A 164,019-nucleotide genomic window follows, 5' to 3' on the forward strand; every position below is an offset into this window, starting at 1 on the left:
ACGGTCTTCACCACCGAATGAACGGCGTTCGCCATCACGGCCACCTTCACGACGTTTGAAATTGCTTTCGCCTTCAAAACGACGACCACCACCAAAGCCACCACGACCGCCATCACGACGACCGCCACGGCCACGGCCAGCGCCATCACGGCTACCGCGTGCAGGAGGTGGAGATGGCTCAAGACCTTCAATTTCAGATACGTTTAGACGAGCATCTAAGAAGTCTTCTAAAGCACGGATCTTGCCACGTTCACGGTAAGTTGCAAGTGTAATTGCTTTACCAGTACGACCAGCACGACCAGTACGACCAATACGGTGTACATAATCTTCGTTCTTCATAGGAAGACCGAAGTTAATTACGTGTGAAATTGTTGGTACGTCAAGACCACGCGCTGCAACGTCAGTTGCAACTAAAATCTTAGCACGACCTTCACGGATGCTACGTAAACGACGGTTACGAACAGTTTGTGGCATAGCACCATGAAGCGCTACAACTGATAAACCTGCTTCAGCAAGTTCTTCAGCCAACATATCTGTATCTTCTTGGGTAGAAGCAAATACTACTGCTTGATCAACGTCTTCTTCGTTTAACCAATGAGTAAGTAATTTTTTCTTGTGTTCAAAGCCATCAGTCCAATGCAAAGTTTGAGTGATGTCAGTATTTGTAGAGTGACCAGTTTCAATCGCAATACGCATTGGATCATTCATCATGCGTTCAGCAAGCGTGATAATACGTGGTGCAAATGTTGCAGAGAACATTAATGTTTGCTTGCGGTTAGCTGCTAAATCACTGATTGCTTCTAGATCTTCAGAGAAACCAAGATCAAGCATACGGTCAGCTTCATCGACAATTAACGCGTCAACTTTGTCTAATTTGATTTGACGACGGTTAACCAAGTCAAGTAAACGACCTGGAGTTGCAACAACAACTTGCGCGCCTTTTAATTGTTGGATTTGTTTACCAAAAGGCATACCACCCATAATTGCAGCAATACGAACACCTTTCATGTGACGTACGAATGCAATTGCATCTTGACTCACTTGTTGAGCCAATTCACGAGTTGGACAAAGAACCAAAATGTTTGGTTGAGTAACTGCTTTCATACGTTCTTTGAACGGTACAAAAGTTTCTTGGTCAGCAAGTGCATTTAAAGTTGGGAGTAAGAATGCAGCTGTTTTACCAGAACCTGTTTGGCTTGATACTAAAAGGTCTTTACCTTCTAAAGCCGCAGGGATTGATTGCTCTTGTACAGGAGTTGGCGCAGTAAAACCTAAGCTTTGTAGAGCTTGTTGCAGGGACTCGTGTAGAGGAAATTCAGCAAAAGTTTTGCTCATAGAGTTTTTCACCCGAAAAATGGGTGCTCCATTAAAATAAAGTCAATTGGACATCGGCAAAAAGCGGTACAGCAATAAACGCTGACAATCTAAGATTCAGCGGCGATCCGAGTAACGACGATGTGATATAACGCACGCATGATTACGGCTAAACCTGAAGGAATCGCTAAAGCGATTGGGGCGCGAGATATCGTCCTCTCTTTGGACCGCACGCGCATACACAATGATTTGAAGAGAAATGTTCAGGTAATGAACGAAAATAAGTGCGTGGGCGGATTATATCAGAATAATTTTAAAAGTCATCCTTTTTAGTCAACTTAAAACAACAAATTCACAAAACATATATTTATTCACTTTATATTGCGCAAATTTTTGACTGATATAGGTCGCTTATTTTTCGTAAGCGCTTCTTTCTTCAACATTTCAGCTGAGATAAGCGCGTCATTAAAAAATTTACAATATTTTCTGGTTTATCCTGAGTCATTACTTTTGGGCACGCTAAAGAGGCATATTGATCAAAACGTCGAGAAATTTTTAAAAACTCTTTCTCAGCATTTGTCTGAAGGTACGCTCTGCTTAATTGCCTTTGCACAATCAGATCAATGCATTGCTTTTTATTCAAGGACGGTAAAAGCACATAGCTATATGCTTCTGACAATAGGCGGTGTTTAATGGCCTGATATTCTGCATCCTGATCCAGTGCATAAGTCATAAATCCAGATGAACAGACCAAAATTGCAGATTGCCCGGGCTGAATAGAGCCTCGTAGTTGCTGATATAAAGCAATATTACGACGTGCATAGGCCAAATAACCATTCTGTTGAATATATAAAGTAATATCCCCTTCCATTTTGAGAAAATATTCATCTAAATCTAAGCACACGGCATCTATTTTAGGGGCCAATTGCTTTGCGATTGTTGTTTTACCTGCACCCCCAGGGCCAATAAACTGAATGAACATGTAATGCACTCTATTTTAAGATGAACTTTTCTTCTGAATATTTATACACTGTAATTTTTATTTCTAAGATTTATAAGTCTTGTCCATCTAAAAATGAGCGCAATAAAAAACCCTCATCAATGAGGGTTTTTTTAAACTCGAACTACATATAAGTTGAAAGACTTATTTAGCAGCTTCGCCCCAAGCAGGAACAACAGCTTGCATCAATGGTTTCAACATTTTCATAGAACATGCGATCACTTGACCGTTTTCCATTGACTCTGCACCACCACGTGCATCTACAACAGTACCGCCCGCTTCTTTCACAATGAGTTCGCCTGCAGCGATATCCCATGGTTTCAAGCCAAGCTCGAAGTAACCATCTAAACGACCCGCAGCCACATAAGCTAAATCAAGCGCAGCAGAACCAGCACGGCGGTATTGAGCACCTGCTTCAGTTACATTTAATAATGAATCGAAGTGATTTTTTGCATAAGAAACAACTTCACCATTACGGATTTTACGGTAAGCATGGCCTACACCCATAAAGGTATTTTCTAAGCTGTCTTTTACATTTACACGAATACGGCGTTGGTTCAACATTGCACCGCGACCACGGCTTGCAGAGAATAACTCGTCTTTTACAGGGTCATAAATAACACCGTGTTGAGTTACACCTTTGTGTTGAACAGCAATAGATACACAGAAATGTGGGAAACCATTAATAAAGTTTAAAGTGCCATCAAGTGGGTCGATAATCCAACACCAATCAGCGTCGTGACCTTTACCTTCTTGAAGACCAAACTCTTCACCTAAGAAGCTGTGGTTTTTATAACTTTTACGAAGCGTGTCGATAGTCAACTGTTCAATGTAGCGATCTACACGTGTTACAGGACCCTCGATGCCTTTTTCTTCAACTTGCAAATCGAGTTTATGACGATTTTGATGCGCTTTTAAAAGCTCTTGACCAACTAATTGAGCCGCACGCGCAGCCATCACCACCATAGGTTCCATTGAACACCCACTACAAATTTGAAGACACTGATAAAGAATAATGCATAAAAGCCCGCACATTTTAGCAAATATACGGGCTTTTAGGCAAAGAAATGTTTCTAAACGTATTTAAAAAATTTATTTAACCGATTTAATTCAACTTAGACCATGCAATTTGTATTGATTTTTCAATACCTTCTGCATCAATCCCAGCCAATTGCAACATTTGTCCATGTGAAGCTTGATGTAAAAATTCATCAGCCAGACCAAGGTTTAATGTTGGTTTTACAATACCTGCTTTCGCAAGATATTCATTCACTGCACTGCCCGCACCTGCCATCACAGCATGCTCTTCAACCGTCACAAATAAAGCTGTGCTATCCGCCAGGCGATCCAACAACGCTTCATCTAAAGGTTTGACATAGCGCATGTTGACAATACGAACTGCTAAACCTTGTGCAGCTAGGGCTTCTGCTGCTTCAAAAGCAGGCTGTACACGACTACCAAAAGCCAAGATAGAAATACTTGGACCTTGAGTCTCATTAAAGCTTGCCAAAATTTCTGCTTCGCCAATGTTCATGGCCTGAAGTTCACTTTGGATATTGACTCCTAAACCATTACCACGTGGGTAACGCACTGCTGTTGGGCCAGGGTGTAAATATGCGGTATGCAGCATTTGACGACATTCATTTTCGTCTTTTGGCGCCATAATCACCATATTGGGAATGGTACGCATATAAGCATAATCGTATGCACCTGCATGTGTTGGACCGTCCTCACCCACCAAACCTGCACGATCAATCCCGAAAGTCACATCAAGATTTTGTAATGCGACATCATGTACAAGTTGGTCATAGCCACGTTGCAAGAAGGTTGAGTAAATCGCAACCACAGGTTTTAAGCCTTCACACGCCATACCTGCAGCCAAAGTCACCGCATGTTGCTCTGCAATGGCTACATCAAAGTAACGCTCTGGAAAATCTTGGGCAAATTTTACCATGCCCGAACCTTCACACATTGCAGGTGTAATTGCGACTAAGCGTTGGTCTTGTGCTGCTTCATCACATAACCACTGACCAAATACATCTGAATATTTAGGTGCTGTGCTTGTGCTGGCAACTGCATTCAATTTACTAATCGCATGATATTTAATTTGATCCGCTTCTGCAGGTGCAAAACCTTTGCCTTTTTTGGTATAGACATGCACCAAACGTGGACCTTTACGTTTTTTAACTGCTTCAAAAACATGAGTCAGTTGCACAACATCATGACCATCGAATGGGCCAAAATAATCAAAGCCAATCGCTTTAAATAAATTGTCTGCGGCATCGGTTGCTGCGCTGTGTAAACGAGAGTTATAGGCCCACTCAGGATGAGGTTGTACATACGCCTCGCCCTGCTCTGTGATATTAACCGACTCACCTTTACCCCAAATCGCAGCCAAGTGTTTGGCAAAGCCACCTGTGCTACATGAAATCGACATATCATTGTCATTTAACACAACAATTAAATCTGAATCATGTGCAACTGCATCGTTCATGGCTTCAAATGCCATACCCGCAGTCATTGCGCCATCCCCTACGATAGCAACAACTTCACAAGGATCTTTTTGGTAACGGCGCGCCAAAGACATGCCCAAACCTGCAGAAATTGCAGTTGAAGAGTGGCCTACGCCAAAAGTATCGTATTCAGATTCTTCACGTGCAGGAAAGGCAGCCAAGCCATCTTTAGCACGAATGGTGACGAGTTGTTCACGGCGACCAGTGAGGGCTTTATGAGGGTACGCTTGATGACCCACATCCCAAATCAGACGGTCACGTGGTGTGTTAAAACAGTAATGCAACGCAACGGTCAATTCAATCACGCCAAGATTTGCGCCGAAGTGTCCGCCGCTTTGTCCTGCTGCATATATAATAAATTGACGTAACTCATCCGCCACTTGTTCGAGCTGCTTGCGTTCAAGCAGACGGAGCTGTTGAGGTAGCTCAATGCTGTCGAGCAGCGATGTAATGGGGCGTTGAGACGGTATTTCTGTATACAGCATAATATGGCAAAGCCTTCTAAAGCCTGGCAAATCCTAAGCTAGGTCAAATGGATATTCGATGATTATATCGAATTGTATCACCTTCAATCAGCCATATTTCTAGCGATGCAATTTTAAGTTCAACTCAAAATTCGGTGTTATGTTTAAGTGTAGGAGATTATCCTGAATAATCTGACTATTTATCAACTATTATCGTTCTCTTTATGCAAAAAAAGAAAATGTTCTGCACAAAATCGTAACTGCTATTCTACTAATGTCCAAGCATTACGCTATACTTTAAACAATTTACAATCAATTATACGGGTTTGACTGTGCCTATAGAATTTGTCGCGACTTCCAGATTACCGACCGCTTTTGGTGAATTTAAAGTTTCAGTATTTCAAGACCCACACACCGGCGAAGAACATGTCTCACTCTCTAAAGGCTTAGAAACTGCACCCACTGGCCCAGTTTTAGTTCGTATTCATTCCGAATGTTTAACAGGTGATGCATTTGCATCACTGAAGTGCGACTGTGGTCCACAACTTCAAGCGACGCAACAACTCATTAATGAGGCAGGCCAAGGCGTGATTTTATATTTACGTCAGGAAGGTCGTGGCATTGGTCTGACCAATAAAATCCGCGCCTATGCTTTGCAAGATCAAGGGCATGATACTGTAGATGCAAATCTCATGCTGAATCTACCTGCTGACGCCCGCACCTATGATATGTGTAGCATTATGTTAGAGCATTTGCAGGTGAAAGAAGTGCGCTTAATTACCAACAATCCTTTAAAAATTAAAGCACTCACAGACCTAGGTATTAATGTAGTAGACCGTGTTCCGCTCACAGTCGGTCTAAATAAATTCAATGAAGACTATTTAAAAACCAAACATGATCGAATGTCACACATGTACGATAAAGATGATTTTTAAATAAAAATATGAAGTAAATAACTGGAGATTGAACACATCAAGCCAGCCACAATTTTATTTGTGTTCAGTCTCTTATTATTTGCCAACTTTTCCAAAGCTGAAACGCCAAACACCCAATTACTACAAATTCAGAAATTAGAACAATTTCAGACGAACAAGCATTTTGCTTATGGCAATGCTTCTGATTCAACATTACAAGAGCACATTTTAAAAAATCACATTAATCAATCTATTGAAAGTACACGTCAAGCATTTATCCATCTCTATCAAAGTAATAGCCAACCGAGTAAACAACAGTTATTACACATCTTATCCAATGGGATTAATCAAATAGATCCAAACAGCTTGTACACCGATGATCGCGAGCAAGTTGCGACTATTTTTGAAAATTTTTTAGATGTTATTGGCTTAGAGAGTTCAGACGGAATACTCAATACATGGGTATATGGCAAAGAAATTACTGACCTAATTACCAAGCCTAGAGCACAATGACGACAAATCGATGTGAAGCATCCATTTTTTCACTCGGCAATATTTTTCTTTTGCTAAACACATCTCCCTCTCTGCAATCAGGACGGGAGACTTAGCAAGCTTCTCTCCAAAGCGAAAATCAAATCGTCATCGAAAATATCTGAGTCTCAGGCTTCCGACGTTTTAAATGCAAATCAAACGCCATACAAATATTTCTAACGAAAGGTTTCCCTTGTTCCGTAATCACGATTTGCTCTGGTTCAATCTGCAATAGACCATCTTGTTCCATCTCTACAAGTTGCTGAATAACTTTTTCCCTTTCAGGAAAATCCATTGACTGGTCAGCCCATGAGGTTTGAAACGTACACATTAAATTTAAAATATGTTTACGGATTTTTAAGTCTTCAGCACTCAACACATGCCCTTTCACCACTGGAATTTGATGATTTTCAAGACATGCATAATAAGCATCTATGTTTTTTTCATTTTGCGCAAAGCTATACCAACTGTCACTGATGGAAGAGATTCCTAAGCCAATCATGACTTGCGTTTTAGATGCGGTATAACCCATAAAATTACGATGCAAAGCCTTCTCTTGAAATGCCTTGCACATTGGATCAGTATTTAATGCGAAATGATCCATGCCAATTTCATGGTAACCACTTGCCAATAAAGCTTTTTTGCCTTCTTCATAACATTGGCGTTTCATTTCATCTTTAGGTACATCCGCATCTTTAAAGCCACGTTGGCCATTGCCTTTAATCCATGGCACATGTGCATAACTATAAAAGGCCAAACGGTCTGGCATTAATCGAGTAGTCTGCTCTATGGTATGCAACACATCATCAAGCTGTTGAAAAGGCAGACCAAAGACTAAATCGTGTGAAATAGAGCTATAGCCGATTTCTCTTGCCCACACGGTTGCACGTTCAACATGCTCAAAAGGTTGTATCCGATGAATCGCTTTTTGTACATTTTCATTATAGTCCTGTACTCCATAGCTCACACGACGAAACCCAACATCGTATAGCGCTTGCAAATGTTCACGCGTGGTATTGTTTGGGTGACCTTCGAAGCTGAATTCATGTAGTGGCGCCACATCAGCGTCAGCCAAAATTCCCTGAATTAACTCTGTTAAATGCTCAGGAGAAAAAAACGTAGGCGTGCCACCACCCAGATGAATCTCTTTAATCAAAGGTCGTTCAACCAGCACTTTTCGATACAGCGCCCATTCTTTGAGCACCGCCTGAATATAAGGCTGTTCAAGCTCATGCTTTTTTGTGACTTTTTTATGGCAACCGCAGAAGGTACATAAACTTTCACAAAATGGCAGATGAATGTATAAACTAATCCCTTCACTTGTATTTGAGGCATCAAAGGATTGCTTGAGGGTCTGCGTCCAAGCCTGCACTGAAAACGAAGCTTCATCCCAATAAGGCACCGTTGGGTAACTGGTATAACGTGGCCCAGGCACATTATATTTTTGAATCAGTGATGTTACCTGTTGCATATCCACGGCCTTAATAAAATACAAAATGGCATTTAAGGCTATTTTGCTTGGCTTATAAGCCGAATTCAACCTAGCCATTTAGTCGGAATAAACCTATACAACGTTATATAAAGTGACCTGATGGCAGGCTGTATTCAAGCCTATCTTTAGTTTTTCCGATGCTCAAGATTGGTAAAAAAACCTTATGTTTTTAGACATTTTATGTTTTGATATTCTTAGTCATATAAATCAATGAGAGTGGCGATGTCACATCCAACTTCAGCGGATATACAACGTGTCCGAGATTTCCTTTGCGATTTGCAAGCCCGCATTTGTACTGCGCTAGAGCAACAAGAACGTGCTGGTGGTGGCCAAGCCGAGTTTGTCATTGACGATTGGCAACGTCCTGAAGGGGGTGGTGGCCGATCACGCGTGTTGCAAAATGGCACTGTGATTGAAAAAGGTGGTGTGATGTTTTCCCACATCCAAATTTCTAAATTACCAGCCTCTGCAACAGAGCGTCACCCACAAATTGCAGGTGCTAAAGCTCAGGCGATGGGCGTGTCATTGGTCATTCATCCGAAAAACCCAAATGTGCCAACCTCGCATGCCAATGTCAGATTATTTGTAGCTGAGAAAGAAGGCCAAGACCCAATCTGGTGGTTTGGTGGTGGTTTCGACTTAACACCATTTTATCCCAATGAAGAAGATGTTCTTAGCTGGCATCAAAGTGCTCATGACTTGTGTGCCCCGTTTGGCGATGATGTGTATGCCGAACATAAACAATGGTGTGATGATTATTTCTACTTAAAGCATCGCGATGAACAGCGCGGTGTCGGTGGCTTATTCTTTGATGATTTAAATCAATGGGACTTTGAAACTTGCTTTAAATATATGCAAGCCGTAGGCAATGGTTACCTCGAAGCGATTTTGCCGATCTTTGAACGTAACCGCGACAAACCCTATAGCGAAGCACAGCGAGACTTCCAACTGTACCGTCGCGGACGTTATGTCGAATACAACTTGGTTTATGACCGTGGTACGTTGTTTGGCTTACAAACAGGTGGACGGATTGAATCCATTTTAGTCAGCATGCCCCCGCTCGCGGGTTGGTCATATCGCCCTGAGTGGGATGCAGACTCTGCTGAGAAAAAGCTCACGGATCATTATTTAAAACCCCAAGATTGGTTAAACACGCTGAAATAACTAAGTTTGTAGCCGTTTGGTTTTAAAGACAATCAAGCCTCCATCTATTGGGGGCTTTTTAAATCGGTTAATTCTGAGTCCTATGCATCAATACTTGAGTATTCCATTTAAGACCTTATTCGCTTGAATGTTACATCTATAAACCGAAACCTTCTGCTCATTTACCGTCTATGTACACAATATTGACTCAAAGTTTGCAGTCATTGCTATTTACATACATCTAATATCAGCTACTGCTGTAATATGAACGCTCAAACTATCATGACTAAAATAGTGTTGAAGATCGATATTGATGAAATATGCCTAAGCCTCATCAAAATGTTATTGCAATGATTGCAATCTATGATCTTCTCCTCATCTAGATCAAACGCAGGAAATCGCATGAATATCATCAAAAACCATCCGACACTGTTTAGCTTTTGGGGTTTCACCCTTCTCATGCTCACAGCAATTAGTACAGCACTTTTTTCTGAAAGTCAGTTCAATGATCAATTTGCCTATAGCACCATGTCTGTGGCTTTAATTGGTATTTTACTCAGTGCTTCATTTTTAGCAGTAGATGCTATTTTCGAGCTGTGTAATTCTTAATTACAGCCAAATACAATTACAGGCACATAGCTGATCATGAAATTAATTTTCAAGATAAATACGCTTGGCTAAAATTTAGATTAAAGCTTTAGACTGACCCATAATTGCCGTATATTGATGCACATTTCTCCACATGGACTTTGTGCGATGAGCAAGCAATTTGCCGTGATCGGCCATCCAATTGAACAATCTCGTTCCCCAGAACTGCATCATGCCTTTGCCAAAAAAATGGGTATAGACCTCCATTACGCTAAGCGCCTTGCACCACTCGATGGCTTTGAGGCCAGTATGCAAGATTTTTTTGCACAAGGTGGCGTAGGTATGAATGTGACGGTACCATTTAAAGAACAAGCCTTTAATGCCTGCGTGGTACTGACTGAGCGTGCCAAAATAGCAAAAGCAGTAAATACATTATGGATGGAGAATGGCCAATTACATGGTGACAATACCGATGGTCAAGGCTTAGTTGAAGCCATTCATGCCTTGGAATGGAATTTAGAACAAAGTCGTATATTAATTATTGGTGCTGGTGGCGCTACACGTGGCGTGATTTATCCATTGGTGCAAGCAGGTGCGAAAAAAATTGTCATTGCGAACCGCACCTTAGCTCGTGCCGAACAACTGGTTGCAGACCTTAAAGATGCAGTACCTCATGCTGAGCTCAGCGCAGTCGAACTGCATGACTTACAAGGCGATTTTGATCTTGTGATCAATGCTACTTCTGCAAGCCTTTCTGGAGATGCACTGGTTTTGCCTGAAACTTTACAATTTAAATATGCCTATGAAATGGCATACGGCAAAGCATCCAGCTTTTTAGATCAAGCCAAAGCACGTGGTGTACCTACATCTGAAGGTTTTGGCATGCTGATCGGACAAGCGATTGAATCCTTCCAAATTTGGAATGGTGTAAAACCTAACTTAAAAGACTTTCTTTAATTTTAGCTTGAATCCTAATATCAGAAAGAAGCGCCATTGCCATGTGATTTTTTGCATGTGCAATGGACAACATGATTTATGTCTAAATACATTCTTTGTACATAGTCAATTTGATCATAATGACAAAATTTAAATAAGCTCGTTCTCTCTTCATTCAAAACTTTAAACAGCTATATACTGTCAACACACAATTAAATACACATCTGTTTTATATTGCTTTATCCCATTAAAAATGATCATCCATGCAATATTTTTTGAACTTTTGTTGTACTAAAATCAACAATTGTATTGCAAAAATATTTCAGCAATTCGCATTTCTGACAGTTTGATCAGTCTATGCTATCAATGTAATTTAATCATTATTGTGAATAATCAAATCATCGAACCAGATAATCCAAAACTATTTTTAAATTAGGATTAAATTATGCCTGCTTATAAAGCTCCTTTACACGACATTCGTTTCTTAATGAACGAAGTATTCGACTTCCCTGCACATTTTAAAACTTTATCTAACGGTGACCTTGCAGACGCTGACACTGTAGATATGATTTTAGAAGGTGCTGCAGATTTTTGTGAAAATGTACTTTCTCCTTTAAACCAAAGTGGCGACGAAGAAGGCTGTCACTTTGAAAATGGTGAAGTAAAAACACCAAAAGGTTTTAAAGAAGCATACGACCAATTTGTTCAAGGTGGTTGGCAAGGTCTGTCTTATCCAGAAGAATTTGGTGGCCAAGGCTTACCAATGTCGCTTAACTTAATCAAATCTGAAATGATGGGTACAGCGAACTGGTCATTTACCATGTATCCTGGTCTAAGCATGGGCTGCATGAACACCATCATGCAATTTGGTACAGAAGAACAAAAAAATACCTATATGCCTCACCTAACAGCGGGTACGTGGTCTGGCACCATGTGCTTAACTGAACCTCAGTGCGGTACAGACTTAGGCCAAGTAAAAACTAAAGCTGAACCCAATGCTGATGGTACCTACGCAATTACGGGTACAAAAATCTTTATTTCTGCAGGTGAACATGACCTAACAGAAAACATTATTCATATTGTGCTTGCTCGTCTTCCAGATGCACCTGCTGGCACACGTGGTATTTCATTGTTCATCGTTCCAAAATTTATTCCAACTGCGGATGGTGGTGTAGGTGAACGCAACCCTGTGACATGTGGTTCAATTGAACACAAAATGGGAATCCGTGCGTCTGCAACAGCAGTGTTGAACTTTGACAGCGCAACAGGTTACTTGATTGGTGAAATGCACAAAGGCTTACATGCCATGTTTACCTTCATGAACACAGCACGTATTGGTACTGCGGTTCAAGGTTTGGCGCATGCTGAATTGGCATTCCAAGGTGCTTTACCTTATGCCAAAGACCGTATGTCTATGCGTGCGCTATCTGGTAAAAAAGATCCAGATAAAGTGGCTGATGCCATCATTCACCATGCTGACGTACGTCGTATGCTGTTAACACAAAAAGCCATTGCTGAAGGTGGCCGTGCCATGATTTATCATGCCGCACAGTTGGCAGATAAAATGGCTGATGCATTATCTCAAGGCAATCAAGCAAAATTCGAAGAATATGATGACAAGCTTGGTTTCTATACGCCAATCTTGAAAGGTTTCTTAACTGAATTGGGTTATGAAGCTGCCAACCACGGTATGCAGGTTTACGGTGGTCATGGTTATATTAAAGAATGGGGCATGGAACAAATCGTACGTGACTCACGCATTTCAACCCTATACGAAGGTACAACTGGCGTGCAAGCGCTCGATTTAATTGGTCGTAAAGTGTTGTTATCGTCTAAAGGTAAAGTCGTACGTGACTATACGGCTGAGATTTTAAAATTCTGTGGCGTACACGCGCGTAATAAATACATGCGTCGTTTTGCTTGGGATTTAACTAAAATCTGTGCACAGTGGAATGCATTGACTGTTCGTATCATGTTGGCTGCGCGTAAAGACCGTGACATCGTATCGTCTGCATCTGTGGATTACTTGATGTTCTCTGGTTATGCCATGATGGCATTCTACTGGGCGCAACAAGCTGCAGTTGCTTCTGCAAAATTAGCTTCTGGCGAAGGTCAAGAAGTACCTGAGTTCTATAAAGCAAAAATTAAATTGGCGGACTTCTATTTCGAACGTCTATTGCCACGTGCTCAAGGTCATGCTGAAGCAATGGTCAATCCATCTAAAACGATGACGTCTTTAGCACCAGAGCACTTTAGCTTTGATTATTAATTGTAATGAATAAAAAAGACCGCTTCGGCGGTCTTTTTTTTAACGATTAATTTAATAAAATTGAAATTACTCTCTCAGCAAGATTACAATATGCATAAATAATATACAAAAAAAATCAATCTATTAATAAAATCAAACAGAACTTCATGCTCTAAAAAGTTTTAATTAACAATTGTTTATTGATTTTTATTATCCGTCATAAGATTGTATTTTAATCATTAATAAGTCACATGATTGACAGATATAAAATAGATGTAGTGCATTTTCATTTATAAATAACAGGTCAGTGTTATGAAAAGTCATCATATTCAAACTATCTTGTATTGGATTATCTTAGCGATGGCATTTATTGGCATTGTTGGTTATGAATGGCTTCCTTCAAGTTACCGCGGTAGCTGGCTTTTTGTTTTAGTTCTTATTATTTCTGGTGCATTTATTCGTTTCGGAACAGCCATTCTTATTGGCATATTTGCTTTCTTTAGTGTTTCTATTTACTTTTTGTTTGACCTTTCTTCAATGGTCAATATCCAACGTCAAATTTTACTATTATTTACAGTGACTTTTGCTCCGTTGTTTCTCAGCGCTGTTCGCTATAATTTATTTTCAACACAGCAAGAAAGCACTGATGCTGCCGCATTTGTCAGTAATTATCATAACGAAATTCTTCCTATGCAAGCTTGGAAAAATACCAGTCAAGAAGTCTTAAAAGTATTGCCATTTTTATCGCTGAATCATTACGAAATTATTTATATTAAAATTACCAACGTTGTACTAATCCAAGAAATGCTCGGTGAACATGAATGGTTGGTACGAAAGAATCAAATTCTCAAAGTCCTTGCGACCAAAAACGAAGCTGCCGTATATCATTTTGCATCTGAGAACTTGGATGAAATTCGCAGTATCGTATTTCGTCAAAATGCAGTAGAAAATCAAGAGCCTATGTTTATTCAGGCTTTAAAAGAAATCGAAAGTCTTAAACTCGATATTCAATATCAATTAATAGAAACACCAAATACACTACAAGGAGATCAATATGTCTCTGCTCCTTAACGTATGTGGTGCATTTTTAGTTTCAGTACAACACTTTCCAGATCCAACCTTACAACAAATTTATAAACAAGAATATGGTTGTAATTTCACAATCCAACCAACAAATTCTGATGAAAAATTACCTCTTCATCGTACTAGAGATGTGCATTTATTCTTTCCTACACAAAATACATGGTGGCCACTGTATAGCCTCGATCACATCAATTCAAAAAGCTTCGATCGAATGCTGGAAAATGGCATAAAACCAGGTGTCATTATCCCCTCCACAGTTTCATGGGGATATTATAAAAAATTAAAGTCTGCAGTTGAACGTGGTGCCATTCCTATCTTGGAATACAATCTAGCAAATCCTAATCACTTTTCTTCAGAAGCTACTTTAGCTACAGCATTTGGGCTTCGTCCTGTCGCGGCCTATGTCCCAGAAGGTTGGGACCCGAATCTACTGACTCAACCACAGGGCACTTACTTAATTCAACATACGCGAGGCGTTGGACAACTTCCCTTGCCTGCTCGTGAAATTAAATTTAACCAACTCACGCTGTACGTAACAACAACGAAAGATCACCTTATTGTTGGTAAACAAATCATTCTTAATCCAGAAGAAAATATCCCTTTACATAATATAGAAGCTCCTCAATTTGGGCTGTCATGGCAATTTAATAACGTTCACTTTAGAAGCGACAATCAAGCAATTCACACCAGCATCATAGGCTACGGTCTAATTATGGTGAGTTTTGTTTTCTTACCCATCGACCTAATACTCAATACACGCTACCCCAATATTTTGAGTACTTTAGGTAGCTCTATTTCATGGGTGTCTCTATTACTTGGTATAGGACTACTGCTTCTATTGAGTATTTCTATCATTAGAAAAGTCAGGAAAAATGGAACCGATTAATTTAATTTTCTTGTTTGGTTTTATCGGTATTTGGATTCCACAAGCGTTTTGGGCTTGGCTAAGCTACTCTGCTTGGCAATATTCTCGTAAAGCGGCTGAAGAACTTAAAAATTTACCGACTCCAGAACACTGGCCCATGCTCAGTGTACTTATACCTGCCTATAACGAAGAAGTTGTTATAGAGGACACCTTGCATGCGATGGCGGCACAAGACTACCCCGCTGAATCCTATGAAGTCCTATTAATTAATGATGGTTCTAAAGATAACACCTTAGCTATTGCCGAACGTTTAGCTGAAATTTACCCCTGCATTAAAATTGTAAATGTTCCCAAAGGCATGGGGGGTAAAGGTAAATCACGTACTCTAAATAATGGCTTGCCACATGCTAAAGGCGAACTGATTGTCGTCTATGATGCGGACAGCACACCAGAGCCCGACTGTGTACGTTTATTGGCTCAAACGCTAATAGCTGACTCTAGCTTAGTTGCGGTAAACGGCAAGGTTCGTACCCGAAATTGGCGTGATAGTATTTTGACTCGTTTCATTGCCATTGAATTTATTTATTTCCAATGGATATTTCAAGGTGGTCGTTGGAACCGTTTCCGCCTTTCCACACTCATGGGAACAAACTACGTTATTTGGCGTAATGCCTTAGATACCTTAGGCGGATTTGATGAAAAATCTTTAGTTGACGATACAGAGATGAGCTTTCGCGTATTTTTGGGAACTAAACGCATTAAATGGGTCCCGTATGCCATTGGTTGGCAACAGGATCCTCCTTCCTTAAATGTCTTTATTAAACAACGCTCACGCTGGACACAAGGAAACTTCTATGTCACTCAAAAATACCTACCTATTGCCTTGCGCAATCCATTCCCTATTGGGGTAGAAATTGGCAATAACATCATGTGTTATATCATGTTTGTACCTGCACTTTTTTGGAGTCATGTTGCTTTAGTCTTAGGGGTATTAGGTATCGCGGGTATGACCATTCCAGGCCCTTTTGTCGCCTTATGGGGTCTTTCATTTTGTTTATATGTTGCACAGATGTGGTTCACCCTATCTTTAGAAAAAGTAAAACCTGAACTATATTTTTATTCAGTGATTGCTTATTTTTCATACTCACAAGTTTTCTTGGTTATCGTTGTTAAAGCTGCCTATGACATGCTGAAAAGCAGAATCAAAGGCGAAGGCATTCAATGGTATAAAACTGAACGTAGCAAAGAGAAAAAATAATGAAACCATTTCAATTCAAAATATTGACCCTTAGCCTCTTGGCAACCAATGCATTAATTTTTGTTACCGCATCTCATGCTACGAGTTGGACATTCAGCGATGCTCTTAGCCAAACTAAACAGAGTAAAATTAGCCAATACTTTTATGTAGGTAAAGGTGAACAATGGGATAACATAGTTTATAACGCAAAATATGATACAGATCCTAATACACGTGTTTTAGTGACCTATGATGACAAACCCATTTATAGAACAACCTTAGATGGTAAAGGAAATTTAAACTTCCCTATTCCATCAGGAAGTAGCGGCTTTCATCGTTTAGATTTTATTGTTGAAAATCGTGATGAGACAGTAAAAGATAATATGTGCTTAGAACCGCCTGTGCATATCACATCATTCGAAAACTCTGAAATCAACTTCCAAGCTTCACGTACACAGCTACGCCTAAGTGATCTACCTGATGCGTTGTATAACCCAAAGCTCAACAGTAAAACACCTCTTAAAGCCATTTTTGACTACAACAGTAAAGACCTTACAGAAAATAATATGTTGGCACGTCTTATTGTGGGTTGGGAACATGCTCGACAAATTCAATGGCTCAGTCCAGCGCAAAGAACCAATGAGTTAGCAGATTTCCGTATTAATATTAAGCGAGTACCGAACTTAGAAGCTGCACCAGTTCAATTAGATAACAGCAATGGTATTCCAACACTCAGTATCCAATACTCAACAGATGAACAATTGGAATCTGTCGTTCGTATCTTGTTACAGCCTCAACTTAGTAGTCAGTTAACCAGTAATTCCGCCAATATTAAGAACTCTGTAGCTTCACCTCAATGGGCAACTGCACGCACATTTAATAGTCTGGCAGATTTTGGGATTGAAGATTTTCGGATTGGGCTCGATAAATATAATTTTAGTTTACAGTTTCCTTATGTATGGGAACCCTCAGATAGTCTCTCAGGTGTGATTGCTCTACGTTCACAAACTGGGCTACTTGAAGGCTCGTCTATCTCAGCGTGGATTAATGAACAACTGGCCGGCAATATACAATTGGCTTATTTGGAAGCAGAGCCTTTCAATCGTCAATTTAGTATTTTAGGGGCCAAAGTTGAAGAAAAACCAAACTATAATTTAAGTTTAGAAAGCTCAATTATTGCTAACTCAGCGTGTTTACCTGCGGCACGTGGCGCTGTTTGGGTTAATACCAAAGACTCGAAATTAACCCTCCCTTATACTTTAAAAATTGGTGTTATGAGTGCATCCTCATCTTTAGCAGGTACACCTACAATTGCAATTTCAGATCATCCAAACAGTTTAGGCATGGCCGTTACAGCAATGCAGTCTGCCAAAAATATGTTATTAACCAATAATCCAGTGCAACTAAAAATTGTCGCATTTAACCCTGCTAAACCACAAAAAGTAAATATTCGTGTGGATTCTGCTATGTATCAACAGTTGGTGAAACAACATGAACATATGCTCTATGCCCCAACAGCACAAGATGGTTTCTTTGCCGTTTTTGTCAAAGATAATGTACACTTCATAACGAACAGTGAACTTGGGGCAAATACGTTTAACCAATACTGGCCAACGATTCAGAGCCAAATTCCAAATAATGTAGAACAAATCTTTGTTTCATCCGACGGACAGCTACATATTTTAGAGAATATTTCTCCTGTCAAAACACAACAAGCTGTCATTGAGCAATCAAATAGTTTCTTATGGCTCATGTTCGGTTTATTTGCCATTGTTGTTATCATGCTCTTATTATTATGGCGTAAGCGTAAAAATGATACGAAAAAAGGCGCTTAAAGTTGCTCTATATCTGAGCATCATTGCCACTATTTTATTGCTCAGCGTAGTATGGGCTATGCCACGTAGCCCATCGCCAGCCAAAGTCGTTGGTATATTTTGGCAACCTACCTTAGGCACAAAACCAAGTGGAAATTGGGATCTCCTTGGTGTAAATACTTTTGTTCCACAATTTGGCGTAGCTGACGGAAAAGCTTGGCTCAAGACGACCAAAATCCCTCAATGGGAACCACTTCCAAATTGGTCAACAATCCAAAAACAAGCATGGTCTAAAAATCTAATTTTAGGCCTTTCAGGTCAATATGACGAACAACAAGCCCGTGCTCATGTTGCAGACCATGGAAAAATATCTCTGCAATTCATTCAAGAACAATCACTCACCCGCAAACCAATTGCTTATTATTTTCCAGTCGAAGCAGATCCATCTTGGCTTGGTGTTAATGTATTAGGTAAAACCTTAGAAAAGCTTCCAAAACCTTTATGGGTCAGTATCTATAGTGTAAAAGCAGAGCCCTATGCTTATGATTCATGGTTAGCAAGTTGGCTTCCAAGTCAAACGCAAGTTTTTTTCCAAGATGGCGTGGGTACAGGTGTTCGTAGTCCAACTCAAGCTCGAAAAATATTAGAAAATTTACAGCAAAAATTTGGCAAAGATCGAATCGTAATTGTCTTGGAAGCTTTTAGACCTAAAAGTGGTGGCGGATTTCGAGCTGCCTATCCTTGGGAAATTATTCAACAGCTTAATACCTATCAGAACCAAAAAGTCTTTATTTTTGATGGTCCTCACTACTTGAACCGACCAACCGTTTATGTCATTGCGTTATGGCAAAAACTGCGTACCCAATAACTCACTGTATAGCAACTATAATTCTATGCATCCTAAACATTCGCCTTTAAAATCCATGATATATGGTTAATTCAATACGGGTATTGTTATAACTATCTTTTGTATCTGCTGGCGTGCCAGAAACATATTTACCATATAATTGTTCTACACTCAGAGTCGCTGGAAATTGTTGAAATGGCTTCCATGAGATACCAGGTCCAGCCTCAATCAAATTATTATAATAACGTTGTGCTGTGTCATTAATCGCATGTACTTTGCCATAAAGCTTTACACCATGATCTGCAAAATTGAGGCCTGAACGTCCTCTTAAATCTGAAAGTACTGAATAGTCTTCACGCGAATAAGTCGCAATATTGCCATAGGCATCGGCATACCAATTGGGTGCATTAGCACTTTCACCTAATTTTGAAAATTGCCATTCATCATAGCCCGTGATACCTGCCGTTATACTTTCTCTGGTTTTAGAGCGATCACGATCTATTAAATCATAGCTGACACCCACTTCAGCATAAGCACGAATTGGCAATTTCAACCAAGGTTGATAATTCACACCAACGCCTGCAATTACTGCATTGTCATCATAAATTAAAGCATTACTATGCAAGGTTGCAGGATTTGAATTTCCTTTCGACTTTGTGTCTTTATTTAAACTTGCAAAACCATAAATTTGGCCTTGCTGGCCTTCACCAAAATAACGACCAGCACGTACTTTTAATGGGGCAACGCCCATAGAAAAACGATCTTCATAGGAAGGTGAAAAATAGATATCTGCAAAATATGGATGGCTAGATGCTGAATCACCTTGTAGGTTCAAAATGGCTTGATCTGCAGTTGCTTTAGTTTGTGGGTTAGAAGATATTTGCAAAGTTTTAAACACTTTGACCGCTTCAGCATTACGACCTAAGCCATTCAATAAATACGCCTGTTGCAAAGCCAACTCTTCGTCTTTTGGCGTTAGCTCACGTGCTTTAGCAATGCTCTTTAGAGCATCATCAGGACGTTTTTGACTAATCTGCAAATACGTCAAACTTTTCCAAACCCGTACATCTTGAGGTGTTTTTTGTGACAATTGAACTAAAATTTGCTCAGCTTGTGTAGGATCATTTTTTTCTGCTTTATAGAATTTATCCCACAAATCGTAAATAGGGTTTCCCGGTTTGACTTCTGATTGAGCATCTGTGTCTGCATTTGCTATGGAGACCGTTAAAGGCAAACCCAATACGCTCAATGCCCATAACATTTTAATCAATGGATATTTTGAATTACGCATGCACAGAAGCTCACTTAGGTTGTTGAATATAGAGGATACCCTCTCAACATTCATTGAATACTATATATACGATATTTTAAAACAGGCAAATGAATCTCTCTTACAGCCTTTGTTGTGTATTTGTTGCTTTCATTTTATTTACTAAATATTTTAGTGAATAAAATCAAAATTTTGATTCAACAAACAATATAAAAAGTATGTAAGAGATAGAGAGCATTGCTGTTCTTCTTTTATTCAAGGCTTCAATTTTCAGCTATTCAAGAAACTCTTCAAGCACTGAGTTTAAAAAAATATGGCCTTGCTCAGTACACGATAATTGCTCAGGATTATTTACCATCAATTTGCGTTCGCGCAGAGACTGTAACAATGGATTTAAGCTGTCTAAGGTGTATCCCGTGCGGTCCTGATACAAGCGCGCATCTACACCATGATTCAAGCGTAAGGCATTCATCATAAATTCAAATGGCATATCTGCTTCTTCAATTTTTTTAAACTGCAAATGTTCTGCGGGTACTTTGGCTAAATAATCTTTCGGCAAGCGAGTTTTCTGATAACGGTACACGCCATCGGGCTGTGTCACTTTTCCATGCGCACCTGCACCAATCGCAAGATAATCGCCAAACTGCCAGTAATTCACATTGTGTGCAGAAGGTTTTTCTTTACGCCAAGCCGAAACTTCATAATTGATAAATCCTTGCGCTTTTAAATAGGCCTCGCCTTGCTCTTGAATATCTTCTAATACATCATCCACAGGCAAAATTGGCTGAGTACGGAAAAATACGGTATTCGGTTCAATCGTTAACTGATACCACGACACATGTGTTGCACCATTTTCCACAGCCAACTTCAAGTCTAGTAGTGCCTGCTCAATTGTTTGCTCTGGCAAACCATGCATCAAGTCGACGTTCACTCGTTCAAAGCCCGCTTCTTTAGCATGCTGAATGGCAGAAATCGCATCATCATTAGAATGAATACGGCCTAACTTTTTGAGCTGATCCGTATTAAAACTCTGTACGCCTATCGATAGCCGATTAATGCCAGCCTCTAAATAGCCCGCAAATGGATCATGTTCGACCGTACCCGGATTGGCTTCTAAGGTAATTTCACAGCCATCTTCAAATGGAATAATGGATTTGAGCTGCTCAAACAGCCATTGATAACCTTTAGCTGAAATCAGCGAAGGTGTCCCGCCACCAATAAATACGCTGTGTACCGCACGGCCTTGGGCAAAATCAGTCTGCGTTTTAAAGTCTTCAACCAGCGCCTGTAAATATTCTTTTTCTAAGTCTAAAGACAACTCGCCATTGGGTACTGCATGCGAATTAAAGTCACAATATGGACATTTTCGCACGCACCACGGCATGTGAATGTATAAAGACATGGGAATATTTGCAGGGATCAGTTCAGCCAAGGAATGTGCTCAAAAGGAGAATAAAAGTCGCCTGTATTTTAACATGACTGCACTAGAGTACTGATGAAAACTCCATCGGAATACACTAGACTGGTTAAATTAAAAATGAATTTGCTGATAAGAACATGAAAATAAGCAGCCATTTATTGTATTTGCTCCCGCTTGCGATGGGTATTGGCATCGCCATGAGCATTCAAACTGCCCTTAACACTCAATTACGTGAATATTTGTATTCTCCATTACAAGCTGCCCTTTTATCGTTTTTGATAGGTACAATAGCGCTTGCTGTCCTGGTGTTTTTTCAACCTGTCGAAAAACCCAATCTTGAAACGCTGTTACACATTCCTTGGTTTTTATGGCTAGGTGGATGCTTAGGCGTATATGCCATTAGCATCAGTATTTATACGGCGCCCAAATTAGGTTTTTTAAGCCTATCTGGCCTGATCATTTTTGGCCAAATTGCCATTTCTATGCTGATCGACCAATACGGCCTACTGGGAAATGAAAAGACACCGATTCATTGGCAGCGCCTTTTAGGTGGCGTGGTGATTTTTATTGGTGTGCTTCTCACTTTACAACGCTAAGACCTCATACCTAAGCACCTCAAAGAAAGAGTATGTTCTGTGTCTACTGTCACAACAACCCGCTTTGAATTAAAGCAACTATTTCGCTTGATGATTCCGATTTTAATCACCCAATTTGCGCAAGCAGGTTTTGGTTTGATTGATACCATTATGGCTGGCCATTTGTCTGCCAATGACTTGGCGGCAATTGCCGTGGGCGTAGGGCTTTGGATTCCTATTATGCTACTGTTTAGTGGCATCATGATTGCTACTACACCGTTGGTAGCTGAGGCAAATGGTGCCCGTTCGCCTGAAAAAATTGCCACCATTGCTCGTCAGTCGTTATGGATTGCATTGATTCTAGGCATTATTGCCTGCCTAATTTTACAGGCTGCACCCTTCCTATTGCCTGTATTAGGGGTGCCTGAAGTTCTCTTACCAAAAGCCAGCCTGTTTCTGCATGCGATTGGCTTTGGTATGCCTGCTGTAACGATGTATGCAGCACTTCGTGGTTATTCTGAAGCTTTGGGCTACCCTAAACCTGTCACAGCCATTAGCTTAATTGCGCTCGCTGTACTGGTGCCACTCAACTTTATCTTTATGTATGGTTTAGGCCCTGTACCTGAACTAGGCTCTGCAGGCTGTGGCTTTGCGACGGCTATATTACAATGGCTAATGTTCTTTGCTTTGGCACTGTATATTTTCAAAAGCAGTGCCTATCAAAAAACCCAGCCTTTCGCACTATGGGAAAAAATAGATCCAGTCTGGATGAAACGAATCTTTGCACTGGGTTTTCCGATCGGCTTGGCTATTTTCTTTGAAGTGAGTATTTTTAGTACCGCAGCGATTGTACTCAGTCCACTGGGAGAAATTACCGTGGCGGCACATCAAATTGCGATTTCCATTACTTCACAGCTATTTATGATTCCAATGTCACTGGCCATTGCACTCACCATTCGAGTGGGCACCTATTATGGCAGTCAAAATTGGGCATCTATGCGCCGTGTACAAGTGATTGGACTGGCAACAGGGACCGTGTTTGCGCTCATTACCATGCTACTGCTTTGGTTACTCCGCGCTGAAATCGTCTCGCTGTATACCTTCGATTATGATGTCGCAGCATTGGCTGTGTACTTGGTACTGTTTGCGATTGCTTATCAACTTATGGATGCATGGCAAGTGAGTGCCGCCGGTTGCTTACGTGGTATGCAAGATACTAAAGGCCCAATGTGGATTACCATGCTGGCCTATTGGATTATTGCCTTCCCTGTGGGAATTTATTTGTCACGCTTCACCGATATGGGTGCAGCAGGCGTATGGATTGGGCTGATTGTGGGTTTAACCGTTGCCTGTATTTTACTCATTAGCCGTTTAATGATTATGAATAAACGCATCACACGGCTTTAAATTTGATGGTCCATACGGCCACGGGACGTATGGACTTTTGTGCTTGGCGCTTTATTTAATCTAAGCTAGCCAGCGCTTTTTTTAAGCCCTCAGGTACATCAGCTTCATCTGCCTCTTTCATAATCGCTTGTCCCACAATCACATCTGTACCGTTAAAAGTCATGGTGGGCGAACCATAAAGTTCATAGCCTTCATTTAATGCTTTGGTCACACGGGCACAAAAGGTCACATCATCTTTACCTGTTAAATATTTATATACTTTCATTGCCTAATTTCGTCTGGATTACTCAGCTTATTTTAAGCTTAATCTTGCAAGATGTAAGTCAGAGTTAAAACACTGTGACGGACTGCGTGATTTAGACCAAAGCTCAAATGACCCCTGCATAAGGCTAAAAGCTACATTGGCCTTGGTTTGAACAGGCATTTACTAACTAAATCCGACCTAAATCAAGGTGATTGAAAACAATCACCTTGAAACAGACACAAAGCTTTAACATTTTAAAGTAGGCAACACCTTGATTAACGCCTATGATCAAAACCATATTTTATGATGATCTTGAGGAGCATCACATGGCCAAATCGGCTAGCACCCCCGGTCGCCGCTTTATGAAACTTGCAGGAATGACTGCAAGTATTGCCAGCAAGACAGTTACAAATTCAATTAAAAACCTCACTGCCGACGAAGAGCAAAAGAACGCTTCGCGTAGCAAATTATTTCAAGATATTGGGGTACAAATTGCCGATACGCTCGGCGACATGAAAGGTGCGGTCATGAAAGTAGGACAGATCGCCTCTCAATATAAAGATATTTTTCCACCCGAAGTGGCAAAGGCGATTGCCAAATTACAACGTCAAGCACCGCCTATGCCCTTTAGCGATATTAAAGCGCAAGTTGAAAAAGAACTGGGCAAACCGATTCTTGAAATTTTTAAAAGCTTTGACGAAGTACCTTTTGCTGCCGCCTCCATTGGTCAAGTCCATAAAGCAACCTTACCCAACGGTCAGCCCGTGGTGGTCAAGGTGCAATATCCAGGTGTAGATGAAGCTTGTGAAAGTGACTTAAAACAAGTTCGGCTTGCACTACGCTTAATGGGCGTATTAAAAATTGATCGTAAACTTCAAGATCAGTTATTTCATGAAATTCAAGACAGCTTAGACAACGAATTAAACTATCAAATTGAAGCACAAAACCTTGCCGTTGCACGCACTTTCCATGAAGCACTTGATAGCAAGATTGTGATTCCCCAAGTGTATGAAGACTATTCTTCACGTCATATTTTAACTTTAAGCCTAGAAGAAGGCGAAAGCATAGAAACTGCCAGCACATGGTCACAAGAGACGCGTAATGAATTGGGTCGCCGTTTACTACGTGCCATGGGACAAGAAATATTCTTTTTAAAACGTTTTCACTGTGACCCACATCCGGGCAACTTCGCCTTTCGTGAAGATGGCACAGTCATTATCTATGACTTTGGTGGCGTTAAAATATTATCCAACGACACTGTGCAACAATTCAAAGCTTTAATTCGTGCGGCACGTGCTTCCAATATTGCAGAGATTGAAAATCAACTGGATGCACTGCACTCTATGGCTGAAAAAGGCAAATTCCCAGAGGCACTGTATAAAGAGTGGTTAGAAGTGCTGATGCGTCCGCTCACTACACAATATGACTTTGCAGAAAACTCTGCACATCATGATGGTGTCGAGCTGATTAAGCCTTCATTAAAATATTGGGATGTATTTAAGCCTTCCCCAGATACACTTATGGTCAACCGTACCGTGTCGGGGCATTACTGGAATCTCATCAATTTAAAAGTAAACGACAATTTAAATGATATTTTTGAAGAGTTAATTCCACCAGTGGCCTAATAGCAGATTGATCTTCATTCAACTTAAAAAGTCTGACTTCGGTCGGGCTTTTTTATAGTTTGCTATGACCTATTACAATACGCAGAAATTGCCCCATCAAAGCACTCATTGGTGAAGAAATGTAAATCTACTTGCAGGCATTAATGTTATAATATAACATAACAATAAATTCAAGACCTGAAACAGGAGAAGAACAATGCGTCCGAATATTCATCCTCAATACCAAGATGTGCTGTTTCATGATACCAATGCAGATGTATATTTTGTGATTGGCAGTACGCTACAAAGCACTCAAACACGTGAATATGAAGGTAAGACCTATCCCTATGTCACCTTAGATATTTCGAGTGCATCGCATCCGTTTTATACCGGGGAACAACGTCAAACCAGCAATGAAGGCCGTGTGGCAAGCTTTAATAAACGCTTTGCGCGTTTCAAACGCTCACAGTAAATTCATATTGTTTTAAGCTTTTGCTTTTAAAGTAAAACTATTAAAGAAGTCTAAGAACCCTCCTCCAGCTTAGACTTCTTTTTTTGTCTATACGCATTCAATTTAGGCTTTCAATAGCCATTGAAACAGATAAAAACCCAATGCCAATAACACTACACCCAACAGCACACTCGAACCGACATAAACTAAAGCAAGGCTGGCTTGCGACTGTTTGAGTAATTGAAAGGTTTCTAAGCCAAAACTCGAAAACGTGGTGAATCCACCTAAAATACCAACCATGACAAACAAACGGGTTTCTTGCTGTAACACTGGATATTTTTGGGTCAGTGCAAAAAATACACCTGCAATAAAACACCCAAGTAAATTAATGGCCCAAGTGCTCCAAGGAAATATGCCGCTAGGCTTATATAACCAAAGCCCTGCGCCATAACGCAAACTTGCACCTATTGCACCTCCAAGGGCGACCAATAACCAATTCATGGATGTTCCTACTCTATCTTTTGAGGCATTTTCGCCTACGATGTTCAGGCAATGTCTATGACTATAGCCGAAAGTTGACTTCAATTCGGCATCAAAATGTACTCAATTTAAATGCTAAATCTTGCTATATTCTCAGGGCTTAAATTTACATTATTTACGGATGATTCGTTCATGGCACAACAATTATTGGCAGAACTTCAAGCAGGCACAGCAAAATTTGCTGACGTTATTGCATTTATTGAAGCGCGTTATGTTCACACCCCAACAGCATTTCAAAATGGCCAGCAAGCTAACGGTGCCAATGAAAACCAAGGCAGTGCCAAAGTATTTTCTTTTGCACAGCAAAATGGCTTAGATCAAGCGCAAACTTTAAGTTTATTTGCTGAACATTATGCATCTGTACTGGCTACACCAGAAGCGACAGATCACCAAAATATCCGCCAATTTATGCTCAACGGTTGGGATGGTATTCAATTTGATGGTCAAGCCTTAGTTGCAAAATAAGGCCATTCACATCGCATACCTGCACAATTAATTTTAAAACAATAAAGCCAGCATGCGTGCTGGCTTTATGCATTGAACGATATCAGATCAATCGCACAAATCTCTACTGGATCAAGATACTCGAATGCGGCACTGCCATTCATCAATAGAGGCGCTTTCCCAAGGTCGTGCATGTTGTATATGCAATACTTCTTCGCCTGCTTGCTGTGCAGTAAAACGATATGTTTTCTGACCACCTACACCAAGTATAGGTGTATCATTTTGCTTGGTATCTTCTAATTTAAAAATTTCTTCAGCTTTAAATAATTGAGGGCTTTTGCTTAAACGCCAAACATAACCTGTGCTTGGGTTTTCATCTAAAATCACTTCTAGCGTTTGCCCACGATCCATTTCTAATAGTGCAGGACAACTCTGCTTACCAGTAAAAACGTGATTTTTACCATCGACTGTTGAGCTCAAACTACTACATCCACCCAAACCTAAGGCCAAAACCAAAGCCATACCCATTGCTTGTAACTTCATGATGATGCCAACTCAAATCTAACTTTTAACGCGTTCAATCCATTGAATTGAATCTACTCGAAAAACTTCACAAGCCCCATCCCCTGTATCAGTTGGGGTTAACGATGAGGTCCAAACCAAATCTTTGTCTTTAATTTCCACTAAATCACCTTTAAGACGAACCAAGTCACCGCGTTTTACTTTTTTAATTTCTTTGGCAATTGCAGGACTTGATGGGATGATATGCATATTCGACACCATCATCATGGCTTGCTTTTCAGGTACGGGCACTTTATCCATGCGCCAATTTAAATAGCGATCATATTGATTCACTGTAATATGTCGCGCAATTTCTGGCTCGGCAAATAATCCCCAACTTACCGCATAATCAATTGGGGAAAATTTTGCTTGTTCGTCATGGGTATAAGTTTTTGAACCTAAAATTCGAAAGTCACCATAAAAAGGTTTTAATGTAGAAATAGACTGCCCTTGAGCAACGGGAGCTAAACCTTTGGCAATATTATATTCCGATGATGCCTGCGCACCTGTTTGTAACAGTATTGAAGCCAATACTGTACTGAGCAAAATCTTTTTCATCATCGGTTTACCTCTTTTTTCATTACTGTATTCAGGCATTTGCAATTGATACCATCAACCGACACCTTCTAGCTGAAGTTCAGGCCCAAATAGACGAATGATCAGCATCTCAGCTAAAACTGAAGGCTTGCTTAATCATCTCTGTTGTAATCCTATATTAAGGAATAATTCAGCAGAAACATTAGTAACTTGGTAACAAGTCTGCTTTTTTACTGACGTATATCTTATATTTTGCCTGTTATTCCACTAAGCTTGGCAATACATCAATTCATTCATAATAATAGAGCAATAATGATTTATAAGTTTTATCAGCAACATATTTTTCCACATTTACTCAACCAAGTGATGCAAGTTCCGAGCTTAATGGATAAACGCCGTGAGCTACTTTTGCCTATTCAAGGTGAGGTTCTAGAAATTGGCTTTGGTACAGGCTTGAATCTCGCTTTTTATCAAGCAGTCAATACGGTATATGCACTTGAGCCCAATATCGAAATTTATCAATTGGTCGCGCAACGTGTGCATGCAACGCCTTTTGAAGTTCAACACATACAAGCCAGTGCTGAAAAATTACCTTTTGCAGATCAAAGCCTAGATCATATAGTTTGTACTTGGACTTTATGCAGTATTGCCAATATCGAACTTGCTTTGGACGAAGTGTATCGTGTGCTGAAAGTGGGTGGCACTTTTCATGTTGTGGAGCATGTATTACACAATGAAAATCACCATATTCAGCGCCTGCAAAATCTATTCACACCACTACAAAAGCGCGTGGCCGATGGCTGTCATTTAAATCGTGATATTGAACGGGCTTTAAAAAATGCAGACTTAGAGGTTACTGAATTACACTACTTTGATGCCGAAGGCATTCCAGCGATTGGACGCCGTATGCTACTGGCACGGGCGATCAAAAGCTGATTGATCAGTAGCAATCAAATATAGAATTAAGACAACCTCTGAATATAAGTGATTTTGACTATACTGCACTGCGGTCTGGGGCGCGGTATATTCATACCCGTCACAAAACGCTGACCTGTTTTCAGTTGTTGTACATTGACATATTGCCCTTGTAACCGAACACGCTGACCTGATTTTAAACGGCGTAGTTGTCGGGTAATTCGCTCATTAGAAGCAATTGCACTCACATTCAGGCTATCTGCGCGCACCTCTTCTACCGTTAAGCCTGAGTTGGGCTTGAGCTTAAACTCATAGCACCGACTGTGCTGATCAAATTCGACCTTTTTCAAATTTTGAGGATCAGCCAACATCCCCTGCACCAGTAATAAATCAACATTACTGAGATAAGCCAAATCATTATATTCCCCCACCCATGCTGATGCACGGAAAAGAACACCTCTTTGGGCTGAATAAAAACGCTGACCAGCAACGGTAAAATTCCCAGAAAATTCACGGCGTGTTTCTAGTTGAAAGTTTTTAACAACACCAGGCTGTTCCAAATGTGGAATTTCTCGAAAATACTCATTCCAGGCCCAAATCAGCAGTGCTAAACAAGTGAAGGCGATCAGCAACTGCTTCATACATTTATCTCCCAGTCACCATGACGATATGACTCAGCGCATAATAAAGTATCTTTAAATCAGTCATCAAAGTTAATTCTTATGGTTTCAAAGCGCACCCGTCCCTCGGCAATTGCTTGTGCGATTGCTTGCTGACCTTTGGTTAATCGCGCACCACCACTTTTAATATCAATCAGCACCACTTCAATGTCTTCTGCACGACCATCTCCATCACGATAGTCGGTATAACCATCAAAGACCACATAATCTACAGGATCACCCAAAAATTTGGCATCGCTTGGAAGGTACTGAAATTCAGGCATAATGGGCGCCAATTGTTCCGCCATTTTGCCCTTTAATACTGCGCGACTGGTATTTACACTACGCTTTTGCGCATGGGTTAAGGCCTGCTGATGTTCGAGCTCTAATTCTGCAATATACTTTTCATACTCTGCTCGAATACGTCCATTGCGCGAGTTGCTTAAAATGAGCGTGGTCAATACCGCCCCGATACATACCCCAACCAACATGGCCATCCAAACCGACATCTGCTCTTCCTAATTCAATGGCTTAAACTGCACATACAACTTTCGTTTTCTGCCCTATGCTTTGCACAAAAGAATGATATGCTAGGGCCGAGCAGAATAAAATCATTATTGGGTCATGAAAACAATTTTAGTTGCCAATCAAAAAGGCGGATGCGGGAAAACCATTACAGCCATCAGTTTAGCTTCTGCACTGGCACAAAAAGGCTATAAAGTCGCTTTGGCCGATGCTGACAATCAAAAATCAGCTTTGCAATGGCTGAAGCAACGCCCCGAACAAGTTGCTCCTATTCAAAGCCTTGATTGGCGTCATGAAAAATCCATTGGTGACGCCCCTAAAAACACCGAATATTTAATTATTGATGCGCCTGGTGCGTTGTCTGGCGAACAAGCCGAACAACTGATTAGTGAAGCTCACACGATTATTACCCCGCTACAACCCTCATTTTTTGACATCGATTCAACACGTCGTTTTTTAAAGCATCTACAAGACATCAAACGTATTCGTAAGGGTAAAGTGCAAATTTTACTGCTCGCTAACCGTGTAAAACCGAATGCCTCCAGTGCCAAAGAAATTCAAGATTTTTTTGCTAAAATTGAGCAACAGCCTGTTGCATGGATTTCTGAACGTAGTGCTTATGGTCAATTGGCCATGCAAGGCCTGAGCGTGTTTGATAAAACCCAGAAAAACTACATTGCAATTCAAAACCAATGGCAACCTATTTTAAATGCCATTATTGATGATGAAAGTGATTGGTTCTAAAGCCTCAGTTTTTCAAACTGCTATCGTCATCAAGTGAAATGAAAATAAACGGTTTTCATTGGTAAATACTCATTTTCGAGTAGTTTTTTTCAGTTAATATGAACGATGTCCTCTTTAATCACCTGAGAACTCAGTGCAACAATACGCGCCTACCTTACAAAAATTCTTATTGTTCGGATTGTTTTTTGTCCTGATCTTTTTAAGTTTTAGTGTCTTAAAATATTTTATTGTGCCTGTGGTTTGGGCCATGATTATTGCGTACATGACTTGGCCCCTATATCAGCGCATTTTAAATGCCTGTAAAGGCCGTGCCACTCTTAGTGCCACACTGATGATCTTGCTGGTGGTACTGGTCGTTGGCTTACCCGTCATATTTGCAATATTCTTATTACAACATGAAGGCCGTAATCTATATTATGAATTACAAAAGCAAGTATTTTCAGGTCATTTGAACGTACCACAATTTGTACGTGAATTACCTATTATTGGTAAAGAAATTAACCGTACTCTACATGACTTAAATACAGACCCGAACAGTATTATTCAATCCGTGCAAATTTGGATTCAGGGTCATTTGAATTATGGTAAAGCCTTAATTAATGAAGTCAGCAAAAACATTTTTAAATTATGTTTTGCGGTCATGTCTTTATTTTTCTTTTATCGTGATGGCCAAACCATTTTGGGGCAAGCCAGCCGTGCTTTAGAAAAAGTCATTGGGCCACGTATTCATCATTATTTGGCGACCATTTCCGATACCACACGGGCGGTTGTTTATGGCGTGGGGCTTACAGCGGTAGCCCAAGCAACTTTAGCGGGCATTAGCTACTTTGTTGCAGGTGTGCCTAACCCGATGTTGCTTACGCTAGTTACCTTTGTATTGGCCTTAATTCCATTTGGCCCACCTGTGGCATATACCTCTGTATCGTTATGGCTGTTTTCACAAGGTCAAACCATTGAAGCCATTGGTGTGATGGCATGGGGCGTATGTATTGTGAGCACAGCAGACAACGTGATTCGACCTTTGGTTATTTCAGGCGCAACACAAATTCCATTCTTATTAATTATGTTTGGTGTATTAGGTGGTCTTGCAAGCTTTGGTATGGTGGGATTATTTATTGGCCCTGTCATTTTAGCCGTATTGTTGGCCATTTGGCGTGAATGGTTACATGAGGCAAATATTGAACCTGTACAAGTTCCAAAAGCCACCATGGCACATGACTTAAACGATGAGACGGACCTAAAAAACTAAACCATCAAGCTCATAAGGTTGGGCTATCTCGTCACAAATGACCTAAAGGCAAGCATCATCCCTTGCCTTTTTTTGTTACAGAGCAAAACCGAATTTACGTAGTAGTTCAGGTCAAGCTCTGTTTCAATAGGCAATGACCATATAAAACAAAGGATGCATGCATGACTTTTAACTTCAAAACAACGACAAAAATTTTACTCGGCATCTCATTGAGTTCGTTATTTATGCTGGGTTGTACCAGCACACCGCCTGTACAAAGCAAAGCACCAAGCCAACAAGTCACCATCAATGCCGTGAGTCCTACAGGCATTGGCGCTGCAATTGGAAGCATTCAGTTAGAAGATAGCAACGCAGGATTAGTACTTCATACACAGCTCAGCCAATTGCCTGCTGGGCCACATGGTTTTCATATTCATGAAGTCGGATCATGTGAACCTGCCAGTAAAGATGGAAAAATGGGCGCTGCTTTAGCTGCAGGTAGTCATTTCAATCCAAATAAAGCGCAAAATCATGGTACACCGTTAACAGGTCATTTAGGTGACTTACCTGTACTGAATGTACAAGCTGATGGCACAGCCCAAGTCATGCTGGTTGCACCGCGTTTAAAATTAGCCGATGTACAAGGCCGTGCCATTATGATTCATGCGGGTGGTGACAACTATTCAGATTCACCCAAAGCACTCGGCGGTGGCGGTGATCGAATTGCTTGTGGTGTCATTCAATAAACACACTCTGCAAAACAAATTAAGCTAGATGGCAACAACTGTGGATAAGATTGATTTTATCCGCAGTGATCATGCACACACGTAACACTTATAACAGACGGCCTTTTAACGCGACTTCTACTGATTTCTTAAGGCATAACGTCTGCAATGCTCTAAGTAATCCGCTTCATGCTCACTCATCAATTCGACAATACTACGCCACAACCAAAATGGCGCATCAATCGTTTTAGATTGAGCGCGCTTGAGTTCTTTAATCCATGACTTCCGTTCAGCTTGCGTCATTTGTCTTACATGGGCCCGTCCCACCACAAAGGCCAGATAAAACGCTAAATTTCGCGCTTCAAATTCATTGGTGCCCTCAATTTCTAGTTTCAAATCTTGAGGCATCAGCTCCCGAATAAACACGGAAGTATCCAAAAATTTAGATGCGCGCATCCGGCTGCCTAAGTAAGGCGATAAATGCCGTGCGCCTTCGACAATGCGCTCTGCATTGTTTCTAGGCATAGTGGCTTCTGAATAACGTGGCGCCAACGCACGGGCTGCTTCTTTTAAATCCATCAAGCACAGATCATTACCTTCACTAATATGGTGATGATTGGTATCCATCAGCACGATATAGCGTAGCAGTCCCAATGAACTACAGCCTTTGACCCAATAAGCAGCATCGAGCATGTGAATACAATCTGCCTCTTTGCGTTGCCCAATCATCATAACTAAATCACTGACATGCTCCTGACGAAATAACTGCTCAATCGCTGTATGCTCTTTTTTCAGTAAAGGCCAAAACTTACGCCCCAGCTCAATTTTTGGCTCTAGCCCTTGCAGGCGTTCTTTGGCCAGACTTTTCCATGTACGCTTATAGGCCTGTTGCATCACCCCATGTACAGCACGTGGACGGCTGACCAAATCAGTCGGCTGGCCTTCGTTTTCCAGCGCATGTACATACCCCGCGTACAATGCTTCGACCATTTGCGCCGTGACCACCCCTGGCAAATCAGAGCTACGTAACGCCGTAGCCAAAGACAATCCTAAACGAATCAAATCATTTACCGGATTACCAATAACCGTCTGATCCAAATCTCGGATTTCAATTTCAATCTGTCCTTCTGCATTGGCCACTGGCCCTAAATTACCAGTATGACAATCTCCACAAATCCAAACGGCTGGCCCCTGCGGAATCGAGCTGATTTCAGCGGCTTTAAGCCAGTCATAGTATTTGGCAGTATTGCCACGCACATAGGCATGAATCGAACGTGCCATTTTTAAATTACGCTTTTCAATTAGGGCATCGCTACGCTGTTTGGGCTGACGGATTTCACTCTTGATTATTTTTGGCATGATTTATGTCTATTATTTTTGAGTCATTACAGAATTCTGCATCTAATCCACTCTAAAATGCAGATCTGAATGAATATTTTCTGTTGCGATTATGTTCTCAGCATTTTCCAGCCCTGACAGCAAAAAGCTACACTGTGCTTATGGCCAAATAGGTGAAAATTGAACGTGAATCATCCTCCCTCTTTGCTACAGCGCTTTAAATCCAATGCACTAGCGATTTACTGCCTACAGATTTTCATTGTACTGAGTGGCTCTACACTGGGCCTGCATTTTCTCGGGCTGGAAAAGCTAATTGTGCCTGTAACACTTGGCGCAATTGCGACAGCGTTGACTGACTTTGATGACCGGCTCAGCATACGGTTACGTAATTTGGCCTATGTGTGTATTTTATTCTTTAGCGTCAGTAGCATTTTAGATGCGCTACACCCATATCCACTACTGTTTGTCTTATATCTATCGCTGTCTAGCGCCTGCCTAATTTTGATGGGTGCGCTCGGCCAACGCTATGCAGCCATTTCTTTCGGCACGATTTTGCTATCGATTTATACCATGTTTGGCTTTGGTGAATACACCCATTGGTATTTCCAGCCCAGCGCCTTTGTTTTAGGCGCACTATGGTACGGCGCAACCGCGATTCTGTTCTATTTAATTAAGCCGACACTCGCAGTGCAAGATCAGCTGGCGCGCTGTTTTCAGCAGATTGCATCGGTGTTATATGCCAAAGCACGATTGTTCGATCCAGATAACCGTGCGAATGTTGAAGAGCTATTGTATGACTTGCCACTACAAAATAGCGCTGTGGTTGATAGCCTGAACCGTATCAAAGCCTCTTTGCTTACACGGCTCAAAGCTTCACGCGCCAATCAAAACACCATTTACTGGCTAAAATTGTATTTTCTGGCGCAGGATCTACACGAACAGGTCAGTGCCAATTATCTGCATTATGAACAAATTCACATTAATTTCAGTCGTACCGACCTGATTTTTCGCATTCAAAAAAATATTCGCCTACAAGCACTTGCTTGTGAGGAACTGGCGCAGTGCATTTTAAATAATCAAGCCTATCAGCCTAATATTGATGCAGATACCGCCTTGCAGAATTTGCACAGCTCTATGCGTGACTGGATGAAAGATAATCCGCAAAATATTGAGGTAAAAAATCTACAACTGGTGCTCAACAATCTGGACAGTATGCAAGAGCGTTTTGCGCATTTAAATGATTTGAGTCGCCAGCAAGAACAGCTCCCTCAGCAGTTAGATCAACTGAATTTATATGATGATGACATTCATGGCGCTGGTGATTTATGGCTAAAGCTAAAACAGCATTTAACGCCACAATCTGCCCTGTTCCGCCATGCAGTACGGATTGGCTTTGTGTTTGCAGTTGGCTACGGCATTTCACTACTCCCCTTTGCACGTAATGGCTATTGGATTCTGCTCACCAGTTTATTTGTCTGCCAAATGCGTTATTTTGCCACCAAAAGTCGCTTGAAGATGCGGACCTTAGGCACTGTGCTGGGCGTACTGCTCGGCATTCCAGTGCTGTATTTTGTGCCGAGTACCGAAGGTCAATTGTTATTGGTGATTATTTTTGGAGTGTGCTTTTTCTATTTAAGTGCCAAAAAATATGCCATGGCAACGCTAATGGCGACCCTCATGGTGCTACTGATTTTTAATTTAAAAGGCGCAGGCTATGCCATTATTTTGCCACGTATTATGGATACCATTTTAGGCTGCCTCATTGCATGGTTTGCTGTCAGCTTTATTTGGCCAGACTGGGACTTCCGCAATATTTCCAATACCATCAAAAAAAGCACACAGGCCACGCTTCAGTATTTTAATGCTGTGCTAGATGAGTATATTAGTGGCCGTACTAACAGCATGAGCTACCGCCATGCAAGGCGTGATGCGCACAATGCCCAAACCGAACTGGCCAGCATGATTTCCAGCTTAAGTACAGAACCAAACCCTGACCCAGAGCTCATTCACTATGCTTTTCGTTATCTGGTGTATAGCCATAGCCAGCTCAGTTATGTATCTGCTTTGGGAAGCCACCGCGAACAAGTACAAGATACGCAAGTACTCGAGCTACTACAGTGGTGCAAAACTGCACTGGCGCAATCGTTGCTACAGCAAGATTTAGCAGCAGATGAGATTCAGCAAAAACTTTTGGAAGTCAAACAGCTGAATGCACAGGATAATTTGTCCAGCCATTTACAACTGGTACTCAAGCAAATCAGCTTATTACTCGAAACTCTACCTGAGCTGTTAACGCTCAGAGCGGAACTGCTACGGCGCGACATTAAATAGCCCAACTGAATGTCTTATAATGCGATTAAAACTACTATAACCAAGTACTACGCTTGGTTATTAGTATTTGATTTATATTAATTTTAATAAAATAAACTTTTGTTTTCCCCATCGCTTTTCAGTACACTCAAGATTCATTCTCATTTTAGTTATGACCATGAATATTCAAACTTTACGCCTTGTGGGTACTTTAGAAGGTCTATCCTTCTTGCTTTTATTGTTTGTTGCAATGCCCCTTAAGTACATGATGGGCAATCCAATTTTAGTAAAATACGTGGGTATGGGACACGGGGTTTTATTTATCGCGTTTCTAGCGGTGCTGTTTATTGTGTGTGAAAAGCAAAAATGGTCACTGAGTGTTTTTTTAATGGGCTTAGTTGCATCCATTTTGCCATTCGGGCCTTTTGTTTTTGATGCCAAAGTGAAAAAACTCGCGCAGGAAAAATCCACGATTTAATTCAACTTGAGCACAGCTCTAAGATATTCAGGCAAGCTGATGATGGTAAAAACTTACAGCTTGCCTTGTCTGAGATATTAAAGATATGCAGTTTAGAACTCACCTGCTTCACGGCGTTCCTGTAAAACTTGCATCAATGCACGACGTGGAAAACTAAACCACAGTACAATCAGTGCCAAGCATGAAAAGCCATAAGCCAAGATATGAAACTGCTCATACAGCATACGAATTAGCTCAATAACTACAAAGAAGCTAAACATCATTAGTACTGACACCGCCGCTGCGACCGTACCTTTTGACACTTCTGAAGACATTAAAGCAAATCGGTACAGTACCGAAAAGCTGATTCCTTCACCAAAGCTCACCATGGTCATACCTATAATGACGCAGTAAATAAAATACTGTGGCAACATCACTCCAACCACCACAATCGCTGTACCTAGTAGCATTATAGGCAAGCCCAACAATACCGTACGCCCAAGCGCTAAACGGTCAATAATCTTCAATAGCACAATATTGCCTAAAATCAGTCCCCCTAATACGGGAAACTGTGCCAAACCATATTGCATACTGCTCAAGCCTAGCTCATCCACGAGCATGACAGGAGAAAGTGCAATCCATAGCATTAAAGGCATTGCCACCATAGGTAGACCCAAAGTTAGACTTAAAAAACGCTTATTTTTAAATACTTTTTTAAAATCATCCCAAATATAGCTGAAAGGCTGTTTGGGTATACTTTGCTTGGTGGTTGGCATTTTGGCTTTTAAACCAAAACCACTTAAAAAGGCTAAAAATGCGATGCCAATAAAACCCCAATGCCATGACACATGATCAATTAAAAATGCCCCAACCACTGGCCCTATTAATGGTGCAAGCAAAGAAATATTTGCCATCAGTGCCATGACTTTAATAGCATCACGTTCTTCAAAAGTTTCTTGTATAGCAGCATAACCCACCGCAGAAATAACAGATAAACCAAAGCCTTGTAAAAAGCGTAACGTTAAAAAGCTTTCAATGCTATTGGTCAGCAAAATAAGTAGGCAACACAAGGTAAAAAATGCCACACCGCCCAGCAGCACTTTTTTACGGCCCAAACGGTCAGACAGAGGGCCTAAAATAGCCGCTACACATGCCCCACCTAGCAAATAAAAGGACATAGAGGACGGTGCCCATGCACTGCTGACACCAAACTCTTTGGTAATGGCCAACATGGCGGGTTGTACAAGGTCGTTACCGATGTACACTGAAAACTCAAACAAAACCAGTGCCAAGGGAAACATAAAAGTTGCGCGACTGAGTTTAGTCGCTTGTACATTGTGCATGATGCTCTACATATTAAAGGCTTGGGCATGGCAATCGCTTTTTGCAAATATCTCTATATGCATAGTGATCGCCAATACCAAGTCGTTTAAATTTTTAAAATAAATAAAATGAATTTGAGATAAGCCCAATTATGGCTGGATGAATAAGAGTTGAATCAATACGCTTAATCATCAGGAGTTGCAACAACAGTGAACATTGCAATATGGGGCTATTTTAACCTTATTTAAGTTTAAGCTTTGTGTATTTTGAGTGCTTTATTTCTTTCATTGAACTTGCTCTACGGGCTGTATAAAGGTGCCATTTTTTAGGTCTTCGTAAGCTTGTAATATTTCTGCATAGGTGTTCATAACAAAATAGCCACGGCCATAAATGGGTTCATTTAAGGGTGTGGCACTTAAATATAAAATTGAACAATCACGTAATGCTGTAATTTCTACCTGCTCACCAAGGCTGGACATCACCGCCAAGTGGTTGTCTTCGAGTTGTTCTTCATCTGCTTGAAAGCTTGCACGGCCCGAGCGCATATAAATCAGCGTGGTGTCACCTGACTGCGCGGGAAACTGTACTGTATGGCCTTGCTGAATAAACACATCGTATACCTGCATCGGTGTATGTGTTTGCGCTGGCCCAACATGGTCTGCGTACTCACCTGCAATCACACGTACATAACCAGCTTCATGCGCTAAAGCGACTTTAGGAATGCTTGCATTGCTTAGGCTTTGATAGCGTGGCGCAGTCATTTTGTCTTTGGCAGGCAAATTGACCCACAGCTGGAGCATTTCAAATGCGCCCCCTGTTTTAGAAAATGCTTCGCTAAATATTTCTTTATGTTGTATGCCTGAAGCAGCCGTCATCCACTGCACATCCCCTGCATAAATCACGCCACCACCACCTGTGGTATCACGATGTTCGAGTTCGCCTTTAAACATAATGGTGACGGTTTCAAAGCCACGGTGTGGGTGTTCGTCTACCCCTTTGCGTAGTTGGGTCGGTTTCAAATGACCTGGGCCTAAGTGGTCGAGCAGTAAAAATGGTGAAACGGTATTCCCCAGTTCGTAATGGGAAAATACAGAAGTGACTGGAGCAAAGTCACCTACAGCAGATTGGGTAGTGGTGTTATGTATAAAGGCAAGGGTTTTCATGTTGTTGTAGGCATTCTTTTTGATGCCTTGATCTTAGCCTATCAAGTGTGCTGTTTCGATAGGCTTAGTGGTTTTCAGTGTCGCAGTTTTAGGATGCTTGATTTACACCTGAGTTTCCTTGGGAAATAAACTGAACTTCAGGGTTAGGCTCAAAGACTAACCATTTATTCTTCATCCATTGTTCTACTTTATTTTTTCCTAGAATTGCCAATAAATTATTAAGCAGTGCAAATTTTGCATTTTTATCAAAGTAATAAACTGTAACCCTTACATTTCGGTCCATATCATCATTTAAGCTAAATAAATCAATAATGTAATCTTTATCAGATACATCTAGTGAATGCCCCCATATATAAAAATTAAGATCTAAATTATTATTTTTATTTAGTCCGAGGATTTCAGTCTCAATTATTTTAAGATGAGCATTTCTTATTTCACCTTTTTTCCTATTGGTTGCATCTAAAATTTTCTCCCTTTGATTAAATATTTTGTTTTTAAATTCATCTAAAAATAGATAATCCGTATCTTTGAAGAGTTTTTGATGATATTTCGTAAAACCAAACGCTTTTAATTTTTTTAAGTTATCATCTTCTAAATCAGAAACACCTAAAACAATATTTTGAAATTCCCCATGACTCCCATGTAAGTAATCAACAATTATAGAATCATAAATACGTTGATATGTATTCGTATAATTAAAAGAGAAAATTTTATCAGGCTCAATCCAATCTTTTGATTTGATATCAAAGGTACCAGCAGGAGCTAATTGAAAGATAATCAAGTCTAAGTACAAATCAAAAATGACTATAAAACTTTCTAATTGATTGTTGAGAAAATCTAGAAAAGTTGATGGATCAAATCCATTTTCAACCTCACCACCATAACAAAATTTCTTATTAATATTTAAAAATACATCTGTACTAGTTTGCAAAGGTTTTCCAGAAATTAAATGTCTGGAACGTACTATTGACATATTCTCTTTACACGAAAACTCAAAGAAATTTAATTTTTTTAAGTCTTTTGCGTTAATTAAAGCTTTAGATGTGTTATTGCCATTTAAGTAAATGTGAATCGCCTCATTATTTTCAAGACTCTCTATTTCAATTACTTTTTTAGTAGCTAATTTCAACACGCTTTCAATTTTTTGTTCAAAGTCAATCCATGTTCTAATTTCTTGAACATGATTTTTAAAATATTGATACCAACAATTTTCTTTTAATAAAATTCTGATATGTGAGAGTTGTTCACTCTCTATAACAATATTGTCTGTTAAATAATACTCCTTTGTTTTACCAATAAACCGGTCTTCTCTACATTCTGAAAACAATTCATCAAAACTCATTAAATCACTTTTTGATTTTTCAATTGCACTCATTACATCCATAAGATGATCATATTTTGTCGGTAACCAGTGCGACAAATCAAAACCATTCCCCACGATCAAAATATTCATTGTTCTTATAAACCCCAATAAAAAAGCGCATCAACTGATACGCTGTTTATGAGGCATATACGCCTAAATTTCAACCATAAATCAAAGATTTATCAAGGGCATTTTGCTGTTTGAAAGGTCTTGGTATTTTTACCGCGGTAGCATTGGTACTCTTTAGACGTACCCACTTTATTCCACTGCCCTTCTACATTTTTAAAACGATAAACTGTACGTACAGATTTTACAGAATCATCCAATAAACCCGTTTCAGTCACTTTCACTTCTGCAGCCGTTGGCGACTCTACACGGTTAAAATATTGACGGATTTCAACCGTACTTAATTCCTTACGCAAATCATCACGTTCTTTTAATACCTGTGCCAATGGCGTATCCGAACCACCCAAATTCACTTTATTGGCAATTTTTTGTGTGGTCGCACACCCCGTAAATATCAGCGCACATACAGCTGTAGCTGTCATCAGTGTTGCTTTCATCTTTATGTCCTAATCAACAAACATCAATACAACGCATAATGCCTTGTTCTACCCGCTTACTCTATTTGGTAAATGTAAGCTTCTCCACGTAACCCCAATGTTGTGTTTAGACAATGCAGGATAGTGAGTGCGACAAGGATGCTACCCGTTCCTTATTCCAATAGGAATTTGATTTTAAATACATTGTTATAAATTTTCGAAAAAAATAGGCTCCCTCATTGCATAAAAAAACGCACCCGAAGGTGCGTCTTATACAGTCTTTAAAAAATTAAAGATCAAACAATTTACCTGGGTTCATAATGCCTTGCGGATCGAATACTTTTTTCAAGGCTTTCATATATTCAATTTCTTCGGCAGAACGTGTGTAGTCCAAATACGGTTTTTTGGTCATGCCCACACCATGCTCAGCAGAGATTGAACCGTCGTATTTTTTCACAGTTTCAAACACGTACTTGTTCACCACTTGGCATTTACCAAAGAATTCGTCTTTAGTTAAATTCTCAGGTTTTAAAATATTTAAGTGCAAGTTACCATCACCAATATGACCGAACCAGCAAATTTCAAAGTCTGGGTAGTTATCTGCCACAATTGCATCAATTTCTTTAATAAATGCAGGTACGTGCGTAATCAACACAGAAATGTCATTTTTGTACGGCGTAAACGGTGCAATTGATTCAGAAATATCTTCACGCAAACGCCATAAGCTATGCACTTGGTCTAGGCTTTGGCTCATTACGCCATCGTGTACCCAACCTTGTTCCATACAATGCTCAAAAATTTCCATCGCCTTGTCCATAATTGGCTCAAAAGGTGCTTCAAATTCTAGTAGCACATAGAACAGGCATTCTGTTTCAAACGGACGTTGTACATGACCATTGGCAAGCACTTTTTGCATAGCCACTTCGCCAAAGAACTCAAATGCAGTTAAGTCAATTTTCGCTTGGAAGGCATGCAGTACAGGCATTACAGCATCAAAATCAGGTACGCCTAGTACCATCACTTGTAGGTCTTGTGGCTGACGCTCAAGTTTAATTTCCGCTTCGGTCACTAAACCAAGTGTACCTTCACCACCAATAAATAAGTGTTGAAGTGCGTAACCCGTTGCATTTTTGATCATGCCTTTGTTCAAGCGAAGGATGTCACCTTTACCCGTCACAACAGTTAGGCCCAACACCCAGTTACGTGTCATGCCGTATTTAATCACTTTAATACCGCCAGCATTGGTACCAATGTTACCGCCAATCTGACTTGAACCCGCAGATGCGAAATCGACTGGGTAATACATCCCTTGCTCTTCAGCATAGTTTTGCAGTTGTTCAGTCACCACGCCTGCTTGCACGCGTACCATACGGTCAGCTGGGAAGAATTCTAAAATTTGGTTCATCTTGTCCATGCTGACTACGATTTCACCGTTGGCAGCCACAGCACCTGCTGATAAACCTGTACGACCGCCACTTGGTGTGATCGCAACATTAAATTGGTTCGCAAGTTTTACAATCGCTTGCACTTGCTCAGTCGTTGATGGAAAAACGATAACCGATGGATTTGGATCGAAGTGCTTAGTATGGTCACGTCCCCAATTTTCGAGACTATCTGCATCTGTTTTAATGCGATTTTCGCCAACAATAGCGGTCAATTGGGTCAATAACTCTGGGGTTAAAGCGACTGGAGCATTCATCGTTTTCAGACCTTGCAAGGATTAAACAAGTGGTGTTCGGTGCCTCGATTTATTCGCTGTCTAGCAAATTTAAGCTGAATAAAGCGTAGACACATTGTGAAGATTTAACCGGCAATACGGCGTCGGTGCTTTTCACGAAGCCATATTATAAGGCATTTTTGAACGGAAACCCGCAGAAATCAGCATTTTGTAAATGTCACTTTGTAAATTACACAGTTAATTAGACCAGTAACGACAATTAATGACGGCAAATTTACCCAAATAGACGATTGTAGCGTCAGAAAGGAAATGTATATAGCCCTAATTGCTATGCTATGATATGCGCACTAAATTTGGCCTTTGTAGCGGAGCCGTAATGAGCCAACATCTTTCTTTGCCTAAAGATAAAATTCGTTTCTTGTTGTTAGAAGGCGTTCACCAAAACGCAATCGACACATTAAATGCTGCCGGATACACAAACATTGATTACCGCAAAACAGCGCTTGAGGGTGATGCGCTGAAAGAAGCGATCAAAGATGCGCACTTCATTGGTATTCGTTCGCGTACACAACTCACTGAAGAAGTGTTTGAAGCTGCGAACAAACTAATTGCTGTGGGTTGTTTCTGTATTGGTACAAACCAAGTGAACTTGAACGCTGCGATGACTCGCGGTATTCCAGTATTCAACGCACCATACTCAAATACTCGTTCAGTGGCTGAACTTGTACTTGCTGAAGCGATTCTTCTTCTTCGTCGTGTACCTGAAAAATCTACAGATACACACGCAGGCGGTTGGAACAAATCTGCTGTAGGTTCGTTTGAAACTCGTGGTAAGACTCTAGGTATCGTGGGTTACGGTTCAATCGGTTCTCAACTTTCTGTCCTTGCTGAAAGCTTGGGTATGAAAGTGATCTACTTTGATACGGTAACAAAATTACCTTTAGGTAATGCACGTCAAGTGGGTTCATTTGGTGAACTTCTTGCAAATGCAGATGTTGTATCTCTTCATGTTCCAGATGTTCCGTCTACACGTAACTTCATGACCAAAGAACAATTTGCACAAATGAAAGAAGGTTCAATCTTCATCAATGCTGCACGTGGTACTTGTGTTGTGATTGAAGATCTTGCTGATGCGCTTAAATCGGGTCATCTTGCAGGTGCTGCAGTTGACGTATTCCCGAAAGAGCCTAAAGCGAATGGTGAAGAATTTGTTTCTCCACTACGTAACATTCCAAACGTGATTTTGACGCCGCACGTAGGTGGTTCAACCATCGAAGCGCAAGCAAATATTGGTTTAGAAGTGGGTGAAAAATTCGTAGCTTACTCAGATAAAGGTATGACTTTATCTGCGGTGAACTTCCCAGAAATCGCACTTCCGTTGACTGAAGGTAAACACCGTTTACTTCACATTCATAAAAACGTGCCTGGCGTGTTGTCTAAAATTAACAACTTGTTTGCAGAGCATGGCATCAACATTTCTGGTCAGTCTTTAATGACTAAAGGTGATGTTGGCTACCTAGTAATGGATGTTGACGCAACTGCTTCTCAAGAAGCACTTGATACATTGCATGAAGTTGAAGGCACAATCCGCGTACGCGTATTGTTCTAATTTAACGGTCGTGTTAAAACCACAGCTTTCGAGCTGTGGTTTTTTATTTGCTATGATTCACTATCTATCCGCTATGTGAATCATCAAAACAAATTTAGCCCATGTCTCATTTAAATAACCGCCCTCACTTGCTTGCCCTGATCTTGTTGCTCATTGCGATGAGCAGCATGCAAAGTAGTGGTGCGTTGGCCAAAATCTTAATCCATCAATTTCCTATCATGACGATTTCCGCTCTTCGTCTATTGCTGGGTTCATTGATCTTGGCTGTGATTTTTAAAATTTGGCAAATTAATATTCAGCACATCCGCTGGAAGGCCATTATCAGCTACGGCCTAGCACTCGCAGGTATGAACGCGCTGTTTTATCTGTCGATTGAACGTATCCCTCTTGGCATTGCTGTGGCCTTTGAATTTATTGGCCCACTCAGTGTTGCATTATTTCATGCACGGCAAAAGTATGATTTTATCTGGGTCAGTCTCGCAATATTGGGCTTGGTGCTACTGTTTCCTTTTGATCAGGCCAGTCAAAGCCTTGATCCGATTGGCCTTGCATTTGCTTTAGGTGCTGGCGCATGTTGGGCGTTGTATATTATTGCGGGCCAGCGTCCATCTGGCGTATCTGGTAACCATACGGTATGCCTTGGTATGTTTGTTGGCATGCTTTGCCTCATGCCCATTGCACTGTTTTTGGGAATGCCCGCACAGGTGTTTGAACCCTCAAATTTTGTTTATTTTATCGCTTTAGCGGTATTGGCTAGTGCCTTACCATTTAGCTTAGAGATGATGGCTTTACGTAACTTATCGGCTTTAAGTTTTGGTACGCTCATGAGCTTAGAGCCTGCCATTGCGGCCTTGTCTGGCTTTGTATTTTTGGGTGAACAATTACTGTGGACACAATGGTTCGCTCTTGCTGTCATTATTAGTGCATCTATGGGCTGTACATTTACCACCCAGCAAGCCAAACAGCAAAAGAAATAACCAGCTTTCATAATGCAAAAAACCGCATGTCACATTGTAGTGAAATACGGTTTTAAATCGCCCTTTAATGCGTATATTTAGCTCGGAATAATACAGAAATTACCATCTAGCTCTACAGGCGAATTCCCACCCCATAAAGCAATCATCATTAATGGTGGCTCAGAACGTTTAAAGCCTTCTGTACCTGCAGAACCACAATATGTCCCCTGAAGCATACGCCCTTGAACATAAAGACTACTCACTTTACCTTCACCCAGCCACTCAAAGCCTGCATATTGGTTCGGTAGACGGATCAGCTTTTTCTCACCATAAGGTACGCTAAAATACAATTGATGTGCTGTTGAATTGAAAGAGTCTAGATATAAATTCACTTCAATTTCACAAGGTTTACCCACCAATGCTGGATCACTCAGGTTTAATTTCCCCGTGTTGTAATCATAGCCAGAGGTACATTGCACATAAAAACTCAGACCCTGATCGGCAGCCACGACTTCTTTATCTTTGAGGGTGATTTTCACGTCAGCTTTACTCGTCGACACAGTAGCGCCCATATAACGTACCCACTGCCCAGCCTCTAAAGTCAAAGCCGTTTTCGCAGACCAGACCAGCTGATCATTGCTCGATTTCAAACCTGTCATCACACGTACACCTTCTTTGGGTGCAGTAAATTCAGCCGCTTGATAAGTTGTACCTACTTTTGTAGTGAACTCGCCACTACATTCGACAGCAGTACCATTTTCTAAAACACATTGAACTTTATTACTGGTTGCAGGCACACCCAAATCAATGACAACGGTTTTATCATTCGGCAATTGTGAAGTTACAGAACCAATTAAAGTACCCGTTGTATCTTTGGCAGACCAGTGAATTTGGCCTTCTGTTGGCATATTAATAATATCAACACCATTTTCTGAAATAGAGGTGGTTTTAGTTAAACCTGAGCCATCTTTCAGTTCTACCCATGCCGTTATATGACATGGCACATAGCTACTTGCTGACTTACATTTCACATTCACCGAACCCGGATTTTCAAATTTAAAATCCCAATTCCACGTAGAGAAATGACTCACCGTTGCTTTTACTGCTAAGCCAGTTTCAGAAAGTGGCGAAGCCACCACTGTGCCCGGTGTACCCTCTTCAATCCATTTTCCTTTAGCCACATCGAAGTACCACATAGGAATACTTGTACCCACCGTCATGGCTTGGTTATTCACACTACTTCGTGGTAAATCCATTTGGATATCCGCACTGACACCAGTCTTAAGCTGCAGTTTTTGTCCTGTGCTGTCAGTAAAAGTTGCAGTCAGCATGCCCGCACTAATTAGGGTTGCTGGGTTTCCTTTATCATCAATCGCTACGCCATTGGCTGGCATCGCATTTAAATCACTACTTTGAATATCCCACGGTGTTAGTTCAACAGTTACTGCACCCGTTGCAGGCTGGCCATTAGGCAGTACAAAAGCATTCGCAGGGATAGAAATTTGTGCATTCATTAATGCAGACTGAATCACTTGCGCATCTTCAATCTTTGCAACGGTCATGCTTTGCTTAATAGGTAAAAGGTTTGCCGAAATCTGCGCAAGCTCATCTACTTTGAGCTCAACGGACTGGGTAATAAACCCTGCTTTTTTAAAGCTCACCACCACTGTTTTTGCACTCTGGGCTAACTTGACTTTAAATGCTGCATGGCCAGATGCATCGGTCATAAAACTTTGACCATCAATATTGATTTCTGTGCCCACCAGCGCAGAACCTGTTGCAGTTTGCACTAAAGCACTTACAGATTTTTCAACAATCGCTTCGTGGCTTGAGCCATCACTCGAACCCGAGCCACAGCCTACTAAGGGCACACCTAGAATACATGCAACCATAACAGCATGTGCGTGTTGTTTTAATTTCATTTATATTTCTCTATTTTTATACAATTTCAAAAAGCGGCATATTATTGATATTATTTACATTATGTTCAATTGAACAATATTATTCACATAATATAACAAGTAAGCAGAGCCCCTATCCAACGCTACGCTCGCCTCTTTTTTGCTATACTTTCACCACTTGTCCAGTCCAGTTCAGATGCAGAGTAGCTATGCCAAACGCACAACTTATTGCAGTCCTGTTCATGGTTCTGTCCATGATCTCTTATCAAATTAGCGCATCTTTTGCGAAGCAATTGTTTCACGTGCTCGACCCGCTATCTGTCACTATTTTACGGCTGTGTTTTGCATCTCTGATTGTCTGTTTCATGTTCCGCTCATGGCAAATTTTAAAGCGCCTGTCCTTTTTAAAATGGCGTGATTTGCTGTGCTACAGCGCGGCCCTGTGCTTAATGAATGTCTTGTTTTATATGTCTTTGGGCAAACTCCCGCAAGGGATCGCTGTTGGACTCGAATTCATTGGCCCACTCGGTCTGGCTCTGCTCTCTATTCAGCGCCGTAGCGACTATATTTGGGTGCTTTTAGCCATGACGGGTATTGCACTCATGGTACCTTGGGGCCAAACTTCAGGCAGTGACTTTTCAATCATTGGTGCTACCTGTGCTTTAGGTGCTGGTCTGTGCTGGGCCTTTTATATTTATTTTGGTCAAAAAGTCGTGCATCAAAATATCGGCATGCATGCGTTGACCATTGCTATTACCCTATCTGCACTGAGCCTGTTACCCATTGGCTTATACCGTGACGCACCTGCATTATTAGAAACACAATATTGGGGCAAAGCGCTGGCCATTGCAGTTCTGGCGACCGCCATACCTTATGCATTAGATTTAAAAGCGCTAAAAGTTCTGAGCAAGCTCAGCTATGGCACGCTGTCCAGCTTATCTCCAGCGCTCGCCGCACTCACAGGCCTGTTGCTACTTGGTGAGAAAATTGGAACCTTGCAGTGGATTGCACTGTTCTGTGTGATGGCCGCATCTGTCGGTGTAACCTTGCGTTCACAGCAAAAAGTGAATGCCTCAAATTAAGCGAATCTCAGACTCTCAATAAATTTTAGTCATCAAAAAAGAGCGTATGTACACTCTTTTTTGATGTTTAGCATTTTCAGTTTTTAGCCTGTTAAGCTGTCTTTATCGGCTTTTTTATATTTTTGGTATTCAGCTAAATATTGCTTTGCCAACGCCTCTTTTTGCTTAGCATCCAAAATTTTACCCGCCTGCTGAAAAAAGCCATGCTCTTCTTCTTTTAAATGATGATGCACAGTTTCAGCCAGCTTTTTGGCAATCGCCAGCCAGCCTGGATTGCTAAACTCAGTGTCTGTCAGCTGTTCCAGCAATTCATCCATTTTATGATGCTCAGCTAAGGCATGGCGGGTAATGTTCAGCCCTGAATCTGTCATCATCAGTGGAATATACAAATAACGATCTTCTCCCACTGCATGGGCAAATAATTCGTTTTTCAAGCGTTCAAATAATTCACGGCGTTCAGGTGTGTCTCCCGAAGTATGGAGTAACTGTTCTGCCAGCTCGCGTTGTTTTTCATGACTTTGGCGTAAAGCTTCAAATATATTCATTGTTTTAATGACCTCTGATGCTGAGCTATATGTTCAATCAAAATATGTAAATGCAATTGCAACAGGCATAGAAAAGGCCAGCCTGCTTAAATTCAGACTAGCCTTTTTTTGTACAATAAATCAGTTTGCTTTTGTAAGCGCTTTTTTAGCCTTCACCCGTAATCATTTGATAGCCCAGACGCACAATTAGAATACTCACCAACACCAAGAACAAAATTCGAATAAAACCACTACCATATTTTAATGCAGCTTTTACCCCAACAATCGAACCTAAAATATTGGCCACAGCCATCATGCCCCCAATAGCAAATAACACATGCCCTGTGGGTGCAAAAAAGCTTAAGGCAGCTAAATTCGTGGTTAAATTGGCAATTTTAGACAGCGCGGATGCATGTAAAAAGTCAGCTTTTAAGTAACGAATAAAAAAGAAAATAAAGAAACTGCCCGTACCCGGCCCAAAGATGCCGTCATAAAAACCAATGGCTAGACTTCCAACCGCAGCCAACAGTAATATTTTGGGTGTAAGTTCTTGGCGAATATGCACTTGGCCAAATTGCTTTTTACAAAATGTATAAATCGCAATAATGATCAGCATGATCAGTACAAATGGGCGCAGTACTTCTTTAGGCACCATCGATACACAAGCAGCCCCTGCAAACGATGCAATAAAAGCACAGCTGGCAATGATTGCGAGTAATTTCCAACGTAGCTTCACTTGACGCAAAAAAGTGACTGCGGCTGAGGCTGTACCAAAAATAGATGACAGCTTATTGGTACCAAAAACCGTTGCAGGTGCCAGTTGTGGCATCGCATTCATAATGGCTGGAATTTGAATTAAGCCACCCCCACCAACTGCAGCATCAATTGCGCCTGCAAAGAACGCAAAAAATAGCAACGTCAGGATGATTTCAATGTCCACAAGATTGACCTTTTATTAAAACAAATGGGAGAAACTACAAATTTAAAACACGTTTAGGAACTAAGCGTTTTTGCGCGGTGATTTCAGCCAAACCTAAACATTTTTCACCATCAAAAACTAAGGCTTCCGCCACAGCTTCATGCTCAATATTACTTTCCATGCCACGGCTAAAATATTCCGCACGACCCTCTGGTACTTGCACTTGAACTAAGTGTGATACAGGTGCATGTGCAGGCAACAACAGCGCTTCACGCTCTTGCTCAGTCAAACTTTCCAAATACTCAATGGTATAACTTGGAATCAGCTCAAACGGGCCGGTTTTAATCCGATGCAAATAGGTTAAATGCCCGTATGTTCCTAAAGCTTTTGCTATATCTTCGCCTAATACACGAATATAAGTTCCTTTCGAGCACGTCACATCTAAAGTAATACTATTCTCTGTATATGACAGTAACTCGATTGCTTCTATATGAATTGGGCGCGCTTCACGCTCAATTTCAATCCCTTGGCGTGCCAGCTCATACAACGGACGGCCTTCTTTTTTTAAAGCCGAATACATCGGTGGAACTTGTTGAACATCACCTTGAAATAAAGCCAAAGCCGCCAAAATTTTAGCTTTGGTCAGTTCAGGCACAGCCTGCTCTAACAAGACCTCACCTTCCACATCACCCGTGGTAGTGCTATGCCCTAAAAATACAGTGGTTTGATAGCGTTTCACTGAATCTAACAAATAGTGTGAAAACTTGGTCGCCTCTCCTAAACAAATTGGTAAAAGGCCTGAGGCTAAAGGATCAAGCGCACCTGTATGACCGCCTTTATGCGCACGAAACAACCAACGTACACGCTGCAAAGCGCCATTCGAGCTAATACCAAGTGGCTTATTCAGAAGGAATACGCCACTAATCGCACGGCGCTGAATTTTAGGAGAAGATGCTTTCATAATCACACTAAGCGAGGGAAATCCTGCGCAATGTTAACCCAATACTTACAACATTTCTGTGATTTTGTACGACTTTTATGGCATATTCTGAGCAACCAAAATGATTCTAAAACAAATACAATAGGAATAAGGTGCATTAGGATATGCAAAAAAATAAGTTATGGTTGATTATCGCTACTGTCATTATTGCCATCGTTGCTCTAATTTTCTGGCTTTCGCCAAACAACCCTACATCAGATACAAGTCAACAAAATCAAAATGCTACGCTCAACCCAAACAGTGAAGCCAACACGGCATCAGCAAGTGATGCGACTGCTGGCCCTGGCTTTATGAGTAAGAGCCAACAAGACACGCAAATTAACTGTCAGATGACCATGGACAGCTCTAATCGCTTAATTGTGAATGAACAAACGCGTAACTGTTTTGAATATTTCATTACCCAATACGGCGAAAAAAGTTTGGATCAAATCAAAAAAGATTTTCAAACATATATACAAAATACCCATAAAGAGCCTGCACTTTCACAAATTTTAGATTTGTGGAAACGCTATATGAACTACCGTGAAGCTCTGGGGCAATTGCAAGCACCTAATATTGATCAGAATGATCCGAAATACTACCGTGCCATTTTTAGCAGTACACAAAATTTACGTAAGCAACACTTTTCAGATTATGAAATTGAAGGTCTTTTTGGTACGGAAAATACCTACCACATCTATACCCTGAACCGTTTAGATGTAATTAATGACAAAAAGCTCAGTGAAACTGAAAAAGCCAAAAAACTGAAAGATTTATTTGATGAACTTCCTGAGGATTGGAAAGAAAACCTTGAACAGATTAATAAGTTAGAAGACCTTCGAAAACTGAGTGCAGATATTAAAGCACGTGGCGGTTCGGCTGAGGAAATTCGCAATATGCGTTTAAACTTGGTTGGCCCAGAAGCGACACAACGTTTAGAAACACTCGATACACAGCGTTTGGATTGGAAAAACAATGTGAATGGTTACTTGGCAGAACGCGATAACATTATGAAAAGTGGCATGAGCGAAAGTGCCAAGCAACAAGCCGTTCAACAGCTTCGTAGCCAACATTTTCAAAGTAAAGAAGATCAACTTCGGGTAAATACTTTTGAAACGCTACATGACCAAGGTGAAAAACTCCCATTTAGTGATTAAGCTTTTGCTTGTATCATCCTTTAAAGCCCCGTGATCATTAACACAGGGCTTTTTAGTTTTAACCATCATTTTGACTACAATCAAATTTACTTATTCTACTTTCGCAATCAACCACAAATACATTGATGAAATAACATTCACTGTAATGTTCATTTTCAGTGTATTTTTTGAGCAAAAATTATGGCTATAAATGTCATTCACAGATATATCATGTCCCCAAATGACATGGTTTAAACAGGTCAGCATGGAAAAATAACCATGCATTAACATGTGTTCAATCAGCACCCAATTGCTTTTTCCTCAAGCCCATTTGAATGATTCAAATTTGATGAAAACAGGCGTGCTGTGATTTATAAAAATAGCGATAACAACAACACAAACAAAGGAACGTGTATGCGATCTATCAAAACAACGGCCAAGATGGCCTCTCTAGTGGCATTAACAACTTTAACTCTGGGTTTAACTGCAACCTCGCACGCTGCACCAAGTGTGTTATCGGTAACTGAAAAAGCAAAATCAGATTATGCAAAAACCAAATATCCAATTTTGATGGTACATGGTTGGTTAGGTTGGTCACGTATAGGCAATGAAAGCTTGAACATGGACTATTGGTACCAAATTCTTCCAGATATGGCACGTAATGGTTCAACTGTATTTGCAGCACAATTATCACCAGCCAATACCACTGCATATCGTGGCGAACAACTGATTAGCCAAGTTGAAGACGTGATGGCGATTACAGGTAAAGACAAAGTGAACCTAATTGGTCACTCGCATGGTGGACCAACTGTACTGTATGTGTCTTCTACACGCCCACAATACATTGCATCCATTACTGGTGTTGCAGGAACCTATCACGGTTCAAAAGTTGCAGATGACATTCAAAACAATAAGCTCAGCCGTACTGCATTCAATATTTTAGGTGACTATATTGTAGGTCCGCTCATTGCGCTTGCACAATTAAAACCTGAGTTAGGCATTGATTTTGATGCTTCCATGAAGTCACTCACACAAACTGAATCTGCAAACTTCAATGCGACAGTTGCAAAATCAGCGGTGAATGATGGCGTATTATCTGCAACTGAAAACTGTAGTAAATCATTGAGTAATGTCGACCGTAAAGGTATTTACTACTACTCATGGACTGGCGTTGCACAAACCACGAACCTTCTTGATTTAGATACAATCCTTATGCAATTAGGGCCATTATCTTATGGCAATAAAGACAATGATGGCATGGTGTCACGTTGTAGCGCATACATGGGTAAAGTGATTAACGACAGTTATAAACTAAACCACACAGACCTCGCAAACATGCTGTTTGGTTTAACTGGTGTCTTTGCTCAAGACCCAGTTGCATTATATCGTCAACATGCAAACCGCTTAAAACTACAAGGTTTATAAGCATATTATAAAAGGTCCTCTGAAAGCTTTCAGGGGCCTTTTTTTGTCCATTTTTGTGTTGTTAAACATTGTTACAACTCTTTAAAACGATCATCTAGCATCGTTTGCAAATCTTGGGAACGACTGCTTTGATATTCATGACAAATTGAATTGTCAGATTTATAAAACTAAAAACAATGCAGGATGACCACAATATGAAGTTTAAACTTTTATCCGCAAGTCTTATTTCTTTACTTTGCATTAACAGCGCGATGGCCACTCAAGCTACACAAATCACCGATAAAAAAGTGAGCTCAAGCTATGCCAAAACTAAATACCCAATTGTATTTAATCATGGCATGGGTGGTTTTATTAGCATTGGCAATGACACGCTAGGGATGGACTATTTTTATCAAATTCTGCCCGATTTAGCCCGTAATGGGGCCAATGTCTGGGCAACTCGTGTATCCCCTTTTAACTCGACAGAAGTTCGTGGTGAACAGCTTTTACAACAAGTACTCGAAATTCGTGCATTGACGGGTGCGAGTAAAGTCAATCTACTTGGCCATTCCCATGGTGGGCCCACTATTCGGTATGTTGCAGGTGTACGACCTGATGTGGTTGCATCTTTAACCAGTATTGCAGGCCCGCATCAAGGCTCTCCTGTAGCTGACCTCATTTTAAAAGCAGAAGGCACGCCAATTGAAGGGCCATTGGTAGGCACAGTCAATTTTGTGTCCAAAGCGATTACTTGGGCACAAGGTTTAGATCCGAACAGCTATCCACATGATTCTTTAGCTGGAGGCAGTAGCTTAACCTTAGCAGGCTCTGCAAAATTTAATGCCCAATTCCCACTCGGCTTACCTAAAACCGCATGTGGTGAAGGCAACAGCGTAGAAAAAGGCATTTATAACTACTCATTTACAGGTGTTGGCCAAATCACCAATATTTTAGACCTAGACTCAGCACTTAAAGTCACTGCATTGTTGATTGATGGCGGAAAGGACAATGATGGTTTAGTGTCTAAATGTAGTGCGAAGTTTGGTAAAACCATCCGTGACAACTACAACTGGAACCATCTGGATGAAGTCAACCAAGTCCTTGGCTTAAAAGCGTTATTTGCGCCAGACCCTGTTGATGTTTATCGCCAACATGCCAACCGTCTAAAATTACAAGGACTATAAAATTTAATTCCCCATTTCTAGAAACTTGTTGAGTATTTTCAGCAAGTTTCTACTTCATGTATCCATTTTTATCTGTGCAAAAGCACACACACTTTTTAATTAAAATTCACAGTTAATCCGATTATTGTGCACTTCATCACATTTTTAATTGCTTTTCTGCAAACATCTTTATACTTTGTTTATAGATGACGGATCTCATCTTAAAAATAGAAAATGAAGGAACAGAAAATGAAATATAAAATTTTACTCACTAGCCTTTTAACCTTATCTGCATTCAACACAACAACATTTGCATCTTCGCAAGCAATCAAAGACCTTGCTGTGCAAAAGACCCCTGCAAATAGCTATGCTTCATACGCAAAAACCAAATATCCAATTGTTCTTGCGCATGGTTTATTTGGTTTTGGTAGTGTTTTTGGTGTCGATTATTTCTATCAAATTGCACCTGACTTAGCACGTAATGGTGCAAATATTTGGGAGACGCGTGTTTCTACCATGAACTCCAGTGAGCTTCGTGGCGAGCAAACGCTGAGTCAGGTTCAAGAAATATTAGCCATTACAGGTCAAAGCAAAGTCAACTTAATTGGTCATAGCCATGGTGGTCAATCCGTTCGCTATGTGGCAGGTGTAGCTCCAAATATTGTGGCATCTGTCACCACCATTGGTTCTGGCAATAAAGGCGCGAAACTCGCAGATATTCTTGAGGGTGTTTTGGTTGGTAGCGTGCTAGAACGACCTGCTCGTGCAATCTTTGATACGCTAGTCAGCCCAGTTATTAGCTTTGCTTCAGGTTTAGATCCGAATGTATTCCCTTATGATGCGAAAGCAGCACTTCAAGCTTTGGGTACTAAAAAATCATTAGAATTTAACCAAGTTTTCCCAAATGGTGTTCCTTCAACGAGCTGTGGTGAAGGTGCATACCAAGTTAATGGAACCTACTACTATTCATTTATGGGGAATTCTCCATTCAATTCCGTATTAGATCCGAGCGACTATGGCATGTTAGCTTCTTCACTATTAGCAGGCGAAGGTGATGGTGTTGCAGGACGTTGCTCTTCACGTTTTGGTAAAGTCATCCGTGATACTTATCAGTGGAATCACCTAGATGAAGTGAACCAACTTCTGGGCATTCGCGGTATTTTCTCTGCCGATCCAGTCCAAGTGTATCGTGAACACGCCAACCGTCTAAAATTACAAGGCCTATAATATTGATATCGATATTACCTTCCCTAAATAGTCCAGCGCTCTGCTGGACTGTTTAGTTTAACTTACAAATCTGTATTCATTCCGTCGACTATATCACACTTCCTGTTTTTAATTTCTTATAATCAAATTTGACAACATCTATTGTCAAACATCTAATTGCAGATGCAATTGAGAGTAAAACAAAAATAAAGGATCAGCCATGAACGGAAAATTAAAAATCACTCTGCTGTGCACTACCCTGTTTACAGGCATTGCATTTACACCATCCCATGCAGCCCAAGGTATTCAGAAAGCTACATCAACTGTCATCTCAGACAATTATGCCGAAACCAAATATCCGATCGTGTTTGTACATGGCATGTTTGGCTTTAACCGTTTGGGTAGTGCAGTCTTTGGACTAGATTACTGGTATCAAGTACTTCCAGATCTTGCGCGCCATAAAGCAACGGCATTTGCTTCACAAATTTCACCGCTTGAATCAATCGAAGTTCGTGGTGAACAGCTTTTGACTCAAGTGGAAGAAGTCATCGCCATTACAGGCAAGCCTAAAGTGAATTTGATAGGTCATTCACATGGTGGGCCTACAGCACGTTATATTGCTGGTGTCCGTCCAGACCTTGTTGCATCTGTGAGTAGTGTTGCAGGTACCAATGACGGCTCTCCTGTCGCAGATTTGGTACAAAATATTCCTGTTTTAAATGGTGTACTTGCTGTCGTGATGGATGCAGTGATGACACCAGTCATTAATTTTGCACAGCAGTCAAATCTCCCTTCTAATTTTCAAGCCTCAATTTATAGTATGTCGCAACCGGGAGTAAAAAAATTCAATGCCAAATTCCCACTGGGTATGCCAATAGCAAAATGTACTGATGGTCCAAGCCAAGCCAATGGCATTGCGTTTTACTCGTGGACTGGTGTGTCGAATACCACCAACCTGCTGGATCCAGACACGATTTTTACAGCAATGGGGCCAATTGCTTTTAGTGGACAGCCAAATGATGGCCTCGTGAGCAAATGTAGCAGTAAATTAGGTAAAACTATTCGTGATGACTATAAATGGAACCATTTTGATGAAGTCAATCAAGTGCTCGGCTTAAAGGGATTTCTTGCGCCTGATCCTGTTGCAGTCTATCGTCAGCATGCCAATCGCCTAAAACGACAAGGGTTGTAAAACTAATCTTAATTTTTAAAACAAAAAAATGCGCCCAAAGGCGCATTTTTTAACTCGTGATAAAACTTAAAATTAAGCTTTAACTTTACGAGCTGGTAATTTTTCGCGAATACGCGCAGCTTTACCAGACAATTCACGTAGGTAGTAAAGTTTAGCACGACGAACGTCACCACGACGTTTCACTTCGATACCAGCAACGATTGGAGAGTGAGTTTGGAAAACACGCTCAACACCAACACCGCTAGAAATTTTACGTACTGTGAACGCAGAGTTCAAACCACGGTTTTTCTTAGCAATTACAACACCTTCAAAAGCCTGAAGACGTTCACGCTCACCTTCTTTTACTTTTACTTGAACAACTACAGTGTCACCTGGAGCAAAAGCTGGGATGTTTTGTTTAAGTTGCGCGTTTTCAATTACTTGAACTAAAGGATGCTTACCGCTCATGGGGTATCTCCAATTTATGTGGGCCAGAAGAGGTCTGAGTTCCACTGGGGCTAGAGGCTAAAGCGCATAGACCCGATTGACTTTCCCTTTATACTTGACCACTTCAAGGTATAAAGAGCCTATTTAAATACTTAATTTACATTAAGCAATATGGTTTGCTCGAAGCAACGCTTCTCGCCTTGCGCTCGGGTAAAGCAATGCTTTACTTACCCTTACTCATCTTTTAGCCATTTTTTTTGCTGCTTACTCAACTCAACTTTTTCAACCAATTCTGGTCGACGTTCAAGTGTCCGTTGATAACGCTGCAAAAAGCGCCATTTTTCAATATTTGCATGATGCCCAGATTTAAGAACTTCAGGCACATCCAAACCTTCAAAATGATCTGGCTTGGTATATTGTGGGCAATCTAAAAGACCATCCACAAACGAGTCTTGTACGTGTGATTGCTCATCAGACATTGCACCCGGAAGTCTCCGAATAATACTGTCCAATAAAACCATCGCAGGGAGTTCACCGCCAGATAAAACGTAATCCCCTATGGACCATTCCTGATCAACATACTTTTGGATCAAACGTTCATCGACCCCTTCATAACGACCACAGAGCACAATCAGTCCGTCATATTCGACAAATTGCTGTACTGCAGGTTCATTTAAGGTTTGACCTTGTGGTGACATATACACCACAGGAACACGAACTGCACCCGCTTGCGTTGCAAGCTCTTTAGCACGATGGATTGCTTTTGCCAAAGGCTCAGCCATCATCACCATACCTGGGCCACCACCAAATGGACGCTCGTCCACTCTTTTGTAATTGCCCTCAGCAAATTCACGAGGATTAATACAATGGACTTGTACAATCTCTTTCTTTACTGCGCGCCCGCTAATACCGTAGGCTGTAATCGCTTCAAACATTTCAGGAAAAAGCGTTATGACTGCAAAAAACATCGCAGACTCCTCTATTTTCCTGCTGCGTCAATCCATTAAGGATTAATAATCTACGCCCCAATTCACGTAGATACGACCAGCTTCGAGATCAACTCGCTGTACCACATCTTTATGCCATGGAATCATACGCTCTTCGCTATCAACGCTGTCAGCAGTAGCGCGAACTACCATCACGTCGTTAGCACCTGTTTCAAACAATTCGTGGATTTGACCGAGATTGATTTCTTGCTCATCTTCATTAAGACCTAACACAGTTAAGCCTTTTAAATCTGACCAATAATACTCGTCCACACCTGCTTGAGGCAGTTGCGATTTAGAAATCCAAACATTTGCGCCGACTAAGTTGTCTGCTGCAGTGCGGTCTAAGACCCCCTTCAGCGCAACAACTAAGCCTTTGCCATGTGGTTTCCAGCGTTTTACATCTGCTGTTTGCCAACCTGCTTTGGTTTCAATGTACCAAGGTAGGTAGTCAAAGATGTTGCTCATAGGTTCTGTATTGGAATAGACCCAGAGCCACCCATTTAATCCATAAGCTGAACGTAGCTGTCCAATCTGAATACGATCTTCTGGAACATTCTGTGTTGGTGTCATGGGCAAGCTACTACCGTATTAAACAGCAGCTGCAGCTTTTTTAGCTTGAGCAGCTAAAGAAGCAACACGGTCAGACGGTTGAGCGCCTTGAGATACCCAATGAGCAAAACGGTCAGCGTCTAAACGAAGTTTTTCTGCTTTACCTTGAGCTGTAGGGTTGAAGAAACCGATACGTTCGATGAAACGACCGTCACGTGCATTACGGCTATCAGTCACAATGATTTGATAGAACGGACGTTTTTTAGCACCACCGCGTGCAAGACGAATAACTACCATGATACAACCTTATAGTTTTTACGGATTATCCCTGTACCGACCATCGATACACTTCAAACCCCTTTCATAGAGGGCGATATTTTACGCTAAAATCATATAAAGGGAAAGGTTAATATTCACTTATCCACAGTTTTGAATTTGGTTCAATTATTATGGTGATTGTGTCGTCCAACTCGTTGAGGAGTTAGGATCACACCACATTACATCAGAACTACTCCAACACCGCATATCAGCTTGGTTTAAACCCAAATAACCATTTCCCAATTGCCCCCCTACTGGGCGAGCGGACAATCTCCAACTATTGGCTGTCACCGCATTTAAGGTAATCGTATATGTTGCTGTTTTATTTGGGGCAAAACTATATTCACCACTTGAGTTTACAGCATAACCAAGACTTGCAAGCGTTACAGCAGTACCATTGGGGGTAAAACTATAATTTGCCATTTTAAATCGTTGTAATTGCCCTGCAATATTAACTAACTCTGCTTGTGCTTCAATACGCTTTGTTTTTTGCCCTGCATTTTTATATGAAGGATAAGCAATTGCAGCAATAATTCCCAGAATAGCAACAACGATAATCAATTCAATAAGCGTTAAGCCCTTGTGTTTCACGGCAACTTCCATGCCTCACTCCCAGTTCCACATGTAGTGAATTTAACATTGGCATATGTTTTATTTTTACAACTCATACCATTACTATTAATGAGATAGCTATATATTTTACCATCCGTAGACAATGCTCGAATTACCCAATTTTTGCCCAATGGTGCAGTAGTTGCATTTAACTTTATCGGAGAAGTATCTGAAGAATCACCATCCATCACCTCAATTTTATATTTTGCGGTGGTCGATGTTGCACCGTATGGCAAATACAGTGGATCAGGAGATAATGCAAAACCTAGATAACTAAATTGCCTCGATTTTTGATGCTCTAAATCTTTCACAATTTTTTGGATTTCTTGCTGAGCATTATTCTCTTGTGACTTACGTACAAAAACCTGATAACTAGGAAATGCAACTGCAGCAATGATCCCAACAATCATTACTACAATCATCATTTCTAGAAGTGTAAAACCCTTCTTTTCACTCATCATTTACACTTCATCCTAGTTCTTTTCATACCAACTTTGAGGGATGAGCTGATTACTTGCTCTATAAGTTGTGCCCGTAATTTTATTACTTGATGATAAAGTACCTAATGATGCGATAATACGGCGAGAGGCTGGATCTGATCCTGGTCCCATCGTAATACCTAAAAGTCCTTTACCTAAAACCAGTGTATTACTTGCCACAGTATCACCATTCGCGCATTGTCCGTATGGCATACAGAAGCGGTGTGCTTGACTCATCCCGTAAATACCAGCGCCACAGCTTTCTGTTGTTCCCACACCTTCTGCATCAAATGTACTTACGTATAAGTCATTATCAATTGCAATCAAATCACCTTGAACTTTTTCAACAGCTTTACGTCCCGTACTTGAGCTAAATGCGTAATACCATCCCTTATATGCTGAGTTTTCCTTATTTGCAGCCAAATTTGCTGGGGCAGTCTGCCCTGTAACAATAGCATTTAACTCACGTTCTGTACTGCTTAAAGCATATAAATTACTTAAAATAGGACTTGTACCCAGTGTAGAAGATGCTGGGTTCTTTTTTGTTACCACTGTGTCATAAATATTATAAATTGCATCATTTACAAAAGAAGAATTTAGAGTCTTCCCAGAAGCTACTTCTGAGGCTGTGTCAGTTTCAAGTGCTGAAATATACTGGCTGTTTACTTTCTTACCTAACAACGGCGTACTACGGTTTCCGGAACCAATACTAATAACAGCAAATAGATCACCAGTTCCTTGATAAACCGTAAATGCAGGCATTTCATAAAAACGTGGGCTTACACCATTATCTACATGACCGTTATAAATTCGAGTAATTTGCGAAGCATAATTGGATGCAGTACCACTCGCAGCATGTGTACTATTTAGATCCACACGGAAAACCTGACCACCCAAATCCCCAAAATAAAGATGATCTACATCGCCATCGCCATCGCGATCAACGCCTTTAATTTGACTAACTACACTATATTTTAGGTAATCACCATCTCCAATAAGTGTTGTTCCTGCTACTGCAGGTGTTTTCACAGCATCATAAGTTGACCACAGTAACTCACCAGTATTTGCATCAAACATATATACACCAGCACCAACACCATTAGTTTGATCGTAATTAATACGCTCATAGCCAGCATCATAACCACCACCAACAAACATAACTAATCGGCGCTTGCCTTTCCACTGTACATTGGCAATAGTCGGTTTAGACCAGCTTTGCCCCATTTTATCTAAATTATTATAAGGAGTTGTTACAGCCCCCCCCTGATCATTATAACGATCAACACTGCCAGCAACAGGATTGATACGGAATTTAATTTTAGGATCATTGTTTGTACTGTTAGCAATATTTGTTAAGTCTAAAGCATAATAACTACGCCCACCCATACGTAAGCCACCATAGACCCACTGCTTTCCATACTTTGTAGCAGAGTCATAAACCTTGAAAGTCTCATCCGTAGTGTTATACACATATTCTGTATGTGCTGTCCAAGCCCCATCTACACCATAATACAAATTATTCATACCATTAGTACTTGTCTCTGTTGTACTCACGGTTTGAGGCGGATCTAAAAATGCTTTCCCTTGTGCAGCTAGCATTTCTTGCGGTACAAATGAAAATACTTCCTGTCCTGCTGTGTTTCCAACAGTCGTTATCTCATCTGACTTTCCTGCTTTTACAACATGCAACACACCCTGCGTTGTACCAAATAAGATATAGTCATCTCTATTGGTTGTATCCATATATGCATCTCGTGCAGCCACAGCAGCAGTCGTCGTCGTTGCTGCTTGAGCCGCTTGGGCTGCCACATAAGAAACTTTACCTGATTGCGTAAGTAGCACAGGAGTCGAATGCATTACCGCGCCAATTTGACGAAGTTCGGGAGCAGAAGTAAGTAAAGCATCTACAGATGCAGAATTCGTCAATTCTGCTACTTGAGCCTGTGTTACATCATATCCAAGTAAGCCTAAGTAATATCCACGGGCCCTTGGAGCTTCCTTGATATAAGCCTCATTCACAGTAGTTAGTGTTGTACCATCACTTGTAAAAACTTTGCGATTTAAAGTTGAGTCAGTTTTTTTCAAATTTAAACGGCTGAGTATACCCCCCAAAGATTTAAGGCTTTGTTGTGCAGCAGTTATTGAAGCCGTATAATTCGGCGTCCATAAGTCCTCATTGGCTGTATTTAAAACACCTGCACTACTAAATAAAGCAGTGTTATTTTTATCTTTCAGTACACCATCAGCAACATTGTATTTTTTTAGGTTGCCGGTCCAAGCACGAAATTCTTCAGAAGGTTTTGGCTGAAATTGTGGGAAATAGGCATAAGGCTGAATAACTGACGTATTCAAAACATCTTGGGGAATAGCAGATGTGCCTGTGGTAATAGCAGGAATTGGAACTTTAATCGAGTTCACAAAGTTAGTTACACTATTAACAATATCATTGGTATTCGATGCACTATACCAGCCACCTTTACCAGCAACAGCCGCTTTTGCTGCAGCAAGTGTATTTCCTGAGAAAGATTGACTCAATGTAGCATCAGTATAAGTTGTCGTTGGATTATAAATTACACTCTGACCATTTGAATTTGAAAAGTTAAAAGCGGTACCAAAACCCACAACAGCCGTTTTAATCTCTACATTACTATTATTTTTTTTCTGTTGAGAGTTTGCAGCCATCGATTGCACACATGACCACGAATCTGAATCTCCACCTGTACACTGTGTATCATTCAAAGCAAACGTATTACGCACTTTAGCATTGTATGTTGTTTTAGCTGATGATGGACTATCTCCAGACGGATCACCATCTGTTAAATAATAAACACCGTACCCAGCACAAGCAGTTTCAGCATTAGGGCTTGAAATATGATCAAATAGTCCAGATATACCTGTAGCATAAGCACGCGCAATAGGCGTACCGCCTGTAGCACTCCAGGTTTTTATTTCATCCAATAAAATCCCTCTATTTGTAGCGTTCAATACCAATGGCTGTGACTTAACAGCAGGAGTTGAAGATCGAAATGTTGTGAGACCAATTGATGATGTTGGCGGTAAAGGAGTATTTTCTGTAGCAAGTTTCCCACTATCGACAGAAGAATTCCCAGCAATTAAATCAAATAGACTTCGCTTCAACATTGTCACACGATCTGGGCAACTATAGGTTTGCTCAAGCTTTGAAACCCAAACTTTTTTCAACTCCCATCCAACAAATTTCCACTCCCAACCTCCGAAATCACGGAGCTCTTTTAGACAATTCTTTACGTCAACTTGTCTAGTAATTTGAGCTTGTCTTGTTGAATTTAAATTATTAAATGTACTTTCATCAATATAACAGTATGATCCTTCAAAGTCATAATTCGCTCTATCCCAAGTAGCTCGAACCACTAAACTCTCGCTGGTACAATTCGTACTTGTACCAAAAAAATCGCGTTGTACCGATTTATCAATTGATTGTGACATGGATCCAGACAAATCCAGCACAAACATTAATGTTGCACCGCCCGTTGTAGGCGCTTTATAAATCTCAATATCACTAGCATAAGTTGTCGCTGTTTGACACAACATTGCAGTTGAGAGAGCAGTTAAACTTGTTACTAAACCTTGCTTATATTTTTTGGTTTTCATTCTCATGTCCTCATTATTTGCTTAATGTCTGCGTCAAAGCATAATTGGCAACTTGTGTATGGGTTGGCACACCTAAATTCGATAAACAATTTGAAACTGTCACTTTAGATAGTTCTAAATTGGTCTTTTCAATCTCAAGCTTAGCTTTATCATCTGCTGTTGTGGCTGTATCTTTAATCTTGCTATTTGCAGTCGCAATATCCACATCTAACTCACTTTGCTTTGCACTTGGAATGCTATTAAAACGCGAGTCAAAACATTTATTGACTGCTTTCTTTAAATCATCATCACCTAAGGTATTTGAACTAAGGTTAGGAAAAATCGAAGTGGCATAAATGGTATACATTTGCGCAGGATCTTTTTTTGAGGACTCTGGATCAGTCCCTTTTTGCATATGCTGAAAAGCAACCGCATCTTTTGCATCCATCGCTTTAACAGCAATCTGTGTAATCACAGCACTGCGTCCTGATGTAAAAAAACCGCTCTCCATTTTGCAGAATCCTGTACTGCCTAAGCCATCATTCTTAATAGAGGAACCATTCCAGCTGATTAGACTTGAGTTTGAAAGGCTAAAGAAGTTTGTATTGCCCGATTTAAAGCAAAACACCAATTCCTTGCCAACATTATCCTCACCCTTGATATAACCAAACATACCGTTTAAGGCCATATTCTTCATTAATTGGTCAGGGTCTTCTATTTTGAATAATGCAGCATCTGAGTTCTGTAAAAGCAATTGCTGAGCTTGACTCATTGTCGAAACTCTTAGCGATAAAACACTAGAACGAATTGCCAAACTTCCAATGACCGTAATCGCAACGAGTAAAACCAAAACAATAATGAGGGTCGCGCCCTGTTGAGCTCTTCTCATGAGCGACCCCCTAAAGCATTTCTTAACGCAACAGTCTGCATAATCGGTGTTCTAACATAACGATTTGGAAAATCCGTTTTTTGAGTTATAGTCTGTCCAAACAGAGAGAACTCTTGCGTGGTTGATACTGCACGTTCAACACTTTTATCTTGTGCACGCGCAATCACACCCAATTGCACTGCAAGAATACGGGGCTTAGTTGTAGGAAATGTATTATAGTCAGCGACCGTGATATATCGCTTACCACTTGAGTTTTGTACTAAGAAGCGAACCCGAAACAAATCGACACGTTTCATGATAATTTCACCACTGCCATACAAACCTGCTGTATTTGATGTTTCCAAATTTGTTGCTACAGTTAAGCCAGCAGAATATCGACTCGATGCACATGCCAAAGCAGATCTTTCGGCATTTGTACCACTGCCATTGGTATCAGTACGCACAAAATAGCGTTCTAAAATATAGACATCTGTACGATCAATTAATTTCCCCTCGCAGTCATAGCCACCAACGTCAGTTGGTCGATATTGAATGACCAATTGATCATTTGTAGCATCTGCAAAATTCGTTGTTGTCACAGAAGTTGAAGCATCTGTCGTAGTCGTTTTTATACGCATATTACTCGCATTTGCCGCAATATTTGCCGTCACAAAATTGGCATTAAAATTAGTATTTAAAACCAGTTTGTCACTCATATTCGCTGAACTAAAAACAATACCAGACAGGTTAGATGTATTACTTAAACTCGCGGATGGACTATTTAGGTTTGCTTTTCGGATATTTTTAGCAATATATGCAAGACCAAAATTTTGATCATCTTGTAAATCAGTTGTATTCTTTTGCATAGCAACGTTACGTTGGCCATTTAAAAATAATAAAAGTGCAGCAGCAACAATAATTAATCCCAGAACAATCGAAATCATCAATTCAACGAGTGTAAATCCAGTTTGCTTTTTCATTTAGTAAACCTCCATCATTACACACGTCGAATTTGTTCTGTAGGCGTTTCCATTCACACAAGAACTTGTATTAGAAGTGCTATTTGTCGGCAGTGTATCCCCCCAAGCCACAAATAAACATTGTCTACCATTCGTATTCGGACATGCAGACATACCCAAGGTCATACCATACTGAGTTGCATAACCAGATAACTCAGCTACATCAAAATCAGCCAGTTGAGCCGCATTACAATATGTCGTTGCGCAATTTGGAGTTGTACTAGCACGGGCTTGAGTACCTGAAAGTTCTGCGGAATATGTATTTGTCCCGAGCCATCCATCTCGATTAGCCCGTACACGCTCTGCAAGATCTCTAGCAATATTAATTGCCTGAATACGCTGGGTTCCTTCTACTGTAGCTTCCATTGCACGGACTTGTAGCATGACATAGCCCAACACACCAATTGCTAAAATAATGAGCGCCACCAAAACTTCAATCATACCAATACCTTTCTGTGATGATCTCGCACTCATGGACAACTCCCATCTTCAATTTTTTCAATCTGGCCAAATTTAGTTAATGTTATTTTTTTTGAACTCGTTGGCTTGCTCGTTGTAGCACCTGAAGTTTTACATAACTCAACTACTGAAAAAGTACTCACCAGCACTCCATTTCCATCAAATTTAAGCTCATTATTCGCAGCAGTCTTTAAGGCAACCTGCCCATCCGGCATCCAATTTAAACCTGTCGCTGTATTACTGGCGGAGGAAGACAGCGTTAAAGTAATCTGCCTTTTCTCTAATATTGCCTTAGTTCTCGCCGCTTTAATTTCTTGGGTCAAGGTATTCGTACTTTTGTTTAAATTTTGATTTAAGCTTATGGAATTAAAAGAAGGTACTGCCATTGTTGCAATTATTGCTAATATTGCAATCGTGACCATTAGTTCTATAAGAGTAAATCCCTTACTTTTATACATGCACACCCCAAAGACTCAAAACCAACTACCCTATTACAAATCATATCGCGTTCACGTACAAATCAATTACAAATAGAGATAAAAGGTATAAAAAAACAGATAATTGCTAAAAAGCAATTATCTGTCAAATATTTAAAAATATCAGAATGTTAAGCAATTAACATTTTAAGCTTGCGTTACAGGAATACGTAACTCTTTCGGCAAACTAAAAGTAATATTTTCTTCACGACCTGCGAGCTCCAAAGGTGCTTTTGCGCCCCAATCCTGTAACCGCTGAATCACTTGCTTAATTAAAATTTCTGGCGCAGATGCACCTGCAGTCACCCCAATTTTTGAATCTTCTTCAAACCAACTTTGCTGTAATTGTTCTGCATTATCCACCAAATAAGCATGCTTACCCATGCGCTCAGCCAACTCTCGCAAGCGATTTGAATTTGAAGAATTAGGTGAACCTACAACTAACACCACATCACATTGTGTAGCTAAGTCACGAACTGCATCTTGGCGGTTTTGCGTTGCATAGCAAATGTCATCTTTACGCGGACCCTGAATTTGCGGAAATTTCACACGTAAAGCATCAATGACTTTTGCCGTATCATCAATAGATAGCGTGGTTTGGGTCACAAAAGCGACATGTGCAGGATCTTTAATCTCTAAAGCAGCAACATCATCTTCATCTTCAACCAAATAAATAGAGCCACCTTGCTTGGTGTCATATTGACCCATCGTACCTTCGACTTCTGGGTGCCCCTCATGACCAATTAAAATAGCTTCCACGCCTTCTCGCGCATACTTAGTGACTTCAATATGCACCTTAGTCACTAAGGGGCAGGTTGCATCAAAAACTTTTAATCCACGGTGCTCCGCTTCCTGTTGTACCGCTTTTGAAACACCATGCGCACTAAAAATTACAATATTATCATCAGGCACTTCATCCAGCTCATCTACAAAAATCGCACCACGCTGACGAAGATCATCTACTACAAACTTGTTGTGTACGACTTCATGGCGCACATAAATGGGCGGGTTGAAGCATTCTAAAGCCCGATTGACAATCGCAATGGCACGGTCAACACCAGCACAAAAACCGCGTGGATTGGCTAAAACAATTTCCATAGAATCCTCAATGCCCATTCAATAATTTGAATATTTAACTGAAATAAATGTAAACAATAGATGCCTAACTCTTTAGTTTAAAGCGTGTCTACTTTAAAATAGAGAAGATATTTTATCATATCAGGAAAAATATCATGTCGGGTCTCTTGTTTGTCGTTTCTGCAGCGTCAGGAACAGGCAAAACATCCCTCGTTAAAGCCCTGCTCGAACGTGTGAACAATTTACACGTGTCTGTGTCTCATACCACTCGTGGTCAACGCCCTGGTGAGCTCGATGGTGTTCACTATCATTTCTCAAATAAAGATGATTTCTTAGCTTTAGTTGCGAAAGGTGGCTTTATCGAATATGCAGAAGTATTCGGCAACTATTACGGGACTGCACAACAAACTGTAAAAGAACAACTTGAGAAAGGTCATGACGTCTTGCTAGAAATTGATTGGCAAGGTGCAGAACAAGTTCGTAAGCTTTTTCCTGAATCAAAACAAATTTTTATTTTACCGCCAAGCCAATTTGACTTACGTCAGCGCTTATCTAACCGCGGTACTGATTCTGTAGAAGTGATTGAACATCGTCTAAGCTGTGCAGTAGAAGACATGCAACAATACACAAACTTTGATTATGTCATTATTAATGATGACTTCAACAAAGCCCTACATGATCTAGAAGCAGTGATTATCGCGAATCGTTTGGTGTTGAAGCAACAAGCCAACCGACACTTAGAATTGATTCAAAAATTAATTACCCCGACTTCGCTGTGATTAAAACTTGAGTCTATAGCCAAAGACTCTTATACTGCACAGTCTGTTAAAATTTATTATTCAAACGAGATTTCTTATGGCACGCGTAACCGTTGAAGATTGTTTAGACCATGTAGACAACCGCTTTGAGCTTGTACTAGTGGCAAGCAAACGCGCGCGTCAATTAGCACGTCAAGGCATTGAACCTACTGTTGAATGGGACAATGACAAGCCGACTGTTGTTGCACTTCGTGAAATTGCTGAAGGCCATGTATCTAAAGAGATTCTAAAGCAACGTGATCAAGACTACCAAACTTCAAGCCTTGATCTTGCACTTTCAGCAAACAATCTTAACTTGGACGGTTTTTCTTTCCAATAATTAGAGATTGATGTAAAAAAGCCTAGTTTTTAACTAGGCTTTTTTATGTTCACACTTTTATATTGCGCCAATAACAGTTATAAATAAACAAATAGAAATGCTATGCAGATGTTGGTTTTTTTCATTTTTTTGAATGATTAAATTGACAAGTCATGCAATATGCATTTCATTAGAGGATTAACCGTTTCATTTGTAGAATTTAGTAGTAAAAGGTGTTTTATGCCAGGCCCAGAGGTCAGTCAAGCCAAGCAACAGCTGAAAATCATTATCGACGCTTATCTTCCAGAAAGTGATGTCGAACGTGTGCTTGAAGCTTGTGACTATGCCGACATCGCACATGATGGCATTACACGTAAAAGCGGTGAACCCTATATTCTGCACCCGATTGCTGTCAGCTGTATTTTGGCGCACATGCGCATGGATGCAGAAACACTGATGGCTGCACTTTTGCATGACGTCATTGAAGACACCGATTTTAGCAAAGAAGACATTAGCGAAAAATTTAGTAAAACCGTTGCAGAGCTTGTGGATGGGGTAACTAAGCTAAGCCAATCCAGCGATAAAGAATACAATAAAGCTGCGTCCTTCCGTAAAATTCTGCAAGCCACCCTACAAGACCCACGTGTCATTATTATTAAATTAGCCGATCGCTATCATAATATGACAACATTGGGTGCTTTACGCCCCGACAAACGTTCGCGTATTGCCAATGAAACCTTTGAAATTTTTGTCCCTATGGCACGCCTTGTCGGCATGAATGAAATGGCGGACAATCTAGAACATCTGTGTTATCAAAATTTAGACCTCGACATGTATAACAATGTCCAAGTCGCCCTTGCACAGACCAAACCGAAACGTTGCGAATACCAGACAAAATGGGAAAATAACCTCAACACACTGCTTCAAGAACATCAAATTTCAGGCCGAATTAAAAAGAAAAATAATAATATTGAGCTGTTACGCCACTTCGTTAAAAACGACATTGACCTGCAAGAGCTCACACATAGCCACGCCTTTGAAATTATTTTACAAAGTATTGCTGACTGCGACCGTATTGCAGAAATTCTAAGAAATAGCTTTCAAGTGCTACATTATGCCGATCATATTCGCCGCCCACTCCCTGGTGGCAATCAATCATTAATGATGCGTTTGAAAGGCGAAAAAACGACGCTCTCACTGACTATTCAGACTGAATTGATGCGTAAGGCTGCACGTTTTGGCGTAGTGTTAGGTGAAAATGCACCTCAAGCCTGTCGTTCAGCCATTCAAGCCTCTATGCAAAATCTAAACGTATTGGTTGATGGTGAGTGTGCTAAAACCACGTTTAGTGAATTATTAGATTATCTTCATCAAGAGAAAATTTGGGTATATACCCCACAGGGTCATTTACATGAATTACCTCAAGGGGCAACTGCTGTCGATTTTGCTTACTCAGCGAGCTTATTTTTAGGTAACCATGCCGTTGGTGCGAAAATTAATGGTGAAACCAAACCATTATCAACACCTTTAATGAGTGGTCAAGTTATTGAAATTATCACCGATGTGCTCGCTACGCCCAACCCAGACTGGTTAAGCTTTATTAATACGCAAAAAGCCCGCCGTGCACTACAAAATATTTTGCGTGATCAGGACTTGGATGAACAACGTTTGGTTGGTCAACAAGCCCTAAACAGAGCATTAAAATTATTTAATCGGTCTGTGAATGATCTGACCACCGAAGATTGGCAAGATATTTTAAATTGGCGACATATTGCAGATCAAAATCAGTTATTTGAACAAATTGCTGTAGGTGATTTATTGCCACAATTGGTTGCTAATCATTTATTTGCACAAGATTCAACACATAGCACAGCCAGCTCAGATCGCCTCATTCAGGGTACTGAAGGTGTAGACGTTAAATATGCACACTGTTGCAACCCTGTACTCGGAGATCAAATTCAAGGACATTTATCGCGTCGAGGCTTAATCGTACACCGTGCGCGTTGTCATAACCTCTTGCATGAGCAACACATGCACCCCGAAAATATTATGCCTTTACAATGGAATGCTGACGAAATTGAAGACATCAGTTTTAGTGCTTTCTTGTGCATTAATATGAACATGAATGATGAACAAATTTCAGAATTAATCTATCAATGCCGTAAAGAAAAAGTCGGTGTGGAATCTGTTCGTACACACGAAGATAAAACTTACGTCAATATCGTTGTCCATGACCGGAAACAAATTGCAAAAATTATTCGTGACTTACGTATGCTGTTTGGTTTCCCTCGTATTTCACGCCTAGCACAGCCTGTAAATTTTGCAGAAACATCGAAAGCAAGTTAATGTGCATAATCAGACCCTAATATGCGCAACTGCATAACTGAGCTTGATTTTGCATGCCATGTTACAAGGAGAAAAAGATGTCCCGCCAAGTGATCCATACTGAAAATGCACCTGCTGCAATTGGTACTTATTCACAAGCTATTTTAACTGGAAATACATTATACCTTTCAGGTCAAATTGGCTTAGATCCGTATAGCATGGAATTGGTTGAAGGCATCGAAGCCCAAGTACGTCGTGTTTTTGATAATCTAAAAGCGGTTTGTGAAGCAGCTGGTGGAACTTTAGCAGATATCGCAAAGCTAAATATTTTTCTGACAGATCTCTCACATTTTCAACTCGTCAACCAAATTATGGGCGAATATTTTGCTCAACCTTACCCTGCACGTGCGGCTTTAGGTGTTGCAGCTTTACCTAAAGGCGCTTTAGTTGAAATGGATGGTGTTGTTGTTATTAATCAATAAGATAAAAAAAACCATAAAAGACTACCGATAAGGTGGTCTTTTTTTATTCAAATTCTCAATAACCATAAACCACAAATTAAATGATTTTAATTGACAAACGATAATAATTATCAATAATATTACTTATCTTACTCATTCACTGTGGTTGTCGTCAAATGTACGTTTGTTTATGCCGTGGTATTACAGATCAAGACATAAAAGATGCCATTGCCAACGGCGCTGAAAGTTATCGTGAAGTGCGTGACTTACTTGACCTTGGTACTTGCTGTGGTCGCTGTGCACCTGAAGCGCGAGCAATCATCAGTGAAGAAGTAGCCATGATTGCATCCAAACTCGCAATCGCAGCATAAAACGTATAATCATAATCATAAATCAATAATCGCAAGATTATTCCTCCTCCCCCGCCATGACTCTAGGCGGGTTTGTTTTTTTAGAGCCTATTGTTTTTGATTGCGATTTTCATTTGCTGTTCAATAAACTACTCGCCATCTCAGCTCATCTTGTTTAAGATATTTTTAATACAATTTTTTTAGTGCCCAAGTCAATTTACTTTGGCAACCTTGATGGAGCAAATGCAATGAAAGGCAATCGTGATGTAATTAATCAGTTAAATCAGGTGCTCTACCATCATTTGACTGCAATCAACCAATATTTCCTGCATTCACGTATGTTTAATGATTGGGGGATTGAGCAACTTGGCTCTGCTGAATATAAAGAGTCTATTCGCCAAATGAAGCATGCGGATAAAATTATTGAACGTGTTTTATTTTTAGAAGGCCTACCTAATTTACAACATTTAGGAAAGCTCTATATCGGTCAACATACAACCGAAGTGTTAAACTGTGATGTACGTAAAGTAAAAGAAAACATTGAAGCTATACAGAAAGCCGTTGCCTTAGCCGAAACTCACATGGATTACGTCACACGTGATTTAGTACAAGAAATTCTTGAGAAAGAAGAAGAATGGTTGGACTGGGTAACAACTCAATTAGATTTGGTAGAAAATGTGGGTATTGAAAATTATATTCAAAGCAAGATTTAAGTTTTTAAAGCCCGCAACTGCGGGCCTTCTATTAAATACCTTTACACGCTGATGGCAAATATAATTGCCTAATCTCAGTCGATGCGCACTCCCAACGTGCTGAACCGCTTCCCGAATAATTCATCATTGCAAAAATAAGCTTTTTACCCGCAACTCCTGCATTCATTCCTGAACTACTAAAAGTAAACTCAAACGCACACAAAGCACCAGGGTATGTGGTATTTAAACCTACACTTTGTACATACTTAGAATTAATTAACCCAGATACTCCGCCCCCCATCATTTCTACAGACGCTGGACATGTCCCTCCTTCACCATAAATAGCTATTAGTTCCCCTTTGTATGAACTTGCCATATTCAGAGCCTCAGAAACCTGTGCACGTGTCGTATAATTTTGATAGGCTGGAATTGCAATAGCAGCTAAAATACCAATAATAGCGACCACAATCATAAGTTCTATCAACATAAAGCCTTTTTGCATTTCCCTTTCTCAAATCGCTCCATCATATAATTTTAAAATCAAAAAACATGCCAAATATTTGTTTTTAATATTCATATATTTATTTTTATAGTTTTTTGATCAATGTCGTTTTTTGTCTAAAGATGACGAACTTTATCACTTTATTACTATCAAAAACTAGATACAATGAGCTAACAAATTCATTAATTTATTCAACATGGTTAAAAGAAAAATTTTAATAATCACACGTAATCTCCCCCCTCTTATTGGTGGTATGGAACGACTCAACTGGCATATTGCAGATGAGTTAGGTCAACAAAATGAAGTTATTTTATTAAGCCATATTCAAGCAAAAAAACAGGCCCCACCTCAATGTAAATTTTATAGCGCCCCACTCAATCCACTACCTCTTTTTTTAATATTTTCTTTCTTTAAAACATTTCTGATTTGTTTATCCACAAAACCAGATACCCTATTTGCTGGAAGTGGCTTAACAGCACCTATTGTAGTTTTCTGGGCAAAGGTTTTTAGAAAAAAAAGCATTATTTATCTTCATGGGCTAGACATAAACAATAATAGCTTTACATACCAAAAATTATGGATGCCCTTCCTTCGCTCAGCAGATTCTATTATCTGTAATAGTACTCCTACAAAAAGACTAGCGTTAAATAAAGGAATAAGAGACTCAAAAATCTCCATCATTCATCCAGGTGTAAATTTTCCTCCAAAAGAAAGAGATGAAAACCTAATCACAGATCTAAAAAATCATTTCTGTATTCAAAATAAAAAAATTTTACTCTCTGTTGGACGCCTAACTGAAAGAAAAGGGTTATTAGAATTTATTGAAAACTGTTTACCACAGATTGTAAAAGAAATACCAAACACTATTCTTCTTATTGTCGGTGATACAGCAAGTAATGCGCTAAATAACAAATTTCAAAATAAAGAAGAATTGCTAAAAATTGCCAAAAAAATAAATGTTGATCAAAATATTATTTTCACTGGTGCTGTAGATGAAAAAACTCTAACTCAATTTTATTATATGGCGAATATACATGTATTTCCCGTAAAGCATATCCCAAATGATCCCGAAGGTTTTGGCATGGTTGCGATTGAGGCTGCTTCGTATGGCTTACCAACTGTAGCATTTACAACTGGAGGAGTCATTGATGCGATTAAAAGCAAAGAGAGCGGTTTTCTAATAACAAGTCAAAACTATCTTGAATTCACTGCTTACACCATTCAAATATTAAAAAATCCATCTATAATTCAAATGGAATCATGTCAAAATTTTGCCAAAAAATTTGCATGGCATAATTTAGCTAGAAAATTTCAAAAGGTAGTAAATTAAAAGAATGGACGTACTATTTATTGGTAAAAGATTTTATACAAATCGTGATGCTTATAATGAAAAATTTGGTCGCATATATCAAATTCCGTACTATATATCCCAAAAAAAGACGACCCATCTTTGGCTCATTGACTATCACACTCGAAATACAAACAGATCAAATGATCAACAATTAGAAATTACCACCACACCTGTCTTTAGCTTAATGTTTCTTTATATGATATTTAAAATGATATTTAAAAGACCGAAGTTAATTATTGCGAGCGGTGACTGCTATATTGGCTTATTAAGTCTCATTTTATCCAAAATTACTCGTTCAAAATTTATTTTTGATGTATATGATAAATATGACACATTTTCTGGATATCGAAATTTATTTGGGATTAATTTATATCAATTATTACTTAAAAAATCAGATATGTGTCTTTTCCCTAGTTTAAAATTATTAAATGATACCAACAAAATATGCCAGAAAACATTTTTTGTGCCAAATGGAATCGATGAAAGTCTTTTCTATCCAAAAGATAAGAGTCAAGCACGACAAAACTTCAATTTAGAAAATAATCATTTATATATTGGCTATTTTGGTAGCATGGAAACAGAAAGAGGAATCGATGACTTAATTCAAGCTACAAAAGTAGTTCGAGCAACAGGTATTGACTTAAAAATACTAATAGCCGGTACAAAGAGAATCGATTTAACTCTTGATGATGAATTTATTCATTACTTAGGCAATATTCCTTTTAATACAGTATCTACAGCAATGTCATGCTGCGACTTACTCGCACTACCGTATAGACAATCAGCATTAATGGATCATGGATCATCATGTAAAATCGCTGAGTATCTAGCACTTAATATCCCAATTGTCAGTACAAATAGTTCTAATTTTTCTTCAAACTTTAACTTAAGTAAAACTGAAACATCAATGCTATCAGAATGCTCAGATCCAAATAGTTTTGCACAAGCAATACTAAATCAACTTAAAAATCCATATTACTTCAAAGCAAAAGATGACCGCACCTGGACTTATATTAATCAGCAACTATATACAGTACTATTTAAGGGCGAGTAAACGCTTAAATATTTTCAATACAAGTAAGATAAATTGAATCCATTTATTCTTGCCAAGTAATAGCTGAACTCTAAACTTTTCAGTGCATGTACCAATTGTATCTTCACTACTCACACCACTTGTACCAAACTGCCCAACAATAGTATCCAACTGAATAATTTTTGCACCATTTTCACAGCATCGCATTATAAAAAATTGATCTGCTGCAATAGGAAATTTTCTAGAATAAAAACCATATTCAAAATGCAAATTCTTCTTAACTAATGTTCCAAGAGAGTGGCAGGTAATATAAGCACACTGATCAAACAACCATGCACCACCTTTCCTCACACAAACTGAATGACCATTTTTATGAACTATACCAGTAACGATATCAACTGAATCATCTATAGAGGCACTATAATCATAAATAGCATTTTCATAAAAGACATCATCAGCACCTGCAACTAAATAATATTCGGCAGAGCTGAGTTTAATCCCTTTATTTAAAGCATCATAAATTCCAAAATCTGGCTCAGAAATAATCCTAATATTTAGATCGCTTATACTCTTCAAGATTTCCAATGTTCGATCTGTGGAAGCTCCATCAACCACAACCCATTCAAAATCCTTATCTTTCTGAACCCTTAAACTTTCTATCAAATTTTGTATACATAACTCAGCGTTATAGACAGCTGTAATTACACTAATTTTATATTTATTATTTTCCAGCATTATTGAACACGTCCATATAAATCTTCAAAACGATGAATATCATCTTCGTTCAAGTACGAACCTGTCTGTATTTCAATCAATTCCAAAGGAATACAACCTGGATTCTCCAATGAGTGAATTTCTCCAATAGAAATATAAGTTGATTCATTTTCACTTAATAAAAAAGTATTTTCGCCTTTTCGCACTTTAGCCGTCCCCTTCACAACAATCCAATGTTCTGCACGATGATGATGCAACTGTAAAGATAACTTTTGACCTTTATTTACGGTTATTCGTTTCACTTGATAACGAGTTCCAACATCTATACATTCGTATTTTCCCCACGGCCTAAAAGCTTCACAGTGGATTGTTATTTCCGTTCTTTTATTATCCTTCAAAATTTGTACGATATCTTTAACATGCTGTACATAAGCTTGGTTTGCAATCAATATTGCATCTTTTGTTTCCACGACAATTAGGTTAGTAACACCAAGGAGACTGACTAATTTATCTTGGGCGTAAACTAAGTTTTTTTGACTATGCAGTTGTATTACATCACCTTTTAATACATTTTGATCTTTATCTTTTTCTTGAATATCAAAAAGTGCGGACCAAGATCCAATATCACTCCAACCTGCATCCAGCTGAACCATCAACAAATCAGCTACCCTTTCAATCAATGCATAATCAATGGAGATATTTGGACATTGTTTAAATTTCTCCAAATCAATACGAATAAAATCTAAATCAGCTATTGATGTTTCATACGCATTTATACATGTACATTTAATGTCGTTTGCATATTGATCCATTAAATCTAAAAATCTAAACAGATCAAACATGAACATACCACTATTCCATGCATATCCACCTGTTCGTAGATAATTTTCTGCTGTTGCTAAATCAGGTTTCTCTACAAAATTTTCAACATGATAAAGAGTACCAGAATCTATAGACGCACTATATTTGATATAACCATAACCTGTTTCTGGGTAAGTTGGTTTAATACCAAAAATTACAGCAGGCGCAACATTCAAATAACCATAAGCTTGCTCAATACTGAATTTAAATGCTTCATGATTTTGTATTTCATGATCAGCAGAAAGAATAAATAGGCTAACATTTTGTTGTTGATATTTTTTTTGAGCATGCAGAGCAGCGAGTGTTATTGCTGGTGCTGTATTTCTTCCAATCGGCTCTAAAATGATATCAGCCTGATCAATATCAATCTCTCTTAATTGCTCAGCAACAATAAAGCGATGTTCTTCCCCACAAATAACCATAGGAGCAGTAAAAGGCAAATCTAAGCTTCTGAGTCTTAGAATTGTATTCTGTAATAAAGAATGCTGGTTTAGTAGCCTTAAAAATTGTTTTGGATAACTACTACGAGATAATGGCCATAACCGCGTGCCAGAACCTCCTGCCAAAATCACAGGAACAATCATCCTCTTTCCCCAAAATCAGATTTGTCTTAATTGATTTTCATTTTCTAAAAACCAATCATACGTGATTTTCAAGCCTTGTTTCAGTCCAATTTGGGGTTGCCAACCTAATTTGTTTATTTTTTGACTATTCAAGAGTTTACGTAAAGTCCCATCGGGCTGTGTGGAATCAAAGATTAATTGACCACTGTAGCCTACAACATCTTTGATGACATTTGCCAGCTGTAGTATTGAGACCTCGTCATTAGTGCCTATATTAATATGAGACAGCATTGGATTAATATGATGTTGATACGTGCTTAACTCTAAGTTTTGAATATGTACACAAGCTTCTGCCATATCATCAACATATAAAAATTCACGTAATGGCTTTCCTGTGCCCCAGATTTCTACATCTTTTAAATTGGCTAACTTTGCCTCATGAATTCGTCTTATCAGTGCTGGAATAACATGGCTGTTTTTAGGATGAAAATTATCATGGATGCCATATAAATTTGTGGGCATTACACTTCTATAATCACGTTCATATTGGCGATTATAACTTTCACACATTTTAATCCCTGCAATCTTTGCAATTGCGTAGGGTTCATTAGTAGGCTCTAAATGTCCAGTTAAAAGCTCGGTCTCATCAATAGGTTGTTGTGAAAATTTAGGATAAATACATGATGATCCTAAAAATAATAGTTTTTGCACATCATTACAATGTGCAGCATTAATCACATTACTTTGAATCATTAAATTTTGATAAATAAAATCAGCTGGGTATTGTAAATTTGCACCTATACCACCAACTTTTGCTGCCGCCAAGTATATTTGATCGACTCTATTTTTTTTAAAAAAAGCATTTACAGAAGCTTGATCCGTTAAATTTAGCTCCTGTTTTGATGCTGTTATAATTTCACAAGTTTGATCCTGCTCAAGTTTTCGAATGATCGCGGAACCCACCATTCCTTTAGAGCCAGCCACAAAAATACGTTGTGAATTCATAACTTATTTTTCCAAAGAAATATCAATTTCAAAACCATGCTGTTTTAACAGCGAATTTTTTTGTGCTGTTTTTAAGTCATGCTGAACCATTTCTGCACATAAATCTTTGACACTAATTTTAGCTTTCCAACCCAACTCTTGTTCTGCTTTGGTCGCATCACCCAGCAATGTTTCAACTTCTGCAGGTCGGAAATATCGAGGATCAACTCTTACGATAATTTTCCCCACACTTAAAGATGGGCATTTTTCTGAGTAGATTGATTCAATAACACCCACTTCCTCAATACCTTCCCCCTCAAAACGTAATTGAATACCCAATTCACTCGCTGACCACTCTACAAACTGACGAACGCTATATTGTTCTCCAGTGGCAATAACATAGTCTTGTGGCTGATCCTGCTGTAACATCATCCATTGCATTTGCACATAGTCTTTGGCATGCCCCCAATCTCGCAGTGCATCCAAATTTCCTAAATATAAACACTCTTCCAGACCTACAGCCATATTGGCAAATGATCGAGTGATTTTACGTGTTACAAAAGTTTCTCCACGTCTTGGAGATTCGTGATTAAACAAAATTCCATTACAAGCAAACATGCCATAGGCTTCACGGTAGTTCACTGTGATCCAGTATGCATATAATTTAGCTACTGCATATGGTGACCGCGGGTAAAACGGGGTCGTCTCTTTTTGTGGTATTTCTTGTACCAAACCATAAAGCTCAGAAGTAGATGCTTGATAAAACTTAGTTTTTTTCTCTAATCCTAAAAAACGAATGGATTCTAATAAACGTAATGTACCTAGCGCATCCACATCTGCAGTATATTCTGGAGATTCAAAACTGACTGCCACGTGAGATTGTGCAGCCAAATTATAAATTTCATCAGGCTGCACTTCATTGATAATACGTGTTAAATTTGATGAATCAGTTAAGTCACCATAATGAAGTACTAAACGTTGATGGTCCACATGCGGATCTTGGTAAATATGATCTATTCGTTGTGTATTAAAGTTTGAGGCACGTCGTTTTATGCCATGCACTTCATAGCCTTTTTCTAATAAAAACTCAGCCAGATACGAACCATCTTGACCTGTAATGCCAGTAATAAGTGCTTTTTTCATTCTCTCCCCCTTATTTATCCAGTTCATAAAGCATACATTTAACTACCTCTGGCATTGTTTTTTGAGCTCTCCATTTTAATTTCTGCTCTGCTTTAGATGGATCAGCCCGACTAACAAGCAACTCATTAGGCCTAAAAAACTCTTCCGATTGTCGGGTATATTTTTCCCAATCTAAATTTAGATTTAGATTTTCAAAAACATTAATCACAAAATCCTTTAAAGAATAACTAACGCCAGTCGCAATAATAAAATCATCTGGTTCTTGAGCCTGCAAAATTTTCCACATAGCTTCCACATATTCTGGAGCAAAACCCCAATCCCTATAAATATCAAGACGACCCAAGATAAGAGTTTCTTTTGAACCTGCTGCAATACGCTGAGCTGTAGATATGATTTTTTTAGTAACGAACGTATCAGGTCTGAGTCTCGACTCATGATTAAATAAAAAACCAGTGCATACAAACATTGAATATGCTTCTCTATATGTCTGTACTAGCCAATGGCTAGATGATTTTCCAATAGCATACGGACTTTTAGGTGCAAAAATAGTTTTTTCGCAAATTGGCATTCCTAAACTATCACCAAAACATTCACTTGAGCCTGCATTATAGATCTTTGTATTAATCTGATGATTCCGACAAGCTTCAAGAATATTAAGCAAACCCAGGGTACAACTCTTAATTGTTTCTGCTGGCAATTTAAATGACATAGCAACTGAGGATTGACTTGCTAAATAATAAATTTCACTAGGATTAATAGAGATAATAAGCTGTTCAATTTCAAAGTATGATTCTAGATTAACATGAAATATATGAACTAAATGACTAATGTTAAGTTTATAAAAATTATCAATATAAGTCTGCCGAGAAGTACCATAAACAGAATACCCCTGATCAAGTAAAAATTTTGCAAGATAAGCACCATCTTGACCAGACACCCCAAAAATCAATGCTGTTTTATTCAAAGTAAACTCTCATAAACTTCTCTAGTCCGTATAGCGCAATTCTTCCAAGTAAATTTTTGTGCGTGCTCGATACCCTTAGCTATAAGTAACTCTCTCAAACGCGTATCAAAAACAATTTTAGATAAGGCCTCACTCATATCACTTACTGAATTAGGATTAAAATATAAACCAGCCTCCCCCACGACTTCTGGAATAGAACTAGTATTACTAACTACTACTGGACACCCTCTAATCATTGCTTCTAATGGAGGCAAACCAAACCCTTCATATAAAGATGGATATACAAAAGCTAAAGCATTCTTATATAAACCATCTAATATAAGATCATCATTGCCCACATGAATAATATATTTCTCATTAATACCTAAACTATTAAATAGACTCAACTCCTCTTTTGAAAATTCTCCACCACCAAAAACATATATTTTCATTTTGTTTCTTAAGAAAACATTAATTGAATATGCTTTAACAAAATTGTTGAAATTTTTATATCCACCACGCGAACCTACATATAATATATAATCATCTTTTTTCTCCACCAATGCACCAACTTCCGAACCAACTCCCAAATATATAACAGAAATTTTCTTCTCAGGAATTTTTAATATATTAATTAAATCAGACTTAGTACTTTCAGAAATACAAATTATATGATCACTAGCATTAATAGAGATTAATTTATTATTTCTAGTTCTATCATGTACATTAAAATTATCAGGAAATATTTCATGAATCATATCATAGACTGTAATAACTTTTTTAGACTTTGATTTATTAACATATGGCTTATAATAAGTCATATGACAAATATCATATGAAAACACTTTATCATCTAAAATATCTATAAAATAATTTAACCTCTTATACAACTGATTGGTATATTTCGGATATTTACCCCAATAATACCCTTTTGTAAATTCAGACTGCCTAATATATTCATTAGTATAAAATGGAGCGACTATTTTAATATCATCGTTTTTATTTAAAGCTCTAATTTCATTCGACAGTTCAAAAAAATACCTAGAAATACCTCCAAATCTTTGACTGCAAAAAATTGCTGGATCAAACTTTATCTTCATTTTCTTTCTCCAACCTCAATATAATCACTCCATATTTTTGAAGAAACTCTCCTTTGAGTATAAATATAGAATAGCTTATAAAACTTCATTAAAATCATATAAAATAACTTTGATATTTTCACTTCTGAAAATAAATGTATTTCAGAGTTGTATGAGTATAAGTTTTTATTATATTTTTTCGCCAAATATTCCAAGGTTTTTTTTCTATAAAAACCAATATGTTGCCCATGTCTTTGACCATAATACCACCAATCTTCAATTTTTGGGGTTGGTTCTGGAATTAGTAAAGTAGAAAAGAAAATATTGGAAGAAATACTAAACATTTCATCCAGTGCATGTATTGGGCTTTCCAGGTGTTCAAATACTTCAAAAGCAGTTAATAGTTTGACATTCTGCCCATTATAACCAAAACCTTTAGCCAATAAATTATCACAGTATTTATCTTTCCAAAGTACATTGAAACCTACATCTCTCATTAAACGAGTAAAAATACCATAACCACCAGCATAATCTAATATATTTTCATCTTTTATATTTAGAAGAGCACATAAATTTGTTGCCCTCTTTGAACACATCTGATTTCTTTTCATAATACCAGTGTCAACATCATTGATAGCTGAATCATATGCTTTTTCCAACCAATATGGATTCTCTGTTTGCACAAATTCACAAATAGGGCACTCATAATATTTGACTACATGATTAAGTAACTGACTTTGAAATATATATCTACTTTGTGCATGTTGACAGACTCTACAAATTTGATACATTAGCACACTCATCCGTAGCTGATCCGATTATATTATTAATAATATTTCTCATATCTTTCAAATATTTATCTTGAGAATTATTCTCTAAAACAAATTGCTGATTATATTTTTGTAAAGCCTTAATCTCTTCAAAGTTTAAGCTTGTAACACGATGAATCGCATCTTCTATACCTTTCAAAGAATAATTATCAATTATAATTTCATAGCCTGTGCTAAAGCTTGTTTCCTTAGTAACCATAGGTATTAAACCGCCATTACCAACACAAGTAGCTACAGATGGAGAGCCACCCTCAGAACAAGAAGGAAAAATAATAAAGCTACAAGTTAATAAAATATCCTTGAATTTCTCAGAGTTAATATCAACAAAATCATGAGTAAATATATTTTTTGTCCTATATAGCTCTTCATAATATACTTTCACGAAATCTGGTTCTGATGAAATATTCCCACAAATATGCAATTCAATTGTTTTATTTAACTTAAAATATTCTAGACATAAATCTAACCCCTTATGAATTAGTCCTGAGCTACCAAACCATAAAAATTTATTTTTTGAGCACTCTTTTCTTTCATAAATAAGATTATTTTTTATCGTATGAAAATAAGGAGCACGTAAAGAATATATTTCACTAATATTTGTATGTTCTCTATAGCTTTTTGTACAAACTTCATTACCTAAAGCAATAATTGCATGAGCAATCGTAGTTTGGTATGACCAAGATTCATGTACATATCTCATGGATTTTGGTAACCATACATCCTTTTTTTGATACACATCATACATTCGTTCAAGAGTTTTTATATTCTGATGACACACATGCATTCCTGTACCATAGTAAATCAGCGTAGGGTTCAAGTTTTTTTTGACAACCTGTTCAAAAACATCACCAAAACCATAAATAACATCATATTTCTTTAAATTAGTAATTTTATTTTTATAAAACAGGATATCAACGTTATATCCTAACTCATTAAAGATCTTTGCTGCTGTTAGAGCTTCAAAACTATTAGTATGAGATACATAGTTTTTATAAAATGGGAGAGTAATATACGAAATTAAAACATTTTTTTTAAAACTTGTCCTATAATAATTCCTAACAGTTCTATTAAAATACCAATTCATTACTATTTTAAAAAAAGACTTAATAAGTTTCATAATTAGCCTATCAATTATAGCTTTAAAATAGAGTCACACTTCGCTACCGCACTTTCACGATGTGCAATAATCACCATAGTCATTTTCCCATTTAAACTTTGAATCGCCTCATTAACTGCTTTTTCAGTTTCAGTATCTAAAGCACTTGTAGCTTCGTCCATAAAAATCACTTGTGGTTGCTTATATATTGCTCGAGCAATTCCTAAACGCTGGCGCTGTCCGCCAGACAGTAAAATACCACGCTCACCAATCACCGTATTATAACCTTCTTTCAAATTTTGAGTAATAAATTCATCTATTTGGGCAAGCTTTGCTGATTCAACAACCATTTCAAAATCTATTTGATTCTTTGGAATGCCAAAAGCAATATTTTCAGCAATAGACATGTCTGCCAGATAAATAAACTGAGGTACATAGCTCACTAAGCTTTGCCAGCTTTGTACATTTTCTTCATTTATAACCTTACCATCTATGTGTAAAGTACCAGAAGTTGGCTGTAAAAGACCCAGCATAATGTCCATTAAAGTACTTTTACCAGATCCACTTTTACCAGTAATTCCAAGACTACTATTCTTATCAATTTTTAGATTAATATTTTCGAGAATTTTCTTATTCGGATGATTTGGGTACTCAAAACATACATTCACCAACTCTAAATTAGAACGAAAACCTATTAGCCCTGTATTTTTATAAAAATTATTTTTATTTAAATCCAATTCAAACTCATGAATCACACCAATTAAAACATGCTGAGAGAATTTGTAAGTTGTTACAGCACGATAAATATTTTGTGCTGCTGGAAGCATTCTATATGCAGCAACACCATATAAGCCAATAACAGGTAATATTGTTCCTACACTATAATCTTGTAAAACCAAAAATATTGCTAAAATGATTAAACAGCCATAGCCAATGGTTTCAATAATATGAAGAGGTATCTGCCCCAAAGATTCATGCGAAGCATAATGTCTCGCATAAACTCGAGAGTTTCTATCAAATCGCTGATAATAATAATCATGTGCATGATTAATCATCACATCTTTTATGCCACCAAAGACTTCCTGACAACTTTGATATCTTTCTTGATTAGCAACTGAAAACTCTTTGCTAATTCTTTTCATAAAATTTTTGACAATATAAAACATCAACGCATAAAAACTAACAATCACCCCAGCAGTTGTTAAGGCCATCATAGGATCATAAAAAACAAGCAATATAATCATTGCAATAATAATTAAGCCATAAGATAGTATCGACAATACAGGTTTAATTACCCCCCACACAACCTGATCTACATCATTCAATAAAATTTTCGTTAAATCTGCACTATTTCTTTGAAGGAAAAAACTATAATTTTGCTTTAAATAAATCTTAAGTAGGCGACTAGAAAAATAATGCCTTTGTAGACTAGAAAAACGATTCAAAGCATATTGTGTTAATATTTTTAAAAGTGCTGACAATATAACAATAACAAGTGAAATAACACCCAAATAAATAATAAATTGATTGGAATTTTGGGCTTGAAAAAAATTATATATTTTTTTTAATAAAAAATTTTGTTGTATACTTTCCGGATTCGCCAATACAGCCAAAAATGGCATTATAGAAACAACACCTATAGATTCAATAATTGTCATAAAAATAACTAAAATTGAAACTACTCCTAATTTTTTTTTATCTAGAGGCGTCAATATTTTCCATATTTTTAAAATTGAGTTATTCAAAATCATCCTCAATCTTCTTTCTTATACATCAATGCTGTTATCTGCTCAGAAATCAATCCCATCAGAAAAATCATAATACTCCCCGTAAAAAGTAGGGCACTCATATTAGTGAATCTTTGGTATTCATAAAGAGTATAACCATACCAACTGGTTGCTAATAAAAATAGCAACATTGCAAAAGGTAAAAACATTTTTAGAGGTGAGAATAAAGTTGCAATTTTAAAAATAATAATAAAGAAACGGATACCATCTTTTAATGGTTTAATATGACTACTTCCTATTCTTTTTGCCGCATGAATTGGCACATAAGTAACTGAATAACCTGCCCTAAAAAACGCCATTGTACTTGTAGTTGGATATGAAAAACCATTAGGAAGTAGATATAGAAATTCACGAAACTTTTCTGCACGAACAGCTCGAAATCCGGATGTTAAATCTTCAACTTTATGCTCTGTCATATAAGTTGCAAGATTATTATACAATTTATTTGCAACACCTCGCCCCAAACTTGCCTGAGAGCCTTTCTGTCGTGCACCAACAACCAAGTCATATCCTTGATTTATTTCTGTTAGCAATCGAGGAATATCCTGAGGATCATGCTGACCATCTGCATCCATAAATACAATGATGTCACCCACCGCATTTCTAGCGCCAGTCTTAATTGCAGCACCATTTCCCTTGGAATAAGGATGGCTAATAACTTTCGCTCCAGCTTTTTCAGCAATATCCTTGGTATTATCTATAGATCCATCATTAATAACAATAATTTCATCAACAATTTGCAATTTCTGAATTCTTTCAATTGTTTGACCAATTGCTCCAGATTCGTTTTTAGCAGGAAGAACGACAGAAATAGCCATCAATAGCCCTCAGGTTTAGTCTTAAATGCAAAAAAATTTGCATAAAAAAAATTAAATATTACAGTAATTCCAGCGGCCACTAGAAATCCAATATTTTGATTTCTCGTAAAAGAATAGATCACTGTAAAAATAAACATATTTATTAAGAATCCTTTCACTTGCCCGAATATATATGCGGTATAGATAGCATTACACTGTGAAAAAGTGATAAATTTATTCATAAAGTATGTAAGCTGTGCAGCACATATGAAACCAATTATTTTAGAAGTATATGTGTTCAGAAATATATTTGTCACAGAAAAAACTAAATAATCAAATATAAAACCCACACCTCCAACTAAACAAAAAAAGTAGAACTTTTTCATAAAATTTAATTAATTGATAAAAAAGCTAATTTTTTCATTTCGCGTCGTAGCTTTGATATCGAACTCAAAACAATGCCAATAAAAGCAGTAAAAATACCAATAGTAACTAATGCTGAAGCCAAAATTGCACGTGGAAATTTTGGCACTAAACCAGTATAGATATACTCAATAACTACTGGGATTCCAATAAAAAAGCCAATCAAAATAAAAGATATTGCTAAAATAAAATAAACAACCTTTGGCGCATAATCTTTATAAAGTTGAAATATCTCTTTACCAATCTTAAAACCATCCTGCCAAGTATTTAACTTGCTTTCAGTGCCTTCTATGCGTGGCAAATAATTAATTGGATGTTCAATTATTTTTGCTCCAACTTCAATTGCGTGAATTGTCATTGCTGTTTCGACTTCAAAACCCTTTGAAAATAGTGGCATCGTTTTCACATATCGTCTAGACATTACCCTATATCCGCTCAATAAATCATAAGCTTCTGTTGCAAATAATTTATTCACTGTATTTGTTAATAATAAATTACCTAAAAAATGCTTCTTTCTACTTTGACTATTTTTATATGTCCCTAAACGACTACCTATTACCAAATCGGCATCATGGAGCATAAGTTGATTAACCATTTCTCTGGCCTCTTTCGCAGGGTAAGTTCCATCTCCATCTGCAAGGATATAAATATCGGCATCAACATCCCGAAACATCGCTTGAACAACATTCCCCTTTCCTTTCATCTTGACTACTCTAGTCAATGCACCAGCGGATTGAGCTTCTTCTATAGTATTATCTGTTGAGTTATTATCAAAGACGTATACTGTACAATTTTCAACATGCTCAATAAATCCCTGCACAACATTTGCAATAGCCTTTTCTTCATTCAAACATGGCAGGATTACACAAATTTTCTTTTGAGCCACTTGATTATCTCACTGAATGTAATTGCAAATATGATCATTGCTGGAATTTTAAAAGGAATACCATAACGTGGAAAGGGAGCTACAATAATATGAATTAAAATAGCATATAAAAAAACTGTACTAATAACTAGAATAGCAAAACTCAAGGTTTCTCTTTTAAGAAACCTTTTAATAACAACTATCAGGCCAGAAAAAGCACCGATCAACCAGAATAAATGAAAAAATTTATTTATAGAATATGTAAATAATGAAGTCTTTTCCCCATAATATGGTGAGGCTAAAGTTGGATAAATAAAAATATCACCTTGACCAGCAATAATACTCCATTGCCATAAAAAAAATTGCTTTCCAATTAGATACCAAGATAGATAATTCAAAGGATCTTCAACAAATCTTTCGAAAATAATTTCAAGTGTCCTACCAACACCTTGATAAACTTCATTTGCTTGTGGATCAAAATTATAAGGAAAACCAAAACTTTCAGGGATATTATGATACATAAACCATGGAAAACTTCCATGATACAAGCCATTAATCATTAAAGTCGGATCAGACCATTGCCCAATAACAAAAAGATTTCGAGCACCCCAAAGTAGCATTGGTAGTAAAGAAATAATCAAAAAAAAGATTGAGAAAGTAGTGATTTTTCGATAATAAATAATATAAATAACGAATAGAAATAAGGGGAAATATTGTAATGTTGGACGCACAAGTATTGCTAAGCCTAACAATATAGCAAAAAAAGTATAGTAAAACTTTCTTTTATGCTCTGCAAAATTAGATAAAATAGCCATCCCAATTAATAAAGCTAATAATGATGTAAACAATGACTCTGATAGAAAATAAATATTAATATTTACAAAATGAGGAAATGTCCATAAAAACCAACCTGTTATCAACGAAACAAGCGCACCATAAAAACGATGTAATACAAAAAAAAGAAATGTAAAAGAAATTACTTGAAATATAGTTTGAGCAATAAGGACATGTTTAATAAATATATCTTGATTTGAATTATAAAAAATATATGCAAAAAAAGGAAAACCTGGACTTCTTAAGGAGTCTGGGCTTGGGCTTTTACTTACATTGTACTCTTTTGAATATATCCCCCACTCCCGCATATTTACTGCGTAACTATAATATTCACGCGCATCTGCTCTTAGAGGTGTATCAACAGCTGAATACTGGACTACTAAATAACGAAGATATAATCCAAGCATTATCATTATAAACATAGAAAAATAAATTATTTTTTTCTTTAATTCCATTCCAGCTTCCCTAACCCAAAAACATCAGTTATTAATTTTTCTTCTAGAAGAATTAAAATAAAAATTAACATTTCAAATACTGTGCTCAACGTTATTCATTAAAAATATTTTTAACCGTTTAATTTCAAAGTCATATTCTGACTTACTACGCTTTAATGTCTGAATATCCTGCTTCATATATACTTCTTCTACCTTATACAAAAGACTTAATGCTTCCCTGTAATTTTTAGTTTCCCCAATTTCAGCTACCATCATCATTCCTGCTTCAACATCATTATAATGAGATAATGCAATAGTATATTTTTTTAAAGCTAAACCTGTATTGCCTTGTGCTAAATAAATTTGTGCTTCTAAATACGGAGTTAAACGCTGAAATAAGGGGAAATTACTATAATTTGGATTTGTATTAGCAATTTCAATCAATGATATCATCCAGCTTCCATAATTTGGTGCTAGCCTCTCATACACAATATATTCAGTCAAACTACGCAAAGCTTGCACAGCCTGTGCATCAAAAGGCTGTTTTTTCATCCTATTAGCTGTTTGCTTAAAATCAGATTCAGTTGCTACTCGTACATATACTTTTTGCAGTAATAAGTTTAGATTTAGCAATGTACTTTCTGGCATGCGTTGTATCGCTTGCTCCAAATACATATTTGCCTCAGCCACATACCCATTTTCAAAATATAACCGCGCTATTGAGCTTTGTGCCCGAGGTGAGTTTGGCGAGTTTTTTGCCCAATACATTTCTAGACTTTCAGTATTTGACCATAACTTCACTCGCTCATATGTAAAAAAACTTAGCGTACTTAAAATAAGCCCAACAATCAAAACCACCAACTTATCATCAATTTTATTTTTTAAAAGAAATAGTCCATTCGCTATTGGTAAAAATAGAAAGAGTGCTGCTAAATAGTTTCGATGTTCAAAATACAACTCCAAACCAATAACTGTTGATTCCATTAAATGAGCAACTAAAAAAAATAAAATTGCCAATGAAATTAAAGGGTATTTTTTTTTGTAAAAAATAGAAAAAACAAAAATAACAAATATAAAAATTAAAGAGTATAAAGTCGTAATAGGATTAAACAGTGACTTAGACACTATATAACCATCTTGGTATAAACCTCTTAATTCTACTTGAGGGATTACCAAGTTATAAAGGTATTCTGTGACAATTCTTGCCTCACTATATAATCGGTCTATCATATTAAAATTACGATTTGGCCAAGGATTTTGTGAAAAAGTCACATACTTGCTAAGTAAGACTAGCATCGCTATTGACGGAAGCCACAAAAATATAGCGCGCCATTGCCAGACTGGCTGATTATTTCTATTTGGATTACAGAATTCTATAACTAAAATTAAAAAAGGAAGTAAAGCTCCATTTTCTTTACTATATGTTGCTAAAACTGTACTTAATCCTAAAAATATAGTCATACCCACATAGGCTTTAATAGGCTTAGCAGATAGATATAATCGATATTTTAAATATCCTATGATTCCAATTAAACTAAAAAGTGTTGCAAGCTGTGCCATCCTTTGCACAATATATAAAGTTGTTGACACAAAATAAGGATGTAATAACCAAATAGCAGATGCGACTAAGGCAATCCAAAGTGCTTGTTGCTCTTTATAATTATAATTTTTTAATAGCAACAATATAGACCAACATAAAAGAACCCCATTTAATAAATGAAGCATTAAATTAGTATATTTAAAAGGATATGGATCAGCAGGCCAAGTATTTGCATCAATTAAAAAACTAAGAAGTGAAATTGGTCTCCCAGTAGGGCCTGCAAACCCATTAGATACAAAATTTCTGACTTTTTCCCAACTATCAATTACTCCATAGGTTCCCAAGTCTTTTAAATTTGGATAATCATCAAACAGAAAATTACCCTTCAAACCAGCCCAATAAACCACAGCTGTCAGTAATAGAATAAAGACAAAAAAAATGACTGGTTGATATTTTTTTAACATAGATCATATCTTATAAATTAAAAAACGCCCATCAGATGATGAGCGCTAAGACCAACTTATATCAGCAAATTAACGGCAGTTAGATGGTACTAACTCTTGATCGATTGCTGTTCCGCTAGTAATTTGTGAATTAGTACGTGTACACTTCCACTGTATTCCGCCCGCCGTAGTTGAAGGACTCAGTACTAAAGTATTCTTAGTTCCATCTACTTTTGTACCATATTTAATAAAGATAAGACCATCTTTGGCAGATGAAGATGTCGTTGCAGCCCCATTGATTTGACCAACGCCTACTGATTCCGTTGCATTACCCTTGATAGTCGTAGCTCCCGCTAAACCAGCACTGGCATTATTCATTGGAAAGCGATTATTTGAAGAATAAAACTCAGCTACTGCAGCTTTTGCTCCACCAGCAAGATTAATACCTTCAGTTACATGTGCACGCTTTGTATAGTTTTGATAAGCAGGAATCGCAATCGCAGCTAGAATACCGATAATTGCAACAACGATCATTAATTCAATCAGGGTAAAACCTTTTTGAGCGTTCATAACATTCTCCACAAATGTATAATTTAATTATTAAGCTTTGAAGCTAATTTATTGTTAGCACTAAGTGTGCCAAGAATGATTATAATAAAAAAACTCAAAAAAACAGCATTTTAAAAAAATATTTATTTTTTTGTGAAAACCTTGTCTCTTTTTGTGTTTAAAAGTGACAATTAACGTCACTATCTTACCTACATTTCATACTAAAGGATCACTGGCAAATCAGAAATTTCATTTTTTTCATCTAATGTTACGTCATCATAAAATTTCCCAAGGACTGATCCAATTTCTAATACACCATTCACCACCGCATCGCGATATTGCCCTTGCTTTAAAGCAATGAGCATAGATTCACAAATCCTTTGCCAAACCTGTTGCTCTGTCAATTTCTTAATCCCACGATCAATCACAATTTCCACACTGCGCTCACACAAATTTAGATAGAGCAACACACCACTATTATGTTCAGTGTCCCATACGCCCAACTCTGCAAACAGTTGCTGGGCACGTGCATAGGTATTTTGTGAATAGGCTTGATGGGCAGGAATATGCCCCTCAATCACGACTTGTATTTCGCCAATATGCCCTTGCTCTGCGCGGGTTACAGCCTGCGTAATCGCATGTTGATCTTGCCGATCAAAATAGCGCTTTGTCGCAGGTAAAAAGCAAAAATGCTTGAGCCATCGTTTAAAGCTCGGTTGAGGCAAATCTTGAATTTTAGGTTGTGTCAAAATTTTTGTTGTTTCAGATGTTGTTACCATGAGCCTGAAGCACCTCCTCCACCAAATCCACCACCGCCTCCACGGTAACCACCACCGCCAAAGCCCCCACCTGATCCACCACCTCGCCCACCACCTCGCCCACCACCAGACAAAAAGGCCTGAAAGATGAGCTGAGCTAAGGCCGTAATCAATAAAAAGAAAATGCCACCACCAATCAGCAAGCTTGTGATTAAGCCCGCGCCATTGACCAAACCTGCGACCGCACCTGCAACAGCAGCTGTTGCGGCACTTAGTCGATTACCTACAATATACGAACCAATAACACCAGCAACCAATATAAAGAGCGCAGTCATTATGGTTTTTTCTTTGGCTTGTTGCTCGTGTAAAGCCTGTTCTTGTCGCTCTTTTAATGCTTGAGCCGCTTGAGTTGCAACTTCTGGGTCCATATTCAAGACTTTTTCAATTTCATTTAAGCCTGCTTGAATCCCTTGTGCGTACTGATTTTGTCTAAAATATGGCGTGATGTTATTACGAATAATTCGACTCAGCACAACATCGGGTAACACACCTTCTAAACCATAACCCGAAAGAATTTGAATGCGATGATCATTTACAGCGATCGCCATTAATAAGCCATTATCTTGCTTGGCAGTTCCAAGCTTCCACTGATCAGCTACCCGCATAGCATAAGAGAAAATATCTTCTTGCCCCGTGGTTGGCACAATAATAATTCCTACTTGTGCCTTAGCCGATTCATGTAACTGTATTATTTTTTGGCTAATCGCTTGATTTTCTGATGCGGTTAATAAGCCCGCCTGATCAACGATGGGTGTATTTAAAGTCGGTAATGTGCGAATACTCTGCCCATCTGCCATATCATTGGCAATTTGTGGCGCGAGCTGTGTTACATCATTCCTCGGTATATTCTGTTGATCCTGTGGGGTCTGATTCGACTGTTGCTCTTTAATTAATTTTGAGGCCACTGCTATTTCAGCAGCTCCATCATCTTGAGCAACAGCCCTCTCGCTCCACGTATTGCCACTTACACTCAACAGGCTCATACACAGGGCGAAATATACCGCTAAATAGGCTTTTGAATTCTGCACGCGTTTAGACATCAGCATTCCTTAAACAGCATTCAGCACCACAATTTAATCAAAACTGACTTTAGGTGCAGATTGAGCACTTTGTTCAGCACTAAAGTTAGGTTTAGTTTTCATCCCAATCACTTTTGCAGTCATTGCTTGTGGGAATTGACGGACATAGCCATTGTAGTCTTGTACAGTTGAAATATAACGATTACGCGCGACCGCAATACGATTTTCTGTCCCTTCTAGTTGCACTTGTAGGTCTTTAAATTGTTCATTGGCTTTTAAGTCAGGATAATTTTCTGACACCGCAATTAAACGCGATAATGCACTGGTCATTTGCGACTGTGCTTCTTGATATTTTTTAAATAGCTCAGGATTTTCCAGTACGTCTTTATCTACTTTTAAACCCGCAACATTTGAGCGTGCTTGGGTGACTTCGGTGAGTACCTGCTCTTCATGTTTGGCATAACCTTTTACCACATTAACTAAGTTAGGTACTAAATCTGCACGACGTTGATATTGGTTTTGCACCTCAGACCACGATGCATTGACTGCTTCATCTTTCACTTGCAAAGTATTATAGCCACAACCTGTTAAGCTTAAGCTACCTGCCAAAGCGAGCGCCAACATACTATTTTTTATTAAATTCATCCCAATTCGCCTCGAGTATTTATTTGTATTTGTTTAAATAAAATTATTCTAGCGCTATTTTCTTTAGGTTTTGTTGCTTTTCTTTAACAAAGTAAGCACCCATAAAAAAGCCCAATTAATGGGCTTTTGAGATCATTTAACTATAGCGCATAACGCTTTGCTCACTTTGAAAACTTTCTACTTGATATTCCTCGGCAAGTTGTTGCTTCCAATACTGCACAATGTCTGTGTAATCAATTTCAGAAGGATGGAAGTTTTTTTTGTAATAAGACAGATACTCTGGAACAAGCTGTATAAACATTTTAGCCAATAAATAACTACCAAAAAGATTCCCACCTACTTTCGGCAAGCTCTTTTTACGATCTTGCATAAAGAGCTTAGTGCCAGAATAAAAAGTCAGGCTCGCAAAACCTGTGGTCACACTGCGCATAATCATACGGCGGATCTTATCATCGCCATACACATGCTGATAAACATCAAATGCCACTGCACGATGCTCAATCTCTTCAATGGCATGCCAGACCCACAGTTTCACAGCATCCTCATCCAAAGTGCTTAAAACTTCAGGATGGCGCAGAATATATCCGCCTAGCAATGCTGTAAAATGCTCAAAGGCACAGGTAATGGCTAACTGAATTTTAGGATGTAAGTTCTTCACATAATTGTCTTTTCGCCCTAGCCATGCTTGAAAGCGATCCAAATTATAATCATGGGTTCGCCATGCATCATTAAATTCTGCATGTGCTTTCGAATGCATCGCCTCTTGACCAATAAATGCTGCAATCTGTGCCTGCAATTTTTCATCGCTCACCTGCGCACGTACATTACGCACACTATGAACAAAAAATTGCTCACCAATTGGGAAGGTTGAGGAGAGTGCCGTCAATAAATGAGACATAACTGGTGAATTCGCAAAATAATGCCGACGAATAGCTTTCGGATTAAATTGTAATTTGCGCACAGTAATGCCTATGGCTTTTGGACGATTTTGATATGATTTTTGTGTCGTCACTACAGTCATTTGAACATCTCTAACTTAGAATTCAAGCACTCAGTATGGGCATCATTTAAGGACTGACACATGGCAAAAAAGCTTAGTGCATTTGCAAATTCGTTCAAATTACAACTTTGTTTTACAATCCGAGCCATGTTTTATCCCAACGTACATATTTCTTATCATTACAGGAAATCCATTCAATAAAAAACCCGCCGAAGCGGGTTCTTAATACATCAAGCAATTAATTAAACATCTAAATAATCTAAAATGCCTTCTGCGGCTTGACGGCCTTCGTGAATCGCAGTCACCACCAAGTCAGAACCGCGAACCATATCACCACCTGCAAAGATTTTTGGATTCGAGGTTTGGAATTTAAATTCTTGCTGTTCTGCTGCCACAACACGGCCAGAACCATCCAAATTAATATTCACACCATCAAACCAATCTGCTGGCGAAGTACGGAAACCAAATGCAAGAAGTACTGCATCAGCAGGAAGAATCTCTTCAGAACCAGGGATTGGCTCAGGGCTACGACGACCACGGCTGTCTGGCTCACCTAACTGAGTCGTTACCACTTTAACGCCAATCACTTTGCCATTTTCACCGACAATTTCGATCGGTTGACGATTGAATTTAAATTCAACGCCTTCTTCTTTGGCATTTTTCACTTCACGGCGTGAGCCTGGCATGTTTTCTTCGTCACGACGATATGCACATGTTACAGACTGGGCACCTTGACGAATAGACGTACGGTTACAGTCCATGGCAGTGTCACCACCACCCAGTACAATCACCTTCTTGCCTTCTACACTAATGTAATCAGATGCAGATTTTTCCCAACCTTGGGTCCGGTTTACATTAGCAATCAAGAAATCTAGTGCATCGACAACACCATCTAGATCTTCTCCAGCAAAACCACCTTTCATGTATGTGTATGTGCCCATACCCATAAACACAGCATCGTAGTCTGCAAGTAATTGATCAATGGTCACGTCTGTACCAATTTCAGTATTTAAACGGAATTCAACGCCCATGCCTGTGAAAATTTCACGGCGACGTTTCATAACGTCTTTTTCCATTTTAAATTCTGGAATACCAAAAGTCAGTAAGCCACCAATTTCAGGGCGTTTATCAAATACAACGGGTTTAACACCGTTACGTACTAGAATATCAGCACAACCCAAGCCTGCTGGGCCTGCACCAATAATCGCAACTTTTTTGTCGGTCCATTTTACAGATGACATATCTGGGCGCCAGCCCAATGCAAATGCAGTGTCATTAATATACTTTTCTGCATTACCAATAGTCACAGCACCAAAACCATCATTCAGTGTACATGCACCTTCACATAAACGGTCTTGTGGACAAACACGACCACACACTTCTGGCAAAGTGTTGGTTTGATGACACAATTCAGCTGCTTGGAAAATACGACCTTCTGCAATCAACTTTAACCAGTTTGGAATGTAGTTATGCACTGGGCATTTCCATTCACAGTAAGGGTTACCACAACCTAAACAACGATGTGTTTGATTGGCTGCCACTTCCGCTGTGAACGGTTTATAAATTTCCACAAACTCTGCTTTGCGGACATCAATATCTTTTTTCTCTGGATCTTGGCGTGGTACATCCAGGAATTGAAAGTCATTATTTAGGCGCTCTGCCATGTCTCTCTCCGTGGGTAGATGTAGACTGATTCCAAGTCAGTACTACATCTGCCTATATCTCTGCAGTAGTGGAATTATTGTGGATCAGCTTGAGTTGTTTTTAACAAAGTCTGCAAGTTTGCAGCTTTTGGTTTCACAAGCCAGAATTTACGGCTATAGAAATCAAACTCATGGCGGATCTTATACGCCCAAGCACTACCTGTTTCTTTAATGTGTTGATCGATAATACGGAGCAAGAATTCTTGATGTTCTTCCATCGCTTCTGTAGAAATACGATTCAACTCGATCAGTTCGTGGTTGTAATGATCAACGAAGTCATTATCCAAATCAAGCACATAAGCAAAACCGCCTGTCATACCTGCACCGAAGTTATGACCTACTTTACCGAGTACAGTCACAATACCGCCAGTCATATATTCACAGCAATGGTCGCCTGCACCTTCAATTACCGCAAATGCACCTGAGTTACGTACCGCAAAACGCTCACCCGCAGTACCTGCTGCAAAAAGCTTACCGCCAGTTGCACCGTACAAACATGTGTTACCAATAATTGCCGTATTTTGCGTTTGGAATGGCGAACCTTTTGGTGGGAAAATTGAGATACGACCACCAGCCATACCCTTACCTACGTAGTCATTCGCATCACCTTCAAGGCTGATATGCAAACCACCTGCGTTCCATACACCAAGAGACTGACCTGCAGTACCCGTTAAATTCACTTTAACTGGATGCGCTTCCATGCTCAAGTTGCCATAACGTTTCGCAATTTCACCTGAAATACGCGCACCAATTGAACGGTCACAGTTACCAATCGTGAAGCTATATTCACCTGTTGTGCCTGCTTCAATCGCTGGAAGTATTTCTGCGACCATTTTCTCTGCAAGCAAGCCTTTGTCGAATGGCGCATTGCCTTCAACTTGGCAATATTGCGCCTTACCTTCAGCTGCTGGATGTGATTCAAGTAATTTACTTAAATCAAGATGCGCATGCTTTTCAGTTTCGCCTGGCAATGTTTCGAGTAGATCTGTACGACCAATCAAATCTTTTAGACTTGAAACACCTAGTGCTGCCAACCATTCACGTGTTTCTTCTGCAATGAAGTGGAAGAAGTTGATTAACATCTCAGGCTCACCAATATAGTGTTCCTGACGTAAATGATCTTGTTGTGTTGCAACACCTGTTGCACAGTTATTTAAGTGGCAAATACGTAGGTATTTACAGCCTAATGCGATCATTGGTGTAGAACCAAAACCGAAGCTTTCAGCACCTAGAATTGCCGCTTTCACAACATCTAGACCTGTTTTTAAGCCACCGTCTGTTTGTACACGAACTTTACCACGCAGGTCATTTACACGAAGGGCTTGATGCGCCTCGCTTAGACCAAGCTCCCACGGAGAACCTGCATGGTGAATTGAAGAAAGTGGAGAAGCCGCTGTACCGCCGTCATAACCAGAAATGGTAATGAAATCTGCGTACGCTTTTGCTACACCTGCCGCAATCGTACCAACACCTGGCTCAGAAACAAGTTTAACTGACACCATCGCCTGTGGGTTAACTTGTTTTAAATCAAAGATTAACTGTGATAAATCTTCAATTGAGTAAATGTCGTGATGCGGCGGAGGCGAAATCAGCGTTACACCTGGCACAGAGTAACGTAGACGAGCAATTAAGCCGTTTACTTTACCACCCGGCAACTGACCACCTTCACCTGGTTTTGCACCTTGAGCCACTTTAATTTGAAGTACTTCTGCAGATGTTAAATAAGCAGGAGTTACACCAAAACGGCCAGACGCAATTTGTTTGATTTTCGAGTTACGGATGGTGCCGTAACGCGCAGGATCTTCACCGCCTTCACCAGAGTTAGAACGGCCACCGATTGTATTCATTGCAATCGCAATTGCTTCATGTGCTTCAGGTGATAATGCACCCAAAGACATACCTGCTGAATCGAAGCGAGGTAAAATTGCTTCTACAGATTCAACTTGATCCAATGCAATTGAATTGTCAGTTTTGAGTTTAAATAAATCACGAATCGTTGCGATTGGACGGTGATTCACTAACTCAGCGTATTCTTTGAAGTCTGCATAGTTGCCCGAACGTACTGCTTTGTGTAAAGCATTAATCACGTCTGGGTTAAATGCATGATATTCCTTATCAAAGACAAACTTCAGCATACCGCCTTGTTCGATTGGCTTACGTGCTTTCCACGCTAAATCTGCCAATTTTTTCAAATCGTTTTCAAGGTCAACAAATGTTGCACCTTTGATGCGGCTTGGTACGCCAGTGAAGCACTTCGCAACCACATCATCCGACAAACCAACGGCTTCAAATAATTGACCACCACGGTAAGAGGCAACCGTTGAAATACCCATCTTAGAAAGTACTTTTAATAAGCCTTTTTCAATGCCTTTACGGAAGTTTGCTTGCGCATGAATTGGGTCGCCTAAAAGCTCACCTTTTGCGATCAAGTCATTAATCACGTCATAAGCAAGGTATGGATAGATCGCTGTTGCACCAAAACCTAAAATAACTGCAAATTGGTGTGCATCACGTGCCAGAGCAGTTTCCACAATAATGTTGGCATCTGTACGTAAGCCCGCATTAATCAAGTGATGATGCACAGCACCTGTTGCCATAAGGGCATTGGCTGGCAAGAAACCTTGGCGGATTTTACGATCAGATAAAACTAATAGGGTTTTACCTGCACGAATGGCTGTCGCAGCTTCTTCACAAATACGTGCAATTGCAGCTTCCAGACCTTCTTCAACAGCATAGTTCAAATCAATATCTGCGATTTCATAACCAGTACGACCAATCGTACGGATTTGATGCATTTTTGAATTTGACAGAACTGGGCTTGAAATAATCAAGCGATCTGCATGTTCTGGACTTTGTTCAAATACGTTCTGCTCACGCCCTAAACAAGTTTCGAGCGACATCACAATCGATTCACGTAATGGATCAATTGGCGGATTGGTTACCTGAGCAAATTGTTGACGGAAATAATCAGACACGTGACGAACTTGACGTGATAGAACCGCCATAGGCGTATCATCACCCATAGAACCGACTGCTTCTTGACCGCTTTCTGCGATTGGACGAAGCAATTGATCACGCTCTTCAAAGGTCACCAAGAACATTTTTTGCGCCGCTTTTAGGTCATCACCTTTTAAGCCTTGTTCACATAAATATTCTTCAAGCTCTGGACTACCTTGAATACGTACTGAGTTTTCACGCAACCATTGACGGTATGGACGCATACGTTTGAGATGGTTGCTGACATCTTGAGTATCAAGCATTTTCCCTGTATGCGTATCAATCACTAAGATTTGACCTGGGCCTACGCGACCTTTCGAAATCACATCTTCAGGCTCATAACCCCACACACCAATTTCAGATGCCAGTGTGATATAGCCATTTTTAGTAATCACCCAACGTGCTGGACGTAAACCATTACGGTCAAGCATACAAATTGCATGACGACCATCTTGAATCACGAGACCCGCTGGACCATCCCAAGCTTCCATGTGTTTTGAGTTAAACTCATAAAATGCACGTAAATCCGCATCTAGAGTTTCAACGTTTTGCCAAGCTGGCGGAACGAGCATACGAAGTGCGCGGAACAAGTCCATTCCACCGCCAACTAAAAGCTCAAGCATATTATCCATACTTGATGAATCCGAACCTGTACGGTTCACAATCGGATTCAGCTCAGTAATACCTGGCAAGAGTGGGTTTTCAAATTTTGGCGTGCGTGCCATTGCCCAGTTACGGTTTGCAGTAATGGTATTGATTTCACCATTATGTGCAAGGTAACGGAATGGTTGTGCCAAAGGCCAACGTGGTAAGGTGTTGGTTGAGAAACGTTGGTGGAAGACCACAATATGAGATGCTAAGCGTTCATCAGCCAAGTCAGTATAGAAGTCTGCAATAAATGCAGGCATCATCAAACCTTTATAGCTGATCACAGTTGAACACAAAGTCGTTACATAAAAGTATGGATCTGCCGTTAATGCTTCTTCAGCACGACGACGCGCCATGAGTAACTTACGGTTAAACTCAACCTCAGTAACACCCATTGGGCAGTTCACAATAATTTGTTCAAAACCTGGCAATGACTGCATAGCAATCGAGCCTAGAGCGTCATTGTTGGTTGGAATAACGCGCCAACCTAAAACTTTACAGCCTTCAGATTCGATTTCTTTGGTTAATACTTGTTTCGAGTGCACGGCAAGGGCTGGATCTAAATTTAGAAATACCGTTCCGACTGCAAAAACTTCACTTAATGTGATATCGCTAATTTTCTTCGCTTCTTCACGAAAAAATTGCTTTGGCATAGCCAAAAGCAAACCACAACCGTCACCCGTTTTACCATCCGCAGCAATACCGCCACGGTGGGTCATACAGCTTAGGCTATGAATAGCAGTCTTAACCAGATCATGGCTTGCATCACCCTGCATATGGGCGATTAAACCGAAACCACAGTTATCTTTAAACTCATCCGGTTGGTATAAACCTTGAGCGGGAGCTACAGTATTAGGCGATGGCATGTGCATAGCGTACCCTTCTTTTCTACACTGCTCTTTCGAGCCAATAACAAAATCTAATTTTTTCTTTGCGATTTAGTCTTAATCTACTCACATAAATTGTTTTGCTGAGCAAATTTATTTCTTCTTCACATACTTAAGATATACCGAAAAACATCATCTTGCATGTAAATCGAAACATATTTTGCAGAACCACCAGTTCTCATCAGCCTGACTGCTTCGCACTCTCATCGAATCATTTTCGCGCCAAAATAGGGAGATATATTCAATTGATGCACCAATAAAGCAAATTTCATGCCAAACTAATGCAACATATAAGCAAGTACTGATGAGTTAAGGGATTTATATTCAATATTATTATTTAGTGTTTTATTTTTAATCGATATTGCACCATTAAGGCGCATTTTTAAAATAAACTTAGTTTGTAATGCGCCATTTTAGCTCGAACTAATTAAATGGGTCACTCACCTCATGTTCAACGGAATTTATAGGAGTTGTTTTAGGGCGAGTTGGCTCTGCAGAACTCTGAGATTTTTGCACATTCACCACATTACCCGAAGCATCACGTCGTGTAACCGTAGTAGTTGTCGTAACATTTTTAGCTGAATCCACTTGGGTTTCTGCTTGCTGTGCTTGCGCTTTTAATCGTGCTGCCGCTAACTGTGCCTCATCGACCTGTGGTAAAGGTGCTGTTTTTAATTTGACAGAATATATCTTACTGTTATTTTTTAATTCTTCAGTGCCTAAATCATTCACAAGAGGCTGATATTGATCAATCGCCACAACCACTGGCTTCACAGAGGCAGGTAAATTCATTTTCATATCTGCAATAGCTTGATTTGCTTCACTATTACTACGATATACGCCATACAATAAAACATATTGCTCGGGATGATCTTCACCAGAAAGACGTAAATAGATGAATGGCTTACGATCACCTTGCTTTCTCAAAAAGCTTTTAACAATTTCTTCGTTGGAGCTACGAAAGATCTCGACAGCTACATCATTTTTGTGTTCTGTAATAAATTTTGTACCACGAAACTCTGCTTCATGCTGTGCAGTCACCACCACACGCGTCGTCATATCTAAAGGCTTCACCTCATCATATAACGCACCAAGATGGTTCATTGCCGCCACTTTTTCAGGTTGAATTTGTAATTCAACTTCCGTTTCGGGCTGTTTATCCACCTCAATCAATTCTTTAGTGTCTGTAACTGCCCAGAATACGAGCGCGCCAAATAGGCAAGCACCTCCCAATACGAGCCAAACGTATTGCTGGATAGGAAATTTTGCCTTTTGAAGCGCCATGATGAACCTTTTACTTATCTCTGATTTGCCAGAATGGCTTGTTTCATTAATTCCACATCAAATTCTTTGGTAATGATCGCTTTGCCTAGTTTCTTCATCAGCACCAAACGCAATTGGCCATTCAGCACTTTTTTATCATGCGACATATATGATAAGAATTGATCTAATGGAATTTTAGGGCAAACCGTAGGTAAATTGGCACGTAAAATGATATTTTTTGTACGTTGTACATCATCCGCACTCAACCATCCCATTCGATGCGACAAATCTGCCGCCATGATCATGCCTACAGCAACAGCCTCACCATGTAACCATTCACCATAACCCAAGTACGATTCAATGGCATGACCAAAGGTATGACCTAGATTTAACAAAGCACGCTCACCTTGTTCTTTTTCATCATTGGCCACAATTCGCGCTTTATGTGCACATGAACGATAGACTGCTTCAGCCAATAATTCAGCATCGCGTTTTACCAGACCGTCCATATTTTGTTCTAACCAAAGCAAGAAGTCTGCATCACCTAATAACGCATACTTAATGACTTCAGACAAACCTGCTGATAATTCACGATCTGGTAAAGTATCCAATTGAGACATATCTGCCAACACCACTTGCGGTTGCTGGAATGCACCAATCATATTTTTACCTAAAGGGTGATTAATTCCTGTTTTCCCCCCAACACTTGAATCTACTTGTGAAAGTAAAGTCGTCGGGACTTGAATAAAATACACACCACGCTGAAAACATGCCGATGCAAAACCAGCCATATCACCAATAACACCACCGCCTAAAGCAAGTACGGTGCAATCTCGATTGAAACCTGCCTGAAGCAAAGCATCAAAAATGAGATTTAAGTGTTCACTATTTTTATATTTTTCACCATCAGGCAAGATGCATGTCGCGACAGTTTTGCCCAATGCTTGGATGGATTGTTGGTAATGCTCCAAATAAAGCGGTGCTACCGTAGCATTTGACACAATCATCACCTGTTGCCCATGAATAAATGGCTCTAACAAGCTTTGTGGATTTAAATCACTACCAATAAAAATAGGATAACGGCGTTCGCCAAGTTCAACATATAAGGTTTGCATGAATATCGCCGATCTATGACTGACTAAGAACAGGAGTAGAAACGATCATGTTTAAGATTTTATGCGCTAAATCACGCGCAGCACCTTGATTCGTTTCAATAATATGATGTGCAACCTCACGATAGAGTGGGTCACGTATTGCCAATAAATCTTTCAATTTTTGTTCAGGATTTTCGACTTGCAATAAAGGGCGATTTTTATCGCGAAAGGTCCGCTGCAGTTGAATTTCAACTGGCGTATAGAGATAGACAACAATACCACGATGTTTGAGAAATTCGCGGTTAGGGGCTTGTGTAACTGCACCACCACCCGTGGCTAAAACCAAATGCTGACGTGCCGTTAACTCATCAATCACAATAGTTTCACGACTACGAAAACCGACTTCCCCTTCCTTTTCAAAAATCCAAGGAATGGTTGCACCTGTTTTGCGTTCAATCTCATGATCACTATCAAGAAATTCACGCCCTAACAATTCTGCTAGATGTCGCCCAACGGTTGTTTTTCCTGCCCCCATAGGCCCTACCAAATATATATTTGGTAGGGATTCAAACTCTTTGCTTGGCAAGGAGTCACCTTTTGATTTTGTTAATTTCAAAATATATTAATGATTTCTTGAAACACTGTCATTAACAATTCGTGGCGTAACAAAAATTAGCAACTCAGTTTGTGCATTTGTTTTCACATTGTTTTTGAACAATACGCCAACAAATGGTAAATCACCTAGGAATGGAACTTTTTGATACTGATTACGCTTAATATCATCAAAAATACCACCCAGTACAACTGTTTCGCCATCACCAACGAGAACATTGGTTTCAAGCTTATTGGTATTAATTAAGTAACCCGCAGACGTTAACTCACCAATGGTATCTTTTTCAATTTTAAGATCCATTTGCACTTTACCGTCAGGTGTAATACTCGGTGTAACTTCCAACTTTAAGTTTGCGTCTACGAAACTGGTTGTTGTACCACCTTCAGCGCTCCAAGATTGATACGGAATTTGATCGCCACGTAAAATTGAAGCTTTCTGCTTATCCCCTGTCATAACTTTTGGCGCAGACAACACTTCACCATGACCATCTGATTGCAACGCAGTCAATTGCAAATCAAGCATAAAATCAGAGATTTTCAATAATCCAAAATTAAATGTACCTGCCGTACCAGTAGCTAAATCAACCCCCAAATCAAATTTTGGCGAGTAATCCCCCCCCCATACATTTGATCCATTCGCACCAGCGCTTAATGATGGATTGTTGCGTTGTAGGCCCCAACTCACACCTAGTTCACGCGAAAACTCTGTTTGTGCAGTTACAATACGCGCTTCAACCATCACCTGTTTTACTTCAACATCAAGCAAATCGACCATCTTACGAATTTTATCAATATTATTTGCCGTATCATTCACGATTAATGTGTTAGTTCGCGCATCAACAGAAATAGATCCACGTGAACTTAATAATGCATCCGAAGCATTACTGCCATTATTAGCACCACCCGTATTATTCGTTTTACTTTGCGTGATCAGTTTCTCAATATCAGCAACTTTAGCGTAACTTAACTTCAAATATTCAGTTTGAATAGGTGCAAGCTTCACACTCTGTTCTATAGCTTTCGCTTCATCTTCTTCTGCTTTAATCAATTCAGCAACTGGCGCAATCCAAATTACATTGCCATTACGACGTTTATCTAAATTCTTAGTTTTGAGCACAATATCTAATGCCTGATCCCAAGGAACATCTTTTAAGCGTAATGTAATATTGCCATTCACAGAATCTGCAGCCACCATATTGATATCAGTAAAGTCTGCAAGAAGTTGTAAAACACGGCGTACTTCAATATCTTGGAAGTCTAAAGAGATTTTTTTACCCGTATAATGATTCGATGCTTTTGCACGTGCTGGATTTTTATCTTCGGGACGCTTTAAACTAATGGTTAGACGATTATCTGTCTGATACGCCATATATTCATAGCTACCACTAGATTCAATAGTAATCAAACCACTACCACGATCATTCTGTGCATCTACTGTAGCAACAGGGGTCGCAAAATCATTCACATTTAAACGACGTGCCAAATGCGCTGGCACTTTATTGCCCAAAGTGCGTACAACGATCTTACTACCTTGCTGTTGTACATCAACTGGTGTATTGCTACCCAATAAATCAATAACAACTAAGCCTTCACCCGCCGAACCACGCTTAAATCCAATGTCCGAAATTCCCTGAGCTTGCTTTTGCACAGCTACAGGTGTTGATGCAGATGTATTTGCCACATTAATTTTAAGGATAAAGGTATTACCTTCAACACGTGTAGTAAATGCACCTGCATCTGCTAAATTCACGGTCAAACGAGCACGTTGTGCATCAGAACTAATATCAACCGAGCTTGCTTCATTTGTTGCTACTGGAATAGAACTTTGCTTCAGGTTTTGCTGTGCTTTATCAAAATCGAGAATTAAACGCGATGGTTGTTCCAACTGATAAGCTTGAGGTTGTGGTGGCAAACCATTGAACATGACACGAATTTCAGTACCTTGTCCTGGAATTTGCATTGGTACCACATTCGTCACTGCAACACCCGCACTCGCGGCTTGCATGACCGCCATTGCTACAGCACCCATAGAAAACTGACGAAACATACGGTTCATTGTATTGCCATCCCCAAAAATAAAATCTTGCATACTATTTTTCATTTTTATTCCTTTAAGCTTAAGGTGCTGGTCCAATTAAAATAAGACTTCTCGGACGTTCAACATATCCTTCTCGCCCATCTGGAATAACCTCAATCAAGTCAATCTGTGTTGGCGTTATATTGACAATACGCCCCTGATTAAGCCCCATATAATTACCGCGCTGAACACGCTCAATTTGCCCATCTGGTGTTTGAATTAATGCAATGATGCCACCAGCTTGGTTACGCAAACTTCCCTTCATATTTAAGGTTTCTAAAGCATAACTTTCTAATGGTTGTTGCTGACGATTAAAGTTTGGATAAACACGCTTACCCGCCATAATTTTCAGCTCAGCCGCCAACGAACTTGGTAAGAAAGGGCTTTTTAGTTGATGTGCAGCATAAACAAATGTTTCTGTCGAAGTAAAATCTGGTGCTGGCTCGATTGGCAGTGGTGGTTGATTACGAATATTCGCCATTTCTTGATTAACTGCATCAATACGACTATCACATCCAACCAAAGCAAAGCCAATGAGTGAAAATAATGCAATTCTATTCATTTTCATTATTGAGCTCCTTCCGTAGGTGTACTATCACTATTACCTACATAGCGATATGTTTTCGCCTGAAGAACGTAATTAATGCTTGGGATTTCAGACTTTTTCTGAGGATTTTCAGAAGAGCTAATCGTAAAATCATGCAAAGTAACAATACGTGACAACCCAGCAATTCCACTTACAAAACTACCAAATGCATGATAATCACCTGTGGCTTCCATTGAAATCGGTTGCTCAATAAAGAATTCTTGTTTTACTTCTGGCTCTAGTCGAATATTTTTAAATTTCAATCCAGAGTTCACACCCGTTACGTTAATATCTTCAACTAAACCAGGAATCTCTGTTTCTTTAGGCAATTGATCCAATTGCTGATTAAAACGCGCTTCCATATCCTGCAATTGAGTCTGATACTGTTGTAAATTACGCAACTTAGATTCTTTTTCACGAAACTCATTTAATAAATTTTGTTCTTGTGCATGAGCACCATCAATCGACTCCATTTTGCCTTTAATCATGACAAAATAGCTCAGTGCTAATACTAACAAGACAATAAAAATCCAACAGGTAATTTTGACAGATAAAGGCCAACTACCATAGTTATTTGGATCCAAGGTATTAAATTGCTGTAAAAACTTATCCAGCGTCATTTTCTTCTTTGCTGGCGCAACAGTTGCTTGACTTAAATCATCAAATTCTTCACGACTCATTTCGCCACCTCCGCTGTAGATGCTGCTGAATCAGCCCCTGTAGCACTTCCTTCTACATTTGCTACGGGTTGTGGGATCGTATCTAAGTCTGCAGTGACCACAAAATTGCCATAACTTTCTTCAACACGAGGAACCACTGATTTTGGGGCTTCATCTTTATTTACTTCAACAGCCAAGAATGAATTCATGAAAGCATTGCGATACCATGGTGAAGCTTCCAAGTTACGCAGGAACTCTGCGACAGCATTTGGACTTTCTGCCTTACCTTCAAAAGTAAATTTATCCCCAGCTCGAGTAAACCTTGTAATATAAACATTACTTGGCACCACACGAACCAGTTCATCAATTAAATGTACTGCTATTGGACGCTGGCTTTGTAAACCTTGAATCAACTTCATACGTTCAATAATGGCATTACGCTGTTCTTGCAAGCCATCTAGTGACTTTAATTGTACATCTAGATTTTGGTTGGTACTCACAATCAACTGATTGGCTTGTTCTTGATCCTGTAGTTTTTGATCGTAGTAGAACCATACAGCAGTAGCTACAATAACCCCTAGAAAAAATGCCCCAATGCAAATTGCAATAAATTCTTTTTTTCGTTTCTCTCTTAGCTCATCGCGCCAAGGGAGTAAGTTAATTTTTGCCATTAATCAAAACTCCTCAATGCTAAGCCACATGCCACCAATAATGATGAAGCATCATTTTCAATTTTTTTAATATCAATTTGAGGTGAAAAACCCATTTGTAAAAATGGATTGGCAATCGTGACGCGATATCCCAACTTTTGTTGCAACAATTTTGCAAGACCCGGAATATTGGCATTTCCTCCAGCCAATAAAATATGATCAATTTCATTGAACTGTGAAGACGAAAAGAAGAATTGTAATGAACGTGCTGCTTGTTGCACTACGGCCTCTAGGAAAGGCTCTAATACTTCAACATCATAATCGTCTGGTAAAGCACGCGTTTTTTTTGCACGCCCAGCTTCTTCAAAAGAAAGACCATAACGGTTTTGAATTTCTTGGGTCAGTTGTTTTCCGCCAAATACCTGTTCACGACTGTAAATGACTTTATTATTTTGCATTACGTACAACGTCGTCATGCTATGACCAATATCTAAAATACCTACCGTTTTCACGCCCATCGGCAAGGTATCTGAAAAAACTTTAAATGCATTTTCTAATGCAAAACTTTCGACGTCCGCAATTTTAGGCGTCAAACCCGCCATTTCCAAAACTTCAGAACGACCTTCAATATTTTCAATCAGCGTTGCAACTAAGAGTACATTGACGCGGTTTGGATTAGATAAAACATCAGGGAGAACTTCAAAATCTAGACTTGCTTCATCCAATGGGAATGGAATGTATTGTTCGGCATCCATACGAATCTGTACTTCACGCTCATCACTCGTCATATCCGCATCCATTTCAATGACCTTAGTGATCACCATAGATGTTGGGATGGCAAATGCTGCATTTGAAGATTGCGTATTGGCTAAATTAATTGCGCGCTCAAGGGAGTCCCCAACCGCTTCAGGGTTTAAGATGTTTTTTTCAACAACACTGCCTTCTTGCAGTGGTACCAAAGCATAGCTTTCGACCCAATGCCTGCCGCCTTTTACAGAAAGTTCCAGAACCTTAACAGAAGTTGAACTAATATCTACTCCTATTAACCCCTTATTTGGCTTACGATATAACCTGAGCACAATATCATTCCTATTATTTTTTTATCCCCAAAAAAGTAACTCACTAACTATAATCGGCCTATAATTTATCGCAGATACAATATCTCATATAACAATCTGCGCGCCTTAAGGATATACTGACCGCTAATTAGTTTGCCATTAGCTCTTATTAAAACTTACTTGTTATGAAAAAGCTATCTTGTTCAGGCCTTGTTCATCCATTTTTTTTGATCTTAATTTTAATTTTGATCTCTATTCCAATGGGTTTTTATGGCATGTATCTCTATATTGCACCATCTTTGCCAGAAATGTCCACTCTGAAAAAGGCGCCATTATTAAAACCATTACAAGTTTATAGTGCCGATAATGAGCTTATTGCGGAATATGGTGGCAAACTTTCTGTGCCTGTAGAATACAATCAAATACCACCACATTTTATTCATGCCTTTTTAGCCGCGGAAGATTCCTCTTTCTTTGAACATAGTGGTATTAGTTTCAAAGGTTTAGGGCGAGCCGTGAGTGAATCGATTACAGGCTCAGATGTACAAACCGGTGGTTCCACCATTACCATGCAGGTAGCTAAAAATTATTATTTAAGCCCTGAACGTACATTAAAACGTAAACTCACTGAAGTATTTTTAGCACGTAAAATAGAACAAAACCTCACAAAAGAAGAAATTCTGTCTTTATATGTCAATAAAATATTTTTAGGTAAAAATGCTTACGGTATCGCAGCAGCGGCGAAAATTTATTATAACAAAAGCTTAAACGAACTCTCATTAGGTCAAATGGCCATGATTGCCGGCCTTCCTAAAGCCCCTTCAAAATATAATCCTGTTGCTAATCCAAAACGTGCCCTCGAACGTCGCAATTGGATTTTGGGTCGTATGTTACAACTGGGCTATATCAACCAAAAAGAATATGAGCTTGGAATTGCTGAACCCATTAATTTAGATATGCCTGAACGCGGTGTAAATAATCGCTTTCCCTATGTCGGAGAAATGGTCCGTTCAGAACTGATTAGTACTTTAGGTGAACAAGCGATTGACTCTGGTTATAAAGTCTATACCACAATTAATAGCCAACGTCAGGCCTATGCGGAGCAAGCTGTACAAGAAGGTTTAGAAGATTATGACCGTCGCCATGGTTGGCGAGGTGCTGAAGCGCATGGCGAACCGCTGAAAAATTTTATAGCATTTGCCAACACCTTCCCAGCTCAAGTCGTTAAAGTGGATCGCTCAAGTTTTGATGCACTTTTACAAGATGGCACCACGGTAACTGTACCGTGGTCAGGTATGTCTTGGGCACGGCCTTATCGCAATGCAAACAGTGTAGGTAATGCTCCAAGCAATGCTTCACAAATTGTCAAAAAAGACGATATTGTTCGCTTAAGACCAAATGACAATAAAACTGCTTGGGCTTTAGTTCAAATTCCAAAAGTTCAAGGGCAGTTAATTGCGATTAACCCTAATAACGGTGCGATTGAAGCTGTGGTGGGTGGATATAACTTTTATCAATCCACGTTTAACCGTGCTGTTCAAGGCTGGCGCCAACCTGGCTCAACCATCAAGCCTTTTGTTTATGCTCTAGCCTTAGAACGTGGTTTAACGCCTTATAGTATGGTCAATGATAGCCCAATCACGATTGGAAAATGGTCGCCAAGAAACTCTGATGGTCGCTACCTCGGCATGATTCCTCTGCGTCGTGCATTATATCTTTCACGTAATACGGTATCTGTACGTTTACTACAAATGGTGGGAATTGAGCGTACACGCCAATTACTGATGGATTTTGGCTTACAAGAAAATCAAATTCCTCGTAACTACACCATCGCTTTGGGTACACCACAAGTTCTGCCTGTACAAATGGCCACAGGTTATGCAGCCTTTGCCAATGGTGGTTACCGCATTCAACCACATTTTATTAGTCGCATTGAAGATGCTTATGGCAAGGTTATTTATCAGGCAAATCCTGAATATGCATGCATTCAATGTATTAATGAAAAAGAGCCTGCACCAGAAAGTGAAAATCCAGCAACTCCAGATGATGAAGCTTTCCAAGTTTCAAATTCGGCAAGCGAAGCTATTACTAATGATAGCACTGAAATTGATACCGGCGATTACCGTCAAGCACAGCGTATTTTAAAATCAAGCTCTGCATTTGATATGGCGAACATCCTACGTGACGTGATCCAACACGGTACAGGCCGTGCTGCCCTAAAAATTGGTCGTAATGACCTTGGTGGAAAAACAGGAACCACCAATGATGCGAAAGATGCATGGTTTGCTGGCTTCAATGGCAAACTAGTCTCCATTGCATGGGTCGGTTTTGACCAGCCTACAACCCTAGGACGCCGTGAATATGGCGGTGTAGCAGCCTTACCTATCTGGACTAACTTTATGGAAAATGCCTTAAAAGGCACACCAGAAGCTTGGGTTCGTTTAGATAAAAATGCCAAACTTCCTGTACAACGCGATCAGGCTAACCCAAATAAGGAGGCAAATAAACAGGATCGTGCTGCACCTGCTTTAGCCCAACCTTTATATCGCCCTGCACCTGTAGCTCCACGCCCAACCGTGCAAAATGATTTTGAAGATTTGCCAGGCGATCAACCTTTGGTACCAAACCAAACTAAACCACCTGCACTAAATAACAACCCGCCACCTAAACAAGGTGGAGATGCCTTAGATCATTTGATCCAGCAAGTGCAATAATAAAAAAGCCTTCGAATATGAGGGCTTTTTTAATGTTCAGGTCTAATCATCTTGTCACAGCATCAAAAGATCATTTCTTTTGAAAGATGTAAATTTGATAATGTGCAGTAAGTTCAAAACTATTTTGTTGCTCTAAGGCCTGACGGCGCTCAGGTTTTGCTTTGTATGCATACGGCGTCATAGCGATTAGATTTTTTAAATCCTCTTGCTGAAGGCACATTTTCGCCTGCACAATTTCTTGATCAATTAAATTGAAGTTGCCCGCCAATTGTTCCGCAAATTTATTTGGCTCATGTGCTTTTACTTCTTCAAATAACGCTTCACGCATTGCATATAAATGCTCAGGTGCAGGTGTGACCACCAAAAGATAAGCTTCTGGCTTCAGCACGCGTAAAATTTCTTCTTGCGGAATTGGGCTAAATAAACTCGTACACAAATCAATGCTCTGATCAAGTACAGGTAATGTTGCCCCTGTCCCTACTACCCAAGTCACATTTTTATTAAGTTTTGCCGCCACTTGAACTGCATTTTTAGCAATATCCACACCGACGCATTGTAATACTTCTTGTTGCATCGCGTCCGTGTAATAACCTTCGCCACAGCCAATGTCCAATAGATTCTCAATTCGTAAATCACGAATTTTTTGCACCACAGCTTGTTGGAGGGGTGCATAATGCCCTGCACTTAAAAAAGCACGACGTGCTTGCACAGACTCAGGTGTATCCCCTGGGTTTTTACTATGCTTATGCTGTACCACATGTAAATTCACATAACCCTGTTTGGCTACATCATAACTATGGTTGTTTTCACAGCGCCATGTTCTTTCCTCAAGCGCCAAGTTCGTTTTACAAACTGGGCACATCAGCAGATTCATCATTTTCTCCAAGGCCATTTAGGCATAAAAAAAGCCGGGCAATTGACCGGCTTTTCATTTCAATTTTGCTTAACGCAATTTTAAGGTCATTAGGCCCAAAACTACCAGCATAATTGTGATAATCCAGAAACGGATCACGACTTGCGTTTCACGCCAGCCTTTCTTTTCATAATGGTGATGCAGTGGCGCCATGAGGAATACACGCTTATTACGCATACGCAGTGAACCAATTTGTAAGAAAACAGAAATTGCTTCTACCACAAATACACCACCCATAATGGCAAACACGATTTCTTGACGAACCATGACCGCAATCGTGCCCAGCATCGCCCCTAAAGATAACGCACCCACATCACCCATAAAGATTTGTGCTGGATGTGCGTTATACCAAAGGAATGCCAAACCTGCGCCAATCATAGCTGCACAGATGACTACTAGCTCTGAGGCATATTTGACATAAGGCACATGTAAATATGTCGCAAAACGAATATCCCCTGCTAAATATGCAAATACACCTAAACCAGCAGCCACCAATACGATTGGCATAATAGCCAAACCATCCAGACCATCAGTTAAGTTCACTGCATTTGAAGCCCCGTTAATCACCAAATATGTAAAGGCAATAAAACCTAAACCTAATGGAATCGCAGAGAGTGGCAGGCTTAATTCTTTAAAGAACGGAATGAGTACATCCAGCATATCGGCTGTATGTTCTGGATTAGGTTGTTGTGTTGCAATCACATACAACGCAATACCTGCGCCCAATGAAGCCACAGAGGTCCAAAAGAATTTTTTCTTTGCAGGTAAACCCGCATTGTCTTTATATCGGATTTTAATCCAATCGTCTGCCCAGCCCACGGCACCAAAAATCACCATAACAGCCAGTACAATCCACACATAAGGATTAGATAAGTCTGCCCATAGCAAAGTAGACACCCCAATCGAAAGCAGGATTAAAATCCCGCCCATCGTCGGTGTACCCATTTTTTTGGCATGGTTTTCAGGTGCAAATGAACTGACCGCTTGACCATATTTCAAAGCTTGGAGTTTACGAATCATGACTGGACCTAAGGTCAAGCCAATTAATAATGCCGTTAATACACTCAGTAAAGAACGAAGTGTTAAATAACGGACCACTTGGAATGAGCTATGATAGCCAGCCAAATGTTCAAATAACCATAACAGCATTTAGAGCTTCTCCATCAATTCAGCCATCAACGTTTCCATGTGGGTAAAACGAGAACCTTTAAACAGGAAACTCATGGACTGAGGTTGATGTGTTTCAACGAGACTAATCAAAAGAGGCAAGGCTTGCTGCTGATTCAGAAAAGCCTGCATTTTTTTACCATATTGTGTACTACGAGCACCTTCTTGCATAGCTGGTGCAAACTCACCGACTGCTATTACAAAGTTAATGCCTTTTAGCGAAACTAAATCACGACCCAGCATGTAGTGTTGCTGTGCCGCAGATGTGCCCAGTTCACCAATATCACCGACCACCATTACGCGTACACCTTCTTGCTGTGCAAGCACTTCGGCTGCCGCGCGCATTGAAGTTGGGTTGGCGTTGTAAGTGTCATCAATAAACAAATGCGCTTTATGCTGAATAAAGTTTAAACGACCTTTAGCACCTTGTGCTTGTTCTAAGCCAGTGACAATGTCATCTAAACCCACACCAATGGCTAAAGCGAATGCTGTGGCAGCCACGGCATTTTGCACATTGTGCTCACCTGCAAAAGGTAAGTTGACAAGGCGCTCTGCAGAATTTGTGTGTAACTTAAAGGTTGCAGACTGTGCATGTAACTGAATATCTGTTGCATAAACGTCGCCACCTTCACCAAAGCTGATCTGTTGCTCGGTCTGCACAGCACTGCGAATTTGATCGGTAAAATCATCTGCTGCTGGTACAATCGATGTGCCAGCTTTTGCAATGTGTGTATAAATTTCAGATTTCGCTAAGCAAATACCTTCACGACCACCAAACTCACCTAAGTGTGCTGTACCAATATTTAGGATACCTGCAACCTGTGGCTGCACTAGATTCGAAGTATAGTCGATTTCACCTTTGTGACTTGCACCCAACTCCATCACCGCATATTGATGCTCTGAACGAAGCTCAAGTAACATCATCGGCACACCCAAATCATTATTTAAGTTACCACGGGTAATTAAGGTTGGTGCAAGGCGAGATAAAATACTGCCTAACATTTCTTTGGTGGTGGTTTTACCACTACTGCCTGTCAGTGCAATCACTTTCAGCGCTGGGTGTTTCGCACGGCGATAAGCCCCTAAATGACCCAAAGCCAATCGTGTATCGGTCACCACTAACTGACAAATGTCTGCATCTATAGGTTGGCTGACAATCGCCAACTGACAACCTTGACTTACAACTTGAGCCACAAAATCATGTGCATCAAAGCGTTCCCCTTTTAATGCCAAAAAGGCATCGCCCAGTTCCGCATGACGCGAGTCGGTTAATATGCGTTTAATTTCCGTGTCTGGCACACGGTCATTTAACCAATAGCCTTGAGTAGCCTCAGCTAACTCAGATGCTGTCCATGGCTCTAAAGGCACCGTACTTGTAGTAGATGTATGCATGATGATTTCCTATTGAGCTGGATAGCTTGAATCTATGCCCTGCAATGCATTAATCGCAGACTGCACTTCAACGACATCGTCAAACCAATGACGTACACCATCAATTTCTTGATAGTTTTCATGACCTTTACCTGCTATTACAACAATATCTCCATCTTGAGCTTGTTGGACTGCAAATTTAATCGCTTCACGACGATCATGAATTTCATGCACGATATGACCTGCAAACTGAATGCCTGCTTTCATATCTGCAAAAATTTGTTCTGGGTTTTCTGTGCGTGGATTATCTGAGGTAATTAATGCCACATCCGCATAATCTAATGCAGCTTGAGTCATTAATGGACGTTTACCTCTGTCACGATCTCCCCCACAACCAAAAACGGCCCATAAGTGTTTAGAAACATGGCGTTTAAGCGTTTCTAAGACCTGAATTAAAGCATCTGGCGTATGGGCATAATCAACAACAAATAAACGTTCGCCATCACGGATCACCTGCATACGACCTGGGGCACCTTTTAATTCAGGTGTGACTGCAATTAAATCTGCCAAGGCAAAACCCGCTTGCTCAGCTGCAATTAAACTTGCCACAATATTTTCAATATTGAAGTGACCCAACAACGGGCTATGTACTTCAAATACAGCCTCAGCAGTCATTAATTTAAAGTGTGCACCATTCAAACTATATTGAATATCACGCACTTCATAATCGGCTTTTTGCGTGGTTGAATAGCTTAGAATTTTAGGCTGTGCTGGATTTTGACGTGCTGCATTGAGCATAACAGACGCATGTTCATCATCAATATTGATGATAGCCACTTTAAGTGACTCAAATGCAAATAAGCGTGACTTGGCTTCGGCATAAGCCTCTAAAGTTTTGTGATAATCCAAATGATCACGACTTAAATTACTATAGGCTGCAATCTCAATGTCACAACCATTTAGACGCCCTTGCTCCAAACCATGCGAACTGGCTTCAATAGAAGCAAATTCTGCACCTTGCTGTGCATAATCATGTAAAGCATTTTGTAGATGCAAAGCATCTAAGGTGGTATGCGACGATGCTTCTAAATTTGGCAAAATACCATTGCCTGTGGTTCCCATCACGGCGCACTTTTTGCCTTGTAGCATCAACAACTCAGCAATTAAACGTGAAATTGTGGTTTTACCGTTCGTACCTGTTACAGCAATCACACGTGCAGGATTGACAGGCAGAGTCGCTTGTAAATATTGCTTCTGCCACTGCCCCATCAACTGGCGTACATTTGGAATGGTAACGGCATTGGCTAAGTTCAAATCCATTTCAGAAATCACAGCCAAAGCACCGCGATCTAGCGCACTTTGAGCAAACTGTATGGTCTTTTCAGGTTGCGAATATGAAGTTAGGGCAATAAAAATTTGCCCTTTGGCTATATATCTGCTGTCTAGATTAAACCCTTGAAAAGGTTGTGTCATCCAGTCAGCAGTAGACGTTAGGCTGTATATCTCATTAAAACAAATCGTCATGAATTGCCTCTTACTGGATTTTAGGAGTATCTAAAGGTTTATCTAAAGGAACGTTCATTAAACGCAATGATTCTTGCATCACACGTGCAAATACAGGTGCTGCAACTAAACCACCGTAGTATGCGCCTTTCGGGTTTTCAACCACCACAATCATGGCTAAACGTGGATCACTCACAGGTGCAACCCCTGCAAAGAGTGCACGATAATCTGTTTGCGAATAACCTTTACGGTCTGGACGTAGTTTATGCGCCGTACCTGTTTTACCAGCGACACGATAACCAGGAATATTTGCTTGCCGCGCGGTCCCGCCAGGTAAGGTTACCGCTTCCATCATCAGTAGCACTTGATCAGCAATTTTTGCATCAATCATTTGCTCACCTTTTGGTGCTTCGTCTAATTTATATAAACTTAACGGCATCTTTTTGCCTTTATTGGCAATCATGGCGTATGCATCTGCCACTTGAAGCACGGTCGCATTCAAACCATAACCATAAGACATAGTTGCCACTTCAGATACATTCCACTTGCTCGGCGGTAAAATTAAACCACTGCTTTCGCCTGGGAACTTAACTGCAGAACGCTGACCAAACCCTAAACGCTTATAAAAAGTCGGTAAGGTTGCGTATGGCAACGATAAAGTGATTTTTGCGACACCCACGTTGGATGATTTTTGAATAATACCGCCTAAGGTTAATGCCCCATAGTTATGGGTATCACGGATAGTATGGTTGCCTACACGCATCGAGCCTGGCGAAGTATTCACAACAGTATTAGCAGTATATTTACCACTTTCTAATGCCATAGCCACGGTTAATGGCTTCATGGTCGAACCTGGTTCAAATGAGTCAATCGCACCGCGGTTACGCATGGCATCTTTATTCAACACACCATTTTTATCATTCGGGTTATACGACGGCCAACTGGTCATGGCCAAGATTTCACCCGTTTTAACATCTACTGCAATTGCGGTTGCTGAACGTGCATTGTTTGCTACGCCAGCGGCAGTTAATTCACGGTACATAATATATTGCAGGCGTGAATCAATACTTAGAGTAATGTTTTCACCCGGTTCAACTTCTTTAATGACTTCTGGATCTTTAACACGATTGCCCTTTTTATCGCGGACAATTTGTTGTTCACCATCCTTACCAGAAAGACGCTGATTCAATTGCATTTCCAAGCCTTCAATCCCAATACTTTCACTATTGGTCAAGCCAATAATTTGTGAGTTCGGCTGTGGCTGTGGATAATAGCGCTTATAGTTTTTTTCGGTATAAACCGCTTGAAACTCACGCTTCATAATCATGTCAGCTTGCTGCGGTGGTACTTCTTTTTTTAGTACCAAATAGCGCGAACGCGGACGCTCATTAAGCTTTTTACGTAGTTCAGCACGATCCATACCAACAGCATCTGCAAGTTCATCCAAATTTAAATTCTTATCTGGAAGTTGACGCTTTAATTTACGGTTATGTGGATCTTGTGCCAGCTGTGCCGTGGTTTCATCAAATAGTTTTTTGGTATCAAAATAATCACGCGGGTCCATCACCACCTTCATGACAGGTGTACTAATGGCCAAAGGTACACCATGGCGGTCATAAATCACGCCACGCATCGCACGAATTTTTTCTGTTCTTAAAATATTGGCATTGGCTTTATTTTGCAAAAAGTCTTTATTGATAATTTGCACATAAAAAGCGCGTCCCACCAATGCAAAAAAGCACAGAAGAACCACAATCCACATTAAATAAAAACGCCACATATCGACACTAATAGCGGTTTTACCTGTTACAGACTGCTGTTTTTTTCGTGCTGCTTGCTTATTTCTCTTTTCAACCATTTGACAGCTAGCCTTATTTTTTCTCTTCTGAAGTTTGCGGCAAAGAAATCACCACCGTTTGTGCAACAGGTGGTGAATACATCCTAAGTTGTGTGACTGCACGTGTTCCAATCTGTGCAGTTGCTCCAAAAGTTTGTTGTTCAATCAACAAACGCCCCCATTCTGCGTTGAGGTCATCACGTTCACGCATATAGGTGTTCAATTGACGATAATCTTGACGGTATTCAAAGACTTGAAAAACCACAAAAATTGCACTAACGAAAACCAAAATCAACATGACAGCGTATGTGATCGTTTTTTTTAGCTTTAATTTTTTTGTGTTTTGTTCTATTGCTTCGGTTTTCATTCTTTGCCTTTTAAGCTAAACGTTCTGCTGCACGTAACCAAGCACTGCGTGAACGCGGATTGGCTTTTACTTCTTCATCGCTGGCACGAACACGGGATACTTTTTTCAATCGACGCGTATCTTCACGTTGTTGTGGCATTCCCCAACTTGTATCTTCAGCCAAAGTCGATTCTTTTTGAATAAATTGTTTAATTAAACGGTCTTCCAATGAATGGAAGCTAATGACTGCTAAACGCGCTTCTGGCTTTAACACGTCTACAGCTTGTGGTAAGAAAGCTTCAATATCATCTAATTCTTTATTAATGGCAATACGAATGGCCTGAAAAGTCCGCGTTGCCGCATGTTTATTTTTTTCCCATTTTGGGTGAGCAACTTTTACAATTTCGGCAAGCTCTGCAGTTGTCGCAATATAACCCGCGGCTTTAATGGCTTTAGCAATACGGCGACTATAACGTTCTTCACCATATTTAAAAATAATATTGGCCAACTCTTCTTCTTCAATATCCACCAGCCACTCTGCTGCTGTTAGACCTTGAGAGTTATCCATACGCATATCAAGTGGGCCATTTCGCATAAAGCTAAAACCACGTTCTGCTTCATCCAACTGCGGTGATGACACACCTAAGTCAGCCATAACACCATCGACAAGCCCAATGCCTCGTGCTTCTAATTCTTGTTGTAAATCAGCAAAACTAGCATGAATAATTTTAAAACGTGGATCTTCTTGTTCTAATTCTGCGGCTACTGCCAACGCTTGAGGGTCTTTATCAAAACCAAAAACACGTGCATTTTCATCCAATTTAGATAGCAATAATCGCGTATGTCCCCCACGACCAAATGTCCCATCGACATAGATTCCTGTAGTACGCCCAGCGAGCAAGGCATCAACAGTTTCGTGAAGTAATACAGAAATATGCGACATACAGAATCAATCATGACAGTAAAAAAGTAACTGCACATTATTACCTTGTTTTAGTAAAGCTCCAAACGACTTTTTGTACAGAAATATTACTTTCTATAGAGAAAACCGTTTTAGACATTTATAAACTGAACGGTTGCATACTTTTCATCTCATTTTTGCGCTAGATCACCCTATATATTCACGCTAAAACAACAATAATTCAGACAGCTACAGTCATTCAAATACATTAAATACAAATCCTTTTGAAGCAGTAGCATACATAGCAATGGCAGAAAAAAAGCTCCTGCGAACAGAAGCTTTAAAATAAATTCAACTGAGATTAATTCCTCAGAATTAATCCATAGATCAATTAACGCTTCGCGTTATAAATTTGATCAAAAACCGCACCATTCACAAAGTGTGTTTGCTGTGCTTTTGCCCAACCACCAAAAACTTCATCAATAGTAAATGTTTTTAATGGCGGGAATTGTGCTTTATATTTTGCTAAAACAGCTGCATTACGTGGACGATAGAAATGTTTAGCCGCCATTTCTTGACCTAATGGCGAATATAAATAGTTGATATAGCCTTTTGCTAACCATTCGTTGCCATTTTTAGCGACAGTTTTATCAACGATTGCAACTGAAGGCTCAGTCAAAATAGACATTGAAGGATACACAATATCAAATTTACCTTTGCCCAAGGTTTTTTGTGTCACAAGGGCTTCATTTTCCCAAGTTAACAATACATCACCAATCCCACGCTCAGCGAAGGTCGTCATTGAAGCACGCGCTGCTGAGTCCATCACTTTCACATTGTGATACATTTTGCCGACGAATTCTTTCGCCTTAGCATCATTACCACCAGGTTGCTTCAATGCATAACCCCAAGCCGATAAATACACCCAACGTGGTAAACCACCTGTTTTAGGATTTGGCGTAATAATTTCTACGCCCGGCTTAGTTAAGTCGCTCCAGTCTTTAATATGCTTTGGATTGCCTTTACGTACCATAAATACAATAGTAGAGGTATACGGTGCAGAGTTATACGGGAATTCTTTTTGCCAACCCGGTTGTATTTGACCTGACTTTACAATTTCATCGATATCATTGGCCAAAGCTAAAGTGACTACATCACCTTTTAAACCATCAACCACTGAACGCGCTTGCTTGCCCGAACCACCATGCGATTGTTTAAAATCAACAGAATAACCTGTGCGTTTTTTCCAATATGCACCAAATGACTTGTTAAATTCGTCATAAAATTCGCGTGTTGCGTCATAAGATACATTTAAAAATTGGCGATCCGCCGCCTGAGTGGTGGCTGCAGTAAGTGTCAAACCTAGCGACAACAATGCGCCACTCAACAATGCTTTGAATTGAAGTTTCATATCAGCATAAATCAAATATCTAAATTAATGCTAACTATATGAAATAAAGTCATTAATCGCAATTCACAAAATTTCAATAAACTTCTATAAAGTATGTAAATTTGTTCTTTTATCATCTTGTTTTAATTATATAAAATGCAATTAAACACTTTACTTTTTCCATATATATACTGTTTTTTGCTTTGTATATAAAAAAAATGGATAACAACTGTCATCCATTTTTTCATTTCTAATATCTTATGAATATTTTATTTTTTATCACTATAAATTTGATCAAAGATCGCACCATTCACAAAGTGAGTTTGTTGTGCCTTTGCCCATCCACCAAAAACCTGATCAATGGTAAATGTTTTTTGCTTTGGAAATTGAGCTGCATATTTTGCTGCAGCTTTGCTATCTCGTGGTCGGAAATAATATTTAGCCGCCAGCTCCTGTCCTTTGGGTGAATATAAATAGTTTAAGTAGCCTTTTGCTAAATTTCGGTTCCCATCTTTATCAACCACTTTATCTACAATTGCTACAGAAGGTTCAGCCAAAATTGAAATCGATGGGTAAACAATATCAAATTTATCCTTACCTAAGCCTTGAGTCGCTAGCAATGCTTCATTTTCCCAAGACAGCAACACATCACCAATGCCACGTTCTGCAAAAGTGGTGAGTGAACCCCGTGCACCCGAGTCTAACACTTTGACATTTTGATACAGCTTTTTCACCAATTCTTTGGCTTTCGCATCATTGCCACCCGGTTGCTTCAGTGCATACCCCCAAGCTGACAAATAAATCCAACGTGGCGCACCGCCAGTTTTTGGGTTTGGTGTAATAATCTCAACACCTGGCTTGGTTAAATCATTCCAGTCTTTAATATTTTTGGGATTGCCTTTACGCACTAAAAACACGATGGTTGAGGTATAGGGTGCAGAATTATTTGGAAATTCTTTTTGCCAGCCTTTTTTAATTAATCCCGCATTCACAATTTCATCAATATCATTGGCTAAGGCCAAAGTCACCACATCTGCTTGTAAACCTGTCGCGACAGCACGGGCTTGCTTACCTGAACCACCATGTGATTGCTTAAAATTCACTTCTTGCCCTGTTCGCTGCTTCCAAAATGCACCAAACTCCTGATTGTATTCTTGATAAAACTCACGTGTCGGATCATAAGATACGTTTAAAAAATCTTTATTCGCATATACATGGGTTATAGCACCACTTAAAAGTGCCAATACAGTTGAAGCTATTATTTTTTTCATTACAAAGTCTCATTTCATTCTTGAAATGCACTATATAAATCTGAATACTGTTGTACAATATCTAGGCTAGATGATTAATTTGTTTATAATTCTGTTTTTTAGATATGCAAAAAAATGCTGAGGATCGGTGTTTTTTTGCTAAATAAAGACTTCAAAAAGATATTCTCCATGCTATCTTCATAGTTATTTGATACAAAGTAACAATTAAGGAGAAATCTGGTTTATTCAGGTAATCTAGATTGGTGTTTGATTATTTTTTTGTAAAAAATGTGACGTAGTTCTACTTTTTATTCAATTAACGTGGTTAAATCGTAGTATTAGTATTAAAAAACACCAATAAAAATTCCATTCATCAAGTTAGGGGAAGATTGGACATGAAATTAAATCAATTTGCGATTCTGTGTATCGCACTTAGTTTTTCAACACTACAGTTGACTCATAGCGCAGCAATTAACAAAACTGCCAACACCAAAGTAACGTTACCTAGTGATAAAACATCACTGATTGAAAAAGCCTTAACACAACAAAAAAATGAGTCTTCTAAAGCGCAATCATCAGATGATAGTTTAAAGGTGCTGACATCGATTAAAACCGCACCTGCTCAAAACTTTTTTGCTTCACAAAACCAAAGTTTTAGCCGTTTTGTGCAAGCACTGTTCTCTACAAATCCATCTTAAGCCTTTAAAGCACATATTCTAAGCCCATGCATTCCCCTGCTTGGGCAAGAAGCCTGATCACTGAATGATAAATTAAGCATTAAGTGATCAGGCTTTTTCGTTATAATAGATCCTAATTTACATTCTGATTAATAATTGATTATGACTGTTCGTACTCGTATTGCACCCTCTCCTACAGGCTTTCCTCATGTAGGTACAGCCTATATCGCCTTGTTTAACCTGTGTTTTGCAAAGCAACACGGTGGCGAATTTATTCTTCGTATTGAAGATACAGACCAACTTCGCTCTACACCTGAATCTGAAAAAATGATTTTAGATTCATTGCGTTGGTTAGGCCTCAATTGGTCTGAAGGTCCAGATGTAGGTGGTCCACATGCGCCATACCGCCAATCAGAGCGTATGGGCATTTATAAGCAATATGCACTTGAATTAGTTGAAAAAGGCCATGCGTTTTATTGCTTTGCAACAAGCGAAGAACTTGATCAAATGCGTGCAGAACAGCAAGCACGTGGCGAGTCTCCACGTTACGATGGTCGTGGTTTAAAACATACTGCTGAAGAAGTACAACGTCGTCTTGCAGCTGGCGAACCGCATGTTATTCGCATGAAAGTACCTGAAGAAGGTATTTGTCAATTTAACGACTTACTGCGTGGCGAAGTTGAAATTCCATGGGCGCAAGTCGATATGCAAATTCTTCTGAAGACTGACGGCTTACCAACTTACCATTTGGCTAACGTAGTAGATGACCATTTAATGGAAATCACCCATGTGATTCGTGGTGAAGAATGGATTCCATCTGCGCCTAAGCATCAGTTACTTTATAAATATTTTGGTTGGAATATGCCTGTGCTTTGCCACATGCCACTTTTGCGTAACCCAGATAAATCAAAACTGTCTAAACGTAAAAACCCAACTTCAATTAACTACTACAAAGATATTGGTGTTTTACCAGAAGCATTGTTGAATTACCTTGGCCGTATGGGTTGGTCTATGCCAGACGAAAGTGAAAAATTCACTTTGGCAGAAATGATCGAACACTTCGACATTCAACGTGTATCTCTGGGTGGCCCAATCTTTGATGTTGAAAAACTCAATTGGTTAAATGGTCAATGGATTAAAGCCTTAAGTCCTGCTGAATTGTTAGATACCTTATTGGCTTGGAAAGCTGATCGCGCCAAACTAGAAGAAATTGCAGCTGCAATTCAACCGCGTATTAACTTGCTTTCAGAAGCAGTAAATTGGTCGGCGCACTACTTCAACCACTTCCCTACTCTAAGCCAAGAGCAGTTTGTAAGTAAAAAGCTCTCTGAAGAACAAGTTCGTCAAAGCTTACAGTTTGCAATTTGGCGCTTAGAAAGCCTCTTTATCTGGAATAACGACACTGTTAGCCAAACGCTAATGGACTTAGCGACACAAATGGAGGTGAAATTACGTGATTTCATGCCAGCTTTCTTTATTGCAATCGCAGGATCAACAGCATCTACACCAGTGATGCAAACGATGGTCACTATTGGTCCGGATTTAACCTTCGCTCGCTTACGTCATGCACTTGAAATTGTTGGCGGTCCGAGTAAAAAAGAGCTAAAAGTTTGGGAAAAACTCAATGAAAGCTTAAAATTGCCGAAAAATGACGCAGTTGATGAAGCTTAATTGATTTTTTAGTTGACGCATGGGCGTTATATCCATAATATAGCGCCCATACAGAGACACAGTGTTAAACACTGATTCTGTTGCCTCACTTGTCCCTATCGTCTAGAGGCCTAGGACATCGCCCTTTCACGGCGGTAACCGGGGTTCGAATCCCCGTAGGGACGCCATATTCAAGATCATTCTTGTAATGGTCTTAATAAAAAACCCAAGCATTATGACTTGGGTTTTTTATTGCCTAAATTTTCTTGCAATGATTTTCGCAGTGTTTTTGCTTTCTGCGCCATTACGATTAAAATAGCGTATAGATTAGAATTATGGAGTTGCAATGCAATACCGCTGCCCTCAATGTCAAAGCCCAAAAATCATGCCCGTGGCGCAAGCTGGTGCACCCGCCGCTCGTCCTGTAGTACCTAAAAGTTTAGTGTTTTTAGTTCCAGCAATTTTCGTATTGTTACTTTTGGTCATCATTAGCATTTCAATGTGGCTATTTGGCAATGGTGCTGGTAGCACCATACAAACAGCAACTGTAGTGGTATTTATTATCTGCGTGATTGCAGGCTTTTTATTTTACCGCGACCTGCCTGATTTCAAGATTTCAATGCAAGCATTTATGCAGTCACAAAAGAAATGGAAATGTCGTGACTGCAACCACGAGTGGGAACTTTAGTTTATACATCTGTTCACATCAGCATTAATGCTGATGTGAATGTTCTTCCAATTTATGATGATGCCCTGCTTCTGCAATACATGCTTGTTCTTCAATTTGTAGCACCATTTCAGTAATGCCATGTTCATGGCTTAACATTTCCATCGCTTCTTGATACAAATCTGTACGATCAATGTTTGGTGCATAAAGATGAACCGTCAAATGGATATTTTTGGAACTAATCGCCCAAACTTTTAATTGATGAATACTTTCCACACCATTCAAATTTAATAAATCTTGACGAAGTTTTTCAATATCAATTTCTTCGGGTACACCTTCTAATAATATATTCAGACTCTGTTTTAAAAGCACCCATGTGCGTGGTAGCACCCAAAATCCAATCAATACTGCAATAACGGTATCGACCCACATCCAACCTGTGAAATAAATGAGCACCGCGCCTAAAATAACCCCTACTGAACCTAAAGCATCACTTAAAACTTCAAGGTATGCTCCTTTCACATTCAAACTCTCTTGAGAACTTGAAAATAAGATCCGCATCGAAATTAAATTAATCACAAGTCCAATGCTCGCTACAATCAGCATACCGGTACTTTGGATCTCTGGTGGGGTCGAAAACCGCTGGTAAGCCTCATATAAAATATAAATAGCAACGGCAAATAACATAAGCGCATTAAATAAGGCTGCTAATATTTCAAAGCGTTGATAACCAAAGGTCCGTTTATTATCTGCAGGTAATTTGCCAATTTTAATGGCCACCAATGCAATCGCTAAAGCAGCAGCATCGGTAAACATATGGGCAGCATCTGACAGTAAAGCCAGACTTTGTGTGATAAAACCAGCCACAACTTCAACCACCAAGAAGCTACTGGTCAGCAATAATGCAAAAGTTAATTTTTTCGAGTTTTCATCTGTAACAACAGCATGACTATGATCGTGCCCGTGATCTTGACTCATATACATCTCAAGGCTGATTAATTATTCATCAGCTTAGCAATTGCTGATGTAGTTATAAAATTACAAGTTCGAAAATGTTGCAGTAATCATACAATTGCTCACATATAAAAATTCACATCAAAATTTAAATTTAATTTACAAAAGAAGAACATAGCGTATTTTAAAAAATTAAATTTTTTTAAAAATTTTATGAAAGAAAAAAATCTACATAAAATTGATTTTTTGTGATGTTAGCTACTACTTTCCTAGTAAATATATAAATAATTGAACGTTCCAGTCACTTACTATTAATGCTTAATCATGTTAATTTTCAATTTTACATTCTGCCAGATTAAACAAAAAGCAACAGGATGTATGGCTTCTCACAGTATAAATTAAATCTAGTTAGCCAGAAAACGTAACGTTTATAAGGAGTTCGGTATGATCAAACACATGATAAAAATGATCAGTTCTGCTTTGTTACACTCGTCAGATCAGGAAATGCAATTTACGCAGCCCATGATCTTAGATGCCTATAACGATTATGCTCAGGGAGAGTATTTCGAGCATATCGCTGATCAGCACCATCAAGACTTTTTGCAACACCAGTCTAATAGCCAATCAGACCCTTCTCAAGTCGAATACAGAAATGCCATGTGGAATTTCTTAAGCGCAGCACTTAGAGGACATAAAGAAGCTCAATACCGCTTAGGCACAGGCTATCTCAATGGCGAACTAGGTCTACCAAAAAACTTTAGCCTCGCTGAATTTTGGCTCAAGAAATCTGCAGACCAAGGCTACTCTCCAGCAAATACGGCCTTGCAAAAAAGTTACGAAGAAATTGTATTTTCCTAATCCACTTTAGTGAAAAGAAAAAACCAGCCCTTAGGCTGGTTTTTTAAATCTGAACTAAAACTTAGTTACCAATTTTACGGTATTTTTGACGCTTAGTGACTAAATCATCACCATCACGTTTTTGGCGATATGCTTCAAACTCTGCATAGTTACCAGTGAAGAATTCAGGTGTTTCACCTTCAAATGATAAGATGTGCGTTGCAATACGGTCTAAGAACCAACGGTCATGCGAGATCACCATTACAGTACCTGGGAATACAAGAATCGCATCCTCAAGTGCACGTAAAGTTTCGATGTCCAAGTCGTTTGACGGTTCATCGAGTAAGATAACGTTTGCACCCATTTGCAGGATTTTCGCAAGTTGTAAACGGTTACGCTCACCACCTGACAATTGACCTACACGTTTTTGCTGATCTTGACCTTTAAAGTTAAAGCGACCGATATACGCACGAGACGCAATTTCGTATTCACCAATACGTAAGATGTCTAAACCGCCAGAAACTTCTTCCCAAACAGTTTTGTTGTCATCAAGCGTGTCACGGATCTGCCCCACGTAAGCCACTTTAACTGACTCACCTAGTACTACAGAACCTGTATCTGGTTGTTGTTCGCCAGTCATCATACGGAATAATGTGGTTTTACCTGCACCATTCTCACCCACAATACCTACAATGGCACATGGTGGAACAACGAAAGATAAATCTTTATAAAGCGTACGATCACCAAACGATTTGCTGATACCTTCAACTTCTACAACCTTATTACCTAGACGCGGACCAGGTGGAATGTAGATTTCTGAAGTTTCGTTACGTTGTTGGAATTCACGAGAGTTAAGCTCTTCAAAGCGTTCCATACGTGCTTTGTTTTTCTTTTGCTGACCTTTCGCATTTGAACGAACCCATTCAAGTTCTTTTTTCAATGCTTTAGCAAAAGATTCTTCTTGCTTGTTCTCTTGTTCTAGACGGGCATTTTTCTGCTCTAACCAAGAAGAGTAGTTACCTTGGTATGGAATACCCATGCCACGGTCAAGCTCAAGAATCCATTCAGCAACGTTATCCAAGAAATAACGGTCATGGGTAATCGCAACGATTGTACCCGTGAAGTCTTTCAAGAAACGTTCTAACCAAGATACAGATGAAGCATCTAAATGGTTCGTCGGTTCGTCTAGAAGTAACATGTCTGGTTTAGACAAGAGCAAACGACAAAGTGCTACACGGCGACGTTCACCACCAGAGAGTTTAGATACATCTGCATCCCAAGCTGGAAGGTTAAGCGCAGCTGCTGCTTGATCCATTTGGTTCACAATATTATGTGCATCCCATGAATGGATAATCGCTTCAAGCTTCTCTTGCTCTTTTGCAAGTGCATCAAAGTCTGCATCTTCAGCCGCATATTCAGCAAAAACTTCATCCAAACGTGCTAAAGCATCTAATGGTTCACGTAAACCATCTTCAACGTTACCGCGTACATCTTTGCTTTCATCTAGTGGTGGCTCTTGCTCTAGGTAACCAATTTTGATACCTGGTTGAGCACGCGCTTCACCTGAGAAATCTTTGTCTACGCCCGCCATAATACGAAGCAAGGTAGACTTACCTGCACCGTTTAGACCAAGTACACCAATTTTAGCACCTGGAAAGAATGATAAAGAGATGTCTTTTAGGATTTCGCGCTTTGGCGGAACCATTTTCGACACACGGTTCATCGTGTAAATATATTGGGCCACGTAGGACTCCTCAATAAAAAACCAAAATTGGGGCTCAATTACACCCCGAGCTCAAAAAGAGCGAAAAAATAATCGAAGTATTATACGATAAAAGCGCCAAAAACATAAGAAATGCATCACAAGTTGCATCGTTTGTTACAACTAAAGAGATGTTTATTTTTTAAACGCCCTAATGCACACTCTTTTTTATGCATTTTGTGCAAAAACCAGTACACATATATGAGTAAAACAGCTATATATTTCATTATTTATGCACTTTTAATCATATCAAGCAGTGCTAGACTCAATTCATAATGAACTTAAGAAGATGACAATAGAATGACTTATAAAGACGAAACTTTGGCTATACATGCGGGATATACACCTGAAGCAACCACTAAAGCGGTGGCTGTACCTATTTATCAAACCACCTCGTATGCCTTTGACAATACACAACATGGTGCTGATTTATTTGATTTAAAAGTTCAAGGCAATATCTATACCCGTATTATGAATCCAACTACTGCGGTTTTAGAACAGCGTGTTGCAGCACTTGAAGGGGGTATTGGGGCACTGGCGTTAGCTTCGGGTATGGCAGCCATTACTTATGCAGTACAAACTATTGCAGAGGCTGGCGACAATATTGCTTCAGTTTCGACGCTTTACGGTGGTACTTACAACTTATTTGCACACACCCTACCAAAGCAAGGCATTGAGGTGCGTTTTTTTGATTATCAAAACCCTGAAGCCCTGCGCAACTTGATTGATGAAAAAACCAAACTCGTTTTTGTGGAATCGATCGGCAACCCACTAGGAAATATCATTGACCTAGAAGCAATTGCCAAAATTGCCCATGAATACGGCGTGCCTGTCATCGTTGATAACACTGTTGCAACGCCTGTTCTGCAAAAATCTTTTGAGTTTGGCGCAGACATCGTCATTCATTCATTGACCAAATATATTGGCGGTCATGGTAATTCCATTGGTGGCATTATTGTCGACAGCGGTAAATTCCCATGGGGTAAATACCCTGAACGTTTCCCTGCTTTAAATACCCCTGATCCAAGCTATCACGGTGTGAATTATGTGGAAGCACTAGGTGAAGCAGCTTATATTGCGCGTGCTCGCGTGGTGCCTCTACGTAATACTGGTGCGGCCATTAGCCCACAAAATGTGTTCCTGATTTTACAAGGTCTCGAAACTTTGAGTCTGCGGATGGAACGTCATACTGAAAATGCGCAAAAAGTAGCAGAATATTTACAGTCTCATACCAAAGTAAAATGGGTCAACTATGCTGGATTAAAAGATCATCCACAGCATGCATTGGCACAAAAATATGTGAAGGGTAAACCTTCAGCAATTTTGTCTTTTGGAGTACAAGATGGTCTCGAAGGAGGTACACGCTTCATCGATGCCTTGCAACTGTTTACTCGTCTCGTAAATATTGGTGATGCCAAAAGTTTAGCTTGCCATCCTGCAACCACCACACATCGCCAGCTTAATTCAGACGAACTCAAAGCAGCGGGTGTCAGCATCGACATGGTTCGTTTATCCGTGGGGATCGAGCATGCTGATGATTTGATTGCCGATTTAGAACAAGCACTGGCTCAGGTTTAATTTGTATTTTCTTCGCCAAGCGTATTTACAGTTCTAAAATTCAATTTGATACCTCTTATGCGCACGTATAAGAGGTTTTTTAATGCTTTTCACTTTATTCTGTGATTTTTCTCATTTCAGCCCTTGCCTTCACGCTTAAATATTGCTAAAAACAAGTTATAACAATGAATAATTTTAGAGCAATTACTCTAATAATATTTTTATATTTCAATAGTTTAAATCCTATCTTTTCTTTTTAAATAGGCTATTATTACACGCATATTTTCGCTGCCACTGTGATGAATCAAACACAGCCAGCCACGTAATAAAAAAAACGCACAGTCTCACATTTATTCAATCAGGGTATTAAACGTGAACCAAAGATTAGAAAAACGCTTTCAAGACAAAGTGAACGGTAAAATTGTTTTGATTACCGGCGCTTCAAGTGGTATTGGCCTTACAGCAGCACATCGCCTAGCAGATGCAGGTGCGCATGTTCTTTTGGTTGCCCGCACCCAAGAAACCTTAGAAGAAGTCAAAGCTGAAATAGAAGCCAAAGGCGGTAAAGCTTCCGTTTTTCCATGTGATTTAAACAATATGGATTCGATTGACGACGTATCTAAACAAATCTTAGCATCTGTAGATCATATCGATATTCTAATTAATAACGCAGGCCGTTCAATCCGCCGTGCTGTGCATGAGTCGACGGATCGTTTTCATGACTTTGAACGCACCATGCAATTAAACTATTTTGGCGCGATTCGCTTAGTCATGAACATTTTACCGCAAATGATGATTCGCCGTGATGGTCATATTATTAACATTAGCTCAATTGGCGTGTTGGCAAATGCCACCCGTTTCTCTGCTTATGTCGCCTCTAAAGCCGCACTCGATGCATTTAGCCGTTGTTTATCTGCAGAAGTACATTCACATAAAATTGCCATCACTTCTGTGTATATGCCGTTGGTACGCACACCGATGATTGCACCAACCAAAATTTATAAATACGTCCCTACACTTTCGCCAGAACAGGCAGCAGATTTAATTGCCTATGCGATTGTAAAACGTCCGAAAAAAGTAGCCACTAATTTGGGCCGTTTGGCATCCATTACCTATTCGATTGCCCCAGACATTAACAACAAACTGATGTCGATTGGTTACAACCTTTTCCCAAGCTCAAGTGCTTCTGTGGGTCAGCCACAAAAGCTCAACTGGGTGCAAAAAGCATACGCGCGCTTATTTCCAGGTGAACACTGGTAAGCATCTAAGCAGATTTCAAAAAATACCAACGCAAATTAAAGCCCAATTTCGGTTGGGCTTTTTTATGTGTATGAATATTTTGGCTATATTCTGACAGTTTAAAAATTGCTTAAGTTTTAGTTACTCTCTTACCTCATGATGCCGTACACTATGGTTCGCGATTTTGAATCGTGACTCGATTGAGTAACTTTATTTATTTGAACAAATTTAGGTGTAATCCACATGAACAATCTGCAATGGCTCGATGAAGTAAAATTTAACGAACAAGGCTTAGTGCCTGCTATTGCTCAACATCATCAAACTGGACGAATTTTGATGGTGGCGTGGATGAACCGTGAAGCATTGGCATTAACTGCTGAAAAAAACCAAGCGGTATATTTCTCTCGCTCACGTAGCAAATTGTGGCACAAAGGCGAAGAATCTGGCCATTTTCAAACAGTGCATGAAATCCGTTTGGACTGCGATGCAGACGTTATTGTGCTTCAAATTGAGCAACATGGCGGTATTGCCTGCCATACAGGTCGTGAATCTTGCTTCTACCGTAAGCTCACAGCGCAAGGCTGGGAAATTGTTGATGCACAGCTCAAAGACCCATCTGCAATTTACGGCGAAAAATCTGTAAATCCACATACCATTGCAATGAATGCCTCAAATGCACAATCTGAGCAAGTTGAAGTGCTCGATTACTTAGGCAAAATGATGGCTGAACGTAAAGTTGCAGATCCTGATTCTTCTTATGTGGCAAAACTTTATCACAAAGGCTTAAATAAAATCTTAGAAAAAATTGGCGAAGAAAGTGTTGAAACGATTATTGCTGCCAAAGATTTTAAAGCTGAAGCCAATGAAGATAATAAAAATGATCTAATTTATGAAGTTGCAGATCTTTGGTTCCATACTATTGTGATGTTGGGTTATTTCGATCTAGATCCACAACTGGTATTAAACGAATTGGCACGCCGTCAGGGCTTATCGGGTTTGGTTGAAAAAGCCAATCGTAGCCACTAAGCACCTAGGCATAGAGCAGTGACCAACACCCAAAAGCCGAGCGCGACTTATGAGCAAGCCACCGCGATAGATAACGCACGGCTGGGGAAATCTTTTAAAGTCATTGCTTATGCCGGTACAGGTAAAACCACCACTTTACAGATGATCAGCGAAGCCATGCCACAAAGACGTGGCATGTACTTGGCCTTTAACAAAGCCATTGCAACTGAAGCACAGCAAAAGTTTCATGGCAATGTTGACTGCCGAACTTTTCACTCGCTGGCCTTTCGTAGCGTTCCACGTGGAGTCACAGATAAGCTACGCCTACCACGTTTAAGTCCAAGTTTTATTGCCAAAGAATATCGCTTAACGCCAATTACGCTACGTCGGATGATGGGCGGACGTTATGAACAATATGTGCTGATGCCTTCTCGCTTGGCCAGTTTGGTTGCCAATGCAGTTAGTTATTTCTGCTCGACCAGTTCGCAATATCCAGCACCACGGCACATTCAAGCGCCCAGCTGGTTACATGCAGATGACATCGATACGCTACAAAAACACCTTTACCCTGCGGTTGAGCGTCGATGGTTAGAATCCATTGATCCGCACCATCAGGCTGGGATTGGGCACGATATTTATTTAAAATTATGGGCACTGTCTGAACCGAATATTCCTGCGGATTATTTGCTCTTTGATGAAGCACAAGATGCAGACCCACTGATGCTGGGGATTTTGCTCAAACAGCGTAATACGCAAGTCATTTATGTCGGCGATGCACATCAGCAAATTTATGCATGGCGTGGTGCAGTCAATGCCATGCAACAACTTCCTTTGCCTGAGTCTCGTCTCACCACTTCATTTCGTTTTGGTGAAGAAATTGCACTCAATGCCAATGCCATTTTAGGGGCATTGCATGAAACCGTGCCATTACTCGGTAATCCTTTGCTCAATTCGAAAGTGGTGAACAAACCCCACACCAAGCAGCGCGATGCTATTTTGTGTCGAACCAATGCGCGGGCAATGGAGCTTTTATTGGCGGGTTTGGTCCACGGAGACAAAGTCAGCTTACAAGCAGATCATGCCAAGCTAAATCGCTTTGTCGATGCAGCAGCCATGCTGAAACAAGGTAAACGTGTCGTAGATGTGCCTGAGTTGGCATGGTTTAACTCTTGGCACGATGTGCACGAGTACTGCGAAACCAATGATGGTAGCGATATTAAACCCTTGGTGAAATTAGTCGATGATCATGGTACAGACCCATTAAAACGTGCTTTGGCCAAAATCACGCCCATTGAGCAAGCCGACTATATTATTTCGACCGCGCATAAAGCCAAAGGCTTAGAGTGGGATAGAGTACATATTGAAGATGACTATCAATTTCGACTCAATGAGAAAGACTATAAAATTAGTGATGAAGAGTTAAGATTACTTTACGTGGCTTGTACACGTGCTAAAGTAAGCTTAAACATCCATCATATTTATGATTTGGTGCAGCTATTAAAACGAGAAATGCCGAAATCACTGCGCCAAGCTGTGAGTTAAGACCTGTCGCCCGATAACCTGCTCCAGCCAGAAACAGGTGTCTTATGAAAATACAATCAATACAACTTAAGCACGCTTTACACTTTACCGATTTAAAAGCTGAGTTTCATTATCACGATTTGCCGATTAGCTTAATTTTAGGCGAGCAAAGTAGTGGTAAAACATCTCTTTTACGTTTGAGCTATCAAGCACTCACATGGTTTGCAGCACGCTACAAAGACCTTCGTACAGCAGGTGTGGTCATGCTCGATCAAGACATTATGCTTACGCGCTTACAGTCTAAAATTGATATTCAAATTCGCTTTCCAGAAGATATTGGGCATTTTCCAGAAAGCCCAGATACAAGCAGTGAAGATCCTCAGCTGTGTCGCTGGCAACTGTATAAAACCATCAATAGCCAAGGCATTGGCATTAGTAAGGTCGACACCCAACAACTTGAAGATTTGGTGCTTATTTATCAACGCGCCATGCGTGATGATCCTCTTTTGGGCATGCCTTTAATTGCCTACTACCCTGCGGAACGCTTTGTAAACGATGTAAATTTGCTGAATAAAAACAATCCCGCAATTTTTCAAGCTACTTATGCTTATGAAGTTTCAGCTATCCCCTTTACAACCTTTAGCCGTTTCTTTGAATGGTTTCGTGAAGTCAGTGATATTGAAAATGCTCAAAGCGCGCAATTAATCCAACAGATTTTAGCAAAAAGCCAAACCACAACTGAGTCTGATAAATCACAACATTTTTTAGAACAACGCCTACTTCAAGCCCAGAGTGAAATGCACGCGCCTGCTTTGGCAGCATTAAGACATGCCATTCGTATTGTGTTGCCTGAAATCAGCAATGTTTGGTTGCAATATCACCCCAAGCTACAGTTTATGGTGAATTATGATGGCCAGATCATGATGTTTCAGCAACTCTCCAACAGCATCCGCAATCTGGTTGCACTGGTTGGCGATATTGTTCGCCGCTTATGCCTATTAAACCCCGCCAGCCTCTACCCTTGCGATGAAGGCGATGGGATATTGATGATTGATGCCATCGATTATCAATTAGATGGCAATATGGCATCCGTGATTTTAGAACGTTTGCATCAGGCTTTTCCGCGCTTACAAATTCTTGCTACGGGTGAACGACCTGAACTGTTAGAGCGCGCCTCACGTTTTCAATGCTTAAAATTGGATCATCAACAGCTACACAGCATTCACCCTGAAGCATGGCAACAACAATTTGAACAGATCTATGAAACGCTACATTTAGACGACAACCCAAACACTGAGGATATCGTTGCACCACCCATAGAAATTTTAGAACCTGAAGTTACACCTGTGCAGCGTCTATTGAATCAAATTAGTGAACAGCTGAATGAACAACAGCGAGCAGAACTGATTCAACTCTTGCAGTTAGAGCGTCAAAATCCAAATCAACAACATTTACTCTAACCCTTAAGCCCAAAAGTCATTTTGGGCTTAACATTTACAATACGGCCAAAATGCCAAGCGGACTGTACAATACGCCACCCCATGCATTAAAGCATGAGGTATATAATAAGCTTCTCTTGCATAAAAAGATTGAAGTTGTGCATTGCCTGTAATATGATCGGTTTTACTTGCAAATTTCATATTCAAATCGGAATTTGCTATCGCTTATTTGCTGCGCAATACAGCACTTTATATTTTTAAACACATAAATGCTTTCAAGATTAAGTTTTGGGCTACTCTTTGCGGTCCTCCAGTCCTTGAAAGATTGAGATTCACTCTAGGCTTCGGCCTAATCACGACAATGGATACGAGTGTGCTGCCGATTATTATCTTGTTACCTTTAGTTTTAGGCACAATCCTTATCCCATGGCTGAAACAATTCTCACGAGGAGCGACAGCCTTTGGGGCAATTGCTGTCAGTTTGAGTAGCCTAACCTTACTCCTGACACAAGCCAAAGCTGTTTTTAATGGTCAAGTGATTTTAGAAACTTGGCATTGGCTACCGCAATTGGGGCTTAACCTAAGCTTTCGCTTAGATGCATTGGGTTTGTTATTTGCCTTGCTTATTACAGGCATCGGAACACTCATTTTCATCTATGCCTATTATTATCTCAGCCCAAAAAACTCCCTCAGTAAATTGTATACACTCCTCATGCTGTTTATGGCAGCGATGCTGGGAATTTCACTCTCCAATAACTTAATGTTGCTGTTGGTATTTTGGGAGCTAACCAGTATTTCCTCTTTCTTACTGGTGGGCTATTGGAGTAATTATGAGGCTGCGCAACGTGGCTCACGCATGGCGCTGACCATCACAGGGATGGGCGGGCTATGCATGCTAGGTGGATTTATCTTACTTGGGCAAATTACTGGCACCTATGAAATAGACCAAATTTTAACGATGGGTGGCTTAATCCAAAGTCATGCGCTCTTTGTCCCAATGCTCCTACTCATCTTAATGGGTGCATTTACTAAAAGTGCGCAGTTCCCTTTTCATTTTTGGCTACCCAATGCAATGGCAGCACCAACGCCAGTTTCTGCGTATTTACACTCAGCAACCATGGTAAAGGCGGGTATTTTCTTACTGGCTCGTTTACTGCCTATTTTTGCAGGAGCAGCGCTGTATCATAATCTGGTGACCTTTATCGGGCTGTTTACTCTCTGCATGGCAGCATTCTTCGCCATTTTCAAAGAGGATTTAAAAGGCCTACTCGCATATTCAACCATTAGTCATTTGGGCCTTATTGTTTGTTTATTGGGGATCGGTTCGCCTTTAGCGGTAGCGGCGGCCATTTTCCATATCATTAACCATGCGACCTTTAAAGCCGCACTGTTCATGATTGCAGGCATTATTGACCATGAATCAGGTACGCGTGATTTACGTAAATTAAGCGGTTTATGGCAATTACTGCCTTTTACTGCAACACTTACCATGATTACTGCCGCCTCTATGGCAGGCGTACCATTGACCAATGGTTTCTTGTCTAAAGAAATGTTCTTTACTGAGTTATTGGCCAATTTAACTGGCCCAATCATGGTGGGTTCTGCAGTCGTTGCGACCTTTGCGGGCATCTTTGCCGTGGCGTACTCTGTTCGCTTAGTACATGGCGTATTTTTTGATGGTCCAGTTGGTAAACAAGTACCCAATAAAGATGCTCACGAACCGGCTTTTGGCATGCGTGCTCCAGCAACATTGTTAGCGATTTTATGTATTTTAGTCGGCTTACTCCCTGCCCTTTTAGTCGAAAATATCGTTAATCGTACCGCACAAGCCAGTACTCAAAATTTTGCTTTTGAAGGCACCCATCTGGCCATTTGGCACGGTTTTAATTTGCCTTTACTGATGAGTGCGATTGCTTTGGTCGGCGGGATCATTTTCTATTTTGCTTTGGCCAAAGGCGGACGTATTCGAGAAATTGACCTTGATCCACTCTTAGGTAAGTTCCAAGGTAAAGTTCTGTTTGAGCTGTTCTTGAAGCATTTATTATTAAATTCACGCAAATTTAAACGCGCCACTGAAACAGGTTCACTGCAACGCTACCTCATGTGGATTGTGGTATTTAGTATTTTTGTGATGGCGTTGCCTCTAGTGTCTCAAGGCTTAATAACAGGTACGCGTGAGCTTACTAGTGCCCCTCTCATTGCGATTGTACTTTGGTTGCTGTTGTTCTCTGCTTGTTGGATGATGCTGTGGTTTCATCACGAACGCATTAAAGCCGTGTTGATTAGTGGCGCTGTAGGCCTTGTGGTGACCATGGTCTTTGTCTGCTTCTCTGCACCAGACCTTGCCCTAACACAAATTACTGTGGATGTGGTCACTACCGTACTACTCCTCATGAGTTTATCGCTGTTACCACAGCTGACCCCTTATGAATCAAGTGTTTCACGTCGTTGGCGTGATGCACTTATTGCGATTGCAGGCGGTGCAGGTATTGCATGGATCAGCTGGCTCATTTTGACCCGTGATCATAATTCAATTTCATGGTTCTTCATGCAGCAATCCATTCCTCTGGGTGGTGGTACCAATGTCGTGAATGTCATATTGGTCGACTTCCGTGGATTCGATACCTTTGGTGAAATTACCGTATTAGGCATTGCGGCGATTGGTACACTGTGCCTGATGGATGGTATGCGGGCACACGGCACTAGTATTACGCAAGGTCTGACCTATCGATTCAATCCTTCACCTTTAATGTTCCGTATAACAGCTTCTTGGATTTTACCTTTAGCGCTGGTGATTAGCCTGTACATTTTCTTACGTGGCCACAATCTACCAGGTGGTGGCTTTATTGCAGGTTTAATTACCTCTTTGGCCTTGGTCATTCAGTACATTGCACTCGGTCAAGACTATGCAGAGAAACTGCTCAGAGCAAAATCAGGTCGTTTATATGAAGTATGGATTGGTATTGGACTCGTCATTGCAGGCCTCACAGGGATCGGTGCATGGTTCTTTGGTCGTCCGTTCCTCACCAGTGCACATTTTTATGTCTCGCCACCAATCATTGGTGAAATGCATTTAGCCACTGCGGCCTTATTTGATGTCGGTGTTTATATCACCGTCGTAGGCGCCACAATGCTCATGATTTCAGTATTAGGCGATTCACGTCACTCCAGTATGTCTGGCCCAGTACCAAAAGGATAAGCACATGATCAGTTTAGAACTTCTAATGGCTTCTGCGATTGGCTTACTGACCGCAACAGGCATTTACTTAATTCTCCGTGCACGTACTTTTCCTGTGGTTCTCGGTCTTGCCATGATTGGTTATGCCGTCAATTTATTTTTATTTGCCATGGGACGTATTCAAATCAATGCGCCAGCCGTATTGACTGAAACGACTAAAACGACCGACCCACTCCCACAGGCTTTAGTACTCACTGCTATTGTTATCGGCTTTGCCACCACTGCATTTATTGTGCAATTGGCACTGCGTAGCCGTTATGAAACAGGAACAGACCACGTTGACTCTAAAGAAGAAATACCAGCAATCGATTCGCGTGAGGATGAGCCATAATGACTAGTTTTATGCACTTCTTTACGCAACATACCCCGATTTTTAGTATTTTAATTCCAGCGTTTACAGCGTTCTTGTTGGTGTTACTCGGCAACCCTGGTTCTGGCTCATTAGCACAAGACCGTCGCCAACCTTGGCGTCGTGGCCTCAGTTTACTGTCCCTGATTTTGGGCGCATTCACCTCAGTTTACTATTTAATCCTTGCCAGCTCGGGCGATGTTCAAGTCTATAACCTCAGTGAGTGGGCAGCACCGTTTGGTATTGTCTTGGTGCTCGATCAGCTTTCTGCCTTTATGCTGGTGTTAACTTATGCACTGGCCCTGCCCGTCATTTGGTTTGCCAGCAAAGAATGGGATGAACGCGGACGCTATTTCCATGCTATGTGCCATTTTTTATTGATGGGCTTATGTGGCGCATTTCTAACAGGCGATTTATTTAACTTATTCGTCTTTTTTGAAATTTTGCTTATGGCATCTTATGTTTTGCTGTTGCATGGTCAAGGCAAAGCACGCTTCCAGCTTGGCATTCACTACGTCACCATTAATCTATTGGCTTCTGCACTGTTCTTAATTGGTTTAGGTTTAATTTATGGCAGTGTCGGTAGCCTCAACATGGCCGATGTCGCACGTTTAATGCCTTTACTGGAAAATGATCAGCACCGTCTGGCCGTTGCTGGCGGATTACTGCTGTTTGTCGTCTTTGGCATTAAAGCAGCCATGTTGCCTGTAGGTTTTTGGCTTCCAAAGACCTATGCGGTAGCAACAACACCTGTGGCAGCATTGTTTACCATTATGACCAAGGTCGGCATTTATGCGATTTTACGTATTAATGGAACGGTATTTGACGATGCTGTGAGCCAAAACATTCTACAAGCCTTATTGCTTATCATTGGTTTAATAACTTCTGTTTATGGCGTAATCGGTGCAATCGGTGCAGAACGCCTGCGTCGCTTTGTGGGCTTCATGATTTTATCGTCTATCGGTACAATTTTAATTGCCCTTTCACTGATGAATACCCAAGCTTGGGCCGCAGCCCTGTACTACCTTGTGCACAGTACCATCATTGGTGCCGCATTTTATTTACTCTGTGGCTGGATTACCTCTCAACGAGGCGAGTTTAAAGATCATTTTAAAATTGCACCACAGATGAAGCAACACAAGGTTGTTGCCCTTACCTACTTTATTATTGCGCTGATGATGGCTGGTTTACCGCCTTTTAGTGGCTTCTTAGGCAAAGTCTTCATTTTGCAATCGACTGCAAGCTCGCCATATCAATTGCTGATTATATTGGTGGTGCTATTGGTGAGTTTACTCAGTATTTTGGCCATGACACGTGTCGGCTTTATTCTGTTTTGGCGTTCAACCCAACCAGAAGATAATCCTGCTGAAAAAGCCTATACCGCTTATCAACTCTTGCCAGCGGTTGCACCCAAACGTAATGATAAAACCATTTATATCCTTCTGGCAGGCTTACTCGCTTATATGGCATTTGCTGCGCCTATTTATCAATATACCTATAGTACAGCAGCACAAATCCAAAATAATGCCCTGTATGAAGGCCTATTATTGAAAAAAGATGAAACAGGCGAAATCATTAGCGTACAGCCGTTTGATCCTGAAAATCTGCCCGAAACCAAATATGGTGGCGAAGTCATCGACCCGAATGCACATTTGATCCCGTATTTAATTCCTGAGCAAACCTTAAAAGGTGGGCACATTTCTGAATTTAAACAGCGTCAAATTCAGGGACAACATCAAGCGGATTCACAGCCAGAGAATGACCAATTAAAACCAATGGAGACACCTTGAATATGAAAAATAGTTCTTTTCTAGCTCGTTGTTTTCCACATCCGTTTGTCTCCATTCTCACGGGCTTAAGCTGGCTCATGTTGGCGCATAGTATTGATCCTGCATCACTACTTATGGCAGTCATCCTTGCTATTGGTATTCCTTATTTAGTGAAACCCTTTATTGCACACACCCCAAACATTAACTGGTTACGTGCAATTCAATTAGCTTTTGTTGTGCTGTGGGACATTATCGTGAGTAATATCCATGTAGCTAAATTGGTATTAGGACCAACAGATAAATTGCATCCAAAATGGTTTCGTGTGCCTTTAGAAACACAACATGAAGAAGTAAATACCTTATTGGCGATGATCATTACCACCACGCCAGGCACCGTCTCTGCAGGGATCGACCAAGACCGTGGTGATATTTTGGTTCACGCTCTCAGCACAGATGACACTGAATCGGAAATCCACACCATAAAAATGCGTTATGAACAACCACTTATGCAAATTTTTGGGGTTCAGTCGGGAGAGCATGCATGATCATCTTACCTTATGCACTTGGAATTTGCCTGATTGCAGTCACCATTTCTATGCTCTTATGTCTCACTCGATTGGTCATAGGGCCATCCATCGTAGATCGACTTTTAGCACTCGATACCTTGTTTTTGAATGCCACTTGCTTGATTGTGATCTTAGGTATTTATTGGATGAGCACCTCATTATTTGAAAGTGCGCTCTTGGTCGCAATGCTGGGCTTTGTTTCTACAGCAGCCCTTGCTCGCTACTTTACCACTGGCCATGTGATCGATTAAGGAGCAAGCATTATGCAATTGTTAATGGAAATCTTGGTTTCGTTCTTCTTAATTTGTGGCGCTTTCTTCATGTTGGTTGGTGGAATTGGTATGGTCCGCCTCCCCGACTTATTTATGCGTCTGCACGCACCCACCAAATCAAGTACATTAGGACTCGGTAGCTTTTTAATTGCAGCCATGATTTATTCTGCATTCCAAGGCCGTTTTGGTTTTCCAGAGCTCTTACTCACACTATTTGCTTTCATTACTGCACCTGTATCTGCCAACTTAATGGCACAAGCCGCTTTACATCTGCGTTTACGCTCAAAAGGTGGCGAAGTACCTGAAGCTTTAAACCGCCCATTGCCTTGGCAACGTACACGCCGTCGTGCATTTCATCAGAAATCATCGCAAGATGATGTGAAATAGCTTTGTTTTTAAATTAGTAGCCATAATCTAAGCACAATATTTAAAGCCATAAAAAAGCCACCCGAAGGTGGCTTTTTTATTTGATCTCCAATGAGACCTTACTCATCATCTTTTTGTGTTGCATCTGCAGGAGGTAAATCCTTCACAGCTTCAGCAATCAAACCAAACATATAGTTACCATACGCATTGGTTTTATCGTAGTGAAAACGCAAGCGCGGTGTAATACGCGTCTTAATGCGGTGACCTAACTCATGGCGCAAGAACCCTGATGCTTTATTTAAAACATCTAAAGTTTCTTTGTTTGCCTCTTCGTTTTGGTCATCACCAAGCTCACGGCCCATGACGGTCACGTAAACTTCTGCATAGCCTAAATCAGGACTGACCTTCACCGCAGAGATGGTCACTAGACCACCTAAGCGAGGATCTTTCAGCTCTTGACGAATTAATTCAGACAACTCACGTTGTACTGTATCCGCCATGCGCTTCAGACGTTGACTGCCTGCCATTACAGACTCCGTTTAACCAATTGAACATCATAAACCTCAATCTTATCTTGAGCTTTGATGTCTTTATAGCCTTTAACTGCCAGACCACATTCCATACCGGCACGAACTTCTTCAACCACATCTTTATAGCGACGTAGAGATTCAAGCTCACCTTGGAAGACAACCACATCATCACGTAATACGCGAATTGGTTTGTTACGATGTAGCATACCTTCAAGTACCATACAGCCTGCAGCCGCACCAAATTTACTTGAGTGGAATACTTCACGTACTTCAGCAACACCAAGGATTGTTTCACGGTGTTCAGGTGCAAGCTTACCGCTCATTGCATCTTTCACGTCATCAATCAATTGATAAATCACTGAGTAGTAACGAATGTCGATACCGTCTGCATCTGCTTTTTGACGTGCAGTATTATCAGCACGTACGTTAAAGCCAAGAAGTACAGCTTCTGAAGATTCAGCAAGTGTTACGTCAGACTCAGTGATTGCACCAACGCCCGAACCAATAATACGTACTTTCACTTCATCAGTTGCAAGATCAGCAAGTGCTACATGTAGTGCTTCCAAAGTACCACGTACGTCAGTTTTAAGCACAACATTCACAATAGGAACATCTTTCTTGCCCATAGACGCCATGATGTTTTCAAGACGCATTGCAGATTGACGCTCAAGACGTTTTTGACGTTCACGATCCATACGTGCATCAGCCACTTCGCGTGCTTTTTTCTCGTCGCTTACAACAAGAACTTCGTCACCCGCCATTGGCGCTTCTGGAAGACCCAAGATTTCCACAGGAATCGAAGGACCAGCAGATTTAATACGTTGACCGTTTTCATCTGTCATTGCACGTACACGACCGTAAGATGCGCCTGCAAGAACAAGGTCACCTACTTTCAATGTACCGTTTTGTACAAGAATCGATGTTACCGCACCACGGCTGTTATCAACACGTGCTTCGATTACCACACCTTGCGCTGCACCTTCTTCTGATGCTTTCAACTCAAGCATTTCAGCTTGGATTGAAATAAGGTCAAGTAATTCATCAATACCTTGGCCAGAATGTGCTGAAACCATTGCAACCGGTACATCACCGCCCCATTGTTCAGGTACGATTTCTTTGGTTGTCAATTCGTTCAATACGCGATCTGGATCTGCAGATTCTTTATCCATCTTGTTGATTGCAACAATGATTGGAGTACCCGCAGCACGCGCATGGTCAATTGCTTCCGCAGTTTGTGGCATTACACCATCATCTGCTGCTACAACAAGAACCACGATATCTGTCGCTTTCGCACCACGTGAACGCATTGCAGTAAATGCTGCGTGTCCCGGAGTATCTAGGAAAGTGATAATACCTTTGTCAGTTTTAACGTGATAAGCACCGATATGCTGTGTAATACCGCCCGCTTCGCCTTGAGCCACTTTGGCACGACGAATACGGTCAAGAAGCGATGTTTTACCATGGTCAACGTGACCCATGATCGTAACAACTGGCGCACGAGTAGATTGCGCACCGCGCGCTTCTTCAGCAGCTTCAAACAAGTTATCTTCTGCTTGCGTTTCAGAAACTAGAACTGGGTTATGGCCCATTTCTTCAACAACAAGAGCAGCAATTTCTTGATCAATCGCTTGGTTTTGCGTAACTAACTCACCCATTTTCATAAGTGATTTAATAACTTCGCGCACCTTGATTGCCATTTTTGCAGCTAAGTCAGCAACAACAATCGTAGAACCGATTTCTACATCATAAACTTGTTTTTTAACTGGTTTTTCGAATCCATGCTTGTTTGCTTGGCTTGATTTTAAACCACGTTTATGTGAGTTATCACGGAAAGACTGCTCTTCACCACGGCGACCGCCTTTTTTCGGTGAACGTGTATTATTCGTGTTTGTACCACGTTTAATTTCACGGTCTTCTTTCGCAAATGAATCTTCATACGCCTGACCTACAAGGCCAGCTGCCAATGGAGAATCATCAATCACACGAATAGTCGCTGTTGTATCTTCAGCAGAATATTTCGATGCCATTTGACGCATTTGCTCAAGTGTACGTTGTTGTGCTTCTTCAGCAGATTTACGACGTACTGCTTCTTCAGTTGCTTTTAACTGAGCCGCTTGTTCTTCACGCGCTTTTTTCTGTGCCAATGTTTCAATTGGTTTAGAAATCGGTTTGTTGTTTGACTTGCGTTTAACAACAACCGCAGCTTTAGGCGTTTCTTGTTTCGCGCTTTCTTGCTTTGCTGCCGCACGCATTGCTTCTAAAGCTTGTTTTGCTTTAGATACTGGTTGAGCAGTTGCTTCTTCTTTTGCAGATGCAACTGGAGCAACAGTTTCACGTGCTTTTTGATCTGCTTGAGCTTTAGCCAAAGCTTCCGCTTTAATTTGTTCTGGATCGGGCTTAACAAATGTATGCTTCTTACGAACTTCTACATTAATCGTTTTTGCCTTACCTGATGTACTTGCCACTTTAGCAGTACTGGTAGTTTTACGTTTCAACGTGATTTTTCCTGCATGTCCATCGTCTTGACCATGAACTTTCTTCAAATGGTTAACGAGAACATCTTGTTGTTCGGTGGTAATAATATCATCAGATTTACCTTGCGGTAGACCTGCATCACGAACCTGTTCCAGCAGCGTCTCAACGGGGCGACCCACGCTCAGTGCTAACTCTTTAATCGACTTGTCCGCCATATATTACCTCCTAGTTAAACCATGATTCGCGCGCTTTCATAATTAGTTGACCCGCTTTTTCTGAACCTAAACCTTCGATATCTGAAATATCGTCAGTTGCTTGGTCAGCTAAGTCATCTACAGTTACCACACCGCGAGCAGCAAGCGCATACGCGATCTCTTGTGTCATGCCTTCCATTGCAGCTAGCTCTGGGCTCGGCTCTTGAACATTTTCCTGTTGTTGTAAAGCATCTGCCAATGCAACTTCTTTCGCACGACTTTGCAATAATTCAACAGTTTCAGCATCAAGCTCAATCTCGTCGAAAGTTTCTGCAGGAACATATGCAATTTCTTCGAGAGATGTGAAGCCCATTTCTACTAGCGCCATTGCTAAATCTTCAGCAATATCTAAACGAGTCACAAACATATCTAAATATTGTTGTGCTTCGTTTTGTTGACGCGCGTAGTATTCTTCTTCCAGCATCATGTCTAGCTTATAGCCAGTCAATTCAGATGCTAAACGTACGTTTTGACCTTGAGAACCAATAGCACGAGCCAATTGATCACTCGCAGCGAAAATGATATCTGCAGTATGTGCATCTTCATCAATAACAATACTTGATACATCCGCTGGCTCAAGCGCACTTGCAATATACTGCGCTGGATCATCTGACCACACGACAACATCAATACGTTCGCCATTAAGCTCTTGTTGTACCGCTTGGATACGTGTACCACGCATACCAATACAAGCACCTACTGGATCAATACGATGATCGTTTGTTTTCACAGCGATTTTAGCACGAACACCTGGTTGACGCGCTGCTGCTTTAATTTCAATGATCTCTTCAGAAATTTCTGGAATTTCTTTTTTCATTAAAGCAATCAGCATTTCTGGCTTAGAGCGTGACAATAATAATTGAGCGCCACGGCCTTCACGGTTCACACTATATAAAATCGCGTTTACACGTTGTTTAGGACGCAAAATTTCTTTTGCAATCATTTCTTCACGTGCAAGATATGCTTCAGCATTGTCACCTAAGTCGATGATAAAGCCATCTTTGGTTTGTTTTTTAACTTCACCGTAGATTAACTCACCCACTTTAGATTCATAAGCATCTGCAACCAATGCACGCTCAGCTTCACGAATCTTTTGTACAATCACTTGTTTCGCAATTTGCGCAGCAATACGGCCAAAATCAATCGATTCAACTTCAAGCTCACGAATATCACCAATAGACCATTTTGCTGGATCTACATCTGAAATTGCATCTTGACATGCAGGCATTTCATGATCTTCGTCGGCAACAACTTCCCATTGACGGAAAGTGCTGTAATCGCCAGTTTTACGGTCGATTTCCACACGTAAACGCGCTTCTTCCGAATGTGTGCCTTCATAGAATTTCTTTTTCGTCGCTGCAACCAATGCTTGCTCTAGCGCTTCAAAGATCGCCTCACGAGGTACACCTTTTTCGTTACTAACCGTTTCTACCACGGTAAGAATTTCGCGTGCCATAAGTCACCTATTCGTTCAGATTCTTATTTATAGAATTAATCTTGGTAGATCAAATTTGCTTTATCAATATTGTGGCTGTCGATTTCAAGCACTTGTTGCTGTTCGACTTCCACTTGAATAATTTCATTTTCTAGATCTACAGCCACCAATTTAGCCTGAAACTTACGGCGGTTTTCTACAGCACTAATTAAGCGTAAAGCCACTTGCTGACCGATATATCCCGACATTTGTTCAAGTTGGAAGAATGGACGATCCCAACCAGGTGAAGACACTTCAAGTGCATACTCACCTGAAATTGGATCATGTACATCCAGCATTGCGCCAACTTGTTGCGTTACACGTACGCAATCTTGCACGCCAATACCGCGACCTTGTTCAACTTCACCATCTTCATTGATCACAGGTTCTGCGTTGTCATCCACTGCTTTGTCGATGTAAATACGCAATAAAGAACGCTTGCCCTGAGGCATGAATTCAATACCCCAAAGATCTACACCACATGCCTGCACTGCTGGAGCGATTAGATCCTGGAGTGCCTGAGTTTTATTTGATAGCTTCATTTACTCTCGTTAAATTTGTGCGATTCATTGGCCAGAAACAGCCAGAAAACAACCTATAGTGAAGCGTCATTTTATGACCAAATAATGTCGACACTGCACAATAGCCAATAAAAAAGGGCGTAAACGCCCCTAGTATTGCACAGAAAACCAAAGTCCACTGTGCAAAAAGGCCCACCTTTTTGTGAGCCTTTTAGAAACTTGGTAGCGGGAGCTGGATTTGAACCAACGACCTTCGGGTTATGAGCCCGACGAGCTACCAGACTGCTCCATCCCGCATCAACGTGCAAAAATTATATACAATTCATTCCTAATTTTCAATCGAAAACATTGTAATGATTTGCCTGATCGCGTTGCACCGAAGATCAGAAATTGGTAGCGGGAGCTGGATTTGAACCAACGACCTTCGGGTTATGAGCCCGACGAGCTACCAGACTGCTCCATCCCGCACCGACATGCAATTTATATCAACCTCAATAGGTTGTTTATTTATGTTTGCTTCACAAATAAAGTCGATTGGTAGCGGGAGCTGGATTTGAACCAACGACCTTCGGGTTATGAGCCCGACGAGCTACCAGACTGCTCCATCCCGCACCGACATATTATTTATCTCAACCTTAAAGGTTGTTTATTCATGTTGTTTTCACAAATAAAGTTGCTTGGTAGCGGGAGCTGGATTTGAACCAACGACCTTCGGGTTATGAGCCCGACGAGCTACCAGACTGCTCCATCCCGCATCAACAGATTTTAGCTACAAAGCACCAACTTATGTTCTGGATTATAAGTTGGTGCGGAAGGGGGGACTTGAACCCCCACGCCCGAAAGCACTACCACCTCAAGGTAGCGTGTCTACCAATTCCACCACCACCGCAGCTGTCACGCATTCTAGACGCGTCACTCAGAAAAAGAAAGAACTAATTCTGTTTATTCACCGCTTTTTGGTGCAGTTGGCGAAGTTTCAGGCAATTTAGCAGGTGCAACAGGTACATTAGAAATGGCTTTTAAGCTATATGCATCTGTAGATTGTTTCTTCGCAAAAATGGCCAAAGTTAAGCTCGTTACAAAGAATAACGCCGTTAAAATCGCCGTTAAACGTGTTAAAAAGTTACCTGAGCCTGATGCACCAAACACGGTCGCAGCACCACCACCACCGAATGATGCACCTGCATCAGCACCTTTACCATGCTGAACCAGAATCAAAACAATCATCAAAACGGCTAAGATAATGTGTACTACCAACACGAAAGTCTGCATGCTGCACTCCTAATTATTTTGTATTTGCAAATGCCTGAGCAATTTTATAAAACGATTCGGCATTCAGAGAAGCACCACCAACGAGTGCACCATTGATATCCGGACAGGCTGCTAACTCTACTGCATTTTCAGGTTTAACACTACCGCCATATAATAACGCCATACTCTGGCCTGCAGGTGTAATTTGACTAATGCCTTCCCGAATAGTCGCATGCATCGCTTGTGCATCTGCTGGGGAAGCAGTTTTACCTGTGCCAATTGCCCAAATCGGCTCGTATGCAATAACAATATTTTCCCACTGTTCGCCTTCAACAACAGCAGCAATATCACAAATTTGTTGTAATACCACTTGCTCAGCTTGACCATTTTCACGTTGTTCTAGGCTTTCACCGACGCAATAAATGACAGTTAAGCCAGCATTAAGCGCATTTTTAACTTTTTCATTCAAAATATTTGGGGCATCGCCAAAAATTTCACGGCGCTCTGAATGACCTACCAGTACACACCCAATTTGGCTGTCTTTTAGTAATTCAGCACTCACCTCACCTGTATATGCACCAGTACCCGCTATACGAGAAACATCTTGCGCGACCGTTACAATATGACGATTTGCACTTTCTAATTCTGCTTGAATGCTTTGAAGTGCAATACTAATTGGCGCAATACCAATCTGACATGCAGATTCAGCAATTTCTTGATCTTGCAATAATTTTTTTAAGTTTTGAACCAGCTGCTTGGCATCTGCTTGCATTGGATTCATTTTCCAATTGCCAACCACCCAAGGCGTAATCGTCGAACCCGACATATATAACCTATAAAAACTTTCGATGAAAACGGGCACATTCTACACGGAATTGTGAAATTTAATGAAAATTTCCACTGACATTTGAGGATAATTTTTTTATTTGATATGACTGACTAAAATTTATTTTACATTTTTTCTGCTTAGATTAAGGTCCAGTTCAAAGTTTTTCCCGATATTAAGGTAGTGACATCATTTTCAGATATGGTATTTTTATTTAACGAAAGTATAATTTCAATAAAACCAATTATAAACAAATTGAAGCATAGGTTTATTTACGCATGACAGCATTACAAGGTTCTCCACGATTTACAGGATTTATTCGTCGCTTAGTCGACGAAGGGCATATTTCTGCAGAAAACATGCAACAAGCAATGTTAAGCGCAAAAAAAGCCAACCAAGACATCGTAGCCTATCTTGTCAGCGAAATTGGGCTATCTGGCCTCACCATTGCTGAAACGATTTCTATTGAATTCGCTGAACCCGTTTTTGATATTAGCGCTTACGATGCAAGCCAAATCATTCGTGAAGGCTTAGATGAAAAGCTGATTACGCGCTACCGCGTTTTACCTATTTTTAAACATAGTAATGTTCTTTTTGTTGCTACCAGTAACCCAACCAATATTGATGCTATTGATGCCATCCGTTTCAGCAGTAAAATGCAAACTGAAGCGATTATTGTTGAACATACTAAACTCGAAAAACTGATTGAGCAACAATTTGCAGAAGAAAGCACCTTTGAATTTGATGATGATTTTGATTTAGATCTTGATGATGGGTCAAACACCCCTCAAAACCAAGATTCTGAAGATGAAGAAAAAGGCGAAGAAGCGCCTATTGTTAAATATATTAATAAATTGCTGGTCGATGCCATTCGTATGGGTGCATCCGACTTACACTTTGAACCTTATGAAAAAAGTTATCGCGTCCGTTACCGTGTAGATGGCGTATTAAGGAATATCACCAACCCGCCCCTACAATTGGCCAATCGTTTGGCATCACGTTTAAAAGTCATGTCACAAATGGACATCTCTGAAAAACGCGTGCCACAAGATGGTCGTATTAAACTTAAATTATCCAAAACCAAAGCCATCGACTTTCGTGTCAACTCACTTCCAACCTTGTTTGGTGAGAAGTTAGTACTGCGTATTCTTGACCCTTCGAGTGCCATGCTTGGGATTGATGCACTAGGCTATGAGCCAGAGCAAAAAGAGTTATTTATGCAGGCACTTGATAAACCTCAAGGCATGCTACTCATCACAGGTCCAACTGGCTCTGGTAAAACAGTATCTCTTTATACTGGTTTAAACATTTTAAACCGAGAAGACACGAACATATCAACCGCCGAAGACCCTGTTGAAATTAACTTAGAAGGGATTAACCAAGTTAACGTCAACCCCAAAGTGGGGCTGACCTTTGCTGTGGCCTTAAAATCATTTCTTCGTCAGGATCCAGACATTGTTATGGTCGGTGAGATTCGTGATCTTGAAACTGCAGAAATTGCGGTTAAAGCAGCTCAAACAGGCCACATGGTGATGTCGACACTACATACCAATAGTGCACCAGAAACTTTAACCCGCTTACGCAATATGGGTGTTCCCTCTTTTAACATTGCAACCTCTGTCAACTTAGTGATTGCTCAACGTCTGGCACGTCGTCTATGTTCACAATGCAAAGCACCTGTAGACGTTCCACAGCAAAGTTTATTAGAACTTGGCTTTACTGAGGAAGACCTTGCAAATCCTGACTTTCAATTGTATCAACCCATTGGTTGCTCAGAATGTCGCGAAGGCTATAAAGGTCGTGTGGGTATTTATGAAGTAATGAAAGTGACACCAGAAATTTCTCGCATTATCATGGAAGATGGTAATGCGATAGCAATTGCAGATGCTTCAAATAAAGCAGGATTTAACAATTTACGCCGTTCTGGCCTCATCAAGGTTATGCAGGGGGTGACTTCTCTACAAGAAGTCAATCGTGTAACCAGTGAATAATTTAGTATTTATAAAATAAGGATAAATCATGGCTGTCAAAAAAGGGCAGATGATGCCAACCTTCAGTTATGAAGGGGTTGACCGTAAAGGGGCCAAAATTAAAGGGGAAATGCCTGCGCGTAATATGGCACTGGCAAAAGTCACTTTACGTAAGCAAGGGATTACCATCAAGAATATTCGTGAAAAGCGTAAAAATATTCTTGAAGGATTTTTTAAAAAGAAAGTGACGACATTAGATATCACAATCTTTACCCGTCAGTTGGCGACCATGATGAAAGCGGGTGTTCCCCTCGTTCAAGGCTTCGAGATTGTCGCTGAAGGCCTAGAAAACCCAGCAATGCGTGAAGTTGTGTTAGGGATTAAAGGCGAAGTAGAAGGCGGTAATACTTTTGCAGGCGCTTTGCGTAAATATCCACAGTACTTTGACAACCTGTTCTGTTCATTGGTGGAATCTGGCGAGCAATCTGGTGCCTTAGAAACCATGCTGGATCGTGTCGCCATCTATAAAGAGAAAAGCGAAGTACTCAAACAAAAAATTAAAAAAGCCATGAAATACCCTGCGACCGTTGTTGTTGTGGCTTTGATCGTCACAATTATTCTCATGGTCAAAGTTGTTCCAGTTTTTGAGGAACTCTTTACTTCTTTTGGAGCAGATTTACCAGCATTTACCAAAATGGTTGTGAATATGTCGCAATGGACACAGGAATATTGGTTCATCTTAATTATCGTCATTGCTGCAATTGTTTTTGGTTTTCTAGAAGCAAAAAAACGCAGTAAAAAATTCCGTGACTTTCTCGATAAAGCTGCACTCAAGGCCCCTATTTTTGGTGATTTGGTCTATAAAGCAATTATCGCACGTTATAGTCGCACACTCGCAACGACTTTTGCTGCTGGTGTACCCTTAATTGATGCTCTTGAGTCTACTGCTGGTGCAACCAATAACTGTGTGTATGAAGAAGCAGTATTAAAAATTCGTGATGATGTGGCCACAGGCCAACAATTACAATTTGCTATGCGGGTTACCAACAAATTTCCATCAATGGCGGTGCAAATGGTGGCCATTGGCGAAGAGTCTGGTGCTTTAGATTCAATGCTAGACAAAGTTGCCACCCATTATGAGAATGAAGTAGATAATGCCGTGGATGGTTTAACAGCAATGATGGAGCCCCTCATTATGGCCGTGTTAGGTGTACTTGTAGGTGGCCTCGTGATTGCCATGTATCTGCCAATTTTCCAAATGGGTTCCGTGGTGTAATGCTAGATTTACTGAAATACTTAATTCAAAACCCAACTGCGCTTTATTGCGTTGTTGGGATTTTTAGTCTCTGTATTGGTAGTTTTTTAAATGTCGTCATTTACAGAACGCCCAAAATGATGGAGCAAGAATGGCGTACTGATTGCACTCTCCTCCTTCATCCCGAGCAAGCGATCATTGACGAGAGCAAAATCACCTTAAGTCAACCTGCATCGACTTGTCCCAAATGCCACACTCCAATTCGTTGGTATCAAAATATTCCTGTCATCAGTTGGTTAATGTTGAAAGCTAAATGTGGCAGTTGTCACAATCCTATTAGTATTCGCTATCCTTTGATCGAGCTACTCACAGCTGTCTGTGCCTTAGTTGTTGTTGCTGTCTTTGGCCCAACTGTACAAATGTTGTTTGGTCTAGTGCTGACTTATGTTCTGATTGCATTGACCTTTATCGATTTCGATACCCAACTCTTACCAGATCGCTACACCCTCCCCCTAGCTGCCTTAGGTTTAGGTATTAACAGCTATGCTATTTACGTCTCACCGACAGCGTCAATTTGGGGCTACTTACTAGGTTTCCTGTGCTTATGGATTGTGTATTACGCATTTAAAATTATCACTGGAAAAGAAGGCATGGGCTATGGTGATTTTAAATTACTTGCAGCTTTAGGGGCTTGGATGGGGCCTCTTATGTTGCCCTTGATTGTGCTTCTTTCTTCTTTGGTGGGTGCGATTATTGGTATTATTTTGCTCAAAATTCGTAAAGAAAACCAACCTTTTGCTTTTGGACCTTATATTGCCATTGCTGGTTGGATTGCTTTTTTATGGGGTGATAAAATTATGAAGATCTATCTCGGTCAAGTTTAAAAGGCTATTTCGGTATGACATTTATCTTGGGACTTACAGGTGGTATTGGAAGTGGTAAATCGGCTGCCAGTGCATGGTTTGAATCTCAAAATATTACTGTAGTCGATGCCGATATCGTAGCTCGAGAAGTTGTCACTCCAGGGCAAAATACATTAGTCGAAATTCAACGTGCTTTTGGTGAATGGGTTTTACAAGACAATGGTGAATTAAACCGTGTCGCTTTACGTGAGCATATTTTTAAAGTCCCAGAAGCACGTAAAACCTTAGAACAGATCACTCATCCAGCTATTCGTCAATCGATTATTCAGCAACTACAGCGTGCACATAGTGCCTATGTGATCTTGGTTTCCCCCCTGTTATTTGAAACGAACCAACATGAACTTACTGACCATACATTGTTGATTGATGCAAATGAGTCACTACAGATTCAACGGGCTAGCCAACGTGATGGCCAAAGTGTTGAGCAAATTCAAAATATCATCCGAGTGCAAATGCCTCGCGTGAATAAACAAGCGCTCGCAGATGATGTTGTACTTAATGATGGGCACTTAGAGCATTTATATCAGCAGTTAATGACTTTACATGAAAAATATTTAGCGCTCGCAGAAAAAAAGCAGTCTTAATACAGACTGCTTTTTAAGTAAAATAGGCATTAGACAATGCTGAGGCTTATGTGAGTTTTAACCAGCGCCAAGGCTGTAAAGCACCGATAGCCATACCCAACAAACCACAAATAATTGCAAAGCTCAAAGGCTCATTTAGCAATGGCACGGCCAAAATCGCCGCCACAAATGGTGCCAGCGTAACAATACTTCCGGCCTTAAAAGCACCCAGTCGTTTAATGGCTTCTACGTAGGTTAAGGTTGCAATAATCACCACAAAAACACCATGGAATAAGACTTGAGCAAGTAAATGCATTGGCTCAGGTTCACTTAAATGCTTAGGTAAGAACAGAAGATAAATTGGAACAAATACAATCGCTGACCATATTGCAACACCAGCCATTGCATGCCATGCACTGAGTTGCCACTGTCTTAGCAAGACACTAAAAACACCCCACCAAATTGCACTCAGAATAAACAGCAGGTCACCAAAACCAAAGGCAACTCCTGTTTCACGGTACATTAAGAAACTCATGGCGCCAATTGCGCCAATCATAATGAGGAGACTCGCCCAGGTATGCCGATCAAACGCCTGTCTAAATAAAACGAATGCAGCAATTGCAGTACACAGCGGAATAAAGCCATTGAGAAAAATAGCTGCATGTGCCGCAGGTGCATAATGGAACGCAGAATATGCGGTTAAGCAATATCCTACGCCACCAATCATGGCCAAAATAAAAGGTTCTTTTTTCCATAAAAAAGCTGTATCTTTTTTATAGATTAAAATTGGCATTAATATACAAAAGGCCAATAAGAAGCGTAGTGCGGTAATATCCCATGCACCGATTCCCCAGTTTGCACTGAGCCGTGCGGTTAGGGTAAATCCTCCCCAAATACACATTGTAATCAGAACATAGAGATAACCTTGTTTTTGGGGAGACATAAACTTTTATTTCTTAATGGAAGTCAAACTCATGGAGCATGAGTGTATTAGTGATTACGTTGGCGACATACTTCGTACAAAGCCATACCTGTCGCAACGCTGACATTCAAACTCTGTAAATTACCATTCATTGGAATATATACCGTTTGATCACACTGAGACTGTGTAATTGGACGTAAGCCTGTATCTTCAGCACCCATTACCACGCAAACAGGTGTGCCTGTAAAGTCAAACTGCTGGATGGGTAACGCTTTTTCATCAAGCATCGTCCCTACAATGCGCACATTAAATTCTTCTTTCAAATGCGCTAAGGTACGTGCCAAATTGGTCACTTGAATAAATTTAACTTTTTCCGCCCCACCCGCTGCAACCTTACGTGCAGTTGGCGTAAGACTCGCAGCACGGTCACGAGGCACAATCACAGCTTCAACACCCATTGCAGCTGCGGTACGAATACACGCACCTAAGTTATGTGGATCTGTAATATGGTCCAATGCCAATAAAATGGGTTGTGCTGACGCGCCCAAAAGCGTGTCTAAATCTTTTTCATTCAGCGTTGGATACGGACGTACAGCAGCAACCACACCTTGATGGAAAGGCTGACCTGCCAACTTTTCTAAAGTGTCACGGCTGGCTTTTTGAATGCTCACCCCAAAAGGTTCAGCGAGTTCAAATACATGCTGTAAACGCTGATCGTCTCGGCCTTTTAAAGCAAATAAAGTTAAAACGCGCTCTGGCTCTAGCTCAAGCAATGATTCCACTGCATGAACGCCATAATAATATTCAGGTTTTGCCATGAACGGCCTCTTAACGACAACTATTGGAGAGATTAAAAAATAAAAAATCCTGCAAAGCCAGCTTTACAGGATTTTTGCGATGACATTAGTTTAACTGATTCAGGACAAAATTTCTTTGCCTTGCTTCAATTTGGCAAGAATCTCTTAGCCTTCAAAATGACACACGTAATCTAAAACTTCATCTGTTTCAATTTTAAAACGGCTTTCACCTGGCACATAAAAAGATTGACCCGCGCGGAACAATTCACTTTCTTCGCTATCGCCAATTTGTACACGACATTCACCTGAAATAATTTCCATACGCTCAGGTACATGTGTTTCAAATGTAAGTGGTTTTTCAGTTGGAAGTAAAATACCCAATGTTTTCTTGGTGCCATCTTCAAATTGAACAGTATGACTAATGCATAAACCGCCAAAATAAACATTTGATTTTTTTACAACTGATACATGATCAAACTGCGCTGACATGCGTATTTCTCCAGATAAAGCATATTTATAATATTTAGATTGAATTAGTTTAATTCTGCCGTTTGAACTAATCAATCAATGAATACACAGACGGATGTAAATCATCATGCCGTCTTCATCGCCAAATCTCATATCCATATCGGCGATTCTGCTTCAAAGCCGATTGAGTCTAAAGCAACTGTTTTTGAATCTCAAATCACTTTTTATGATACAAAAATATGACCTGTAAAACTTGGTCTATGAATGCTTTGACGATTTATTTAGCTCAAAGCTATCATAAAATAAACTAGCGAAGAACATGCCAAAATTAGACCAACAGCGTAGTTTTTGTAAAAGTGCTTTTAGCTATACCTAAAATACATGACCAAAACATGAATAAGACATGCTAGAACTACTTTTACACTTAGATATTGAAGAGATGAAATATAAGACATTCCTATCCTGATCATCTCCCCTCTATCATCTTGCCTAAATTGCGTTAAAATGATGCTGTTTTCGGTTTTATCTAAACAAAGCCGTCTTGTGAGAAAAACAAAACTTGTCTATCTTAAAACTTAAACTCTTCGCAGCTCGGATGCGTGTATGCTGACACATTTAACTCTGATCAATTTTGCATTAGCCGACCATTTAGCCATTGATATTGAAAAAGGTTTTAACGTACTCACAGGTGAAACTGGTGCGGGTAAATCCTTATTATTAGATGCACTTTCTGCTTGTTTAGGCGAACGTACCGATACCAATTATGTGCGTTATGGATCAGATAAAGCCGATGTTACAGCCACGTTTAGTTACCAAGAAGCCTCTCCAGAAGCTCTTTGGCTCAAAGAGCAAGAATTAGACGACGAGTCTGGTGAAATTCATTTACGTCGCGTGATCTTCGCGACAGGTCGCAGTAAAGCCTGGATTAACGGCCGACCAAGTAGCTTATCTGAGCTTAAAGAATTGGGACGTTTACTCGTTCAGCTCTATAGCCAACATAGTCAGCAGCAGTTACTTGAACCGCCGTATCCAAAACACTGGATTGATCGCTATAGTAATTTTCATGAGCCAGCCCAAGCCGTCCGTGATGCGTATAGTCTGTGGCATAAAAATATTCGTTTACATCAAACAGCATTGGATGCTCAAGCCACACGTAAGCAAAGAATTGAAACCTTGAACTTACAGCTGGAAGAGCTCGAAGAACCTGTACAGTTGGACTATAAAGAGATTGAACAAGAGTTCGATCGCTTAAGTCATCATGAACATATTATGCAAGACTGCGGTTATGGTCTGGCGGCCTTAGACGATGCAGAACAGAACATTAACCAAGAACTTTCGTCTATTTTACGCCGTTTAGAATCGCATGCAGGGCGTAGTGAACAACTGTCTGAAATTTACAATGCTGTGCTGAATGCACAAAGTGAATTGGATGATGCGACGACTAACTTACGTCAGTTCATTGATCGTCAAAGTTTCGACCCTGAACGCATGGAAGAACTCAATACCCAGCTTGAAGTGTTCCATCGTTTGGCACGTAAATATCGGACGCAGCCTGAACTTTTAAAAGAGCAATTTGATGTTTGGCAAACCGAATTACAGCAATTACATGAATTGGAAGACCCAGAAACACTTGCCGAGCAAGTCGAGCTGTCTTATCAAGACTTTTTAGCCAAAGCTGAACATTTAGATGATATTCGTCGCGAAGCCGCAACACCCTTAGCCAAGCAACTTACAGAGCAAGTCAAACAACTAGCTTTGCCTGAAGCACATTTTGAATTTAAGTTTGAACCGCTCGAACAAGCTTCAAGTGAAGGTCTGAGTTTCATTCAATTGCTCTTTACTGCAAACAAAGGCATTCCTGCACAGCCACTGGCAAAGGTTGCTTCTGGTGGTGAATTGTCACGAATTGCCTTGGTTATGCAAGTGATGAATGCCGAAAAAACCGATGCCGAAATTATCGTTTTTGACGAAATTGATGTCGGCATTAGTGGGGGTACAGCAGAAATTGTCGGCCGTTTATTGGCTGATCTGGCACAGCATGTACAGATTTTGTGTATTACCCATCAAGCACAAGTGGCCGCACAATCAGATCAGCATCTACTGGTTAAAAAGCGTCAGACCGACCCTGCCAGTAGTACAATTTTAGAATTAGAAGAAGATGGTCGTATTCAAGAGTTAGCGCGAATGACAGGCGGTGTCGAGATTAGTGAAACTACACTCCAACATGCCAAACAATTGCGTAATCTCAAATTTCAACATGCTTAACTAGAAATGAGTGCAATATTCCAATTAAAACACGCCAAATACAAAAAGTATTTGGTGAATTCTCATTCCTCTTGTAACGTGTAATAAATTAAAGATCATAAAGACAATCATAGAGATAGGGAGACGCCCTTCGGTGAGCAAACAATATCTGACGCATCAATGTTTGATTGCCCCGCCAGATATGCAAGATGAATTTTTTGCAAATACGGTGATTTATTTGGCACGCCACGATGAAGATGGCGCGCAAGGCATCATCATTAACCGCCCTTCTGGCCTGCAAATTAAAGAGTTGCTCAACGATTTAGAAATTGAGGCGGATAATGTCAATCCACATGAAGTCTTGCAAGGTGGGCCTTTACGTCCAGAAGCAGGTTTTGTGCTTCATACGGGTCAACCTACATGGCATTCATCCATCGCAGTCGGTGAAAATGTCTGTATTACCACATCAAAAGACATTTTAGATGCGATTGCACATAATGAAGGTGTTGGTCGCTATCAAATTGCTTTAGGCTATGCCAGCTGGAGCAAGAACCAATTAGAGCAAGAAATTTCTCGTGGTGATTGGCTCATTTGTAACTCCGATATGGATTTAATTTTTAACCTGCCATACAGCGACCGCTGGGATGCAGCCTACAAAAAAATGGGCGTCGACCGTAATTGGCTTTCTTCCGAGATAGGACATGCCTGATTTATCTTCTCCCCATTTAATTATGGCCTTTGACTTTGGTACACAGAAAATGGGCATGGCTGTTGGCCAGTCCCTCATTGAAAGTGCCAACCCACTGGCGCTATTTCCCATGAAAGATGGGATTCCAGTTTGGGATGATTTACTTAAAATTGTGAAACAGTATCAACCGACTTTATTTTTGGTCGGTCTACCGCTCAATATGGATGACAGCGAATCAGAACTTTCTGCTCGAGCACGTAAATTTGCACGTCGCTTACGCCATCAAACTAACATTGAAACTTTAATGGTCGATGAACGTCTGACCACACGTGAAGCACGTGATGAACTCGATCACTATCAAGCGCAAGGTCGCGGTAAAAAGCTATCTGCGGACAGTATCGCAGCCGCTTTATTTATCGAAAGTTGGTATCGAAATCCTGAAGGTCTCACACCTTAATCTGAACTTTCAGGCATAAAAAAAGCATCTTGATTCAGATGCTTTTTTTAGATGAATCATTGAAATGAACGATATTTCTTATTTCTGCTCTTCTAAAATATGAACTGTTACTGTACGGCCCGCTACAAATGCCAATTCATTTTTAGGAACTTCATCTAAAACAATTTTTACAGGAACACGCTGTGCCAAACGTACCCAACTGAAGGTAGGGTTTACATTCGCCAACAAGCCTGTGGTTGAAGTTCTTTCTCTATCTTCAATACCTGAAGCAATCCCTTGTACATGGCCTTTTAAAATATGAGAATCACCCATTAATTGAATCGATGCGGGTGCGCCCACATAAATTTTATTTAATTTGGTTTCTTCAAAATAACCGACGACATACAATTCTTGACGATCAAGTAGCGCTGCAACAGCTTGACCTACTTTGACATAATTACCTTCTTTTAATTCAAAGTTAGATAATGTGCCATCTGCGGGTGCAATCACTTCTGAACGTTTTAAATTCAATTGTGCTAAGTGTAAGTTGCTGGTTGCTACTTCAATTAATGCTTTTTGTTGAACGATATTCGCCTTGGCTTGCTCAATCGATGCCTCTATTTGTTGATGCTCTGCATGGGACTGATCTCGTTGCGCGAACATTTGATCTTGTTCTTGTTTTGAAATTGCACCATCCATTAAGCTTGAATAACGGCTTGCATTTTTGTCTGCTAAATTTCTGTTGGCTTCAGATTTTACAACATTGGCTTTGGCTTGAAGTAATTCTGCTTCTGCCGATGCTAAAGTAGCCTTCGCTTTTGCCAAATCAGATTTTGCCTGCTCGACATCTAGTGATTGGCGTGCAACATCGATTTTAAAAAGAACTTGTCCTTTTTTCACCGTTTGGTTGTCTTGCACCAAAACTTCAGTAATTAAACCCGACACATCCGAAGATACCTGAATCACATCCCCTCGAACACGTCCATCACGTGTCCACGGCTCTGCATTGTAATAGTTCCAAATATGTATAATTGCCATTATCGCAAAAATAGCGACAATCAATAGACCTACAGGTCTTATGATTTTACGCAAATCAAAAGATGCCATTTTCATTTTACCTCGTTCATTTCAATTATTTGTGTGTTTAAACAAAACACACGATAAAACCCCAATGGATTAGCCATAGTAAAATGACGTAAAGACATAAATAGAAAACACTGGGTAATGGGATCCACCCTTTTTCAATTAAGGGATCTATGCCTAATATCACCAAGCGCAACACACCGTAAGCCAGTACGCTCTGAACCAAAAGCATGGGTACATAAACACCATATATATTGAGTTCACCCATGTTTATGCTCCAACCAAATGTGCTTGTGCAGTTTCATCAAAAGTTGCATGACATAAACTGCTTTGAATGTTGTTAAGTGAAATTTGTAGACGCTGAGAAACATCCAGATTGTCTATGTCTAAAACTTCAATTTTTAATGTTTGAATTTGGCTTAATATTTCATTTCTATACTGAACTTCTGGCTGATATAACTCTTTCGCACGGAAATAGTCATCCAAAGCAGACTGTAACTGAGCCAAACTTAGGCAAATTTCAGGCTCGTCACTCAACTTAGACATCAACTCTTGAATACGGGTTAAATCAATCACCGCACTCGACTCAATCAATGCCAAATTAATATTTTTCTTTAAGATGCTGGATTGCACCACTTTGCTATTAAGAATACCAATCCGATCAAACATGCCACGTAAATGAATACGGAAGTTCACTCCATAAGGAATATATAAGGCTTGTCTAATATCTTTATAATGTAATGCCAAAATCCGTTGAGCCGTGATATCTGGTGACATGGCTCGAACCAAATGAATGATGTACACCGAAATAATTGGGCCAATCACCGTGCCAATAGAGGCATCAAAAAAGAAGACTTGATCCAAAGAATAGCGATTTTGAAAGTTTAGCCCCATAATTGCTCCCATGAGGACAGGCAATGCCAACCCTGTTAATGGCGGATGAGGGAACATCATTAAACAAAGCATCACAAATGGCGCTAAAACCAAACCTAATTGCCAAAACTCAGTGACGTGCGGAAAAACACCGTAAGCATAAATAAAGACAATAATCCCCGCATAAATATTCCCACGAATAAACATTTTTAAAGCAGGTACAGGATTGTCCATAGATGTCAAAATACACGCACTGATCGCAGCCATTTCAGCCAGCATAAATGCCGCCTTCCAACCACTAATAATCCAAAAACCTGTGGCAATCAGCACAATTAAAAATGCAGAAACACCGCCTCGAACCGCCATCCCATGATCACGGTGCAGACTTGGATAAGTGGTGGTTAATGGCGCAACACTTTCGGGTAAAGATGCATCACCATTTTGTATACGTTGCCAAATGAGTTTAATGGCACGGACATTCTGAATAAAATGGCGAATATCCATTTTAAAGCTTTGAATAATGACCTGTTGTGCTGATGTTGCAACCGCCGATATATTAGCGAAATCTTGCTCAAAAGTTGCTGGTAAGCGATTTAATTCACTTTCTGGAAAATCTTCCTTGTTATCCAAAAATTCAACGATATGTTTTCTTGCCAACTCTAATTGTGATCTATAGCTTGTATCAATTTCATCTAATTGTTTAATACGTTCTGCCATCGCAACCAAGTTACTCACCAACATACTCAGTTGATGCAATAATTCTTGTAAGGGTTTGGTCATCCCCTTTAATGTTGATTTTTCATAGGTTAAATGCACTGCCATAACATGAATATCAGCAACATCACGTGCAATAGCATTGAGCGCCGTACTGTAATTTTCTAAGGCTTTTTCATCTATTAATATTTTTTCAAAAAGCTGTTTGGTATCTAGTAGCGCTTTAGACACACGGGTTTTAACAGCAGGCCCAATATGCATTGGAAAAATAGTGGTCGACACAATCGCACTACATACAACGCCAATGGTAATCTCTAAAAACCGCCCTACAGCCATATCAAATATAGAGCTGGTATCGATGTTATAAATCACGTTATAACAAATAATCACCGTGGTATAGCCAGCCAACATAAAGACATAACTACGCGGGGTTCGGTCTAAAAGTGAAATATAAAGACAAAAGCCCACCCAAAAGGCCAAAAAGAAAGTAAATAGCCAAGGGGTGTTAATTAAATGAGGCGTAACAACTACACAAACGACAGCACCTAATAATGTCCCTAAAACGCGATAAATACTTTTAGAAGACGTCATGCCCGCATAAGGATTGGCAATAACAAATACAGTACCAATGGCCCAAATGGGATAGGCCAGATTTAAAGAGAATGCAACATAAAGCGAAAGCATACCTGCTAAAAACGTTTTAGTCGCAAAAATCCAGTCCATTTTATTCGGACGAAATGCAAGCAATTGTTTGGTTAGTAACATGTCTTTCTCAAAGATAGTACTTTAAAAACCACAATTCAGGAGTTGCACTGACAGTGATGCCTTTACCTAAGCGTAAACGACATAAAATGCTATGTCTTCTTAGATATGGTTAAAAAAGTAAGGAATTTGGCGAAAGAAGAAATCAACCTATTACGCAGATCAATAATTCGCCATTAGATATTTTGATTGCATTTTTTCAAATTTAAAAAAATAAGTCAATACAAATTATCTAATGGTGATAATTTAACTTGTTTTATTTTTATACTTTCTATTTAAAATATGATCCAAGGACAAAATATTCCTATTTTAAGCCTACAGCGACCATACATAAT

At 39.9% G+C, this 164,019-nt stretch carries 149 protein-coding genes and 6 tRNA genes; 62 read left to right on the forward strand and 93 right to left on the reverse strand.

Features of this window, described 5'->3' with window-relative positions:
- The 4 genes from D9K81_RS09395 to dxs all read right to left on the reverse strand — a co-directional run.
- Window positions 1–1,335 (reverse strand): DEAD/DEAH box helicase (locus D9K81_RS09395; RefSeq protein WP_147433936.1); only part of this gene is annotated, 1,335 nt, incomplete at its 3' end.
- Between the two features lie 415 nt (window positions 1,336–1,750).
- Window positions 1,751–2,296, reverse strand: coding sequence for an AAA family ATPase (locus D9K81_RS09400; protein WP_120373565.1), 546 nt, complete (start codon window positions 2,294–2,296; stop codon window positions 1,751–1,753).
- A 162-nt stretch (window positions 2,297–2,458) separates the two neighbouring features.
- Window positions 2,459–3,289, reverse strand: coding sequence for an inositol monophosphatase family protein (locus D9K81_RS09405; protein WP_120373566.1), 831 nt, complete (start codon window positions 3,287–3,289; stop codon window positions 2,459–2,461).
- 130 nt (window positions 3,290–3,419) lie between these two features.
- Entirely contained in the window at window positions 3,420–5,312 is a 1,893-nt protein-coding gene (dxs, locus tag D9K81_RS09410) for a 1-deoxy-D-xylulose-5-phosphate synthase (protein ID WP_120373567.1), read from the reverse strand.
- Window positions 5,313–5,623: 311 nt separating this feature from the next.
- On the opposite strand from dxs, the gene ribA reads away from it, so the two are divergent.
- Complete coding sequence (gene ribA, locus D9K81_RS09415) at window positions 5,624–6,226, forward strand: GTP cyclohydrolase II (protein ID WP_120373568.1); 603 nt, start codon at window positions 5,624–5,626, stop codon at window positions 6,224–6,226.
- A 60-nt stretch (window positions 6,227–6,286) separates the two neighbouring features.
- Complete coding sequence (locus D9K81_RS09420) at window positions 6,287–6,718, forward strand: DUF4844 domain-containing protein (RefSeq protein WP_228199814.1); 432 nt, start codon at window positions 6,287–6,289, stop codon at window positions 6,716–6,718.
- Between the two features lie 118 nt (window positions 6,719–6,836).
- Here the strand turns inward: D9K81_RS09420 and hemN are convergent, their stop codons facing one another.
- Entirely contained in the window at window positions 6,837–8,207 is a 1,371-nt protein-coding gene (gene hemN / locus D9K81_RS09425) for an oxygen-independent coproporphyrinogen III oxidase (RefSeq protein WP_120373570.1), read from the reverse strand.
- 243 nt (window positions 8,208–8,450) lie between these two features.
- Here hemN and hemF point away from each other — a divergent pair, with 243 nt between their 5' ends.
- From hemF to D9K81_RS09470, 9 genes are all read left to right on the forward strand, one after another.
- On the forward strand, window positions 8,451–9,392 hold the full coding sequence (hemF, locus tag D9K81_RS09430; protein ID WP_120373571.1) for an oxygen-dependent coproporphyrinogen oxidase: 942 nt from the start codon (window positions 8,451–8,453) through the stop codon (window positions 9,390–9,392).
- Window positions 9,393–9,773: 381 nt separating this feature from the next.
- Window positions 9,774–9,980, forward strand: coding sequence for a hypothetical protein (locus D9K81_RS09435; protein WP_120373572.1), 207 nt, complete (start codon window positions 9,774–9,776; stop codon window positions 9,978–9,980).
- A 147-nt stretch (window positions 9,981–10,127) separates the two neighbouring features.
- Window positions 10,128–10,916, forward strand: coding sequence for a shikimate dehydrogenase (aroE, locus tag D9K81_RS09440; protein ID WP_120373573.1), 789 nt, complete (start codon window positions 10,128–10,130; stop codon window positions 10,914–10,916).
- Window positions 10,917–11,340: 424 nt separating this feature from the next.
- On the forward strand, window positions 11,341–13,164 hold the full coding sequence (locus D9K81_RS09445) for an acyl-CoA dehydrogenase C-terminal domain-containing protein (RefSeq protein ID WP_120373574.1): 1,824 nt from the start codon (window positions 11,341–11,343) through the stop codon (window positions 13,162–13,164).
- Window positions 13,165–13,455: 291 nt separating this feature from the next.
- The gene (locus tag D9K81_RS09450; RefSeq protein ID WP_120373575.1) at window positions 13,456–14,214 is read left to right on the forward strand and encodes a hypothetical protein; all 759 of its coding nucleotides are present in this window, start codon (window positions 13,456–13,458) and stop codon (window positions 14,212–14,214) included.
- Window positions 14,198–15,112, forward strand: a complete 915-nt coding sequence (locus D9K81_RS09455) for a hypothetical protein (RefSeq protein ID WP_120373576.1) — start codon at window positions 14,198–14,200, stop codon at window positions 15,110–15,112. The genes D9K81_RS09450 and D9K81_RS09455 overlap by 17 nt, the downstream gene beginning before the upstream one ends.
- The gene (locus D9K81_RS09460) at window positions 15,099–16,349 is read left to right on the forward strand and encodes a glycosyltransferase family 2 protein (RefSeq protein ID WP_120373577.1); all 1,251 of its coding nucleotides are present in this window, start codon (window positions 15,099–15,101) and stop codon (window positions 16,347–16,349) included. The genes D9K81_RS09455 and D9K81_RS09460 overlap by 14 nt, the downstream gene beginning before the upstream one ends.
- Window positions 16,349–18,163: a hypothetical protein gene (locus D9K81_RS09465; RefSeq protein WP_120373578.1), complete on the forward strand. Its 1,815-nt coding sequence runs from the start codon at window positions 16,349–16,351 to the stop codon at window positions 18,161–18,163. Before D9K81_RS09460 ends, D9K81_RS09465 begins: the two co-directional genes overlap by 1 nt.
- Entirely contained in the window at window positions 18,141–19,010 is an 870-nt protein-coding gene (locus D9K81_RS09470) for an alpha-amylase family protein (RefSeq protein ID WP_121523257.1), read from the forward strand. Before D9K81_RS09465 ends, D9K81_RS09470 begins: the two co-directional genes overlap by 23 nt.
- A 46-nt stretch (window positions 19,011–19,056) precedes the next feature.
- Here D9K81_RS09470 and D9K81_RS09475 read toward each other — a convergent pair whose 3' ends face one another.
- Both D9K81_RS09475 and hemW read right to left on the reverse strand, forming a co-directional pair.
- Complete coding sequence (locus D9K81_RS09475) at window positions 19,057–20,280, reverse strand: tetratricopeptide repeat protein (protein WP_198488299.1); 1,224 nt, start codon at window positions 20,278–20,280, stop codon at window positions 19,057–19,059.
- A 253-nt stretch (window positions 20,281–20,533) separates the two neighbouring features.
- Window positions 20,534–21,691 (reverse strand): radical SAM family heme chaperone HemW, encoded by a 1,158-nt coding sequence (gene hemW, locus D9K81_RS09480; RefSeq protein ID WP_120373580.1) that lies wholly within the window; start codon window positions 21,689–21,691, stop codon window positions 20,534–20,536.
- A gap of 125 nt (window positions 21,692–21,816) precedes the next feature.
- Between hemW and D9K81_RS09485 the strand changes: the two genes are divergently transcribed.
- Together D9K81_RS09485 and D9K81_RS09490 are read left to right on the forward strand one after the other, a co-directional pair.
- Complete coding sequence (locus tag D9K81_RS09485; RefSeq protein WP_120373581.1) at window positions 21,817–22,275, forward strand: DMT family transporter; 459 nt, start codon at window positions 21,817–21,819, stop codon at window positions 22,273–22,275.
- A 90-nt stretch (window positions 22,276–22,365) separates the two neighbouring features.
- Complete coding sequence (locus tag D9K81_RS09490; protein ID WP_120373765.1) at window positions 22,366–23,661, forward strand: MATE family efflux transporter; 1,296 nt, start codon at window positions 22,366–22,368, stop codon at window positions 23,659–23,661.
- A gap of 55 nt (window positions 23,662–23,716) precedes the next feature.
- Here D9K81_RS09490 and D9K81_RS09495 read toward each other — a convergent pair whose 3' ends face one another.
- The gene (locus D9K81_RS09495) at window positions 23,717–23,926 is read right to left on the reverse strand and encodes a DUF1737 domain-containing protein (protein ID WP_120373582.1); all 210 of its coding nucleotides are present in this window, start codon (window positions 23,924–23,926) and stop codon (window positions 23,717–23,719) included.
- Window positions 23,927–24,231: 305 nt separating this feature from the next.
- Here D9K81_RS09495 and D9K81_RS09500 point away from each other — a divergent pair, with 305 nt between their 5' ends.
- Both D9K81_RS09500 and D9K81_RS09505 read left to right on the forward strand, forming a co-directional pair.
- A complete protein-coding gene (locus tag D9K81_RS09500; RefSeq protein ID WP_120373583.1) occupies window positions 24,232–25,530 on the forward strand; it encodes an ABC1 kinase family protein in 1,299 nt (432 codons plus the stop codon).
- 196 nt (window positions 25,531–25,726) lie between these two features.
- Window positions 25,727–25,981, forward strand: a complete 255-nt coding sequence (locus tag D9K81_RS09505; protein ID WP_120373584.1) for a type B 50S ribosomal protein L31 — start codon at window positions 25,727–25,729, stop codon at window positions 25,979–25,981.
- 102 nt (window positions 25,982–26,083) lie between these two features.
- On the opposite strand, the gene crcB is transcribed toward D9K81_RS09505, so the two are convergent.
- Complete coding sequence (gene crcB / locus D9K81_RS09510; RefSeq protein ID WP_120373585.1) at window positions 26,084–26,461, reverse strand: fluoride efflux transporter CrcB; 378 nt, start codon at window positions 26,459–26,461, stop codon at window positions 26,084–26,086.
- 171 nt (window positions 26,462–26,632) lie between these two features.
- On the opposite strand from crcB, the gene D9K81_RS09515 reads away from it, so the two are divergent.
- Window positions 26,633–26,965 (forward strand): HopJ type III effector protein, encoded by a 333-nt coding sequence (locus D9K81_RS09515; protein ID WP_120373586.1) that lies wholly within the window; start codon window positions 26,633–26,635, stop codon window positions 26,963–26,965.
- Between the two features lie 111 nt (window positions 26,966–27,076).
- Here the strand turns inward: D9K81_RS09515 and D9K81_RS09520 are convergent, their stop codons facing one another.
- Together D9K81_RS09520 and D9K81_RS09525 are read right to left on the reverse strand one after the other, a co-directional pair.
- Window positions 27,077–27,487, reverse strand: a complete 411-nt coding sequence (locus tag D9K81_RS09520) for a protease inhibitor I42 family protein (RefSeq protein WP_120373587.1) — start codon at window positions 27,485–27,487, stop codon at window positions 27,077–27,079.
- 18 nt (window positions 27,488–27,505) lie between these two features.
- Window positions 27,506–28,063, reverse strand: a complete 558-nt coding sequence (locus D9K81_RS09525) for a hypothetical protein (RefSeq protein WP_407923628.1) — start codon at window positions 28,061–28,063, stop codon at window positions 27,506–27,508.
- Window positions 28,064–28,354: 291 nt separating this feature from the next.
- On the opposite strand from D9K81_RS09525, the gene D9K81_RS09530 reads away from it, so the two are divergent.
- On the forward strand, window positions 28,355–28,978 hold the full coding sequence (locus tag D9K81_RS09530) for a class I SAM-dependent methyltransferase (RefSeq protein ID WP_120373588.1): 624 nt from the start codon (window positions 28,355–28,357) through the stop codon (window positions 28,976–28,978).
- 26 nt (window positions 28,979–29,004) lie between these two features.
- Here D9K81_RS09530 and D9K81_RS09535 read toward each other — a convergent pair whose 3' ends face one another.
- Both D9K81_RS09535 and D9K81_RS09540 read right to left on the reverse strand, forming a co-directional pair.
- Window positions 29,005–29,598, reverse strand: a complete 594-nt coding sequence (locus D9K81_RS09535; protein WP_120373589.1) for a hypothetical protein — start codon at window positions 29,596–29,598, stop codon at window positions 29,005–29,007.
- Between the two features lie 59 nt (window positions 29,599–29,657).
- Window positions 29,658–30,125, reverse strand: coding sequence for a Holliday junction resolvase-like protein (locus D9K81_RS09540; protein WP_120373590.1), 468 nt, complete (start codon window positions 30,123–30,125; stop codon window positions 29,658–29,660).
- A gap of 115 nt (window positions 30,126–30,240) precedes the next feature.
- On the opposite strand from D9K81_RS09540, the gene D9K81_RS09545 reads away from it, so the two are divergent.
- The 3 genes from D9K81_RS09545 to sodC all read left to right on the forward strand — a co-directional run bounded on the left by D9K81_RS09545 (window position 30,241) and on the right by sodC (window position 32,859).
- Entirely contained in the window at window positions 30,241–30,885 is a 645-nt protein-coding gene (locus D9K81_RS09545; protein ID WP_120373591.1) for a ParA family protein, read from the forward strand.
- Window positions 30,886–31,018: 133 nt separating this feature from the next.
- Window positions 31,019–32,134 carry an AI-2E family transporter gene (locus tag D9K81_RS09550; protein ID WP_120373592.1) on the forward strand — a complete coding sequence of 372 codons (1,116 nt, stop codon included), beginning with the start codon at window positions 31,019–31,021 and terminating at the stop codon, window positions 32,132–32,134.
- Between the two features lie 161 nt (window positions 32,135–32,295).
- Window positions 32,296–32,859, forward strand: coding sequence for a superoxide dismutase family protein (gene sodC, locus D9K81_RS09555; protein WP_120373593.1), 564 nt, complete (start codon window positions 32,296–32,298; stop codon window positions 32,857–32,859).
- Between the two features lie 117 nt (window positions 32,860–32,976).
- Here the strand turns inward: sodC and D9K81_RS09560 are convergent, their stop codons facing one another.
- Entirely contained in the window at window positions 32,977–34,197 is a 1,221-nt protein-coding gene (locus D9K81_RS09560; RefSeq protein ID WP_120373594.1) for a DUF2252 family protein, read from the reverse strand.
- A 165-nt stretch (window positions 34,198–34,362) separates the two neighbouring features.
- Here D9K81_RS09560 and yccS point away from each other — a divergent pair, with 165 nt between their 5' ends.
- Window positions 34,363–36,507, forward strand: coding sequence for a YccS family putative transporter (gene yccS / locus D9K81_RS09565; protein WP_120373595.1), 2,145 nt, complete (start codon window positions 34,363–34,365; stop codon window positions 36,505–36,507).
- 157 nt (window positions 36,508–36,664) lie between these two features.
- A complete protein-coding gene (locus tag D9K81_RS09570) occupies window positions 36,665–36,964 on the forward strand; it encodes a DUF3817 domain-containing protein (protein WP_120373596.1) in 300 nt (99 codons plus the stop codon).
- A 92-nt stretch (window positions 36,965–37,056) separates the two neighbouring features.
- On the opposite strand, the gene craA is transcribed toward D9K81_RS09570, so the two are convergent.
- The 5 genes from craA to D9K81_RS09595 form a co-directional block, all read right to left on the reverse strand.
- A complete protein-coding gene (craA, locus tag D9K81_RS09575) occupies window positions 37,057–38,286 on the reverse strand; it encodes a chloramphenicol efflux MFS transporter CraA (RefSeq protein WP_120373597.1) in 1,230 nt (409 codons plus the stop codon).
- A gap of 264 nt (window positions 38,287–38,550) precedes the next feature.
- Window positions 38,551–39,429 carry a pirin family protein gene (locus tag D9K81_RS09580; protein WP_120373598.1) on the reverse strand — a complete coding sequence of 293 codons (879 nt, stop codon included), beginning with the start codon at window positions 39,427–39,429 and terminating at the stop codon, window positions 38,551–38,553.
- A gap of 88 nt (window positions 39,430–39,517) precedes the next feature.
- On the reverse strand, window positions 39,518–40,882 hold the full coding sequence (locus tag D9K81_RS09585) for an AbiH family protein (RefSeq protein ID WP_120373599.1): 1,365 nt from the start codon (window positions 40,880–40,882) through the stop codon (window positions 39,518–39,520).
- 92 nt (window positions 40,883–40,974) lie between these two features.
- Window positions 40,975–41,355: a hypothetical protein gene (locus D9K81_RS09590; RefSeq protein ID WP_120373600.1), complete on the reverse strand. Its 381-nt coding sequence runs from the start codon at window positions 41,353–41,355 to the stop codon at window positions 40,975–40,977.
- 268 nt (window positions 41,356–41,623) lie between these two features.
- Window positions 41,624–43,033, reverse strand: coding sequence for an FAD-binding oxidoreductase (locus D9K81_RS09595; protein WP_120373601.1), 1,410 nt, complete (start codon window positions 43,031–43,033; stop codon window positions 41,624–41,626).
- A gap of 355 nt (window positions 43,034–43,388) precedes the next feature.
- Here D9K81_RS09595 and serA point away from each other — a divergent pair, with 355 nt between their 5' ends.
- The gene (serA, locus tag D9K81_RS09600) at window positions 43,389–44,621 is read left to right on the forward strand and encodes a phosphoglycerate dehydrogenase (RefSeq protein WP_120373602.1); all 1,233 of its coding nucleotides are present in this window, start codon (window positions 43,389–43,391) and stop codon (window positions 44,619–44,621) included.
- A 101-nt stretch (window positions 44,622–44,722) separates the two neighbouring features.
- Window positions 44,723–45,598 (forward strand): EamA family transporter, encoded by an 876-nt coding sequence (locus D9K81_RS09605; RefSeq protein WP_120373603.1) that lies wholly within the window; start codon window positions 44,723–44,725, stop codon window positions 45,596–45,598.
- A 77-nt stretch (window positions 45,599–45,675) separates the two neighbouring features.
- Here D9K81_RS09605 and D9K81_RS09610 read toward each other — a convergent pair whose 3' ends face one another.
- The gene (locus tag D9K81_RS09610; RefSeq protein ID WP_120373604.1) at window positions 45,676–47,499 is read right to left on the reverse strand and encodes an astroprincin family protein; all 1,824 of its coding nucleotides are present in this window, start codon (window positions 47,497–47,499) and stop codon (window positions 45,676–45,678) included.
- Between the two features lie 188 nt (window positions 47,500–47,687).
- On the opposite strand from D9K81_RS09610, the gene D9K81_RS09615 reads away from it, so the two are divergent.
- On the forward strand, window positions 47,688–48,560 hold the full coding sequence (locus D9K81_RS09615) for an EamA family transporter (protein WP_120373605.1): 873 nt from the start codon (window positions 47,688–47,690) through the stop codon (window positions 48,558–48,560).
- An 83-nt stretch (window positions 48,561–48,643) separates the two neighbouring features.
- Here D9K81_RS09615 and D9K81_RS09620 read toward each other — a convergent pair whose 3' ends face one another.
- The 3 genes from D9K81_RS09620 to truB form a co-directional block, all read right to left on the reverse strand.
- A complete protein-coding gene (locus D9K81_RS09620) occupies window positions 48,644–49,105 on the reverse strand; it encodes a hemerythrin domain-containing protein (RefSeq protein ID WP_120373606.1) in 462 nt (153 codons plus the stop codon).
- A 145-nt stretch (window positions 49,106–49,250) separates the two neighbouring features.
- Window positions 49,251–50,024 carry a sulfite exporter TauE/SafE family protein gene (locus D9K81_RS09625; protein ID WP_120373607.1) on the reverse strand — a complete coding sequence of 258 codons (774 nt, stop codon included), beginning with the start codon at window positions 50,022–50,024 and terminating at the stop codon, window positions 49,251–49,253.
- Between the two features lie 34 nt (window positions 50,025–50,058).
- A complete protein-coding gene (truB, locus tag D9K81_RS09630) occupies window positions 50,059–50,964 on the reverse strand; it encodes a tRNA pseudouridine(55) synthase TruB (RefSeq protein WP_120373608.1) in 906 nt (301 codons plus the stop codon).
- A 143-nt stretch (window positions 50,965–51,107) separates the two neighbouring features.
- Between truB and D9K81_RS09635 the strand changes: the two genes are divergently transcribed.
- The 5 genes from D9K81_RS09635 (at window position 51,108) to D9K81_RS09660 (ending at window position 57,083) form a co-directional block, all read left to right on the forward strand.
- On the forward strand, window positions 51,108–52,139 hold the full coding sequence (locus D9K81_RS09635) for a lipase secretion chaperone (protein ID WP_120373609.1): 1,032 nt from the start codon (window positions 51,108–51,110) through the stop codon (window positions 52,137–52,139).
- A 420-nt stretch (window positions 52,140–52,559) separates the two neighbouring features.
- Window positions 52,560–53,543 carry an esterase/lipase family protein gene (locus D9K81_RS09645; RefSeq protein ID WP_407923629.1) on the forward strand — a complete coding sequence of 328 codons (984 nt, stop codon included), beginning with the start codon at window positions 52,560–52,562 and terminating at the stop codon, window positions 53,541–53,543.
- Between the two features lie 194 nt (window positions 53,544–53,737).
- Entirely contained in the window at window positions 53,738–54,706 is a 969-nt protein-coding gene (locus D9K81_RS09650; RefSeq protein WP_120373612.1) for an esterase/lipase family protein, read from the forward strand.
- Between the two features lie 213 nt (window positions 54,707–54,919).
- Complete coding sequence (locus D9K81_RS09655; RefSeq protein WP_407923626.1) at window positions 54,920–55,912, forward strand: lipase family alpha/beta hydrolase; 993 nt, start codon at window positions 54,920–54,922, stop codon at window positions 55,910–55,912.
- Window positions 55,913–56,111: 199 nt separating this feature from the next.
- Window positions 56,112–57,083, forward strand: a complete 972-nt coding sequence (locus D9K81_RS09660) for an esterase/lipase family protein (RefSeq protein ID WP_120373614.1) — start codon at window positions 56,112–56,114, stop codon at window positions 57,081–57,083.
- Between the two features lie 72 nt (window positions 57,084–57,155).
- Here D9K81_RS09660 and rplS read toward each other — a convergent pair whose 3' ends face one another.
- The 12 genes from rplS to ispH form a co-directional block, all read right to left on the reverse strand.
- The gene (rplS, locus tag D9K81_RS09665; protein WP_120373615.1) at window positions 57,156–57,530 is read right to left on the reverse strand and encodes a 50S ribosomal protein L19; all 375 of its coding nucleotides are present in this window, start codon (window positions 57,528–57,530) and stop codon (window positions 57,156–57,158) included.
- Window positions 57,531–57,742: 212 nt separating this feature from the next.
- Complete coding sequence (gene trmD, locus D9K81_RS09670; RefSeq protein WP_120373616.1) at window positions 57,743–58,477, reverse strand: tRNA (guanosine(37)-N1)-methyltransferase TrmD; 735 nt, start codon at window positions 58,475–58,477, stop codon at window positions 57,743–57,745.
- Window positions 58,478–58,519: 42 nt separating this feature from the next.
- Window positions 58,520–59,068, reverse strand: coding sequence for a ribosome maturation factor RimM (rimM, locus tag D9K81_RS09675; RefSeq protein ID WP_120373617.1), 549 nt, complete (start codon window positions 59,066–59,068; stop codon window positions 58,520–58,522).
- An 18-nt stretch (window positions 59,069–59,086) separates the two neighbouring features.
- Entirely contained in the window at window positions 59,087–59,344 is a 258-nt protein-coding gene (gene rpsP, locus D9K81_RS09680) for a 30S ribosomal protein S16 (RefSeq protein ID WP_005013161.1), read from the reverse strand.
- Window positions 59,345–59,494: 150 nt separating this feature from the next.
- Window positions 59,495–59,968, reverse strand: coding sequence for a type IV pilin protein (locus D9K81_RS09685; RefSeq protein WP_120373618.1), 474 nt, complete (start codon window positions 59,966–59,968; stop codon window positions 59,495–59,497).
- Window positions 59,953–60,435 carry a type IV pilin protein gene (locus tag D9K81_RS09690; protein ID WP_227602009.1) on the reverse strand — a complete coding sequence of 161 codons (483 nt, stop codon included), beginning with the start codon at window positions 60,433–60,435 and terminating at the stop codon, window positions 59,953–59,955. Before D9K81_RS09690 ends, D9K81_RS09685 begins: the two co-directional genes overlap by 16 nt.
- A 15-nt stretch (window positions 60,436–60,450) precedes the next feature.
- The gene (locus D9K81_RS09695; protein ID WP_171406908.1) at window positions 60,451–64,086 is read right to left on the reverse strand and encodes a PilC/PilY family type IV pilus protein; all 3,636 of its coding nucleotides are present in this window, start codon (window positions 64,084–64,086) and stop codon (window positions 60,451–60,453) included.
- Between the two features lie 13 nt (window positions 64,087–64,099).
- A complete protein-coding gene (locus D9K81_RS09700) occupies window positions 64,100–64,954 on the reverse strand; it encodes a pilus assembly PilX family protein (RefSeq protein ID WP_120373622.1) in 855 nt (284 codons plus the stop codon).
- Entirely contained in the window at window positions 64,951–65,913 is a 963-nt protein-coding gene (locus D9K81_RS09705; protein WP_120373623.1) for a PilW family protein, read from the reverse strand. Before D9K81_RS09705 ends, D9K81_RS09700 begins: the two co-directional genes overlap by 4 nt.
- Window positions 65,914–66,426 carry a type IV pilus modification protein PilV gene (gene pilV / locus D9K81_RS09710; RefSeq protein ID WP_120373624.1) on the reverse strand — a complete coding sequence of 171 codons (513 nt, stop codon included), beginning with the start codon at window positions 66,424–66,426 and terminating at the stop codon, window positions 65,914–65,916.
- A complete protein-coding gene (locus D9K81_RS09715) occupies window positions 66,423–66,869 on the reverse strand; it encodes a pilus assembly FimT family protein (protein ID WP_120373625.1) in 447 nt (148 codons plus the stop codon). The genes pilV and D9K81_RS09715 overlap by 4 nt, the downstream gene beginning before the upstream one ends.
- Before the next feature lie 165 nt (window positions 66,870–67,034).
- Window positions 67,035–67,985, reverse strand: coding sequence for a 4-hydroxy-3-methylbut-2-enyl diphosphate reductase (gene ispH, locus D9K81_RS09720; RefSeq protein WP_120373626.1), 951 nt, complete (start codon window positions 67,983–67,985; stop codon window positions 67,035–67,037).
- A gap of 134 nt (window positions 67,986–68,119) precedes the next feature.
- On the opposite strand from ispH, the gene gmk reads away from it, so the two are divergent.
- The 6 genes from gmk to bfr all read left to right on the forward strand — a co-directional run bounded on the left by gmk (window position 68,120) and on the right by bfr (window position 72,929).
- On the forward strand, window positions 68,120–68,743 hold the full coding sequence (gene gmk / locus D9K81_RS09725; protein WP_120373627.1) for a guanylate kinase: 624 nt from the start codon (window positions 68,120–68,122) through the stop codon (window positions 68,741–68,743).
- Between the two features lie 76 nt (window positions 68,744–68,819).
- Window positions 68,820–69,101 carry a DNA-directed RNA polymerase subunit omega gene (rpoZ, locus tag D9K81_RS09730; protein ID WP_120363916.1) on the forward strand — a complete coding sequence of 94 codons (282 nt, stop codon included), beginning with the start codon at window positions 68,820–68,822 and terminating at the stop codon, window positions 69,099–69,101.
- Window positions 69,102–69,320: 219 nt separating this feature from the next.
- Window positions 69,321–71,426 (forward strand): RelA/SpoT family protein, encoded by a 2,106-nt coding sequence (locus D9K81_RS09735; protein WP_121523261.1) that lies wholly within the window; start codon window positions 69,321–69,323, stop codon window positions 71,424–71,426.
- A 77-nt stretch (window positions 71,427–71,503) separates the two neighbouring features.
- Entirely contained in the window at window positions 71,504–71,887 is a 384-nt protein-coding gene (locus tag D9K81_RS09740) for a RidA family protein (RefSeq protein ID WP_106983954.1), read from the forward strand.
- Window positions 71,888–72,042: 155 nt separating this feature from the next.
- Window positions 72,043–72,237 (forward strand): bacterioferritin-associated ferredoxin, encoded by a 195-nt coding sequence (locus D9K81_RS09745; RefSeq protein WP_120373629.1) that lies wholly within the window; start codon window positions 72,043–72,045, stop codon window positions 72,235–72,237.
- Between the two features lie 227 nt (window positions 72,238–72,464).
- Window positions 72,465–72,929 carry a heteropolymeric bacterioferritin subunit Bfr gene (gene bfr / locus D9K81_RS09750; RefSeq protein ID WP_120373630.1) on the forward strand — a complete coding sequence of 155 codons (465 nt, stop codon included), beginning with the start codon at window positions 72,465–72,467 and terminating at the stop codon, window positions 72,927–72,929.
- Between the two features lie 31 nt (window positions 72,930–72,960).
- Here the strand turns inward: bfr and D9K81_RS09755 are convergent, their stop codons facing one another.
- Window positions 72,961–73,410, reverse strand: a complete 450-nt coding sequence (locus D9K81_RS09755) for a pilin (protein ID WP_120373631.1) — start codon at window positions 73,408–73,410, stop codon at window positions 72,961–72,963.
- A gap of 253 nt (window positions 73,411–73,663) precedes the next feature.
- Between D9K81_RS09755 and D9K81_RS09760 the strand changes: the two genes are divergently transcribed.
- Window positions 73,664–74,740 (forward strand): glycosyltransferase family 4 protein, encoded by a 1,077-nt coding sequence (locus tag D9K81_RS09760; protein ID WP_228199815.1) that lies wholly within the window; start codon window positions 73,664–73,666, stop codon window positions 74,738–74,740.
- A 4-nt stretch (window positions 74,741–74,744) separates the two neighbouring features.
- A complete protein-coding gene (locus D9K81_RS09765; protein ID WP_120373633.1) occupies window positions 74,745–75,815 on the forward strand; it encodes a glycosyltransferase in 1,071 nt (356 codons plus the stop codon).
- Here the strand turns inward: D9K81_RS09765 and D9K81_RS09770 are convergent.
- The 29 genes from D9K81_RS09770 to D9K81_RS09910 form a co-directional block, all read right to left on the reverse strand.
- Window positions 75,798–76,529 (reverse strand): glycosyltransferase family 2 protein, encoded by a 732-nt coding sequence (locus D9K81_RS09770; RefSeq protein WP_120373634.1) that lies wholly within the window; start codon window positions 76,527–76,529, stop codon window positions 75,798–75,800. The genes D9K81_RS09765 and D9K81_RS09770 overlap by 18 nt on opposite strands.
- Window positions 76,529–77,953: a mannose-1-phosphate guanylyltransferase/mannose-6-phosphate isomerase gene (locus D9K81_RS09775; protein WP_120373635.1), complete on the reverse strand. Its 1,425-nt coding sequence runs from the start codon at window positions 77,951–77,953 to the stop codon at window positions 76,529–76,531. The genes D9K81_RS09770 and D9K81_RS09775 overlap by 1 nt, the downstream gene beginning before the upstream one ends.
- A 15-nt stretch (window positions 77,954–77,968) precedes the next feature.
- Window positions 77,969–78,937 carry a GDP-L-fucose synthase gene (fcl, locus tag D9K81_RS09780; protein WP_120373636.1) on the reverse strand — a complete coding sequence of 323 codons (969 nt, stop codon included), beginning with the start codon at window positions 78,935–78,937 and terminating at the stop codon, window positions 77,969–77,971.
- 3 nt (window positions 78,938–78,940) lie between these two features.
- Window positions 78,941–80,059, reverse strand: coding sequence for a GDP-mannose 4,6-dehydratase (gene gmd / locus D9K81_RS09785; RefSeq protein WP_120373637.1), 1,119 nt, complete (start codon window positions 80,057–80,059; stop codon window positions 78,941–78,943).
- A gap of 10 nt (window positions 80,060–80,069) precedes the next feature.
- A complete protein-coding gene (locus D9K81_RS09790) occupies window positions 80,070–81,023 on the reverse strand; it encodes a GDP-mannose 4,6-dehydratase (RefSeq protein WP_120373638.1) in 954 nt (317 codons plus the stop codon).
- Window positions 81,020–82,102 carry a glycosyltransferase family 4 protein gene (locus D9K81_RS09795; protein ID WP_120373639.1) on the reverse strand — a complete coding sequence of 361 codons (1,083 nt, stop codon included), beginning with the start codon at window positions 82,100–82,102 and terminating at the stop codon, window positions 81,020–81,022. The genes D9K81_RS09790 and D9K81_RS09795 overlap by 4 nt, the downstream gene beginning before the upstream one ends.
- Window positions 82,099–82,764 carry a class I SAM-dependent methyltransferase gene (locus tag D9K81_RS09800; RefSeq protein WP_171406909.1) on the reverse strand — a complete coding sequence of 222 codons (666 nt, stop codon included), beginning with the start codon at window positions 82,762–82,764 and terminating at the stop codon, window positions 82,099–82,101. The genes D9K81_RS09795 and D9K81_RS09800 overlap by 4 nt, the downstream gene beginning before the upstream one ends.
- 91 nt (window positions 82,765–82,855) lie before the next feature.
- A complete protein-coding gene (locus D9K81_RS09805) occupies window positions 82,856–84,028 on the reverse strand; it encodes a glycosyltransferase (protein ID WP_120373641.1) in 1,173 nt (390 codons plus the stop codon).
- 14 nt (window positions 84,029–84,042) lie between these two features.
- On the reverse strand, window positions 84,043–85,758 hold the full coding sequence (locus tag D9K81_RS09810) for an ABC transporter ATP-binding protein (protein ID WP_227602010.1): 1,716 nt from the start codon (window positions 85,756–85,758) through the stop codon (window positions 84,043–84,045).
- 2 nt (window positions 85,759–85,760) lie between these two features.
- Complete coding sequence (locus tag D9K81_RS09815; RefSeq protein ID WP_120373642.1) at window positions 85,761–86,612, reverse strand: glycosyltransferase family 2 protein; 852 nt, start codon at window positions 86,610–86,612, stop codon at window positions 85,761–85,763.
- Window positions 86,612–86,977, reverse strand: coding sequence for a GtrA family protein (locus tag D9K81_RS18850; protein WP_120373643.1), 366 nt, complete (start codon window positions 86,975–86,977; stop codon window positions 86,612–86,614). The genes D9K81_RS09815 and D9K81_RS18850 overlap by 1 nt, the downstream gene beginning before the upstream one ends.
- Before the next feature lie 5 nt (window positions 86,978–86,982).
- On the reverse strand, window positions 86,983–87,900 hold the full coding sequence (locus tag D9K81_RS09825) for a glycosyltransferase (protein ID WP_120373644.1): 918 nt from the start codon (window positions 87,898–87,900) through the stop codon (window positions 86,983–86,985).
- Window positions 87,876–89,168 (reverse strand): glycosyltransferase family protein, encoded by a 1,293-nt coding sequence (locus D9K81_RS09830; RefSeq protein ID WP_120373645.1) that lies wholly within the window; start codon window positions 89,166–89,168, stop codon window positions 87,876–87,878. The genes D9K81_RS09825 and D9K81_RS09830 overlap by 25 nt, the downstream gene beginning before the upstream one ends.
- Window positions 89,169–89,240: 72 nt before the next feature.
- Complete coding sequence (locus D9K81_RS09835; protein WP_120373646.1) at window positions 89,241–91,151, reverse strand: tetratricopeptide repeat protein; 1,911 nt, start codon at window positions 91,149–91,151, stop codon at window positions 89,241–89,243.
- Window positions 91,152–91,220: 69 nt separating this feature from the next.
- Window positions 91,221–91,700, reverse strand: coding sequence for a pilin (locus tag D9K81_RS09840; RefSeq protein WP_120373647.1), 480 nt, complete (start codon window positions 91,698–91,700; stop codon window positions 91,221–91,223).
- Window positions 91,701–91,900: 200 nt separating this feature from the next.
- Complete coding sequence (locus D9K81_RS09845; protein ID WP_120373648.1) at window positions 91,901–92,458, reverse strand: TPM domain-containing protein; 558 nt, start codon at window positions 92,456–92,458, stop codon at window positions 91,901–91,903.
- The gene (locus D9K81_RS09850) at window positions 92,452–93,543 is read right to left on the reverse strand and encodes a TPM domain-containing protein (RefSeq protein ID WP_407923627.1); all 1,092 of its coding nucleotides are present in this window, start codon (window positions 93,541–93,543) and stop codon (window positions 92,452–92,454) included. The genes D9K81_RS09845 and D9K81_RS09850 overlap by 7 nt, the downstream gene beginning before the upstream one ends.
- Window positions 93,544–93,570: 27 nt before the next feature.
- Complete coding sequence (locus tag D9K81_RS09855) at window positions 93,571–94,161, reverse strand: LemA family protein (RefSeq protein WP_121523265.1); 591 nt, start codon at window positions 94,159–94,161, stop codon at window positions 93,571–93,573.
- 136 nt (window positions 94,162–94,297) lie between these two features.
- Window positions 94,298–95,182 carry a metal-dependent hydrolase gene (locus tag D9K81_RS09860; protein ID WP_121523267.1) on the reverse strand — a complete coding sequence of 295 codons (885 nt, stop codon included), beginning with the start codon at window positions 95,180–95,182 and terminating at the stop codon, window positions 94,298–94,300.
- A 221-nt stretch (window positions 95,183–95,403) separates the two neighbouring features.
- The gene (locus D9K81_RS09865; RefSeq protein ID WP_120373652.1) at window positions 95,404–96,825 is read right to left on the reverse strand and encodes an FAD-dependent oxidoreductase; all 1,422 of its coding nucleotides are present in this window, start codon (window positions 96,823–96,825) and stop codon (window positions 95,404–95,406) included.
- A gap of 74 nt (window positions 96,826–96,899) precedes the next feature.
- On the reverse strand, window positions 96,900–101,375 hold the full coding sequence (gltB, locus tag D9K81_RS09870) for a glutamate synthase large subunit (RefSeq protein WP_120373768.1): 4,476 nt from the start codon (window positions 101,373–101,375) through the stop codon (window positions 96,900–96,902).
- Between the two features lie 444 nt (window positions 101,376–101,819).
- Window positions 101,820–102,683, reverse strand: coding sequence for a hypothetical protein (locus D9K81_RS09875; protein ID WP_407923630.1), 864 nt, complete (start codon window positions 102,681–102,683; stop codon window positions 101,820–101,822).
- 11 nt (window positions 102,684–102,694) lie between these two features.
- Window positions 102,695–103,774, reverse strand: coding sequence for a 3-dehydroquinate synthase (gene aroB, locus D9K81_RS09880; RefSeq protein WP_120373654.1), 1,080 nt, complete (start codon window positions 103,772–103,774; stop codon window positions 102,695–102,697).
- Window positions 103,775–103,787: 13 nt separating this feature from the next.
- On the reverse strand, window positions 103,788–104,339 hold the full coding sequence (aroK, locus tag D9K81_RS09885) for a shikimate kinase AroK (RefSeq protein WP_120373655.1): 552 nt from the start codon (window positions 104,337–104,339) through the stop codon (window positions 103,788–103,790).
- 36 nt (window positions 104,340–104,375) lie between these two features.
- A complete protein-coding gene (pilQ, locus tag D9K81_RS09890; protein WP_407923631.1) occupies window positions 104,376–106,421 on the reverse strand; it encodes a type IV pilus secretin PilQ in 2,046 nt (681 codons plus the stop codon).
- Between the two features lie 61 nt (window positions 106,422–106,482).
- Window positions 106,483–107,010 (reverse strand): pilus assembly protein PilP, encoded by a 528-nt coding sequence (locus tag D9K81_RS09895; RefSeq protein ID WP_120373657.1) that lies wholly within the window; start codon window positions 107,008–107,010, stop codon window positions 106,483–106,485.
- Window positions 107,010–107,708, reverse strand: coding sequence for a type IV pilus inner membrane component PilO (locus tag D9K81_RS09900; protein WP_120373658.1), 699 nt, complete (start codon window positions 107,706–107,708; stop codon window positions 107,010–107,012). The genes D9K81_RS09895 and D9K81_RS09900 overlap by 1 nt, the downstream gene beginning before the upstream one ends.
- On the reverse strand, window positions 107,705–108,358 hold the full coding sequence (locus tag D9K81_RS09905) for a PilN domain-containing protein (protein ID WP_120373659.1): 654 nt from the start codon (window positions 108,356–108,358) through the stop codon (window positions 107,705–107,707). The genes D9K81_RS09900 and D9K81_RS09905 overlap by 4 nt, the downstream gene beginning before the upstream one ends.
- The gene (locus D9K81_RS09910; RefSeq protein WP_106983927.1) at window positions 108,358–109,416 is read right to left on the reverse strand and encodes a pilus assembly protein PilM; all 1,059 of its coding nucleotides are present in this window, start codon (window positions 109,414–109,416) and stop codon (window positions 108,358–108,360) included. Before D9K81_RS09910 ends, D9K81_RS09905 begins: the two co-directional genes overlap by 1 nt.
- Window positions 109,417–109,580: 164 nt before the next feature.
- On the opposite strand from D9K81_RS09910, the gene ponA reads away from it, so the two are divergent.
- Window positions 109,581–112,109, forward strand: a complete 2,529-nt coding sequence (gene ponA, locus D9K81_RS09915) for a penicillin-binding protein PBP1a (protein WP_120373660.1) — start codon at window positions 109,581–109,583, stop codon at window positions 112,107–112,109.
- 70 nt (window positions 112,110–112,179) lie between these two features.
- Here ponA and D9K81_RS09920 read toward each other — a convergent pair whose 3' ends face one another.
- The 9 genes from D9K81_RS09920 to D9K81_RS09960 all read right to left on the reverse strand — a co-directional run bounded on the left by D9K81_RS09920 (window position 112,180) and on the right by D9K81_RS09960 (window position 122,808).
- Window positions 112,180–112,983 carry a putative RNA methyltransferase gene (locus D9K81_RS09920; protein ID WP_120373661.1) on the reverse strand — a complete coding sequence of 268 codons (804 nt, stop codon included), beginning with the start codon at window positions 112,981–112,983 and terminating at the stop codon, window positions 112,180–112,182.
- 69 nt (window positions 112,984–113,052) lie between these two features.
- Window positions 113,053–114,171, reverse strand: a complete 1,119-nt coding sequence (gene mraY / locus D9K81_RS09925) for a phospho-N-acetylmuramoyl-pentapeptide-transferase (protein ID WP_120373662.1) — start codon at window positions 114,169–114,171, stop codon at window positions 113,053–113,055.
- Window positions 114,172–115,581 carry a UDP-N-acetylmuramoyl-tripeptide--D-alanyl-D-alanine ligase gene (locus D9K81_RS09930; RefSeq protein ID WP_120373663.1) on the reverse strand — a complete coding sequence of 470 codons (1,410 nt, stop codon included), beginning with the start codon at window positions 115,579–115,581 and terminating at the stop codon, window positions 114,172–114,174.
- A gap of 9 nt (window positions 115,582–115,590) precedes the next feature.
- Window positions 115,591–117,084: a UDP-N-acetylmuramoyl-L-alanyl-D-glutamate--2,6-diaminopimelate ligase gene (locus D9K81_RS09935; protein WP_120373664.1), complete on the reverse strand. Its 1,494-nt coding sequence runs from the start codon at window positions 117,082–117,084 to the stop codon at window positions 115,591–115,593.
- Between the two features lie 10 nt (window positions 117,085–117,094).
- Window positions 117,095–118,921: a penicillin-binding protein PBP3 gene (gene ftsI / locus D9K81_RS09940; protein ID WP_120373665.1), complete on the reverse strand. Its 1,827-nt coding sequence runs from the start codon at window positions 118,919–118,921 to the stop codon at window positions 117,095–117,097.
- A 13-nt stretch (window positions 118,922–118,934) separates the two neighbouring features.
- Complete coding sequence (gene ftsL, locus D9K81_RS09945; protein WP_120373666.1) at window positions 118,935–119,267, reverse strand: cell division protein FtsL; 333 nt, start codon at window positions 119,265–119,267, stop codon at window positions 118,935–118,937.
- A gap of 10 nt (window positions 119,268–119,277) precedes the next feature.
- The gene (gene rsmH, locus D9K81_RS09950) at window positions 119,278–120,189 is read right to left on the reverse strand and encodes a 16S rRNA (cytosine(1402)-N(4))-methyltransferase RsmH (RefSeq protein ID WP_120373667.1); all 912 of its coding nucleotides are present in this window, start codon (window positions 120,187–120,189) and stop codon (window positions 119,278–119,280) included.
- Window positions 120,190–120,538: 349 nt separating this feature from the next.
- Window positions 120,539–121,558, reverse strand: a complete 1,020-nt coding sequence (locus D9K81_RS09955) for a sulfate ABC transporter substrate-binding protein (protein WP_120373668.1) — start codon at window positions 121,556–121,558, stop codon at window positions 120,539–120,541.
- Between the two features lie 248 nt (window positions 121,559–121,806).
- Window positions 121,807–122,808, reverse strand: a complete 1,002-nt coding sequence (locus D9K81_RS09960) for a sulfate ABC transporter substrate-binding protein (RefSeq protein WP_120373669.1) — start codon at window positions 122,806–122,808, stop codon at window positions 121,807–121,809.
- Between the two features lie 374 nt (window positions 122,809–123,182).
- On the opposite strand from D9K81_RS09960, the gene D9K81_RS09965 reads away from it, so the two are divergent.
- The 4 genes from D9K81_RS09965 to D9K81_RS09980 all read left to right on the forward strand — a co-directional run bounded on the left by D9K81_RS09965 (window position 123,183) and on the right by D9K81_RS09980 (window position 125,802).
- Window positions 123,183–123,485, forward strand: coding sequence for a hypothetical protein (locus D9K81_RS09965; protein ID WP_120373670.1), 303 nt, complete (start codon window positions 123,183–123,185; stop codon window positions 123,483–123,485).
- Between the two features lie 141 nt (window positions 123,486–123,626).
- Window positions 123,627–125,135, forward strand: coding sequence for a glutamate--tRNA ligase (gene gltX / locus D9K81_RS09970; protein WP_120373671.1), 1,509 nt, complete (start codon window positions 123,627–123,629; stop codon window positions 125,133–125,135).
- A gap of 91 nt (window positions 125,136–125,226) precedes the next feature.
- Window positions 125,227–125,302 (forward strand) — tRNA-Glu (locus tag D9K81_RS09975).
- Between the two features lie 158 nt (window positions 125,303–125,460).
- Window positions 125,461–125,802, forward strand: a complete 342-nt coding sequence (locus D9K81_RS09980) for a zinc-ribbon domain-containing protein (protein WP_120373672.1) — start codon at window positions 125,461–125,463, stop codon at window positions 125,800–125,802.
- A 24-nt stretch (window positions 125,803–125,826) separates the two neighbouring features.
- On the opposite strand, the gene D9K81_RS09985 is transcribed toward D9K81_RS09980, so the two are convergent.
- A complete protein-coding gene (locus D9K81_RS09985) occupies window positions 125,827–126,759 on the reverse strand; it encodes a cation diffusion facilitator family transporter (RefSeq protein ID WP_120373673.1) in 933 nt (310 codons plus the stop codon).
- Window positions 126,760–127,179: 420 nt separating this feature from the next.
- Here D9K81_RS09985 and D9K81_RS09990 point away from each other — a divergent pair, with 420 nt between their 5' ends.
- Window positions 127,180–127,593: a tetratricopeptide repeat protein gene (locus D9K81_RS09990; protein WP_120373674.1), complete on the forward strand. Its 414-nt coding sequence runs from the start codon at window positions 127,180–127,182 to the stop codon at window positions 127,591–127,593.
- 61 nt (window positions 127,594–127,654) lie between these two features.
- On the opposite strand, the gene ettA is transcribed toward D9K81_RS09990, so the two are convergent.
- Window positions 127,655–129,316, reverse strand: a complete 1,662-nt coding sequence (ettA, locus tag D9K81_RS09995) for an energy-dependent translational throttle protein EttA (protein WP_120373675.1) — start codon at window positions 129,314–129,316, stop codon at window positions 127,655–127,657.
- Window positions 129,317–129,634: 318 nt separating this feature from the next.
- Between ettA and D9K81_RS10000 the strand changes: the two genes are divergently transcribed.
- The 11 genes from D9K81_RS10000 to D9K81_RS10050 all read left to right on the forward strand — a co-directional run bounded on the left by D9K81_RS10000 (window position 129,635) and on the right by D9K81_RS10050 (window position 142,676).
- Window positions 129,635–130,912, forward strand: coding sequence for an O-acetylhomoserine aminocarboxypropyltransferase/cysteine synthase family protein (locus D9K81_RS10000; protein WP_120373676.1), 1,278 nt, complete (start codon window positions 129,635–129,637; stop codon window positions 130,910–130,912).
- Window positions 130,913–131,263: 351 nt separating this feature from the next.
- Complete coding sequence (locus D9K81_RS10005) at window positions 131,264–132,151, forward strand: SDR family NAD(P)-dependent oxidoreductase (RefSeq protein ID WP_120373677.1); 888 nt, start codon at window positions 131,264–131,266, stop codon at window positions 132,149–132,151.
- Between the two features lie 222 nt (window positions 132,152–132,373).
- Window positions 132,374–133,156: a bifunctional phosphoribosyl-AMP cyclohydrolase/phosphoribosyl-ATP diphosphatase HisIE gene (hisIE, locus tag D9K81_RS10010; protein WP_120373678.1), complete on the forward strand. Its 783-nt coding sequence runs from the start codon at window positions 132,374–132,376 to the stop codon at window positions 133,154–133,156.
- A gap of 18 nt (window positions 133,157–133,174) precedes the next feature.
- Window positions 133,175–134,677: a UvrD-helicase domain-containing protein gene (locus tag D9K81_RS10015; protein ID WP_120373679.1), complete on the forward strand. Its 1,503-nt coding sequence runs from the start codon at window positions 133,175–133,177 to the stop codon at window positions 134,675–134,677.
- A 44-nt stretch (window positions 134,678–134,721) separates the two neighbouring features.
- Window positions 134,722–136,116 carry an ATP-binding protein gene (locus D9K81_RS10020; RefSeq protein ID WP_120373680.1) on the forward strand — a complete coding sequence of 465 codons (1,395 nt, stop codon included), beginning with the start codon at window positions 134,722–134,724 and terminating at the stop codon, window positions 136,114–136,116.
- Between the two features lie 340 nt (window positions 136,117–136,456).
- The gene (locus D9K81_RS10025; protein ID WP_120373681.1) at window positions 136,457–139,294 is read left to right on the forward strand and encodes a monovalent cation/H+ antiporter subunit A; all 2,838 of its coding nucleotides are present in this window, start codon (window positions 136,457–136,459) and stop codon (window positions 139,292–139,294) included.
- A gap of 4 nt (window positions 139,295–139,298) precedes the next feature.
- Window positions 139,299–139,664, forward strand: a complete 366-nt coding sequence (locus D9K81_RS10030; RefSeq protein ID WP_120373682.1) for a Na+/H+ antiporter subunit C — start codon at window positions 139,299–139,301, stop codon at window positions 139,662–139,664.
- Window positions 139,664–141,472, forward strand: a complete 1,809-nt coding sequence (locus D9K81_RS10035; RefSeq protein WP_120373683.1) for a monovalent cation/H+ antiporter subunit D — start codon at window positions 139,664–139,666, stop codon at window positions 141,470–141,472. The genes D9K81_RS10030 and D9K81_RS10035 overlap by 1 nt, the downstream gene beginning before the upstream one ends.
- 2 nt (window positions 141,473–141,474) lie before the next feature.
- Complete coding sequence (locus D9K81_RS10040; protein WP_120373684.1) at window positions 141,475–141,996, forward strand: Na+/H+ antiporter subunit E; 522 nt, start codon at window positions 141,475–141,477, stop codon at window positions 141,994–141,996.
- The gene (locus D9K81_RS10045) at window positions 141,993–142,268 is read left to right on the forward strand and encodes a monovalent cation/H+ antiporter subunit F (RefSeq protein WP_120373685.1); all 276 of its coding nucleotides are present in this window, start codon (window positions 141,993–141,995) and stop codon (window positions 142,266–142,268) included. The genes D9K81_RS10040 and D9K81_RS10045 overlap by 4 nt, the downstream gene beginning before the upstream one ends.
- 12 nt (window positions 142,269–142,280) lie before the next feature.
- Window positions 142,281–142,676 (forward strand): Na+/H+ antiporter subunit G, encoded by a 396-nt coding sequence (locus D9K81_RS10050; protein WP_120373686.1) that lies wholly within the window; start codon window positions 142,281–142,283, stop codon window positions 142,674–142,676.
- A gap of 98 nt (window positions 142,677–142,774) precedes the next feature.
- On the opposite strand, the gene D9K81_RS10055 is transcribed toward D9K81_RS10050, so the two are convergent.
- From D9K81_RS10055 to tpiA, 11 genes are all read right to left on the reverse strand, one after another.
- On the reverse strand, window positions 142,775–143,182 hold the full coding sequence (locus D9K81_RS10055) for a ribosome-binding factor A (RefSeq protein WP_120373687.1): 408 nt from the start codon (window positions 143,180–143,182) through the stop codon (window positions 142,775–142,777).
- On the reverse strand, window positions 143,182–145,875 hold the full coding sequence (infB, locus tag D9K81_RS10060) for a translation initiation factor IF-2 (protein ID WP_106983899.1): 2,694 nt from the start codon (window positions 145,873–145,875) through the stop codon (window positions 143,182–143,184). The genes D9K81_RS10055 and infB overlap by 1 nt, the downstream gene beginning before the upstream one ends.
- A 10-nt stretch (window positions 145,876–145,885) precedes the next feature.
- A complete protein-coding gene (gene nusA / locus D9K81_RS10065) occupies window positions 145,886–147,370 on the reverse strand; it encodes a transcription termination factor NusA (protein WP_106983898.1) in 1,485 nt (494 codons plus the stop codon).
- 35 nt (window positions 147,371–147,405) lie between these two features.
- Complete coding sequence (rimP, locus tag D9K81_RS10070; protein WP_120373688.1) at window positions 147,406–147,930, reverse strand: ribosome maturation factor RimP; 525 nt, start codon at window positions 147,928–147,930, stop codon at window positions 147,406–147,408.
- Window positions 147,931–148,129: 199 nt separating this feature from the next.
- Window positions 148,130–148,206 (reverse strand) — tRNA-Met (locus tag D9K81_RS10075).
- A gap of 94 nt (window positions 148,207–148,300) precedes the next feature.
- Window positions 148,301–148,377: transfer RNA gene (locus D9K81_RS10080), tRNA-Met, on the reverse strand.
- Window positions 148,378–148,444: 67 nt separating this feature from the next.
- Window positions 148,445–148,521 (reverse strand) — tRNA-Met (locus D9K81_RS10085).
- A 66-nt stretch (window positions 148,522–148,587) separates the two neighbouring features.
- Window positions 148,588–148,664, reverse strand: a tRNA-Met gene (locus tag D9K81_RS10090).
- 49 nt (window positions 148,665–148,713) lie between these two features.
- A tRNA-Leu gene (locus tag D9K81_RS10095) sits at window positions 148,714–148,798 on the reverse strand.
- A gap of 53 nt (window positions 148,799–148,851) precedes the next feature.
- Window positions 148,852–149,181: a preprotein translocase subunit SecG gene (gene secG, locus D9K81_RS10100; protein ID WP_120373689.1), complete on the reverse strand. Its 330-nt coding sequence runs from the start codon at window positions 149,179–149,181 to the stop codon at window positions 148,852–148,854.
- 13 nt (window positions 149,182–149,194) lie between these two features.
- Complete coding sequence (tpiA, locus tag D9K81_RS10105; RefSeq protein WP_120373690.1) at window positions 149,195–149,986, reverse strand: triose-phosphate isomerase; 792 nt, start codon at window positions 149,984–149,986, stop codon at window positions 149,195–149,197.
- Between the two features lie 278 nt (window positions 149,987–150,264).
- On the opposite strand from tpiA, the gene pilB reads away from it, so the two are divergent.
- From pilB to coaE, 4 genes are read left to right on the forward strand one after another with little or no spacing between them, the layout of a single operon-like run.
- Complete coding sequence (gene pilB / locus D9K81_RS10110) at window positions 150,265–151,977, forward strand: type IV-A pilus assembly ATPase PilB (RefSeq protein WP_120373691.1); 1,713 nt, start codon at window positions 150,265–150,267, stop codon at window positions 151,975–151,977.
- 28 nt (window positions 151,978–152,005) lie between these two features.
- Window positions 152,006–153,232: a type II secretion system F family protein gene (locus D9K81_RS10115; protein ID WP_120373692.1), complete on the forward strand. Its 1,227-nt coding sequence runs from the start codon at window positions 152,006–152,008 to the stop codon at window positions 153,230–153,232.
- Window positions 153,232–154,095 carry a prepilin peptidase gene (locus D9K81_RS10120; protein ID WP_120373693.1) on the forward strand — a complete coding sequence of 288 codons (864 nt, stop codon included), beginning with the start codon at window positions 153,232–153,234 and terminating at the stop codon, window positions 154,093–154,095. The genes D9K81_RS10115 and D9K81_RS10120 overlap by 1 nt, the downstream gene beginning before the upstream one ends.
- Window positions 154,096–154,109: 14 nt before the next feature.
- Complete coding sequence (gene coaE / locus D9K81_RS10125) at window positions 154,110–154,718, forward strand: dephospho-CoA kinase (protein ID WP_120373694.1); 609 nt, start codon at window positions 154,110–154,112, stop codon at window positions 154,716–154,718.
- A gap of 46 nt (window positions 154,719–154,764) precedes the next feature.
- Here the strand turns inward: coaE and D9K81_RS10130 are convergent, their stop codons facing one another.
- The 3 genes from D9K81_RS10130 to ppnP all read right to left on the reverse strand — a co-directional run bounded on the left by D9K81_RS10130 (window position 154,765) and on the right by ppnP (window position 156,905).
- The gene (locus D9K81_RS10130) at window positions 154,765–155,640 is read right to left on the reverse strand and encodes a DMT family transporter (RefSeq protein WP_120373695.1); all 876 of its coding nucleotides are present in this window, start codon (window positions 155,638–155,640) and stop codon (window positions 154,765–154,767) included.
- Between the two features lie 47 nt (window positions 155,641–155,687).
- A complete protein-coding gene (gene rlmB / locus D9K81_RS10135) occupies window positions 155,688–156,437 on the reverse strand; it encodes a 23S rRNA (guanosine(2251)-2'-O)-methyltransferase RlmB (RefSeq protein ID WP_120373696.1) in 750 nt (249 codons plus the stop codon).
- Between the two features lie 144 nt (window positions 156,438–156,581).
- Window positions 156,582–156,905 (reverse strand): pyrimidine/purine nucleoside phosphorylase, encoded by a 324-nt coding sequence (gene ppnP, locus D9K81_RS10140; protein ID WP_106983888.1) that lies wholly within the window; start codon window positions 156,903–156,905, stop codon window positions 156,582–156,584.
- A 582-nt stretch (window positions 156,906–157,487) separates the two neighbouring features.
- Here ppnP and recN point away from each other — a divergent pair.
- The 3 genes from recN to ruvX all read left to right on the forward strand — a co-directional run bounded on the left by recN (window position 157,488) and on the right by ruvX (window position 160,273).
- Window positions 157,488–159,149 (forward strand): DNA repair protein RecN, encoded by a 1,662-nt coding sequence (recN, locus tag D9K81_RS10145; protein ID WP_120373697.1) that lies wholly within the window; start codon window positions 157,488–157,490, stop codon window positions 159,147–159,149.
- A gap of 133 nt (window positions 159,150–159,282) precedes the next feature.
- On the forward strand, window positions 159,283–159,837 hold the full coding sequence (locus D9K81_RS10150) for a YqgE/AlgH family protein (protein WP_120373698.1): 555 nt from the start codon (window positions 159,283–159,285) through the stop codon (window positions 159,835–159,837).
- Window positions 159,830–160,273 carry a Holliday junction resolvase RuvX gene (ruvX, locus tag D9K81_RS10155; protein ID WP_120373699.1) on the forward strand — a complete coding sequence of 148 codons (444 nt, stop codon included), beginning with the start codon at window positions 159,830–159,832 and terminating at the stop codon, window positions 160,271–160,273. The genes D9K81_RS10150 and ruvX overlap by 8 nt, the downstream gene beginning before the upstream one ends.
- 78 nt (window positions 160,274–160,351) lie before the next feature.
- On the opposite strand, the gene D9K81_RS10160 is transcribed toward ruvX, so the two are convergent.
- The 3 genes from D9K81_RS10160 to D9K81_RS10170 are packed head-to-tail and all read right to left on the reverse strand — an operon-like array spanning window position 160,352 to window position 163,687.
- Complete coding sequence (locus D9K81_RS10160; RefSeq protein ID WP_120373700.1) at window positions 160,352–161,359, reverse strand: HlyD family secretion protein; 1,008 nt, start codon at window positions 161,357–161,359, stop codon at window positions 160,352–160,354.
- Window positions 161,360–161,396: 37 nt separating this feature from the next.
- Window positions 161,397–161,603 (reverse strand): DUF1656 domain-containing protein, encoded by a 207-nt coding sequence (locus D9K81_RS10165; protein ID WP_120373701.1) that lies wholly within the window; start codon window positions 161,601–161,603, stop codon window positions 161,397–161,399.
- Between the two features lie 2 nt (window positions 161,604–161,605).
- Window positions 161,606–163,687 (reverse strand): FUSC family protein, encoded by a 2,082-nt coding sequence (locus tag D9K81_RS10170; protein ID WP_120373702.1) that lies wholly within the window; start codon window positions 163,685–163,687, stop codon window positions 161,606–161,608.
- Window positions 163,688–164,019 lie beyond the last annotated feature (332 nt).

It is taken from the genome of Acinetobacter chengduensis (assembly GCF_003664645.1).
Lineage (GTDB): Bacteria > Pseudomonadota > Gammaproteobacteria > Pseudomonadales > Moraxellaceae > Acinetobacter > Acinetobacter chengduensis.

Bases quoted from the DNA above. Each gene is read 5' to 3' on its own strand.
- D9K81_RS09400 (WP_120373565.1), bottom strand. From the start codon at position 2,296: ATGTTCATTCAGTTTATTGGCCCTGGGGGTGCAGGTAAAACAACAATC.
- D9K81_RS09405 (WP_120373566.1), bottom strand. From the start codon at position 3,289: ATGGAACCTATGGTGGTGATGGCTGCGCGTGCGGCTCAATTAGTTGGT.
- dxs (WP_120373567.1), bottom strand. From the start codon at position 5,312: ATGCTGTATACAGAAATACCGTCTCAACGCCCCATTACATCGCTGCTC.
- hemN (WP_120373570.1), bottom strand. From the start codon at position 8,207: ATGCAACAGGTAACATCACTGATTCAAAAATATAATGTGCCTGGGCCA.
- hemF (WP_120373571.1), top strand. From the start codon at position 8,451: ATGTCACATCCAACTTCAGCGGATATACAACGTGTCCGAGATTTCCTT.
- D9K81_RS09435 (WP_120373572.1), top strand. From the start codon at position 9,774: ATGAATATCATCAAAAACCATCCGACACTGTTTAGCTTTTGGGGTTTC.
- aroE (WP_120373573.1), top strand. From the start codon at position 10,128: ATGAGCAAGCAATTTGCCGTGATCGGCCATCCAATTGAACAATCTCGT.
- D9K81_RS09445 (WP_120373574.1), top strand. From the start codon at position 11,341: ATGCCTGCTTATAAAGCTCCTTTACACGACATTCGTTTCTTAATGAAC.
- D9K81_RS09450 (WP_120373575.1), top strand. From the start codon at position 13,456: ATGAAAAGTCATCATATTCAAACTATCTTGTATTGGATTATCTTAGCG.
- D9K81_RS09455 (WP_120373576.1), top strand. From the start codon at position 14,198: ATGTCTCTGCTCCTTAACGTATGTGGTGCATTTTTAGTTTCAGTACAA.
- D9K81_RS09460 (WP_120373577.1), top strand. From the start codon at position 15,099: ATGGAACCGATTAATTTAATTTTCTTGTTTGGTTTTATCGGTATTTGG.
- D9K81_RS09465 (WP_120373578.1), top strand. From the start codon at position 16,349: ATGAAACCATTTCAATTCAAAATATTGACCCTTAGCCTCTTGGCAACC.
- D9K81_RS09470 (WP_121523257.1), top strand. From the start codon at position 18,141: ATGATACGAAAAAAGGCGCTTAAAGTTGCTCTATATCTGAGCATCATT.
- D9K81_RS09475 (WP_198488299.1), bottom strand. From the start codon at position 20,280: ATGCGTAATTCAAAATATCCATTGATTAAAATGTTATGGGCATTGAGC.
- D9K81_RS09485 (WP_120373581.1), top strand. From the start codon at position 21,817: ATGAAAATAAGCAGCCATTTATTGTATTTGCTCCCGCTTGCGATGGGT.
- D9K81_RS09490 (WP_120373765.1), top strand. From the start codon at position 22,366: ATGATTCCGATTTTAATCACCCAATTTGCGCAAGCAGGTTTTGGTTTG.
- D9K81_RS09495 (WP_120373582.1), bottom strand. From the start codon at position 23,926: ATGAAAGTATATAAATATTTAACAGGTAAAGATGATGTGACCTTTTGT.
- D9K81_RS09500 (WP_120373583.1), top strand. From the start codon at position 24,232: ATGGCCAAATCGGCTAGCACCCCCGGTCGCCGCTTTATGAAACTTGCA.
- D9K81_RS09505 (WP_120373584.1), top strand. From the start codon at position 25,727: ATGCGTCCGAATATTCATCCTCAATACCAAGATGTGCTGTTTCATGAT.
- crcB (WP_120373585.1), bottom strand. From the start codon at position 26,461: ATGAATTGGTTATTGGTCGCCCTTGGAGGTGCAATAGGTGCAAGTTTG.
- D9K81_RS09515 (WP_120373586.1), top strand. From the start codon at position 26,633: ATGGCACAACAATTATTGGCAGAACTTCAAGCAGGCACAGCAAAATTT.
- D9K81_RS09520 (WP_120373587.1), bottom strand. From the start codon at position 27,487: ATGAAGTTACAAGCAATGGGTATGGCTTTGGTTTTGGCCTTAGGTTTG.
- D9K81_RS09525 (WP_407923628.1), bottom strand. From the start codon at position 28,063: ATGAAAAAGATTTTGCTCAGTACAGTATTGGCTTCAATACTGTTACAA.
- D9K81_RS09530 (WP_120373588.1), top strand. From the start codon at position 28,355: ATGATTTATAAGTTTTATCAGCAACATATTTTTCCACATTTACTCAAC.
- D9K81_RS09535 (WP_120373589.1), bottom strand. From the start codon at position 29,598: ATGAAGCAGTTGCTGATCGCCTTCACTTGTTTAGCACTGCTGATTTGG.
- D9K81_RS09540 (WP_120373590.1), bottom strand. From the start codon at position 30,125: ATGTCGGTTTGGATGGCCATGTTGGTTGGGGTATGTATCGGGGCGGTA.
- D9K81_RS09545 (WP_120373591.1), top strand. From the start codon at position 30,241: ATGAAAACAATTTTAGTTGCCAATCAAAAAGGCGGATGCGGGAAAACC.
- sodC (WP_120373593.1), top strand. From the start codon at position 32,296: ATGACTTTTAACTTCAAAACAACGACAAAAATTTTACTCGGCATCTCA.
- D9K81_RS09560 (WP_120373594.1), bottom strand. From the start codon at position 34,197: ATGCCAAAAATAATCAAGAGTGAAATCCGTCAGCCCAAACAGCGTAGC.
- D9K81_RS09570 (WP_120373596.1), top strand. From the start codon at position 36,665: ATGAATATTCAAACTTTACGCCTTGTGGGTACTTTAGAAGGTCTATCC.
- craA (WP_120373597.1), bottom strand. From the start codon at position 38,286: ATGCACAATGTACAAGCGACTAAACTCAGTCGCGCAACTTTTATGTTT.
- D9K81_RS09580 (WP_120373598.1), bottom strand. From the start codon at position 39,429: ATGAAAACCCTTGCCTTTATACATAACACCACTACCCAATCTGCTGTA.
- D9K81_RS09585 (WP_120373599.1), bottom strand. From the start codon at position 40,882: ATGAATATTTTGATCGTGGGGAATGGTTTTGATTTGTCGCACTGGTTA.
- D9K81_RS09590 (WP_120373600.1), bottom strand. From the start codon at position 41,355: ATGAAAGCAACACTGATGACAGCTACAGCTGTATGTGCGCTGATATTT.
- D9K81_RS09595 (WP_120373601.1), bottom strand. From the start codon at position 43,033: ATGAATGCTCCAGTCGCTTTAACCCCAGAGTTATTGACCCAATTGACC.
- serA (WP_120373602.1), top strand. From the start codon at position 43,389: ATGAGCCAACATCTTTCTTTGCCTAAAGATAAAATTCGTTTCTTGTTG.
- D9K81_RS09605 (WP_120373603.1), top strand. From the start codon at position 44,723: ATGTCTCATTTAAATAACCGCCCTCACTTGCTTGCCCTGATCTTGTTG.
- D9K81_RS09610 (WP_120373604.1), bottom strand. From the start codon at position 47,499: ATGAAATTAAAACAACACGCACATGCTGTTATGGTTGCATGTATTCTA.
- D9K81_RS09615 (WP_120373605.1), top strand. From the start codon at position 47,688: ATGCCAAACGCACAACTTATTGCAGTCCTGTTCATGGTTCTGTCCATG.
- D9K81_RS09620 (WP_120373606.1), bottom strand. From the start codon at position 49,105: ATGAATATATTTGAAGCTTTACGCCAAAGTCATGAAAAACAACGCGAG.
- truB (WP_120373608.1), bottom strand. From the start codon at position 50,964: ATGAAAGCATCTTCTCCTAAAATTCAGCGCCGTGCGATTAGTGGCGTA.
- D9K81_RS09635 (WP_120373609.1), top strand. From the start codon at position 51,108: ATGCAAAAAAATAAGTTATGGTTGATTATCGCTACTGTCATTATTGCC.
- D9K81_RS09645 (WP_407923629.1), top strand. From the start codon at position 52,560: ATGGCCTCTCTAGTGGCATTAACAACTTTAACTCTGGGTTTAACTGCA.
- D9K81_RS09650 (WP_120373612.1), top strand. From the start codon at position 53,738: ATGAAGTTTAAACTTTTATCCGCAAGTCTTATTTCTTTACTTTGCATT.
- D9K81_RS09655 (WP_407923626.1), top strand. From the start codon at position 54,920: ATGAAGGAACAGAAAATGAAATATAAAATTTTACTCACTAGCCTTTTA.
- D9K81_RS09660 (WP_120373614.1), top strand. From the start codon at position 56,112: ATGAACGGAAAATTAAAAATCACTCTGCTGTGCACTACCCTGTTTACA.
- rplS (WP_120373615.1), bottom strand. From the start codon at position 57,530: ATGAGCGGTAAGCATCCTTTAGTTCAAGTAATTGAAAACGCGCAACTT.
- trmD (WP_120373616.1), bottom strand. From the start codon at position 58,477: ATGTTTTTTGCAGTCATAACGCTTTTTCCTGAAATGTTTGAAGCGATT.
- rimM (WP_120373617.1), bottom strand. From the start codon at position 59,068: ATGACACCAACACAGAATGTTCCAGAAGATCGTATTCAGATTGGACAG.
- rpsP (WP_005013161.1), bottom strand. From the start codon at position 59,344: ATGGTAGTTATTCGTCTTGCACGCGGTGGTGCTAAAAAACGTCCGTTC.
- D9K81_RS09685 (WP_120373618.1), bottom strand. From the start codon at position 59,968: ATGGAAGTTGCCGTGAAACACAAGGGCTTAACGCTTATTGAATTGATT.
- D9K81_RS09690 (WP_227602009.1), bottom strand. From the start codon at position 60,435: ATGAGTGAAAAGAAGGGTTTTACACTTCTAGAAATGATGATTGTAGTA.
- D9K81_RS09695 (WP_171406908.1), bottom strand. From the start codon at position 64,086: ATGAAAACCAAAAAATATAAGCAAGGTTTAGTAACAAGTTTAACTGCT.
- D9K81_RS09700 (WP_120373622.1), bottom strand. From the start codon at position 64,954: ATGAGAAGAGCTCAACAGGGCGCGACCCTCATTATTGTTTTGGTTTTA.
- D9K81_RS09705 (WP_120373623.1), bottom strand. From the start codon at position 65,913: ATGAAAAAGCAAACTGGATTTACACTCGTTGAATTGATGATTTCGATT.
- pilV (WP_120373624.1), bottom strand. From the start codon at position 66,426: ATGAGTGCGAGATCATCACAGAAAGGTATTGGTATGATTGAAGTTTTG.
- D9K81_RS09715 (WP_120373625.1), bottom strand. From the start codon at position 66,869: ATGTATAAAAGTAAGGGATTTACTCTTATAGAACTAATGGTCACGATT.
- ispH (WP_120373626.1), bottom strand. From the start codon at position 67,985: ATGGAAATTGTTTTAGCCAATCCACGCGGTTTTTGTGCTGGTGTTGAC.
- gmk (WP_120373627.1), top strand. From the start codon at position 68,120: ATGTCGGGTCTCTTGTTTGTCGTTTCTGCAGCGTCAGGAACAGGCAAA.
- rpoZ (WP_120363916.1), top strand. From the start codon at position 68,820: ATGGCACGCGTAACCGTTGAAGATTGTTTAGACCATGTAGACAACCGC.
- D9K81_RS09735 (WP_121523261.1), top strand. From the start codon at position 69,321: ATGCCAGGCCCAGAGGTCAGTCAAGCCAAGCAACAGCTGAAAATCATT.
- D9K81_RS09740 (WP_106983954.1), top strand. From the start codon at position 71,504: ATGTCCCGCCAAGTGATCCATACTGAAAATGCACCTGCTGCAATTGGT.
- D9K81_RS09745 (WP_120373629.1), top strand. From the start codon at position 72,043: ATGTACGTTTGTTTATGCCGTGGTATTACAGATCAAGACATAAAAGAT.
- bfr (WP_120373630.1), top strand. From the start codon at position 72,465: ATGAAAGGCAATCGTGATGTAATTAATCAGTTAAATCAGGTGCTCTAC.
- D9K81_RS09755 (WP_120373631.1), bottom strand. From the start codon at position 73,410: ATGCAAAAAGGCTTTATGTTGATAGAACTTATGATTGTGGTCGCTATT.
- D9K81_RS09760 (WP_228199815.1), top strand. From the start codon at position 73,664: ATGGAACGACTCAACTGGCATATTGCAGATGAGTTAGGTCAACAAAAT.
- D9K81_RS09765 (WP_120373633.1), top strand. From the start codon at position 74,745: ATGGACGTACTATTTATTGGTAAAAGATTTTATACAAATCGTGATGCT.
- D9K81_RS09770 (WP_120373634.1), bottom strand. From the start codon at position 76,529: ATGCTGGAAAATAATAAATATAAAATTAGTGTAATTACAGCTGTCTAT.
- D9K81_RS09775 (WP_120373635.1), bottom strand. From the start codon at position 77,953: ATGATTGTTCCTGTGATTTTGGCAGGAGGTTCTGGCACGCGGTTATGG.
- fcl (WP_120373636.1), bottom strand. From the start codon at position 78,937: ATGAATTCACAACGTATTTTTGTGGCTGGCTCTAAAGGAATGGTGGGT.
- gmd (WP_120373637.1), bottom strand. From the start codon at position 80,059: ATGAAAAAAGCACTTATTACTGGCATTACAGGTCAAGATGGTTCGTAT.
- D9K81_RS09795 (WP_120373639.1), bottom strand. From the start codon at position 82,102: ATGAAGATAAAGTTTGATCCAGCAATTTTTTGCAGTCAAAGATTTGGA.
- D9K81_RS09805 (WP_120373641.1), bottom strand. From the start codon at position 84,028: ATGAAACTTATTAAGTCTTTTTTTAAAATAGTAATGAATTGGTATTTT.
- D9K81_RS09810 (WP_227602010.1), bottom strand. From the start codon at position 85,758: ATGATTTTGAATAACTCAATTTTAAAAATATGGAAAATATTGACGCCT.
- D9K81_RS09815 (WP_120373642.1), bottom strand. From the start codon at position 86,612: ATGGCTATTTCTGTCGTTCTTCCTGCTAAAAACGAATCTGGAGCAATT.
- D9K81_RS18850 (WP_120373643.1), bottom strand. From the start codon at position 86,977: ATGAAAAAGTTCTACTTTTTTTGTTTAGTTGGAGGTGTGGGTTTTATA.
- D9K81_RS09830 (WP_120373645.1), bottom strand. From the start codon at position 89,168: ATGGAATTAAAGAAAAAAATAATTTATTTTTCTATGTTTATAATGATA.
- D9K81_RS09835 (WP_120373646.1), bottom strand. From the start codon at position 91,151: ATGTTAAAAAAATATCAACCAGTCATTTTTTTTGTCTTTATTCTATTA.
- D9K81_RS09840 (WP_120373647.1), bottom strand. From the start codon at position 91,700: ATGAACGCTCAAAAAGGTTTTACCCTGATTGAATTAATGATCGTTGTT.
- D9K81_RS09845 (WP_120373648.1), bottom strand. From the start codon at position 92,458: ATGGTAACAACATCTGAAACAACAAAAATTTTGACACAACCTAAAATT.
- D9K81_RS09850 (WP_407923627.1), bottom strand. From the start codon at position 93,543: ATGCTGATGTCTAAACGCGTGCAGAATTCAAAAGCCTATTTAGCGGTA.
- D9K81_RS09855 (WP_121523265.1), bottom strand. From the start codon at position 94,161: ATGAATTTAATAAAAAATAGTATGTTGGCGCTCGCTTTGGCAGGTAGC.
- D9K81_RS09860 (WP_121523267.1), bottom strand. From the start codon at position 95,182: ATGACTGTAGTGACGACACAAAAATCATATCAAAATCGTCCAAAAGCC.
- D9K81_RS09865 (WP_120373652.1), bottom strand. From the start codon at position 96,825: ATGGCAGAGCGCCTAAATAATGACTTTCAATTCCTGGATGTACCACGC.
- gltB (WP_120373768.1), bottom strand. From the start codon at position 101,375: ATGCCATCGCCTAATACTGTAGCTCCCGCTCAAGGTTTATACCAACCG.
- aroB (WP_120373654.1), bottom strand. From the start codon at position 103,774: ATGCAAACCTTATATGTTGAACTTGGCGAACGCCGTTATCCTATTTTT.
- pilQ (WP_407923631.1), bottom strand. From the start codon at position 106,421: ATGAACCGTATGTTTCGTCAGTTTTCTATGGGTGCTGTAGCAATGGCG.
- D9K81_RS09895 (WP_120373657.1), bottom strand. From the start codon at position 107,010: ATGAAAATGAATAGAATTGCATTATTTTCACTCATTGGCTTTGCTTTG.
- D9K81_RS09900 (WP_120373658.1), bottom strand. From the start codon at position 107,708: ATGAGTCGTGAAGAATTTGATGATTTAAGTCAAGCAACTGTTGCGCCA.
- D9K81_RS09905 (WP_120373659.1), bottom strand. From the start codon at position 108,358: ATGGCAAAAATTAACTTACTCCCTTGGCGCGATGAGCTAAGAGAGAAA.
- ponA (WP_120373660.1), top strand. From the start codon at position 109,581: ATGAAAAAGCTATCTTGTTCAGGCCTTGTTCATCCATTTTTTTTGATC.
- D9K81_RS09920 (WP_120373661.1), bottom strand. From the start codon at position 112,983: ATGAATCTGCTGATGTGCCCAGTTTGTAAAACGAACTTGGCGCTTGAG.
- mraY (WP_120373662.1), bottom strand. From the start codon at position 114,171: ATGCTGTTATGGTTATTTGAACATTTGGCTGGCTATCATAGCTCATTC.
- D9K81_RS09930 (WP_120373663.1), bottom strand. From the start codon at position 115,581: ATGCATACATCTACTACAAGTACGGTGCCTTTAGAGCCATGGACAGCA.
- D9K81_RS09935 (WP_120373664.1), bottom strand. From the start codon at position 117,084: ATGACGATTTGTTTTAATGAGATATACAGCCTAACGTCTACTGCTGAC.
- ftsI (WP_120373665.1), bottom strand. From the start codon at position 118,921: ATGGTTGAAAAGAGAAATAAGCAAGCAGCACGAAAAAAACAGCAGTCT.
- ftsL (WP_120373666.1), bottom strand. From the start codon at position 119,267: ATGAAAACCGAAGCAATAGAACAAAACACAAAAAAATTAAAGCTAAAA.
- rsmH (WP_120373667.1), bottom strand. From the start codon at position 120,189: ATGTCGCATATTTCTGTATTACTTCACGAAACTGTTGATGCCTTGCTC.
- D9K81_RS09955 (WP_120373668.1), bottom strand. From the start codon at position 121,558: ATGAAACTTCAATTCAAAGCATTGTTGAGTGGCGCATTGTTGTCGCTA.
- D9K81_RS09960 (WP_120373669.1), bottom strand. From the start codon at position 122,808: ATGAAAAAAATAATAGCTTCAACTGTATTGGCACTTTTAAGTGGTGCT.
- D9K81_RS09965 (WP_120373670.1), top strand. From the start codon at position 123,183: ATGAAATTAAATCAATTTGCGATTCTGTGTATCGCACTTAGTTTTTCA.
- gltX (WP_120373671.1), top strand. From the start codon at position 123,627: ATGACTGTTCGTACTCGTATTGCACCCTCTCCTACAGGCTTTCCTCAT.
- D9K81_RS09980 (WP_120373672.1), top strand. From the start codon at position 125,461: ATGCAATACCGCTGCCCTCAATGTCAAAGCCCAAAAATCATGCCCGTG.
- D9K81_RS09985 (WP_120373673.1), bottom strand. From the start codon at position 126,759: ATGAGTCAAGATCACGGGCACGATCATAGTCATGCTGTTGTTACAGAT.
- D9K81_RS09990 (WP_120373674.1), top strand. From the start codon at position 127,180: ATGATCAAACACATGATAAAAATGATCAGTTCTGCTTTGTTACACTCG.
- D9K81_RS10000 (WP_120373676.1), top strand. From the start codon at position 129,635: ATGACTTATAAAGACGAAACTTTGGCTATACATGCGGGATATACACCT.
- hisIE (WP_120373678.1), top strand. From the start codon at position 132,374: ATGAACAATCTGCAATGGCTCGATGAAGTAAAATTTAACGAACAAGGC.
- D9K81_RS10020 (WP_120373680.1), top strand. From the start codon at position 134,722: ATGAAAATACAATCAATACAACTTAAGCACGCTTTACACTTTACCGAT.
- D9K81_RS10025 (WP_120373681.1), top strand. From the start codon at position 136,457: ATGGATACGAGTGTGCTGCCGATTATTATCTTGTTACCTTTAGTTTTA.
- D9K81_RS10030 (WP_120373682.1), top strand. From the start codon at position 139,299: ATGATCAGTTTAGAACTTCTAATGGCTTCTGCGATTGGCTTACTGACC.
- D9K81_RS10035 (WP_120373683.1), top strand. From the start codon at position 139,664: ATGACTAGTTTTATGCACTTCTTTACGCAACATACCCCGATTTTTAGT.
- D9K81_RS10040 (WP_120373684.1), top strand. From the start codon at position 141,475: ATGAAAAATAGTTCTTTTCTAGCTCGTTGTTTTCCACATCCGTTTGTC.
- D9K81_RS10045 (WP_120373685.1), top strand. From the start codon at position 141,993: ATGATCATCTTACCTTATGCACTTGGAATTTGCCTGATTGCAGTCACC.
- D9K81_RS10050 (WP_120373686.1), top strand. From the start codon at position 142,281: ATGCAATTGTTAATGGAAATCTTGGTTTCGTTCTTCTTAATTTGTGGC.
- D9K81_RS10055 (WP_120373687.1), bottom strand. From the start codon at position 143,182: ATGGCAGGCAGTCAACGTCTGAAGCGCATGGCGGATACAGTACAACGT.
- infB (WP_106983899.1), bottom strand. From the start codon at position 145,875: ATGGCGGACAAGTCGATTAAAGAGTTAGCACTGAGCGTGGGTCGCCCC.
- nusA (WP_106983898.1), bottom strand. From the start codon at position 147,370: ATGGCACGCGAAATTCTTACCGTGGTAGAAACGGTTAGTAACGAAAAA.
- rimP (WP_120373688.1), bottom strand. From the start codon at position 147,930: ATGAAGCTATCAAATAAAACTCAGGCACTCCAGGATCTAATCGCTCCA.
- secG (WP_120373689.1), bottom strand. From the start codon at position 149,181: ATGCAGACTTTCGTGTTGGTAGTACACATTATCTTAGCCGTTTTGATG.
- tpiA (WP_120373690.1), bottom strand. From the start codon at position 149,986: ATGTCGGGTTCGACGATTACGCCTTGGGTGGTTGGCAATTGGAAAATG.
- pilB (WP_120373691.1), top strand. From the start codon at position 150,265: ATGACAGCATTACAAGGTTCTCCACGATTTACAGGATTTATTCGTCGC.
- D9K81_RS10115 (WP_120373692.1), top strand. From the start codon at position 152,006: ATGGCTGTCAAAAAAGGGCAGATGATGCCAACCTTCAGTTATGAAGGG.
- D9K81_RS10120 (WP_120373693.1), top strand. From the start codon at position 153,232: ATGCTAGATTTACTGAAATACTTAATTCAAAACCCAACTGCGCTTTAT.
- coaE (WP_120373694.1), top strand. From the start codon at position 154,110: ATGACATTTATCTTGGGACTTACAGGTGGTATTGGAAGTGGTAAATCG.
- D9K81_RS10130 (WP_120373695.1), bottom strand. From the start codon at position 155,640: ATGTCTCCCCAAAAACAAGGTTATCTCTATGTTCTGATTACAATGTGT.
- rlmB (WP_120373696.1), bottom strand. From the start codon at position 156,437: ATGGCAAAACCTGAATATTATTATGGCGTTCATGCAGTGGAATCATTG.
- ppnP (WP_106983888.1), bottom strand. From the start codon at position 156,905: ATGTCAGCGCAGTTTGATCATGTATCAGTTGTAAAAAAATCAAATGTT.
- recN (WP_120373697.1), top strand. From the start codon at position 157,488: ATGCTGACACATTTAACTCTGATCAATTTTGCATTAGCCGACCATTTA.
- ruvX (WP_120373699.1), top strand. From the start codon at position 159,830: ATGCCTGATTTATCTTCTCCCCATTTAATTATGGCCTTTGACTTTGGT.
- D9K81_RS10160 (WP_120373700.1), bottom strand. From the start codon at position 161,359: ATGGCATCTTTTGATTTGCGTAAAATCATAAGACCTGTAGGTCTATTG.
- D9K81_RS10165 (WP_120373701.1), bottom strand. From the start codon at position 161,603: ATGGGTGAACTCAATATATATGGTGTTTATGTACCCATGCTTTTGGTT.
- D9K81_RS10170 (WP_120373702.1), bottom strand. From the start codon at position 163,687: ATGTTACTAACCAAACAATTGCTTGCATTTCGTCCGAATAAAATGGAC.